This is a genomic window from Occallatibacter savannae (assembly GCF_003131205.1).
Taxonomy (GTDB): domain Bacteria; phylum Acidobacteriota; class Terriglobia; order Terriglobales; family Acidobacteriaceae; genus Telmatobacter; species Telmatobacter savannae.
On the sequence record NZ_QFFY01000001.1, the window covers coordinates 979,086 to 1,209,771 of the forward strand.

General features: G+C 60.0%; 209 protein-coding genes, 3 tRNA genes and 3 pseudogenes (2 of these 215 only partly in view). 107 read left to right on the top strand and 108 right to left on the bottom strand.

From position 1 onward, the window contains the following. The 3 genes in view from DHV10_RS04335 to DHV10_RS04345 are tightly spaced (at most 8 nt apart) and all read right to left on the bottom strand, a layout consistent with a single transcriptional unit that may run on beyond the window. On the bottom strand, positions 1–152 hold the 5' portion of the coding sequence (locus tag DHV10_RS04335; protein ID WP_109485049.1) for a hypothetical protein. The gene continues 100 nt to the left of window position 1, outside the view; 152 of the gene's 252 nt are visible here — the first part of the coding sequence; it begins with the start codon at positions 150–152; the stop codon falls past the left edge of the window. Positions 153–160: 8 nt separating this feature from the next. Further along, positions 161–421 carry a hypothetical protein gene (locus tag DHV10_RS04340; RefSeq protein ID WP_109485050.1) on the bottom strand — a complete coding sequence of 87 codons (261 nt, stop codon included), beginning with the start codon at positions 419–421 and terminating at the stop codon, positions 161–163. Continuing rightward, the gene (locus DHV10_RS04345) at positions 418–804 is read right to left on the bottom strand and encodes a DUF2089 domain-containing protein (protein WP_109485051.1); all 387 of its coding nucleotides are present in this window, start codon (positions 802–804) and stop codon (positions 418–420) included. Before DHV10_RS04345 ends, DHV10_RS04340 begins: the two co-directional genes overlap by 4 nt. 395 nt (positions 805–1,199) lie before the next feature. On the opposite strand from DHV10_RS04345, the gene DHV10_RS04350 reads away from it, so the two are divergent. The 4 genes from DHV10_RS04350 (at position 1,200) to DHV10_RS04365 (ending at position 4,872) form a co-directional block, all read left to right on the top strand. Continuing rightward, entirely contained in the window at positions 1,200–1,745 is a 546-nt protein-coding gene (locus DHV10_RS04350) for a TadE/TadG family type IV pilus assembly protein (protein ID WP_162601181.1), read from the top strand. Further along, the gene (locus tag DHV10_RS04355) at positions 1,742–3,325 is read left to right on the top strand and encodes a pilus assembly protein TadG-related protein (RefSeq protein WP_109485053.1); all 1,584 of its coding nucleotides are present in this window, start codon (positions 1,742–1,744) and stop codon (positions 3,323–3,325) included. Before DHV10_RS04350 ends, DHV10_RS04355 begins: the two co-directional genes overlap by 4 nt. Positions 3,326–3,518: 193 nt before the next feature. Beyond that, positions 3,519–3,594, top strand: a tRNA-Lys gene (locus tag DHV10_RS04360). Between the two features lie 231 nt (positions 3,595–3,825). Continuing rightward, positions 3,826–4,872 (top strand): sensor domain-containing diguanylate cyclase, encoded by a 1,047-nt coding sequence (locus tag DHV10_RS04365; protein ID WP_109485054.1) that lies wholly within the window; start codon positions 3,826–3,828, stop codon positions 4,870–4,872. Between the two features lie 116 nt (positions 4,873–4,988). Here DHV10_RS04365 and DHV10_RS04370 read toward each other — a convergent pair whose 3' ends face one another. Continuing rightward, complete coding sequence (locus DHV10_RS04370; RefSeq protein ID WP_162601182.1) at positions 4,989–6,095, bottom strand: ScyD/ScyE family protein; 1,107 nt, start codon at positions 6,093–6,095, stop codon at positions 4,989–4,991. A gap of 227 nt (positions 6,096–6,322) precedes the next feature. Here DHV10_RS04370 and DHV10_RS28160 point away from each other — a divergent pair. Next, a pseudogene (locus DHV10_RS28160) lies at positions 6,323–6,571 on the top strand (winged helix-turn-helix domain-containing protein); the annotation flags it as partial. A gap of 282 nt (positions 6,572–6,853) precedes the next feature. Beyond that, complete coding sequence (locus DHV10_RS04375) at positions 6,854–8,146, top strand: tetratricopeptide repeat protein (RefSeq protein ID WP_239461279.1); 1,293 nt, start codon at positions 6,854–6,856, stop codon at positions 8,144–8,146. Positions 8,147–8,222: 76 nt separating this feature from the next. Here DHV10_RS04375 and DHV10_RS04380 read toward each other — a convergent pair whose 3' ends face one another. Next, positions 8,223–9,269 (bottom strand): UDP-glucose--hexose-1-phosphate uridylyltransferase, encoded by a 1,047-nt coding sequence (locus tag DHV10_RS04380; protein ID WP_109485704.1) that lies wholly within the window; start codon positions 9,267–9,269, stop codon positions 8,223–8,225. 107 nt (positions 9,270–9,376) lie between these two features. On the opposite strand from DHV10_RS04380, the gene DHV10_RS27940 reads away from it, so the two are divergent. Both DHV10_RS27940 and DHV10_RS28165 read left to right on the top strand, forming a co-directional pair. After that, the gene (locus DHV10_RS27940; RefSeq protein ID WP_109485057.1) at positions 9,377–9,481 is read left to right on the top strand and encodes a glutaredoxin family protein; all 105 of its coding nucleotides are present in this window, start codon (positions 9,377–9,379) and stop codon (positions 9,479–9,481) included. 7 nt (positions 9,482–9,488) lie between these two features. After that, positions 9,489–9,620, top strand: coding sequence for a thioredoxin domain-containing protein (locus DHV10_RS28165; protein ID WP_420818738.1), 132 nt, complete (start codon positions 9,489–9,491; stop codon positions 9,618–9,620). A gap of 85 nt (positions 9,621–9,705) precedes the next feature. Here the strand turns inward: DHV10_RS28165 and DHV10_RS04395 are convergent, their stop codons facing one another. Then, positions 9,706–10,911, bottom strand: coding sequence for an ATP-grasp domain-containing protein (locus tag DHV10_RS04395; RefSeq protein ID WP_109485059.1), 1,206 nt, complete (start codon positions 10,909–10,911; stop codon positions 9,706–9,708). A gap of 187 nt (positions 10,912–11,098) precedes the next feature. Here DHV10_RS04395 and DHV10_RS04400 point away from each other — a divergent pair, with 187 nt between their 5' ends. The 3 genes from DHV10_RS04400 to DHV10_RS04410 all read left to right on the top strand — a co-directional run bounded on the left by DHV10_RS04400 (position 11,099) and on the right by DHV10_RS04410 (position 13,738). Beyond that, positions 11,099–11,734 carry a DUF4254 domain-containing protein gene (locus DHV10_RS04400; protein ID WP_239461280.1) on the top strand — a complete coding sequence of 212 codons (636 nt, stop codon included), beginning with the start codon at positions 11,099–11,101 and terminating at the stop codon, positions 11,732–11,734. 315 nt (positions 11,735–12,049) lie between these two features. Then, entirely contained in the window at positions 12,050–12,613 is a 564-nt protein-coding gene (locus tag DHV10_RS04405; protein ID WP_109485061.1) for a tetratricopeptide repeat protein, read from the top strand. A 27-nt stretch (positions 12,614–12,640) separates the two neighbouring features. Beyond that, positions 12,641–13,738 carry a gluconeogenesis factor YvcK family protein gene (locus tag DHV10_RS04410; protein ID WP_338042565.1) on the top strand — a complete coding sequence of 366 codons (1,098 nt, stop codon included), beginning with the start codon at positions 12,641–12,643 and terminating at the stop codon, positions 13,736–13,738. Between the two features lie 264 nt (positions 13,739–14,002). On the opposite strand, the gene DHV10_RS04415 is transcribed toward DHV10_RS04410, so the two are convergent. The 3 genes from DHV10_RS04415 to DHV10_RS04425 form a co-directional block, all read right to left on the bottom strand. After that, positions 14,003–14,761, bottom strand: a complete 759-nt coding sequence (locus tag DHV10_RS04415; protein WP_109485706.1) for a class I SAM-dependent methyltransferase — start codon at positions 14,759–14,761, stop codon at positions 14,003–14,005. A gap of 159 nt (positions 14,762–14,920) precedes the next feature. Next, complete coding sequence (gene bshB1 / locus DHV10_RS04420) at positions 14,921–15,649, bottom strand: bacillithiol biosynthesis deacetylase BshB1 (protein ID WP_204101321.1); 729 nt, start codon at positions 15,647–15,649, stop codon at positions 14,921–14,923. A gap of 62 nt (positions 15,650–15,711) precedes the next feature. Next, positions 15,712–17,208 (bottom strand): hypothetical protein, encoded by a 1,497-nt coding sequence (locus DHV10_RS04425; protein ID WP_162601183.1) that lies wholly within the window; start codon positions 17,206–17,208, stop codon positions 15,712–15,714. A gap of 310 nt (positions 17,209–17,518) precedes the next feature. On the opposite strand from DHV10_RS04425, the gene DHV10_RS04430 reads away from it, so the two are divergent. The 5 genes from DHV10_RS04430 to DHV10_RS04455 all read left to right on the top strand — a co-directional run bounded on the left by DHV10_RS04430 (position 17,519) and on the right by DHV10_RS04455 (position 21,291). Beyond that, entirely contained in the window at positions 17,519–19,405 is a 1,887-nt protein-coding gene (locus DHV10_RS04430) for a bifunctional homocysteine S-methyltransferase/methylenetetrahydrofolate reductase (RefSeq protein WP_109485063.1), read from the top strand. A gap of 269 nt (positions 19,406–19,674) precedes the next feature. Further along, on the top strand, positions 19,675–19,902 hold the full coding sequence (locus tag DHV10_RS04440) for an exodeoxyribonuclease VII small subunit (RefSeq protein WP_109485065.1): 228 nt from the start codon (positions 19,675–19,677) through the stop codon (positions 19,900–19,902). Positions 19,903–19,905: 3 nt separating this feature from the next. Next, the gene (locus DHV10_RS04445) at positions 19,906–20,238 is read left to right on the top strand and encodes a gamma-glutamylcyclotransferase family protein (RefSeq protein WP_109485066.1); all 333 of its coding nucleotides are present in this window, start codon (positions 19,906–19,908) and stop codon (positions 20,236–20,238) included. A 177-nt stretch (positions 20,239–20,415) separates the two neighbouring features. Further along, positions 20,416–20,832 carry a hypothetical protein gene (locus tag DHV10_RS04450; protein ID WP_109485067.1) on the top strand — a complete coding sequence of 139 codons (417 nt, stop codon included), beginning with the start codon at positions 20,416–20,418 and terminating at the stop codon, positions 20,830–20,832. A gap of 3 nt (positions 20,833–20,835) precedes the next feature. After that, positions 20,836–21,291: a VOC family protein gene (locus DHV10_RS04455; protein ID WP_109485068.1), complete on the top strand. Its 456-nt coding sequence runs from the start codon at positions 20,836–20,838 to the stop codon at positions 21,289–21,291. Positions 21,292–21,427: 136 nt separating this feature from the next. Here the strand turns inward: DHV10_RS04455 and DHV10_RS04460 are convergent, their stop codons facing one another. The 4 genes from DHV10_RS04460 to DHV10_RS04475 all read right to left on the bottom strand — a co-directional run bounded on the left by DHV10_RS04460 (position 21,428) and on the right by DHV10_RS04475 (position 25,056). After that, the gene (locus DHV10_RS04460) at positions 21,428–21,994 is read right to left on the bottom strand and encodes a hypothetical protein (protein ID WP_109485069.1); all 567 of its coding nucleotides are present in this window, start codon (positions 21,992–21,994) and stop codon (positions 21,428–21,430) included. Between the two features lie 3 nt (positions 21,995–21,997). Beyond that, a complete protein-coding gene (lpxD, locus tag DHV10_RS04465) occupies positions 21,998–23,044 on the bottom strand; it encodes a UDP-3-O-(3-hydroxymyristoyl)glucosamine N-acyltransferase (protein WP_109485070.1) in 1,047 nt (348 codons plus the stop codon). A 75-nt stretch (positions 23,045–23,119) separates the two neighbouring features. After that, positions 23,120–23,749 carry a GTP cyclohydrolase II gene (gene ribA / locus DHV10_RS04470; RefSeq protein WP_109485071.1) on the bottom strand — a complete coding sequence of 210 codons (630 nt, stop codon included), beginning with the start codon at positions 23,747–23,749 and terminating at the stop codon, positions 23,120–23,122. A 224-nt stretch (positions 23,750–23,973) separates the two neighbouring features. Then, a complete protein-coding gene (locus tag DHV10_RS04475; protein WP_162601184.1) occupies positions 23,974–25,056 on the bottom strand; it encodes an endonuclease/exonuclease/phosphatase family protein in 1,083 nt (360 codons plus the stop codon). Positions 25,057–25,397: 341 nt separating this feature from the next. On the opposite strand from DHV10_RS04475, the gene DHV10_RS04480 reads away from it, so the two are divergent. Beyond that, positions 25,398–25,835, top strand: coding sequence for a TfoX/Sxy family protein (locus DHV10_RS04480; protein WP_162601185.1), 438 nt, complete (start codon positions 25,398–25,400; stop codon positions 25,833–25,835). Between the two features lie 370 nt (positions 25,836–26,205). Continuing rightward, positions 26,206–26,934, top strand: a complete 729-nt coding sequence (locus DHV10_RS04485; RefSeq protein ID WP_109485074.1) for a DUF1761 domain-containing protein — start codon at positions 26,206–26,208, stop codon at positions 26,932–26,934. A 22-nt stretch (positions 26,935–26,956) separates the two neighbouring features. On the opposite strand, the gene DHV10_RS04490 is transcribed toward DHV10_RS04485, so the two are convergent. After that, entirely contained in the window at positions 26,957–28,255 is a 1,299-nt protein-coding gene (locus DHV10_RS04490) for a sensor histidine kinase (protein ID WP_239461281.1), read from the bottom strand. 142 nt (positions 28,256–28,397) lie between these two features. Between DHV10_RS04490 and DHV10_RS04495 the strand changes: the two genes are divergently transcribed. From DHV10_RS04495 to DHV10_RS04525, 7 genes are all read left to right on the top strand, one after another. Beyond that, positions 28,398–28,712 (top strand): ArsR/SmtB family transcription factor, encoded by a 315-nt coding sequence (locus tag DHV10_RS04495; RefSeq protein ID WP_109485709.1) that lies wholly within the window; start codon positions 28,398–28,400, stop codon positions 28,710–28,712. Positions 28,713–28,714: 2 nt separating this feature from the next. Beyond that, positions 28,715–29,179: an SRPBCC family protein gene (locus tag DHV10_RS04500; protein WP_204101322.1), complete on the top strand. Its 465-nt coding sequence runs from the start codon at positions 28,715–28,717 to the stop codon at positions 29,177–29,179. Positions 29,180–29,399: 220 nt separating this feature from the next. After that, positions 29,400–31,952 carry an ABC transporter permease gene (locus DHV10_RS04505; RefSeq protein WP_109485076.1) on the top strand — a complete coding sequence of 851 codons (2,553 nt, stop codon included), beginning with the start codon at positions 29,400–29,402 and terminating at the stop codon, positions 31,950–31,952. Positions 31,953–32,231: 279 nt separating this feature from the next. Then, positions 32,232–32,651 carry a TOBE domain-containing protein gene (locus DHV10_RS04510; protein ID WP_109485077.1) on the top strand — a complete coding sequence of 140 codons (420 nt, stop codon included), beginning with the start codon at positions 32,232–32,234 and terminating at the stop codon, positions 32,649–32,651. Between the two features lie 153 nt (positions 32,652–32,804). Then, on the top strand, positions 32,805–36,140 hold the full coding sequence (locus tag DHV10_RS04515) for a TonB-dependent receptor (RefSeq protein WP_109485710.1): 3,336 nt from the start codon (positions 32,805–32,807) through the stop codon (positions 36,138–36,140). 195 nt (positions 36,141–36,335) lie between these two features. Next, complete coding sequence (locus tag DHV10_RS04520; protein ID WP_109485078.1) at positions 36,336–39,182, top strand: TonB-dependent receptor; 2,847 nt, start codon at positions 36,336–36,338, stop codon at positions 39,180–39,182. A 49-nt stretch (positions 39,183–39,231) separates the two neighbouring features. Beyond that, on the top strand, positions 39,232–40,260 hold the full coding sequence (locus tag DHV10_RS04525; protein WP_162601186.1) for a metallophosphoesterase family protein: 1,029 nt from the start codon (positions 39,232–39,234) through the stop codon (positions 40,258–40,260). A 180-nt stretch (positions 40,261–40,440) separates the two neighbouring features. Here the strand turns inward: DHV10_RS04525 and DHV10_RS04530 are convergent, their stop codons facing one another. Then, positions 40,441–40,800 carry a VOC family protein gene (locus DHV10_RS04530; RefSeq protein ID WP_109485080.1) on the bottom strand — a complete coding sequence of 120 codons (360 nt, stop codon included), beginning with the start codon at positions 40,798–40,800 and terminating at the stop codon, positions 40,441–40,443. 61 nt (positions 40,801–40,861) lie between these two features. On the opposite strand from DHV10_RS04530, the gene DHV10_RS04535 reads away from it, so the two are divergent. From DHV10_RS04535 to DHV10_RS04545, 3 genes are all read left to right on the top strand, one after another. Beyond that, positions 40,862–41,326, top strand: a complete 465-nt coding sequence (locus DHV10_RS04535; protein WP_239461282.1) for a VOC family protein — start codon at positions 40,862–40,864, stop codon at positions 41,324–41,326. Positions 41,327–41,918: 592 nt separating this feature from the next. Next, positions 41,919–42,911, top strand: a complete 993-nt coding sequence (locus tag DHV10_RS04540) for an MBL fold metallo-hydrolase (protein ID WP_109485082.1) — start codon at positions 41,919–41,921, stop codon at positions 42,909–42,911. Positions 42,912–43,130: 219 nt separating this feature from the next. Next, complete coding sequence (locus DHV10_RS04545; RefSeq protein ID WP_109485083.1) at positions 43,131–43,604, top strand: hypothetical protein; 474 nt, start codon at positions 43,131–43,133, stop codon at positions 43,602–43,604. 53 nt (positions 43,605–43,657) lie between these two features. Here DHV10_RS04545 and DHV10_RS04550 read toward each other — a convergent pair whose 3' ends face one another. The 6 genes and pseudogenes from DHV10_RS04550 to eno form a co-directional block, all read right to left on the bottom strand. Then, positions 43,658–44,590 carry a DMT family transporter gene (locus tag DHV10_RS04550; RefSeq protein WP_338042582.1) on the bottom strand — a complete coding sequence of 311 codons (933 nt, stop codon included), beginning with the start codon at positions 44,588–44,590 and terminating at the stop codon, positions 43,658–43,660. A 294-nt stretch (positions 44,591–44,884) separates the two neighbouring features. Continuing rightward, complete coding sequence (gpmI, locus tag DHV10_RS04555) at positions 44,885–46,162, bottom strand: 2,3-bisphosphoglycerate-independent phosphoglycerate mutase (RefSeq protein ID WP_338042583.1); 1,278 nt, start codon at positions 46,160–46,162, stop codon at positions 44,885–44,887. An 11-nt stretch (positions 46,163–46,173) separates the two neighbouring features. Then, positions 46,174–46,497, bottom strand: a pseudogene (locus tag DHV10_RS27680) (2,3-bisphosphoglycerate-independent phosphoglycerate mutase); the annotation flags it as partial. 339 nt (positions 46,498–46,836) lie between these two features. Further along, complete coding sequence (locus DHV10_RS04560) at positions 46,837–47,346, bottom strand: hypothetical protein (protein WP_109485085.1); 510 nt, start codon at positions 47,344–47,346, stop codon at positions 46,837–46,839. Between the two features lie 93 nt (positions 47,347–47,439). Further along, positions 47,440–48,702, bottom strand: coding sequence for a D-alanyl-D-alanine-carboxypeptidase/endopeptidase AmpH (gene ampH / locus DHV10_RS04565; RefSeq protein ID WP_109485086.1), 1,263 nt, complete (start codon positions 48,700–48,702; stop codon positions 47,440–47,442). A gap of 159 nt (positions 48,703–48,861) precedes the next feature. After that, the gene (gene eno, locus DHV10_RS04570) at positions 48,862–50,154 is read right to left on the bottom strand and encodes a phosphopyruvate hydratase (protein WP_109485711.1); all 1,293 of its coding nucleotides are present in this window, start codon (positions 50,152–50,154) and stop codon (positions 48,862–48,864) included. A 608-nt stretch (positions 50,155–50,762) separates the two neighbouring features. On the opposite strand from eno, the gene DHV10_RS04575 reads away from it, so the two are divergent. Next, on the top strand, positions 50,763–51,647 hold the full coding sequence (locus DHV10_RS04575; RefSeq protein ID WP_109485087.1) for a hypothetical protein: 885 nt from the start codon (positions 50,763–50,765) through the stop codon (positions 51,645–51,647). Positions 51,648–52,134: 487 nt separating this feature from the next. Here the strand turns inward: DHV10_RS04575 and DHV10_RS04580 are convergent, their stop codons facing one another. Next, positions 52,135–54,072 (bottom strand): PAS domain-containing sensor histidine kinase, encoded by a 1,938-nt coding sequence (locus tag DHV10_RS04580; protein ID WP_109485088.1) that lies wholly within the window; start codon positions 54,070–54,072, stop codon positions 52,135–52,137. Between the two features lie 209 nt (positions 54,073–54,281). Between DHV10_RS04580 and DHV10_RS04585 the strand changes: the two genes are divergently transcribed. Continuing rightward, positions 54,282–55,142 (top strand): 3-hydroxyacyl-CoA dehydrogenase family protein, encoded by an 861-nt coding sequence (locus tag DHV10_RS04585; RefSeq protein ID WP_109485089.1) that lies wholly within the window; start codon positions 54,282–54,284, stop codon positions 55,140–55,142. Positions 55,143–55,396: 254 nt separating this feature from the next. Here DHV10_RS04585 and DHV10_RS04590 read toward each other — a convergent pair whose 3' ends face one another. The 3 genes from DHV10_RS04590 to DHV10_RS04600 all read right to left on the bottom strand — a co-directional run bounded on the left by DHV10_RS04590 (position 55,397) and on the right by DHV10_RS04600 (position 57,858). Next, positions 55,397–55,930, bottom strand: coding sequence for a hypothetical protein (locus DHV10_RS04590; RefSeq protein ID WP_109485090.1), 534 nt, complete (start codon positions 55,928–55,930; stop codon positions 55,397–55,399). Between the two features lie 368 nt (positions 55,931–56,298). Then, a complete protein-coding gene (locus DHV10_RS04595; protein ID WP_109485091.1) occupies positions 56,299–56,844 on the bottom strand; it encodes a DinB family protein in 546 nt (181 codons plus the stop codon). Between the two features lie 177 nt (positions 56,845–57,021). Then, positions 57,022–57,858, bottom strand: coding sequence for an ATP-binding protein (locus DHV10_RS04600; RefSeq protein WP_109485092.1), 837 nt, complete (start codon positions 57,856–57,858; stop codon positions 57,022–57,024). 269 nt (positions 57,859–58,127) lie between these two features. On the opposite strand from DHV10_RS04600, the gene gap reads away from it, so the two are divergent. The 8 genes from gap to DHV10_RS04640 all read left to right on the top strand — a co-directional run bounded on the left by gap (position 58,128) and on the right by DHV10_RS04640 (position 65,669). Beyond that, the gene (gene gap, locus DHV10_RS04605) at positions 58,128–59,132 is read left to right on the top strand and encodes a type I glyceraldehyde-3-phosphate dehydrogenase (RefSeq protein ID WP_109485093.1); all 1,005 of its coding nucleotides are present in this window, start codon (positions 58,128–58,130) and stop codon (positions 59,130–59,132) included. A 66-nt stretch (positions 59,133–59,198) separates the two neighbouring features. Further along, on the top strand, positions 59,199–59,573 hold the full coding sequence (locus tag DHV10_RS04610) for a RidA family protein (RefSeq protein ID WP_109485094.1): 375 nt from the start codon (positions 59,199–59,201) through the stop codon (positions 59,571–59,573). Positions 59,574–59,607: 34 nt separating this feature from the next. After that, positions 59,608–60,822: a phosphoglycerate kinase gene (locus DHV10_RS04615; RefSeq protein WP_109485095.1), complete on the top strand. Its 1,215-nt coding sequence runs from the start codon at positions 59,608–59,610 to the stop codon at positions 60,820–60,822. Positions 60,823–61,126: 304 nt separating this feature from the next. Next, positions 61,127–61,534 carry a hypothetical protein gene (locus DHV10_RS04620; RefSeq protein WP_109485096.1) on the top strand — a complete coding sequence of 136 codons (408 nt, stop codon included), beginning with the start codon at positions 61,127–61,129 and terminating at the stop codon, positions 61,532–61,534. Positions 61,535–61,625: 91 nt separating this feature from the next. Continuing rightward, complete coding sequence (locus DHV10_RS04625) at positions 61,626–62,252, top strand: hypothetical protein (protein WP_109485097.1); 627 nt, start codon at positions 61,626–61,628, stop codon at positions 62,250–62,252. A gap of 122 nt (positions 62,253–62,374) precedes the next feature. Further along, positions 62,375–62,698 (top strand): hypothetical protein, encoded by a 324-nt coding sequence (locus tag DHV10_RS04630; protein ID WP_109485098.1) that lies wholly within the window; start codon positions 62,375–62,377, stop codon positions 62,696–62,698. Positions 62,699–63,193: 495 nt separating this feature from the next. Beyond that, positions 63,194–63,946, top strand: coding sequence for a triose-phosphate isomerase (gene tpiA / locus DHV10_RS04635; RefSeq protein ID WP_109485099.1), 753 nt, complete (start codon positions 63,194–63,196; stop codon positions 63,944–63,946). 781 nt (positions 63,947–64,727) lie between these two features. After that, positions 64,728–65,669: a catalase family peroxidase gene (locus DHV10_RS04640; protein ID WP_109485100.1), complete on the top strand. Its 942-nt coding sequence runs from the start codon at positions 64,728–64,730 to the stop codon at positions 65,667–65,669. 113 nt (positions 65,670–65,782) lie between these two features. On the opposite strand, the gene DHV10_RS04645 is transcribed toward DHV10_RS04640, so the two are convergent. The 3 genes from DHV10_RS04645 to DHV10_RS04655 all read right to left on the bottom strand — a co-directional run bounded on the left by DHV10_RS04645 (position 65,783) and on the right by DHV10_RS04655 (position 68,002). Then, entirely contained in the window at positions 65,783–66,493 is a 711-nt protein-coding gene (locus DHV10_RS04645) for a hypothetical protein (protein ID WP_109485101.1), read from the bottom strand. Between the two features lie 144 nt (positions 66,494–66,637). After that, positions 66,638–66,964, bottom strand: coding sequence for a GYD domain-containing protein (locus tag DHV10_RS04650; RefSeq protein ID WP_109485102.1), 327 nt, complete (start codon positions 66,962–66,964; stop codon positions 66,638–66,640). Between the two features lie 93 nt (positions 66,965–67,057). Further along, positions 67,058–68,002 (bottom strand): helix-turn-helix transcriptional regulator, encoded by a 945-nt coding sequence (locus DHV10_RS04655; protein ID WP_239461283.1) that lies wholly within the window; start codon positions 68,000–68,002, stop codon positions 67,058–67,060. Between the two features lie 123 nt (positions 68,003–68,125). Here DHV10_RS04655 and DHV10_RS04660 point away from each other — a divergent pair, with 123 nt between their 5' ends. The 3 genes from DHV10_RS04660 (at position 68,126) to DHV10_RS04670 (ending at position 70,519) form a co-directional block, all read left to right on the top strand. Continuing rightward, positions 68,126–68,746 (top strand): DJ-1/PfpI family protein, encoded by a 621-nt coding sequence (locus tag DHV10_RS04660; protein WP_109485104.1) that lies wholly within the window; start codon positions 68,126–68,128, stop codon positions 68,744–68,746. Positions 68,747–68,873: 127 nt separating this feature from the next. Next, positions 68,874–69,515, top strand: a complete 642-nt coding sequence (plsY, locus tag DHV10_RS04665; protein WP_109485105.1) for a glycerol-3-phosphate 1-O-acyltransferase PlsY — start codon at positions 68,874–68,876, stop codon at positions 69,513–69,515. After that, positions 69,512–70,519, top strand: coding sequence for an NAD(P)H-dependent glycerol-3-phosphate dehydrogenase (locus DHV10_RS04670; protein WP_109485106.1), 1,008 nt, complete (start codon positions 69,512–69,514; stop codon positions 70,517–70,519). The genes plsY and DHV10_RS04670 overlap by 4 nt, the downstream gene beginning before the upstream one ends. A 60-nt stretch (positions 70,520–70,579) precedes the next feature. On the opposite strand, the gene DHV10_RS04675 is transcribed toward DHV10_RS04670, so the two are convergent. Together DHV10_RS04675 and DHV10_RS04680 are read right to left on the bottom strand one after the other, a co-directional pair. Further along, the gene (locus DHV10_RS04675) at positions 70,580–70,894 is read right to left on the bottom strand and encodes a MoaD/ThiS family protein (RefSeq protein ID WP_109485107.1); all 315 of its coding nucleotides are present in this window, start codon (positions 70,892–70,894) and stop codon (positions 70,580–70,582) included. A gap of 59 nt (positions 70,895–70,953) precedes the next feature. Beyond that, positions 70,954–72,138, bottom strand: a complete 1,185-nt coding sequence (locus DHV10_RS04680) for a WD40/YVTN/BNR-like repeat-containing protein (RefSeq protein WP_109485108.1) — start codon at positions 72,136–72,138, stop codon at positions 70,954–70,956. 443 nt (positions 72,139–72,581) lie between these two features. Between DHV10_RS04680 and DHV10_RS04685 the strand changes: the two genes are divergently transcribed. Further along, positions 72,582–72,827: a hypothetical protein gene (locus tag DHV10_RS04685; protein WP_109485109.1), complete on the top strand. Its 246-nt coding sequence runs from the start codon at positions 72,582–72,584 to the stop codon at positions 72,825–72,827. Positions 72,828–72,854: 27 nt separating this feature from the next. Here DHV10_RS04685 and DHV10_RS04690 read toward each other — a convergent pair whose 3' ends face one another. From DHV10_RS04690 to lnt, 4 genes are all read right to left on the bottom strand, one after another. After that, the gene (locus DHV10_RS04690; protein WP_109485110.1) at positions 72,855–75,044 is read right to left on the bottom strand and encodes a protein-disulfide reductase DsbD family protein; all 2,190 of its coding nucleotides are present in this window, start codon (positions 75,042–75,044) and stop codon (positions 72,855–72,857) included. Between the two features lie 77 nt (positions 75,045–75,121). Further along, a complete protein-coding gene (locus DHV10_RS04695) occupies positions 75,122–75,547 on the bottom strand; it encodes a CoA-binding protein (RefSeq protein ID WP_204101323.1) in 426 nt (141 codons plus the stop codon). Positions 75,548–75,595: 48 nt separating this feature from the next. Beyond that, a protein-coding gene (prfB, locus tag DHV10_RS04700) for a peptide chain release factor 2 (RefSeq protein ID WP_109485111.1) occupies positions 75,596–76,733 on the bottom strand; the annotation gives its coding sequence in 2 pieces (ribosomal slippage) (positions 75,596–76,660 and positions 76,662–76,733; 1,137 coding nt in all). Between the two features lie 116 nt (positions 76,734–76,849). Beyond that, the gene (gene lnt, locus DHV10_RS04705) at positions 76,850–78,517 is read right to left on the bottom strand and encodes an apolipoprotein N-acyltransferase (RefSeq protein WP_162601187.1); all 1,668 of its coding nucleotides are present in this window, start codon (positions 78,515–78,517) and stop codon (positions 76,850–76,852) included. A gap of 425 nt (positions 78,518–78,942) precedes the next feature. On the opposite strand from lnt, the gene DHV10_RS04710 reads away from it, so the two are divergent. Continuing rightward, positions 78,943–81,315 (top strand): APC family permease, encoded by a 2,373-nt coding sequence (locus DHV10_RS04710; protein WP_109485713.1) that lies wholly within the window; start codon positions 78,943–78,945, stop codon positions 81,313–81,315. Between the two features lie 717 nt (positions 81,316–82,032). On the opposite strand, the gene DHV10_RS04720 is transcribed toward DHV10_RS04710, so the two are convergent. The 3 genes from DHV10_RS04720 to DHV10_RS04730 form a co-directional block, all read right to left on the bottom strand. Then, entirely contained in the window at positions 82,033–82,740 is a 708-nt protein-coding gene (locus DHV10_RS04720) for a metal-dependent hydrolase (protein WP_109485114.1), read from the bottom strand. An 85-nt stretch (positions 82,741–82,825) separates the two neighbouring features. Next, a complete protein-coding gene (locus DHV10_RS04725; protein ID WP_109485115.1) occupies positions 82,826–83,476 on the bottom strand; it encodes a methyltransferase domain-containing protein in 651 nt (216 codons plus the stop codon). Between the two features lie 58 nt (positions 83,477–83,534). Next, the gene (locus tag DHV10_RS04730; RefSeq protein ID WP_109485116.1) at positions 83,535–83,906 is read right to left on the bottom strand and encodes a bactofilin family protein; all 372 of its coding nucleotides are present in this window, start codon (positions 83,904–83,906) and stop codon (positions 83,535–83,537) included. 245 nt (positions 83,907–84,151) lie between these two features. Here DHV10_RS04730 and DHV10_RS04735 point away from each other — a divergent pair, with 245 nt between their 5' ends. Beyond that, positions 84,152–84,988, top strand: coding sequence for a hypothetical protein (locus DHV10_RS04735; protein ID WP_162601188.1), 837 nt, complete (start codon positions 84,152–84,154; stop codon positions 84,986–84,988). Between the two features lie 60 nt (positions 84,989–85,048). Here DHV10_RS04735 and DHV10_RS04740 read toward each other — a convergent pair whose 3' ends face one another. The 4 genes from DHV10_RS04740 to DHV10_RS04755 all read right to left on the bottom strand — a co-directional run bounded on the left by DHV10_RS04740 (position 85,049) and on the right by DHV10_RS04755 (position 87,129). After that, the gene (locus DHV10_RS04740; protein WP_109485118.1) at positions 85,049–85,354 is read right to left on the bottom strand and encodes an ATP synthase F0 subunit C; all 306 of its coding nucleotides are present in this window, start codon (positions 85,352–85,354) and stop codon (positions 85,049–85,051) included. A gap of 206 nt (positions 85,355–85,560) precedes the next feature. Continuing rightward, entirely contained in the window at positions 85,561–86,295 is a 735-nt protein-coding gene (gene atpB, locus DHV10_RS04745; RefSeq protein ID WP_109485119.1) for a F0F1 ATP synthase subunit A, read from the bottom strand. A 64-nt stretch (positions 86,296–86,359) separates the two neighbouring features. Further along, positions 86,360–86,773, bottom strand: a complete 414-nt coding sequence (locus tag DHV10_RS04750; protein ID WP_109485120.1) for a hypothetical protein — start codon at positions 86,771–86,773, stop codon at positions 86,360–86,362. After that, positions 86,770–87,129 (bottom strand): AtpZ/AtpI family protein, encoded by a 360-nt coding sequence (locus tag DHV10_RS04755; protein ID WP_239461284.1) that lies wholly within the window; start codon positions 87,127–87,129, stop codon positions 86,770–86,772. The genes DHV10_RS04750 and DHV10_RS04755 overlap by 4 nt, the downstream gene beginning before the upstream one ends. A 49-nt stretch (positions 87,130–87,178) precedes the next feature. Between DHV10_RS04755 and lysS the strand changes: the two genes are divergently transcribed. Beyond that, positions 87,179–88,750, top strand: a complete 1,572-nt coding sequence (gene lysS / locus DHV10_RS04760) for a lysine--tRNA ligase (RefSeq protein WP_109485121.1) — start codon at positions 87,179–87,181, stop codon at positions 88,748–88,750. 23 nt (positions 88,751–88,773) lie between these two features. Beyond that, positions 88,774–89,568 (top strand): TIGR00282 family metallophosphoesterase, encoded by a 795-nt coding sequence (locus DHV10_RS04765; protein WP_109485122.1) that lies wholly within the window; start codon positions 88,774–88,776, stop codon positions 89,566–89,568. Positions 89,569–89,657: 89 nt separating this feature from the next. Here the strand turns inward: DHV10_RS04765 and DHV10_RS04770 are convergent, their stop codons facing one another. The 3 genes from DHV10_RS04770 to DHV10_RS04780 form a co-directional block, all read right to left on the bottom strand. Next, positions 89,658–91,115 (bottom strand): hypothetical protein, encoded by a 1,458-nt coding sequence (locus DHV10_RS04770; RefSeq protein ID WP_109485123.1) that lies wholly within the window; start codon positions 91,113–91,115, stop codon positions 89,658–89,660. Positions 91,116–91,504: 389 nt separating this feature from the next. Further along, entirely contained in the window at positions 91,505–92,638 is a 1,134-nt protein-coding gene (gene metX / locus DHV10_RS04775) for a homoserine O-acetyltransferase MetX (protein ID WP_109485124.1), read from the bottom strand. Then, positions 92,635–93,972, bottom strand: coding sequence for a homocysteine synthase (locus tag DHV10_RS04780; RefSeq protein WP_109485125.1), 1,338 nt, complete (start codon positions 93,970–93,972; stop codon positions 92,635–92,637). The genes metX and DHV10_RS04780 overlap by 4 nt, the downstream gene beginning before the upstream one ends. 338 nt (positions 93,973–94,310) lie before the next feature. On the opposite strand from DHV10_RS04780, the gene DHV10_RS04785 reads away from it, so the two are divergent. After that, on the top strand, positions 94,311–96,338 hold the full coding sequence (locus tag DHV10_RS04785) for a PP2C family protein-serine/threonine phosphatase (protein WP_162601189.1): 2,028 nt from the start codon (positions 94,311–94,313) through the stop codon (positions 96,336–96,338). Positions 96,339–96,343: 5 nt separating this feature from the next. Here DHV10_RS04785 and DHV10_RS04790 read toward each other — a convergent pair whose 3' ends face one another. The 4 genes from DHV10_RS04790 to DHV10_RS04805 all read right to left on the bottom strand — a co-directional run bounded on the left by DHV10_RS04790 (position 96,344) and on the right by DHV10_RS04805 (position 99,025). Next, positions 96,344–96,934 (bottom strand): UbiX family flavin prenyltransferase, encoded by a 591-nt coding sequence (locus DHV10_RS04790; protein ID WP_109485127.1) that lies wholly within the window; start codon positions 96,932–96,934, stop codon positions 96,344–96,346. Continuing rightward, on the bottom strand, positions 96,931–97,326 hold the full coding sequence (locus DHV10_RS04795; RefSeq protein WP_109485128.1) for a tetratricopeptide repeat protein: 396 nt from the start codon (positions 97,324–97,326) through the stop codon (positions 96,931–96,933). The genes DHV10_RS04790 and DHV10_RS04795 overlap by 4 nt, the downstream gene beginning before the upstream one ends. A gap of 4 nt (positions 97,327–97,330) precedes the next feature. Beyond that, positions 97,331–98,641, bottom strand: a complete 1,311-nt coding sequence (gene purB / locus DHV10_RS04800) for an adenylosuccinate lyase (RefSeq protein ID WP_109485129.1) — start codon at positions 98,639–98,641, stop codon at positions 97,331–97,333. Between the two features lie 126 nt (positions 98,642–98,767). Beyond that, on the bottom strand, positions 98,768–99,025 hold the full coding sequence (locus DHV10_RS04805) for a glutaredoxin family protein (protein WP_109485130.1): 258 nt from the start codon (positions 99,023–99,025) through the stop codon (positions 98,768–98,770). Between the two features lie 35 nt (positions 99,026–99,060). Between DHV10_RS04805 and DHV10_RS04810 the strand changes: the two genes are divergently transcribed. Continuing rightward, positions 99,061–99,546, top strand: coding sequence for a cupin domain-containing protein (locus DHV10_RS04810; RefSeq protein ID WP_109485131.1), 486 nt, complete (start codon positions 99,061–99,063; stop codon positions 99,544–99,546). Here the strand turns inward: DHV10_RS04810 and tadA are convergent. The 4 genes from tadA to DHV10_RS04830 form a co-directional block, all read right to left on the bottom strand. Further along, complete coding sequence (gene tadA / locus DHV10_RS04815) at positions 99,533–100,003, bottom strand: tRNA adenosine(34) deaminase TadA (protein WP_239461285.1); 471 nt, start codon at positions 100,001–100,003, stop codon at positions 99,533–99,535. The two genes, DHV10_RS04810 and tadA, sit on opposite strands and share 14 nt — an antisense overlap. An 84-nt stretch (positions 100,004–100,087) precedes the next feature. After that, entirely contained in the window at positions 100,088–101,164 is a 1,077-nt protein-coding gene (locus tag DHV10_RS04820) for an agmatine deiminase family protein (RefSeq protein WP_109485132.1), read from the bottom strand. A 2-nt stretch (positions 101,165–101,166) separates the two neighbouring features. Then, complete coding sequence (locus tag DHV10_RS04825) at positions 101,167–102,093, bottom strand: carbon-nitrogen hydrolase (RefSeq protein WP_109485133.1); 927 nt, start codon at positions 102,091–102,093, stop codon at positions 101,167–101,169. A gap of 96 nt (positions 102,094–102,189) precedes the next feature. After that, entirely contained in the window at positions 102,190–102,750 is a 561-nt protein-coding gene (locus DHV10_RS04830; RefSeq protein WP_239461286.1) for a pyruvoyl-dependent arginine decarboxylase, read from the bottom strand. Positions 102,751–102,938: 188 nt separating this feature from the next. On the opposite strand from DHV10_RS04830, the gene DHV10_RS04835 reads away from it, so the two are divergent. The 4 genes from DHV10_RS04835 (at position 102,939) to DHV10_RS04850 (ending at position 109,895) form a co-directional block, all read left to right on the top strand. After that, positions 102,939–103,565: a hypothetical protein gene (locus DHV10_RS04835; protein WP_109485135.1), complete on the top strand. Its 627-nt coding sequence runs from the start codon at positions 102,939–102,941 to the stop codon at positions 103,563–103,565. A 241-nt stretch (positions 103,566–103,806) separates the two neighbouring features. Continuing rightward, entirely contained in the window at positions 103,807–105,207 is a 1,401-nt protein-coding gene (locus tag DHV10_RS04840) for an NADP-dependent isocitrate dehydrogenase (protein ID WP_109485136.1), read from the top strand. A gap of 119 nt (positions 105,208–105,326) precedes the next feature. Then, positions 105,327–106,253 carry a malate dehydrogenase gene (mdh, locus tag DHV10_RS04845; protein ID WP_109485137.1) on the top strand — a complete coding sequence of 309 codons (927 nt, stop codon included), beginning with the start codon at positions 105,327–105,329 and terminating at the stop codon, positions 106,251–106,253. Positions 106,254–106,517: 264 nt separating this feature from the next. Further along, positions 106,518–109,895 (top strand): TonB-dependent receptor, encoded by a 3,378-nt coding sequence (locus DHV10_RS04850; RefSeq protein ID WP_162601190.1) that lies wholly within the window; start codon positions 106,518–106,520, stop codon positions 109,893–109,895. Positions 109,896–110,071: 176 nt separating this feature from the next. On the opposite strand, the gene DHV10_RS04855 is transcribed toward DHV10_RS04850, so the two are convergent. Together DHV10_RS04855 and DHV10_RS04860 are read right to left on the bottom strand one after the other, a co-directional pair. Continuing rightward, complete coding sequence (locus DHV10_RS04855; RefSeq protein WP_162601191.1) at positions 110,072–110,983, bottom strand: alpha/beta fold hydrolase; 912 nt, start codon at positions 110,981–110,983, stop codon at positions 110,072–110,074. 2 nt (positions 110,984–110,985) lie between these two features. Further along, on the bottom strand, positions 110,986–111,468 hold the full coding sequence (locus tag DHV10_RS04860; protein ID WP_239461287.1) for an NUDIX hydrolase: 483 nt from the start codon (positions 111,466–111,468) through the stop codon (positions 110,986–110,988). Positions 111,469–111,583: 115 nt separating this feature from the next. Here DHV10_RS04860 and DHV10_RS04865 point away from each other — a divergent pair, with 115 nt between their 5' ends. Genes DHV10_RS04865 through DHV10_RS04880 form a run of 4 tightly spaced genes read left to right on the top strand, consistent with a single transcriptional unit; the run spans position 111,584 to position 118,209 of the window. Beyond that, positions 111,584–111,790 carry a heavy-metal-associated domain-containing protein gene (locus DHV10_RS04865; RefSeq protein ID WP_109485140.1) on the top strand — a complete coding sequence of 69 codons (207 nt, stop codon included), beginning with the start codon at positions 111,584–111,586 and terminating at the stop codon, positions 111,788–111,790. Between the two features lie 9 nt (positions 111,791–111,799). Beyond that, positions 111,800–114,040 carry a heavy metal translocating P-type ATPase gene (locus DHV10_RS04870; RefSeq protein ID WP_109485141.1) on the top strand — a complete coding sequence of 747 codons (2,241 nt, stop codon included), beginning with the start codon at positions 111,800–111,802 and terminating at the stop codon, positions 114,038–114,040. A gap of 27 nt (positions 114,041–114,067) precedes the next feature. Next, positions 114,068–116,407, top strand: coding sequence for an LPS export ABC transporter permease LptF (gene lptF / locus DHV10_RS04875; protein ID WP_109485142.1), 2,340 nt, complete (start codon positions 114,068–114,070; stop codon positions 116,405–116,407). A gap of 50 nt (positions 116,408–116,457) precedes the next feature. Further along, complete coding sequence (locus DHV10_RS04880) at positions 116,458–118,209, top strand: ABC transporter ATP-binding protein (RefSeq protein ID WP_109485143.1); 1,752 nt, start codon at positions 116,458–116,460, stop codon at positions 118,207–118,209. Positions 118,210–118,213: 4 nt separating this feature from the next. Here DHV10_RS04880 and fliS read toward each other — a convergent pair whose 3' ends face one another. From fliS to DHV10_RS04900, 4 genes are all read right to left on the bottom strand, one after another. Beyond that, positions 118,214–118,663 (bottom strand): flagellar export chaperone FliS, encoded by a 450-nt coding sequence (gene fliS, locus DHV10_RS04885; RefSeq protein WP_162601192.1) that lies wholly within the window; start codon positions 118,661–118,663, stop codon positions 118,214–118,216. A gap of 8 nt (positions 118,664–118,671) precedes the next feature. Further along, positions 118,672–120,114, bottom strand: a complete 1,443-nt coding sequence (gene fliD / locus DHV10_RS04890; protein ID WP_109485145.1) for a flagellar filament capping protein FliD — start codon at positions 120,112–120,114, stop codon at positions 118,672–118,674. Positions 120,115–120,276: 162 nt separating this feature from the next. Continuing rightward, entirely contained in the window at positions 120,277–121,740 is a 1,464-nt protein-coding gene (locus DHV10_RS04895) for a flagellin N-terminal helical domain-containing protein (protein WP_204101324.1), read from the bottom strand. Between the two features lie 290 nt (positions 121,741–122,030). Then, positions 122,031–122,462, bottom strand: a complete 432-nt coding sequence (locus DHV10_RS04900) for a secondary thiamine-phosphate synthase enzyme YjbQ (protein ID WP_239461288.1) — start codon at positions 122,460–122,462, stop codon at positions 122,031–122,033. Between the two features lie 51 nt (positions 122,463–122,513). On the opposite strand from DHV10_RS04900, the gene DHV10_RS26885 reads away from it, so the two are divergent. Continuing rightward, positions 122,514–122,861, top strand: a complete 348-nt coding sequence (locus DHV10_RS26885) for a tetratricopeptide repeat protein (RefSeq protein WP_162601193.1) — start codon at positions 122,514–122,516, stop codon at positions 122,859–122,861. A 64-nt stretch (positions 122,862–122,925) separates the two neighbouring features. Here DHV10_RS26885 and DHV10_RS04910 read toward each other — a convergent pair. Continuing rightward, positions 122,926–123,996, bottom strand: a pseudogene (locus DHV10_RS04910) (threonine aldolase family protein). 44 nt (positions 123,997–124,040) lie between these two features. After that, on the bottom strand, positions 124,041–124,997 hold the full coding sequence (locus tag DHV10_RS04915) for a hypothetical protein (RefSeq protein ID WP_162601194.1): 957 nt from the start codon (positions 124,995–124,997) through the stop codon (positions 124,041–124,043). Positions 124,998–125,152: 155 nt separating this feature from the next. Between DHV10_RS04915 and DHV10_RS04920 the strand changes: the two genes are divergently transcribed. Then, complete coding sequence (locus DHV10_RS04920) at positions 125,153–125,989, top strand: hypothetical protein (RefSeq protein ID WP_109485149.1); 837 nt, start codon at positions 125,153–125,155, stop codon at positions 125,987–125,989. Positions 125,990–126,192: 203 nt separating this feature from the next. Next, on the top strand, positions 126,193–127,698 hold the full coding sequence (locus tag DHV10_RS04925; RefSeq protein ID WP_204101325.1) for a glycoside hydrolase family 140 protein: 1,506 nt from the start codon (positions 126,193–126,195) through the stop codon (positions 127,696–127,698). Between the two features lie 27 nt (positions 127,699–127,725). On the opposite strand, the gene DHV10_RS26890 is transcribed toward DHV10_RS04925, so the two are convergent. After that, positions 127,726–127,881, bottom strand: a complete 156-nt coding sequence (locus DHV10_RS26890; protein ID WP_162601195.1) for a hypothetical protein — start codon at positions 127,879–127,881, stop codon at positions 127,726–127,728. A 271-nt stretch (positions 127,882–128,152) separates the two neighbouring features. On the opposite strand from DHV10_RS26890, the gene uvrA reads away from it, so the two are divergent. The 3 genes from uvrA to pyrE are packed head-to-tail and all read left to right on the top strand — an operon-like array spanning position 128,153 to position 132,861. Beyond that, entirely contained in the window at positions 128,153–131,140 is a 2,988-nt protein-coding gene (gene uvrA / locus DHV10_RS04930) for an excinuclease ABC subunit UvrA (protein WP_109485150.1), read from the top strand. Further along, positions 131,137–132,189, top strand: a complete 1,053-nt coding sequence (locus DHV10_RS04935) for a CPBP family intramembrane glutamic endopeptidase (protein WP_109485151.1) — start codon at positions 131,137–131,139, stop codon at positions 132,187–132,189. Before uvrA ends, DHV10_RS04935 begins: the two co-directional genes overlap by 4 nt. Before the next feature lie 57 nt (positions 132,190–132,246). Next, the gene (gene pyrE / locus DHV10_RS04940; RefSeq protein WP_109485152.1) at positions 132,247–132,861 is read left to right on the top strand and encodes an orotate phosphoribosyltransferase; all 615 of its coding nucleotides are present in this window, start codon (positions 132,247–132,249) and stop codon (positions 132,859–132,861) included. A 462-nt stretch (positions 132,862–133,323) separates the two neighbouring features. Here the strand turns inward: pyrE and DHV10_RS04945 are convergent, their stop codons facing one another. Next, positions 133,324–134,064 (bottom strand): OmpA family protein, encoded by a 741-nt coding sequence (locus DHV10_RS04945; protein ID WP_109485153.1) that lies wholly within the window; start codon positions 134,062–134,064, stop codon positions 133,324–133,326. 289 nt (positions 134,065–134,353) lie between these two features. On the opposite strand from DHV10_RS04945, the gene uvrC reads away from it, so the two are divergent. The 3 genes from uvrC (at position 134,354) to DHV10_RS04960 (ending at position 137,951) form a co-directional block, all read left to right on the top strand. Beyond that, entirely contained in the window at positions 134,354–136,384 is a 2,031-nt protein-coding gene (gene uvrC, locus DHV10_RS04950) for an excinuclease ABC subunit UvrC (protein WP_109485719.1), read from the top strand. A gap of 62 nt (positions 136,385–136,446) precedes the next feature. Further along, positions 136,447–137,022 (top strand): BON domain-containing protein, encoded by a 576-nt coding sequence (locus tag DHV10_RS04955; protein WP_162601196.1) that lies wholly within the window; start codon positions 136,447–136,449, stop codon positions 137,020–137,022. Positions 137,023–137,216: 194 nt separating this feature from the next. After that, positions 137,217–137,951, top strand: a complete 735-nt coding sequence (locus DHV10_RS04960; protein ID WP_109485155.1) for a hypothetical protein — start codon at positions 137,217–137,219, stop codon at positions 137,949–137,951. 15 nt (positions 137,952–137,966) lie between these two features. Here the strand turns inward: DHV10_RS04960 and DHV10_RS04965 are convergent, their stop codons facing one another. Continuing rightward, entirely contained in the window at positions 137,967–138,383 is a 417-nt protein-coding gene (locus DHV10_RS04965; RefSeq protein WP_162601197.1) for a hypothetical protein, read from the bottom strand. Positions 138,384–138,587: 204 nt separating this feature from the next. Here DHV10_RS04965 and DHV10_RS04970 point away from each other — a divergent pair, with 204 nt between their 5' ends. The 3 genes from DHV10_RS04970 to DHV10_RS04980 all read left to right on the top strand — a co-directional run bounded on the left by DHV10_RS04970 (position 138,588) and on the right by DHV10_RS04980 (position 141,354). After that, on the top strand, positions 138,588–139,985 hold the full coding sequence (locus DHV10_RS04970) for an APC family permease (RefSeq protein WP_109485157.1): 1,398 nt from the start codon (positions 138,588–138,590) through the stop codon (positions 139,983–139,985). Positions 139,986–140,094: 109 nt separating this feature from the next. Then, positions 140,095–140,502, top strand: coding sequence for an STAS domain-containing protein (locus tag DHV10_RS04975; RefSeq protein WP_162601198.1), 408 nt, complete (start codon positions 140,095–140,097; stop codon positions 140,500–140,502). 111 nt (positions 140,503–140,613) lie between these two features. Next, on the top strand, positions 140,614–141,354 hold the full coding sequence (locus DHV10_RS04980; protein ID WP_109485159.1) for a DUF2334 domain-containing protein: 741 nt from the start codon (positions 140,614–140,616) through the stop codon (positions 141,352–141,354). Positions 141,355–141,383: 29 nt separating this feature from the next. Here the strand turns inward: DHV10_RS04980 and DHV10_RS04985 are convergent, their stop codons facing one another. Beyond that, positions 141,384–141,827, bottom strand: a complete 444-nt coding sequence (locus DHV10_RS04985) for a hypothetical protein (protein ID WP_109485160.1) — start codon at positions 141,825–141,827, stop codon at positions 141,384–141,386. 154 nt (positions 141,828–141,981) lie between these two features. On the opposite strand from DHV10_RS04985, the gene ruvC reads away from it, so the two are divergent. From ruvC to DHV10_RS05000, 3 genes are all read left to right on the top strand, one after another. Next, positions 141,982–142,491 (top strand): crossover junction endodeoxyribonuclease RuvC, encoded by a 510-nt coding sequence (ruvC, locus tag DHV10_RS04990; RefSeq protein ID WP_109485161.1) that lies wholly within the window; start codon positions 141,982–141,984, stop codon positions 142,489–142,491. Continuing rightward, positions 142,488–143,141, top strand: coding sequence for a hypothetical protein (locus DHV10_RS04995; protein WP_109485162.1), 654 nt, complete (start codon positions 142,488–142,490; stop codon positions 143,139–143,141). Before ruvC ends, DHV10_RS04995 begins: the two co-directional genes overlap by 4 nt. 120 nt (positions 143,142–143,261) lie before the next feature. After that, positions 143,262–144,920 (top strand): FecR family protein, encoded by a 1,659-nt coding sequence (locus DHV10_RS05000; RefSeq protein WP_109485163.1) that lies wholly within the window; start codon positions 143,262–143,264, stop codon positions 144,918–144,920. A gap of 26 nt (positions 144,921–144,946) precedes the next feature. Here the strand turns inward: DHV10_RS05000 and rsmA are convergent, their stop codons facing one another. Together rsmA and DHV10_RS05010 are read right to left on the bottom strand one after the other, a co-directional pair. Next, a complete protein-coding gene (gene rsmA, locus DHV10_RS05005) occupies positions 144,947–145,807 on the bottom strand; it encodes a 16S rRNA (adenine(1518)-N(6)/adenine(1519)-N(6))-dimethyltransferase RsmA (RefSeq protein ID WP_109485164.1) in 861 nt (286 codons plus the stop codon). Between the two features lie 9 nt (positions 145,808–145,816). Then, the gene (locus DHV10_RS05010) at positions 145,817–146,563 is read right to left on the bottom strand and encodes a GNAT family N-acetyltransferase (RefSeq protein WP_109485165.1); all 747 of its coding nucleotides are present in this window, start codon (positions 146,561–146,563) and stop codon (positions 145,817–145,819) included. A gap of 135 nt (positions 146,564–146,698) precedes the next feature. On the opposite strand from DHV10_RS05010, the gene glgA reads away from it, so the two are divergent. Further along, complete coding sequence (gene glgA, locus DHV10_RS05015) at positions 146,699–148,153, top strand: glycogen synthase GlgA (protein ID WP_109485166.1); 1,455 nt, start codon at positions 146,699–146,701, stop codon at positions 148,151–148,153. Between the two features lie 69 nt (positions 148,154–148,222). Here glgA and DHV10_RS05020 read toward each other — a convergent pair whose 3' ends face one another. Next, on the bottom strand, positions 148,223–148,690 hold the full coding sequence (locus DHV10_RS05020) for a ferritin-like domain-containing protein (RefSeq protein ID WP_109485167.1): 468 nt from the start codon (positions 148,688–148,690) through the stop codon (positions 148,223–148,225). A gap of 166 nt (positions 148,691–148,856) precedes the next feature. Here DHV10_RS05020 and DHV10_RS05025 point away from each other — a divergent pair, with 166 nt between their 5' ends. Both DHV10_RS05025 and DHV10_RS05030 read left to right on the top strand, forming a co-directional pair. Continuing rightward, positions 148,857–151,022 (top strand): multicopper oxidase domain-containing protein, encoded by a 2,166-nt coding sequence (locus DHV10_RS05025; protein WP_162601199.1) that lies wholly within the window; start codon positions 148,857–148,859, stop codon positions 151,020–151,022. A gap of 314 nt (positions 151,023–151,336) precedes the next feature. Continuing rightward, positions 151,337–153,160 carry an ABC transporter ATP-binding protein gene (locus DHV10_RS05030; RefSeq protein WP_109485169.1) on the top strand — a complete coding sequence of 608 codons (1,824 nt, stop codon included), beginning with the start codon at positions 151,337–151,339 and terminating at the stop codon, positions 153,158–153,160. Positions 153,161–153,163: 3 nt separating this feature from the next. Here the strand turns inward: DHV10_RS05030 and DHV10_RS05035 are convergent, their stop codons facing one another. Then, the gene (locus DHV10_RS05035) at positions 153,164–154,192 is read right to left on the bottom strand and encodes a hypothetical protein (protein ID WP_109485170.1); all 1,029 of its coding nucleotides are present in this window, start codon (positions 154,190–154,192) and stop codon (positions 153,164–153,166) included. Between the two features lie 150 nt (positions 154,193–154,342). On the opposite strand from DHV10_RS05035, the gene DHV10_RS05040 reads away from it, so the two are divergent. Genes DHV10_RS05040 through DHV10_RS05050 form a run of 3 tightly spaced genes read left to right on the top strand, consistent with a single transcriptional unit; the run spans position 154,343 to position 156,993 of the window. Next, complete coding sequence (locus DHV10_RS05040) at positions 154,343–155,461, top strand: phospholipase D-like domain-containing protein (RefSeq protein ID WP_239461289.1); 1,119 nt, start codon at positions 154,343–154,345, stop codon at positions 155,459–155,461. Positions 155,462–155,485: 24 nt separating this feature from the next. Beyond that, entirely contained in the window at positions 155,486–156,067 is a 582-nt protein-coding gene (locus DHV10_RS05045) for a hypothetical protein (protein WP_109485172.1), read from the top strand. A gap of 14 nt (positions 156,068–156,081) precedes the next feature. Further along, positions 156,082–156,993: a metallophosphoesterase gene (locus tag DHV10_RS05050; protein ID WP_109485173.1), complete on the top strand. Its 912-nt coding sequence runs from the start codon at positions 156,082–156,084 to the stop codon at positions 156,991–156,993. A gap of 19 nt (positions 156,994–157,012) precedes the next feature. On the opposite strand, the gene DHV10_RS05055 is transcribed toward DHV10_RS05050, so the two are convergent. The 4 genes from DHV10_RS05055 to DHV10_RS05070 all read right to left on the bottom strand — a co-directional run bounded on the left by DHV10_RS05055 (position 157,013) and on the right by DHV10_RS05070 (position 160,132). Continuing rightward, on the bottom strand, positions 157,013–158,719 hold the full coding sequence (locus tag DHV10_RS05055; RefSeq protein ID WP_162601200.1) for a tetratricopeptide repeat protein: 1,707 nt from the start codon (positions 158,717–158,719) through the stop codon (positions 157,013–157,015). Next, positions 158,719–159,282, bottom strand: coding sequence for a C39 family peptidase (locus tag DHV10_RS05060; protein ID WP_109485175.1), 564 nt, complete (start codon positions 159,280–159,282; stop codon positions 158,719–158,721). The genes DHV10_RS05055 and DHV10_RS05060 overlap by 1 nt, the downstream gene beginning before the upstream one ends. Then, positions 159,266–159,685 (bottom strand): hypothetical protein, encoded by a 420-nt coding sequence (locus DHV10_RS05065; protein WP_109485176.1) that lies wholly within the window; start codon positions 159,683–159,685, stop codon positions 159,266–159,268. The genes DHV10_RS05060 and DHV10_RS05065 overlap by 17 nt, the downstream gene beginning before the upstream one ends. 93 nt (positions 159,686–159,778) lie before the next feature. Beyond that, on the bottom strand, positions 159,779–160,132 hold the full coding sequence (locus tag DHV10_RS05070; protein WP_162601201.1) for a hypothetical protein: 354 nt from the start codon (positions 160,130–160,132) through the stop codon (positions 159,779–159,781). Between the two features lie 128 nt (positions 160,133–160,260). Here DHV10_RS05070 and DHV10_RS05075 point away from each other — a divergent pair, with 128 nt between their 5' ends. The 5 genes from DHV10_RS05075 to DHV10_RS05095 all read left to right on the top strand — a co-directional run bounded on the left by DHV10_RS05075 (position 160,261) and on the right by DHV10_RS05095 (position 164,558). Then, on the top strand, positions 160,261–160,572 hold the full coding sequence (locus DHV10_RS05075; protein WP_109485720.1) for an ArsR/SmtB family transcription factor: 312 nt from the start codon (positions 160,261–160,263) through the stop codon (positions 160,570–160,572). Beyond that, positions 160,532–161,047, top strand: coding sequence for an SRPBCC family protein (locus tag DHV10_RS05080; RefSeq protein ID WP_109485178.1), 516 nt, complete (start codon positions 160,532–160,534; stop codon positions 161,045–161,047). Before DHV10_RS05075 ends, DHV10_RS05080 begins: the two co-directional genes overlap by 41 nt. Positions 161,048–161,087: 40 nt before the next feature. Beyond that, positions 161,088–161,555 carry an LIC_13387 family protein gene (locus tag DHV10_RS05085; protein ID WP_109485179.1) on the top strand — a complete coding sequence of 156 codons (468 nt, stop codon included), beginning with the start codon at positions 161,088–161,090 and terminating at the stop codon, positions 161,553–161,555. Between the two features lie 82 nt (positions 161,556–161,637). After that, the gene (locus DHV10_RS05090) at positions 161,638–162,318 is read left to right on the top strand and encodes a DinB family protein (RefSeq protein ID WP_109485180.1); all 681 of its coding nucleotides are present in this window, start codon (positions 161,638–161,640) and stop codon (positions 162,316–162,318) included. 143 nt (positions 162,319–162,461) lie between these two features. After that, entirely contained in the window at positions 162,462–164,558 is a 2,097-nt protein-coding gene (locus DHV10_RS05095) for a S9 family peptidase (protein ID WP_109485181.1), read from the top strand. Positions 164,559–164,609: 51 nt separating this feature from the next. Here the strand turns inward: DHV10_RS05095 and DHV10_RS05100 are convergent, their stop codons facing one another. The 4 genes from DHV10_RS05100 to DHV10_RS05115 all read right to left on the bottom strand — a co-directional run bounded on the left by DHV10_RS05100 (position 164,610) and on the right by DHV10_RS05115 (position 168,717). Further along, positions 164,610–166,355, bottom strand: a complete 1,746-nt coding sequence (locus DHV10_RS05100) for a M56 family metallopeptidase (RefSeq protein ID WP_109485182.1) — start codon at positions 166,353–166,355, stop codon at positions 164,610–164,612. After that, positions 166,352–166,741: a BlaI/MecI/CopY family transcriptional regulator gene (locus DHV10_RS05105; RefSeq protein WP_109485183.1), complete on the bottom strand. Its 390-nt coding sequence runs from the start codon at positions 166,739–166,741 to the stop codon at positions 166,352–166,354. Before DHV10_RS05105 ends, DHV10_RS05100 begins: the two co-directional genes overlap by 4 nt. A gap of 159 nt (positions 166,742–166,900) precedes the next feature. Next, positions 166,901–167,293: a DUF3224 domain-containing protein gene (locus DHV10_RS05110; protein WP_109485184.1), complete on the bottom strand. Its 393-nt coding sequence runs from the start codon at positions 167,291–167,293 to the stop codon at positions 166,901–166,903. Further along, positions 167,293–168,717 (bottom strand): CapA family protein, encoded by a 1,425-nt coding sequence (locus DHV10_RS05115; protein ID WP_162601202.1) that lies wholly within the window; start codon positions 168,715–168,717, stop codon positions 167,293–167,295. The genes DHV10_RS05110 and DHV10_RS05115 overlap by 1 nt, the downstream gene beginning before the upstream one ends. Positions 168,718–168,932: 215 nt before the next feature. Here DHV10_RS05115 and DHV10_RS05120 point away from each other — a divergent pair, with 215 nt between their 5' ends. The 7 genes from DHV10_RS05120 to DHV10_RS05150 all read left to right on the top strand — a co-directional run bounded on the left by DHV10_RS05120 (position 168,933) and on the right by DHV10_RS05150 (position 175,816). Next, complete coding sequence (locus DHV10_RS05120) at positions 168,933–170,138, top strand: type II secretion system F family protein (RefSeq protein WP_109485186.1); 1,206 nt, start codon at positions 168,933–168,935, stop codon at positions 170,136–170,138. A 9-nt stretch (positions 170,139–170,147) separates the two neighbouring features. Beyond that, entirely contained in the window at positions 170,148–171,791 is a 1,644-nt protein-coding gene (locus tag DHV10_RS05125) for a GspE/PulE family protein (RefSeq protein ID WP_109485187.1), read from the top strand. After that, complete coding sequence (locus tag DHV10_RS05130; protein ID WP_109485188.1) at positions 171,791–172,705, top strand: type IV pilus biogenesis protein PilM; 915 nt, start codon at positions 171,791–171,793, stop codon at positions 172,703–172,705. Before DHV10_RS05125 ends, DHV10_RS05130 begins: the two co-directional genes overlap by 1 nt. 1 nt (position 172,706) lies before the next feature. Further along, positions 172,707–173,429 carry a PilN domain-containing protein gene (locus tag DHV10_RS05135; protein ID WP_109485189.1) on the top strand — a complete coding sequence of 241 codons (723 nt, stop codon included), beginning with the start codon at positions 172,707–172,709 and terminating at the stop codon, positions 173,427–173,429. Continuing rightward, positions 173,426–174,061, top strand: a complete 636-nt coding sequence (locus DHV10_RS05140; RefSeq protein ID WP_109485190.1) for a GspMb/PilO family protein — start codon at positions 173,426–173,428, stop codon at positions 174,059–174,061. Before DHV10_RS05135 ends, DHV10_RS05140 begins: the two co-directional genes overlap by 4 nt. A 1-nt stretch (position 174,062) precedes the next feature. Beyond that, positions 174,063–174,677, top strand: a complete 615-nt coding sequence (locus tag DHV10_RS05145; RefSeq protein ID WP_109485191.1) for a hypothetical protein — start codon at positions 174,063–174,065, stop codon at positions 174,675–174,677. A gap of 191 nt (positions 174,678–174,868) precedes the next feature. After that, complete coding sequence (locus DHV10_RS05150; protein ID WP_162601203.1) at positions 174,869–175,816, top strand: type II secretion system protein; 948 nt, start codon at positions 174,869–174,871, stop codon at positions 175,814–175,816. An 82-nt stretch (positions 175,817–175,898) separates the two neighbouring features. Here the strand turns inward: DHV10_RS05150 and DHV10_RS05155 are convergent, their stop codons facing one another. Next, positions 175,899–176,270: a HesB/IscA family protein gene (locus DHV10_RS05155; protein ID WP_109485193.1), complete on the bottom strand. Its 372-nt coding sequence runs from the start codon at positions 176,268–176,270 to the stop codon at positions 175,899–175,901. A 300-nt stretch (positions 176,271–176,570) separates the two neighbouring features. Between DHV10_RS05155 and DHV10_RS26895 the strand changes: the two genes are divergently transcribed. Beyond that, a complete protein-coding gene (locus DHV10_RS26895; RefSeq protein ID WP_162601204.1) occupies positions 176,571–176,960 on the top strand; it encodes a hypothetical protein in 390 nt (129 codons plus the stop codon). Between the two features lie 103 nt (positions 176,961–177,063). Here DHV10_RS26895 and DHV10_RS05165 read toward each other — a convergent pair whose 3' ends face one another. Then, complete coding sequence (locus DHV10_RS05165) at positions 177,064–178,293, bottom strand: VWA domain-containing protein (RefSeq protein WP_109485195.1); 1,230 nt, start codon at positions 178,291–178,293, stop codon at positions 177,064–177,066. Between the two features lie 175 nt (positions 178,294–178,468). Between DHV10_RS05165 and DHV10_RS05170 the strand changes: the two genes are divergently transcribed. Both DHV10_RS05170 and DHV10_RS05175 read left to right on the top strand, forming a co-directional pair. Then, positions 178,469–180,340 carry a SpoIVB peptidase S55 gene (locus DHV10_RS05170; protein ID WP_204101327.1) on the top strand — a complete coding sequence of 624 codons (1,872 nt, stop codon included), beginning with the start codon at positions 178,469–178,471 and terminating at the stop codon, positions 180,338–180,340. Positions 180,341–180,438: 98 nt separating this feature from the next. Continuing rightward, positions 180,439–181,446, top strand: a complete 1,008-nt coding sequence (locus DHV10_RS05175) for an NAD(P)-dependent alcohol dehydrogenase (protein ID WP_109485197.1) — start codon at positions 180,439–180,441, stop codon at positions 181,444–181,446. 68 nt (positions 181,447–181,514) lie between these two features. On the opposite strand, the gene DHV10_RS05180 is transcribed toward DHV10_RS05175, so the two are convergent. Next, positions 181,515–181,988: a response regulator gene (locus tag DHV10_RS05180; protein WP_239461290.1), complete on the bottom strand. Its 474-nt coding sequence runs from the start codon at positions 181,986–181,988 to the stop codon at positions 181,515–181,517. A gap of 449 nt (positions 181,989–182,437) precedes the next feature. Here DHV10_RS05180 and DHV10_RS05185 point away from each other — a divergent pair, with 449 nt between their 5' ends. The 4 genes from DHV10_RS05185 (at position 182,438) to DHV10_RS05200 (ending at position 187,621) form a co-directional block, all read left to right on the top strand. Then, complete coding sequence (locus DHV10_RS05185) at positions 182,438–182,836, top strand: RNA-binding S4 domain-containing protein (RefSeq protein ID WP_109485198.1); 399 nt, start codon at positions 182,438–182,440, stop codon at positions 182,834–182,836. A 116-nt stretch (positions 182,837–182,952) separates the two neighbouring features. Continuing rightward, on the top strand, positions 182,953–183,708 hold the full coding sequence (locus DHV10_RS05190) for an ROK family protein (RefSeq protein WP_109485199.1): 756 nt from the start codon (positions 182,953–182,955) through the stop codon (positions 183,706–183,708). A gap of 279 nt (positions 183,709–183,987) precedes the next feature. Beyond that, complete coding sequence (locus DHV10_RS05195) at positions 183,988–186,477, top strand: ABC transporter permease (protein WP_109485200.1); 2,490 nt, start codon at positions 183,988–183,990, stop codon at positions 186,475–186,477. Positions 186,478–187,378: 901 nt separating this feature from the next. Further along, positions 187,379–187,621 carry a hypothetical protein gene (locus DHV10_RS05200; RefSeq protein WP_109485201.1) on the top strand — a complete coding sequence of 81 codons (243 nt, stop codon included), beginning with the start codon at positions 187,379–187,381 and terminating at the stop codon, positions 187,619–187,621. Positions 187,622–187,707: 86 nt separating this feature from the next. On the opposite strand, the gene DHV10_RS05205 is transcribed toward DHV10_RS05200, so the two are convergent. Beyond that, positions 187,708–188,976: a glycoside hydrolase family 5 protein gene (locus DHV10_RS05205; RefSeq protein WP_239461291.1), complete on the bottom strand. Its 1,269-nt coding sequence runs from the start codon at positions 188,974–188,976 to the stop codon at positions 187,708–187,710. A gap of 138 nt (positions 188,977–189,114) precedes the next feature. On the opposite strand from DHV10_RS05205, the gene DHV10_RS05210 reads away from it, so the two are divergent. Next, complete coding sequence (locus tag DHV10_RS05210; RefSeq protein WP_162601206.1) at positions 189,115–191,673, top strand: TonB-dependent receptor; 2,559 nt, start codon at positions 189,115–189,117, stop codon at positions 191,671–191,673. A gap of 266 nt (positions 191,674–191,939) precedes the next feature. On the opposite strand, the gene DHV10_RS05215 is transcribed toward DHV10_RS05210, so the two are convergent. From DHV10_RS05215 to DHV10_RS05270, 12 genes are all read right to left on the bottom strand, one after another. Then, on the bottom strand, positions 191,940–192,764 hold the full coding sequence (locus DHV10_RS05215) for a uracil-DNA glycosylase (RefSeq protein ID WP_239461292.1): 825 nt from the start codon (positions 192,762–192,764) through the stop codon (positions 191,940–191,942). A gap of 6 nt (positions 192,765–192,770) precedes the next feature. Beyond that, positions 192,771–194,069 (bottom strand): bifunctional phosphopantothenoylcysteine decarboxylase/phosphopantothenate--cysteine ligase CoaBC, encoded by a 1,299-nt coding sequence (gene coaBC / locus DHV10_RS05220; RefSeq protein WP_109485204.1) that lies wholly within the window; start codon positions 194,067–194,069, stop codon positions 192,771–192,773. 143 nt (positions 194,070–194,212) lie between these two features. Continuing rightward, entirely contained in the window at positions 194,213–194,437 is a 225-nt protein-coding gene (gene rpoZ / locus DHV10_RS05225) for a DNA-directed RNA polymerase subunit omega (protein ID WP_109485205.1), read from the bottom strand. Then, a complete protein-coding gene (gene gmk, locus DHV10_RS05230; RefSeq protein ID WP_109485206.1) occupies positions 194,427–195,167 on the bottom strand; it encodes a guanylate kinase in 741 nt (246 codons plus the stop codon). The genes rpoZ and gmk overlap by 11 nt, the downstream gene beginning before the upstream one ends. Positions 195,168–195,286: 119 nt before the next feature. Then, positions 195,287–196,186: a YicC/YloC family endoribonuclease gene (locus tag DHV10_RS05235; RefSeq protein ID WP_109485207.1), complete on the bottom strand. Its 900-nt coding sequence runs from the start codon at positions 196,184–196,186 to the stop codon at positions 195,287–195,289. Position 196,187: 1 nt separating this feature from the next. Further along, complete coding sequence (locus DHV10_RS05240; protein ID WP_109485208.1) at positions 196,188–198,092, bottom strand: ABC transporter ATP-binding protein; 1,905 nt, start codon at positions 198,090–198,092, stop codon at positions 196,188–196,190. Between the two features lie 128 nt (positions 198,093–198,220). Next, entirely contained in the window at positions 198,221–200,662 is a 2,442-nt protein-coding gene (locus DHV10_RS05245) for an ABC transporter permease (protein WP_109485209.1), read from the bottom strand. 431 nt (positions 200,663–201,093) lie between these two features. Continuing rightward, a complete protein-coding gene (locus DHV10_RS05250) occupies positions 201,094–203,295 on the bottom strand; it encodes an alpha-ketoacid dehydrogenase subunit alpha/beta (protein ID WP_109485210.1) in 2,202 nt (733 codons plus the stop codon). Positions 203,296–203,369: 74 nt separating this feature from the next. After that, entirely contained in the window at positions 203,370–203,798 is a 429-nt protein-coding gene (locus tag DHV10_RS05255) for a hypothetical protein (protein ID WP_162601207.1), read from the bottom strand. A 20-nt stretch (positions 203,799–203,818) separates the two neighbouring features. Continuing rightward, positions 203,819–204,286 (bottom strand): hypothetical protein, encoded by a 468-nt coding sequence (locus DHV10_RS05260; protein WP_162601208.1) that lies wholly within the window; start codon positions 204,284–204,286, stop codon positions 203,819–203,821. Positions 204,287–204,340: 54 nt separating this feature from the next. Further along, on the bottom strand, positions 204,341–204,745 hold the full coding sequence (locus tag DHV10_RS05265) for a hypothetical protein (protein ID WP_162601209.1): 405 nt from the start codon (positions 204,743–204,745) through the stop codon (positions 204,341–204,343). Positions 204,746–204,789: 44 nt separating this feature from the next. Next, entirely contained in the window at positions 204,790–205,116 is a 327-nt protein-coding gene (locus tag DHV10_RS05270) for a hypothetical protein (protein WP_162601210.1), read from the bottom strand. 349 nt (positions 205,117–205,465) lie between these two features. On the opposite strand from DHV10_RS05270, the gene DHV10_RS05275 reads away from it, so the two are divergent. Continuing rightward, positions 205,466–206,464: a mechanosensitive ion channel family protein gene (locus tag DHV10_RS05275; RefSeq protein ID WP_162601211.1), complete on the top strand. Its 999-nt coding sequence runs from the start codon at positions 205,466–205,468 to the stop codon at positions 206,462–206,464. Between the two features lie 11 nt (positions 206,465–206,475). On the opposite strand, the gene DHV10_RS05280 is transcribed toward DHV10_RS05275, so the two are convergent. The 4 genes from DHV10_RS05280 to DHV10_RS05295 all read right to left on the bottom strand — a co-directional run bounded on the left by DHV10_RS05280 (position 206,476) and on the right by DHV10_RS05295 (position 210,112). After that, positions 206,476–207,528, bottom strand: coding sequence for a LacI family DNA-binding transcriptional regulator (locus DHV10_RS05280; RefSeq protein ID WP_239461293.1), 1,053 nt, complete (start codon positions 207,526–207,528; stop codon positions 206,476–206,478). 150 nt (positions 207,529–207,678) lie between these two features. Further along, a complete protein-coding gene (locus DHV10_RS05285) occupies positions 207,679–209,130 on the bottom strand; it encodes a glycerate kinase type-2 family protein (protein WP_109485216.1) in 1,452 nt (483 codons plus the stop codon). Next, positions 209,127–209,849, bottom strand: a complete 723-nt coding sequence (locus DHV10_RS05290) for an alpha/beta hydrolase (RefSeq protein WP_109485217.1) — start codon at positions 209,847–209,849, stop codon at positions 209,127–209,129. The genes DHV10_RS05285 and DHV10_RS05290 overlap by 4 nt, the downstream gene beginning before the upstream one ends. 68 nt (positions 209,850–209,917) lie before the next feature. Next, positions 209,918–210,112, bottom strand: a complete 195-nt coding sequence (locus DHV10_RS05295) for a hypothetical protein (protein ID WP_162601212.1) — start codon at positions 210,110–210,112, stop codon at positions 209,918–209,920. Positions 210,113–210,189: 77 nt separating this feature from the next. Here DHV10_RS05295 and DHV10_RS05300 point away from each other — a divergent pair, with 77 nt between their 5' ends. After that, positions 210,190–211,224: a M20/M25/M40 family metallo-hydrolase gene (locus DHV10_RS05300; RefSeq protein ID WP_109485219.1), complete on the top strand. Its 1,035-nt coding sequence runs from the start codon at positions 210,190–210,192 to the stop codon at positions 211,222–211,224. Between the two features lie 45 nt (positions 211,225–211,269). Beyond that, entirely contained in the window at positions 211,270–211,824 is a 555-nt protein-coding gene (locus tag DHV10_RS05305; RefSeq protein WP_109485220.1) for a glutathione peroxidase, read from the top strand. A gap of 138 nt (positions 211,825–211,962) precedes the next feature. Here the strand turns inward: DHV10_RS05305 and DHV10_RS05310 are convergent, their stop codons facing one another. After that, on the bottom strand, positions 211,963–215,295 hold the full coding sequence (locus DHV10_RS05310; RefSeq protein WP_109485221.1) for an ATP-binding protein: 3,333 nt from the start codon (positions 215,293–215,295) through the stop codon (positions 211,963–211,965). Between the two features lie 289 nt (positions 215,296–215,584). On the opposite strand from DHV10_RS05310, the gene DHV10_RS05315 reads away from it, so the two are divergent. Continuing rightward, positions 215,585–217,687 carry a thioredoxin domain-containing protein gene (locus DHV10_RS05315; protein WP_239461294.1) on the top strand — a complete coding sequence of 701 codons (2,103 nt, stop codon included), beginning with the start codon at positions 215,585–215,587 and terminating at the stop codon, positions 217,685–217,687. Positions 217,688–217,706: 19 nt separating this feature from the next. On the opposite strand, the gene DHV10_RS05320 is transcribed toward DHV10_RS05315, so the two are convergent. The 5 genes from DHV10_RS05320 to DHV10_RS05340 all read right to left on the bottom strand — a co-directional run bounded on the left by DHV10_RS05320 (position 217,707) and on the right by DHV10_RS05340 (position 221,696). After that, entirely contained in the window at positions 217,707–218,462 is a 756-nt protein-coding gene (locus DHV10_RS05320; RefSeq protein WP_162601213.1) for a lysophospholipid acyltransferase family protein, read from the bottom strand. Then, on the bottom strand, positions 218,459–219,379 hold the full coding sequence (locus DHV10_RS05325; RefSeq protein ID WP_239461295.1) for a GNAT family N-acetyltransferase: 921 nt from the start codon (positions 219,377–219,379) through the stop codon (positions 218,459–218,461). The genes DHV10_RS05320 and DHV10_RS05325 overlap by 4 nt, the downstream gene beginning before the upstream one ends. Before the next feature lie 151 nt (positions 219,380–219,530). After that, positions 219,531–220,814 carry an RNA polymerase sigma factor gene (locus DHV10_RS05330; protein WP_109485224.1) on the bottom strand — a complete coding sequence of 428 codons (1,284 nt, stop codon included), beginning with the start codon at positions 220,812–220,814 and terminating at the stop codon, positions 219,531–219,533. Between the two features lie 42 nt (positions 220,815–220,856). Next, a complete protein-coding gene (locus DHV10_RS05335; protein ID WP_109485225.1) occupies positions 220,857–221,279 on the bottom strand; it encodes a YciI family protein in 423 nt (140 codons plus the stop codon). 33 nt (positions 221,280–221,312) lie between these two features. After that, a complete protein-coding gene (locus DHV10_RS05340) occupies positions 221,313–221,696 on the bottom strand; it encodes a YciI family protein (protein ID WP_109485725.1) in 384 nt (127 codons plus the stop codon). Positions 221,697–221,875: 179 nt separating this feature from the next. On the opposite strand from DHV10_RS05340, the gene DHV10_RS05345 reads away from it, so the two are divergent. The 4 genes from DHV10_RS05345 to DHV10_RS05360 all read left to right on the top strand — a co-directional run bounded on the left by DHV10_RS05345 (position 221,876) and on the right by DHV10_RS05360 (position 223,692). Beyond that, on the top strand, positions 221,876–222,280 hold the full coding sequence (locus DHV10_RS05345) for a GntR family transcriptional regulator (protein ID WP_109485226.1): 405 nt from the start codon (positions 221,876–221,878) through the stop codon (positions 222,278–222,280). Beyond that, the gene (locus DHV10_RS05350) at positions 222,277–223,143 is read left to right on the top strand and encodes a slipin family protein (RefSeq protein ID WP_109485227.1); all 867 of its coding nucleotides are present in this window, start codon (positions 222,277–222,279) and stop codon (positions 223,141–223,143) included. Before DHV10_RS05345 ends, DHV10_RS05350 begins: the two co-directional genes overlap by 4 nt. A gap of 138 nt (positions 223,144–223,281) precedes the next feature. Next, complete coding sequence (locus DHV10_RS05355; RefSeq protein WP_109485228.1) at positions 223,282–223,545, top strand: hypothetical protein; 264 nt, start codon at positions 223,282–223,284, stop codon at positions 223,543–223,545. 70 nt (positions 223,546–223,615) lie between these two features. Further along, positions 223,616–223,692 (top strand) — tRNA-Arg (locus DHV10_RS05360). A 71-nt stretch (positions 223,693–223,763) separates the two neighbouring features. On the opposite strand, the gene DHV10_RS05365 is transcribed toward DHV10_RS05360, so the two are convergent. Continuing rightward, on the bottom strand, positions 223,764–224,399 hold the full coding sequence (locus tag DHV10_RS05365; RefSeq protein WP_109485229.1) for a PilZ domain-containing protein: 636 nt from the start codon (positions 224,397–224,399) through the stop codon (positions 223,764–223,766). A 197-nt stretch (positions 224,400–224,596) separates the two neighbouring features. On the opposite strand from DHV10_RS05365, the gene rhaT reads away from it, so the two are divergent. Beyond that, the gene (rhaT, locus tag DHV10_RS05370; protein ID WP_109485230.1) at positions 224,597–225,631 is read left to right on the top strand and encodes an L-rhamnose/proton symporter RhaT; all 1,035 of its coding nucleotides are present in this window, start codon (positions 224,597–224,599) and stop codon (positions 225,629–225,631) included. Between the two features lie 170 nt (positions 225,632–225,801). Here rhaT and DHV10_RS05375 read toward each other — a convergent pair whose 3' ends face one another. Beyond that, positions 225,802–227,061, bottom strand: coding sequence for an L-rhamnose isomerase (locus DHV10_RS05375; protein WP_204101328.1), 1,260 nt, complete (start codon positions 227,059–227,061; stop codon positions 225,802–225,804). Further along, entirely contained in the window at positions 227,058–228,545 is a 1,488-nt protein-coding gene (gene rhaB / locus DHV10_RS05380; RefSeq protein ID WP_109485232.1) for a rhamnulokinase, read from the bottom strand. Before rhaB ends, DHV10_RS05375 begins: the two co-directional genes overlap by 4 nt. Positions 228,546–228,807: 262 nt before the next feature. Here rhaB and DHV10_RS05385 point away from each other — a divergent pair, with 262 nt between their 5' ends. After that, the gene (locus tag DHV10_RS05385) at positions 228,808–229,560 is read left to right on the top strand and encodes a glycosyltransferase family 2 protein (protein ID WP_109485233.1); all 753 of its coding nucleotides are present in this window, start codon (positions 228,808–228,810) and stop codon (positions 229,558–229,560) included. A gap of 415 nt (positions 229,561–229,975) precedes the next feature. On the opposite strand, the gene DHV10_RS05390 is transcribed toward DHV10_RS05385, so the two are convergent. The 3 genes from DHV10_RS05390 to DHV10_RS05400 all read right to left on the bottom strand — a co-directional run. Continuing rightward, a tRNA-Leu gene (locus DHV10_RS05390) sits at positions 229,976–230,062 on the bottom strand. Between the two features lie 121 nt (positions 230,063–230,183). After that, the gene (locus tag DHV10_RS05395; protein ID WP_109485234.1) at positions 230,184–230,444 is read right to left on the bottom strand and encodes a hypothetical protein; all 261 of its coding nucleotides are present in this window, start codon (positions 230,442–230,444) and stop codon (positions 230,184–230,186) included. 221 nt (positions 230,445–230,665) lie between these two features. Then, positions 230,666–230,686: the 3' end of a lytic transglycosylase domain-containing protein gene (locus DHV10_RS05400; protein ID WP_162601214.1), read on the bottom strand. It continues 2,346 nt past the right edge of the window; only the last 21 of its 2,367 coding nucleotides appear in the window; the start codon falls outside the window, past its right edge — the gene reads right to left on this strand; it ends in the stop codon at positions 230,666–230,668.

Sequence of the window (230,686 nt, forward strand, 5' to 3'; positions counted from 1 at the left end):
AGTTGCGCGAGCAGTCCGAAACTAACGCTCGCCGCCAGGATCAACGCCATCTCCCGGCTCTCGTTCCACGCCGCCAGCAGCCTCTCCGCTTCCGCCGGCGTGATGCGTCCCATAGCGATCAGCGTCAAAATTGCGCGTCGATCAGTATTCATAGTCACCTCTACAGAATCCGAACCAGAACCCGATTGCCTTCCGTCGCTACCCGCACGTCTGTCCCAGGCAGACTGCACACCAATGCCCAACCCGCACCTACCGAACGCCAGAACGGCACCCCCGAGATCACGCACGCAATCAGCAGCCCCAGCAGAATGAAAGGTGCCAGCACGATCGCAGGGACCCACAAAAGAAACAGCGGCAGCCACAGCCTGAAATTCGGCCCATGCGGATAGTTCACGTGAACGATCGCCACATTCGGAGTCATTTCAGTGCCTCCAGTTCCTTGATCGCCTGCTCCGCCGAGATCTCCCCATTCTTCAATCTCTCCAGAACCTCAGCTCTGCCCGGCGTCGGGTTCGTCTCCACAAACTGCAGCTGGCCTGAAATCCGATTCAATCGGCCCTTGATCGTCGGATAGCTCACTCCAAAAATCTGTTCCATCTCCTTGATCGACCCATGCGAGCGCACGAAGGCCGTCACAAAAACCTGGTCCTCCAGGCTCAGGCGGGCTAGCTCCGGCAGGGTAAACGAGCCCTCCACCGCAACGCCCTTCTCCGGCATCCTCACCCGCTCAATCACCATCGGCGTGCCATGGGCCATCCTCAGCAAATCCTGCCAATCCGATCCGCTTTTCTCCGCGTCCGCCATCCATTCCCCTCTGAACAAGACGACAATAACATGAAAATTGATATTTGAACCACTATTTATTAAGAAAATTAAGTTCAAGAACGCTTCTGATAGATATGTGGGCCGTGAGAAAGGCTGAAATCTACCGGAACTGTTTACCAATAAGTAATTTCGGTGATCTAGCTCACATCTCGACCTGACCCGTGGTATCAACAACTTGTTCCCAGAGTAAATCTTTACCAAACCAATTATTTGCTTACACTTACGTGAGCATTACATTGGTAATTTCTTACCACCATCCGGTGATGCTTTCACAGTTACCCTTCCCTATTTTTGTTGGTGACGGACACCGATGCGCCTTCATTCCATCTGCTCTTACGGCTCGCGGTCTGTTCCAAATGAGAGGGCCCAACACCATGGAATCATCCAAGATCCAAGTCCACTCCGCGGCCACGCCTACATGCTCGATTCGAAAACTCCTGGCTACCCTCAACCACGACATCTCCAAAGCCAGCGTTCACCTCTCCCGTGAAGAAGGCGGATCGCTTGCCGAGTTCACCCTGATCGCTCCGCTCATGCTCTGCCTTCTTACCGGCATCTTCGGACTCGGCTTTGCGCTCACCTTCTACCTTCAGCTCAACAACGCGGTCGACGTCGGCGCCCGTACCGTCGCAGTTATCCGCGCCAGCAATTCCGACGGCACAACCCCCGATCCCTGCGCGGCCGCCTACACCGCCATCACCAACGCCGCTCCCACCCTGAACAAATCGCAGATCCAGTTGAGCTTCAACATCAACGGCACTCCTTACAACAACGTCACCTCGTGCACCAACGGAGCCGCGAACATCGTCGCAGGTAAAACAGCCCAGGTCTCCGCGACGTACCCCTACACCGTCATGATCTTCGGCTGGAAACCCATGGCCCTGAACATGACCGCGCAGACCACGGAGCTACTCCAATGAGACCTGCAGCGACAAAGTCCGCGGCAAGACGCCACGCAGAACGGGCCTTCATCAAATTCCTGAATCGACAGTCCGGACAAATTCTGCCCTGGGTCGCCGTCACCATGATCTGTCTGCTCGGCCTGTCGGGGCTCGCCATCGACACGGCTCGCATGTACATCATCCATCGCCAGCTGCAATCGGCTACCGACGCCGCCGCGCTCGCGGGTGCCCAGCAGATGCCGGACGGCGACTACTCCACCGTGGCGAAATCGTTCAGTTCCGGCAGCGGCAACTCGAACGACTCCAAATCCTACACACCAACGACCGCAAGCGTCACTCCACTCTGCATCAAGTTCCTCAAGGATCAGGGTCTGCCCTGCACCGGCAGCGCCGCCGCTAATGCTCTTCAGGTCCAGCAGGCAGCCGCCGTTCCCATGATGTTTGCAAGCATGCTCGGCTTCAAGTCGCTCAACATCACCGCCACCTCCACTGCCGCCATGCGCGGCTCGAAGCCCCTGCCCTACAACGTCGCTATCATCCTCGACACCACCCCTTCGATGGACTACTCCGACACCAACTGCGGCAGCGGGGCCACGCAGCTCTCCTGCGCAATCAACGGCGTGCAGCAGCTTCTGCTCAACCTCGCTCCCACCGTAGATAACGTTAGTCTCTTCACCTTTCCGAACATCACCACAACCAGTGTCGGGAATAACTACGACTGCACCAGTTCGAATCCGGTCGCGGGTCCGTACACATTTCCCTCAACCTCCGCCAGCAGCCTGACGAACATGAACTACACAACAGGCTCAACCACGGTCACGGAAACCTACCAGATCACAGGTTTCCTCGCCGACTACCGCACGGACAACCAGGCCAAATCGCTCACGACCACTTCGAATCTCGTCAAAGCGGTCGGCGGAAAATCCGGCTGCACTGGCATCCAGACCAGTCAGGAAAACACCTACTACGCCGGAGCCATCTATGCAGCGCAATCCGCGCTCACCGCGGAAGCCGCCGTTAAAGCCGGAACGCAGAACATCATCATCCTGCTCAGTGATGGCAATGCGACAGCAAAGGAGCAGTATCCATCGGGAAGCGGTACCTTCAATTGCAACGGGACCTGGTTGTCCAAAGGGACGGTCTGTCCGGGAGTCAACGACATGGTGGTGGGAACGCAGAGCGGGACGGTTGCCACATCCGGAGGCACATACCCGTCCTGGGTTGGCCAGTGCTCGCAAGGGATTGACGCTGCGGCATACGCAAAGAGCAAGGGCACGAAGATCTACGCGATCTCGTATGGATCGTCTACCAAGTCCGGCGGACCCTACTGGGTCAATGGATCTCAGCAGTATTACTGCCAGAGTGATACCGCTGGGGGCTCGCATCCGAACATCAGTCCATGCAACACCATGAAGGCGATCGCATCCAGCACCTCCACCTTCTACACCGACTACTACCTTCCCGGCAGCGACACCGGTTGCCAAGCCTCCGGCCCGAACAACACGATCACCTCCCTCAACAGCATCTTCAAGACCATTGCCTACGACCTCACCGCTGTACGCCTCATACCAAACGGCTCTGCAACCACAACACCTTAACGGCGAACCTGCCTTTTGGCCGGGGGACCCAGCTCTCCCGGCCTTTGTGTTTTGCATGACAAGATCCGTACGGCCCCCGCGACATCCCAATCTGTTAAAGTTGAACCTAGGTCGCCTTCCACAAAGGCGTTCCCCGCAGTCGCTCTCAATCGGTTCTAACAACCGCGGACTGCAGGCACCCTGTGCCTTATGTGAGCCCGTAGCTCAGTTGGTAGAGCAACGCCCTTTTAAGGCGTGGGTCCTGGGTTCGAGTCCCAGCGGGCTCACCATTACCTGTTCATTCTCCCCAGTCCAATCCCTGTTCCGCAGCCAGTGCCAGAATCGGTTACAAAAGGGTAAACCCGCATCCCACCTCAGATGCCATCCCGCATCCAACTGAAAGGTACCGCTCCGGCGGCGGTGCGCCGCACTGCCTTGGAATGCAATGCTGCACGGCGTCCAAGTTCAGCCAGCGCTTTTCCCCGGACAATTTCCGCTACCCCGCATAGCGTTGAGGGCCCATGACTGACGTGCAGAGTGCCAGCACCGATCCATACATCCTGCTGGAGATCATCAAGCTCCAGACAGAGATCGCCAAGCACGGCCTCGATCTCTCGGGAGTGGTCGAAGCTGTTGTCGAACGAATCCCGACCTTCACGAACGCCGAAGGCGCGATCGTCGAATACATCGAAGGCGACGAGATGGTTTATCGCGGCGCCAGCGGGTTAGCGCGTCCCCTTCTCGGCACCCGCGTCCGGCGCGAAGCCAGCCTCTCCGGACTCTGCGTGCGCCTCGGCCAGATTCTTCGTTCTGACGACATCCTCGTCGATCCCCGCGTCGACCTCAGCCCCTTCGGCGACGTGGGCGTCCGCTCCATGGTGGTTGCGCCTCTCGGGCACGACGGCTCCATCGTCGGAGTACTCAAAATCGTTTCGAGCAACACCTACGCCTTCACCGTACGCGACATCCGCGTCCTTGAACTCATGAGCGAACTCGTCGCCGCCGCCATGTATCACGCCGCGCGCAACGAAACCAGTGCCCTCTACCAGCAGGCAACACACGACGCACTCACAGGCTTGGCCAACCGTTCGCTCTTCTTTGACCGCCTCCGCCACCGCACTTACCCCGGCCGCCGCCAGCCCGATCCGCTGGGTATCCTCCTCATCGACCTCGATGGCCTCAAGCGCATCAACGACAGCATGGGTCACCGCGCCGGCGACGCGGCACTACGCGAAACCGCCCTGCGCATCAGCCGCATCCCGCGCCGCACTGACATCGTCGCCCGCCTCGGCGGAGACGAGTTCGGCGTCATCCTCACTGAGATCTCCAGCCGCACCGACCTCATCGCCATTGTCGAACGCATCGCCCACGAAACCGATCAGCCGTTCCGCTTTGAAGGCCGGACGATGCACCTCACCGCCAGCATCGGCCACGCACGCTACCCCGACGATGGCAGCGATGTCGACTCACTCCTCGAGGCCGCCGACCGCTCTATGTATCAGATGAAGCGCTCGCGCACCACCACCCGCGTCACCGAACGCGAACTCACCCACAAGCACGTCTTCTAGGTGAAGCCGCTCGCACAGGTATTCTGTCTCGTCAGTCGAATGTTGAGACCTTCTTTCGAGAGTTTCTGTGTGAGCGTTCCTCGCCCGGTTCGGTGGCGCAATTAGAATTCGTTCGTCTACTTCAACCTGACCTGCAGGATCCTCCCTGCTGTCGGATCATCTCCATAACCAAACTCTGATACGTACAGTGCGCCGTCGGGGCCGGCAGTAATCGCAGTTGGGAAGGTCAAGCCGGTCAGGACATCTGTGATTTCCCCCGAATCACTCACGCGAACGATCTTCCCGCTGCCAGGCAGCGGAAAGTCGGCTGCCGTGGACGTCTCAAGCGCGTACAGCTTGCCGTTCAGAAAAACCTGGCCTATGACGGCAGTCAGACCATCGAACACTTTCATCAACGTGCCACTTGGCAGCAATTTGTACAGTGAGGAAGAACCGGGAATGATGGGAAAATTTCCTAGGTTGGCTATATAGAAATTGCCGTTTTGCGCGACAGCAGTCGGAACATTGTGGCCCTCGCTAGCCGACATATCGATGACTCTTGTCGTGGTGCCATCAGGGGCGACCTGCAAAATATCTCCGGTGTTTGCATTGTTGGTGTAGAACACTCCGTTCCTGGTGTTGAGGGTCCACCAGACGCCTTCCAGGTCGAAGTCGCAACAAGGAGGATTCGCAACTGGATTGTTCTGGGTCCAGACTGAAAGGTCATTGATTTGGGTGAGCGAACCATCGCCATTCCGACGCAAAATTCCGTTGTTGGCATAGGAGACTCCCTGACTGCACCCCGAGCCGTTCGTCACGATGTAAAGGGTATTGCCCAGGAAGGCAACATCCGCCGCTCCGAAGGTTTCGCCAAAGATATCGACACTGGAGGGAAGATTGTCGACGACGACGGTTCGTTTCCGCTGCAGATCGAAGCTGGTTACGCGCGAGGTTCTGCCGCTGAGAAACGGTCCGAAGTTAGGGTCTTGGTCGCAGAGCCCAACGGTATTGTCCGTGCCTCCCAGGCCGGACTCAGCTACATAAAGCCGCGAATCGGGACCAAACTTCAGGCCTCGCGGGAATCGCAAATCCGTGGCAAATACGGTGGCGGTCGCCAGGCTGGACTGCAGACCGCTCTTTGCGTTTCCGGTGCGGTGCGGGAACCTTTGAGCGCTAGAAAAGGAACAGATGCTGAGGAAAAGGCTTAGTGCGGTGAGTGTTCTGAGCTTCTCATATCGAGTCATGACAGGTCTCCTTGACGACGTGTGTCGAAAGATAGGATCCAAGTTGTGAAAGCTCAACTCACGTGTTCCCATCCTCGTATCATGTACGCCGACATAGGTTTAGGAGCACCTCTATCTTGTTCTAGCTCGACCTGAAAGCGCGGTGCTAGACTCGATCAACCTTCCCCGGAATGCCTGCGCCAGCCTCCATCTCGGAAATTCTGAAGTTCGGGCTCTTCGAGCTCGACATGCAAAAGGCAGAGTTGCGCAAGCGTGGCGTCAGGATCAAGCTGCAGGAGCAGCCGCTGAAATTACTTGTTCTATTGCTCGAGAATCGCGGCGAAATTGTTACCCGCGAGCGATTACGGTCGAACATCTGGCCTGCAAATACGTTCGTTGAATTCGACCACGGCTTGTATAGCGCTATGGCGCGTCTGCGGGAGGCGCTGGGCGACTCGTCAGAAAACCCGACCTTTATCGAGACAGTGGCGCGGCGGGGATATCGGTTTATTGCGCCAGTGACCTCATCGGGCTCTGCGGCCGATCCTATACCGGAGCCGGCTGTCACTGGACGGTCCCATCGCTCTCGAAGGGTCCTCGCCGGCGTACTGGCGGGACTGGTTGCCGGAGCCCTTTTGGTGGGAGCGATCCTTGGATTCAATCTGGCGAACTCGCGTCACTGGTTACGGCGACGCAGCAATCCTCCGGTTCGCTCGCTCGCAGTGCTGCCACTTCAGAATCTGTCTGGGGATTCGACGCAGGAGTATTTCGCTGATGGAATGACGGACGAGCTGATCACTCAACTCGCTCAGTTGGGCAGCGTTCGCGTGATATCACGGACGTCCGTTATGCAGTACAAAGGAGCACAAAAGCCACTTCGGCAGATTGCAGATGAACTGGGAGTGGACGCGATCCTCGAAGGATCGGTGGTACGGTCTGGCCAACACGTGCGGGTTACCGCGCAATTGATAGACGCAGCAACCGACCAGCACCTCTGGGCGCGAAGTTACGACCGAGAACTGGGCGATGTTTTGCTCTTGCAGAGCGACATGGCGGGTGCAATTACGCAGCAAATACGCGCGGAGATAGATCAAAACGCGCGAGCGCTCGTGCCTCAGGCTTCGCGAGTAGACCCAGAGGAGCAGGACCTGTATTTCCGTGGGCGCTACCACCTGAGTAAAGGAAGTGAAGACGAGATCAATAAAGGGATCGAGTACTTCCGGCAGGGTATTGAGCATAGTCCCGAGGACGCACGGAATTATGCCGCCATGGCTGACTCGTACCTCGCGTTGTCTGATTATTACGTGTCACCTGCAGCTGTCTTGGAATTGGGGAAACAGTCTGCGTTGAAGGCATTGCAGTTGGATGGCAATCTTGCAGAAACACACGTCTCGCTTGGCGCAATTCGATTCTTATATGACTGGAACTGGCCAGAGGCAGAGAAGGAGTTCGCGCAAGCGGTCAAGCTCAACCCAAACTCCTCGGATGCGCACATGTGGCGCGGAGTGTTCCTGGCGCAAATGGGCCGCAGTGATGAAGCGATATCGGAGATCAAGGTTGCAGAGAGTCTTGATCCGCTCTCGGTGGCGGTTCATGTCAATGCGGGATGGGTGTATTACCTTGCGAGGCGAGAAGCACAAGCAGTCCAGGAATGGCGAAAGATTCTGGACATCGATCCGCATTTCACAGTTACGCACGCATCGCTTTGGATCGCGTATATAAAACAGGCAGAAGCTGGAGCCGCACTTTACCGGCCATCCGCGGGTGACGCCGATGCTCTGCAGCTAGCGGCAATTACAGGCCGTGAAGCGGTCAGCGGGAATCGAGCAGAGGCGGAACGCTTGCTTTCGAGACTGGATTCCATCTCCAAGCGCCACTACGTATGCCCTTACGAGATGGCGACGGCGCACGCAGTACTCGGAGATAAGGAAAAGGCGCTGGACTGGCTGAATAGAGGGTTGAAGGAACGCTCCGCCTGCATGCCCGATTTGAAAGCTGACCCGCGCCTGGACTCGCTGCGCAGTGATGCTAGATTTCAGGAATTTCTCAAGCGGGTCGGGTTTCAAAGATAGCGATGTCTTTCCAAGTGCGCCATCTGCAGACTCTGCGTACCGCCCAAGACAATTCAAATAGTCGGCAACACCGATTTCACTCCCTCGCCCAGAAATGCTCCTCCGAGCACGCCCTCAAGCGTTCCGCCGCGCTCTCCGGTGTAATATCCCTCTGCGGCATCCCCAGCATTTCAAATCCCACCATGAACTTCCGCACCGTCGCCGACCTGAGCAGCGGCGGATAGAAATGCGCATGAAAATGCCACTCCTTGTGATCCTTCCCATCCGTCGGCGCCTGGTGAAACCCCATCGTGTACGGAAAGCTCGTCTCGAACAAATTGTCGTACCGCGTTGTCAGCCGTTTCAGTGCATCCGCCAGCGCATCCCGCTCTTCGATCTTCAACTCCGGCATGGCCGCTGCGTGCCGTTTGCTCACCAGCAGAATCTCAAACGGCCACGTCGCCCACCACGGCACCAGAACAGCGAAGTGCTCATTCTCCAGCACCACGCGCTCCCCCGCGCCCAACTCCTCCTGCACGTAGTCGCACAAGAGGCAGCTTCTCTTCTTGGCAAAGTACTCGTGCTGCGCGATCGTCTCCGCGGCTGGTTCGTCCGGCACAAAGCCCGTCGACCATATCTGCCCATGTGGGTGCGGGTTGCTCGCCCCCATCATCGCCCCGCGGTTCTCGAAAATCTGCACGTAGTGGATCCAGTCCGTCGCGCCCAACTCCTCGTACTCCTTGGTCCAAGCGTCCACCACGCGCCGAATCTCCGGCCGCGTCATCCGCGCCAGCGTCAGGCTGTGATCGGGATGGAAGCACAGCACCTTGCACAATCCCCGCGCTCCCTCAGCCACCAGCAACGACGAAGACGGCTGATCCTGCTCCGCAGGCAAATCCGGCAGCAGCGCTGCGTAATCGTTTACAAATGTGAAGATCGAATCGTACTGCGGATTCACCGCTCCGCCCGCGCGCTTGTTCCCCGGGCACAAATAGCACTCCGGATCGTAGGTCACCGCTGACGGCGCACTCTTCTGCGCCACTTCGCCCTGCCATGGGCGCTGCGTCCTGTGCGGCGAAACCAACACCCACGCTTGTCTCAGCGGATTCCACCGCCGATGCGGATACTGCCACTTGCCTGCCATGCCGATCATTGTACGCAACGCGCCCAACAAAATTCGCCGCCGACTTCAAGCAACACGCAACACGAAGCGGACCGTTGTGCCAAACCGGCCCCGTCTAAAATGGCCCCATGCATGAAGTCATCGTTTACTCGCGCAGCGGATGCCACCTCTGCGACGTAGTCAAAGATCAACTCGCCCAGCTTCAGCCCGGCAACGACTTCCACTGGGCGTGAGATTGACATCGACGCTGACCCTGAACTCCGTCGGAAATACAACGAAGAAGTCCCCGTGGTCTTCATCGATGGCCGCAAGGCATTCAAGTTCCGGTTGGATTCAGCCCAATTCCTGAAGACCCTCCGCGCTCGAGCGTAGATCCGGCCACGGCAAACCTTCGGCTCGAAATGAGCCGTGATGAATCCGCCCCGAACTCGTTCAACTCAGGTTCTCGAACTTGGAACTAAGCCGTCGGCTTATCCGGAGGAGGCAGCGCTGCCAGAAACCGTTGCGCAAACTCCGCACTGTACTGATCCACCAGCTCCCGCACCCGGCTCGCGCTCTCTGAACACACGATCAGCCCCGCATGATGGTGCTTCTTCATCCGCTTCACAATCTCCGGAGCGTTGAACGCGCTCGTGTCCGGCTCAGCCATCGTCGCCAGGCACAGCACACTGCCTGCGTATCTCTCGGCGAAATCCGGCAGCTCGTAAGTCTCCCCGCGAAGATGTGCCACTTCAAGCCGCGCCCATTCCCGCCAGAGATTGATCCCCGTCGCCGTCTCCACAAGATCCGAAATAAACGCGCCGCCAACGCGCGCCGCGATCTCCAGAAAGTAGAACCGCCCATCGTCGTGTGCGCGGATGTACTCCGCGTGGGTCACCCCGCGCGCCATCCCCAGGTCCGGAGCCAGCCGACCATTCAGCGCAGTCAGTTCGGCCCACTCGCGGCTCTGGCGGTTCACCGTCCGCGTCGTAAACACGCCGCCCTCATGCATCACCTGCATCGGCGGCTTTCCATACTGATGCACAGCTGAAAACACCACCTTGTGCTCGCTGATGATCGAGTCGACGTGGAAAATATCGCCGGGCACAAACTGCTCCAGCAGATAACTCGTCTGCGTCTCGCCCAGCTCATCCAGCGTGCGCCAAAGCTGCTCCGGCTCGTAGATCTTGCGGATCCCCAGCGCGGACGCCTCCGCCCTTGGCTTCAGCAGCCACGGCCCGTGCACCTGCTTCATGTACCCGCGCAGCTCGTCGTAATTCAGTACGCGGCAGAACGGCGGCACCAAAAACCCAGACTCGCTCGCTCCCGTTCGCATCGCCAGTTTGTCGCGATAGTAGGCGGTCGACGTCACGCCCATGCCCGGAATCCTTGTATGCTCCCGGATCTTCGCCGCAGCATCCAAATCGAACTCATCCAGCGCGAGTACCCTGTCGAACTGCCGGCCCCGCGCCATCCAGCACACCGTCCTGATCAGATCCGTCTCCGTATACTCGTCCGGCATGAGGTGAACATCTTCCAGCACCTCGCGCGGCCACGCCGCATCGCGCAGCTTCTCCACGGTCAGCAGCGTCGGTTTCACCCCCATCTCTGCGCACTGCCGCATGAAGTCCTGCCCCTTTTCGTAGCTGGCAATACAAAGAAATCGGTCGATCTGGTGCGCCATTTCCCTCTCCGCAGCGGTCTCTACCCTTTGCGTTTGGACCGCGGGTGACCCTAGTTCTACCATAGACCCCGGTCTATCGCTCCACGCCTGGGCAGCACCGAAGAGTCCCTCCAAGTAACCTGGGGTGCAAAAGGTAATCAGGGCGACTCCACCCCATGTCGTCGCCTCGTCTCGCCCTCGCCGATGCATGGCACAACCGGCGATAATCTCAACTGACCGCACCATGCTCTCAGCCAACGCCATCGCAAGCCTTCATGATCAGTTGACGCAGTCCTGGCATAGCCCCGGACACCCCGCCGAACAACTCTCCGACCCATGGCTCACCCTCGTCGCTCGCCAGCACCGGGCCAACTTCGACCTCTGGCACATTGAAGACGAAGCCCGCACCCCCGGCGCCACCGACGCTCAGCTTGCCGATGTAAAACACCGCATCGACCGCACCAACCAGCTCCGCAACGACCTCGCTGAGCAGCTCGACCGCTCGCTCCTCGACAGTCTCACTCCACAAAACCTGCCTCAGCCGAACGCCCCGCTCAACTCCGAATCACCCGGCCTCATCATCGACCGGCTCTCCATCCTCGCGCTGAAGATCTATCACACGCGCGAAGAGGCCCAGCGCGCCGATGCTTCCTCTGATCACACACAGCGCAATCGCACCCGCCTCGCCATCCTCGAAGAACAGCGCTCCGATCTCACCGCCTGCCTTGACGCACTCTGGAACGAAACCCTCGCCGGCACCCGACGCTTCAAGCTCTACCGCCAGCTCAAGATGTACAACGACCCCGCTCTCAACCCCGCCATCTACCGCAACACCCCTCGATAGCCGCAGCTATGCCCCGTTCGTCGCGCAGCGGGTGCCCCATCTCTCCCGCACTTGGAGACATGGGAGACCACGCAGCAACCCCGACACGAGAAGGTTGTGCCCCGTTCATCGCACAGCCTCCTCGTGCGATGAGCGGGATACACTCTCCAACTCACATCTCATCTCCTCCTCACCATCCCAACCAGCCCCCTCCCATTGACTCATCAAGACGTTACCGGTATAAAGTTGCCCTGAGTGCAAGAACTCTGAATCGCCCTGCTCACTCCGAGCCTTTACAATTCAATCTGTTACTCAACAAACGGATATTTGTAACCCATGACGCAAGAGGCAAAATCCGCGGCCGCAGGCCGCAAAAAAACTCCCCCGCCGGCTGCCAGGCCCAGCAGCCAATCGAGCACAGCGTCGGCTGCCGTCGCACAGCAGTATCAGGCCGCCGTTCAGTTCGTGCAGCAAGGCAAGTTCGACAAAGCTCTCGCCGCCTTTGAAAAGATGCTGCCGTCGGCGCCGCCCGAGATGTCAGAGCGCTGCAGGATGTATATCAACACCTGCAGAAAGCAGCTCGACAGCAAAGGCCTCGCGTTCGGCACTCCCGAAGAACGCTACGACTACGCCGTCTCACAAATCAATGCCGGCGATTTCGAAGAAGCCGCCAACCAGCTCAAGGGCATTCTGGCTGACGACCCCAACGCCGACTTCGCTTACTACGGTCTCGCGCTCCTCCACGCCATTACCGGCAAGACCCAGGACTGTCTCGACAGCCTTTCGCAGGCCATCGAACTCAATCCCAAGAACCGCCTTCAGGCGCGCTCCGACAACGACTTCCAAAGCATGGTCGACGATCCTCGCTTCACGGAGTTGCTGTATCCTGAACTACCGTAGGGCTGTGACTGGGCCCTCAGGCACCTTGTGACACCGAGTTCGAAACCAGGTCTGCAAAACATTTCTACTCCTACCCTGCCCGCGGCGTCTGACTCCTGCGAACAGACGCCCGGCGTTCCTGCCCCGTCTCTCCGTGTCGTCGCCATCGGCGGCGGAACCGGCCTCTCGACACTTCTTCGCGGACTCCGCAAGCATGTGGCCTTCCCAGACTGGCCCGCCTCCGATCACTGTCACATCTCCGATCTCGCTGCCGTCGTCACCGTAACCGACGATGGCGGCTCCTCTGGCCGTCTCCGCCAGGACTTCAACATGCTGCCCCCGGGCGACATCCGCAACTGCATGGTCGCCCTCAGCGCAGAAGAAGACCTGCTCTCCAAACTCTTCGCCTATCGCTTCACCAGCGGCGGGAGCCTAGGGGGCCACAGCTTCGGAAACCTCTTCATCACCGCGCTCAGCGAAATCACCGGCGACTTTGCGCACGCCGTCCAGCTCGCCTCAAAAATCCTGGCAACCCGCGGCCGTATCTATCCGGCCACAACTTCCAACGCAACGGTAGTCGCGCACATGGAAGACGGTTCCGTCGTTCGCGGCGAGACCAACATCACCGCCAGCAAACACCGCATCTCCGAACTGATGCTGGATCCACCCAACGCCGCCGCCATGCCGGAGACGCTCGAAGCCATTCGTCGCGCCGACCTCATCACCGTAGGCCCCGGATCGCTCTACACCTCCCTCATCACAAATTTGCTGGTCCAGGGAATCCCGTCGGCCCTCGCCGCCGCGACCGGTGTCCGCGTCTTCGTCTGCAATCTCATGACGCAGGCCAATGAGAGCCTCGGCCTCACCGCCTCCGAGCACATCGAGCGCATCTACGAACACACGCGCGCGCCCATCTTCGACTACGCCATCGTCAACACCGCGCAGTTCTCTCCCGAGACGCTCGCTCGCTACGCCGCCGAAAACGCATCACCCATCGCCGCCGACATCCAGCGCATCGAGAAACTTGGCGTCCGCTGCATCGCAGGCGACTTCGCCAGCGAAGACAACGTCGTTCGCCACGCCGCCAACCGTGTCACCGGCGCCCTCCTCGCCCTCGGCAACAGCCGCTCTCCCAACAAACTCTGAATCGTTTGCACTAATCTGGCTTTTAAGGGCCACGAGTTTACAGCGTGCTCAAAGACTCAAGACGAGCCCAGCTTGGTTAATGCGCGGCTCAACGATGTCTCTTTATAGAAAGAAGCGTCAGGGCACGACTTCAGTCGTGCCGAAAAGGGTCAGAAAAGACGCGGGCTTTAGCCCCTGAGGGACACCGGGGCCCGCGCAATGCTCATTGATGCAACCGGCTCCAACGCTGGCAACTGAAATCTGGTAACACCCTACGTGCGTTAACTAAGAACTGCGAACTGCTTTCAGCCTCAGCCGAACATAGTCCGCTGTCCAGTTGCCCGCCTCATCCCGCAGCGCCGGCTCCAGCAGCGTCACCGTTTCGCGTATCACGCGCTCACGCACATCAGAGGGCAATCCCTCCAGCACACCTCTCCTGAATGTCCGTAGCCATCCTTCCAAACCGCTCTCCGGAAGTCTGGTCGGTCGAGGAATCAACGCTATCCGCTCAACGTCGAACTCATTGCGCTTCAGGCGCTCCGCATAGCTGTCGCTGGACGGGTAATAGTTGACGCCCTTCTCCCGATCGCCAAACCCATAACGATCCAGCATGGACGTCAACGCCACATGGATCGCAGCGACATTTCCGTGACCGCCCATCTCCGCCACAAACCTGCCGCCCGGCTTCAACACACGATGCACCTGCCGCATCATCGCATCCTGGTCTCTAACCCAGTGCAGCACTGCATTTGAGAACACCGCATCGAACGTCGCATCGCGAAACGGCAGCTCCTCAGCCCTCGCATGCTCCGCTTCGATTCCCCGCTCGCGCGCCGCAGCCACCATCTCTGCCGACGCATCCACGCCCAGCACATGCGCGCCGCTCGCGGCAATGCGTTGCGTCAGCTGCCCGTCGCCGCAGCCAAGGTCCAGCACATACTCGCCGGCCTGCGGATTAAGCCACTCCAGCACTCCGCCGGCAAGTTCGTGCACAAATGCACCGTTCCGCTCGTAGGCAAGGGGATCCCACGTCTGCGTAGCCATCACGACCTCCACCCTCAGTTTCAGCGCGAAGGGCATATAAGGCAAAGTTATTCTATTTCGCTTTCAGATAAGCTCTGCTTATGCATACCGCGCAGCATTCCGGCAGCTCTCGAGCATCTGCCCCGTGAGCACTGAGAACTGGTGGCTGGAGACTGAAGACTAGATTGTCTGCACCGGCACCAGCGTCAGATCATCCACCAGCCCCACTTCCTTTTGCACAAACGGCTCGCCGTACTTCACGCCCGCCAGCAACCCATAGTGCCGTGCCTCCGCGAACGTGCGCTCGCGAATCTCCTCCTCCGGCACAAACAGCGCGCTACCCGCCGCCTGATTTGCATATTGCGACTTGTATGCCATCAGCGCCCGATGCCGCTGCTCGATGAACGGCGTGATGTCGACAATAAAGCCCGGCCGCACATCCGCGTATAAGCTCGCATATACAATCTTGAACGGCCGGTGCGGCGGCTCTCCCGTCTCCACCTTCGACAGGCCAGAAAGGAAACACGCTTCGTAACCCAGCGTCGCCACAATCGCATGATCCGGATGCCGCGCCTGCCAGTACGGCAGAATCACCACGCGCGGCCTCACCTCGCGTAGCACGCGCACAATCTTTTTGCGATTCTCTAGCGTGTTTTCGATCGCGCCGTCCGGCAGATCCAGAGCCTCGCGTCGGCTCACGCCCAGCAGTTTCGCCGCCTCCGCCGCCTCGCGCGCTCGATCTTCCGCCGTCCCGCGCGTCCCAGCCTCGCCACGGGTCAGGTCCAGAATCGCCGTCCGCAGTCCGCGCGCCGCCATCCGCAAGAGCGTCCCGCCGCACGTCTGCTCCACGTCGTCCCGGTGTCCCGCAATCGCAAGTACGTCAGCGCGAAGATCGGAGCCTTCGATCAAGTCGTTGCCCTCCACGAGTACGGGCCTAGATCCGCTGCCCCCGCTAACCCCGCTGGCCTTCCTCAGTAGACGGTGTTGTTCGCGTCGAAGTGCCCATCCATAAACGCGACATCGGACGCCGTTCCGGTCACTGTCACGTACTGGTTGTTGATCGACGAGCCATCAGTCGTGTGGTAGATGTACACCTGTCCGCCCTGCACCACGTACACCTTGTGCAGCCCCGTCACCGCCGCGACTCCCGTCGCATCGCCCAGATACGGCTCCAGCATCGTGACGGAGTTGTTCGTGGTGTTGAACATTGTCAGGCAGCCATAGGCCTGTCCTGTCGCGTACCGCTCGCCATTGGTGCACTTCGTGGTGCCAATCCAAAGCGTGTTGTCGTCCGCCATGATCATCCGGCTTGGCGCACCAGGAGCGCCATCGCTGATCGAAATCGGACTCCCCGCTGAAATCGTGCTCGTCCCCGTGCCCGCCAGGCTCACCATGGTCAGGTTCCCGGTGAACAGCCCATCCGGCAGAAGCTTCTGCCCCACCACGTACATGGTCGAATTCGACAGCAGCGCGTTGCTCGACCCGCCCGGCACCGCCAGCGTGCACGATGTCGCCCCAGGCGTAGCCGCACAGTCCGCATGCAGCGTCGCGTTCGCAGGCAGCTTTCCCGAGTGCTGTCCCGAAGGGAAGATGATCGGAGCCACGGGCACCACCGAGATCGACGAAGCCGACCCGCCGCACTCCTGTCCGCAATTCAAAACATACGCCGTACTTCCATCCGCGGAGAAGATCGCTTTCACTGGCCGATCAAACGTCAGCGGAGCGCCGTAGGGATTCCCAGTCGCATCTGTCGCGTCCGGGCTCTGCATCTGGAACAGGCACCATCCCGGAGCGTTCTGCGGCTCGCAATCCATCGCCGCCTTCGGCCAAGTGCTCGAGCCGCCCGAATAGGACAGCGTCTCATTCGCCGTCAGCTGCCGCACGTAGTACGCATAATTCGAATTCTGTACAAACGCCATCGCCGCCGTGCCGCCCGGGTTCACGCTCACCCGGTACACCCCCGGCAATCCCAGAGCATACGAGCCGCCCGACGAGCTATCCACGACCGTCAGCACCGTGGCCTGCTGGTTCGCCGCGAACACGTACCTCAAATTGCGAGTGATAAAGATACTAGAAGAGAGGCCGTTGACCCCCTTCTTCGTTCCCGTGTCGTCTTCCTTCTGATAATCCACAACGTGCAGCGAGCCGTCTCCAGCCCCATACACCGCGCCCACCTGCTCTTCCGGCATGTTCTGGATCGTGACTGGCAGGTTCCCTGAATACCCGGAAATCGAAAATCCTGCGGTCTTCTGGTTGTAGCTGAACCGGATATCGTAGAACGCGTCCACAAAGACCAGCGACCCCGCCGCCGACACGCTCGGGTTCTGTACCGAGATCAGCACCCGGTTCGTCAGTCCGCTGGGCGGCAGCACCCTGCCCGCAAAATAGGTCGTCTTACCACATCCCGCCACTACGACTGATACCAATACCGCCGCGGCGGCGCAGAGCCAAAGACTTCTTTTCTTCAAAATCGCTTCCCTCGACATAGCGGCGCAGTTCTTCCGCTCACAGCGCCTTGCGAATCCTGATTCGGACCTTGATTCGGACCTTGATATGAATGGCGATTGCCGCAGTTCCGACCAGATTCGAAACCTCGCTCGAGGCCCCTCAACGACCGGCTCTGCTTAGCTTTTTGACTCTCCAATCATAACAAAGCAACCCACTCATTTCATTCGAGGTCCACTTGGTCCAATCCCTGTTCCCTAACCCCTAATCCCTCGCTCTCAGTCCCTTTGTCCCTATGTCCCGAGTCCCTGTCTTGTTAGCATTGAAGACAGCATGCCTCAGTTCGCCGATCTCTTTTCCAATCGCCCCGTGCTCGCCGATGGCGCCGTGGGCACGGTCCTCTATGCCCGCGGTGTCTTCATCAATCGTTGCTACGACGAACTGAACCTCTCTGACCCGAACCTGATCCTCTCCATTCACGAGGACTACCTTCAGGCCGGCGCTGAGATCATCGAGACCAACACCTTTGGCGCCAATCGCTTCCGCCTCACGCGCCACGGCCTCGCCTCCAAAGTGACCGAGATCAATGCCGCCGGCGTCCGTCTCGCCCGTCAGGCCGTCGACCACCTCAAGGAAAAGCAGGCCGGAACCGCCTTCGTCGCCGGCTCCATCGGCCCCCTCGGCGTCCGTCTCGAGCCCCTCGGCAAAACCGGTCTCGACGAAGCCCGCGCCGCCTTCGCGGAACAGATCCGCGCTCTCGCTGATGCTGGCGTCGACCTCCTCATCATCGAGACCATGCCCGCCCTCAATGAGGCACGCGAAGCCCTTCTCGCCGCCGAAGAGACCGCGCCTAACCTCCCCGTCCTCGTCATGGTCACCGTCGACGACGAAAGCAACTGCCTCGACGGCTCCTCGCCCGAACAGGCCGCCGCGCTCCTCACCGAGTGGGGTGCCAACGCCATCGGCGTCAACTGCTCAACCGGACCCGCCACCGTCCTCACCGCGCTCGAATGCATGCGTGGCGCAACTGACCTTCCGCTCGCCGCCATGCCCAACGCCGGCATGCCCCGTGCCATCGAGGGACGCAACATCTATCTCTGCTCGCCCGAATACATGGCCAGCTTCGCCCGCAAGGCCATCGCTGCCGGCGCGCAAATCGTCGGCGGATGCTGCGGCACCACGCCCAATCACACCCGCGCCATGCGTTCCGCCATGCGCGCCATCGACGCGCAGGCCCGCGTCACCGATGGCGGCAAGCACGCCGAAATCTCTACCGAAACGCCGCCCGCTCCCCTCGCCGAGCGCTCCCGCATCGGTTCGCTCATACACGAAGGCCAGTTCGTCACCCTCGTCGAAATCGTTCCGCCCAAGGGCATCAACTGCACCAAGGAGATCGAGGGCGCTCGTCTCCTCGCCCAACTCGGCGTCCACGCCATCAACGTTCCCGACTCGCCCCGCGCCTCCGCCCGCATGAGCGCGCAGAGCCTCTGCATCCAGATCACGCAGCACACCGGCATCGAGACGATCCTCCACTACACCTGCCGCGATCGCAACGTGCTCAGCATCCAGTCCGACCTCCTCGGCGCATCGTCCATCGGACTTAAAAACATCCTCTGCCTCACCGGCGATCCGCCCAAGCTCGGCAACTACCCTGACGCAACCGCCGTCTTCGATGTCGACGCCATCGGCCTCGTCAATATCGTCCGCCGCCTCAATCACGGCCTCGACATCGGCGCTAACTCCATCGGAGCCTCCACCAACTTCACCATCGGCGTAGCCGCCAACCCTGGCGTTCCAGACATCGACCACGAACTTCGCCGCTTCGCCTTCAAAGTCGAAGCCGGAGCCGAGTACGCCATCACCCAGCCCGTCTTTGATCTCCGTCTCCTCGAAGACTTTCTCAAGCGCATCGAATCCTTCCGCATCCCGGTGATCGCCGGCATCTGGCCTCTCACCAGCCTGCGCAACGCCGAGTTCATGAAGAACGACCTCCGCGTCTCCATGCCTGAAGAAATCATGCTCCGCATGGCCCAGGCCGACTCACCCGACGCCGCCCGCAAGGAAGGCATCCGCATCGCCCAGGAGATGCTCGAGTCCGTCCGCGGCATGGTGCAAGGCGTCCAGGTCAGCGCCCCCTTCGGCCGCTACACCGCCGCCGCCGAAGTCATCGCCAGCGTCCTCCCTCCCGGCGGGATCAATCTTGGCGAACCTGCGGCCTGACCATCCGTTGCGTTTTCTCAAGCGTGGAGGCGGTAAGCGAAGGATCTGCTTTTCTCATTTCCCACTACGATGTCCGGGTGCCCCATCCTAAACGCGCTTTTTGCGTTTAGGGTGGGAACGAGAAAGCCCGCATCACCAATCTTGAACGCACGATAGGTCGGGTGCCCCATGTCTCCCGCCTTTGGAGACATGGGAGACCACACTGCTTCCCCGGCCATTTGAAGGTCCCGGCACAAGTTCATCCGTCCGCCATACAATAAAAACGAACCATGCCATCCTTCGAAGAGTCGCTCAAAAAACTCGAATCCATCGTCGAAACCCTCGAAAAGGGCGACCTCTCCCTTGAAGACTCCATCAAACTCTTCGAAGAAGGCACCGTCCTCTCCGCCGCCTGTAAAAAAGAACTCGACGAAGCCGAAGGCAAGGTCCAGCTCCTTATCAAACAACGCGACGGCTCATTCCGCACCGAACCCTTCCCCAACGACAAAAAGAGCTGATCAGTGCCCGACGCAAACACCCGCCTAGCCACCTACGGAAGCCTCTCCCCCGGTGAGATCAATCACAACCAGCTATCCGATCTCAAAGGCCGCTGGCTCAAAGGCACCGTACGCGGCATCCTGCACAACGCGGGATGGGGCGACGCCATGGGATTCCCCGGCCTGATCCTAAATCCCGCCGGACCCGAAGTTCCCGTCAACATCTTCGAATCGGATGAGCTCCCCCAGCGCTGGGCCCGCCTCGACGAGTTCGAAGGCTCCGAATACCGCCGCGTCACCGCACAGGTCCTCACTGCCGACGGCCTCATCGAAGCCCAGATCTACGTCATTGCCTAGTCGAGCCGCCTAGATAGCTGTGCCCCATTCATTCGGCTCTCTTTTGGCCGAATGAGTGGGAGTTGAAGTTCACGACCTCCTCACATTTTCATTCCCTAACTCCGTGCTCCCGCGATACGCTTTCCGAACACGTCACGTGCTGCTCCCATCACCGACCGTGACCCCGGAGGTCTCCCGATGCTCAAGTCCATCGGAATCGTTCTCGGCAGCTATATCCTCTCGATCGTCCTCGTCCTCGGCACCGACCCCATTCTGTCCCGCATCTTTCCGGGCGACTTCGAGAAGGGACATATCCCCTCGAACCCCGCTCTCATTGCCAGCACCGCCTGCTTCGTTGTCGTGTCGATCCTCTGCGCCTGGGTATGCGCTCGCTTCGCACCGCGGAACCCGTCAAAGCACGTCCTCTGGTTCTTCGCCCTTGGAGAAGCGATGGGCCTCGCCTTCACCATTCCCAACTGGTCGACAGGCTGGCCCCACTGGTACTGGATCTCCTGGCTTCTCACCTGGCCCATCAGCTGCTGGATCGGCCTCAAACTTGCCGCCAGGTCCTCCGCCGCCAGCCGACCACCCCTAGCCACCGCCGAGGGTCAGTGAACCATGCAGGCTCTGAGCGCAACCAGCGTGAATGTGAAACAAGCCGTGCCCTTCTTCGGCGTCACCAGCATGGAAGCCTCGCTGCGCTTCTACATCGACGGCCTCGGCTTCAGGATGACGCGCTGGTGGATTCCCGAGGTGCCCGACGACCACGGCAACAAACCCGACGGCAGGATCCGCTGGTGCTGGCTCGAGCTCGGCGAGGCCGCCGTCATGCTCCAGGAGTTCTCGCCTCAACGCCCCACCAATGACCAGCTCGGCACCGGCGTCAACGTCTGTTTCCAATGTGAAGATGCCTTGGCCCTTTACCGCGAATTCAAATCGCGCGGAATCAAGACACGCACAAGTCCCTTCGTCGGCAACCGCCTATGGGTAGTCCCGGTCACCGACCCCGATGGCTACCGCATGGAGTTCTCCAGCCCCACCGATGCCCCAGAAGAAACCGAACTCGAAGACTAATCACCTCGCGTTCGCGCTTCTCCGCTAACCTGCTAGCTCGCTACGTCGCGAAGCGACGCTAACTTGCTGCTTTTGTCCAAAAAAAGAAGTGCATTCCACCGGCAGCAACACTCTTCAGAACCGAAGCTCCTCCGGTTCATCGAAGCTTCTCTCCATGCGCGAGACATAACCGCGTCCGCAGCCAGCCCACCATCTCCTCCGGCAAACAATCCGTCCGCTCCAGATCGAACCGCGCAACTCCCTCCGGCACATCCTTCGCCTCACCGTGACCAACAATCACCACCGCATCTGCCACGCGCAACAACCGCTCAAAGCTGCTCTTCCATTCAACACAGCCGACCAGCGCCAGACAAACATCCGGCTCAACAAACTCCACCACCCGATTCGACTCGAAAATCACGTTCCGATCAGCGCTAACCGCGCGCCGAATCTCCTCGATCGGAACCTCCTCGCCCACCCGCGTCACCAGCAGCGCTCGCTTTGCCCCAGCTGCAAGATACCTGCCCGTATCCGTCTCTCCACCAGCGCTCGTCTCTTCCCGAATCGCCGCCTCTAAACCTTTCCCCCGACCCACAGAACCGTAGTCATGCCCTGTGACCTTCACTGCCGTCCACGCAAACTCCGGCAGCGCCGAAATCACTGCGCACACCAGCCCCGTCTTCCCCACATCCTTCCCGCTCCCCCCGACAACAACGATCGCCAATCCCTAGTCCCTGCTCTCTTGTTCCCTCTTTTCCTTGTTCCCTCGTTCCCTGTCTTTCGCCAGCCTGGTCAACGTGGCCTGTTCCCGTAGCACCTGCCGCAACGGCCGCGCCGGCGTTCCGAACATCACCGTCCCCGGCTTGTGTCCTTCATTGGTAATCGTCTTGCCATTGAAGACACCCGACTGCCCGCCCAGGATCACTCCCTCGCCCACCGTCACGTGATCGCCGATCCCCACCTGCCCCGCCAGCACTGCGCCCTTCTTGATCGTGCTCGATCCCGAAATCCCGGTCAGGGCCACCAGAATCGCATCCGGACCTACCTCGCAGTTGTGCCCCACATGCACCAGGTTGTCCATCTTCGTTCCCTTGCGAATTCGAGTCTCCTTCAGTGCTCCGCGATCGATCGTCGTGTTCGCCCCGATTTCCACGTCGTCCTCGATCACCAGCTTTCCCTGCTGCGGGAAGTGGGTGTACGCTCCGGTTTCGGTGTCGCGCACATATCCGAACCCGTCCGCCCCCAGCACCGCACCCGCATGAACCACCACGCGATCTCCCAGCGTCACTCCCGGATAAATCACCACCCGCGGATAGATCGTGCACTCCATCCCGATCTTCACAAACTCACCAATGATCGCGCCCGCGCCGATCCGGGTTCCCGCGCCGATCCAGGCATGCGATGCCACCACCGCATTCGGCCCCACAAATACTGCTGGATCCACCTTGGCATCCGGAGCGAGCACAGCGCCCGTCGCAATTCCCACGCTCAGCGAAGGCTTCTTCACCAGCTTCGCCGCCTTTGCAAACCAAAGCTTCGGCTGATCCACCTCGACGATGCACTTCCCGTGCGGGTACTCCGTCACCACTCCGGGCTTCAGCACCACCGTCCCCGCGTTGCTTTTCAAGGCCGCGTGCACTGCCGTCTCCGAATCGGCAAACGCCAGGTCAAACGCGCTCGCCGTCTCAATTGCGGCCACCGCGTCCACAATCCATTCCTTGTCGCCCTGAACGAGATTGCCGCCCAGTTCATCGAGCAGTTCTTGCAAAATCATCCCGATTTCTCCATGGAACTGAACTGAAAAACTGAAGACTGAGAACTGACAACTGATGACTGAGAACTGCGGCCCCTACGCGCCGCTAATATGCCCCATCTTCTCCTGCTTCGTCTTGATGTACGCAGCGAAAGTCTCCTGCGGCTCAACCTCCGCCGACACGCGCTCCGTCACCTTGATCCCGGCCGACTCCAGTGCCGCAACCTTGTCCGGATTGTTGGTCATCAGCTTCACCCGCTCCACGCCCAGCATCTTCAGCACGCGGGCCGGCAACTCATACTCGCGCAGGTCCGCCTCGTAGCCAAGCTCGACATTCGCCTCAACTGTATCTCGGCCCTGGTCCTGCAGTTCATAGGCCTTCAGCTTCGCCATCAGCCCAATGCCGCGCCCCTCCTGTTGTTCATACAACAGAATCCCCGCGCCCTCTTCGCCAATCTTCGTCAACGCCAGCTCAAGCTGCAGCCTGCAGTCGCACCGCAGCGAACCGAACACATCTCCAGTCAAACATTGCGAGTGGATGCGTACCAGCGGCGCCGTCGACTTCACATCGCCCATCACCAGCGCCACCAGGCCCTCGACATTGCCATTCAGCGCCCGAGACCCCGCGCTGTCAGGCAACTTCCCCTCGAACCCCAGAATCCGAAACGCCCCCCACCGCGTCGGAAAATCCGCCTCCGCAACCTTCTTTACGCTTTCAAATGCCATGCCTCAATTCTACTTTGCGCAAATTCCACCCGGAGCGGCACCCGTCACACGGTTCCCGCGCACGCGACCGCCGATCTCCCGGGGTTCAGCCAGTAGACATCATTTTCCAAGCTCGATGGTGGGGTACCCCGTAGCCTGCCCTGAGCTTGTCGAAGGGTCTCCCGATTTTGGAGACCTGGGAAACGTGAATCCCCAATTGCCCGAGAACTCCCCGTGCACTCTCCCTACGGCAGCAGCTTCAGTGTCGCCACCACTCCCACATGATCCGACGCCCACACGCCACCCACCGGCGCCGTTCCAACAAGTTGCTCAGCTTCAGCCGCAATTCCACTGCCTCTCGTGAGAATCAAATCGATCCGCTGAAACGGCGTCACCGTTGGGAACTTTTCGTCTTCAGGGAAATTCGGCCACGTCAGCCCTGCATCCGCCGGATGCAGCTCGCTCCAGATATCCGCAAACCCCGCGTTGACCAGCATCCCAAACGCCGGACCATTCGCAAACGAAGGAGCATGCGCATCCGAGTTCAAATCACCCGCCAGTATTGTCGGCACATAAGTATTCAGCGGCCCTGCCAGCAGCTCCTGTGTCTGCGCCGCCTGATACTCATTCACAAACGTCTCAAGGTGCGTGGTCACAAACCGATAGTTCTTCCCGCGCAGCTTCGCATCCACTGCAATCCACCCGCGCGTAAACGGAATACTCTGCCCGCCAATCGGAAACCCAAGTATCGCCTCAAAGTATTTCCCCTGAACACCCTCAATCTTCAGTTGCGAAACCGGCAGATCCGTCCGCACCAGCACAACGTCGTAATCCGCGAACCCCACCATGATCACGTTGTAGTACGCATCAAATGCAGGCTCTTCGATATCCGCGTTCTTCTGCACCTTCAGGGCTGCGTAGTGCAGGCCGCGCTTCTCCAGAGCCGCGAGCAGCGACTGCAGCTGATCGGTAACCACAGTTGTCGCGTGCCCCGGATACGCACCCGTGCGCAGCGTCGTCACCTCCTGCAGCCCCACCAGGTACGGCTGCGCCGCCTCAATCTCCGCCGCCACACGATCTGCCCGCGCCGCGTAATTGCTCGCATACATCTCGCCGAACGTCTTCGTGATCGCACCCAGAAACTCGGCCTGCGTGGTATTCGGGTTCAGCGCCGCCGCAAGAATATAGCCGAAGTCAGACCCCGCATCCATATTCCGCGTCATCACCGTCAGATCGCGATCCCTCTGGTTTTCACCTTGCGCCAACAGCGCACTCCCGCCTGCCGCGACGAACAAAACCAGAGCGAATGATTGGAGCAGCCTCTTCATAACCATCTCTCCTTCAAAATGTCCGGAACTGTTTTCATTGCGTTTTGAGCATCGGGCACCAGCGCCGCACAACTGGAGCCAGCGGACGGCTGCACGCTGTGCCCTCACGTGTCGAGAACGATACCGCGGGAGTATTGGAGGTTCAACTATATTCGGCCGTGCGCCCTGTCACTGAACCGCGTGACGAACACGTTCCATGAGCCGGGTGCCCCATGTCTCCCGCATTTGAGACATGGATAGGAAGAGACCCAGGGTGCCCCCGAGCCCGCCCTGATTTTGTCGACGGGTCTCTCCCGTTGGGGGGACCGGGATGTAAAGACGTTCCGCGCTATCCTACCCCCATGCCCAATCGCCCTGGAGCCAAGAGACCAATCAAGCGCAAATCACCACCCTACCCCTTCCTCATCGAAGCGCTGGCCCCTCTCGACCCCGAAGTCCGTCCCATGTTCTCCGGCTTCGCCATCTATGCCGACGACAAAATTCTCGCCATGCTCCGCGACAGCCCCAAGCACCCGGAAGACAACGGCGTCTGGCTGGTCTTCTCAGAAACCGCCGATCCCGCTGACCCAAAAACCTCGCGCGATTTCCCCTCCCTCCGCAACATCAACTTGCTCGGCGGCAAAATCACACATTGGCGGCTCATCCCCGCGGACAGTCCCGCCTTCGAGTCTGAAGCCCTTCACGCCTGCGACCTCCTGCTCAGGCGCGACGCCCGCTTCGGCCGAATCCCAAAATCCCGCAAACCCCGCTCCGCCCGTCGCCGCTCAACCAGATCGTGACCGCCCAGCCCGGTGTCCGCAGCCGGAAAAACCGCACCACCACAAACCCGCTAACTCGCCAGCTCGCTACGGCGCGCAGCGCCGCTAACTCGCTAAAAGATTAAGAACCAACACTCGCATCAAAAAGTCGCGCTCCCTTCATCGCGCGTTTTGCGATCAGGGGGCGTCTCCTCCGAGTCGGATACTCGCCTTCACAGAGCCGCAACCCCGCTGAGTCGCCGGAGCCCATCATTGTCAGAGCATTTTCGCGACAAGGGTCGACCGGAGACCCGCCGGAACCTCCGAACAACCTCCCCGCCGCTTCGTGACCGCAATCACTGATCGACCTCTCTCTCAAGGCTCACACTTCCGCCTCGAACGGGGGTGAGCCATGGTCCTCCTCATCTGGCTCGTGCTCTTTCTGCTCATCGTTTCGCTTTTCGTGGTTGCAGCCGGTTTTCTGCGTCACGCCATCCTCGACAGATACTCCGGCGCGCGGCCCGTAACCTGCCCTGAAAACCACCAGCCCGCGGTTGTCGCTCTTGACGGCAGCCATGCCGTCGCCACCCTCGTGGACGGAAGTCCCGCGCTTCGCATCTCCGGCTGCACGCGTTGGCCGGAGCACTCTGCATGCAACCAGGCTTGCCTGGCAGAAGCACATCTCGCCGAGCCATATCCCGAAGCCGCGCCGATCGGCCCCAAGCAGATTAACCACCTGCCCGTACTTTTAGCAGCCTTCGCCGCGTGGTACATCGGCATGATCTGGCACTCACACTACCTGTTTCGCGATGCATGGACCGAAGCCTTCGGCCTCACCCCGTCCCAAGTTAAAGACATCGTGCGATGGATGCCCCCTCAACTACTATCCGCCGCAGTCTGTCTCCTCTTCGCCTACGGAGTCGCCTGGCTGCTCGCCCTGCTTCACCGCAAAGGCGTGCTCGAGGGCGTGCTGACCTCAACAGCCCTCGCCGCCGCAGTTCTAATCGCAACCTGTTTCGGAATCGTCCGCCTTCCGCCAGGCCTGCTGGCCATCGAAGCGGGATACGTCCTGCTCGCCACCTTCATCACCGGCGCAATCGTCGGCGGCCTCTGGGACAAACTCGTAGTTCGCGGTCACTAACCCGCACTCGGGACTCATCAGCTCAATTCGAGAACGGCATCTCCGCCGGCACCTCGATCGTCACCGATGTCCCGCGCCCCGGATTGCTCACCACGGTAAACGTCGCCTGCTGCCCGTAGAGCACCTCGAGCCGCTCCTGCACATTCTTCATGCCGATTCCTGCCCCGTCGCGCTTGATCCCGGTATTCGGCCGGTCGCCCATTCCCACGCCGTCATCGGCTACCTCGATCAGCACACGATCGTGCTCGAGCTTGCTGCGCAGCGTCACCGTACCGCCGTGGATCCGCGGCTCCAGCCCATGTTTGATCGAGTTCTCGATCAGCGGCTGCAGCAGGATGCTCGGCACCAGAATGTCCAGCGTATCCGGATCGATTTCCTTTTCCACGCGCAGCTTGTCGGCCCCAAACCGCACCACCTCGATATCGAGGTAATCATCCGTGAAGCTGAGTTCGTTCCGCAGAGGCACATACGTGTCGTGATCCTTCAGCAGTGCGCGCAGAATATTCGCCAGCTTGATCGTCATCTCCCGCGCCAGCTCAGGCTTGGTGCGAACAAGCGACGAAATGGAGTTCAGCGTATTGAAAAGGAAGTGCGGATTGATCTGCCGCTGCAGCGCATCCAGCCTGGCTTCCAGCAGCAGATGCTTCTGCTCCTCCAGCTTCATCTCGATCCGCAGCGCATTCCAGACCTTGATAGCAATCCCCACCACAATCGGTGCGGTCAGCCACACCAGAACCTGCGCCCAGGTCTCCTTCGCCACCAGCCCGAACAGCTTGTGCGGAAAACGCGCGGCGATCCAGTCCCGGCACGCCTCAGCAGCCACAATCAGAAACAGCATCAGAAACTGGCGATCGATGCGTGGCCGAAGCAGAATGCGCCGCACCCACCGATAGAGGCTCAGATCGACAAACGGCGAGAACGACCAGATCTCGTCCGGCTCTACAAGCCCTCCCAGAACTCCCGCCAGGATCGCAACCGACACATTGAACGGCAGCGCAAGATACTCGCCGTGAAACACCGCCGGCACACCAAGAATGGCAGCCCCGAGCGTCGCCCAGCGCGGCCCTACCAGCAGCCCCAGCAAAATGATCGTCTCAAACGAAATATCCGCTGCCAGAAAGTTCGGAACCGACGTCCGGATCCACACGCCCAGAGTCAGCGGGACCAGAAAGAACGCAAGCAGCCCCAATGTCTGATTCGGACGCCGCTTCTCCGCAAAGAAAAGACGGCGAAACGTCGCAGCGCGCGCCAGCACACTCGCCACGGACGCCATCACACCCAGCTTCACCAGCAGGGTGATCAGAATCAGACGATCGGTCACGTCAACAGTGTATGACCTGCATCCGCAGCCACAGACTCCGCTGCTGCCCTGGTCCTTCCAGCCCCGTTCTGAAAATCACGCTTGACAGGGAACCAAATAGTTACCTATTGTCTTTATGGAACTATTTGGTTCCCTGTTGAAGATGAACGACGATGCCGTATTCAAGGCCCTCGCTGACTCCAGCCGCCGCAAGCTTCTTGATCGGCTGCGTCATAAAAACGGCCAGACTCTGGGGGAACTTTGCGACGGTCTCGACATGACCCGCCAGGCCGTTGCCAAGCACCTTCGGGTTCTCAAGAAGGGCAATCTCGTCTCTTGGAAACGCGATGGCAGAGAACGCCTTCACTTCATCAACCCGGTTCCGATCAACGAAATCTCCGAACGCTGGATCAGCAAATTCGAACAACCCCGCCTGCACGCGCTCGCACGGCTCAAGAAAAATCTGGAGGGAGAATGATCATGAGCAAGTCCGATGAAAGCACATACGCCTACGTAAGCTTCATCCGCACCACACCCGAAAAACTGTGGTCGGCGCTGACTGATCCAACACAAATGAAGGAGTACTGGTTCGGCATGCACTTCGAAACAGAGTGGAAGACAGGTGCCGCGTGGCAGCTGCTTTTCCCCGACGGCAAAGTTGCCGACACAGGAGAGATCCTCGAGTTCGATCGCCCTCGCAAGCTGCGGCTCAAGTGGCGCAATGAATTCAAGCCTGAACTCAAGGCCGAAGGTTTCGCTCTCTGCACCATCGAACTTGAGCCCTATGGCGACGCCGTCCGGCTCTCAATCACGCACACCATGGAGCGCGCGGATTCAGCATTCATTCGCTCCGTCGCTGGTGGTTGGCCCAAGGTGCTTTCGAACCTCAAGTCATTCCTCGAAACTGGCCTGATCGTCATCACGCAGACCGATCACGCGCATTGATCGCGCAGCAGACATCAAGGTTCGCAGTGACCGGAATCGCACACCCGCACCGGCCACTGCAGCCTCGCACTGTCCGGCATCGAACACCTCGCTCCGTTTCTGGACGCAGCGGGCTCTCCGCCTCATCCCTAAGTAGCTGATTCTCGGCAAACCTTCAGCAACATCAACGGCCCGTTAGTTGCTTCCACCGTTCTGCGAGCCGACGTGTGGAGGTCGAAGAATGAGAGTTCTACTGCAGGACGTGGCGTATGCACTTCGCCAATTGCGCAAGACCCCCGGCTTCACTGCCACCGTACTGCTCACCTTGGCCCTCGGCATCGGCGCCAACGCCGCCATCTTTACCCTCGTCAACGCCATCCTTCTCCACAACCTCCCCGTCACCGATCCCAAGTCCCTCATCCGCATCGGCGACAAAGACGACTGCTGTGTTAACGGCGGCTGGAACGACGAAGGCGACTACTCCCTCTTCGCCACTGACACCTACTACATGTACAAAAAGAACCTGCCCGAGTTTGAAGAGCTCGCAGCGATGGAGTCCGGCTACGCCTGGCGGCCCCTCACCGTTCGCCGCGCCGGTTCTGATGCCCCTGCAAAGTCAGTGACTGCAACCTTCGTCTCCGGCAACTATTTCCGCGTCTTCGGCCTCTCTCCCGCCGCTGGCCGCCTGCTCACCGACAGCGACGATCAGAAAGGCGCGCCCATCACCGCCGTCATGAGCTACGACACCTGGATGCAGGATTACGCCGGCGATCCATCCGTAGTGGGCAGCGCCTTCTACATCAACACCAAAGCCGCAACCATCATCGGCATTGCTCCAAAAGGCTTCTACGGCGACCGCATCGACACCAACCCGCCCAAGTACTACCTGCCGATGAATCTCATGGACCCGGTAAGCGGCGCGCCATACTACAACGATCCAGACGTCCAGTGGGCCTACCTCATAGGCCGGGTTAAGCCAGGAACCTCAATACCAAACCTCCAGGCCAAAGCCAGCACGCTGCTCAAACAGCAATTCGCTCCTCTCAAAACCTTCACGGATGCGCGTGCGAAGCAGGTCCTTCCTCGAACCCACGTAGTGCTCACGCCGGGCGGCGGCGGAATCCAGAACATGCAGGATGGTTACAAGGACCACCTGAAGTTGCTCCAGTGGATCGCCGCCATGGTCCTTCTCGTTGCCTGCGCAAACATCGCCAACCTCCTCCTCGTTCGCGGCATGAGCCGTCGCGCTGAACTCTCCATTCGCTCGGCCCTCGGAGCGCAGCGCGCCCGCATCGTGCGTCAGCTTCTCACTGAAAGCATTCTTCTCTCATCCATTGGAGGCCTTCTCGGACTCGCAGTCTCTTATCTCGGAGCGCACGCACTGCTCGCACTCGCATTCCCCGACCAGCAGAACATGCCGGTCACCGCATCCCCTTCGCCGCTCGTCATCGGCTTCGCATTTGCTCTCTCGCTCGTCACGGGAATCCTCTTTGGCCTCGCGCCCGCGCTGATGGCCGCCCGCACCCAGCCCGTCGAGTCTCTCCGCTCCAATTCCCGCACCACCGCCCAGGGCGCCTCCATTCTCCAGCGCTCCCTCGTCGTCCTCCAGGCAGCTCTCTCCCTCGTCCTTCTCGTCGCCGCCGGCCTCTTCGCCCAGAGCCTCAACAAAGCGCAGAACGTCGACATGAAGCTCGACGCCACCAATCGCTACATCGCCCACATCAACCCCCAGGCAGCCGGATACAAGAACACTGAAGTCGAGCCTCTCTACCAGACCATTGAAGATCGTTTCCACGCCATACCCGGCGTCGTTCACGTCGCGCTCTCCACCTACACCCCCATGGAATCCAACAACTGGGGATCCGGCGTCAAAGTCCAGGGCGATCCCGATATCAATAAAGGCGCCTCATGGGTCAAAGGAACTCCGGAATACTTCGACTCCGTCGGCACCCACGTCGTCATGGGCCGCGGCTTCCTCCCGCAGGACAAGATGAACGCGCCGGCGGTCGCCGTCGTCAATCAGGAGTTCGTCAAACAGTTCTTCGGCAAACGAAATCCCATCGGCCATCACTTCGGCAACTCCGGCCCCGGGCCCGCCGGCCGCGACGGTGCACATGAAATCATCGGCGTTGTCGAGGACACTACCTACACCAGCGTCTACTGGAAGGACCACGCCATGTACTTCCTGCCGCTCACCCAGCGCGCCGGCGCGGGAATAGACCCCAAAGACACCATCGACAAAGACCTTTCCATGTTCGCCGGAGCACTGATCATTCAGACCAGCCATCCCGTTCCAGGCATGGAAAAACTCGTCAGCGACACGCTCGCCGGCATCAACCCAAACCTCTCCATTGTGAAGTTCCAGACCTTCCAGCAGCAGATTGACGACCGCTTCACCGAAGAACGTCTCATCGCCCGCCTCACTTCCCTCTTCGGCTTGCTCGCTCTTCTGCTCGCCGCCATTGGCCTTTACGGCGTCACGTCCTACACTGTCGTCCGCCGCACTCCCGAGATCGGCATCCGCATGGCTCTCGGCGCCGCACGCAGCCGCGTCATCGCAATCGTCATGCGCGGAGCCATGCTTCAGACCATCTTTGGACTCGCGCTCGGCGTTCCTGTAGCCGTCTTCTGCGTGCGCTACGTCAAATCCCAGCTCTTCGAAATCACTAACGTCAACATCCCCGTCATGTCCATCGCCATCGGCGTCCTCATCATCGCCGCTGCACTCGCCGGAATCATCCCTGCCCGCCGCGCCGCCTCCATCGACCCCGTCAAAGCTCTCCGCATCGACTGAGCCCAAAGCACGAGAACTACGTTGGAGTCTCTTCGTTTTGAAGGGGCACGACTTCAGTCGTGCCAAGAACACGCACGTCTAGTAATGGGCTTTAGCCCCTGACGGATGCTCCTTCTCCGCAGAGCATGCTGTTTGCCCGTCGACACTGTGCCTTGCTGCCCCAACGCGCCCCTCCGCATCGCCATCTGCACGTTGCAGGACTTCAGATCCATGCTTACCCGCCGCATAGTCCGCAACCTAGCCCCGTCGGTGCTGCCAAAAGTGCTACAACCTTAGATCATGAGCGCACAACGCCAGTTCCTCACCCCGCGCGAAGCGGCCCGCATGCTCGGCATCAGCTACCCCACCATCAAGAACTGGATCCTCAACGGCAAATTAAAGACCGTCCTCACTCCCGGCGGTCATCACCGCCTCACCGCATCCAGCCTCAAGCCGTTCTTCAAGGCCGATGCCGAACGCCCAGAGACAGAATCGCGCGCCCGCTATCGCCGCGTCAGCGGACGCAACCAGCTTGCCGGAAAAGTCGTCAGCGTCCGCATCGAAGGCCTCCTCGCAGAAATCATCCTCGCCATCGGGGAAGCGCACATCACCTCCATCATCACCGCATCAGCGGCCCGCGAACTCAACCTCAAGAAAGGCGACACCGCCGCAGCCCTCATTAAATCAACAGACGTCATGATCGAACGTCTCGACGATTGATCGTCTTTCATTGACTATACGATTCGAAATATATAAATTCGAGAGTACCGGTCGACGCCGGCAGAGAGCCCTCCCCCTTTTCTCTTGGTTCTCAACTTCATTCTTCAGGCCGGCGGGCAACCTCCGGCTCTGTGGGCCCACGGAGAACAGCACATGCTCCGGCGACTGCTCGCTGGAATCGCCTTCGCATCCTGCATCGCGCTCGCAGCCAATGCGCAAATCGCTGCGGACCTGCGCGGTCGCGTCCTCGACCCCGCCGGCTCGGCTGTCCCCAACGCTACAGTCGATCTCACGCAGAGCGCCACCAACACGCGCATCTCCACCCTCACATCCCGCTCAGGCGACTATTCCTTCACCAATCTCACTCCCGGCGTATACCAGCTCGACGTCAACTCGCCCGGCTTTGCTCATCTCACGCGCGGCGGAGTTCGCGCCATCGTCGGTCAGACCGTCAACGTCGATCTACGTCTGACCCTCACCACCAGCCAGCAGACCGTAAAGGTCAACTCCGACGCGCCTCTGCTTCAATCCGCCACCAGCAACATACAAACCAACATCCCCGGCTCAACAGTAGTTGCCATGCCGCTGAACACCCGCAACTTCGTTCAGCTTGCAACCCTCTCGCCCGGCGTCGAACTCCCGCCCGGCACCGTCCTTCCCCGCATCAACGGAGGCCGCCCCCGCACCAACGAATACCTCTACGACGGCATCTCCGCTCTGCAACCCGAACCCGGCCAGGTCGTCTACTTCCCCATCGTCGACGACATCCAGGCCTTCACCGTCGAGGCCGACAACGTTCCCGCCGAGTTCGGCCGCTTCAATGGCGGAGTAGTCAACGTCGCCACCCGATCCGGCACCAACAGACTCCACGGCACGCTCTTCGAGTTCTTCCGCAACGAAGATCTCAACGCGCGCAACTACTTCGCCGCCGCGGCAGCGCGCAAACCCGAATATCGCCGCAACCTCTACGGCGGCACCATCGGCGGCCCCATCCTCCCTAACCACCTCTTCTTCTTCGGTGCGTATCAGGGCATCAAGCAGCTCATCGGCGTCACGCGAATCTCCACGATCCCGACAATGGCCGAGCGCCAGGGCATCTTCACCGGCCTCTCCCACATCTATGACCCAACTACAACCACCGTCGTAAATGGCATCACCGTCCGCCGAGAATTCCCCAACGACGTCATCAGCATCCCCTTCGATCCCGCCGCTCAGGCCCTCCTCGCCCGCTTCCCCACCCCCACCAACCTCACCGCCAAGGCCAACAACTACACCCGCACCGCCAACGACGCCGACCATCAAAATCAATTCGACTTCCGCATCGACGGCTCCATCGGCTCACACGACATCGCCTTTGGCCGCTTCTCGTACTACAACGAAATCGAGCAGCCCGTCGCGCCTCTCCCCGACGGCAGCGGAGCCATCAACGGCGCAGTAATCGGCACCGGCGGTGTCTCTGGCCTCTCCAGTGTCCTCGGGCAGCAGGCCGTCATCAATGAAACACACATCTTCACACCGCACCTGCTCGCAGATCTTCGCGCCGGCTACACGCGCCGCGGCAACAACATCAACGGCGCATCCCTGAAGGACACCGCCTCCGCGTCTCTCAGCATTCCCGGCATCCCCACCAACGCCGCATTCAACAACGCGCTCCCGCTCTTCACCTTCTCCGGATTCCAGCAGCTCGGACCCTCACCCAGTACCTTCTCGCAATATCAGACCGCCGTCTGGCAAACTGTCGACAATGTCGCCTGGACGCGCGGACCGCACCAGCTCAAATTCGGCCTAGACTTTCGCTGGTATCAGCTCAACGCCATCGCTCCGCCCAACCCCACCGGCTCCTTCGCATTCACCACCACCGGCACGAATCAACAAGGAGTCACCAACAGCGGCAACTCCATCGCCAGCTTCCTCCTCGGCCAGGTCGACACCTTCCAGATCGATCTCCAGCAAAGCCAGATCAGACCCCGCGACCACATCTTCGAATTCTTCGCGCAGGATGATTGGAAGCTCACCGGCCGTCTCACCCTCAACGTCGGCGCGCGCTACACGCTCCACTTCCCTTCAACGGAAAAGACCAATCAGGGAGCCGTCTTCAATCTCGCCACGCAGCAGCTCGACTACCTCGGCCGGAACGGCTTCTCGCGCAGCGCCCGCGAACTCCACTACGACAACCTCGCGCCCCGCATCGGCTTTGCATTCCTCGCAACTCCAAAAGCAGTCCTTCGCTCCGGCTTCGGAATCGTCTTCATCGACCAGTCTGGCATCACCACTCCCTTCACCACGCCGCAATTTCCCTTCATCCAGAACGTGCAGCAGAAAACCCAGGACAATCTGCGCCCCGCCTTCGTTCTTTCTCACGGGCCATCCGTCGCTCCCATCCCGCTCACGCCCGATGCCGGCCTCGGCCAGAGCGTCTACACAGCTGATCGCCGCGCAGGCTCCGGCTACTCTCAGCAGTGGAACCTCGCCATCCAGCGCGCCATCACCAGCAACCTCTCCGCCGAAGTCGCTTACGTCGGCTCGCACATCGTACATGTCGGGGTTCCCGATTCCAACCTTAACCAGCTCACCGCCGACCAGCTTGCCCAGGGCGCATCACTGCTCCAAGCCGTCCCCAATCCCTACTACGGCCAGATCCCCTCATCCAGCTCCCTCGGCGGTCGCAACGTCACGCGCGCTCAACTGCTCAAGCCCTACCCGCGCTTCCTCAACGTCGCCACCTACCGCCACAACAGCGGCCAATCCAACTACAACGCCCTCGAAGCTAAAGTCGAACAGCGCCTCTCCCACGGCATCTCGTTCCTCTTCGCCTATACCCACTCCAAACTCATCGACGACGCATCCGCTGTCTTCTCCACCACCGTCCTCTCGTCGCCAAACTCCAGCAGCCTCATCGCCGCCGACTCATACCGCCCTTCGCTCGAGCGCGACTCCTCCAGCGGCGACATGCCCAACGTCACCTCCTTCAGCGCCACCTATGATCTCCCCGCCGGCCACGGCCACAGCTTCGCATCCCATGGACTCTCTGACACCGTCCTCGGCGGCTGGCAGCTCAACACCATACTCTCCCTTCAATCCGGGATGCCCGTCACCATCACGCAAGCCACCAACTTCAACTCCTTCGCTGGCTTCTCCATCCAGCGTCCCAACCTGATCGGCAAGCCATCGCTCTCACCCGCCGAGCGCTTTCCCTCGCACTTCTTCAACACCGCGGCATTCGCCACCGCTCCGCAGTTCACCATCGGATCCGCGTCGCGCAATCCAGTACGCGGCCCCGCCTACCGCGATCTCGACCTCGCGCTCGTCAAGCACACCACGCTCTTCCACGAGACCGGCGTAGAATTTCGCGCTGAGCTCTTCAATGTCACCAACACGCCCGCCTTCGCTCAACCCAACGGCGGCTTCGGCTCCCCCGCCTTCGGCAGCATCACCAGCACCGTCACCGACCCCAGAGTCATGCAGCTTGCCATCCGCTTGAGCCGCTGAAAACACAACAACGCAAAATCGATCGTCAATCGCGAGCCGGAAATCCCTTGTGCGCCCCCTTTGCGAACGCCCCGTGAAATGTCGATGAAAGCCTGATGAATCGCGCTCTGCCTTAAGAGTTCGTTAAGACTCAGAACCATACTCTGCGTTCAGGTCTCTTCTGTTGATTCAACTTACTCAGAGGCTAGGAGTGCCATGCGCAGATTCGTTTGGAGTTCTGTTGTGCTGATGTGTGTCCTGACCGCGACGTTTGGATGGTCACAATCGTCCGGCAAGGGCTCGATTAACGGTGTAGTGAAGGACCCCGCAGGAGCAGTCCTGAAGGGTGCCCGCATCGAGATGCAACCGCAGTTGCGGCCGGTCACCACAAACGGCCAGGGCGAGTTCAACATTACCGATGTCCCCGCAGGAACGTACGCCGTCACTGTCTCCTACGTCGGCTTCTCGCCGTACACCACCAGCGTGAGCGTATCGCCCGGCCAGAGCGCCGCTGTAAACGCTCAACTCCAGGTAGCCTCCGCGGCCGATCAGGTCGAAGTCACCGCCGACCGCCCGCGCGGCGAAGCAGAGGCCATCAACCGCACCCTCGCCGCAGAAAACATCGTGCAGGTGCTTCCTGCGGAAGTCATCGTCTCCCTTCCCAACGCCAACATCGCCGACGCCTTGGGCCGCATGGCATCTGTCACCATCGAGCGCGATGAGGGCGAAGGCAAATACGTTCAGATTCGCGGAACGGAACCCCGCCTCAGCAACACCATGGTCGACGGCGTCACCATCCCGTCGCCAGAGTCCGGCGTCCGCCAGATCAAGCTCGACACCATCGCCTCCGACCTCGTCGACTCCGTCGAGATCAACAAAACCCTCCAGGCCAACATCGACGGCGACGGCATCGGCGGATCCGTCAACCTCGTCACAAAAACCGCAACCGACACTCCGACCATCGTCCTCTACGGCGTTGGCGGATACACCCCCATCATCGGCGGCCGCAGCGTCGACCAGTTCGGCGCAACTCTCGGCAAGCGTTTCGGCGAGAGCAAAAAGTTCGGCGTCCTCGTCGGCGGCACCTACGACTTCAATGGCCGCGGCATTAACGACATCGAGCCCTCCCCAACCACAGACAGCATCACCCCCCACTACGACAGCCTCGACATCCGCGACTATGTCTACTACCGCACCCGCTGGGGCGCGACTGCGGCAGCGGACTACCGCTTGAGCGAAGGTTCCAACATCTCCGTGCGCGGACTCTTCTCCACCTTCCGCAACTGGGGCAACAAGTGGGTATACACCCTCAACGATAACGACACGCCTCAGTACAGCCAGGACTGGCGTCGCCCCAACTTCGCCGTCGGCAGCATGTCTGTTCATGGAAACCACAACATCAACTCCAACACCTTCATCTGGAACGTAGCCGTTGGCCGCTCGCGTTCTCTCTCCGGCTCAGGCAGCGCCAAGTTCTCCTGGATCGGCGATCCCGACATAAATTGCGTCAATGACCAGAGCGTCGCAGCCAGCGTCAATCGCCCCGGCTGGAGCGCCGGCTGCTTCGGAACTGGCGCTGACAATGCAGAAGACCGCGCCAACTACAAACTCAAATCGTGGGCACCACCCACCTTCGGCCAGAGTGTCCAACTGAACCTTGAAGCTTCCGCATCCTACGCGCGCCTCTACCACCTCGGAACCCGCTACGGCACGCTTGAGTTCGGCGGCAAAATCCGCAACGCGCACAAGTTCGACGACACCTACAACGAGAGCTTCAAAGCAAACTCGACCCTCGCCGTCGCAGCGCATCCTGAGTGGAACTCCAACTTCACCGATCCCGATTACTACGACAAGACCTACCATGTCGGCCCGGTCACCGATTATGCGAAGATCGACGCCTACGTTCACTCCAACCTCGGTCTCTTCACCATGTCCGGCGGACCCGGCGTCAACGCCAACAACTACGACCTCGTCGAACGCATTCCAGCCGGCTACGTCATGAACACCATCGACCTTGCGCCGCGTTTCCGCTGGGTCGTCGGAGTTCGCTTCGAAGCCACCCACGTTGACACCACCAGCTTCGACGCAACCAAAGGCACACTCTCCTTCAAGGCAGGTGGCGACTACCTCGACGTCCTGCCCAGCACCTCGTTGCGCTTCGCTGTCGACAAGGACTCTGACCTTCGCCTCGTCTATGGCCGCGGTCTCGCGCGACCCGATCCGCAGGACATCTCGCAGGCCGTCGGTCAGCCCGACATCACCACTACTCCTGCAACCGTGAGCATCGGCAATCCCAATCTCAAAGCCGAGCACGCCAACAACTACGACGTCCTCTATGAGCACTCCTTCAGCCACACCGGCCTTCTGCAGGCAGGCTGGTTCTACAAGCAGCTCTCCGACCCCATCGTCACGCTCCAGACCCTGACAAACAACTATGTCTACAACCCCGGCGCGCCCACGCTCGTTACGGAACCATCCAATGGCGGAAGCGCGCACATTCAGGGATTTGAGATCGGCTTCCAGCAGCGTCTCGCCTATCTACCCGGCGTTCTCTCCGGCGCCGGCATCTCTGCCAACTACAGCTACACCAACTCTCAGGCGTCGCTCGTCAACCCGCTTCGCACCGACTCGCCTGCCCTGCTCCGCCAGGCTCCCAACAGCTGGAACATCAGCCCCACCTACGACACGAAGCATTTCTCGATGCGCGTGGGCATGACCTTCGATGACAAGATGATCTACGCCTACCAGTACCAGAACCTCGCCTACGCCACCGACGACAACGGTAATCCCATCGTCGTCAACGGCATTCAGCAAACCGTGCCCAACCCGCAGGTCGGCGGCGCACGCGGTCCTGCCGGAGACAACTACCTCTACTCCCATTTCCAGTTGGATACCCAGGCAAGCTATCGCCTGCCCGCCGGCTTCGAGGTCTATGGATACGGCCTCAACCTGAACAACGAAGTCTTCGGCTTCTACAACGGCAGCCCGCAGTACGTAGTTCAGCGCGAGTACTACCACCCCACTTACGCCGGCGGAGTACGCTGGAACATCCACCACGAATAGCGACTCGCTCTACAGTAGAAACATGGATACAAATCAGACTAGGGACAACATGCGAGCGGCAAAGGCTCTCTTCGCCCTGCCGCTCGCATTTCTTCTATGCGCATCCGCAATCGCACAGCAGCCCGCTAAAGAGGCCGCAAAAGAAACTCGAATCCGTCCGGAAGACCTCCCCACCTCAGGCCTGATCAGCCAGCCGGGCCCCACCTTTAAAGTTTCCTCCAAGGGCAAGCACGTCACCCTCATCGTCTACGGCGACCAGCGGTTCACTGACCCCGCCAACATCCGTGTCACCGATCCCGTCGCCCGGCGGCTCCTCGTGGCGAAACTCGCCGAAGAACATCCCGATGCGATCCTCCTCAACGGAGACGTTCCTTACAGCGGAGACAACGTCGACGACTATCGCGTCTACCACGATGAAACCGCAAGCTGGCGCGACGCCAAACTCAACGTCTTCCCGGCCCTCGGCAACCACGAGTTCCACGGCGACCCCTCACAAGCACTCGAACACTGGTGGAGTGCCTTCCCCGAGCTTCGCAATCGCCGCTGGTACTCCGCACAGGTCGGCAAGTCCGTCTACACCATATCGCTCGACAGCGACGCCTCTCTGCTGCCCGACAGCGATCAACAAAACTGGCTCAGCGCGCAACTCAAAACGCTCCCCAAGAGCATCAAGTTCGTCTTCATCAGCCTCCATCATCCGCCCGTAGCCGACGTGCAAACCCACATCAATATCAGCCACAACCCACGGCCGAACGAAATCGCCTTGCGCGATTACCTCTCCTCCGTCGCTCCCGGCCTCCACGCGCACGTCGTCGTCTGCGCCGGCCACATCCACAACTACGAGCGCTTCTCGCAGCTTGGCGTCACCTACCTCGTCTCTGGCGGAGGGGGCGCATCGCCCGTACCCGTTGAACGCACTCCCGACGACCTCTACCAGAACACCGGCTTCCCCAACTTCCACTATGTGAAGTTCGAAATCGATGGCGACTCCCTCACCGCCACCATGATTCGCCTCAACAAGACCGCTCCGCCCGACCAGCAATGGACGGAGATGGACCACTTCAAGATCCCGCAGTGAAACCGCGCTTCCGATCGGACCGCCCTTCCCCGAAAATTTGGGCGCCCCATGTCTCCTGCTTTTGGAGACATGGGAGACGAGACACTCGACAGAGACAATGGAGAATAGCCCCGGGTGAAACCCGGGTGAAACGGCCTAAGCGCCTTCATGGACCGCCCCGATCCCGCCTTCCCCCCGCCATCACTCGACCGGCTGCCACAACTCCACGCGATTTCCTTCCGGGTCCGTAACCCACCCGAACTTGCCGAAGTCGTAGCTCTCGCGCTTCGGATCCACCGTCACACCCTCGCTCGTCAGCCGGTCGAGCAATCCATCCAGATCGTCCACCAGCAGATTCAACATCGCCTTCTGCGCCACCGGAAAGTACTCGTTGTCCTGCTTGAAAAACGAGAACACGATCTCATCGCGCTGCTTCGGCGCGGCAAACCCGTATGCACCCTGGCCCTTCACCAAACCAAGGTGCTTCTCGTACCACTGGTACAGAGCCTTGGGATCGTTCGCTCGCAGAAATATCCCGCCAATTCCAATCACTGAACCCATCTCTTCTCCTCTGAATCGTCTCTTGACCCGAGCTTAAGCTACTTTCGTAAACGCAGCTAGAATGATGACACCGCCCCGCCCTGCTATCGTTATCCGCGAGGTCCCCGTCATGTCCCATCCCGACGCCGCCCCGTCCGTCTCGCTCGAAAAAATCGGCCAGATCGCCATTACCGTCGACGACCTCGCCCGCGCGCGCGATTTCTACCAGAACACCCTCGGCATGAAGTTCCTCTTCGACGCCGGCAACCTCGCCTTCTTCAAGTGCGGCGACATCCGCCTCATGCTCTCCACACCAGAAAAACCCACCCCGCGCGGCGGCACCATCCTCTACTTCCACGTCCCCGACATCCACGCAACCTTCAGCACCCTCAAACAGCGCGGCGTCAACTTCATCGACGAGCCCCACCTCATCGCCAGAATGCCCGACCACGACCTCTGGATGGTCTTCATCCACGACTCCGAATCCAACACCATCGGCATCATGTGCGAGATCCCCAGAACCGACCTCGAGTTCCTTCCCCGCTAGCCCGCCACTCCGCCGCTCCGAGCGAGAACAACCGTCGCGCAGCAACAACGTCAGCGCACGACCACACAGCTTTCCGGAAAGTCTCTCTCGTTTGAAAAGGGCGGTGGCCCCCGGTCCCTCGCACTTGGGGACCGGGGAATGTTCATACAAACAAGCCGGGTGCTCCATCTTTGCGCAGCAAGGGTGGGAAACGAGAACGCCGATGTTCAGAAGACGCCACCTTCTACTAATCGCTCGTCTCGCAAAAAGCGTCAGCGCACGACTTCACAGCTTGCTGCAAAAGTCCGAAATGGCTGGGTTTGAAAGGGCACAGATTTATCTGTGCCGATAAAGGTTGCAAATAGAGCGCGGCTTTAGCCGCTGAGGGATGTTTCTCGAATCCTCGCATTCACCAAATAGCATTTTTCAGCAAGCTGTTTAGTCTCTCCGAAAACTTCGGCAGAAGAAATTCGGGCTTTTTAGCCCCTGCGGAACGTATTTTGATCCGCGCCGCAGCCCTTGATGAGATCGGTCCTGAACCAGGCCTCCCCAGTGCCTTCCCCGTTACCCCGCCCCCTCGATATACACAGCCAGCGGCGGTATCCTCTGATACATGGTCCGCTTCACAGTGCTCGCGTCAGGCTCCAAGGGCAACAGCACGATTGTGACCGGCGGCCACACCCGCATCCTGGTCGACGCCGGCCTCAGCTGCCGCGAACTCTTCCGCCGCATGAAGCTCGCCGGTGAAGATCCCGCCACCCTCGACGCCATCATCATCACTCACGAGCACTCCGACCACGTCTCCGGTCTCGGCGTAACTGCCCGCAAGCTCGGCATCCCGGTCTACATCACCGAACCCACCCACCGCGCCTGGATCCGCTGGCTCTCGCCACGCAAGCAGATGACCTACGCCCAGTGGCTCGAGCAGTGCCGCCAGCAGGCCGCTGCCCGCATGGCCGAAGCCGACGCACCCACTGCGGAAGACTGCGATGCCGACGAGGCCGATGAAACAGTCGACGACCTCGCCGCCCCTGCGGACTCCGACCGAGCCCCCGAATCCGCCTCGAAAAAACGCAAGCCCCCCGCGCAGAAGGACCCCACCGCCCTTCCCTCGGTCCAATACTTCCACGCCGGCAAGCCTCTCCAGATTGGCGACATCTCCATCAGCCCTTTCACCATTCCGCACGACGCCGCCGACCCCGTCGGTTTCGTCTTCCAGGCCGAAGGCGTCCGCATGGCCTTCGCCACAGACCTCGGCTACATCCCGCCGAACGTCAAGGCCCAGCTCAAGTCCGTCGACCTGCTCTACCTCGAGTCCAACCACGACCTCGAAATGCTCCGCGATGGCCCCTACCCGTGGTCCGTCAAGCAGCGCGTGCTCTCCCGCGTCGGCCACCTCTCCAACGAGGCGTGCGCCACCTACCTCGAAACCGAATACGACGGCCAGGCAGCCTACGTCGTCCTCGGCCACCTCTCCGAAAGCAACAATATGCCCGAGCTTGCCCGCATCTCTGCCGAGCGCGCGCTCAACGGCCGGGCCAGCCTCCTGGCCAACCGGCTGTTGCTTGCCCAGCAACATGAACCACTGGCAGCTATCTGCTTTTGAGAAAACTCGGTTACAATCGTATCCAGGTTTGCTCTGCCCAGATCGACGCCTGCCGAGGTTCTCTGGCGTCTAACCACTTACGCAACAGTCACTTGGATAAAAATAGCATCACCCGAAATCACACGGGCATCCAAGCGAACATAACCGGTAACCCGAGTGAAGTCAGCGCATTTCTCACCGGGTTCACGGGGCAGATCAACAAAGGTGAGTTCATCCTGTATGGCGAAAATTGATTGTACCGACCGCGTTGTAGGCGCGATTCTCGCAAGCTGGCGGTATGACATCTCCGGGATCTCACCCGAGATGCGAAAGGATTACGAGCAGCACTTCGCCGACTGCAATCGCTGCAGCTCCCGCCTCAAATTCCATCGCGGACTCGACGTCGCACTCGTTGTCCTTACATCGCTGTCCGTCTTCTTCTCGCTCTTCGCGCTCGCCGCGCTTCGCCACGTCAAGCCGCTCGAACACGTCGCCTTCAACATCCTCGGTCTCGACGTCGCCGACGCCTATCACATGCTTGTCTCCGCCGCCGTCGCCGGAGTGCTCTTCTCCGTCATAGCCTTTGTCCTCGTCCTGACCGCGACGCCAGTCCCCTCCTATCTCGGCGGTATCGCAGCGGAGCGTGCGCGTCTGCTCGAAGAACGCTTCCCCGAAGCCGTCGAACGCCTCCCCAAGTCCCTGCGCCCTCGCTGACGAAATCTCATCTCGATTCACCTGAAGGCCTCCTCTAGCGGAGGCCTTCAGCTCTATGCGGCCCTCCTCGTCAGCACCGCCATATACAACCCCGCGGCCACAATCAGCGCTGCCCCCATCACCATCCACACAGTCGGCAGCTCCCGCCAAATCAAAAACGTCAGCAGCGCTCCAGTCACCAGCTGCGTGTAGTGATACTGCGACACCGTCGACGCTGCCGTATGCTTCACGGCAATATAGAAACAAATCGTGCCCGCTGAGCAGAACGCTCCCATCGCCACCAGCGCACCCAGTTCCCTCCAGCTCGGCGGCACAGCGTGAACCAGCATCGCCGCTCCGCCTGCCGCCGTCATCACCACGCCCGAAAAGAACGCCAGGCTCGCCGGCGTCTCCGTTCGCGTCAGCACGCGCGACCACACCATATTCACTGAAAAGCAGCTCACGCAGACCATGCACGCCGCAAAACCAATCCAGTCCCCCTGCCGCGAACTCCCAAATGGATTCACCGCAACCACCACGCCGCTGAATCCCGCTACAATCGCCAGCCCTTTTCGTATTCCGATCTTCTCCCGAAGAAAGACCGCCGCAAGAACCGTGATGCACATCGGCGAAAGAAAAACCAGAATGTAAAACAGCGTCAGGCTCACATGCCGCAGCGCCACAACCACGCACAGGTTGTTCGCCAGATCCAGGCACGACCGCAGCAGCTGCTTCTTTGGCTGAGTCGGCCACAGCACCTTAAGCTCATGCCGCACCTTTGCGTAGAGCGCCAGGAACCCGCAGAAAAACACACCCAGGAGTCCGATGATCTCGTAAGCCGGCAGCGCCGACCGGCCTACGATCTTGATCGTCGTATCCGTCAGCACCCAGCACGTGAAGCCGCAGATCGCAAAACCAATCGCCGCAGCTTCCGAGTGTCCCGGCTCCGGCTCCGGCCGGAACTCCGCTCGTTCTTCTTCAAACTCGAAATTTGCGCTTGTACTCAGGCGGACACAACCACAATGGGGATCACTCCAAGACTACCAAGCTCGATCGACAGTGCGGCAGCCGTGCACACCCCACTGTCCGGGTGCCCCATAGCCTGCCCTGAGCTTGTCGAAGGGTCTCCCGCCTTTGGAGACATGGGATCCAAACACCATTCGGGCAATTTGCCGTGCCCCATTCCGTAGCTGTGCCCCATTCATTCGGCGCTCTTGCCGAATGAATGGGAATACATCCGAACAAACAAGAAAGGGCGAAGCCCTTTCCGGCCTCGCCCTCCATGAGTCTTCCTAACTATCCTACTTCGCGATCGGAACCCGCAGATCCCCGCCCGTCATCTCTTTAGGCAAACCGAGATCTAAGAGGCTCAACAGCGTCGGCGAAATATCCCTCAACGACCCATCCGGCCGCAACCGGAATTGGCTCGCATCCTCCGCGATATAGAACAGCGGCACCGGATTCGTCGTATGCGCCGTATGCGGCCCGCCCGTCACCGGATCCACCATCATCTCCGCATTCCCGTGATCCGCCGTGATCAGCCAGCTTCCGTTCCGCTCCTTCACGGCTTTGTAGATGCGCCCGAGCTGCGCATCCACTGCCTCGATCGCCTTGATCGTCGGCTCCAGCTTGCCCGAGTGACCCACCATATCCGCATTCGCAAAATTCGCAACCACCAGATCGAACGCCGTATCGTTCACCGCATTCACAATCGTGTCGCCAATCGCCTCCGCCTTCATCTCAGGAGCCAGATCGTACGTCGCCACCTTCAGCGAAGGAATCATTGTCCGGTCCTCACCCGGAAACGGCTTCTCGATTCCCCCGTTGAAGAAGTACGTCACATGCGCGAACTTCTCTGTCTCCGCCACGCGCAAATTACGCAGCTGATTCTGCGTCAGAATATTCGCCAGAATGTTATCCATCGACTCCGGCAGAATGATCATCGGCAGCTCATACAGCTTGTCGTACTGCGTCATGCACAGGTAGTGCAGGTTCTTCGGAATCTCATTGCGCGGAATCGTCTCATCCAGCGACTCCCACCCCTCCAGATTCCGTCCGCCTTCCTTATTCAACCCGCTCTCTCGCGCCAGCACCCGTGTAATCTGGCGAGCACGATCCGCGCGGAAGTTGAAATTGATGCAGACATCCTCATCGCGAATCTGCCCGACCGGCTTCCCAGCTCCATCCACCACCACAAACGGCACCACAAACTCATCCGTCACGCCGTTGTTGTAGCTCTCCTTTAGCCGCGCCACTGGATCTGGATACGCGCCGCCCTCTGCCTTCCCATTCACCATCGCGTCAAAGGCCTTCTTCTCGCGCTCCCACCGCTTGTCGCGATCCATCGCGTAGTAGCGTCCATTGATCGACGCAACCTTACCCACGCCGTACTCGCGCATCTTCTGCTCGAGCTTCGCAACGAACCCCGCGCCCGAATCCGGAGCCGTGTCGCGCCCATCCATGAACGCGTGCACAAACACATTCTGCAATCCGTACTCGCGCGCCGTCCGCAGCAGCGCGTATAGATGCTCCTGATGCGAGTGAACTCCGCCGTCTGAAACCAGCCCGAAAGATGCAATTGCTTCCGCCCCTCGCGCGCCTTCTGCATGGCTTGCACGATCGGCGGCTCTTTCTGGAACTGCCCTGAAGCAATCAGCGCATCGATGCGCGTGATATCCATCTGCACAATCCGGCCCGCGCCGATGTTCAGGTGCCCCACTTCGCTGTTGCCCATCTGCCCATCCGGCAGCCCCACAAAGTGGTCCGACGCCTGGATCAGCGTATTCGGAAATTCACGCACCAGTTTGTCGTAGTTTGGCTTGCGCGCCAGCGCGATCGCATTGTTGGCCGTTTCGGCCCGATAACCCCATCCATCCAGGACGGTCAGCACAAGAGGACGTTTCGTTGAAGCCACGAAGAGAACACCTCGTAGTAGATCGATGTACTAAAAGGATAAATGCTGCTGATTGCCCCTCCGCGTAGCCCCCATCACATCGCGAAAACCGCAAGATCATCGAGGCCGTAGCCCTCATCAAAGCTCTTTAACCAAAAGCTGTGTCATTCTGAGCGAACGGGGCCCCAAGCGCCCTTCAGCTTGGGGGTGGTGAGCCGAAGGATCCGCAGTAGTTCTTGGATAGCCTCTCAAGCGAAAGAGATCGGCGGTCACTCGACAGCTAAGAGATGAACCGAAGCTGATCGCCATACATAAATTGCGCAGCGAGATGTCCTTGCGTCAAGAACGTATGTTCGCCCGCTATCCGAGAGTGGAAATGCGTGCTTCCAGTTCGGCAATGGGCATCAGTCCTTCGCCAAAGAACGACAATGTCTTGGGTGAGTAGAAAACCATCCACTCACCTGACCGATCGACCGCGTAGCTGAAGTCCGACGGCACGGTCGCAAACACATCCCGACCGGTGCGAGCTGCTATTACTGTCCTCTGCCAGCTTCCCTTGCCCGTACCGATCCGGCAGTCAAATACGACAAAGGGAATGCCGTTTCGCACGCCCTCGAAAACATTCCACGTCGCGCTTCTGTCAGCGATCGGTGTCCCTGCCAAAGATACGGCCAAGGGGAGCTTCTCTCCCCAAGGCTTCAGGCCCAGAGTGTTGGCCAACTTTGTCAATTCTCTCGCCCGTCTTCGCTGGTAAAAATCAGACCAGAGAAATATGCTCCCGAGCGCAGCCGCCAAGAGAGCTATTGACCAAATCGGTAGAGTGGTTTGAGTGCCGTGGGCGGCCTCGTAAACTGGACCGAACACATACATTTTTGCTCATTATCGCAGTTATTCAACAGGGCTTAGGTCCATGCGGGAACTTCGTCGCCAATGCGGAATCTTCAACGCATCGTTCCCGCCAGGCTACTCTCCCCCCACCACCTGCTGCCCTCTCGAACCCCTCCGTCTCTTCCGCGACGACACCTTACTATGCGCTCTCAACGTCTTCGCCACCCTGACCGCATGCCGCGGTCTCACAACCCGTCTCGCCCGGTCCGGAAACGGCGGCAATCCCGCCAACGCCAGCAGCCCATTATTAGACGCCTTGAACAGATTGAATCCCGGCGTCCTGTCCCGCCAGCTTCCCTCCGTCATCGCCACAAACAGAGCCGTATGGCTTGCCGGATGAATCGCTATGTACGTGACAAATCCCGCACCGCCGCCGGTCTTCTCGATCACATGATCCACGTCATCACTTCCGCCGAGGTGCATCCACCCGAGCCCGATCCCGCTCGGCCGACCCGCATGGTCTAGCCCGTACTGCCCGTGCAGGCTCGACGGCAGCATGTACACGCGCCGCGCACTCTCCGCCTGTGCAACGCCGCCCGCGCCAACCAGGTACTTCAAAAACCTCTCCATGTCCGCCGGTGTCGAGTACAACCCGCTGCTTCCCTCGGTCTGCTCCGTAATCGTGCACGGACCCTCATCATGCAACCCTGTCATCAGCTTCTCGCACTGCTTCGGAGTCGGGAAGAACGTCGTCTCCCACATCCCCAGCGGCGCCAGTGTCCGCTTTTGCAGCAGCGTCGCATATGGAGTCTTCGCTGCCGCGGACAGCGCATCGCTCAGCAGATCGAAGCCCACATTCGAGTAGTACGCCTGCGTCCCCGGAGTGAACTTCAGCTGCGCGCTCGCCAGCCAGTTCCACCGTGTGTCGTAGTTCGGATACGTGAAGTGCGGCGTATGCCTCGGCGCCACCCCGATTTCCCGCTCCAGCCCCGCCGTGTGCGTCGCCAGATCCTCGAGCGTGATCGGCGCATCGCGCTCCGGCACAATCGCCGCCTCGGGCGCATACTTCTTCAGCGGATCATCAAGCCGCACCGTCCCATCCGCCACCATCTTCGCCAGCAGATCGGTCGTGAAGATCTTCGTCAGCGAACAGATCCGCACCACCGACTCCCGCGTCGGAGCCGCGTGCGATCCCGGCACCGCCTCGCCATAACCGTGGAACACCGCGCGGTCTCCGCGCACCACCACCAGCACCAGGCCCGTCGCGCCTGAATTCGTATACAGCTCCGCCCCCAGCTGCCGCGCCTCATCCAGGTCGTGCAGCGACATCGTTGAGGCAGTCTGCGCAGCGGCAGAGATCGAGCTCAGCAAAAGAAGGAAGGCTGTCAGGAGGCGCATTTGTCTCCAGTGTAGGCTGAATCAACTTACTCCTGCACTGAATGTCAACACCGGGGTACCACGAAAGTTTCATCCGTCCCACCGCCCGAAACTAAAGCACCAAAACAAAATGCGGAAGGACCATCAGGTCCCTCCGCACTCCTGAACTTCCGAATCGCTTTATCCCTCGTAGTTCAGCGACTCAATCCCCAGATAAACCGCACCGGCGCCCAGCTCTTCTTCGATCCGCAGCAGCTGGTTGTACTTCGCAATGCGATCCGTGCGGCTCACTGAACCCGTCTTGATCTGCCCCACACCCGTCGCAACCGCGAGATCCGCGATAAACGTATCCTCGCTCTCGCCCGACCGGTGCGACATCACCGACGTATATCCATAACGCCGTCCCAGCTCTATCGCTTCCAGCGTCTCCGTCAGGGTACCGATCTGGTTCACCTTGATCAGAATCGAGTTCCCAACGCCCTCTTCGATTCCCTTCTGCAGGCGTTTCACATTCGTCACGAACAAGTCATCGCCGACCAGCTGGATCTTCTCTCCAAGCTCATCGGTAATCTTCTTCCAGCCGTCCCAATCGTCTTCGGCCAGGCCGTCTTCAATCGACACAATCGGATACTGCCGCGCCCAGTCCGCCCAGAAGTCCACCATCTGATCGCTGGTCAGCTCGCGCTTGTCGCTCTTCTTGAAAACGTACCTGCTCTTTTCCTTGTCGTAGAACTCGCTCGACGCCGGATCCAGCGCAATCGAGATCTGCTCGCCCGGCTTGTACCCAGCCTGCGTAATCGCCTCGAGAATCAGATCCACCGCTTCCGTGTTCGACTTCAGCGACGGCGCAAACCCGCCCTCATCGCCCACTGCCGTGTTGTACCCCTTCTTCTTCAGCACACTCTTCAGCGTGTGGAACGTCTCCGCCGACCAGCGCAGCGCATCGCTGAACCGCTCCGCGCCCACCGGCATAATCATGAACTCCTGAAAGTCCACGTTCGAGTCCGCATGCGCTCCGCCATTCAGCACGTTCAGCATCGGCGTCGGCAGCACGCTTGCGTTCACACCTCCGAGGTACCGGTACAGCGGAACCTCCAGTGTCTGCGCGACCGCGCGAGCCGCCGCCAGCGAAACCGCCAGAATCGCATTCGCGCCCAGCTTGCCCTTGTTCGGCGTCCCATCGAGCGCAATCATTGTCTGATCGATTAGCCGTTGATTCGCCGCGTCCATGCCTTCCAGCTCCGGCGCAATTACGGTCTCCACATTCGCAACCGCTTGCAGCACGCCCTTGCCCAGGTAGTGGCTCTTGTCGCCATCGCGAAGCTCAACTGCCTCGTGCTCGCCGGTTGAAGCACCCGAAGGCACAATCGCGCGGCCAAGCTGCCCGCTCTCAAGAATTACATCGGCCTCGACGGTCGGATTCCCTCGCGAATCCAGAACCTCGCGTGCCCGAATTGCCATAATCTCAGTCATTTCAGTCCTCGCTATGCGGTGCAGCAGCCGGTCGTTCAGTTTCGGACGTCGATCCACGGCAACGGCCTCACCGGCAGCGCTCTGAATACTTTCCAGAAGCTGATGCGCGTGCTTCAAACCTTCTCCGTCCGCACAATTTAGTGTGAAGAAATTAGGAAGTAGTTCCGTTCGGATTCTAGCAAACCGCCCTCCTTCGCCCCTTGTGGCCACTGTCACACCGACAACCCCACACCGCCCGAGCTGTGCCCCGTTCACCGCGCTGTTTGCGATGAGCGGGATCACCTTCCTCTCCGCATGTGAGGTTCGCACCACCATCAACCGCTAACTCGCCAACTCGCTACGGCGCGAAGCGCCGCTAACTCGCTAAACGATTCAGAACCTTTCCCTACAAACGGAATCCAGCTAAAGTTATCTCTCTTGATTCGTACTCCCCAAGGCACCCTTCTACCCTCGCCTTTTGCTCCGCGAAATACATCACGCTAGCATGAAATGGACGGCCCTTCCCGAGACAGCCGAATTACCCGCCCCGCCGCAGAACAATTCCGCGCCGCCCGGGTCTAAGCACCAAGGGGAGTACCGCCCGACATCTCATATTGGGGAGCAAACGGATGAATCGGCCACTTCTAGCTTGCGCATTTTTCGCACTCGCCTCCACTGCGCTCGTGGCTCAGGACGCCACCCAATCGCAATACTCTGGAACCTCGAATCCGCCTCCCGATGACACCATCATCACCACGGAGCAGCAGGCCCCCGTCGCCAAGCCGTCCCCTGCTCATCCCATGACGCAAACCCAGCCCGCCCCAGCGCCCATGAACGCTGCCCCGCGCGCCAGCGGCACTGATCACGACATCGTCACCGCGCCTCCGCTGAATACCCGCGCCTCCAGCTACGACCCTGACAGCGACATCGTCCACCCGGCCGCACTTCCCCCTGGCACGATCGGCGAAGGCACCCTCATCCGCATCAAGCTTCTCGACGAGCTCTCCAGCAACCTCTCTGAAAAAGGTCAGCCCTTCCGCAGCCGGGTCGCCACCGACGTACTTCAGAACGGACAGGTCGTCATCCCTGCCGGCGCTGAGATCGATGGCCGCGTCGCAGACCTCTCCACCGGCCACCTCGGCGGACACGGCTCCATCCTCCTCGAGCCTGAAACCGTCACCCTGGAAAACGGCAGCAAATTCCGGCTTCACGCCATGGTCGCCTCCACACCCGGAACCAACGCGCGCGTCAACTCTGAAGGCCTCATCACCCCTGGCTCGCGCCTCAAGCGTGACGGCATCGAATACGCCGGCGTTGGCGGCGGCGGCATGGCTGTAGGCGCAGTGCTCGGCGGACCCGTCGGCATGCTCGCCGGTGGCATCGTCGGTGCTGGCGTCGTGACCGCTCACCTTCTCCAGAGCCATCCGCAAACAACCTTGACTGAAGGCTCCTACCTGATGCTCACCGTCACCGAACAGGTCCAGCTCGTCCCCGCCACTCCTCAAGGCAACTAGCCAGATCGTCTCAAAACAAAAAGGCGCGGTTTCGACCGCGCCTTTTTCATCCTGATCGCAATTCGTTCAGACCAACTCTACAATCAAGTCGGCACCGCAACTTCCACTGTCATCCCGAGCGAAGCCGAGGGATCTGAAGTTCGCGCTCCGTGTCCACACAGACCTTCCCGAAGCAAGAAGCCTCAGGGCACGACTTTCACAGCCTGCTGAAAAGGCTCGAGTCAGCACGGTTTTGAAGGGGCACGGATTTATCCGTGCCGCAAACTTCCCAAAATGAGTTCCGGGGCTTTAGCCGCTGAGGGATGTTCCTCGCGTCCTGGCATTCACGAAAAGCGTTTTTCAGCAAGCTGTTTCAGTCGTGCCGCACAAGTGCAACAAAACACTTCTGGGGTTTAGCCCCTGCTTCAATGATTCCCTCGAAACGGTTCACATGCGCAGACACTGCAGCCCTCTGCACCTCTCGACACGGGAGCCGACCCGTGCGCTCCTACTTCCCTTCGCTCGCTGGCGTCCCCATCGGCAGCCAGATCGAAAACGCCGTTCCGCTCTTCCCGGCCGTCTGCCGGCTCCGTACCCGCAACACAGCCCGATGTTTCCGCAGAATCTCCCGGCTCACCCACAATCCGAGCCCCGTTCCCTTTTCCCCTTTCGTCGTAAAGAACGGCTCAAAAAGCCTCTTCTTCGTCTCCTCGTTCATGCCGGATCCACTGTCGGCGATCGAAACCAGCACCCCCGGCTCCCCGGTGCGAGGATTCGCCTGATCGCGTGTTTTCAACATCAGACGTCCCCCCGGCTTCAGCGCATCGAACGAATTCCCAATCAGATTCGCAAACACCTGTCGGATCTCCGACCCAAAACACAGCACCGGTTGGCTGTCTCCATAATCGCGAACAATCTCCACCCCCAGGCTCTTCATGCGCGGCGTATAAATCGCCGCGGAAGAATCCAGCAGGTTCGACAGCTTCTCGCGCTCGGCCCCATGCGGCTGCCGATTGAACCGCAAAGTATGCGTCACTATATGTGACACCCGCGCAAGCTCCTGCTGCGCCGACTCGCTAAACGCTCTCACCATCTCATCCGTCGAATTCTGGTTGATCAGATACAGCAGATTGATCACCGCCTCCAGCGGATTATTGATCTCATGCGAAATCGACGTCGCCAGTCTGCCAACCAGCGCCAGCTTCTCGCTGCGAATCAGAGCCTCCCGCGTCTGCTTCAGCGCAGTCACCTCTTGCGTCACTCCATCAAACCGGATCGGCCTTCCGCTCTCGTCGTAAGCCGTCCGGCCAGTCGCGCGAATCCATTTCTGCTTCCCTTCCAGAGAAATCGTCCGGTACTCGACGTCGTAATTCGTATGGTTCGCAATCGACTCTTCAATCGCCCGCTTGGTCATCTCCCGATCGTCCGGATGAATGCACCTGTAGAAGAGCTCGATGTCGACATCCGCATCCGGCGCCAGCCAGAAATGCTCCTTCACCCGCTCATCCCAGATCAGCTTGTCGAACGGCAAATCGCAGAACCAGTACCCAATGTCCCCTGCCCCGGTCGCGAACTCGAATCGCTCTCGTTGTTCCGCCGCTAACTTGCTCGCGTTCTTCTGGTCCGTAACGTCCAGAACCACGCCCATCAATCGCGTCCCGCCATCCACCACGCGGCCCTTGGTATAGAAGAACCTTTCCCCGCGCAGCGGATGCTGATAGCGATACTCAACCTCCAGCGACCCTGACCTGCTCGCCCCCGACATCGCCGCAAACACATCCGCCTTATCCGCCGGATGAAGACGTGATGCCCAAGTCTCCTCAATCTCCCGGTCGCTCGCCTTCGGGTCCGTTCCGAACATCTCGTGCAGTTCGGGCGACAACACGCGCGTATTCGCCGCTCCGTCCCACTCCCACGTCCCTACCTGCGCAGCCTCATGCGCCAGTCGCAGGTGCTCTTGCGTTGCCTCTAGCGCTCTGCGGATCAGGACCCGATCCGTCAGGTCCACTGCATGAATGAAGATGCCCTGCAGGCCGCCGTTCTCATCCAGCATCGGCTGGCAGACAAAATCGAAGTACCGGTCCGTCAACGTCCCCGTTTCAAACTGCAGCAGCGGAACCTTGTATTCCCGCCCTACAAAAGGCCGCAGGGAACGCGCCACCTCCTCGACGATCTCGTAGACGCCGGTTCCCTCAAATTCAGGAATTCCCTCTCGAAACGTCTTGCCCAGTAGCTGGTCTGCCGACAGTCGGCCGGTAACCCGAACCGCCATGTCGTTGACATACGAACACCGAAGTTCCGGCCCGCTCAAAACTGCAATCGCCGCAGGCGCGTGCGCCAGCAGCTCTTCAAGGTTTGGCTGCCCCGCATTCTGTGAAGCAATGGATTTCGGAAGGCTGGATCTGGAGGACTTCTTCTGGGCAGCTCCGCTCGAGGTTGTTGCCATTTCGTGAGTGCTCCAGGTGCAGTCCAGGTGCGGTAGGCGGAACGGCTGCGTTGCAGAATCCTTCGGGCGTCGCAATGGCCGTGGAAAGATGCAGCTAGATGTGAAGATACGATGCGCCGCTACCAGTCAGAGTTGCACCAGCCCGAGCCAACCCCGTCGCCTGTGTAGCCGCTCACCCTGCTACACTCCCACTTGCCCGGAGGTGTCAGGTGTCAGACATTCAATCAGTGGCCGTCATCGGTGCTGGAACCATGGGATCCGGCATCGCCCATGTATTCGCGAAATCCGGCTATCCCGTCACGCTCTGCGACGTCCAGCAGAGCTTTCTCGACCGTGCCCTGGCCTCCATTCGCACCAACCTCGGCCGCGAAGCCGCCAAGGGCAAACTGCCCGAGAGCGACATCGACCCCACGCTCGCCCGCATCACTCCGGTCATCTCCATGGACTCCCTCGCCACCACGGATCTCGTAGTTGAAGCTGCGCCGGAACGCTTCGATTTAAAAGCGGATGTCTTCCGCAAGCTCGACAGCATCCTCCCTGAATCATCTATCTTAGCCACCAACACCTCATCCATCTCTATAACGAAACTCGCCGCTCTCACGCGCCGCCCCGGCCAGGTCATTGGCATGCACTTCTTCAATCCTGTGCCAGTCATGTCCCTCGTCGAAGTCGTCCGCGGCATGGCAACCAGCGACGCAACCTTCACCGCCGCCCGTGGTTTATCCGTCAAACTCGGCAAAACTGCCGTCGAGGTCAACGACGCTCCGGGCTTCGTCTCCAACCGCGTCCTCATGCCCCTCATCAACGAGGCCGCCTACGCCGTCATGGAAGGGGTAGCCACCGCCGAATCCGTCGATCAGGTATTCAAGCTCGGCATGGCCCATCCCATGGGCCCCCTCACCCTTGCAGACTTCATTGGTATAGACGTTTGCGTCGACATCCTTCGCGTTCTACATGAAGGTTTCGGCAACCCCAAATACTACCCCTGCCCTCTTCTCGTCCGCATGGTCGACGCCGGCTGGCTCGGCCGCAAATCCGGCCGCGGCTTCTACACCTACAATCAGAGCTGACCTCCTCGTAGAATCGGGTGCCCCAGGTCTCCCGATTCTGGAGACCTGGGATCTCCATAAACAAGCTCTGTGGGTGCCCCCGTCCCTCGCCCTTGGGGACCGGCGAGACTCTTCACCAAGCTGAGTAGACCTGGAATCGACATGAACAAGCTGTGCCCCATTCATCGCACAGCCTCACCGTGCGATGAGTGGGCGAACGATCTGAAAGCTGAGAGCTGAAGGCTGAAAGCTAAGAGCTATTAGCTAGCAGCCCATCACCTCTTCGGCGCCACCAGCGACAGCAGCGGCAACCCCGCCGCAATCACATACGCCCCACTCATTCCCCAGTTCATCCACTTCTTCCCCGGATGACGCACCCAGAAACACAGCAGCGCCGACAGCAACACCGCCTGCGGCACAACCTCCAGCCACCCCCGCATCTGCAGCAGCGCAGGCGTCGTCGTATAGATGAACCCCTCCAGCGACCCACCCGGCGCAGCAAATGTCCCAAGGATCCCAATCCCGATCAGCATCCACGCCATCACCAGCCATCCGTCTTTCTTATCGAACAGCCTGTCCCTCAAGAGGTAGAAAATCGAAGCAAACAGAATGCCGCGGAACACCTGCAGCGGCGCCCCCAGCGTCACCCACAACGTCGTAGTCTGCCGCAGCCCTGAGTCGGGTGCGCTGATGATCGCTTCATAATGCAGAAACTTGTAAGCAAGCAGCCCACACACGAAATAAGTAATCGTGTGGCACACCACCGTCTTCGTCGCCAACGGCACAAATCGAACCCGCGAGTCTTCCATGCGCAGCCCTCAAAATTTTCAGGATGCGCCGAAGTATACGCTCAGCCCTCTCGATTTCACTGTGACCGTCGGGTGCCTGCCATGGTGAGAAGGTACAAGCTAAGGCCTGGTATCCAAATTGAGGGTGGTCCCGGTTCCTCTGCTGATAAGTAGGAGACGAGGACCCTCGATGCCAGCGCAGTCGTACCTTAGAGTTTGTCCGCAGCAAGAAGCGTCAGGGCACGACTTCAGTCGTGCCAGCATCTCGCCAGTTGAACCGAGGGCTTTAGCCCCTGCCTGCCGGGTACCCGAACGGAGACTGTGCCCCATTCATCGCACAGTTCTATCGTGCGATGAGTGGGCGTGTTCTGAAAGCTGAGAGCTGATAGCTAAGAGCTAGCTCTCAGCCCCTTCAGCACCTTCGCCGTCGTCACCACCTGCCCCACATGCCGCATCGTGTGATCCGCCACATGCACCAGCGCTCCACCCACCGACGTCGGCAGCTGCTTTCTTCCCACGCCGCGAAACGCATTCATATCCGCACCCGCCAGCGCCCTCACCCGCTCCGAAGCACTCGCAAACGAATCCTTCACCTCATCCAGCAGCGCCGACAACGTCTCCCGCTCGTCGTGCTGCGGCCCAACTTCTTCGCTCTTCAGCTTCGTCAACTGCTCCGTTGAAAGCTGCCCACCCTCCGCGTACGTCAGCAGCCGATCCACCGACCGCGCAATGTGCCGCAGATGAAAAGCGACTGGCGGAAGCTCCAGCGGCAGCGTATGAATCTCCACATCCGTCAGCCCTTCCGTCCACTTCGTCAAATCATCCATCGCTAGATCGAACGCATGCAGCACCGCCCGCGCCACCGCCGGCACATCGCTGTGACTTCCGCTCAGCCACGGCTCTACATAAGGAACAGAAGCAGTATGAGTGCTCATAGGGAACCTCCTCGACCAAAATCACGAACGCCGGCAATACCGCCGGACCTTGTCTGCCTGATTGAATCCGCTGACTTGCGGATCCGCTAAAGCCTCGTAGCGGCGCTGATTCGCTGCTTGCATTCAGGGAAACGAGTGAAAAACACCTCTGAACCGAGCTTCAGAGAATTGCAACGGCTACGCGTTCTGCTTCACCCGCACAACCGTGATCTTCTCGAACCCTTCGTCAAACGCCGGAGCCTTCAGCTTTTCCGCCATCTTCCGCATCACGTCTTCGCTCACCATCCGGTCGCGCGAGCGGTTCCGCTCCAGGCAAACTTCCAGCGGCACATCGAAAAACACCGCCTGCACCTCGTACCCAAAGCTCTTCGACATCTTGATCCACTGCCGCCGCTCGTGAACCGACAAGTTTGTCGCGTCCACATAATTCCACGGCATCTTTGCGATCAGCCTCGCTCGCAGCAGCGAGCGCAGCGTCGAAAACACCAGGCCTTGAAATTTCTGCTCCTCTACATCGTCGAACAGAATGTTCCGCAGCAAGTCGCTCGACAGCGGAGTCACGCCTCTCCGCCTGAACCACGTCGTCTTCCCCGACCCAGGCAGCCCGATCGCCAGCACCACATATCCTCGTGGCGCCTTATCGGCCTTCTCCGTTTGCGCCTCCGGCAGCACCGAAGGTGATTCCGGCTGCGTCTCCACTTCCAGCCGCCCCGAACCCGCCGGCTCGTTCCATTCCGCCCGTTGCGGCTCCCTGAAGTTGCTCTGCGCTTCGCGCGGCTGTCTCTGCTCTCTCTGCTCCCGATGTTCGCGCTGCTGCGTCGGCTGCCGATCCTGCCTCTGCTGCGTCCCCGCGCCTTGAGTCGACTTGGGCCCCGCGCTCGCCGCCTGAATCTGCCCCACAGGCTCATCCAGATACGAAGGCACCAGAGGTCGCGGCTGATTCTGCGGGATTTCCTGCCCGATCTTGCCAGTGGATTCCGAATTATTCACGCCGCGTCTTGAACGTCGTCTCATGCCTCTCCCGTACCCTTGCATACCGGGATATCACACAGAGCAAAGCCCCTGCAAACTGCGTGCGGTCCATCACATACAGTCCCGCATCAGGATCGCAAACTAGCGTTGAGCGCATTTTGGTCCGGGGTACCGCTGTTACGCCCCATTCATTTTGTTCTTGTTGACAACTCTGTTAGCCTGATGAGTTTGGTGGATTGCTTGGCCCACGCCGGTTTGCCATCACTCACAACCCACATCTTTGAACCACCGATAACGAAGGAGAATCACGCATGGCAGTTAAGGTTGGCATCAACGGCTTCGGCCGAATTGGCCGCAACGTTTTGCGCGCCGCCCTCGGCAATCCCGAGCTCGATTTTGTTGCCGTTAACGACTTGACCAGCCCCGCCACTCTGGCCCACCTGCTCAAGTACGACTCGGTTCTCGGAAATCTGAAAAACGAAGTCACCTCCGGCGACGACTTCATCTCCGTCGACGGCAAGAAGATCAAGGTCTGGGCTGAGCGCGATCCCGCGAAGCTCCCCTGGGCTGACGTGGGCGCCCAGGTCGTCATCGAGTCCACCGGCCACTTCACCGACGCCACCAAGGCAAAGGCCCACCTCGGCTCCACCGTCAAGAAGGTCATCATCTCCGCTCCCGCCACCAACGAAGACATCACGCTCGTTCTCGGCGTCAATGAAGACAAGTACGATCCGGCGAAGCACAACGTCATCTCCAACGCCAGCTGCACCACCAACTGCCTCGCCCCCGTCGTCAAGGTCCTGATCAAGGAAACCGGCATCGTCTCCGGCATCATGACCACGATCCACAGCTACACCAACGATCAGGTCATCCTCGACTTCCCGCACAAGGACCTCCGCCGCGCACGCGCCGCTGCCCTCTCCATGATCCCCAGCTCCACCGGCGCCGCCAAAGCCCTCAAGCTGGTCATCCCTGAGACCGCCGGCAAGCTCGACGGCTTCGCCATCCGCGTCCCAACACCCAACGTCTCCATCGTTGACCTCACCTACATCGCTGAAAAGGCCACCGACGCCAAGGCCGTCAACGCAGCCCTCAAGGCCGCCAGCGAAGGCGAGCTTAAGGGCATCCTCGGATACGAAGAGCACGAGCTCGTCTCCTCTGACTTCAAGGGCGACAAGCGCTCCTCCATCGTCGACTCCCTGCTCACCAAGGTCGTCGGAAACTCCGTCAAGGTCCTCAGCTGGTACGACAACGAGTGGGGCTACTCCAACCGCGTAGTCGACCTCGTCGGCTTCCTCGCCAAGAAGGGCCTCTAGTCCAACCTCAATCTGGGTGCCCCAGGTCTCGCTTCTGAGACCTGGGACCGGATCTCTGAAACTCCCATGCGATCGAACATCACCGGCGGATCACCCTTCGAGCCCATCATTGGCTTCTCCCGCGCCGTGCGCATCCGCAACACCATCCACGTCGCTGGAACCGGCCCCGTCGGCGCCGACAACGAAGATATCACCACCCAGACCCGCCGCGTCTTCCAGATCATCGAGAAAGCCCTGGCTGACGCCGGCGCATCTTTCAACGACGTCGTCCGCACCCGCATGTACCTCACCCACGTAGAAGACTGGGAAGCAGTCGGCCGCGTTCACGGCGAAATCTTCCGCGACATCCGTCCCGCCGCCACCATGGTCGTCGTCGCAGCCCTACTCAATCCCAATTGGCGCATCGAAATCGAAGCAGACGCGGTCGTCCCTAGTCCCTAGTCCCTGCGTCCCTCAGTCCCTAGAAAGGTTCACCATGTCCAAGCTCTCCATCCGCGACATCGAACTCCGCAACAAGCGTGTCTTCATCCGCGTCGACTTCAACGTGCCGCTCTCTGAAGACGGCTCGACCATCACCGACGACACCCGCATCGTCGCCACCCTGCCCACCATCGAGTACGCTCTTCGCCATCACGCCAAGGTCATCCTCGCCTCCCACCTCGGCCGCCCGAAGGGCAAGCCGAATCCGAAATACTCGCTCCGCCCCGTCGTCGACCGCCTTCGCGAACTCCTCGACAAGCAGATTGGCGACTCCATCAACGTAGCCTTCGCGCCCGACTGCGTCGGCGAAATTGCAGAAGAGATGTCGCGCCAGCTCGAGTCGCGCCAGGTCCTCCTCCTCGAGAACCTCCGCTTCCACGCCGAAGAAGAAGCCAACGATCCCGGCTTCTCCAAACAGCTCGCCTCGCTCGCCGAGGTCTACTGCAACGACGCCTTCGGCTCTGCGCACCGCGCACATGCTTCGACGGAAGGCATCACCCACTTCCTCAAGCCCTCCGTTGCCGGCCTCCTGATGGAGAAGGAAATCACCTACCTCGGCAAGGCTCTCGAAAACCCCGAAAAGCCTTTCGTCGCCATCATCGGCGGCTCTAAGATCTCCGGCAAAATCGACGTCATTCAGAATCTCCTCGACAAAGTCGACACCCTCGTCATCGTCGGCGGCATGGCCTACACCTTCTACCGCTCCAAGGGCGTCGCCACCGGCAAGTCCCTCATCGAAGAAGACAAGATCGACCTCGCCAAACAGACACTCGAAAAGGCCAAGGCCAAGGGTGTCAACCTCCTTCTTCCCGTCGACAACATCCTCGCCGACAGCTTCTCCAACGACGCGAAAACCAAGCCGTGGGACACCTCGAAAGACTTCCCCTCTGACTGGCAGGGACTCGACATCGGCCCCAAGTCTGTCGCCGCCATTGAAGATGTAATCTCCCGCGCCCGCACCATCGTCTGGAACGGCCCCGCAGGCGTCTTTGAGTTTCCCAACTTCGCCAAGGGCACCAACGCCATCGCTCGCGCCGTTGCCGCCAACAAGGCAGCCACATCCATCATCGGCGGCGGCGACTCCGTCAGCGCTATCAACCAGGCCGGCGTAGCCGACCAGATCACCCACATCTCCACCGGCGGCGGCGCCTCCCTCGAATTCCTCGAAGGCAAAAAACTCCCCGGCGTCGAAGCCCTCACCGACAAATAAACATCTGATGCCCACGGACACCTCTTCAGTCCGTGGGCATCAGCAAGTGAGCCATCTCGAAGCCGCATAGCGTCAGGGCACATGCGGGCGTCTCCTCACAGTCCAGTGTTCGCAGCCCGCCCGCTAACTCGCCAACTTGCTACGGCGCGAAGCGCCGCTAACTTGCTAAAAGACTAAGAACCAGGAGACTCACGTCGAAAACTATGCCCCATTCATCGCACAGCTTCATCGTGCGATGAGTGGGCGTTTCCTCCTCGCGCCAACCACGGCCCGAATACGTTATCCTCCCCCTAGGAGCCGCACCATGGACATCCTCGCCGAGGCGCTTATCGCCTTCGCTTCCCTCATCGCCTCTTCCCTCGCCGCACTCATCTCTCTCGCTATCCCGCGCCTCCGCCCCTTCTCCCTCGCCATCCTCATCACGCCCCCAGCCGCCGTCTCCCTCTACTACATCTGTGGACTCATCCCCAACACGTCCATGGCCTGCGGACCCGACCTCATGTGGGGCAACTGCTCCAGCACCCGCGCCGAATTCACCGGCTGGGCCATCTGGCTCGTCTGCTCCCTCTGTGCCATCGCCGTCGGCTTCTGGGGACAGCGCCTCCTTCAGCGCGCCTTGCGCACCTGCTTCAACTCCGCCCCCATGGGCATCTTCCGCAACCGCCCGCGCTGGAGCCGCGTCGGCTCCTACCCAACAGATTCCAACTCCTGATAGAACTCCCCCAATCTCGCAAGAACTGCTAACCAGCGCGCCACGTCTATAGAACCCAATCAATCCCAATCACCTGAAAGGAAGAATCAGCGTGGGCTACTACACACGCGTCCTCTCCAAGCACGAAGACTTTCCCTCTCTCGAAGAGTTGTCCCAATTGCTCGCCGCCGAGCATCCATCCGTCGAACTCACTGTTGAAGAAGGCGACGAAGACGACTGGGAGACACTCCTGCTCTCCGGTCACGGCGAACTCGAGATAGCGTTGCTCGAGCGCAACCCCGTCAGCGATGGGTCGATCGGCCAGGACGAAATTGCCGAGTTCACTGAAGAGACGGCCGACTCGAAGCCTGAAAGCGGCGTCGCATGGCTCCACGAATTCCTCGCCGAAACCAAAACCATCTATGCCTTCCAACATCTTGTTGGCTCTGAAACTGAGGAAGGCCTCGCCGCGCTCCACGCCGTGCGCAGTTTCCTGTGGCAGCGCGGCGACTCCATCATTCAGGCCGACATGGAAGGCTTCACAAACGAAGACGGCTACCACATCGTCTGGCAGTTTTCTGATACCGTCTCAGGCGCGTGGAACATGGCCGTCCTGCAGGATGACACCTGGCACCACTTTCAGATGGATCTTGGCGATCCGGACCAGCGAGAAGCATTCTTTCGCGGCGAAGTACCTCCAGACGCCTCCCAAGTGCAACTCTCCAGAGGAAGAGAATAGCCGCACTTGATCTCTATCCTTACCTCCCTCGCCGGACGCTCCCTACTTCCTACTCACTGATCCCTGCGCTCTCCCCTTGCCCTCCCTCTCCGATCGGCTCATAATCCTGTACCGGAAAAGAAATGCCGATGCGAGATGTGCCGCAAGCGGCGTCTCTCTCCAGGTATTCGATGGCCCGCAACATTCTCGTCGTCATCGGTGCAGCGCTCCTCTCCATTGGCGGAATCGGCATTGTCGCCGGTCTGGTCTGGCTCACGGCAACCCACGTCCGCGGAACATTCCCCACGATCCTCGATGCCCATAGCGAGTCGCTCCTCTACTTTCTTCCCGCTCTGCTTCTCACCATTGCGATCGTTGGCGCCTGCTTCGTGGCCAGCGCTCTCGCCCTTCCCACACGGGGGCAGCGCTCCGCCCGCAATCTGCGCCACACGCACTTCCACGCCTGACCAGCTCCGACCTCTCTCGCCGTTGCGCGCATCTCGTCAACCGCCCTTCCTTGCCTTCAGGCCTAAGTACCTGATTCAGAAAGCCAAAAACTCTCCCGCCGTTTGCAGTCAATTAGGCGCCAAAAATCCATAATGGATACATGTTCAGAAGCAGATCTGCGCTGGCCGAAGCATTGCACCGCCGATTCGGGCCACTCCAGAGCTAACTCCCTTCATTTGGATACACTTACAGCTAAGTCCAATACCGAGATACACTTGGCGGCCACCCACTGCCGCAAGACGTTGAGAAGAGGACACTTGCTTCTTGGGTATATAGGGAGGGGGCGGGGGTAGGCAAAATGCCACATGCAACCCTTTTGTTGCATTTTATCGATCGCGCTTCAGCCCTCACCTCTGACGCGCCGATCACGTTCGGATCCGCCCGGCAGCATTGTGCTTTCGATCACAGAGACGTGGTTTCCCTCCGATAAAATCATCTCGAGGACTCCACACAACATGTCACGTAAGAAACTTATTGCTGCCAACTGGAAGATGTACAAAACACCTTCCGAGGCAAAGGCCTTTGTCGACGCATTCCTGCCCACTGTCGCCGGATACACCCGCGACGAGATCGCCCTCTTCCCATCGCCCGTTCTCCTGCCCACCGTCATCGAAGCGGCCAAGGGATCCAGCGTAGCCGTCGGCGCGCAGAACATCTACTTCGCTGAAGAAGGCGCTTTCACCGGCGAGACCTCCATCCTCCAGCTCAAAGCCGTTGGCGGAACCCACACTCTCATCGGTCACTCCGAGCGCCGCCAGTACTTCGGCGAAACCGACGAGATCGTCAACAAGAAGCTCCACACCGCGCTCAAGCACGGCATCGTTCCCGTCGTATGCATTGGCGAAGTCCTCGCCGAGCGCGAAGCCGGCCAGACTGAGCAGGTCCTCAAGACCCAGGTCACAGGCGCCTTCGCCGGAATCACGCCCGAGGCCGCCGCTCCCATCGTCATCGCCTACGAGCCCGTCTGGGCCATCGGCACCGGCAAAACCGCCACGCCCGAAATGGCAGTCGATGCCCATCGCATCGTCCGCGCCGAAGTCGCCAAGCTCCTCGGCAGCGATGTCGCCTCAAAGATACGCATCCTCTACGGCGGCAGTGTCAAGCCCGACAACGCCACCGCCCTCTGCAGCCAAGAAGAAATTGACGGCGCCCTCGTCGGCGGCGCCAGCCTCAAACCCGACTCCTTCCTCGCCATCGTCAAGTACTAGTCTCATCCGCGTCGCACCCACAACCCTGGGTGCCCCATGTCCGGGTCCCCGCGAACAGGTCTTCGTTCGCGGGGTGGAGATCTCGATTCTGAGACCTGGGAGACAAGAATGATGGGTGCCCCATGTCTCCCGACTTTGGAGACATGGGAGGCGAGAAGCCAGGCGCAGCGAGGAGCTAAAACCGAGCAGTTCTACAGACGTCAACCCACTCTCTCCCCGCGACGCTCGTAAGTCTCTCATTCCGTTCCGAAAATTCCTCTCGCCCATTTTGCAGTTTCAGTGCACGCAAAAGCGCACACTAGTCTCATGATCAAACTTCGCTCTTCACGAACCCGCTTGTCACACCGAAGTGTTGGGGAATGCAGCTTGGCGCCGAAGCCTTCCGGCAGGCGGCTTGTCGCGCCGGAGCTTCAGCGCAGGTGGAAGAAAGGGGAACATCCGAATCAAATACAATCTCGATCCGCACCTAACCCGCTCCCGCAGAGGAATAAGACAGAAAAGTACGCAGAAATAAAAACGCAAATAGGGGATGGGTTCCGCAGCTGAGCGCCCCCAGCCTTAGGAAATATGCCCCCGATCAAAGACTTAGACACGAAGCGCCTGGTGACACTTGCTCTCGTCGACCTAGATACTCTTCCCGTTCTTCAATTTTCGTCACACAGGAAGTACGCTCCGTATCCGAGAGAGCCGGCCTGATTTTCACGAGTCCACTCATCCCGCACATGTATCTTCTGTACTACGGCCTCAACTCCATCAGCCGAAAAGAACGGAGACTTCCCCAATGCCTCTGCCCAACGACGACCGTGTAGTTGCACTTGCCAACGACCTCCTCGCCCAGTTCCACAAGATCTTCGGACCGCACCCCGGCTTCCGCCCCGCGCACGCCAAAGGACTCATGCTCAGCGGAACCTTCAAGCCCGCAGCGGCTGCGAAGTCTCTCACCAGTGCTCAGCATATCCAGCGCGAATCCACGCCCGTCACCGCGCGCTTCTCAAACTCCACCGGCATTCCCGAGATGCCCGACAGCAAGCCCGACGCCAACCCGCGTGGTCTCGCCATCCGCTTCAACCTCGCCGACCACGTTCACACGGACATCGTCAGCCACTCTACCGACGGCTTCCCTACCCGGGACGGCTATGAGTTTCTCGAATTCCTTCGCGCCGCAGCAGCCAGCGGCCCTGAAGTCCCTTCGCCCAAACCGATCGAGCAGTTCCTCGGCACGCATCCCGCCGCGCTCCGCTTCGTGCAGACACCCAAGCCCTTCCCATCGAGCCTGGCCCGCGACACCTACTTCGGCGTCACCGCATTCAAGTTCACCAACGCGGCAGGAGAAACGCGCTACGGCCGCTATCGCATCGTTCCGGAAGCCGGCAATGACTACATCTCCGGCGAAGAGATCGTCCGCGAAAATCATCACTATGAAGAGCTCGAGCATCGCGTGAAGCAGTCGCCTGTGCGCTTCAAGATCTACGTTCAGATCGCCGCGCCCGGCGACGTCACCGACGACGCCACCATCCACTGGCCCGAAGATCGCGAGCTCGTCGAATTCGGAACCGTCGAGCTCACCAGTGTTCTGCCCGACAGCCTCGTGCAGCAGAAGCACATCATCTTCGATCCCATCCCCCGCGTCGACGGCATCGAGCCCTCCGCCGACCCGCTCCTCGAGCTCCGCGCCGCCATCTACCTGCTCAGCGGCCGCGAACGCCGCGCCGCCAAAGCCTGACAGCGCTCTTCTGTTCAACCCAACATCGTGGGTGCCCCATCCTAAACCGCGCTTTTGCGGTTTAGGGTGGGAACAAGATGGTTCTGGTCTCTGTTCTCTGTTTCTCTGCTCTCTTAGTCGACCATCACTTCACCCGGCAGAATCGGCCGCGTGCGCGGCAGCGCACCGTTGTAGGCAAATGATCCCATCAGGAACAGCAGTCCGGCATAGATGACCAGCTTGATCAGACTGCCGGTACGCGTCAGCGGCAGCGTCTTCCAGAGAACCAGCAGAACTGTCTGTGCCGTCGTCACAGCCCAGACCGAGCCGTAGAAGTAGCGGCGCTCGATACCCTCGCCTTTCGTCGACCTGCCCACGCGCGGCAGCTTGCCGAAAGCTCCGAGCAGCAGAATGAAGATCGCCAGCGGGAAATAGACATACTGGTAAAGCTGCTTCATCGTCCACACGCCTGTGATGACGGCGATCATCAGTCCCGTGAGATTGAGCAGGGCGAAGTTCAGCACCGCGTTCCAGGCGAAGGTATAGCAGACCTTGCGGTAGAGCGGATTCGGTCGATCCTCATCGAAGCGAAGGATGTACGGCGCAGGTTCGCAGCCCGGAAGCTGGCCCCGAAGTCCTGCGATTCCCGTGCCGATCAGCACAAGCGCCAGCCAAGCCCCGTTGGCCTTGCTGAATCCGTGCGCAAACAGGCTGAAGACCAGCGGACCCGGCGCGAGAAAAAAGACCCAGATCCAGATGGGCCAGTGAAGAACGCGGTAATAACCCTTGTTGCGGGTGCGCATCTTGCGGGCGTCCGCATATTCAATCCTGCCGCTGTATCGCATGTGGCGAGTTTTTCAAAGACGATGGCGAGACGTCAAAGACCGTCGAAAGGAAAGCGAAGAGCGATGAGTAATCGCGATAGAAACTCTATACCGAGGCCGGCAAAGCGCTTCTGCCTTTGCCGGCCAGGATGTTCGGCACTTGCGTTACTTCGCTACAGGCTTGTACCCGGCCCCACCCGCCTTCTTCATTGCCGCCTGCCCTTCTTCAACCGACATCAACGGAGTTGTCTTCACCGTCTTGCACGATCCGCCCGCGCTGATCGCCATCGCAAACGCCGCCGCGCTCACATTGTCCGGCAGATCCACAACAACCACCGTATCGTAGTCGCCGAAGCACAGCCACGCGCCCTTGAGCGAACCTCCAAGCTTCTCCACTACCTTGCCGACCACCGCTGTCCGATCTTGCGGCTTTTTTGCCAGCGCCGCCACTGCCTCTGAGTTGTACGAAACCTGCACGAGATAACTGGGCATGATCTCTCCGTCCTTTCACGCGAACCTGTCATTGATTTTGGGGGAGCGCACGAAGTATACGCCTGACATCCCGCTGCGGATATTGAAATCTCGTCACGCCAAAGCGAGGCCGGCGTTTACTTCTCGCGCCTCGTGCGCCACCCATTCTTTCAGCCCTGCGGGCTCCAGCACTCGTACGGAAGCACCCATGCCCAGAACGAAAAATCGCGCCATCCCCTCGTCGTCGAAGTCCACCTCGAGCGCTACTCGCCCCTCTCCAGTTCGCTTCGCCCACTCCCGCGATGCCTCACGTGTCACGCACCACGACTGGATCCGTCGCACGCTCTCCGGCTTCAGCGAAAGCACGGTTCGGAAACTTGCCCTTTTCCGATCCAGTTCCGCCGTCGCCGCCTTCCAGTGCTCCGCCAGATCGAATCGCGCCGGCCGCTCAAACTGGACCGCCAGCAACGTCACCTTGCGCATACGCGACACGCGGAATGTTCGCATCCCTTTGGCGGTGCGCGCCACCAGGTACCAGCTCAGGCCCTTCGACACCAGCCCCAGCGGATCCACCGTCCGGCTCGACTCCTCTCCGTCCGCCTTCGTGTATTCAAACGTCAGCTTCCGGTCCCGCGAGACCCCCTCTTGCACCGCGGCCAGCATCGAGATGTCCTCGCCCGTATCGCGCCACCCAGTCGGATCGACATGGAGCCGCTGCTGCATGTGCGCCGCCTTCGCCTTCATGGAGTCAGGCATCGCGGCCATCAGCTTGTTCAACGCACTCTGTGCCGCCGCAGCCATCCGCGGATTGCCCAGGCTCCGAGGCTGCGCCATCAGCAGCGCACGCAACTCGGCTTCATCGAGGCTTGGCACCTGCGTCCGCCAGCCCTTCTCCAGTTGCCAGCCTCCCTGAGCTCCTCGAACAGCCGAAACCGGAATGCGTGCGGCGCTCAGAGCTTCCAGATCGCGATGGATCGTTCGCTGCGAGACCTCCAGTTGCTCCGCCAGTTCACGTTCAGTCACCTGCCCGCGCGCTTGCAGCAGCAACAGCACTGACATCAATCGATCCGCTTTCATGGCTGGGGCATTTTCCTCAACAATTCAAACTTCTCACATCAAATATGACACTCTTTGTCATATTCGCCGAGCGAAGATTGTTTTGTCAGCTGGAGGTCGTCCGGAATGTCCGCTCGCAACGTCTATCTCTTCGTCTTCGACACCATGGCCGATTGGGAAACCTCTTTTGCCGCTGCCGGAATCAGCAATCCGCGCGATCAGAAGTCCCCGGATCGCTATCGTCTCATCACGGTGGGCGCTGCCCGAAAGCCGGTTGTCACCATGAGCGGCCTGCGCGTCGTTCCCGATATCACGCTCTCCGACATCGAAACGAACCATGCCGCCATGCTGATCCTTCCCGGCGGTGAAACTTGGGAGACACACGCCAACATGGCAGCGATCGATGTAGCTCGATCCTTTTTCATTAAGTGCATTCCAGTCGCCGCCATCTGCGGTGCCACCTTCGCCCTTGCTCGCGCAGGCATGCTCGACGACCATCACCACACCAGCAACTCGCGGGATTACCTGATCGCTTCCGGCTATCGCGGCGAAAAGTTCTACTGCGATATACCCGCGATCGCCGATGAGGGCGTGATCACCGCGTCAGGCCTCAACCCGCTTGAGTTCGCGCGGGAAATCTTCAAGACCCTCGACCTCTACACTCCGTCTGCTCTTGCAGCATGGTATTCGCTCCATAAATTTGGCAGCGCAACCCGCTATCAGCAGCTCGCGAACTGCGCCGCCTGATCAGTTCCACACTTAGATTCCGAGGAGGCCGCGCCACCCGCCCAAAATGGGCAAAGCGCGGCTACGTTCGATAACCTCGCGCGCGTCTCATTTCCCTTCCGGATTTCCTGCTAAACTCTGTTTTGTCATGCTCCTGGCAATCAGTCTGCTCGTCCTTGCCTCGTATCTGCTCGGGTCCATCCCCGTCGGGTACCTGCTGGTCAGACTCTTTCGCAATCAGGACATCCGCTCCGTTGGCAGCGGCAACATCGGCGCAACGAACGTCATGCGCTCCGGAGGCAAAGGGCTGGGCGCCGCGACCTTTGCGCTCGACGTGATCAAAGGCGCTGCAGCAGTCGCCCTGGCCGCTTACGTCGCTCCAAACATCCCAGAATGGGCCCCGCGCAACGTCGAGGCTCTCGCCGCGGTCGTCGCCGTTCTCGGACATATGTTCCCCGTCTGGCTGCGCTTCCGCGGAGGGAAAGGCGTCGCCACCGGATTCGGCGTCTTCCTCGTGGCAGCGCCCTGGGCCGCTCTCTCCTCCATCACACTTTTCTTTATCGTGCTCATGCTCAGCCGCTATGTCTCACTAGCTTCGATCGTCGGCGCAGGAAGTTTTCCAATCTTCGCGTACTTCCTGGTTCACGGCGACAGGCCGGCGTTCTTCATCGCCGCGCAGATCATCGTGGCGGCACTCATCATCATCAAACACCACGCCAACGTTCGCCGCCTCCTCTCGGGCACCGAAAACCGTTTCGGCTCGCGCACTCAGGAGAGAAAACCCGCATGAGCCGAATCGTCGTTCTTGGCGCAGGAGCCTGGGGCACAGCGATCGCACTCTCCCTTTGCCGCCGCGCTGGCCATGAAGTCACGCTCTGGGCGCATAGCGAGCAGGAAGCGAACACCATCGATGCCGCGCGCGAAAATACCCTGTTTCTCCCCGGATTTCCGCTGCCCTCAGATCTCGCCGTCACTGCCGATCCCGCTGCCATCTCCGAAGCGCAGATCATCGTCTCCGTCATACCGTCGGAATTCCTTCGCTCAACGCTGCAGCGCGTCAAGGCTCAGATCCACAACGGCCAGTTCATCGTCAGCGCGACCAAGGGCGTCGAAAAAGGCACGCATCTCCGCATGACACAGGTGATCTCCAGCGTGCTCGAACCAGTCGGAACACTGGTCTCCATCGGCGCCTTTTCAGGTCCCAGTTTTGCCCTCGAAGTGGCGCAGGGACAGCCAACCGCCGTCACGGTAGCGTTCAGCGACTTCCAGGTGGCCCATTTCATTCAGCAGGAATTCAGTTCCGAGACGCTTCGCCTCTACACTTCCAGCGACGTCATCGGAGTCGAACTTGGCGGCGCTCTCAAAAACGTAATCGCCATCGCCGCCGGAATCGCCGTCGGAGTCGGTCTCGGCCACAACTCCACCGCCGCACTCATCACCCGCGGTATCGCAGAAATGACACGCCTCGCCGTGGCTTGCGGCGGCAATCCCCAGACGCTCGCCGGACTCAGCGGTGTCGGCGACCTCGTACTCACCTGCACCGGCTCTCTCTCGCGCAATCGCACCGTCGGCCAGGCTCTCGGGCAGGGCCGCAAGCTTCCCGAAATCCTGGAGAGCTTGGGCGGAAAGGTCGCTGAAGGCGTTCTCACCACGCGCGCAGCCCTCGAACTAGCCCGCGAACGCAACATCGAGATGCCCATCACAGAACAGATGGAACTCATCCTTGAACAAGGCAAAGACCCGCGCGAAGCCATTCGCGAGCTAATGCTCCGCCCCGGCAGAGGCGAACACTAAGTTCTCTTTAAGGGTGCCCCTGGTCCGTCGCATTTGGAGCCGGGGAGCATCTGGACAAACTCACCCGCCCGCAATCGCCCCGATAATCAGGAACGGCTCCTTGCCCGATGCAACGGCCGCCGGCAGTTCCAGATCCGCCGATTGATGCGACAGATCCTCCTCGCACGCGAAGAACCTGAGGAATGCCCGCCGCTTGAGCGTGTCATGCTCGCGGATCGTCCCGCACAGCATCGGATAACGCCGCTCCAGCGCATCCAGCACCGACTTGATTGTCACCCGCCCCGCCACTTCAAGCACAAGCTCCCCCTCCACCCGCGCCAGATTGCGCAGGTGGTAAGGGATTTGTACGCGCACGTTGTTCACGGATATGGACATTGCTCTCCAGGTCGGGTGCCCCAGGTCTCGATTCTGAGACCTGGGTGAGGACTCAGCATTCAAGGGATCGTCTGCACCTCAACCGACAACACCGCCGGCAGATCGTGCACAATCGCCTTCCACGTGTCTCCACCATCCGGTGACACATACACCTGTCCGCCGGTCGTGCCGAAGTACACGCCGCACTTATCCAGCCTGTCCACGGCCATCGCGTCACGCAGCACGTTTACGTAGCAGTCCTTCTCGGGCAAGCCCTTCGCGAGCTCTTCCCACTCGTTCCCGCCGGTTTTGCTGCGATATACGCGCAGCTTCCCCTCCAGCGGAAAGTGTTCCGAATCGCTTTTGATCGGCACCACATAGACCGTCTCCGGCTCGTTCGAATTGACATCGATGACGAACCCGAAGTCCGTCGGCAGGTTTCCGCTCACTTCGGTCCAGCTGTCACCCGCATCATCCGACCTCATCACATCCCAGTGTTTCTGCATGAACAACGTATTCGGCCGGTCGGGATTCATCGCAATGTGGTGCACGCAGTGTCCCACCTCTGCATTGGGATCAGGAATGAACTGCGACTTCAATCCCTTGTTGATCGGTTTCCACGTCTTCCCGCCGTCATCCGTCCGGAACGCACCCGCCGCCGAAATCGCGATGAACATCCGGTCCGGATTCTTGGGATCGAGAATGATGGTGTGCAGGCACATTCCGCCAGCGCCCGGCTGCCACTTCGGCCCGGTCCCGTGACCACGCAACCCCGGCATCTCGTTCCAGTTCGCCCCGCCATCCGTCGACTTGAAAATCGCCGCATCTTCCACGCCTGCGTAGACCGTGTTCGGATCCGTCAACGAGGGCTCGACGTGCCATACGCGCTTGAACTCCCACGGATGCTGCGTGCCGTCGTACCACTGATGCGTTGTCAGCGGCTTGCCTGTCTCTTCCGACGAGTCATACACGAACCGGTTACTCTTCACCGGCGGCCACTGTGGTTGCGCATTCGGATCGTCAGGCTTCACTCCCGGCTGATACCACGTCTTCCCGCCATCGTCTGAAGCCTGAAACAGCTGTCCGAACCATGCGCTGGTCTGTGAAACATACACTCGCTCCGGGTTCACCGGCGATCCCTTCATGTGGTAAATCTCCCACCCTGCAAAGAAGGGCCCGCTCACATCCCAGTTCTCCCGCTTCCCATCCGACGACAGAATGAACGCACCCTTCCGCGTTCCCACCAGCACACGAACCTTGCTCATCGACCTCAGACCTCCGCCCGCTTCAGTAAGTGCATTTGAGATCTCGCGGGTGCCTAGAAATTCTTCCCCATCCCATCCCGACGCATCAACATGAATTCTGTGCAAAAGTGACGAGACGGCAGAGCACGCGGCTCACCCGGTTAGGAGATCTTCACCCATTTCGCAAACGCGACTCAGGCGGGCAGCAGAAGGTCGCGCGTTGAAGTTCGTCGCATACGACGTCGGGAAGTGACTAAATAGTGTCACCGTGCGACGAGATTTCGTCACTTAACTTCGTCTCCTCGCCTGCAGATGAATCGTAGCGATAGATGGAACTTTCCCTAACCCGTTTCCGTTCCATCACTCAGAGCTCGACGGTTGTGCTCGATGACTTTGGCGATCGCTTTGCATTCAACATAGGCAGGACGGCGTGAGCTACGCGCCGCAGCAGAGTGGAGACAATCATGAAACCGGATTGGAACGAGAACACGTATCAGCAGCAGTTCGAAAGTAGCCTGCGCCGCGGACCAGAGTCTCGCCCTGTGCCGGTGATGACCAACCTGCGTCTGATGGACAGGACCAACGCGCGGCAGATCATGACTTACGCGGAAGAAGCTTGCGGGATTCCGCGGTACGAAGTCGAGTCGCGCTATGACCTGCCGCTGCACCCGAGCCTGAGAGCAATGGGACGGCACTACTTCACCTGGTAATCGCGCCCGCCTTCACAAAGGTACTGACTAGTGCGCGTTGGACGCGCTGCTCTGCGTTGAACCGTGCGGAAGCTGCGCGAGGGCGTCTGTGACAATTCCCGGAGTGAGCACTTCCGGAAGAAGACGCGGCTGGCTCTCTCCCGGAACATACAGTGCGTAAGTTGGCACCCCGCTGCGGCCAAAGCTGTTCAGGACGCGTGTGATGCTGTCGTCATAGCGAGTCCAGTCGGCGCGCATGAGAACGACGTTGGAATCGGCGAAGGCTTTCTGAACCTCCGGCTTGCCGAGGGCAACGCGCTCGTTCACCTGACAAGAGAGACACCAGCTTGCGGTGAAGTCGACGAAGATGGGACGGCCCTGGGATTGGTAACGCGTAACGCCCTCGGCAGACCACGGCTGCCAGCCTTCACCGGTCTTTGAGGCCACCGCATTGACACTCGAATTCGAGGTTGATGGTGTCAGTTCGCGCGGCGCCACCACGCAGACCCACACCACCGTGATCACGACCAAACCGGCGATCCAGGTCGACCACGCCTTTGCGGGCCATCGCCCCAGAAACCATCCTGCAATCGCCAACAGCAGAAAACTGCAAAGCAAAGCAGCCAACATTGCTGCGCCATAAGCATTCGCGATGACCCAGGCCAGCCAGATCACCGTGCCGAAGATAGGAACTGAAACAGCTTGTTTCAGCACTTCCATCCACGCGCCCGGGCGCGGCAAAATGCGCGTCCACGCGGGCTGAAGCGTAAGTGCAAGATAAGGCGCCGCGAGTCCAAGCGCGAGCGCAGTGAAAACGGCGAATGTCACGATGCCGGTTTGCGAGAGCGCGTAGCCGAGAGCCACTCCCATGAAGGGCGCGGTGCACGGCGTAGCCACAATGACCGCGAGCACTCCCGTAAAGAAGCTGCCGGTATAGCCTTGCTTCGCAGCGAGCGAACCGCCTGCCCCGGTGAGGGTGAGTCCGATTTCAAACTGACCGGCAAGGGAAAGCCCAAGGAAGAACAGCAGCGCGGCCATCAACGACAGGAACACTGGCGACTGAAACTGGAATCCCCAGCCCAGGTGCGATCCCGCCGACCTCAATCCCAGCAGCACACCAACCAGCATCCAGAACGAAACAAGAATGCCGAGCGTGTACACGAGACCATGCGTTCTCAGCTTGTGCTTCTCTTCTGCACCGGATTGGACGAGTGAGAGGCCTTTGATGAAGAGGACCGGGAAAACACAGGGCATCAGATTAAGAATCAGCCCACCGAGAAAAGCGAGCGCTGCTGCCCGAAGGAGACCCGTCTGAGCGGGCTTCACGGAATTGACGGAGCTAGAAGAACCAGCAGCGCTCGGGCCGGCGGAGGCAGTGCTTGAAGCTGGTGCAGCTTCGGGCGGAGCCGCTTGGGCCGGCTTCGGCGAGCCGAGTGGAACGATCAGCTCGTAGGCGCGGTTGTTGGAGAGAAGGAATAGACCGGTTAACTCTTTCGGATTGGCGGTGAGAGTCTCATCCTTCTTCAGATCAAGAGTGAGGCCGTTTGCGGTTGGCGTAACTTTCTGCGGAGCGGGATTGGAGAGGATGTCGGGCTTTGACGGGAAGAAGGAGGCTTCCGCTTCTTTCTGTCCTGTGATGACGGTGAGGCGAAAGCCAATTGCGGTTGGAGCGAAGCCGATCTTCAGATTCGCAGGTGGTGCTTGTGGGAGTTTGACGGCGAGGCGCGCCCAGATCTGCTGATCAGGCTGCGCCGATTCAGTTCCCTGCCCGATTGGGCGCACGATCGCGAGCTCTGTCTTCTCGGGTATACAACTACCGCGGCAGACAAGCCAGCTGACTTTTGCCTGGAGGGTGGCGGAGCCGCTGGATGCAGCACTGGCAACGTCAACCTGAAACGGAAAAACGACTTCGTCCTCATAGCCGAAGTCCATCAATGGGCCGAGTGGAAGGCGTTTCGGTACCGGGTACTGGAGGGCGCCTGCGCTTACGCCTTGCGAAAGAGTCCACTTGATGCGTGGCGGTTCGCCCGCATCGCCGGGGTTCTTCCAGTACACATGCCAGCCAGGCTCGAGCTTGAAGTAGAGTCCCGCTTTGTTCGCACCGGGGTGAAACTGCGCATCAGGCGCAATGAGTTGAACGTGGACATGGGGAAGATCGGCGGAGTTAGATGCGGCAAAACCCGGGAGAGCCGCGGTGAACGCGAACGCGAGAGCGATGATCGTGCGTAGAAATCGCATCAGTGCTGGATCGGAACCCCTTTATTCGACGAGACCGCAACGTGCTTGGTTACAAAATGATCCCGCAGACTCACCACTCACCCTACCCTCTGCGCGTGTTCGCGGAAGATGCATACGTTCTGCACGGCTTTCACCCCTGCAGATCTTGCGCGCGACATCGCCCGATCGTTGATCACGTCTTCCTGAAGCCAAAGGTATGGGATGCCGAGCCGGATCACGTCTTCGACGATGGGCGGAACCTCGTCTGAAGCTCGAAAGACATCGACCAGATCGATGCTCGACCCGTCTGCCTTCGCCGCCGCATGCGCCGATTCGAGATCGGGATACGCCTTCAACCCGTGCACCTCTTTCAGCTTCGGATTGACCGGGAGCACGCGGTAGCCCTGCATCACAAGATACCGTCCTATGTTATGGCTGGCGCGCCAGGGCTTGTCGCTCATGCCCACAACAGCAATTGTCTGCGACTTGCGAAGCATTTCGTCGATCAGTGCAGGATCATTCATAGGGAAGTTGTCAGCTGTTGGTCTTCAATTCCGGGTGCGCCCCGAGAGCTAAACATCGAGTTCGTCGTCGCCGCCCGTCGCTACAGCGGTGCCGCGCCGCTTGGCCAGCAGGTATCCGCGAAGGAAGGGCTCCAGATAACCGTCAAGAACTTTGTCCACGTCGCCCACCTCCACCTTGGTCCGGTGATCTTTGGCAATACGGTAGGGCTGCAGCACGTAGGAGCGAATCTGCGAACCGAAGTTGATGTCGAGCTTTGAATCTTCAAGTTTCTTGGTCTCAGCACGTTTCTTTTCAAGTTCAAATTCGTACAAACGCGATCGCAGCATCTTCATCGCCTTCTCGCGATTCTTGTGCTGCGAGCGCTCGTTTTGGCACTGCACCACGATCCCCGTCGGATTATGCGTTATGCGGACGGCGGAATCGGTGGTGTTGACGTGCTGTCCACCCTTGCCCCCCGACCGGTATGTGTCGATGCGCAGATCTTCCTGCTTGATGTCGACCTGGATGGAGTCGTCGATTTCAGGCGAAACAAAGACTGACGCGAACGAAGTGTGGCGGCGCTTGGCTGAATCGAACGGCGAGATCCGCACCAGACGATGCACTCCGCTCTCGCCGGCGAGCTGACCGAACGCGTATTCGCCTGTGATAGTGAACGTGGCCGATTTGATGCCCGCTTCTTCACCGTCCTGGTAATCGTTCATTTCTGTTTTGAAGCCCTGCTGCTCGGCCCAGCGCAGGTACATGCGCATCAGCATCTCAGCCCAGTCCTGGCTCTCTGTGCCACCCGCGCCGGGGTGAACCGTCACGATCGCGTTGAGGGGATCGGTCTCACCCGAAAGCATCGTCCGCGCTTCAAGCTCTTCCGTGAATGTGCCGAGCGCCTTGATATCCCGCTCGAGGTCGGCGAGAACGTCTTCGCCCTCCCGCGCCAACTCAAAATAAGCCTCGATGTCGCTGGTCCGGCGGACGAGCTCTTCGTCCCGCGCCACAAGCTCTTCCAGCCGCTTGCGGTCGCGCATCAATGGCTGCGAGGCGGCAGGGTTCGACCACATGGCAGGGTCGGCAAGCTTGGTTTCGATGTCGGCTAGTTCCCTACGGAGGCGGGCAGGGTCAAAGATACTCCCGCAGGTCGCGGACTTGATCGCGCACTGGAGCGTAGGCGTATTCGAGATCGCTTAATGCCACTTTGCTCTGATGACCTGACTTGATGGTGAATTGGCGAGCCGGCTTAAGACCCCCAGCTGCACTGGGGTAAGTATAGCGGAGCGAGCGCGATTAGCGGAGTGAGCGGTTTGGCAGAGCTAGCGGACTTTGGACTCAGAGCGACGTTCTACGAAATTGCGGATTGTCCTCTTCAGGCACCACAACAGAATGGCGGCCGAGACCAGAACGCAGAGCCAGGCAAAGACGTTACCATGCGCGGAGTAAAAGGTGACGTCGTCACGAAAGCCATACTGCGCAGGCAGCGCGTCCTCCTGGTGGCGCGGAATGCTCTGCCGAACGCGGCCGTAGGGATCGATCGCGGCCGTGACCCCGTTGTTGGTGGCGCGAAGCAACCAGCGGCGGTTTTCAATGGCGCGCATGCGAACCATGTTCAGGTGCTGCCAGGGGGCGCTCGTGTCGCCGTACCAGCCATCATCGCTGATGTTGACCAGCACCTCAGCGCCAAGTTGCGCGAAATGCCGCACCTCATCGGCGAAGACGGCTTCGTAGCAGATAAACACGCCGTACCGGTGGCCGTTGAGGCGGAAGGTGCTGCGATCTGTGCCACGCGAGAAGGACGAGACCTTGCCCGTGAGTTTATGCGCAAAAGTCAGATACTGCTGGAACGGAATGTACTCACCGAATGGCACAAGGTGAATCTTGTCGTAGCGGCCCACCCGGTGGCCGTCCGGCGCGAAAACCATCGCGGAGTTGTAGTCGAGCCATTGCTGTTGATCCTGTGAATAGTCGCTCCCGATCCCGCCGACAATGAGTGGAGCCTGATCGGTGATCGCAAGCGAGGCCATGGCCTTCTGAAACCGTGGATCGTTCTCGGCGAATGGAGATGGGGCCTCAGGCCAAACGATCAGATCGGGATGCGCCGGGGTGGACTGGACGAGCGCCGCGCCCGTCTGCGGAATTCCTGCGATGTAACTCTTCTCCGCGGTGCCGGACGCGGAGGTCAGGTAAGTGATTTCGGCAATGTGCTGATCCCATTGGCCGGGCGCGCTCCATTCGTTGTCGCCTCCTACGTCGAGGTTGGGCTGAAGGAGGATGGCGCTGGCTGGGCTGGCAGTCTGCGATCGAGACTGGATCAGGTGACCATTGGCAAGGAAGATAATCCCCAACACCACGACAAAATGCCAGCTTCGGATACGAAGTCGAGCGACATGATCCTGCATTCGTTCCGCCGCCTGCATCAGCCCAGCCAACAGCGCGTTTGCGCCAACAAGCAGGAACGTAATCCCATACACCCCAGTCCACGGTGCCAGCTTATTTACGATCCCGTTATCGACCTGAGAATACCCGAGTTGATCCCAAGGAACACTCGTGATCCTCGCACCGGCGAGCTCCAGCGCTGTCCACAAAAAGGGAGCAAACACCAGAGCGAAATGCGGGTGGCCTGTCGCCTTGCGGACAAGCATCAAGCCCAGCCCGAAGAGGCCGAAGTACAGCCCCAGCACAAGGCTGAACGCCATAAGCAGCAGCGTCGGCGCCCCCGTCGGCATATCGCCGTAGTGCAGCATCGTATCCCGCACCCAGTAGCAGTTGCCCATGTACCAGAGCACGCCGCAGAGATAACCAAGCAGAAACGCCCGGCGAAAAGGCCGCTCGCAATCCACGGTCTCAGGCTTCAGCAAAGCCCAAAGAAGCGGAACGAGCCCAAACCATGCGAACACACTGCGCCAGGGCGGCATGGGGCCGGCGATCGGAAACGGCAGCTCCAGCAGCGCCGCCGAGATAACTGGCGCTCCCCACAACTTCATTGATTCCCAGCGCATACAGGGTGGAGTGTAAAGCATCCGCGAGGCAAAGCCGCGGCCTGCCCTACTTCAGGACGCAGAAGCCTAAATGGGCGCTCGGAATCGCGGTTCCCTTAGGAATTCTTTATATGTAAATGCTTACACTCCGCACAGGAATCAGGCCAACCGGGCTCTCCGTCTTCTTGTGAAGACCTTTTTCGCCGCCGAACGTGCCGGAGTTGTTCCATATCCGCTCCGCCGGTCGATTCGAAGCCATCTTCAACGAAGCGGTGAATAAACCGGGACGTCACTCGTTTTTCCATCTCATTTACAAGGGTTTGGCTTTCTTTGTTGACTGGCGTATCAAGCAGCACTAAACTCAGCCAAGGGCGCACGGAAGGGTGGGCCCTCTGTACTTTCAGCGCCAGAAACACGCCGGCGCATTTGTAATGGCATCCACACGAACGATCGTAGCCCCTCCGTCTGACCGCGTCCGGCTCATCGTGGCATCCTCCGTGATGCTCACGTTCATTTCCTTCTGGCGTGCCGCAGCCATCGTCCTCAATGACCTCGGTTCGTCGGCCTTCTACGCAGGAGGCATCGCTGAGCAGGCGATCGGCGCCGCAGCTCCCTGGTTCATCCTCGGTATCATGCTCTTCAGCTTCGCCGTACGCGCCGTATACGTCGAAAGCTGCTCCATGTTTACCCGCGGCGGCGTGTACCGCGTCGTCAAAGAGGCGCTAGGCGGCGGCTTTGCGAAGCTGAGCGTCTCGGCGCTGATGTTCGACTACATCCTTACCGGCCCCATCTCCGGCGTGTCTGCCGGCCAGTACATCACAGGCCTCATGAACGAATTGCTGGTGGTGGCCAACAACAGCCACTGGCTGCCTCCGGCCCTGATCAACGCACACGGCCAGCCCTTCCAGTTCGACATGAACTACACCTCCGCCGTATTCGCGGCGGCGGTGACCATCTACTACTGGTGGGAAAACATTAAGGGCATCGAGGAGTCCAGCGACAAGGCCCTCCGCATCATGCAGATCACCACTATCATGGTGGTGATCCTGTTCCTCTGGGGCGCCTACTCCGTCATGGTACGGGGCGTTCACCTGCCTCCGCCTCCAACACCATCGAACCTGCGATTCAGTCCCGACGCGCTCGGCTTCCTCAAGAACTCGGGCCTGCCCATCTTCGGCCTGTTCGGCATCATCATGGCCTTCGGCCACTCCATTCTCGCTATGAGCGGTGAAGAGAGCCTTGCGCAGGTCAATCGCGAGATCCAGCATCCTAAGCTGAAGAACCTGAAGCGGGCTGCGATTGTCATCGCGATCTACAGCCTGGTCTTCACCGGCGGCGCGACCCTTCTGGCATCCATGCTGATCCCCGACGGCCCCCGGACGCAGATCTACCAGAACAACCTGATCGCCGGCCTTGCCATGTACATGGTCGGACCGATGTTCTGGCGCGTGGCTTTCCGCGTCTTCGTCGTATTCGTCGGCTTCCTCATTCTCTCCGGCGCCATCAACACCTCGATGATCGGATCCACCGGCGTGCTGATGCGCGTGGCCGAAGACGGCGTGCTGACAGACTGGTTCCGCAAGCCGCACCCTCGATTTGGAACCAGCTATCGCATCGTCAACCTCGTCTTCGCGCTCCAGATGTTCACGATTATCGCTTCGCGCGGTGACGTCATCACCATCGGCGAAGCGTATGCCTTCGGCGTAATCTGGTCGTTCACCTTCAACAGCCTGGCGATGCTGGTGCTTCGCTGGAAGTACCACGGCGAACGCGGCTGGAAGGTTCCTCCGAACCTCAAGATTGGCAAGATCGAGATTCCCCTCGGTCTGATGTGCGTCTTCCTCGTCCTGCTGTCGGTTGCCACGGTGAATCTGTTCACCAAATCGGTGGCGACAGTCACTGGCGTCATGTTCGCGGCCTCTTTTTTCGTGATCTTCACCATCTCCGAGCGCGCAAACCTCCGCAAACACGCGCTCACCGCCCGGCAGATGAAAGATCACTTCCAGCTCGAGCATCAGGACAACATCGATCGCGAATCGGTCGCGCTCCGGCCCGGCGGCATCATGGTCACGATGCGCGACGCGACCAACCCTGTCGCGCTCAAGTGGGTACTGGGCCGCACCAAAACCGAAGATCGCGACGTGGTGGTCATGAGCGTCCGCATGATGGGCGCTGGTGGCCCTGAATATTTGAGTGCCGAGGACCAGAGCTTCAGTGAGCACGAACAGATGCTCTTCACCAAGGCTGTATCGGTGGCGGAGAGCTTCGGCAAGAAGATTTCCCTGCTGGTAGTCCCGGCGGGTGATGTCTTTGCAGCTCTGGTGCAGAGCGCCAACTCTCTCGAAGTCGACTCCGTCTGTTCGGGACAATCGACTTCGATGACCGCCGAGGACCAGGCCTTCCACCTTGGCCAGGCATGGGAGAACCTGCCCGAACCGAAGCGGCAGTTCAACTTCTACGTCGTCGGCCAGAACGGCGAGGTTAAGGTCTTCTACATCGGACCTCATGCACCCACTCTTGGCCCCGATGACGTTCAGCTCGTTCATCGCCTCTGGCTCAACATGCGCCGCGATCCGGCCATGCAGGACCTGCACCACAGCGACATCATCACCTACGCGCTTACCCGGCTGGCCGGACAATACGCCCGAGAAAAACTCGAGATCCTTCGCGATCTGCGGAACTACCGCGCAGCGGATGCACCCACCCTTCGGGGGAATGGGCAGGAGCTCACCGGAGTCGCAACCCCATCCACGGCCGCTCAGGAACAGGCTCTACAGGCTGCAAAAGCTCCGCGCGGAGTCTGATCCGTCCTCAAGTAATCTGATTAGGCAAACTTTTTGAGCTGCACGACTCACTCGTGGGCCGCCGCCTGATGTGCGCGCCTCTAGCCCGGCGTCGTGCTGTTTCCTGCCCCCTTCACCCTCTCCCCGCTTCTTAGCTTAATCATGGTCACGTTACTTAAGGCCAATGCGAACTACGCTCATCTAGGAAGATCGATCATAAAGTCGCAACTTATAACTTAAAGCTAGACGACATCTTATAGCTGATCTAAGTCGGTTCCATGTCTAGCCCCTACATCTCCACGTCTCATCAGCATCGTACTTAGTGACTAATCTCCGCAGATGAACCATTTTTTATTTGTCATCGCCTGAACTGTTCGGTATCTTTTCAGATCAGCAACTCATTCCTAATTGCTACGAAATTACTCGACGCAGCCTCCTTATCACTGCGTTGGGACTAGGGAGGCCTCGTGGGGGTCGCGGAGATACTTGCACAGATCGATAGGGAGATCGCGCAGCTGCAGCGCGCGCGTACATTGCTCAAAAACGGTTCCAAGGGCTCGAACGGAAACGGCGCGGGCGCGCTTCACAACGGAAAGAAACGCCACCTGACGGCCGAAGGGCGGAAGCGAATTTCAGAGGCAGTCAGACGGCGCTGGGCTCGGCAGCGCAAAGCCGCTTCGGGCAGCTAGCCAGCCGCTTAATGAACGACGGCTGGAGACAATTCCAGCCGTTTCCTATCTATTGAATCGATTCGCCGGGTGCAACGCGAATTACCTCAATCGATCCATTCAAATACTTATCCAGCTCATCCGGCGTCCCTGTCAGCGGCGGAAATGTTCCGAAATGTATGGGCAGAATTGCCTTTGGCTCGATAAACTGCGCTGCGAGCGCGGCTTCTCTCGGTCCCATCGTATAGAACCCGCCGATCGGCAACATCGCCAGTTCCGGATGATAAAGCTCCTTGATGAGCTTCATATCAGTGAACACGGTGGTGTCGCCCGCGTGATAGAGTACCGGCCCGTTCGCGATCGTCAGAACAAAGCCAGTAGCCACTCCCGCGTATTGCGCGCCGTTCTTCCCTTCCGCGCCCGCTGAGTGTTTCGCCTCCACCATCGTCACAGCGACATCGTCCAATTGCACAGTTCCGCCAATGTTGAAGCCGGTGATCTTGTCTGCTCCCTGGCTGGCAATGTAGGCCGCCAGTTCATAGATCGCGGCAACATTCGACTTGTGCTTCTTCGCAACCGGAACCGCGTCGGAAATGTGGTCTCCATGGCCGTGCGTTAACAGGATGTAATTGATCGTCCCAGGCAGCTCGAAACTCTTGGGATACTTCGGATTGTTCTGAAGGAATGGATCAATCAGTATGTTGGTGCCCTTCGGCGTCTGGACGAGCACGGTAGCATGTCCGAGCCATGTAACGCGCGTGCCTTTCAACGAAATCATATTCGCTCCAAAAATGACTTATCCCTGGACTTCACTGCAGATGATAAACGCAGATATTTGGATGCGAGCAAGCTTGCGCGGTTAGCTATCGCGTGATCAGGACTTCCGAGATGCTGTCTTTGGCGAGGAATTGACGAAATCCCGACCACTGATTGAACAGATCCTGAATGCTGCGGTTCGTGAATACACGCTGAATCGGAAACGGCTGCGCGATCTGCATGTCGACTGTGTCGCCTTCCGTCACGTGGAAGCGGCAGAACGCCGATTCCTCCGGCTGCTTGCGCGTATGGAAGAACGCCAACACCTGTCCGCCGGGGTTCAGCGATTCATACAGGTGCGCGACCACCGCGGGAACGAACGGCTCTGGTAGATAGTCGAGCGTGGTCCACAGCAGGACGATGTCGTACATTTTGCCAGCGAAGTCGAGGCTCTGCTTGAGGTAGCCTTCGACGTCGTAGACCGGCTTATCGTTCGCGTCGGTTCCGGTTTGCCAGTTGCCCGTGCACGCCTCGGTCACCAGGTCACAGAGAAACACGCTGTGGCCGAGATTGGTCAGGTAGTTGATGTTCGTTGGCGATGTAGCGCCGGAATCGATAATGCGCAGCCCGGGTTCAGCCTGCAGGCGTTTGCGCAGCGCGGTCCAGGCTCCGCTATGGCGCGGGTAGCGCGGGCCGCTGGCAACATGCCCACTGGACGAATCGTTTTCTTTCCCCTTGTCGAACCAACGGCGAATCACTTTGGAGTCCTCTGGCCGCGAGTGCTCGCGCTATGGCAGCACCCGTATCGCGCCGTTGTTAGGCCTTTGCGCCCGCCGACGCAGCGTCAGGAGCCTTGGCGCCCTGCGTAAGGTCAACCTTGCCCCGGAAGACCGCGTTGTCTTCAATCGCGAGGCGAAGCGCGCGAACATCGCCTTCAACCACGCTGCCGGCACGCAGTTCAACGCGTCCGGTGGCGACGATGTTGCCCTGCACATTGCCTTGGATCAGCACATCACGTGCCGTCAGATCGGCTGCGATGTTTGCATTCGGCCCAATGGTGAGACGGCTCTCGGTGAGGGTAACGGTTCCTTCGATGCGGCCGTCGACAATCAGATCTTCTCCGCCCTTTACTTCGCCACGAATCACAACGGATTTACCAATACGAGCCGCGCCATTATCGGTTGCCATGGATCAATTTCCTTCCAGAATCTTTGAGATCATTGCGGCGCCAACTGGGCCGCCAATTTGTCGGGTAAGGCCTTTCAGGAAGCACTCGGCTTGCCATCTGCCAAGACGCTCAAAATGACCAAAGTCCCTTATCGAACTATAGCATCGGGGCGGTTCCGTGCAGTTTAAGAATCCAATCCCCAGGTAGGACGTCCAACCCTTTAAGTAACCAAATCAGAACAGGAAAAACGAAGGACGATAAACTATTGCCAGTGCCCCGACTCAAGTCTCTCATTCTGGTATTTGTGCTTGCGGGCCTCGCTGCCCACGCGCAGGATGCAGGGCTTGTGCAGAGGGCGCTCGCGAATGAAGCCCGGGTTGCGAGTGACCCGCAGCATCCGATGCGCTTTCGTCTGCGCAAATCAAGTCCGCGCCTGACCACGACAAAGGAGATCTGCGAGACTGCCGACGGGGCCGTGGCACGCCTGATCGCCGTGAACGATGCGCCCCTCAGCCAGGCAGATGAACAGCGCGAGCAGGTACGCCTCGATCAGCTCCTGACCGACCCGAGCCGTCAGCGCCGCCGCAAACAGTCACAGGACCAGGACACCGGGCGCGCGATGAAAGTGCTGCGATCGCTTCCCGCTGCGTTTCTCTACCAGTACGCAGGCACAGCGCAAGCGCCGACGGGACAGGTTGCGAAATTCACATTCAAGCCAAATCCCAAGTTCGATCCACCCGATCTCGAGACCCAGGTGCTGAAGCAGATGACCGGAGAGCTTTGGATAGATCCGGCGCAAGAGCGTGTCGTGAGGCTCGATGGAAGGCTCGACCAGGACGTTGACTATGCCTGGGGAATCCTGGGCCGGCTGTACAAAGGGGGAACCATTCGCATCGACCAGGCTCCGGTCGGCGAGAACCATTGGCGCATCGTCCACTTCGACATGAAGATGAGCGCCAGAGTCGTGTTCAAGACCAGAGTCTTCGACACAACAGAAGACGAGAGCCAGTTCGTGCCCGTCGCTCCGGGCTTGCACTATCAGCAGGCCATTGCCATCCTGCGCGAAAACAGATCGACAGCAGCGCGCACCGATAGCCGATAATCAGGCAAATAAAACGGGCCCAGCCCGAAGGCCGGACCCGCTCTAGACAAATCTGTAAATCTAGACCTTCACCTTGAGCAGGATGATGACCAGGGTGAACAGGGTGAGCGACTCGATAAGCGCGAGTCCGAGGATCAGGAAGATCATCAGGCCGCCGCGAGCGCCGGGGTTGCGCGCCAGCGCCTCGCAAGCCGAAGCAGTGGCCTTGCCCTGACCGAGACCGCAAAGGCCGGCCGCGAGGGCCATGCCGATGCCGGCACCGATCGGCACCAGGTTGATGGCCGCTGATTCCCCGCCCTGTGCAAACGCCGGAACAGCGAAGCAGAGAGCAGCCAGCGCCATGAATACGTATTGAAGTTTCCGCATAGTTCTCCTGCATCCCTTGGATTTGGCCGCCAGTGGGTGGTTGAGACTCACCGTGCTGGTCCCCTCACGCTTGCGGCCTGCCGTTGATCCGGAGCGGGAGCAATTCTCCGGCGGAATTCTTTTCAGTTCGTAGTTCTTAGTTCATAGTTCCAATCTCGTCGCTTCAAGACGGTGCAGTGAACTACGAACTCCAAACTCACAACTGGTTAGTGTGACTCGTGCGAAACCGCTAGCGACAGATAAATCATCGAAAGCAGCATGAAAATGAACGCCTGGATGCACGAGACAAAAACGTGCAATCCGAGAAAGACAGCGGGAACGCCGATCGGAATCAACGAGAAAAATCCGAGTGTGAGCATATCGCTGGCATACATGTTCGCGTAAAGACGGATGGTGAGCGACATGATGCGGGCGAAGTGCGAAACCAATTCGATCGGGATCAGCAGCCATGCCATCCACCAGATCGGTCCCGCAAAGTGCTTCAGATATCCAATGCCGTGCGACCGGAAGCCCTGCCAGTTGTAATAGAGAAACGTCGGCACTGCGAGCCCGAGCGGCACAACCGGCGATGTGGTCGGTGCAGGCACGCCGGGGATCAATCCGATCAGGTTGTTGATCAGCACGAACAGGAAAATGCATGTCACATAAGCCTGGAACTTCGGAGCATCGTGGCCGATCACCTGCTCACCCATGTTCCCGGTGAACTCCGAGATCATCTCAGCTACGTGCTGAAACGCACCCGGCTTATCCGGCGAGAGCGACATGCGGACGATCGCGAAGAATGCAATCAATCCCAGAACAACCAGCAATTCCACTGTGAAGGTGTTGTTGATGGGCGCTCCCGGGTTCGCAGGATGAACTCCCATCGCCTGCATGATCGAGGTGACAATTCCGCCGAAGAGCTGATTCAGCAGGCGGGTCAAAGCATAAGGTTCGGGCATGAAGACAGATCTTTCCTTCTTGAAAATGAATCGAGAGGTACCAGTCCGCTGCGGAGCGTCGGCCTCAGTCCAGGAGCATTCGGAGAGCCTGCCAGAGGATGGTGACTGCTGCCAGTCCCAGCCCGCAGAGCAGCGCCACAGCCGAGCCCTGTAAACACTTCAGGCTAACATAGATGGCTGCTGCATAGAGGACCAGCCGAAGCAGAAAGAACACAACCACCGCCGGTGCGCTGCGCGGTGTCTTTTCCGCCTCGAGTTTCGCCCTGATCACCCGGGCAAGCCGCTGCCACTCAAACAGGCTGGCCCCTGAGATCAGCGCCCCTGCTAGCAACATCCCCGCATTACGCCAACCAGACGCAATCAGCACCACAATTGACGCAATCAGGCCCAAAATCAACGTCTTAACCATGGCCCGCTGAAGCATCACTTCAGCCGCGTCGTTGGGTAGCTCAAGCAATGGATGCGCTTCCTGTGTCATTGATCTGATCCTGTGGACCCTTTGCCGCTCCCAGTGCCATTCCGGTCCTCGCGGTCCGCACGAATCACGTACTGAATGATGTAGACCAACCCGGAGACAGCTCCAAACACGACCCCGGCGATCGAGATCCACGACTGATGAAAGTGCTTGTCCGCCCACGCTCCGATGAGCCAGCAGATCACGACTGAACTCGGCAGAATCAGCGCAATCTGAATTCCGGTCTCCGCTTTGACAATCGCATCGACTCCGCTCGATCGTTTTGAGTTCGATCCGGAATCCGGCAATGGACGGTTGAAGGGCATCCCTTGGTGGTTATACACGACCAGTGGCGACGCCGCGAAGTTCTTGAGCCGCACAGCTATACTGACCCTTAGACCTCATTCGCTGCACACAGAAGGAAACACAGTGTTTGATTCGGAATTCGAGCGCAATCTTTTCGACTTGCGCCGCTCAAAACTGGCCGAAATCGAAAAGCTCGGGCAGGCCGCCTATCCCAACCAGTTCCCTGCCTCACACACCATCCCAGAGATCCGGGCCAAATGGGGCGATGCCACGGCAGAGTTGCTGGACGGCGATCGCCAGACCGTGACGGTGGCCGGCCGCATCATGGCTATTCGCGTTATGGGCAAGGCCGGATTCGCCACTCTTCAACAGGGCGGTCAGCGCCTGCAGATTTACGTCCGCCTCGATGCTGTCGGCGAGCAAGGCTGGGCGCTCTACAAGCTGCTCGATCTCGGCGACCACGTCGGCGTCTCGGGCTACCTCTTTCGCACAAAGACGGGTGAACTCAGCATTCACGTCGAGAAGCTCACCTTCCTCGCCAAGGCCATGCTGGCGCTTCCCGAGAAGTATCACGGCCTCGCAGATGTCGAACTCCGCTACCGCCAGCGTTACGTTGACCTCTTTGCCAACCTCGACGCCCGCGAGGTCTTCGTCAAGCGCGCCAAGGTACTCCGCGCGATCCGCCGCTTCTTCGATGAACGCGGTTACCTCGAAGTCGAAACGCCCATGATGCAGCCGATTGCCGGCGGCGCTGCTGCGCGCCCATTCAGGACGCATCACAACGCGCTCGACATGGACCTCTACCTCCGCATCGCCCCTGAGCTCTATCTCAAACGGCTGGTCGTCGGAGGCCTCGATCGCGTGTACGAGATCAACCGCAACTTCCGCAACGAGGGAGTGAGCACCCAGCACAACCCTGAGTTCACGATGCTCGAGTTCTACCAGGCCTACGCGAACTACGAGGACATGATCCAGCTGACCATCGATCTGCTCAAGTTCGTGGCACTCGAGGTCAATGGGACAACCGTTTCCGCGTTTAACGGCGTGCAGCTCGACTTCGGCAAGGTTGAGAAGCTCACAATGCGGGAAGCGATCGTGAAGTGGTGGCCGGAAGAAGCCGCGGATGCCACGCCTGCAATCGAAGACCTGGACATCATCGGTGATGGATCTGACCACCACCGTCTGCATCCTCTTGTTGAGCGCCTTCGCGCTCTCGGCAAGCATCTCGACTATCAGGCTGGCGAGCCGGCCGGCAAAACGATAGCCAACATCTTCGAAGCTGTAGCGGAAGAGCACCTCCAGCAGCCGACGGTCATCTACGAGTTCCCTACCGCAATCTCTCCGTTGTCCAAGCAGAAGCCCGCTGATCCAGAATGGGTCGAGCGTTTCGAAATCTACGCCGGCGGATTCGAACTCGGCAATGCCTTCAGCGAGCTCAACGATCCCGTCGAGCAACACAAGCGCTTCGAAGAGCAACTCAAAGAGCGAGCGCGCGGCGACGCCGAAGCACACGAGATGGATGAGGACTACGTGCGCGCCCTCGCCTACGGCCTTCCACCCACCGGAGGCGAAGGCATCGGCATTGATCGACTGGTCATGCTGCTAACTGGCTCAAAATCCATTCGCGATGTCATCCTGTTTCCGCTTATGCGCGATACGGCACAGAAGAGCCCGGAATCCGAAACTAGCAGCTAGTGGCTAGTAGCTAGGAGCTGTTGTTGAATATCTTATTCGTCGGTGACATCTTCGGCAGCGCAGGCCGTCGCATTGTGCGCGAGCACATCGATCACGTACGCGAAGCGAACAACGTCGAATTGCTCATCTTTAATGCCGAAAATGCTGCCGGCGGCTTCGGCGTCACCCCCCAAATTGCCGAAGAGTTCTTCGATATGGGCGCCGACGTCCTCACCACCGGCAACCACGTCTGGGACAAGCGCGAGTTGATCGACTACATCACGGTTCCCTCAGACAGCCCGGAGCGCGCCCGCCGAATCCTGCGCCCAGCTAACTTCGAACGCGGTGTACCCGGCTACGGCGTCTTCGAGGGCAAAACGCAAAACGGCACGGACTACGCGGTTGCGAATCTCATGGGCAAAGTCTTCATGAGCGGCACCAATAATCCCTTTCTTGCCGCAAACGAAATCCTTGGCAACATCAAAGCAAAGGTGATCGTGGTCGACTTTCACGGAGAGGCCACAAGCGAGAAAGTCGCCATGGGTTGGCACCTCGATGGGCGCGTAACCGCCGTCCTCGGCACGCACACGCACGTGCCGACCGCCGATGAACGAGTGCTGCCGGGCGGTACTGCCTACCAGACCGATGTCGGCATGAGCGGACCCTACGACAGTGTCATCGGAGTCGAGCGCGACCTCGTCCTGCATCGATTCCTCACCGGTATGCCCGGAAAGTTCGAAGCCGCAAAGGGCAATCCCAAGATGTGCGCTGCGCTGATCGCGTGCGATCCCGCCACCGGCCGCGCCACTTCAATTCAGAGAATCATGCTCGGCGAGTAACGCGCTCCTCATCCATCATTCCAATTCAGCACACAAAGAAAGGGCAGCCTCTTCAGGCTGCCCTTCATCTCTCCAGAAGCTGACTGGAACTACTGTGGCCGTTTGTGGGTTGCGCCTGCTGCAGGACGGCGGCCGGCTGCCGGCTTCCGCGCCGGAGCCTTCTTGCTCTGCAGAATGCCATCCTTCAGCACGATCTGCGCGCTTGCTGCAGCCGTTGCCGATGCGGGCACCTGCGTGTAGGTGTCGTAGGTCCCGTCCAGCTCAGGTCCTCCGTCCTTCAACAGCTTGAGTTCGCTGCCGACCGCGGGAATTTCCTTCTCGGCGATCGGTTCCTTCATGTTGACGATGAAGTCAGCCGTCTTCGCGTCCTTCGCATCCTGAGTCACAGCGACCTTGACCTGGTTGGCGTTGGCTTCGATGACCGTTCCTGGGACCGGCGTGTCCTTGCCCTGCAGAAGAGCCCAGAGCTTGTCGGCGTCTTCCTTGCTGCCGACCGAAAGAACCGTTTCCTTGTCGGCCAGAGCCAGCGTGTTCGGGTCAGGCGTGTTCGCCAGCAGGTCGTGGATCTGCTCCTGCGGAGTCTTGGCCGGGGTGATAGTGCTGGCCAGTGTTGGCGGCGGGAAGAGGCTGGCAGCAGCCTGCGTCTTCAGCCCATCCAGACCTGTGGTATCGCCGTGGTACTTCTTGAAGTAGTACTCAAGCTGCGGCTCGATCTGCGACTTGTAATTTGCCGGTGCATAGCTCCATGCGCGAGCAAAAAACCAGGCAGCATTCAGGTAGTCGCCGTTCGCCTTGTCATTCGCGGCCTTGGCAGCCTGAGCAGCAGTGGCATCGCCGGCAGCGGCCTTCGCCTTATCTGCGGCATCACGCGCGGCTTGGGCATCCAGAAGCTGGAGCTTTACGTAAGCCAACGCGAGCTGGAGCGTATCGCCGAGTGCCTGCCCCTTGGTCGTGTCCGGCACAGCATACATCTTGAGCTCGGTTGTGTACTCGTCAACTGCCGTCTTCGGATCCTTCTTGGAGACGAGAGCGACAACTGCGAGCACGGAGTGGAAAAACGGGTAAGTCGCGTCCGTCTGCTGCTTCCATTGATCGTCCGGAATACCGGCGGGCTTGGTCACCGTCAGACCCTTCTGCGCCAGAGCACCCGCATCGTCGCAGGTAGCCTGGTCAGAGGTTTTCGCGCACTGATTTTTCTCGTTGAACGCTGCGATATAGATCGCCTTGAGCGAATTGGGATCGACCTGCAGGATCTTCTTGGCCGTGTCGACAGTCTTCTGCGTGTCGCCCATCTGTTGATACGCCCCGAGCAGCATGTCCAGTACTGCTGCCTTGGCGGAGCTCTGCGGATATTTCGTTAGAAAGTCTTCCAGAGCCGCGGCTTTCGCCTTCGGGTCGGACTGCGTGGTTGCCATTTGATACGCGTTGAATTCAGCAGGATCCTTAATCTGAATCGTGCCTGGCTGATCCTGTGCGCGCAGCGTGGTTGCGGGAACGAGGCTCAAGCTCGCCAACGCCATCACAGATGCAAAGACAAACTTCTTCATTCAGTGCTCCTGGGAGATGCGGAAGTGAAATCGGTTTCTCAAGCACTCGCTCGGGGACTCGTCTATCCGTAAACCAGACACTCTTCGAGGGCTAGACATTCCCACGATGTCCAATGCGGTGTTGGGAGGATTATAGAAAGCCATGCCCAAAGTGACAAGGCAGGTTATTTGACAAGAGGATACACTCTCGAGCCGCCCGCAGGCATCGGCATCCTGACGCTCAACGGATACTGTATGCCCCGTCGCGGAATGTGACATCTGTCTAACCAAGTGTCTGCAGGGAATCTTCTTTCAGCGCCAGCTTACCCCTTAGCCGGTCGCTAAAGAGCTTAGACACCGAATTGAGGAAAAGTGTTTCCTCGCATGCTGCAAGGGACGGCTGAAGCCCGCTATTGAAGCAGCCGGACCAGTTCCGGCTGCTCCGCCAGAAAAGCATCGTGACCGTGAGAGCTGACCATCTCGCGGTATTCCGCCCGCACTCCCGCGGCCCGGATCGACTCCGCAAGAGCCCGCACCGACTCAGCCGGAAACAGCGCATCACTGCTGATGCCGATAAAGATCAGCTCGGCGCGGATCCGGCCGTAGACCTCCTGGGCGGACGCGTACCCGTTCAGAGGATGCCAGGTGTCCATCGTCCGCATGATCGCAAGGTACGCATTCGCGTCAAAACGTTCGTTGAAGCGCTCACCCTGGTAATCGAGATAGCCTGCGATATCGAATCGCCCGCCGATCAACCCGCCTCCCTGATCGTCGTGCCGCCACGGATCTTCCCCGTTCCGGTTCGGGTTGCGCCCGAAACGCTCCTCAAACAGCGATGCAGACTTGTAACTCAGCATCCCAATCTGGCGCGCCAGAGATAGCCCATGCATTGGCGGGCGCTGCGGCAGGTAGTAGCCGCCATCCCAGTTCGGGTCGTTCTGGATGGCCTGCCTTTGCAGGTGATTTAAAGCCAGTCCCATCGCAGAGACCGGCGCGACACCGATAATCCCTGCCTTCGAAACACGATCGGGATCGTGGATCGCCCACTCAAGCGCCTGCATACCCCCGATCGATCCGCCCAGCACCATGCGCAGCCGCCGGATGCCAAGCGAATCAAGCAACTGCGCTTGCGCGCGTACATTATCGCGTATTGACACCAGCGGGAAATCAGGCCCGTACACGAGCCCTGTTTCCGGATCGACCGAGCCTGGCCCCGTGGACCCATAGCACGATCCAAGCAGATTGATGCATAGGACAAAGTCATGCTCGAGCGAAAGCAAAGCGCCCGGAGCAAAGACCTCGGGCCACCAGTCCCCCACCCTCGCCGAACCGGAAAGCGCATGGCAGATCAGCACGGCGTTATCGCGCGACGCATTCAGCTTCCCATACACGGCATAGTGCAGCGTCGGCTGCGCGAGCGTGCGCCCACTCTCCAGCATCAGGTGCTCGTCCAGCACATAGTCGCCCTCGTACGTGGGTTCAACCAGACCGGTTCGGGCCGGCGCTGGATCCGGCCCGGCTGCAGTTTCAGGCAAGACACTCATTTTGCCGCAGTGCCTGCATGCGCGGCTGCCTTGGTAGAGGCATGCCCGTTTGCAGCTTCAATTGCCTGGTCGAGGTCGTCAATGATGTCGCGTATATCCTCAATGCCAATCGAGAGCCGGACCAGCTCAGGCGTCACTCCCGTATCTGCCTGCTCTTCTGCCGTGAGCTGCTGGTGGGTGGTCGAAGCCGGATGGATCACCAGCGACTTGGCATCACCGATATTCGCCACCAGCGAAAAGAGCTGGAGCGAATCGATCAATTTCTTGCCAGCGTCATAACCGCCCTTGATGCCGAACGTCAGCAGGGACGACTGGCCATTGGGCAGGTACTTCTTCGCACGTGCTGCATACTTGCTGGACTCCAGCCCAGGGTAGTTGACCCAAACCACACCTGGATGCTTCTCCAGATGCTTCGCCACTGCGAGCGCATTCTGCGAGTGCCGCTCCATGCGCAGATGCAGCGTCTCGAGCCCCTGAAGCAGCAGGAACGCGCTATGCGGAGCCAGCGCCGCACCCGTATCGCGAAGGCCCTGGATGCGCGCCTTCAGAATGAACGATAGCGGCCCGAAAGCAGCCGTATACGAGAGACCGTGGTACGACGGGTCAGGTTCTGTGAACTCCTTGAAGCGTCCAGATGCAGCCCAGTCAAACCTGCCTGCGTCCACAATGATGCCGCCGATCGTCGTTCCATGTCCCCCGATAAACTTGGTCGCAGAATTGACGACGATATCCGCACCCCACTCGATCGGCCGCAGCAGAGCCGGCGAGGCGCAAGTGTTATCAATGACCAGCGGCAGGCCGTTCTCGTGTGCGATGGAAGCGAGTTTCTCGACGTCGATGACGTCCAGTTTTGGATTGCCGAGCGACTCAGCATAGATCGCGCGCGTCTTCGGGTTGATCGCAGCACGCACTGCGTCAAAATCATCTGGATCGACAAAACGCACGTTGATGCCAAGCCGTGGCAGCGTGTAGTGGAACAGGTTATACGTCCCGCCGTAGAGAGAGTTGCTCGAGATGATCTCGTCGCCGGCCGCGGCAAGCGTTGTGATCGCAAGCGTCTCCGCAGCCTGACCAGACGCGGTCGCCAACGCCGCCGCACCGCCCTCAAGAGCTGCAACTCTCTTCTCGAAAACATCCGTCGTCGGATTCATGATTCGCGTGTAGATGTTGCCGAACTCCTTGAGCGCGAAGAGACGGCCCGCGTGGTCTGCATCCTGGAAGAGGTACGACGTCGTTTGATAGATAGGTACGGCTCGCGAGCCCGTGGCTGGATCGGGCGATTGCCCGCCGTGAACGGCGATAGTGGCAAGTTGCTGCTTCTTCTCGTCTGACATCCTCTTCTCCTTCAAAAGGTTTTCGGTTTAGGGGCGAGGCCGGAACGATCCAACCCGCAAATGCGAAAGCCCGAATCCTCTGGATCCGGGCCGTCCTGATTCTGATCGGTTGCGACTAGCGCATTTGCCACTCAGAGCCAACACAGGCGGACCCGTACGTGCAGCACATGCACATGGCCATTGCCTCGGTCCGGAATGCAGCTGAGTTCAGCATTGAAGGAAGTATCTCGGACCCCCTCGAGGACTGTCAAACGGGAAATGTAAGCAGATTGTCTTTGCCAGGTATCTACCGAAGCCGCGAATCCGCCGCTGCCGGGTACGTGCGAGAATGCTCTCGAATGCGCTCGCGACTCTTCCTCGCTCTTCTGCACCTTATGTTGCCGGCCGTCGCGCTGATTCCCGGCGTGAGCCTGGCACAGCAGCCGACTCCCGTGATTGAGATTGTAGGCCTGGGCAAAGGGACTGAAGTGCTAAGCCGCCCGTGGCAGTTTCACGTCGGCGATGACGTCCGCTGGTCAACTCCCGATGTCGACGACGGGACCGGCCACGACGGCTGGGAAAGTCTCGTGCCCGATAAGCCGTGGGGCTCGCAAGGTCATTACGCTTACACGGGCTTCGGTTGGTATCGCCAGCACCTGCACATCACTCCGGCGATCGGCGGCAATTCAACTCTGCAGCTCATCGTTCCGCGCGTAGGCGATGCCTGCGAGGTCTACTGGAACGGAGCGCTCATCGGACGCTACGGCACCTTCCCGCCGCATCCGTCGTGGCCCGCAGTCCACACTCCATCTCCCTTCAATCTCAACGGAAGTCTGGATGGCGTTCTGTCCATCAGAGTCTGGCAAGGCCCGCTTGGATCCAGCGGCTCCGGCTTCGTCGGCGGCCTGCAGGAGGCCCCGATCCTTGGCGATTCCGAATCGATCAGCCACTACATCGGAAGCTGGAACTATGGCTTTCTCACTGCGACACTCTTCGATGATGCGTTAAATATCCTGTATTTCCTGGTGGGCCTGGACGGGATCATCTTCTGGCTTCGCCATCGCGGAGAAAATCTGCTCTTGTGGTTTTCAATCTTCGCGATCGCTCCCACCATCTGGACCTCGACATATCTGCTCCGACTTCCTGTTTCCTCCCAGACTGTCGAATTTGTGCTGCAGCCTCTTTGGCAGCTCCGCAATGTCGCGCTCTGGTTCCTGCTGATCGACCTTCTCAATCTGCGCAAACGCCCGATGCTCCTCCGATGGGCGAAAATCCTTGCGGTCGTCAGCCTCACCTCAGCGCTTTTGGACGGCTTCCTCACCTACGTTCCGGCAAGCGCTTTGTCGCGCCAGTCCGGCATGTGGCTCGACGTGCTCTTTACCGCGATTATCGAGCCCTCAGATCTGTACTTGTTGGTTCTCGTCTTCTTCGGATTTCGTCAGAAGCTCGACCCTGTTCGATTGCTCATTGGCATCAGCGCATCCCTCTCCCAACTCCTCGCAGTTGTTATCGCAACGGCGCAGCAGGGCCAGCGCTATACCCACTGGACGATCGGCCCGCGCCTGGCATCGCCAATCTTCCACATCGGGCCAGCCTACTTCACTTTGCAGATGATCTTCGATCTGCTCGTATTTTTCTCGGTGCTCTACGCCATCTATTGCTACGTGCGCGACCAGCAGTCCCGAAAGGCCATCCTCGAGCAGGAACTCGCAAGCGCCCGCGAACTGCAGGAGGTCCTCATTCCCGAAAAGCCGCCCACGCTCCCCGGGTTCTCCGTATCCAGCGCCTACCATCCCGCCTTGGACGTCGGCGGCGACTTCTTCCAGATCATTCCGCTTGATCCGAAAGCACCCGGATCGACGCTCGTCGTCCTCGGCGATGTCAGCGGCAAAGGCCTACGCGCCGCGATGGCCGTCTCGCTCATTGTTGGCGCCGTAAGAACGCTCGCTGAGTCCACCTCAAGTCCCGCTGAGATTCTCGCGGGCCTCAGCCGCCGCCTTCACGGACGCCTGCAGGGCGGATTCACCACCTGCCTCGCCCTTCGTCTTGACCCGGGCGGCCTTTGCACCATCGCCAGCGCCGGACATCCCGCCCCTTTTCTCAACGACAAGGAAATAGAAATTGACGGAGCTCTGCCCCTTGGCATTGATCCCGATTTCAAATACGGAGAAAAGCAGATCCAGATCGTTCCCGGCGATCGCTGCGCACTGTACACGGACGGACTTCTGGAAGCTCGCTCCCCTGACGGCGAGATCTTCAGCTTCGAACGCCTGCAGGAACTCTTCGCTACCGCTCCTGACGCCGCAAGGGCTTCAGAGGCCGCGGTCAGCTTCGGTCAGGAAGACGACATCACCGTGCTCACGCTGACCCGCACAGGCGACGTTTAGAGATCCTACTCGTCCGCCTTCCAAACATACGCACCGGGCTGAAACAAGCCAATGTGAGCCAGCACTCGAAACGCGAACTGCCTTGCCATTTCCTTCGAGTCCACCGGCTTGTTGTAGAACGCGGGCATCACCGGAAAAATCACCGCCCCCGCGTCGCTGGCCAGGCTCATGTTGCGTAGGTGGATGCGATTGAGCGGCGTCTCGCGTACGCACAACAAAAGAGGCCGGCCCTCTTTGAGCGTCACATCAGCAGCGCGCGTGATCAGCGAGTTCGCCAGCCCATTGGCGATCGTCGCCAGCGTTCCCATCGAGCAAGGAAGAATAATCATTCCATTGCTCGGATAACTTCCGCTCGCGATGGACGCGCCGACGTCAACATCAGAGAGCTGCGTAATTTTCTTCGGAGCGCTGCCGAGCAGCTTCTCAAGCAGGCCGCTACGGCCAGAAATACCAAGCTCTTCTGCAATCACGCGAAGCGAATTCTCCGAAGCCACAAAGTCGATTCGCCCCACCCGCTCGTCCACTTCAAGAGCGCGCAACAGCTCGCTGCACAGGATCGCGCCTGACGCTCCGGTGATAGCGACGGTGAGATTCACTCTTCAAAGTCCTCGGGCTTGCTCTCGTTCCACTCCTGCATCATCTGAGCGTACTCTGCCGAAGGGCCGTACTTCTCCAGCCGTTTCACCTCGTCAAATGCCTGCTTCTTCTCGCCGGCGTTCCATAAAACACGGAACAGCATCAGCGACGAGATCTCCGACTCCGGCGAAATTTTCACGCCGACGCGCCCGTGGTCGACGGCCTCCCGATGTTTTCCCTGCCGCGACAGAACCCACGCATAATACGAATGCACGATCGACGCCTCTGGGAACTCACCAACCAGTCCCTTCATCCATTCCGCCGCCTGCTTCAGCTCCTCATCCGCGGAGTCGATGACCTCCTGAATAGTGCCCAGCACTCGTTCCGCAGCGTAGTCTGGAATCTGGTTCATCGCACTACGCTCCCAGAACTCGTTTGAAGATCGCGTCAACGTTCCCCAGCTGCCGCGTGTAATTGAAGGTGCGGGTCAGCTTTTGCGGGCTAAGCAGTCCTGTAATCGCCGAATCCTTTGCCACTTCATCCCGGAACACGAGATCATCCTTCCACGCGCGCATCGCATGACTTTGCACCAGACGGTAAGCGTCTTCGCGCAGCATCCCCGCTTCAGCCAGATCCAGAAGCAATTGCCCTGAGAAAATCAGCCCCCCGGTGGACTCTAGATTCTTCTTCATCCTCTCCGGATACACCAGCAATCGATCCAGAAGATCCGTCGTCTTCGCCAGCAGGTAGTCCGTGAGGATCGTCGAGTCAGGGAAGATGACCCGCTCGACTGACGAATGCGAGATGTCGCGCTCATGCCACAGCGCGACATTCTCAAGCGCTGCCTGCGAATTGCCCCGAAGCACCCGGGCAAGCCCGCTGATCTGCTCGCTCGTAATCGGATTCTTCTTGTGCGGCATCGCCGACGAGCCCTTCTGCTTTTCGCTGAAGTACTCTTGCGCCTCACGCACCTCGGTGCGCTGCAGATGCCTGATCTCGACGGCAATCTTGTCCAGGGTGCTTCCAATCACCGCGAGCGTGCCGATGTAAGCCGCGTGCCGATCGCGTTGAATCACCTGCGTGGCTACCGGGGCGGGCTTGAGGCCGAGCCGCTCGCAGATACGCTCCTCATGCTCCGGCTTCAGATGGCCAAATGTTCCCACGGCGCCTGAGAGCTTGCCCACGCGCATGTCTTCCGCGGCAGCCTCAAACCGCGCGAGGTTTCGCTGCATCTCTGCGTACCAGTTAAGAAACTTGAGCCCAAACGTTGTCGGCTCGGCATGGATACCGTGCGTGCGCCCAATTGTCGGCGTGTGCTTGAACTCGAGTGCCCGCCGCTTCAGCACGGCCAGCAGCCCCTCGATTCCCTGTCGAATCAGCGCCGACGCCTCCTTGATCTGAAGCGCCTGTGCCGTATCAACAATGTCATTCGATGTGAGCCCGTAATGCAGCCAGCGCGACTCCTCGCCAAGCCCCTGCGCTTTCAGGCTTTCGGCAACGGCTGTCGTAAACGCGATGACGTCGTGCTTGACCTCGGCCTCGATCTCGAGGATCCGCTCTGCCGAAGCCGACGCTTTCTGCGCGATGGCTTCCGCCGCCGACGTCGGGATGACACCATCCTCCGCGAGCACTGCACTCGCTGCCGACTCCACCTGCAGCCAGCAGCGGTACTTATTGTCCTCGGTCCAGATGCGGCCCATGGCCGCGCGGGTATAGCGCTTGATCATAAGTCAGCTTCTAGCTCCTGGCCGCCGGCTTCTTGCCCGAGTCTGAACGACACGTTTCCGCCATCCGCGTGAGAGCGACTGTTCAGACCCAACTCTTGATTCTACAAGCTGAAAAAAGGACGGCTCTCAGGTGCGCGGTATGCCGAAGCGGGCATGCAGTTCCTCGTAAAGCAGGCCCCGCCCTGGCTTGTAGGGCTGAAACCACTCGCCATCTATCACCAGCTGAGGAATGGCGCGCTTGCCGACGTGGCGAATAACCTCGGCAGAAGCTGCCGGATCTGCGTCTACGTTGATTTCCGTGTATTCGATCCCGTGTGTATCTAGAAACTGTTTAGCCGCCCGGCAATCTCTGCACCAGGCCGCGGTGTAGACCTGAACCTTCATATCCTCAATTTTACCGGCTCATTTACGATTCCTGTGTGACCGCTGAACAGATCAAGGCCCTGCTCAAGCTTGATCCCCACCCCATCGAGGGCGGAAGTTTCCGGCAAACGTGGGCTGCTGCCGGCACTCTGCACCTGCCCCGTGGAGCCCGTTCACAGGGCACCGCCATCTACTACCTACTCGAACAAGGCCAGTTCTCCGAGATGCACGTGCTCGACTCGGATGAGATCTTCCACTTCTACCTCGGCGATCCCGTTGAGATGCTGCAGCTCCACCCCGACGGGCACTGCCAAATCGTCGTCCTTGGGCACGATCTGCTCGCGGGCCAGCAAGTGCATGTGCTGGTTCCCGCCGGAGTATGGCAAGGCACGCGGCTCATCGGCGACGGCAAACTCGCTCTGCTCGGCTGCACCGTGGTGCCCGGCTTCGACTACGCCGACTATCGCAATGCCGGCTACGAAGAACTCGCAGCGAAGTGGCCCGAGCAGACGGAACGAATTCGCGCGCTCACTCGGACTTGACGCGGCGATCGCGGAAGAAGACGCGCAGCATATCCCCGCATTGCTCCGCCAGCACTCCCTGCCCCACCTGCATCTGGTGGTTGAGCTGAGGGTGATTCAGAACCGACAGTACCGATCCGCACGCGCCGGCCTTGGGATCGGCAGTGCCATACACGAGCCGGTCGATCCGCGCGTGAATCATCGCCCCCGCACACATCGCGCACGGCTCCAGCGTCACGTACACGGTGCAGCCGTTCAGACGGTAGTTGCCTCGAATACCGGCAGCATGCCGCATCGCCACAATCTCAGCATGAGCAGTCGGATCGCTCGTGCGGATGACCGAGTTCTGTCCGTGAGCGATGATCGCACCATCGTGAACCACGACAGCGCCGATCGGCACCTCGCCGGCTTCGGCCGCCTTGCGGGCTTCCGATAGCGCCGTCCGCATCGCTTCCAGGTCAGAGATCATGGGCAACATAGTACGGCAATTCCGCTCTGCCGCAATCACAGATCAAGGTGACGACGGTAGTTCCGCCTGCGCACCACAAACTAAACCGCACCGTTACCGCGAAAGTGCCGGCTGCTGCTGCGTCATACAGTGCAGCGTCCCCAGCCCCCACACCAGATCGACCGCATGGATGCCAATGACCTCGCGGTCCGGGAATGCTTCGGCGATGATCCCCAGAGCGATACGGTCGTTCGGATCGTGAAACGTAGGCACCAGCACCAGGCCGTTGGCGATATAGAAGTTCGCATAGCTGGCCGGCAGCCGCTGGTTCCGAAACACAACCGGCCTCGGAAGCGGCAATTCCACAATCGTGAACTGCTTGTCGTCCGGAGTACGCGCATCCTTCAACCGGCGCAAATTCTCCTCCAGCGGCTCATGATTCGCGTCGCGAGTGTCCGGCTCCACTGCCGTCAGAATCGTCGATTGCCCCACGAAGCGGGTGATGTCATCCACATGCCCGTGCGTGTCGTCTCCCGCGATCCCCCGGTCAAGCCAGATCACTTCATCGATTCCGAGATAATCACTGAAGATCTTCTCCAACTGCTCTCGGCTCACTCCTGGGTTCCGCTGCTGTACCTCGCTCAGCAGGCATTCTTCCGTCGTCAGCATCACGCCTTGGCCATTGGTATCGATGGAGCCGCCCTCAAGCACAACACGTCGATGCTCCCCGTTTACCTCAATGGTCGGCTGCCACTCGCGATACCCTAGCAATTCCGCCGCGCGGCCCGGGATCTGGTCGTCCAGCTGCCAATCCGGGTATTTTGCCCAGGCGTTGAACCGCCAGTTCGTGATCGCGACCTTGCCCTCCGCATCGCGAACGAAGATCGGCCCCGAGTCCCGCGTCCATACGCGATTCGTCGGCCACTGATGAAAGGTCACGTTGTCGAGATCGGCGTGCGCGCGCTCCAGTATGCCGGTGGCGCGGCGCTGCTCCTTCTCGTCCTGCACCAGCAGGTGAACGCGCTCCCTGCCCGCAAGCAAACGCACGATCTCCGCATACAGCCACGGAATCGCCTGAAACTTTCCCGGCCAGTCTTCCGGATTGTGTGGCCATGCCAGCCACGTCGCCTCGTGGCGCTCCCATTCTGCGGGCATGCGATAGCCGAGTTCGCGTGGAGTCTTCTCGTCCATGCTTACTTGCCGTCTCCAAAGCCCGGATCGAGAAATCTGCTTGCAATCGGCGTGTAGGCGTCAATGCGGCGATCGCGAAGAAACGGCCAATTGCGCCGCGTATCTTCGAGCAGAGCCATGTCGATCTCCCCGATCAGAATCTCTTCCTCCGTATGCGATGCCTTGGCCACTATGCGGCCAAAAGGATCGGCAAGGAAGCTACCGCCCCAGAACTCCAGCCCCGGACCGCTCGCGCGATCGCCTCTCACATCTCCCGTCTCATGCCCCACACGGTTCACGCCTGCCACGTAGACACCGTTTGCAATGGCATGCGCTCGCTGGATCGTCTGCCAGGCGTCATACTGCGCAGCCCCGAACTCTTCCTTTTCCGACGGATGCCAGCCGATTGCCGTCGGATAGAACAGCACCTCCGCTCCCTGCAGCGCCGTGAGGCGCGCGCCCTCGGGATACCACTGATCCCAGCAGACCAGGGTGCCCACTCGCCCATGGGGCGTATCGACCGCCTTGAAACCCAGATCGCCCGGCGTAAAGTAGAACTTCTCGTAGTAGAGCGGATCATCCGGTATATGCATCTTGCGATACACGCTGATAATGCTTCCATCCTGGCCAAGCGTCACAGCGGTGTTGTGGTAGAGTCCGGCTGCCCGGCGCTCAAAGAGCGACGCCACAATCACAACCCGCAACTCCTTAGCTAACTCTCCAAGCCGAGTCGTCGACGGCCCCGGAATCGGCTCAGCCAGATCGAACAGCTTGATGTCTTCGCGTTGGCAGAAGTACTGCGCCCGGAACAGCTCAGGCAGGCAGACGATATTGGCTCCCCGTTTCGCCGCTTCTCTTACGTGCGCAATCGCTGCGTCAAGATTCGCCTCGGGATCGGGGCCCATGCGCATCTGCACCAGACCCACTCTGTACTTACGTTTGTTATCCATTCCGAACCCATTCTTCTCCGGCTCCCGCCGGAAGCTCGCCTACACAACAAGGCCAACCCCGGCCGGCGGGATTGGCCTCAATGTCAGATCCGCAGCCTACTCTTCGAGAATCAAAACAGCGGCAGCGATCGTCGTCGTCCACAGGCCCCGCTTATCGCCCACTGCAGATTGCGTAACGTTGCTCGTTCGAACGATCTTGTTTGAGATGCGATAGATTTCCTTCTTCTCGTCCCAACTCTTGTCGGGATCGAAGTCGACATCGAGCGTGGTGGCGAGCATCTCGGCCGCAAGCTCTTCAGCGTATTCGCCGGCCTGATCCTCTGTCTCGCCGAAGCTGTGGTGCTCGCTGAGATACCCGTAGGTATCCTTGTCCGCTGGAATGGCCACACCAATGCTCGACACGCACAGGCGGTGCGGCTCTCGGGTTGAGTTTTCAGCGATAACGGCGAAAACGACCTCGCCATGGTTCAAATACTTCTGACCTTCTTTACGAGAAATGATCTTGCAGCGGGGTGGAAAGATCGAGCTGACGCGAACCAGGTTCTGCGAAGCGATTCCGGCATCCCTGAGGGCGAGTTCGAACGATGTCAGGCGCTCCTTGTGTTTGCCCACACCCTTGGTGAAGAAAAGCTTCTTCGGCACCATGCTCTTTCCCAATTTCTATGTACCCTCCATAGGGACGACGGTAACTCGTTTTCTCCGGCGTTCCCGCATGAGTTTATCTCATCTTGGCGCCTGAAAACAGAATGGTTTGCGATTTAATCCGCGGTTTACATGCCCGGCCTTGTCTCCACAAATTTCGCCCGTCATCGCGACTTTTCCCGCCGCCGTGAGTTTCAACTTCTATGAAGCTCTCACTGGTTCTCGGAGTCTGCCTGCTCAGCGCCGCGTTCGGTTGTGCATTGGCAGTCGCTCAGGAGTACGGTCCGCAATCCGGCCCTCCCCCGGCCCGTGAATATCCGCCTGACGCGAGCCCGGTACCGCTGGACTGGGTGCCGCCACCGCTGGCCGAACTTAGCTCCATGGCTGCGATGAAAGAGAACTTCACCCTGGATCGCAATCTGTTGGGCGTAGCCGCTGGCGCGGTGCCCGACTCCGATGCGCCCGTCCGCCAAGCGATCCGCAAGCTGGATGGCGTCAGCGTACACACCATGCGCTTCAACGATGCCGGCATCCCTGATGAGGGCGCCGTACAGGCCATTCGCGCCTCCTATCACCTCCGCGGGTGGAAACATGTGGTGACGACGGCCGACCATCATGGCAGCGCTCTGCACAACGCAACAACGGACGTATGGTTCGTTCTCGACGGCATGAATGTTCGCGGAGCCGTCGTGCTTGCCGAAACCCCTCGCAGCCTGACGCTGGTCACCGTCGCCGGAAACCTGAGTCCTGTCGACCTGCTCCATCTTCGCGGGCACTTCGGCATCCCCAAACTGGACGAAGGCGACCTCCACAATTCGCCCGTACAGTAATCGACGCCGCTTATCCTTTGACCCGTTGCTGAGCGCGTTAACTCCCAACCGGAGTTGTGTCACCGCACTGCCGCGAGATGCTCCATGGCTACCAAATGCAGGCTCTGCATCTGTCATCTTCCGTTCATCTCCTTCCCCTTCGTACTCACCCGGTGCTTGGCCTTCCAGGCGTTGCCACTCCTAAATTCAGGGTGTTAGCCTTCCTTTGCACCCTATCTCGGGAAGGAACTCCACAAAACAGATGCAGAAGACTTACAACGGGCTTGATTTGCCGCAAAACGGCAAGCCCATCGAGTACAACCACGGCCAATATCAGGTTCCCGACAATCCCATCATCCCCTTCATCGAGGGCGACGGCACTGGCCGCGACATCTGGAAGGCCTCGCAGCGCGTCTTCGACGCAGCGGTAGAAAAGGCCTACGGGGGCAAACGCAAGATCGCCTGGTTCGAGATCTTTGCCGGTGAGAAGGCGTTTCGCCAGTTCAACAACTGGCTACCGGATGATTCCGTAAGCGCGGCGCGCGATCTCCGCGTCTCCATCAAAGGACCGCTGACCACGCCCGTCGGCGGCGGCATTCGCTCGCTCAACGTGGCGCTTCGTCAGATTCTCGACCTCTATTCCTGCGTTCGCCCCGTGCGCTACTACCAGGGCGTTCCCAGCCCGGTGAAGCACCCTGAAAAGGTCGACATCGTCATCTTCCGCGAGAACACCGAAGACGTCTACTCGGGCATCGAATTCAAACAAGGCAGCGACGATGCCGCAAAGCTGATCAGCTTCGTCAACGACGACCTCCTCAAGGGCGGCAAGAAGAAGATCCGTCAGGATTCTGGCGTTGGCATCAAGCCCATCTCCATCTTCGGCACCAAACGCCTCGTGCGCTACGCCATCCGGCATGCGCTCGAGACCGGGCGCAAGACCGTGACACTCGTACACAAGGGCAACATCCAGAAGTTCACCGAGGGCGCCTTCCGCGAGTGGGGTTATGAGGTTGCCGTTGAAGAATTCCGCGATCAGACCGTTACAGAGCGCGAAAGCTGGATCCTCGGCAACGTCGATGCAAATCCCAACATCACTATCGAAGAGAACGCGGCTTTGATCGAACCCGGCCTCGAATTCGGGAACCAGGCATTCCGGGATTCCCTCTACGCGGAAATCCGGGACACATTGGCAGCCATCGGCAAGACGCACGGCAACGGTGCGTGGAAGTCGAAGATTCTCCTCAACGACCGCATCGCCGACTCGATCTTCCAGCAGATCATCATCCGCCCATCGGACTACAGCATCCTCGCCACCTCAAACCTGAATGGCGACTACATCTCCGACGCGGCTGCAGCGCAGGTCGGCGGCCTTGGTATCGCACCCGGCGCGAACATCGGCGACGGCTATGCCGTCTTCGAAGCAACACACGGCACGGCGCCAAAGTACGCCGACAAGGATGTCATCAATCCGGGCTCGGTCATCCTCTCCGGCGTCATGATGCTCGACTTCATCGGCTGGAAAGAAGCGGCCAAGATGATCGAAGACGCCATGGAGAAGACCATCCAGCAGAAGTTCGTCACCTATGACTTCGAGCGCCAGACCGCCGGCGCGACGAAGGTCGGCACCAGCGAGTTCGCCACGCGAATCATCGGCAATATGTAGAAGGACAGCGGAGCTAGCGGAGTTAGCGGTGCTAGGGGCTTCGCAATCCCTAACTCCGCTAACACGCGCGAAGCGCGGCTAACTCCGCGAACTCCGCTTAACTGACCAGGAGAAGAGACATGCGTAAAAAAGTAAGCATTGTAGGCGCCGGCAATGTGGGCGCTACGGCAGCACACTGGATCGCGGCGAAGGAACTTGCCGACGTGGTGCTGATTGATGTCGTCGAGGGCGTCCCCCAGGGCAAGGCGCTCGATCTGCTCGAAGCCATGCCCATCGAAAAGCGCGACGTGCACGTCGCCGGCTCCAACGACTACGCCGCCACTGCCAACTCCGACATCGTCGTCATCACTGCCGGCATCCCCCGCAAGCCGGGTATGAGCCGCGACGATCTGCTGCACACAAACTTCAAAATCATGTCCGACGTGGTCTCGAAAGTCGTCGCGCAGTCGCCGGAGTGCATCCTGATCATCGTCTCCAATCCGCTTGATGCCATGGCGCAGGCAGCCTTCCGCCAGGCCGGCTTCAATCGCGAGCGCGTCATCGGCATGGCCGGCGTCCTCGACTCCGCCCGCTTCCGCACCTTCATCGCCGAAGAACTGAATGTCAGCGTCGAGAACGTCACGGCATTCGTCCTCGGCGGCCACGGCGACACCATGGTTCCCCTCACCCGCTACTCCACGGTCGCAGGAATTCCGATCCCCGAACTCATCCCCGCCGACCGCCTCGAGACTCTCGTCCAGCGCACACGCGATGGCGGCGCCGAGATCGTCAAATACCTCAAGACCGGCAGCGCCTACTACGCGCCCAGCGCAGCTACAGTCGAGATGGTTGAGGCCATCCTCAAAGACAAGAAGAAGATCCTTCCCTGCGCAGCCTATCTGCAAGGCGAGTACGGCATCGAGGGCTACTATATCGGCGTCCCCTGCAAACTCGGCGCCGGCGGCCTCGAAAAGATCATCGAGATCAAGCTCACCGCCGAAGAAGACGCAGCTCTGAAAAAGAGCGCTGCAGCCGTAAAAGAACTCTGCGCCGTCATCGGCGTGTAGCTCGATTCCCTTGCATCATCGAATGCCGCTCCCACGGGAGCGGCATTTCTTTCGCCCCACCATCCACCAAAAGGTGGAGCCGGACACCCATCCAACCTCCGATGCCGGTACTATAGTGAAAGCCCCATTCTCAATAGAGCTAAGCGCCTATTTCCTGACATTTGCCAGCCGTCGGGCCACACAACAAGTGCGTCAGCCTCTACCTTCGGCCGCAGACTCTATTCCGGCCGAATGAAGCATGTTCGTCATCTTAGGAGAACCACGTTGCGCAAACAGTTTCTGGCAGCTCTCTGCCTCCTCGCTGGCGTCGCCACAGCATCCGCACAAAGCAACTACGCAGTCGTCCGCGGCTCAATCTTCGATCCACAGCATCATGCTGTCCCCGGCGCGCATATTCATGCCAGCGACACCTCCACTCGAGCCAATCGCGAAGTCGTCTCGAACGCCACCGGCCTTTACGAGATCGCCGGCCTCCAGCCCGGAACCTACACGCTGACTGTTGATGGTCAGGGCTTTGCCGAGACGAAGAACACCATCACCCTCGAAGTCGGGCAACAGGCCACCATCGATCTTGAACTGCACGTCAGCGGCGACAAACAGAGCGTCAATGTCGAGGCCTCGGGCGAGTTGCTCAAAACTCAAGATGCAAGCGTCGGCGCGGTGGTCGATCAGAAGTCCGTCGATTCCCTCCCCCTGAACGGCCGCATGCTGATCGACCTCGTTCTCACCGTGCCCGGAGCGCATCTTAGCCACGGCGCCGCCACCGGCGACATGAATCCTCTCTACTGGCGTCCGGGGCAGCGCTCCGCTGTCAGCATTGGCGGCAGCAGGCCAAATGCGAACTACTTCCTGCTCGACGGCGCCACCAACACAGATCCGACCTTCAGCACGCAGAACCTCAGCGCCTCTCCCGACGCAGTGCAGGAGTTTCAGGTGCAAACCGGCAGCTACTCCGCCGAGATGGGCGGAGCAGGCGGCGGCCAGGTAAACATCATCACCCGCTCCGGCACGGCGAAGTTTCATGGCACCGCCTATGAGTTCCTGCGCAATGGCGCGATGGATGCCCACTCCTTCAACGACATGGGCATGTCAAATTTTCTGGTTCAGAACAACTTCGGCGCATCAATCGGCGGCCCTGTCTGGCACACCGGCAAAACCTTTTTCTTCGTCAACTACGAAGGCCTGCGCAACGTGGAAACGCACGCCATGGTGGACACTGTCCCGACGCCCGAAGAGATGGCAGGCGACTTCAGCCAGAGCGGGCTCGACATCTACGACCCGGCGACCACGCAACCGAACCCGAACTTCAATCCGGCCCTCCCCCCCAGCAAATCAAACCCGCAATACATCCGGCAGCAGTTCCAATACAACGGCGTAAAGAACGTCATCCCGCCAAGCCGCATCTCGCAAGCCGCATCCATCATGCTCAACAAGTACACGCCGCAACCCAACACGATGAATATGGGCGGCATGACCATGATGGGCCAACCCACAGTCGTCGGTGCAGGCAACGACGCCAACAACTACCTCGATCTTCGCAAGCAGCGCATGAACCAGGATCAGGGCACCGTGCGCGTCGACCACAATTTCGGCAACGGTGATCTCGCTTATTTCCGCTACTCCGCCTCCGGCGAGTACGGATTCCATCCGCAGATGGGCCTTCCTGGTTTTGGCTTCTACCACGATGACCTCTCGCAAAACGGCATACTGGGGTGGAATCGTGTCATATCTTCGCAGCTTGTGAATTCGGCGTCAGTCGCTGTCTCGCGGTTGGTGATGCAGCACTCAACCGAAAGCGCCAACAAGCGCGACATCGTCTCCGAACTTGGAATCACGGGAACGGGATTTGGCGGCCCTGCGGCATGGGGCGCACCCTATTTCAACGTGCAGGGATTCTCCCCCATGGGCGACTCCTTCAGCGCCACACCAATGCACGCATGGGACACCGTAGTCGAAGGCCGCGACACCTTGAATTGGCAGATCGGCCGGCATAGCGCAAAGTTCGGCGGATCATACCGCAAGTTCATCTGGCCCATGTGGGGCTTCTTCCAGAACCGCGGCTACTATCAGTTCACCAACGGCTTCACCACGAAGGGTGCGATCAACGACGGAACAGGATCGTCACTTGCCAGCTTCGAACTTGGCCTGCCCGCCGCCCGCCAAGGACAAGCCGGCGTGCCCCAGATGGACCTGCGCCAGTGGTATTCCGATGCCTACGCGCAGGACGCATGGCGGCTCACCCCAACTACCACGCTCACGTACGGCCTTCGCTACGAGTACATGAGCCCGCTCGTCGATATCCGCTACACCAACAGCAACCTCGATCTGAGCAGCGGAACTCCCCGTGTCTTCATCGGCGGCCAGAATGGCTATCCCAGGGGCCTGATGTACGCCAACCAAACCAACTTCGCTCCGCGCCTGGGACTCGCGCAGAGCATGCCTCGTCTCGGACTCGTCGCCCACATCGCGTACGGCGTCTTCTACACTCCGGTCGACATGAACACGTGGTGCAATCAGCGCCACAACGTCCCTTATGTGTTCCCCATGACGTCGCAAAGCGATCCGTTTATTCCCAGCATCAACACCCTGAATTTCCCGTCCCCCGTACTCGGCACGACCGTAGTCAGCTTCACCGGACTCCAACTGCACGCCCCCGCGCAATACATCCAGCAGTGGAGCGCCTCACTCGAGAAGCAGCTCGGCAGCTCTACCACCATCGAACTCGGCTACCTTGGCGCTGGCGGCTTCCACTTGCAGCGCTCGCACCTCATCAACAATGCGCAGCCCGGCCCCGGGCTCATTCAGCCGCGGCGTCCACACCCGAAGATCAGCTTCGTCGACAACACAACATTTCCTTCAAACGTGAAGGTCGCAAGCTCCACCTTTCCGGTCAGCACGATGAACCTGCTCGAAAATACCTCCCAGAGCTGGTATGACGCAGGCTACGTCAACGTCCGCCGTCGCTATTCCAATGGCCTTAGCTTTCTCGCGAACTACACCTTCGCCAAGTCGCTTGAGAATGCGCCGGACTTTCGCTCCCCGATGTTCGAAGCCGCCACGCCGCAGAACAACGACGACCTCGAAGCCGAGAAAGGCCCCGGCTGCGACATCCGCCACCGGTTCGCGCTCAGCGCTGTCTACAGCTCGCACGCAGTCGGTTCCAACCGTCTGCTCCAGGCACTCAGCCGTGACTGGCGCACCTCCCTCGAGTTCCAGGCTCAAACCGGCTTCCCCTTCACCGTCTCAGTCTTTGGCGACACTGCAAACGCCGGCACCGTCGTCGGAGAAAATCCGATTCGCGCCAACCTCACCGGCCAGAAGATCTTCGGGCCCGGCACGCGCAACTCAACCACCTGGATCAATCCTAAGGCCTTCGCGGCACCGCCCGCCTATACCTACGGCAACTCGAGCAGGAACATGGTGTATGGACCCGGATTGCAATCGCTCGATGCCGGCATCGTTCGCGAGTTCGGCATTGCAGAGAAGGCTCGCTTTGAAGCGCGCGCGGAGTTCTTCAACGCGCTCAACCGCACCAACCTCGGAACACCAAACCGCTTCGTGAATACCGCGAGCTTTGGAAGCATCACCGAAGTCTCAACGCCCGGTCGCGAAATCCAGCTCAGCGGGCGCATCAGCTTCTAACGGTAAAGACAGACGTTCCTCGGGGCGGTGCCTGATTTCAGGCCCGCCCTTTCTGTTTCCGCATCACTTGGCCAGAAGTCCGGGTGCCCCATAGCCTGTCCTGAGCGAAGTCGAAGGATCTCCTGTTTTGGAGACGTGGGACACAAGAATGCATCTGCCCCGAGACCTGAAATCCACTACATCGGCTGCGACAGAAACCGCACCACCTCAGGCCCGATCGCCTTCGCGCACTCATTCGGCGCTAGGTGCCCGCAACCCGCCACCACGTCCATTTGCGATTGCGGAATGAGCTTGTGAATCTTCTCGCCTTCGCTCAAGGGCGTGATCTGGTCGAGCTCTCCCCACACAATCAGCACCCGCATCTTGAGCTCCGGCAGAAGCGAATCTGTCGTTTCACGGCCCAGGAGCATCGTATCCAGAGATCGATGCATGACCCACGCATGTTCGCTCGATACCCGGAGAATGTCGCGCGAAACGAAGTCAGGCAGGTGCGGCGGATGAGGCATCAGCAGCTTGTCCAGATTCTCGATCTCCGCCGGAGAAACCGGCGTGAAAAGCTTCGTATCCCATTCCGGCTTCATGTAGAGTCCCGCGCTGTCAAAGAGCATCAGCCGTGACACGCGCTCAGGATGCTTCGCCGCCACAATCTGGACAATCCAACCACCCATGGACCAGCCGCCAAGGTCCGCCTGTTTCAACCCCATGGCGTCGAAAAAACCTTCGACAACCTTCGCCTGGTCCGTCACCGAGTACGAAAAGTTTGTCGGCCTTTCGCTCTGCCCAAACCCCGGCAGATCCGGGAGGTAAACGCGGTACCCCGCCTTACGCAAATACGGAGCCAGCTTCTCCCAGTCTTCGGCTCGCCCGCCGAGCCCATGCACCAGAACAACTGGTCTGCCGCTCTCCGGCCCAAGCGTGTAGTAGTGGATCCGGAATCCATCCACCGTCGTCGTGTGGCTGCTCGCGCCAACCGCATACATCTGCGCTACATTGAAAATGCGAAACACGCTCACAGGCCGCAGCCAGAAAACAAAACCCACAGCTGCCAGCAGCCCAAAGACGATGAAGGCGACCCGTCGGCGACGCATCGTTAGCGTTTCACCTCTCGGCTCAACACTGTGGCCCGCTGCCATCCAGCTTCGATCACCCGTACCGTAATCGGATCCAGCGCCAGCGCGCCGTGGCTGTTCCACTCCGCGCGCTCCACCCACCTCACCGCCTCCGCATCCGAAGCCGCCTTCAACGCGCCACCAATCACCCTGCAAAGATAGTCCGCAATCACGTAATGAAATCGAACCCGCTCCCCTTGCGCTGCTTCTTCTCGCACGATCCGATCCAGCAGTTCCACCAACTCAACCGGCTCCACTCTGAGCCCCGTCTCCTCCTCCACCTCGCGGACCACTCCGGCATGCAGCGACTCCCCAAGCTCCAGCATGCCTCCCGGCAGAGTCCATTTCCCTTTCAGCGGCTCGCGGCCGCGCTGGACCAGCAGCACGCGTCCCGCATCGACCACTACAGCGCCTACGCCCACAATGGGTGCCCGGGGATACTCGCGCTCGATCATTTCCGCCATACGATAAGCCTCTAGCGTAGTTTGCCATCTAACACTTGCGTACCGCATCGGACCGAACGCTGCCTTCATGCATCGAACCGTCCCGAGTATCATCAAATCGAGCGGGGAGAGCGGAATGGCTGAGTTCACACTGCGGATCGATGGGATGCATTGCGGCTCCTGTGTGCGGCGCGTAACACAGGCTTTGAACTCGACAGAAGGCGTTGAAGTGGAAGAGGTTCGAATCGGAGCTGCCCGGCTCAAGTCAGAGGATCAGCCGCATGTTGATGCGGCAATCGCCGCCCTCGGCAAGGCCGGCTACTCGGCGCACCTGGAACAGTAAGCCCACGCGATGCCCGAGCAAGAAACAGAGTCGCTCACACTCCCAGTCATCGGAATGACCTGTGCTGCCTGCCAGCACCACGTTGAAAGTGCGCTCAAAGACACAGCAGGCGTGAAATCGGCTCATGTTGATCTCATGGCCAATCGGGCCAGCGTGGTCTATGACCCGCAGGAAGCTTCGGCAGAGCAGCTGCTCACTGCCATTCGCGATGCCGGCTACGATGCCGTCCTGCCTCACGCGGGACCGGCGAAATACCGGGAAGCACAGGAGACCGACGCCCTCGCCAAGGCCATTGCAACGCTCGTAGGCGGCGCAGTCGCAATGGTGCTCAGCATGCCTCTCGGCACTAAGATGGGTGCGGTCGACAATTTCCTGATGCATGTCGTGCCCGCACTCTACTTCCAGACCACACACGATGCCATCCGGTGGACGCTCCTCATCCTCACCGCGGTGCTGGCCACGTGGGCTGGGCGCGGTATCTACTTCGCAGCTGCCAAGGCGCTTTGCCACGGCACCACCAACATGAACACGCTCGTCAGCCTTGGCACGGGCGTGGCATTTCTCTACTCAGCCTACGGCACCGTCTTCCCTGCTCCCGGCCGCGACATCTACTACGACGCAGTGCTGCTCATTCTCGGCTTCCTGCTGCTCGGCAAAGCTCTTGAAGCTCGCGCCAAGCGTCATGCTCTCGCTGCGGTGAACGCGCTCGGCAAGCTTCGCCCCTCCACGGCTCGCCGCATTGTTGACGGTGTACAAACCCTTGTGCCGCTTGAAGAGATCAAAGTCGGCGATCAAGTCCTGATTCTTCCCGGCGAGCGCTTCCCTGTCGACGCCACAGTTCTCGAAGGCCGCACCAGCGTCGATGAATCGATGCTCACTGGCGAAGCCACTCCGCTGTCGCGTGAAGCCGGAGATCGCGTACTAGCCGGTTCCATGAATTACGACGGCGCCGTTGTCTGCCGTGCATCCTCGCTCGGTGAAGATACAGTGCTCGCGCAAATCACGCGTATGGTCGAGCAGGCTCAATCATCCCGAGCCCCAACTCAGCGCCTCGCCGATCGAGCCAGCGCCATCTTCGTACCCGTCGTGCTGCTCCTCTCCGCCATCACCTTTGTCATTTGGTACTTCTCCACCGGTTCCGTCTCCCTTGCTCTTGCGACAGCGGTTTCCGTTTTAGTCATCGCATGCCCTTGCGCCATGGGCCTTGCTGTTCCCGCAGCGCTCACCGTCGCCGTGGGCCGCGGCGCTCAGATCGGCGTGCTTTTCAAGGGAGGCGAAGCGCTCGAGCGCGCCGCAAACCTGAATGCCATTGTCCTCGACAAAACAGGAACCCTGACCTCAGGGCGTCCAGTCCTCCAGGCAGTTCGGCCGGTCAAGGGCTACTTCGAAGAAGACTTGCTCCGGCTCGCCGCGGCTGCCGAAGAGCGCTCGAATCATCCGCTCGCGCACGCAGTCGTCGATTACGCCCGCGCCCAATCCATCAAGTGGCAGCCCGCGCAGGAGGTGCAGGTCATCCCCGGACGCGGCCTGACAGCACGCGTGGAAGACTACGACTGCCTCATCGGAAACGAAGCGCTCTTCCAGGAGTCCGGCATCCGCTTCCCCGATTCCATTCCCCCCACCAAGCCCGGGACCACACGCCTTTGGATCGCGCTCGACAACCAGGCCATCGGCTGCTTCGATGCTCGCGACACCCTGCGTCCCGATGCAACGGAAGCCGTATCCGCTCTTCGCGACAAAGGCCTCCGCGTGCTCATGCTCACCGGCGATTCACCGGCTGCATCCGCGCCCATCGCCAATCAGGCCGGCATCGGTGAACTCGAAGCCGGCCTCGATCCCGCCGGCAAACTCGCTCGTATCCGCGCCCTGCAATCGGAAGGTCTCCGCGTCGGCATGGTAGGCGATGGCATCAACGATGCCGCTGCTCTCGCACAGGCCGATGCCGGAATCTCCATGGGAACCGGCGCTGATCTCGCCCAGGAAGCTGGCGACGTCCTGCTCGTGCGTGCACAGCCGCGCGCTATCCTCTCTGCGATCGAGTTGGCGGAGTCTACTGTAAAAGTAATGCGCGAGAACCTCATCTGGGCTGCAGGGTACAACGTGCTCGGGATTCCTCTCGCCGCCGGCGTTCTTTATCCCGCATTCCACATCCTGCTCAGCCCCTGGATCGCCGCGGCGGCAATGGCATTAAGCTCAGTCAGCGTGCTCAGCAATAGCCTCCGCCTTCGCGCGTGGCAGCCCAGCCGTTGACGTTAAACTAACGGCAGAGCCCTAAACGTGCGCATCCTCACCCGGTACATCCTCGGCGAGATCCTCTCGTACACGCTGATCGGCTGCGCCGTATTCACCTTCATCCTCTTCATCCGCGATCTTAATCACATCCTCGAAGCCGTTGTCCGCAACAGCTCCACCTTCATCAACATTGCGGAGATCTTCGTCTTCAGCCTGCCCAACACCTTCAAAGTCACAATCCCCATGGCGGTGCTGGTCGGCATCCTCCTCGGTCTCAGCCGCCTCGCCGCCGACAGCGAAATCATCGCGATGCGCGCCTCCGGCCTCGGCGTCTGGTACTTCGTGCGCGTCGCCTCCATCGTCGCAGTCGGCGGAACGCTTCTCGGTCTCGTCAACTCACTGTTCATAACTCCGCGCGCTAATCGCTCCATCCTCGAAATGGAGCAGGAGCTCGCCACCTCCCAAGCCTCCTTCGAAATCCAACCGCACGTCTTCTATGAAGATTTCCGGAGCGCGGTGCTCTATGTTCAACAAGTGCGCGGCGGCACCGGAGCCTCAAACTGGGACAAGGTCTTCATGGCCGACCTGTCGGACCCCGGCAACCCCATCATCACCACTGCCGAATCCGCCACCGTCGTCAGCGACTCCTCGCAGGAACTCCTGATGCGCCTGCGCAACGGCTCGCGCCATGAAACCGTCAGCGGCCAGCCCCAGCTATACAACGTCTCTACCTTCTCGCAGACTGATCTTCCCCTCACCCTCAGCCCGCAGAGCGAAACTCACCTCGGCCGACTCGATACCGCAATCTATGCTCTTTCCATGCACGCGCTCATCGAGCGCACCCGCGGCCCCGACGCCAGAAGATACACGCTGGAACTACAAACGCGCTTCTCCTACCCTGCCGCTTGTCTTGTGCTGATGCTCGTCGGAGTTCCTCTCGGAGTCATCTCCCGCCGAGGGGGCAAAAGCTCCGGCCTCGTCTTCACCGTCCTGCTCGTACTCATCTATTACATCCTCTCCTACACCGGAATCGCACTAAGCCGACAGGGCAAGCTCAGCCCTTTCGTCGGTGTCTGGATGGCCAATCTGATCTTCGCCATCGCCGGCGTTTTTCTGCTCTGGCAAATGGCCAGCGGAGGGCGCGTTCTCGGCGCCATCTCAGGCTTTCTCTCGCGAACCCGTCACACTGCCGAACCCACGGCAAGAGTCGACGGAAACCGCCTCACCAATCTCCTGGAAAAGCTTCAGCCCCGTGCCGTTCGCATCGGCTCCCGCGGCGTCTTCCCCCGCCTTCTCGATGCCTATGTCGTCCGCGAATTCCTCGGAATGTTCGTCCTCGTCCTTTCCAGCTTCGTGATGTTGATGCTCGTCTTCACCGGCTTTGAACTCGTCGGCGACATGATTCGCAATCACATTCCCATCGCTATGCTCGGCGACTACCTGTTCAACCTCGCCCCGAGCATGATCTACACCATCACGCCGCTGGCCGTACTCGTAGCCGTGCTCGTTACCTTCGGCGTCTTCAATCGCAACAGCGAAATCGTTGCAATGAAAGCCACCGGCATCAGTCTCTACCGGCTGGTCATTCCCATCGTCTCCATCGCTGCCATCCTCACCATCGCCCTCTTCGTCTTCGACAACTACTACATCCCCGGCGCAAACCGCCGGCAGGAATTCCTGCGCAGCACCATCAAAGGGCGCCCGCCGCAGACGTTCCTTCACCCGGAAGAAAAGTGGATTTTCGGCCAGTCCGGTCCCGGCGAGCCGGCCCACATCTTCTACTACCAGTTCTTCGACCGCGACGACGACGCCTTCGCGAACATCTCCGTCTTCGAGTTCAACCCGTCGACATTCGCTCTCACGCGCCGTATCTTCGCCTCACGCGCTGTGTGGGACGAAAGGACCGAGACGTGGCGCTTCTTAAACGGCTGGGTGCGCGATATCAACCCAAACAAACGCGAGTATCAGGAATTCAAGACCACCACCTTCTCAGAGATCAGCGAAGATCCCGGCTATTTCAAAAAAGAGAATCTCCAGTCTCAGGAGATGAACTTCCAGCAGCTACGCGCCTACATCCGCGATCTGCGCCAGAGCGGATTCGATACCATGCGCCTCCGTGTCGCTCTCTGGCACAAGCTTGCCTATCCCCTCATCGCCATCATCATGGCCATGCTCGCCATCCCCTTCGCGCTCTCCACGGGCCGCCGCGGATCGCTAACCGGTATCGCCGTCGCCATAGCCGTTGCCCTCGCTTACTGGGTGGTCGACGGACTTTTCGGCGCCATGGGCAACGTCAACTACCTTCCCGCTGCCCTCGCAGCATGGTCTCCCGACGTCCTCTTCGCCCTCACAGGCGGATATCTGCTCTTGCGGACGCCGACTTAGGCCCGCCTTCCCACCCGCCGGCATCTGCCTCAACCCCGTACAATAAAGACATGTTTCGCGACCTGGCCCCTCTGTTCGGCTACATGCGCCGCTACCGCTGGGGATACATCTGGGGCACGCTCGCGTGTATCGCCACCAACATCGCTGCGGTGCAGGGCCCGCAAATCCTCAAGAAGGCCGTCGACGAGCTTGAGCGCGGAGTCACCCGCGAGCGCATCGTCTTCCTCGCCTGCATCTTTGTCGGCATTTATCTGATCAAGGGCGTCTTCCTCTACGCCCAGCGCTGGATCCTCATCGGCATCTCGCGCGAAATTGAATTCGATCTCCGCAACGACCTTTTCCTGCAGCTCGAACGCCAGGACGCCGGCTTCTACCAGAAGTACCGCACAGGCGACATCATGGCCCGCATGACGAACGACCTGAATGCCGTTCGCATGCTCCTCGGGCCGGCCCTCATGTATAGCGCCAACACCGTCTTCTTCACCGTCGGCGCGCTCTTCTTCCTGCTCCGCATCAGCCCCTGGCTCACGCTCGTCGCCTGGGCGCCGATGCCTCTCGCCAGCATCCTCGTGCAGTACTTCGGCCGAAAAATCCACGACCGCTTCGAAAAGATCCAGGAGAGCTTCTCCGAAATCTCATCCCAAGCGCAGGAAAACTACACCGGCGCTCGCCTCGTCCGCGCCTTCGGACGCGAGCAGTCGCAAATGAGCCTTTTCGAAAAGCTGAACCGCCAGTACATCTCCCGCGCACAGGGACTCGTACAGCTCATGGGCATGCTCTGGCCCACCCTCGAATTCATCCTCGGTATCGCCATGATCATCACCCTGCTTGTCGGCGGTCATGAGGTCGTCGCACATCGCATCACGCCGGGCGAGTTCGTGGCGTTCAACACCTATATGATCCTGCTCATCTGGCCAATTATCGCCGTGGGTTGGGTCGTAAATCTCTTCCAGCGTGGCACCGCCTCCGTCAAAAGAATCGATGAGCTTCTGAACGCCAAACCCGCGATCGATGACCGCGATGCCGATCCGAGCATCCCGACCGATGCAACCCTCCGCGGCGAAATCGAATTCCGCAACCTCAACTTCAGCTACGGCGAAACCCCGGTCCTGCAAGACGTCTCGCTGAAAGTTCCGGCCGGTTCCAGCCTTGCGATTGTCGGCCCAACCGGCTCCGGGAAGACGAGTCTGGTGAACCTGATCGCTCGCCTCTATGAGGCGCCCGAGGGCAGTCTGCTCATCGACGGCCGCCCGATCCGCCAATATCCGCTGGAGATGCTTCGGCGCAATATGGGCGTTGTCCCGCAGGAGACCTTTCTCTTCAGCGAGACCATTCGCGAAAACCTCGCCTTCGGAGTGCCCGACGCACCCCCCGAAGACCTGCTCCAGGCAGCTGACGCCGCGCATATACGCCGCGAATTCGAAGAGTTCCCCCAGGGCTTTGGAACTATCGTCGGCGAACGCGGCATGACCCTCTCCGGCGGCCAGAAACAGCGCTCCGCCATTGCGCGCGCTCTCGTGCGCCGACCCGCCATCCTCATCCTCGATGACGCACTCGCCAGCGTCGACACCTACACAGAAGAACGGATCCTCGGCGGCCTGCGCACCTACTCAGAAAACGCAACCACCATCCTCATCTCCCATCGCGTCTCCACCGTCCAGAACGCAGACCAGATCGCCGTCCTCGACCACGGCCGCATCGTCGAAATCGGTACCCATGAAGACCTGCTCGCAAAAGACGGCTACTACGCCAGCCTCTACCAGAAGCAACAGCTCGAAGAAGAACTCACCGTAGCAAGCTGAAAATCTAGGCCGTCCAGGATCCTTCCCGCTGCGCCATCGCGAACTGCGGCATCACCCCGTCAAACTTCGACCCGGCAGGCATGCTCGCGCCGTACCCCATCGTCTCCGCCAGCGCCTGCTTCCACGCTTCGCGCACATTCCTCACGTTCGCGATCACCTGCTCGAACTTCTGCCGCGAGTTGGCCTGCGATCCCTGCAGCATCAGCGCGAACATCGCCGTATAGAACTCGGTAAGCGCCTCCGCCGGCTTCCCTCCCCGCTTGCGATCCAGCGTGACCTGCAGATGCATCACAATGTCCATCGCACGCTTTACCGCCGCCCTTCGACGGTCGGCATCGTTCTGCTCCACTGCATCCATCGCCTCATTCATAAAGCGAACGATCCCGTCGTAGAGCGCGATGGTCACTTCAACGGGGCTTGCGCCCTCAAGCGCGCGTGCCTGATACGAATTCATCGGTCTCCTCATCCGTTCTGGTTGCGGTTATACCCGGTGATCGCGCTGTATATCTCGTTCACCTGGTTGATCTGCTGCGGAATCGCCTGCAATATCTGATTGGCAAGATTTAGCTCCGTCGTAAGCCGGTCCTTCTGCGTCGCGATCATAGCGTCCTGACGATCAACATTGCCGTTCAGCGTCGTCTCCTGGCTGCTGTCCTCCTTCAGGGCCAACGCGATCGCCCCGCCGGCGGCGCTGTTCGTCCCCAGGCCATCCAGCGTCTTCATGAACTCAGAACCGAAGCTGCCCGAATCTTGAAACAGCGAAACCACCTGATCGAAGCTGCTGTTCAGCGCGGTCGTCAGCTTGTCCCCGTCCAGAGTGATCGTGCCATCCGCCGCAGGTGTCGCCTTGATTCCCAGCGCGATCAGCGAATTGATCGCATTAGACCCGAAAGATCTGCTTACTGCCGTCAGCAGGCCCTCCTGGATCTGCGCAGCCACGCCCGTTCCATACAGCGGCTCGGGCTTGCCCGCAGAGTCCTTGCCTTCCTGCGTGTTGATCGCCTTGATCGCCGCATTGTAGTCCGTTACCAACTTCGCAATCGCCGTCTCAATGCTCGACGTGTCGTTATCGATCACCACCTGAATGCTCGGCGGCGTGACCGCTGGATCACTCGTGCCCGTCGATAGCAACTGAAACGTCACCCCCGGAATCGCATTGCTCACGGTGTTCGACGCACTCGTCACTGTCACGCCATCGACCTTCATCGTCGCGTCGATTCCATTCTGGATCACTGCGAGCCCGAGATTCGCATGATCATCGGCGTTCGTCTTGTCTGAAAGATTTGTCGGGCTTGTCGGATTGTTCGTCGCGTCGGCAATCGTGATCTGCCCGGCGCTACCATCCGTCTTGCTCACCAGCGACAGCCGCGCCGTACCATCCGCATTCGTCAGCACGCTGGCCGTCACCCCAAGGTTGGCGCTGTTGATGGCCGCCGACAAACCTGCGACTGTGGCGTCGCTGGACGCGTCTCCCACATTCACGGTCTTCCATTCTCCCGTGCCAATCCTGAACGTGATGCTACCCGCGATCGTATCCGTCGCCTTCACCGCATCCGTTGCTGCCGTCGAAACCTGCGCCAGGTTCTCGACCACGACCGTGTGCGTCCCGGCCACAGCACTGGCACTTGCTGACGACAGATGCAGAACATCAGTATTCGAACTTGAACCGGTCTTGTACGCCATCGTGCCGTTGAAGTCCGTCAGCGCCTGAAGATCGGAGGTGAGTGTAGACAGTTGCGTTCCCAGACTCGACAGCGCCGCGTCCTTGCTCTGCAACGCTGTGAGCTGATCCTTCCACGGCTTCTCCACGGACTGCAAATTCGTGACAATTTGGTTCACCGTGCTGGTCACATCAAATCCCTGCCCGCTCGTCGGCGATCCAAAGTTCAGTCCAACTGCACCCATTACAAAGCTCCGCCTTTGTTCGCTATCAGTTTGGATTCCATCGGCTCCGCGCAAACATTAGAGCCAGCAAAGAAGCTACGCACCACCGCAAAACACAACGGAGAAGGCCGATGTCCCTGCCTTCCCCGCCGTGCTTCCCGGGTTAAAGTGAACGCCCCTCAACTACTGGAGCAGCTTGGTGATCAGTTGCTGTGCCTGATTCGCCTGCGACAACGCCGCAATACCCGTCTGGCTCAGGATCTGGTACTTCGACATATCCGAAGTCGCCTGCCCGTAGTCGGTAGCTGTGACGTCATTCTCAGCGGCCAGCGTATTCGTAGACTGTGTCGTCATTACGTTGCCTACAGCAGTCAGCGTATTGATATTCGCGCCAATCGTGCCTCTCGACGCTGCGACCGTCGTGATAGCAGAGTTAATTGCGCTCAAGGCGGCCTGCGCACCAGCTGTGCTGGTCAAGTCCGTTCCCGCCAGGGAAAGAGCGCTTGAACTAGCCTGAACCATATCAGACGCGGAGTTGTTGTACGACTGCGAGATCGTGCCGTCCGACGTAAAGATCGCAACGCTCTGGTTGGCCTTGGCATTGACCGCCTCGGACTCGCTAACGTTGTTGGCCGTGGAGATTGTTCCACCGGTGATCTTCATCGTGTTGCCGGAGACCGTCGCGTTGACACCAACAGCCGCAAATTGCGTATTGATTTGCGCTGCAAGTTGATGCAGATTGCCAGTTGCTGCTGCGCCAAAATTTGTGATGGCCGTTGCAGTTCCGCCGGTTGGAGTGAAGTTGAGGGCACTTGTATTGACAGTAAGTGTGTCGTTGGCGTTCCCGACTGTCAAAGTGGAGGTTCCGCCAGCAGCTGCCGTCGGGATCTGCAGTTTGTCAACCAGGTTTGACGAGGTGCTTGTAAGCTTCGCTCCACCTGCAAGCACCAGTTGGTTACCCTGCACAGACGCGACACTTGCACCAAACTGAGAATTGATCTGCCCTGCAATCGTGCTCAATGTGTCGCTGGACTGCATGATGTATCTGCCAGTTCCGTTCGCGGCGATTGTACCTACTGTCGAGCTTGAGCCGGTGGTTCCGGAGTTGAGGAGCTTGAGCGTCATTCCGTTGTAGGTGACGTCGGCCTCACTGGCCACTCCGACAGCGCCGCCGGTGGCGCCGATATCTACAACGTCGGTGCCACTGCCAACCGTATACGCGGCATTCTTCGCAAACGTATTGATTCCGTTGTACTCCGTGTTGTTGTTGATGGTATCGATCTCAGTGAGAATCTTCTGATATTCCGAATTGGCCGCACCCACCTGGCTCGAATTCAGCGTTCCGTTCGACGCCTCAGTGGCCAGCGTCACAGCGCGATTCAACAAGCTCGTCACCTGCGACAACGCCCCATCCGCAACCTGCAAAAAGTCCACACCTTCAGACGCATTCTTCGCCGACTGCGACAACGCCGTAGCCGATGCCTGCAGCCCATTCGCCAGCGACAGTCCCGCCGCGTCATCCGCACCCGAATTGATCCGCGATCCCGAAGAAAGCTGTTGCAGCGTCTTCGACAGCGAAGCCTGCGTATTTGCCAGATTGTTCTGCGCGTAAATTGCCGAAATATTGTTCAGGACACCCAGTGACATGCAATTTCTCCTTGTTCCGGTTGAATTGATCCAGTGAGTTCCTGCTGCGGGTGCCTGACCGAAAGCACGCGCCGATCGCCTGCCCCGGGTCACCTTGTGGAAGGAACCACATTGCCCACTGCTTTCATCGGCGCACCCTGCGGGGACTTTACGAAGTTTTCAAAAATCCCCAGCAATCACCATTCCAATGCACCCGGCTCCTCGCCTCACCCAACGCAAACACACAAAGCGAAAGGCCATCGTGGAACAACCACGACAGCCCCTTGCCGAAACAGGAATTGCGATCCTCGCTAGCTAATGCCCAGCACCTTCACAATCACACGCTTTCTTCGCTGCCCATCGAACTCCGCATAGAAGATCCTCTGCCACGTCCCCAGATCCAGTCGCCCGTTCGTCACGGGCAGCGTCGTCTCATGATGCAGCAGCAATGCCTTCAGATGCGCATCCCCGTTGTCCTCGCCCGTCTGATGATGCTTGTAGTCGGGCCGCTCCGGCGCCAGTTCCTCCAGCCACTTCCCGATGTCCTCGATCAACCCGCTCTCATGATCGTTCACATAGATCGCAGCCGTGATGTGCATTGGCGATACAAAGCAGAGCCCATCCTTCACGCCGCTTTTCTTCACGATCTGCTCCACCTGCTCGGTGATGTGCACCATCTCCTTCCGCTTGCGTGTCTCAAAGGTCAGGTACTCCGTGTGGCTCTTCATCTCTCCCGTCGGCATCTCAGCACTCCTTCAGCAGCTTCCCCGTCAGCCTTTATCCTAAAGAACGTTGTGAGTGAAGCGAACACAGCCGCCGAAGAACTCTGCCAGCGAGCCACGGACCAACTCGCCGCGGGCGATGCACCCGCTGCCGTTGAAACTTTCCGCGCCGCCATCGCCGCCCATCCCAACTACTTCGAAGCTCACCACGGCCTCATTCGCGCTCTCCGCGACGCCGGACGCCTCGAGCCCTCAATCGGCGCAGCGCTTGCCCTCACCGCCCTTACCCCGGACGACCCTCTCGCGCACACCGCGCTTTCTATCTCGCTGCAGCAGGCCGGCCACATCCCCGAAGCAGAAGCCGCAGCCGCCCGCGCGCGCATTCTCGAATGGAAAGCACAATTGCGATCCTCTGGCTGACACCCCCAAAAGCGTGCCGCTATCCTTCGCTCCGAATCAAGTTGGGTGAATCAAACCATCGAGACTATGCCGACGCCGTCACCGCGAGCTCTTCCGTCAGAGCCTCAGCTGCTGTCACGCACTGCTCGCGGTTCACGTCGTGATGAGTCACAAGCCGGATCATGTTCGGACCCAGCGTACTCGCAAGAATTCCGCGCGCCTTCAGCCTGCCGACGAGCTCGGCAGCGCTCACCTCGCCCTTCAGCGTAAAGATCACAATATTCGTCTCGACTGATTCGGGGTCGATCTCAACGCACTCGATATGCGAAAGCGCCTCCGCCAGCAGCCGCGCATTCGCATGATCTTGGTGCAGCCGCGCCGGCATCTTTTCCAGTGCAATCAGCCCCGCCGCCGCCAGCACGCCAGCCTGCCGCATCCCGCCGCCCAGCGCCTTGCGGTAGATCCGCGCCTAGTCCATCATCTCCGCCGATCCCACCAGCATCGATCCCACGGGTGCGCACAGTCCCTTTGACAGGCAGAACATCACCGTATCGAACCCGCGCGTCAGCGTCTTTACATCCACTCTCAGCGCAACCGCCGCATTGAAAATGCGCGCACCATCAAGGTGCAGCGGCAGTCCTCGCTCCTTCGCGTGACCCCAAATCTCTTCCAACACCGGCAGAGTCGTACAGCGACCGCCCGTAAGATTCGCGGTGTTCTCAATCTCGATCAACCCCGTCGCCGCCCGGAACGAGCCCTTCTTGTAGATGACCGGCTCAATATCCGCCCACGTCAGTGTTCCTCTCTGCGTCGGGACTGCGCGCACCAGGCAACCGGAGAACACAGCGGCAGTCGCCATCTCCCAGTCCAGAATGTGCGAACGCGACTCGCAGATGATCTCCTGTCCCGGCTTGGTCAACAGGCGAATCGCGATTTGATTGCCCATCGTGCCGGTGGGCACAAACAGTCCGGCCTCGCGCCCGAATATCTCAGCCGCGCGCTTTTCAAGCAAATTGACCGTCGGATCCTCGCCGTACACATCATCGCCCACCTCAGCCGCAGCCATCGCCGCCCGCATCTCCGGCGTGGGCCGTGTCACCGTGTCCGACCGCAAATCAATAATGCCCGCAGTTTCCATCAAAAACCCCGAACTCATCAACGAGCTTCTGTTCCCTAATCCCTAGTCCCTAGTCCCTGCTCCTACGGTATTTGCGCCATCGGCAGTTCCATGATCGGCGTCACCTTGCCGCCGCTCGACGCGTACGCCCACATCCCGTGGAAATTCTCGCGAATTCCCGGATGCGCCTTCAGCAACGCACCCAGCACGGCAATCGCCTCCGTGCGTGCCACCGCCGGATCTGTGTTCCCCGCGGACTCATAGGTCACACCAAGATCCGGCTCGTGCAGCGTCGGATCCAGCCGCACCGCATCGATCTTCCATGTACGATCGCCCGTCGTCACCGAAGCGGGAAACGACTCCTCAGTTGGTGCGCCGGTGATCTTCGCCTGTTCCTGCGTCAGCTTGTCCAGGTTCGGCGAAGAGATGAAGTCCACAGGCAGCTCAAGGTAGTGCGCCGCATCGTAGCAATACCACGCAGCCCATGGCATGTTGCTCCTTGCCAGTTCGCGGGCTCGTGTCCAATACCACACGCCGTCATGCCCGTTGAACATGCCCTCGCGTGCTGAGAAGCCGCCCAGCTTCCATCCCGGCGTTCCCGTCTGATCCCACGCCAGCACAAACCCCATCTGTCCGGCCAGTGCCGCGCCTGTCGCATCCGCCAGCACCACCGCATACTTGCCCGGCGGCAATCCGCGCATGGTCACCGTCACAGTCATCGACCCGGCTGCATTCGAACAGAAAAACTGGGTGTCGGTCGGAGTAGCCAGCGAACTTGCATCCAGCAGATAGATGTTCCGCAACTGCGTCTTGCCGGCCTTCACAATCGGAGCAGCCTGCTCAATAGCTCCTCGAATCCCATCCCACTGGTTGGCCAGCGAAGGCAGCAGCACAGATTGCAGGGCGCTCGTATCCTGCCGAATCACAGCATCGGAAAGCTGCTCGCCGATGGAAGCCAGAGTACCCCGATCCTGGGCAGTCAGTTCAGCCTGAGTCGTGCAGCTTACTGCGAATCCCGATGCCGGCGCCAAGAGCACCAACCCGACTAAACCACTCCAGCAGAGTCGCTTCACGTGCGATTCCTCAATTCTGTTTGAAAACTTCATGAGCGTTCCACGGCCACTGATAGTCTAATGCAGTAGGGTGTCTCGACCGGTCACCCCCGCACGCACTCAGGGACATCGAGGCGATTGCCATGCATCAGAACACTTGGACGCAAACGAAACCCATTTCTCTCGCGCTCTCCGCAGATCTGATGCTTGCTGCCGCTTCTCTTGTGGCGGTAGTTTTTATCCCGGCCCGCCTCGCTGCACAGGCGCAGCAGACCCCATCCAGATCCCACGCGCGCCACGTCGCAAAGAGAATGCCCATGGCGCAAGAGGTCGTCCAAGCCCCGGCGCCACCACCCATGCCGAACTGGCCCGTGAACGATAAGCCGAATCCGCCCTCGGTGGTCTGGGATGCAAGCGGACTTCGCATCAACGCTTCCAACTCCAGCCTGCAGCAAATCCTCAGCGAAGTCTCCACCGATACCGGAACGAAGGTCGTAGGCAATGTGCCCGACCAACGCGTCTTTGGCAGCTATGGCCCCGGCCAGGCGAGCGACGTGCTTCTCCAGCTTCTGCAGGGCTCCGGCTACAACGTCCTTCTAGCCGGCGATCTGGGACAAGGCGCGCCCAGCCAGATCGTGCTCACTCCCCGCCGCGGCGGCAGCGCGAATTCGTCTGCAGGTACAAATCCGCAACAACAACAGCAGATGCAGCCGCAGGATCAGGACGACGTTGAAACCGGCGATCAGCAGCCTGAACAACCCGAGCAGCCGGAGGAAACAGTTCCGGCCATCCCGCCAACACCTCAGCAGATGAATCAGGGTCAGCCAGGCACAGGTCCGAACGGACCCATCCGCACTCCGCAGGAGATCATGCAGGAGATGCAGCAGCGCCAGTTACTGCAGCAGCAGCAAATGCAACAGCAGATGCAGCAGCAGCAAGGCAATCCCACCGCTCCGCAGCAACAGGACAACCCGCAGTAGGCGGCTTCCATCCGGACCGCACGTCGGGTGCCCCCGCGCAGGCATCCCGTCCTAAGCACGGGTGCCCCATCCTAAACGCCGCTTTTGCGTTTAGGGTGGGAAACAAGAGCATCCCTTTACCTCTTGTTCATCCTCGCTCCGCCCCCAACCGCCCCTGATCGTTTAATCTCCCTTTCGACAACAAAAACGGGAGACAACTGCTCATGGATCGTCGTGCATTTCTCGGCACAGGCCTTGCAGCCATGGCCGCCGAGCCGCTCAACGCCGCTCGTTCTGCTGCACCGGCAAAAAGCACTCAACGCCCACTTCCACGCGTCGAGGTCCACTCCAGCGGCCACTACCTCCAGACCGACGACGGCCGCCCGTTCTTCTGGCTGGGCGACACCGCCTGGGAGCTCATCCACCGCACTACGCGTGAGGAGGCAAGCTACTATCTCAAAACCCGCAGCGAGCAGGGCTTCACCGTAATCCAGACCGTCGTGCTCGCCGAGTTCAACGGCATCAACGAGCCCAGCGCGCTCGGCCTCAAGCCGCTCATCAACAACGACCCGCGCAAGCCGAATCCCGCCTACTTCGACCGTGTCGTCGAGCTCGTCGATGAAGCAGCCGGCCGCCAACTCTATGTCGGACTCCTCCCCACCTGGGGAGACAAGCTCACTGCACCCTGGGGCGAGGGGCCCAGAATCTTCCGCAACGACAACCTCGCCGACGCGCGCGCCTTCGCGCAATATCTCGCCTCCCGCCTCAAGGACCGCACGAACGTCATCTGGATTCTCGGGGGTGACCGCCCGCCGCGCATGTCCGCAATGAGTCAGGAAGAACGAGCAAGGCTCGCGAAGTCCACCGGCTTCAGCCCCGATCAGGACTGGACTCCTATCTGGCGCGAGATCGCCGCTGGCCTCGCCGACGGCCTCGGACGAAAACCAGTCATCGCCTACCACCCCAACGGCGGCGCTCGCTCATCCACCACCCTCCACGACGAGCCATGGCTTTCCATCAACGCGATGCAAAGCGGCCATGGAGGCGGACACGATGTTCCTGTGTGGGACTGGGTAACTGCTGACTACAACCTCGCGCCCCCCAGGCCCACCCTCGACATGGAACCCAACTACGAAGACCATCCCTACAACCCCTGGCCTCGCTGGGATCCCGCGACCGGCTACTTTCGCGACCACGATGTTCGCAAGCAGGTCTACCGCTCCGTCTTTGCCGGCGCATGCGGAGTGACCTACGGCCATCACGCGATCTGGGGCTTTGTCGGCCATCGTTATGACGTCATCAACCATGCCGACCGCGACTGGATCGACGCACTTCAACGTCCCGCGGGTCGCCAGGTGCATTATCTGCGCCGCCTCATCGAATCGCGCCCATACTTCAGCCGCATCCCAGACCAGAAACTCATCGCCTCCGATCCCGGCACCGGAGGCCAGCACATGCAGGCCACACGCGACGCGGAGGGAACCTACGCCTTCGTCTACTTTCCGATGAACGACATGACTGCCCGTCTCGACCTCACTTGCCTCAAATCCGGCAAGCTGCGCGCCTGGTGGTACGACCCGAGAACCGGCGTCGGCACGCTCATCGGAACCGTCGATGCAACAGCTCAGGCCGAGTTCCGCACGCCGCCCTACGGACCAGACTGGGTGCTCGCAATCGACGCAGCAGAGGCAAACTATCCTCCGCCAGGCCTTGATGTATGGGTTGAATAATGAGGGTTGGGGAACGAAGCTGTGCGCCTACTCCGAAACGAGCTGCGCCGTCACCTTGACCGGAACTACCGCGCGACGGGGACGCATCATCGCAAATCCGATTCTGAAGATGCCGTACGCCGTCAGAACGCCAAAAGCCATCGATCCGATCGCCGCGCAAATTAACATTACTAAGTCAGCCATTCTTCTTTAAGACCCCCGTTGAAGTTGCTGGGGAAAGTTCCTCATTCGATTTCTGCTTCTGCCTCGGCTATTTGGATGCTGTGTCGTGGCTTTGTCTTGAAGGATTGTCGCAGAATTTCGGCCGCGTTGACCCTCGTTTCTGTTGGCAAATAGAATACCCCCAGGTACGTCCGTAATCCTGCGGGCTCGCCCCCTAAACGAAGGTCCATCACGGCGTTGCGACTTTAGTCGAATACCCCGCATCAACCTATCGGCTTCGCTTCAACTAATCATGTCCATCACTCACATCTCGGTGCGTGGGGCGCGCCAGCATAATCTGCGCGACATCAACGTTAGGATTCCGCGCAATACCCTCACGGTTGTCACCGGCCTCTCCGGCTCCGGCAAAAGCTCTCTCGCCTTCGACACCATCTATGCCGAGGGCCAGCGCCGCTACGTTGAAACTCTCTCCGCCTACGCACGCCAGTTCCTCGATCAGATCGAGCGTCCCGACGTAGACTCCATCGAAGGCCTCTCGCCCGCCATCTCCATCGAGCAGAAGACGACCAGCCGCAGTCCTCGTTCCACCGTCGGCACCATCACCGAGATCTACGACTACCTCCGTCTCCTCTACGCTTCTGTCGGAACCCCGCACTGCCCAAACTGCGGCCGCCCCATCGCCCGCCAGACCGCTGAACAAATCGTCCAGCGCATTATGCAGCTTGGCTCAGGTGAGCGCGTCACCGTCATGGCGCCCGTTGTCCGTGGCCGCAAGGGCGAGTTCAAAGATTTGCTCGATCAGCTTGACCAGCAAGGCTTTCGCGCTCGCGTCGACGGCGAGATGGTCGACCTCGCCGAACCACCTTCGCTCGACAAGCGCAAGAATCACACCATCGAAGCCATCATCGACCGCATCCTCCTCAAACCCTCCTCCGACGAACCAGCCCCGAAGACGATTGGAACCCAGACCGTCCCAGCTAAGCCCTCTGTCGAGAAGCGTTTGGAATCCGCAGTCTCGAAAGCGCTTCAACTCGCCAACGGCCTGGTCCTCATCGCCTTGGCCAACGGCGAAGAGCAGATCTTCTCCTCCTCCATGGCCTGCCCCGACTGCGGTCTCGACGTCCCAAAGCTCGAGCCCCGCAGTTTCAGCTTCAACTCCACCTTTGGCGCCTGCCCCGAGTGCCACGGCCTCGGCTCCCTTTACGATCTCGACCCCGCAAAGGTGATCACCGACTGGTCCAAGCCTCTCCTCGACGGCGGCCTCGGACCCGGCTCCGCATCGCAATACCTGCTGCGACTCATCAACCTCGCAGCCCAAAGGTACAACATCGATCTCAAGAAACCCTTCGAAGACCTCCCGCCCAAGCAGCAGCACATTCTCGTCTACGGACCGCCCAAAGGTGAAGCGCCGCGCACTGGCTTCCACGGCATCCTCAGCTACCTGCGCGACTCCATCGACGAAGCACGCAGCGACGGCTACCGCGAGTACATGATGAACTTCATGTCCGCGACACCCTGCCCCGTCTGCCGTGGCAAGCGACTGCGCCCCGAGTCCCTCGCCGTGAAAATCAACGGCATGTCCATCGCGGACTTCACCTCGCTCCCGCTCAATCGCGCACTCTCAGCCGCTTACGAACTCAACTTCACCGCGCGCGAAGCCCTCATCGCCGATCGCATCCGCCGCGAGATCATCGAGCGCCTCGAGTTTCTCTGCGCTGTCGGCCTCAACTACCTCTCCCTCGACCGCAATGCTGCCACCCTCTCCGGCGGCGAAGGCCAGCGCATCCGCCTTGCCACCCAGATCGGCTCCCGCCTGCGGGGAGTCCTCTACGTTCTCGACGAGCCATCCATCGGACTCCACCAGCGCGACAACAACCGTCTCATCGAAGCTCTCGTGCGCCTGCGCGATCTCGGCAACACGGTCCTCGTTGTCGAACACGACGAAGACACCATTCGCCACGCCGACTATGTCGTCGACCTCGGCCCCGGCGCCGGACGTCTCGGCGGCCACGTCGTCGCCCAGGGCACGCCCGCCGACATTATGGCCTGTCCGCAATCGCTCACCGGCAAGTACCTCTCCGGCGCCGAAGGCATTGTTCACCGCACCGAGCCCCGCCCTCTCACCAATAAATGGCTCACCGTCACCGGCGCGCGCGAACACAATCTGCAGGACGTCACCCTCAAACTCCCGCTTGGCATTATGACCGTCGTGACCGGCGTGAGCGGCAGCGGCAAAAGCACGCTCATCAACGACATCCTCTACCGCTCTCTCGCCAAGACCCTCTACGGCTCCCGCGAAGAACCCGGCGTTCACGAAACACTCGAAGGCACCGAGCAGATCGACAAGGTCATCCGCATCGACCAGGATCCGATCGGCCGCACACCGCGCTCCAATCCCGCCACCTACACACAGGTCTTCTCGCCCATCCGTGACCTCTTCGCCATGCTTCCTGAAGCGCGCGAGCGCGGCTACAAGCCCGGCCGCTTCAGCTTCAACGTAGCCGGAGGCCGCTGCGAAGCGTGCCAGGGAGACGGACAGCGCCGCATCGAAATGAACTTCATGCCCGACGTCTACGTACAGTGCGAAGTGTGCAACGGGCGGCGCTACAACCAGGAAACCCTTGCCGTGAAGTTCCACGGCTACTCCATTGCCGACATCCTCGACCTCACCATCGAAGACGCTTTGACCGTGCTGAAGGACGTCCCCACTGTTCGCCAGAAACTTCAGACCCTCGTGGACGTAGGCCTCGGCTACGTTCATCTCGGCCAGAGCGCGACAACGCTCTCCGGCGGCGAAGCCCAACGCATGAAGCTCGCCCGCGAACTCTCCAAGCGCCAGACCGGCCGGACCCTCTACCTTCTCGACGAGCCCACCACCGGCCTCCACTTCGACGATGTCCGCAAACTACTCGAAGTCCTTCACCGCCTCGCCGACCTCGGCAACACCGTCATCATCATCGAGCACAATCTCGACATCATTCGCAACGCCGATTGGATTATCGACCTCGGCCCTGAAGGCGGAGAAGACGGCGGCCGCATCATCGGCGAAGGACGCCCCGCAAAGATTGCCGCCACTCCTGAGTCCTATACGGGCCAGTTCCTCGCCCGCTACTACGCATCTCACGACGGCAAGCTCGAAGAGCTACCTGCCCCAGCAGGTTCAATCGATCCTCATGCTGGGGTTGCTCCTGCTCCTCGAACCCGATCGAAAGCAGCGGCAAAGCCGGGCAGCTCCGCACGGAAATCAAAATCCAACGGCAAGAAGCCGGTCCCCGCATGAGCACCTTCCCCGAACAGGTGCCGCATAATCCCGAACAACAGCCCTCAGGCGAACCAACCGACTCGCCCGCATCTGACCCGCTTGGACCGGAAAACGTTCCCATCCCACCCGCCGAGTGGACCGGCGAGCCTGAAGAACCGAGCCCGCAGCCCGGCTCAACTTCCACCGCTTCGCTTGCTGCGCCCGACGACCAGCCTCTCTTCGCCTCCTACACCCGGCCCGAACTCATCGCCTTGCGCGAAGAGCGCATTCCTCACATGGGTCACATCGGCATCCTCATCCTCCTCGTCTTCTCCGCATTTGTCGCGATCAACGTGCTTGTCGCCGCCGCGCTCCACGCCAAGCTCTGGGGCATCAGTACCCCGGCTCAGGCGCAAACAGATTTCCACTATGCGCTGATCACGCAAGCCGCACTCTACCTCATCACCTTCGCCGGTTGTCTCATCGCCTTCCCGCTCCTGTGGCGAAAATCCTTCTTCGACGGCATCCACTGGAACGGCGCCTTCGCCATCCAGCGCTTCGCCCGCCTGGTCAGCGCCGCCGTGATCTGCTTCTTCGTCGCGATGATCAATGGCATGCTGCTGCCCGGCCCCACCGATGCGCCCATCGACCAGCTCTTCAAAGCCCCGGGCGCCGCCTGGGTGCTCTTCGCCTTCGGTGTCACCCTCGCACCATTCTTTGAAGAAATGGCATTCCGCGGATTCCTCCTCCCCGCCCTCTGCACCGCGTGGGACTGGAGCCTAGAGCACCTCACCGGAACGCCTCGACGGCCCCTCGACCAGAACGGCGACCCCAACTGGTCTCTCAATGCCATGATCTTCGGATCGCTCATCACCAGCCTTCCCTTCGCACTCATGCACGGATTCCAGACCGCGTGGTCCCTCGGACCGTTTCTCCTGCTCGTTTTCGTCAGTCTCGTACTCTGCTGGGTCCGCCTCTCCACACGATCCCTCGCCGCCAGCACCCTCGTTCACGCCAGCTACAACTTCATGCTCTTCTCCTTCATGCTCCTCGGCACCGGTGGCTTCAAACACCTCGACAAAATGTAGATCTCCGAGTTCCTAACTCACTACTCACTGTTCCCTGTTCTTTTAAAATCACCTCTGATGACAACCCAAAGCTACGCCCAGCAGCTCCTCTCTCTCCTCTCCCGCACCAGCTTCAAGCTCGGCCAGTTCAAGCTCTCCTCCGGCGGCACCAGCGACTACTACATCGATTGCCGCACCACCACCCTCCACGCCGAAGGCGGTCGCCTCACCGGCCACGCCATCCTCGAACTCCTGGAGCAGCACGGCATTCAGGCCGAAGCAGTCGGCGGGCTCACCATGGGCGCCGATCCCATCGTCTCCAATGTCGCCACAGCCAGTGCATGGCGAGCGCAGCAGCGTCCAGGCAGCCCTCTCCTCCACGGCTTCCTCGTGCGCAAAGCGGAGAAAGCCCACGGCACTGGTCGTCGCATCGAAGGCTTCTGCCGCGAAGGTTCCCGCGTCATCATCGTCGACGACGTTTGCACTACCGGCGCATCCACCATCGCCGCTCTCGAAGCCGCCCGCGAAGCTGGCATGATCGTCGCCGCCGTCGTCTGCATCGTCGAGCGCGAAGAAGCACACGGCCGTCCCGCTGTCGATGGCGCCGCAGCGGGTGCCCCATTCCTCCGGCTCTTCACCGCAACCCAGGTCCGCGCGGAACACATCCGCCAACTCGAATCCGCCCGCGCGTAATTCGATCGGCGAATCTCTAAGAGCGCCCCTGCACAGCAAAAGCACGGCCCGCACATCCGCTAACTTGCTAACTCGCGAACGCCGCGAAGCGGCGCTAACTTGCTGCATTTGTTCTTAAAAAGGAAGAAGAAAGCTCCTGCTCCATACATTCCCGCTAACTCGGCTCCGCCCGATCCACCCGCATAGCAGAAATCGCGTAACCAACTAAGCTTCCAAAAAAGAATCAGGCCATTCGGCGTTAACCGGAATGGCCTGGCAGTTGTCCTGTTGTCTCTTGCTCTAAGTATTCGGTCTAAGTAAATCTAATCTAGAAATATCGGCTCTCACCCTTACGATCTCTAATTCGGCTTTCGGCAGCCTTTACGCGTTTCCTCGGCTTGCGCCTTTAATCTTCCTAATCTAGAAACATCCCAATCGAACTTTAGTTGTTCCAACTTTCGATTGACCTTTGAGGCTCGATCTTTAGTTGCTGCCAGGGCCAGGTGCTGCAGGAGCAGTTGCGGCCGGAGTTGCCTGCCCGCCACCCATGTTGCTGAGCAGCTGCACTTCCACGCGGCGGTTCTGCTTGCGGCCTTCGGCTGTGGTGTTCGGAGCAACTTCCTTATCCTTGCCGATGCCGATCAGGTAGAAGCGGTGTGCCGCAACGCCGTACTTCGATGCCAGGTACTGTACCACTGCGTCTGCGCGCCGGTTGCTGAGGTCGTAGTTATAAGCAGCCGATCCGGTCGAGTCCGTTCCGCCGGTCACTTCGAGAATGTAGCTCTTCGCGCTTGCGAGTTGCTGCGCGAACTGATCCAGCTGCGCCTGGTCGTCCTTGCTCAGCGTCGCCTTGTCGAACCCGAAAGTCACCGTCACGTTTGCCATCGACTTGTAGTTGTCCAGACCCTTCACGACAGAATCCAGAGAGTCAGCCCGGTGAACCGCATCATTCGCGGCCGTCGAAGCATCGCCAGCCGCCTTGCCGGCGTTCTGTGCGTTCTGGGCAGCCGACTCGGCCGCGGTCTGCGCCTGCTTGATGCCCGCCGTCGCGCGATCGTCTACGTCGTGCAGGTTGCGGTTGTTCTCGGCCGTCTTCTGGTCGAGCGTGTTGGTGTGCTCCACAATCGGCGCCGTCTGGGACTTGACGTAGTTCTTGCTCGCGCAACCCGTGACGCCCACAAGTGCTACGGCAGCTGCAATCAACAATCCATTCGAAGTTTTCATCGATTCCCCATTCTTTCTCGCCACCTTGATTTGCCCTTACCCTTTTAACCACCTCAGGCCGGCGGCGATGTTCTTGTCGCCTTTCAGTAGAGCATGCACCGAGCCAAATCCGCCGGTCTCCGCAAATCGTTCATCTTCGGGCAGTTATGGTTGCGATCGGTCGGATTTACACACCTCAGGAGCTATGTAGTTTTTACCTGTTGCGGTAAGTTTGCGATGTAAACCCCTGCCCTGCTCCTTTTTCAACTCCCGGCTATCCTATGAGTTGGGTCTCTTCCCGCTGCAATTCATGGACTTGATCGAGAAAATTCGCTCCCTTCCCACCCAGCCCGGTGTTTACCTCTACAAAAACGCCGAGGGCGAGGTCATCTACGTTGGCAAGGCCAAGAACCTCCGCTCGCGCGTCCGGTCCTACCTCCTTGAAGCTTCACAGGCCAACGCCAAAACCGGCTCCCTCATGCGCGAGGCCGTCGACGTCGACTACATCCTCGTCGCCAACGAACACGAAGCCCTCGCTCTCGAAAACAACCTCATCAAGCAGCGCAAGCCGCGCTTCAACATCCTCCTCCGTGACGACAAGACCTACCCCTACGTCAAGCTCACACTCGGCGATCGCTACCCCAAGGTCTTCGTCACGCGCCGCCTTCGCAAAGACGGCTCCGCCTACTACGGTCCGTATTTCCCCGGCAATCTCGCCTACCGCGTCGTCGAGCTCATCCATCGCAGGTTCCTGCTCCCCAGCTGCAAAATCGACCTCACCCGCTATCACCAGCGCGCCTGTCTCCAGTACTACATCCACCGCTGCCTCGGACCCTGTGTCCAGGACCTCACTACGCCCGAGCTATATGGACAGGCAGTCAAAGACACTCAGCTCTTCCTTGAAGGCAGACAGGCCGAGTTGGAGCGCTCGCTGACAGGCCGCATGATGGCCGCCGCCGAAGCTCAGCAGTTCGAAGCCGCCGCACGCCTCCGCGATCAGCTCTCCACCGTGCACCAGCTCCAGGAGAAGCAGCGCATCGCCACCGCCGAGCAGAGCGACGACGCCGATGTCTTCGGCTATCACTTCGAAGACGGCGCCCTCGCTGTCAACCTCTTCCACATGCGCGGCGGCAAGATTGTCGATCGCCGCGAGTTCTTCTGGGAAGACCTCCCCGAACTCATGGAGGCCATCGGCGCCGCCGAGCCATCAGCTGGTGAAGATCCGGGTGCCCCAGGTCTCGCTTCTGAGACCTGGGAAACATCCCTTTCGATCAACGCAGTTTTCAACCCCGGCGTCGTCTTCTCCGCTCTCCTCAAGCAGCTCTACATCGATCAGCGTTACGTCCCGCGCTCCATCCTCGTCCCTGTCGATTTCGCCGACCGCCAGACTCTCGCCGATCTGCTCAGCGAACGTATCGATCGTCGAGTCGAAGTCGCCGTCCCGCAGCGCGGCGAAAAGCGCTCTCTCGTCGACCTCGCCGGACAAAACGCCAAGCAGTCGTACATTCAGCGCTTCCGGGTTCTCGAGCCCTCGCGCAAAGCCATCCAGGAATCGCTCGCCGACTCCCTCATGCTTCCCGAGCTTCCCAGACGCATCGAGTGCTTCGACATCTCTCACATCCAGGGTGCCGAAACCGTCGCCTCCATGGTCGTCTGGGAAGACGGCAAGATGAACAAATCGCAGTACCGCAAGTTCAAGGTCATGACCGTCCTCGGCGTCGACGACTTCGCCTCAATGCGCGAAGTTGTAACCCGCCGTTACAAGCGCATCCTCGAAGCCTCCAATGGCAATACGGGTGCCCCCGGTCCCTCGTCTTTGGGGACCGGGGATACCGCTGAATCGAATGACGCCCACGCGCGCAAAACCAACAGGGAACCCAACTCTCTTCCCTCCCTCATCCTCATCGATGGCGGCCTGGGCCAGCTCCGTGCCGCAGCCGAAGCGCTCGAAGCTCTCGGCATCACCAACCAGCCCCTCGCCTCCATCGCCAAAAAGGAAGAAGTCATCTACCTCTACGGCAATGAAGATGAACCCGTCGTGCTCGACCGCCGATCGCCCGTCCTCCACCTCGTGCAGATGATCCGCGACGAGAGCCACCGCTTCGCCATTGGCTACCACCGCCAGCGCCGCGCCATACGCGACCGCGACTCCGAACTGCTTAACATCCCCGGCGTCGGCCAGCTCACCCGCCAGCGCCTGCTCACCCACTTCGGCAGCCTGCGCGACATCCAGCATGCCACCGCCGACTCGCTCGCTGCCGTCGTTCCCCGTAAAACAGCCGAGTCCATCTGGAGTCATTTCCACGAGCCAAGCACGGCGCAAACGCAAGCTGGAACCTGAAAGCCGGCCAACCGGGTACAACACCTCCGCATCCCACTCCGATGTTTGCGGAGGTGATTTTCATGTTGCTTCCCCGCTCGCGTTCTGCCTGCCTTCTCTCCACCACTGCATTTCTCCTCACTTGCGCCGCAGCCCTCAGCGGCTGTCGCAGCAACGAACATCCCGACGACCGCATGGCTGTTTACAATGCGCTCGACAAGAACGATCTTCGAAGCGTCACGGTTTCACAGGACCGCGGCGCGGGCACCATCACGCTCAGCGGAGTGGTCGGCAGCATGGATAGCCGCCAGCGCGCCGAGAGTGTAGCCCGCGAGGCCGCCCCCGGTTATCAGATCGCCGACAAAATTCAGGTCCAAAGCGCCGGATTGCAGGACGACATCCAGGCAGCAAAGCAGAAGGCGCAACTCGACAGCGCTATCGAAGGCAAATTCAAATCGCGCCTCGCAGACGAGCCTTCTTTGAAATCCGAAAAGATCGAATATACGTCCTTCCAGGGAACTCTCACTCTCAAAGGCACGGTGCGAACCTACAAAGAGAGGCAGCAAGCCGAAGACCTCGCCAAAAAGGTCCCGGACGTACAGCACGTGGTCAACGAACTCCAGATTCGTCCCGGCAAACCTTCCCCCGCCAACTCCTGACGCGCAACTTCCGGGCATCCGAGCCCGATGAGCTGTGGAACGAAGCTGTGCCCCATTCGTCCGCAGCTTCATCGCGGATGAGTGGGCGATACACCAAACACCATCCGTCAACTGCAGAAAATCCTCAAACCAGCCGATAGCTTACTTAGCCATTCGGAGCCCAGCTCTTCGCGCTCATCCTATGGCTATCGGCTATGACCAAACCCTTCGCTCTTGCGTTCTCCGCGATCGTTCTCATCCTCGCTCCCACCCTGCCCTCTTTCGCGCAGCAGCAGTTAGCCATGGCCGACCTTCCCGCCGCACCGGAGCCCGAACCGGCAGCCCTGATCCTTCCCCACCCGCCGGCCGCTCCCAAAACCGGCCCTCACGGCAAGCTCCCTCTCAACAAAGCCTCAGTCGCGTTTCTGTTTGCATCCGAAGCCTTCGACTCCTGGACCACCTACAACAACCTCACCCACCCGAAATGGATCTGCGGCTACAGTGCAGCGTTCGGAAATGCAGTCACCTACATCTCCGACGACGGCAAGCGATATGATCCGCACACCATTCAATACAGCCTGTGCGGTCCAGGCCCTTCCGGCCAGCTCGCCAACTACGCTTACGACGTCACGCGCACCGGCGCCTACACTGAAACCGGATGGGTCTCAGCTTTTCGGCTTGCCGGAGCCCGAAACGCCGCAGGAGCAATCGCGTGGAACGTGGCCGACGACTTCGGGCAGATGCTCGTCGCGCACTACCTAGCAAAACGGAGCCGCTTCATCCGCAGCATTGCGCCCGGCATCAATATCGCCCGCGGCTCCATCCACCTCGGTTGTGGAATCCAGAACCTTCAGTTTGCCCGCCACCACAGCAGTGCCGGCGCCTGGAACCTGAACCTTCCCGACGAAGCAAACCTCTATCCCGCTCCGCGCTGGTGGGGCAGGCTCTGACAACCTTGGCGCGGCCTAGGGCCGCAGCGGAGTCGCAGACTGATCTTCAATCGCAAACTTCTTCGTGCACACAGGGCACTCGTGCTCTTTCGAGTCTGCGATGCTGATCATCCGCGTGCCGCACGATGGACACTTGCCCCGGTGCTCCCGGATCCCCACAAGCGGCCCATACAGGGGAGCAAGAATTCCGAGAAGAATAAACGGAACACCGAAGAAAATGCCCCATCCCGTCAAACAGAGCATTACGCCCGAGATAATCAGCACCGGCGCTGCAATCAGCCCGATGTACATCCCGCCAAACGCGCCTCGCGTCGGCGCCGGCCCGTGCTCCCGCTGCACATGATGTTCGTGCTCGATCGCAGCACCGCATTGAGGGCAGAAGCTCCACATCGCCGCCAGCGCCAATCCACACTTCATGCAATGAGCGTTCATCGCGCGACCGCTCCTTTTCGGTTGTGCGGACGACCCGCCCCAGTCTCCTGAAGCGAATCTTCCGCAGCCCGAAACCTTACGCCCGAATCCACATCGCTGCCCGTGATCTCCATCACGCCCACACAGCCATTGCTACGGCATCCCCTGCCCCTGCCGCTTGCCTTCAGCCACACCTCAGGTGCCGTGCTAACCTCACATCACCGCATGTCCCAAATCTCGCCTGCCTCATCCGCGGCCCGTTCAACTCCTGCCGATCTCCCGCGCGTCCTCGGCGCGTCACAAGCCACCGCCATCGTCGTCGGCACCATCATTGGCAGCGGCATCTTTCTCGTCCCCACCGAGATGATGCGCGACACCGGCTCCTCCGCGCTCGTCTACCTCGCCTGGATCACCGGTGGCCTTCTCTCGCTCTTTGGAGCCATGACCTACGCCGAACTCGGCGCCATGCTCCCTTATGCCGGCGGCGAATACGTCTACCTACGCGGAGCCTACGGCGACACCCCCGCCTTCCTCTACATGTGGACCTGGTTCGCCGTCGCCAAACCCGCATCCATCGCTGCCGTCACCAGCGGACTCGCCCGCACCCTCGGCGTCTTCTCCGCATTCCACTTCCTCACCGACCACATCGGCAGCACCCCAATCCTCTGGTCGCAGATTTTCGCCATCTGTGTCACCTGGCTCATCACCGGACTCAACTACCTCGGCATGAAAAAAGCTGGAGACTTCCAGCTCGTCTTCACAACCCTCAAAGCAGTCCTCATCCTCATCGTCGCTGCGCTTTGCTTCGCCTCTGCCTCCGGATCCCTCTCCAACTTCTCCACCTCGCTCCCAGGCGCCCGCGGCGGCTTCGGCGGATTCATGCTCGCCCTCATCGCCACTCTCTGGGCCTATGACGGTTGGAACGACCTCACCATGGTCGCCGGAGAAGTCCGCCGTCCCGAGCGTTCCCTTCCCATCGCTCTCATCGGCGGGCTCTTCATCGTCGGCGCTCTCTTCATGGCCACCAACGCCGCGATCCAATACATACTGCCCGCAGCGCAGATCGCAGCCACCGAGCGCCCCGCCGTCGCCGCGCTCTCGGTCGTCGCCGGCCCGCGCGGAGCCGCCTTCGTTGCCGCCGCTATGGCCCTCAGCATCTTCGTCACCCTTAACGGAACCATCATGTCCGGCGCGCGCATCCCGTTTGCCGCCGCTCGCGATCGCCTCTTCTTCCCTCAGTTTGCGCACATCCACTCGCGCTTCCAGTCGCCCTCCACCTCGCTCCTGGTCCAGGCGCTGCTTTCCACCGTGCTTTTGCTCTTCCTCTCGCAATTCCAGCAGCACTTCGAACTCGCCGTCTTTGCCGAGTGGCTCTTCTACATGCTCACCGCCACCACTGTCTTCGTTTATCGCCGCCGCCGGCCCGACCTCCCGCGCCCCTACCGCGTGTGGGGATATCCGCTGCTTCCCGCCATCTTCGTTTTCTGCGCCGCCGCCGTCCTCATCTGGAGCTATGCCGGCAATCTTGAAGGCTCGCTCATCGGCACCGTTCTCATCTTGCTCGGATTGCCGATCCTCTACCTGATTCGCAGACAATACGGCAAATTGTCATCGCACGTCTGAGTCCCGCCTTCATCCCACGGCCGCATCCGATGCACCGCGCATGTACCCGCTGATACCTCTCAAACATTCCTCTTTCGGCTGTCGAAGCCGGACAGCTACAATCCACTTGATGGCGATCGCGCGCACCGAGTTGTGGAAGAACCAGACGTTCACCATTGAACGCATTGAGGGCCAGGCACCTCAGACGATCATTTATCAAATCACCGGGGTCTTCAACGCTCGCGACATGTACGGGTCGATGAAGCAGATTCAGCTCGGCAATATCTTCGAATTCAAGCCCGCACCGGGAGCGGAAACACCTACCTGCCACATCTTCGACCTGACAAGCGTTCCCCAGATGGACTCCTCAGGGCTCGGCGTTCTCGTGAGCCATTTCATCGCCTGTCGTGGCAAAGGCATCCGCGTCATCATCGTCGGCGCAAGCCCAAACGTGAAGCAGCTCTTCAAGTTCACCAAGGTCGACACCATCCTCCCCATGGCCCCGACAATCGACGAAGCTCTTCAGCCCAGATCCTGACAGCACGCGAACCTCAACTTACAGCCAAATACCCTCTGAACCACCTGCCGCAAGACGTGTGACGTCCGAGACAGCCCCACAACCAACCGGCTGCTAGTCTCACCTGTCCTGATGGATCGCGCAAAAGACAGGTACCTGCTTCGCTTCGATGACGTCTGCCCGACCATGGCAGCGGGCCGCTTCGATAGCTTCATGAACATCGTCGAGTACCACGGAATCCGCCCGATCCTCGCCGTTGTTCCCGATAATCAGGATCCCGAGCTAAACGTCGACAATCCCGATCCGCGCTTCTGGGCGCGCATGCGCGCTCTCGAATCCGCCGGAGCCACCATCGCTCTCCATGGATACCGGCATGTGTGTCAGAGCAGTGGAACGCCCCTGCTCCCCCTGCACTCTCGCACCGAATTCGCCGGCGTTCCTCAAGTCATTCAAGCCGAATGGATTCACTCGGGACTCGATATCCTGCGGCAGAACGGATTATCTCCGCGGCTTTTCATCGCACCGCGTCACGGCTTCGATTCCGCTACCCTGCGTGTCCTGGTCGATGCCGGCATGCCCTTCCTATCGGACGGATTCGCAACCCGGCCCTTCATGCGCAACGGCGTCGTCTGGATTCCTCAGCAGCTATGGGAACCCGTCGAGAAGCCGCGTGGTCTGTGGACCATCTGCCTCCACACCAACACCGCCGCCTCCCAGGTGCAGGACAGCCTTCGCTTCTTCCTGCACCGATTCGCAGACCGCTTCACCAGCTTCGACGAGGTCACCTCAATCATCGAGCACACCCGCCTCAACTGGCGCGAGAGAGTGCGCGAAACGATCGCTGTCTCTCGGCTCAGGTTCAAATCGGCCTGAACTTAACCACCCTGAGGCCGGGTGTTACGTCAGCGTCCATACGAGAAAATGCCGCACACATCGCTGGAGTTCGACAACGCTTCTGCGGTCAGCACCGGCATGCTCGCTCCCGAAAAGAACGCCACATGCAGCGTGCTCCCGTCCACGTAGGTCACCATCCACTGCGTCTCTTCCGACCCGCACAGCGTGTTCTTATGCAGGAAACGCTTGTCTCCGGGAATGGCGAGCCGGTACATGTCGCCTCCCCCGGCCGCGTTCACATCCACATCGAAGGCCGCGCCCACTTCGATCTGGGTCAGTTTGCGGATCGGCGCCAGCGAATAGCCGAGGAAGTCAATCGTGAGCTTTGAGTCGGAGATCACGATGTCTCCAGTCGTCTGGTTGGCATTGGCGCTTGCGGCCCGCCAATACCCCTTGTCCTGCGCGAAAAGCGTTCCACATCCGAGCAGGCACACCAGAGCCGCCGCGATCATCAAGCCTCTTCTCATAGTTCGAGCATGACACCCGAAGAACCTTCCCGGCAAACGAGCCCGCATCACCCGGCTGATAACCGCCCTGATCCACGCCCCGGATCCGCAGAGCTGCTCCTCCTCGTCGAAGCAGCTTTCGGTTTAAACTGGCACCTGAATGCGTGTATTCGGAATTGACTGCGGAACCGAGATAACCGGCTTCGGGGTGGTTGAGTCTGTCGACTCCTCCACGCTTGGCCAGGTCGCATGTCTCACCTGCGGCGGAATTCGCCTCTCGAAGACCAAGTCTCTTCCGCTGCGCCTCGCCGAACTGCACCGTACACTTCTGGCCGAACTCGAGCGCTGGCAGCCCGAAGTAGTCGCAATCGAAGAGGTCTTCTACTCCGTCAATGCAAAATCGGCCCTGAAACTCGGTCAGGTCCGCGGCGTCGCCCTTCTCGCCGCCGCCGAGCTGCAACTACCCGTGGCAGAGTACGCGCCGCTCAGTATAAAGTCGAGTGTCGTGGGCTACGGGCTGGCCAAAAAGGAGCAGGTGCAGTTTATGGTGGCTAGGCTCCTCAATCTGCCGGAATTGCCTGAGCCGGCCGATGCGGCGGACGCACTGGCCATCGCGATTTGCCATCTCCACACAGCTCAGACACTTGCATTGCAGGGGGCCCGCGCATGAAGGCTTTCTGGCTGGCGCTCCTGGCAGTCTCTCTCGGCATCGCCGCGCCTGCGCAGCAAGATGCAAAGGTGCAGGTAGAGTTCTCGAATGTCGCGCTCTATCCATCCAACTGGACCCTCCTCCTCCGCCCCGATGGCACTGGCCACTTCCACGCCGAGGGAGGCACCCGGCCGACCGACTACCCGGAAACCATGTTCCCGGGCAAGATTGATCGTGACGTTCGCCTCAGCTCCGAATTCACAGCACGCATCTTCCAGACGGTCCACATGGACAAGATTTTGAAGAACAAGTGCGAAAGCCACCTCAAGGTCGCCTATCAGGGCACTAAGAAGATTCATTACAGCGGTCCCGACGGAGAGGGTGGTTGCGAGTTCAACTACTCCACCAACAAACAGATACAGGAGCTCGGAGAGTCTCTGATCGCCGTCGGACAGACCCTCATCGAAGGCGCCCGCCTCGAAATCCTTTACCAGCACGACCCGCTTGGGCTCGACAAAGCCATCCAGTATGTCGTCGAGGCCACAGGCGACGGACGGATGCAGGAAATCTCCACCATCCGCAATATCCTCGAGCGCCTGGAAGACGACCCGCGCGTGCTCGACCGCGTCAGGAAGCAGGCCCGCATGCTCCTGGCTCGTTCCGGCAGCTAAACTCGCTGGTGCCACGAATTTGAGCGCGACTTTTCCCCGGTTTCGCATGTCTGATCAAGTGTGGGCTCTCCGGAATGAAGATCATTCCATTGGGGACGCAGGGGAAAGGGTGGGGGCTCCATGAAACGCTTTGGAAAGGTTCGATTCAACCCGCAGGGTGCGGCGCTTGGATGCGCATTGCTCCTGCTTTTTGCTATTCCAGGCTTTGGACAGGACGACCAGCCGGACCCGCCTCAACAACCGCATCCCGACATGCGCGCTGCTCGGCTCAGCTACGTCCAGGGCAGCGTCCAGCTGACACAAGGCAGCCAGATCATCGCCGATCCTGCGCCGGTCAACACACCGGTATTCGAAGGCACAGTTGTGTCCACGCGAGAAGACGGCCAGGCGGAACTCCAATTTGACGACGGAAGCGTCGCTCGCCTCAGCCCCAACAGCTCCCTTCAGATCTCCCTCCTGCGTCAGGAAAACGGTGGGGGCAAAGCTGAGGTGCTGCTCACCAGCGGATTGGGCTACTTCGAATTGTCTGGAAACGCAGCCAATCAGATGGTCGCGCGCTTCGGCGACAGCACCGTAAAGGCCAGCGGCTTCACCGTCATCCGCGTGAATCTCGACAATCCTCCAGGTGAGGTTGCCGTCTTCACCGGCAATGCTCACCTCGACCGCGGCAATCTCTCCCTTGACCTCCACGGCGGCCAGACCGTCGCCTTGAGCGGCACAGATCCCAATCAGTACAACCTCGCGGAAAACATTGAACCCGACTCATGGGATTCATGGAACGCAGATCGGGATCAGGATCTGAGCGCGCAGGAGTCAGCCAGAACAGCTGCGACGAGTAATCAACCGGGCAGCAGCAATCCTGCCTGGAGCGACCTCGATGCGAACGGCAACTGGTACGACGTACCGGGCCAGGGCTATGTGTGGTCGCCATACGAAGCCGCCAACGCCAACTGGGACCCGTATGGCTGCGGCAACTGGGTTTACACGCCCCAATTCGGCTACATCTGGGTCTCGTGCGAATCGTGGGGCTACATGCCCTACATGGCCGGCTACTGGAACTTCTACGACGGCTTCGGCTGGGGATGGACTCCAGGCTACGGCTACCCGTGGTGGTACAGCGGCGGATGGGGTTGGAACATCGGAAATCGTCCGCCTCGCTATAGCCCGCCGCATCGCCCGAAGCATGGCCCTGTCGGTCCCGTTGAGCCGATCCGCCGAGGCGGTGGCTTCTATCAGCAGAACCCTGTGATCGCGGTCAATCGCATCCCAGGCGCGCCGGTTGCCACTCCTGCTCACCCGATCGGCCGAGCGGCCACAATTGCAGGCTCCCTGGTGGAGCCCGTCAGACCGTTGGCGCCAAGGCCGGTTTACAACCACACTGGCGAGACAGCCTCGGGCCGTTCAGCGCTGGGCTATGCCGGCTCGAGTGTAGGAGGCAAAACCGGCTACAACCCCTGGGCGAATTCACCCGGAACGCAACAGCGCTCCAATGGTTGGACAATGCCGGCAGCCGGCAACCGGCCGTCCGCTGGCGGCACCTATCGCGCACCGGTCGCTACTCCGTATTCCGGCGGAGCGTACCGCGGTCCCGTTACCAGCCCCTACGCGGGCGCCGGCGGTACCTATCACCCACCGGCTGCCAGTCCCTACTCCGGTGGATCGCGCCCCTCCTCTCCGGCTCCAGCGCCGCGTTCAGTCGGAGGTGGTGGTGCACCGGCAGCGCACGTCAGTAGTGGTGGGGGTGGCGGAGGCCATCCGGCTGCACCTTCGCACAAATAGACATCATTCAGTCTGATTCGGAAGGGTCATTCCGCCGCTCGGAGTGACCCTTTCTCTTGCAGCCATCGACACAGGCTCGCCAGCTTTTCGGGCGGCAGTTCCTCCGCGCGGGCCTTCGCATCGACTCCGGTCTCTTCCAATGCTCGCGCAATCGTCTCCGGCTCCATGCCCGCCGCACGAAGATTATTCGCCAGCGTCTTCCGCTTCAGCGCAAACACCTTCCGCAGCAACCCGACGAAAACATCGCGATCAACTCCCAGCTCCTCGAACCGCGGCGCAAACCGCCACCGGAACACCGTCGAATGCACCTCTGGCGGCGGAGAAAACGCGCTCGGAGGCAGCGTGAAAATCGGCTCTACCGGGCCGTGCATCTGCACCATTACCGACAGCAGCCCAAAATCGCGGGATCTCGGCTTGGCGGTCACGCGATCGGCCACCTCACGCTGCACCATCAACACCGCGCGATCCAGCGCGCGTGCGCTATCCGCAAGTCTCATCAAGATCGGCGACGTAATGTAGTAAGGAAGATTTCCGACCACGACAAGCTTCCCACCCGCAGCCCGCGATGCACCTTCAAAGTCGAACGCGAGCACGTCCGCATTTTCGATGACGATCTCCCTCCCACCTGCGCCCGTCAGTTCTCCAGAAAGCTGCGCAGTAAGCGCCTCGTCGATCTCAAGCGCGACCACCCGCTTCGCCTTAGACATCAGCTCCCGCGTGATCGCTCCGCGGCCCGGCCCAATCTCGACGACCGTACTACCGCTGCAGTCGCCGAGCGCAGCGACGATGCGCCGTACCGCCTTCGGATCGCGCAGAAAATTTTGCCCAAGTTTTGACTTTGGCGGCACTGAATCGATGTTAGCCGACGCGCCTTGGCCGCCTATCATCAGCCACGATTAGTCCTCACGCTTGATCACCGCAAGTTCGAACCTGCGCCTCTCCACGAACCCCAACTTCCGATAGAGCGACACCGCCGGATTATCCGCGAACGCGTGGAGGAACGGCGTCGCACCTTCCGCAACAATGTCCCGCATCACCCGGCTCATCAGCGCACCTGCATAGCCGCGGCCCCGCGCATCGGGGTGCGTGCAAACAGCGCTCACTTCCACAAATCCCGGCACGCGCATCCGCTGCCCAGCCATTGCGAGCAGCCGTTCGCCCTCAAGCACGCCGTAGAAATTGCCCAGCTCGATCGTTCCATCGCGAAAAGGCCCCGGCTCCGTCAACGTGGCAAGCTCCACCATCGCCGCAACATCCTCTGCTCCAAGTCGGCGCATCACCACGTCACGGTTCAATGCTTCAACCTCGATCGGTTCTCGACCGCGCCAGATCATCTGCGTCAACACTCCGCCTCGGAACAAACTCCAGCCCGAACCCGGCGCAGGCTGATCAGGGAAAAACAGCGCGAGCACTCCGCCTGGCCCTGCAAGCGGACGAAGCGCATCATAGCTCTCCGCCGATTGATCCGGCGCGCCGGCCAGCGGCCCTATCGCGGGCTCATAACGCCGCGCTTCGCCCTCGACCTGCGCATACTCACTATGCTCGGTTCGCAACGCATTCCAGATCGGATTATCGAGCAGTGCTTCTTCACCGCCATCGGCATTCTCGGCCCTGCCTTCTTTGGCAATCTCGTGAGAGTGCATACCGAAAGGATGCTGAATCGGAATCCTCTGACGCAAAGAATGCGTCAAAAGCTGTCGAGGGCCCAGTTGTTACACTTGGCGGTTGATCAGCTCGCGCGCGTGCGTCGCTGAAGATCGCCGGGCCAGGAGAAATACATGCAGATTGTCTTTGCCGCTTCTGAAGCCGCTCCATTCGCAAAAACCGGCGGGCTGGCTGACGTCGTGGACGCCCTCTCGCGGCAAATCGCAAACCTGGGCCATCAGGTCACCGTCTTCCTTCCTCTCTATGCTTCCGTCCGTCCGCTCCTCGACAAGGAATTCAATTACGCTGTCCGCTCCATCACCATCCCCTTCCCCCACGGCAATCGCTTCGCGGGAATCGTTGATGGCGGTTCGCGACAGAACGTCAGGTACTACTTCGTAGACTGCCCCGAGTTCTTTGACAGACAGGGCTTCTACGGCAACAACGGCGACAGCTACACCGACAACGCCGAGCGCTTCGGCCTGTTCTCCCGCGCCGTGCTCGAAGCCACAAAAATCCTCGGCGTGCCCGACCTCTTCCACGTGCACGACTGGCAGGCTGCCCTGCTCCCGACCCTCCTCCGCACGGTCTACAGCGCCGACCCGCTGCTCAAGAACGCCGCCTCCGTGCTCACCATTCACAACGCCGCCTATCAGGGATGGTTCCCGCCTGCAACCGTAGAGCAGCTTCTCCTGCCCTGGGAGATCTTCACCTACGACAAGCTTGAGCAGTACAACACCTTCAACTTCCTGAAGGGCGGCATCGTCTACTCCGACCTCATCACTACCGTCAGCCCCAAGTACGCGCAAGAAATCCAGACCGCCGAGTACGGTAACGGCCTTGAAGGCGCTCTTCGTGAGCGCATCGCTGATCTCCGGGGCATCCTCAACGGCGTCGATTACACCGAGTGGGATCCCGCCACCGATGGCAACCTCGCCGCCCACTACAATCCACTCGACCTGAGCGGAAAACGGGATTGCCGCAAAGACCTACTGCATGCCTTCGGGCTTGACGTTTCTGCCGAAACTCCCGTCATCGGCATCTGCTCGCGCTTCGCCTCGCAGAAAGGCTTCGACCTCCTCGAGCAAATTGCCGGCCGCCTCGCCGAGCGCGATGTCGCTGTCGTCGCCCTTGGAACAGGAGAGCCCCACTACGAGCGCTTCTTCCGCGACTTCGCCTTCGCCAATGCAGCTCGATTCTCTGTCCAGATCCGATACGACTACGCAATGGCGCACAAAATCGAAGCCGGAGCCGACATCTTCCTCATGCCGAGCCGCTTCGAACCGTGCGGCCTGAACCAGATCTACTCGATGAAGTACGGCACAATCCCTGTCGTCCATGCCACCGGCGGTCTGGACGACACCGTTGAAGAGTGGGATCCCGCACACGACACCGGCGTCGGTTTCAAATTTCCGGAATACAACGCGCAGTCTCTTCTCAACGCAATCGACCGCGCGCTCTCTGCCTTCTACGACAAGCCGCAGTGGCGCAAATTGATGGAGAACGCCATGGCGAAAAACTTCAGCTGGGAGAGTCCCGCAGCGGAATACGTTGCAGCTTACGAGCAAGCCGCTCGCAAGCGCCTCTGACAACTTCTTCCCCTTACAGGCAAAAACAAAAAGCCCCGACCGAAGTCAGGGCCTCATTGCGTTTTCAGTTTAAGCTCCCTGCGGAAGCACCTTCGGTACATCGATGCCGAGAGCTGTCGCCAGATCGTGCTGATGCTCCTGCTCCTGCGAGATGATCTTGCGCAGTTGCTCGGCCAGCGCATAGTGCCCCAGTGCCTCAGCCTGGCGCACCCGTTCACGATAGTTCTTGATCGTCTCCGTCTCGTTGTCGAGATCGAACCGCAGCATGTCTTCCGGCTTTTCCGACAGCTTCACAGGCTTCGGCGTTGCAACCGGCATTCCGCCCAGGTAATCCACCTGGTCCGCGATGATGAGCGCATGCTGCAGCTCCTCGGAGGCGTGCTTCTTCAGTTCGCTCGCAATGCTCATCCACTCCGCGCCCTTCAGCACATTGCTGTAAACCGTGTACGCGATGATGGCCTGGTACTCGCGCGCAAGATCCTCGTTCAGCGCGTCGATAAGTTCCTGAACAGCTTTCTCATTGTTCTGATCTGGCATATAACTCCTTGTCAAAAAATTGTCACTCCATGCAGGGGTCTGCACACAGACATCTCGTCAGATGCCTTCAGGCAAAAGATTGTTGGTTCTTAATCTGCAGCTTCTACAAACCAACCCGTTCCAAACCAGCATCGTATGTAGTTGCAGTTTGCCTCTGGGGGCCCTAATGATTCGAAGCAAATCCCTCGCACTCGCCTTTGCGAGTGCTGCCTTGGTTCTCTGTTCCACTTTCACCAGTTCCGCCCAAACCTCTTTCAACCCTCCCAGCTTTTCCAGTTCTCACGGCGTACTCGATCTCCTCCTCATCGCTCGTCCGCAAACAATTCATCTCGGCGCATTCTCTCCGACTGCATATATCTACGAGGTCTGCCAGACCTCTCTAGCCGCCAACGATCAATGCCCTGCCGATTCGCGCACCGTCTCCACGTACAGCGGAGTCGTGCTTCAGCTTCAGCCCGGCGACCACCTCCGCATGAGACTCGTCAACCATCTTCCGCCTGCACCGGCCGACGCTGAAAATGCCCACGGTCCCGATGCGATGATGAACGAGATGCTCGCGGCTAATCCCACCAACATCCATACGCACGGTCTCATCGTCGAGCCGCGAAAGGCCGATGCGTCCGACCCCACCTTTGGCGACTACGTGTACGTTGTCGGCTATCCCGCTGGAAAACTGCCGTCGATGATCCATCCCGACCTCACCGCAACCGACCAGCCCATTCAGTACGACATTTACATTCCGCAGAATCACCCCGCCGGGATGTTCTTCTTCCATCCGCATGTCCACGGTCTCGGAGTCAATCAGATCTCCGAAGGATTGGAAGGAATCCTCGTCGTCGGTTCTGTGCAGGATGTCGCTTCGAAGACCGCTGACTTCACGCTCCCGCCCAAATTCTCCACGCGCTACATCCATTTGCGCGACATGCAGGTCTTGGCCAACGGTGACGCGCAAGATCAGGAAGATCCGGAGTTCTGCACCCCGTTGCCGGACAAGGACGATCTTCGCGAAGGCTATTGCGCGGGGACCAATCTCGCAGAAAGCTCCGCCACCGCCGGAAAAGACTACACCGGCGGCAAATGGTTCTTCACCGTCAATGGCCTGGTCTACCCGACGCTCAACATCGACCAGAAGAACGGCGAAGTCTGGCGTCTTCTCAATGGCTCCGCAACCCGCGCCTATGACCTCACCATCAAGAACGACAAGAACCACGCGCCCATCCTCTTCCAGGTAATCGCGCTTGATGGCGTAGCTCTCGCTCCTCCGGCCGGCACTGACGTGTCGAGCATGGATGTCGGCAACCGCTTCAAGCCGGTGCCCTGCCCCGGCCCGAAACAGGCTCACCGCACCTCAGAGCCGGTCTGCGCCACGCACATGGTGATGTTCCCTAGCTCCCGCGCCGACGTTTTCCTTGGCTCATTTCAGCCCGGGCACGTAACCTCCGCAACTCTCATCACCACCGACATGAGCACCGGGCCCGACGGCGACGATTGGCCCAGCGCTAAACTCGCTCACCTCGACTTCACCAGCCCCGGCACAAACGCTGACGCCACTCTCAACGTGAAGCCAACGGCTCAGTTCGCGCTCTCCGCGAAAGGTGCCCTCGGCGGAGCGGTGAAGGCCATGTACCCCGGCATGACTCAACCCATTCCCATCGCGGACGCCAAACAAATTGCTACCGGCAAGCGTGCATCGCTTCCCGTTGCACTCGAGGCCGCAGCGGCGCAGCAAGTCCAGTCCCTCAGTTCAAAGCAAGTCCAGCAATTCGCACCGCGCCTTGCCGCGCAGCAGAAGCCGGTCGCATCCATCGCCTCGCCCAACTGTGCCGCGCTGCCCGCCGGTCATCATCGACGCATCTTCTTCGGAGTCCCCTCCAGCAATCCAGACGGCTTCGGCCTTGGATACGAAGAGGTCGACGCTCACGGAAACTCAGTCGCCGGAACCTTCCAGGATGTCGCAGAGTTCGACCCCACAAACATCAACGTCTGTCTGCCGCTTGCTCCTGGAAACCAGACCGCGACCGAACTTTGGGAACTGGTCAACGTCGCGGCAGAGGCTCACAACTTCCACATTCATCAAACCAAGTTCCTGGTCCTCTCGAAAGGCGCTCCTGCCGGAGATGGCGGCGCGCTCATGGACAACGTCACTCTGCCCAGCGGCAGCGCAGGCTGCGACGGCTCAGTCCTGAAGTGGCGTGATGGAACGTGCAAGGTCAACTCCGAATTCGTTTCGATTCCCTTCTCCGAAATCGGCGACTTCGTCTACCACTGCCACATCGGCGAACACCAGGACGGCGGCATGATGGCCCACATCCGCGTCATCGCCAACCACTAAACGCTGACACCTTCCCACAAACGCGACAACGGCCTGGAACTCATGTTCCAGGCCGTTGCGGTGATCTGTTGGGATTGGACTAAGGCGATCGCTACCGCGATAACCCGAGGGCCCGGCAGCCTTTTCGAGCTGCTGGGACTTACATTGGGGCGAGGGGCGCGATGCCCTAGGCCTCAGTCACCTCACGTAGGGTACAACTGCAACAATCTGTCATTAGCTGGATCAACCTCCTTTCCCGTGTAATTCACACCTTAAGGGGTAAGTAGAAGGTCGTCAAGCCCCGCGCAGCTACTTAGATCAGCATCTAAATTCCTATGGATTCGAAGGCAGTAGACCACAGGGGTGGGTTGAACATCCTGGAATTGCTGCGGCCCCACAGTCGGCAACTGTGGCTCGGCCTTCTCGCAATTGCCGGCGAAAGCATCGCCGGCCTGCTTGAGCCCTGGCCTCTCAAAATCGTCCTCGACGATCTGCTCCAGGGCAAAAGTCAGCACGGCTGGCTCCACCACTTCATCACGGCCACCGCTGGCTCCGCCCCGCGCAATGTCCTCATCTTTGCCTGCGTCGCAGTGCTCGTCATCGCCGTCACCGACGCACTCTGCACGTATGGTGAAAAATACCTGACCACCAACGTCGGCCAGTGGGTCGCCCACGATCTCCGTCGCACCATCTACACGCATGTGCAGCGCCTCTCGCTCGCCTACCACGACCAGCAGCCCACCGGCGATCTCATCAGCCGCGTCACGGTCGATATCGATTCGATCCAGTCCTTCATCGTCTCCGGACTCCTCAGCATCCTGGTCGACACCATGACCCTCATCGGCATGATCGTCGTCATGTTCTGGGTCAACTGGCAGTTCACGCTCATCGCATTAGCCGTCGTCCCGCCTCTCTTCTTCATCGTCAACACCTACACGCGTCGCGTGAAGAAAGCCTCCCGCGAGGTCCGAAAGAAAGAAGGCAAGATGGTCTCGGTCGTCTCCGAGGTCGTCTCCTCCATTCGCGTCGTCAAGGCCTTCTCGCGTGAAGACTTCGAAGTCCGCCGCTTTGAAGGCGAAAGCCTCGAAGCCGTTGAAGCCGCGCTGGCCGCTCGCTCCCTTAAGGCCCGCCTCGTTCCCATCGTCAACATCGTCACCGCCATCGGCACCTGCGCCGTACTCTGGTTCGGCGCACAGATGGCCATGTCAGGCCACCTCGCTCCTGGATCGCTCGTCGTCTTCGTCTTCTACCTCGGCAAGATGTACAAGCCGATGCAGGACATCTCGAAAACCATCGACGCCTACTCGAAAGCCGCTACAGGGTTCGACCGCATTCAGGAAATCCTGCGCAGCGACGACGAAGTACACGACAAGCCCGGCGCACGCAAAGCTCCCCACTTCAAAGGCGAAGTCGAGTTCGAGCACGTCGCCTTTGCCTACAAAGAGGACGAGCCTGTCCTGCGCGACATCAACCTCCACGTCGAACCCGGAACCATGGTGGCTCTCGTCGGCCCAACCGGCGCAGGCAAAACGACCATCATCAACCTCATCGCGCGCTTCTACGACCCGACTTCGGGCGTCATCAAGATCGACGGCACCGACATACGCCAGTTCACGCAGAAGTCGCTCCGCAGCCAGATCAGCTTCGTCCTGCAGGACACAGTCCTCTTCAGCGGAACCATCTGGGACAACATCGCCTACGGCTGCCCCGACGCCTCACACTCTCAAATCGTCAAGGCAGCCGAGGCCGCGAATGCAATGGAGTTCATCGACAAGCTGCCGGAAAAATTCTCCACCGCCGTCGGCGAACGCGGTGTCACCCTATCCGGCGGTCAGCGCCAGCGCATCGCCATTGCGCGCGCCCTTGTCCGCAACACGCCCATCCTCATACTCGACGAGCCTACCTCCGGCCTCGACGCCGCCTCAGAGCAGCTCGTTTGCGAAGCGCTCGACCGTCTTATGGAAGGCAAGACATCCATCGTCATCGCGCACCGCCTCACCACCATTCGCCGCGCCAATCAAATCTTCGTCGTCGAAAACGGCGTGGTTGCGGAACACGGATCGCACGACGAACTGCTGCAGCTCGACGACGGAATCTACAAAAAGCTGCATGACCTTCAAGCCAACCTCGAAGACACCCCCGCACCGGCCACCGCGTAGCTGCTACAGTTCGGCGAGTTCCTTGATGCGGCTCTCGACAACCTCGACATACCTCTGCGTGTCTTCTTCCGGAAACTGCCCTGCGCGGAACGCGTCAACGAGTTGCTGATGGCTCAACTGCTTCAGCAGCGAGCCCATCCAGCGTGCATCAGCAATCGGAATCTTCTTCCCAATCCACTCCAGGTCGCGCCGCATCTTGTACACCTTAACGTTCGCTGCTTCCAGCGGCATCGGCGCCGCAGGCGTGCCAAAGTCCACCTCGGCTTCCGTCTTGTGCGTAATGAACTTCGACTTGCGGAACGTATCCACGTCGCCCTTCGAACGGCTCTTGCTCCAGCTCAGCCCATTCGTACCGAACGTCGCGCCCACATCGCTCGTCAGAAATAAATCCCGGCCCGAGTCCCTGTCTTCGTAAACGGCGTTATTCTCATCCTTCAGGTCCCAGTTGTTCATCACGGCCATCATCACCCGCAGTCCGTTGAACTCTTTGGTCCCGTTAAATGGATTGTCCTTCCAGCGCCAGGTCCCAATCTTCTTCCTTGCTTCAGGCTTTCTCTCGAAACGCGCATCCACCACGTTGCCATCCGGGGCCATATTCGCTCCCCGCGTTAGCTGCAGCCCATCCACCTTCGCCGATTCCAGCACATAGTCGTCGTTCACGAAGTAGCCCACCGCCCAAAGCAGCCTCGAAGCAGTCACCTCAGGCCGCGCCTCATCGCCCAGCTTTACGCGCCACTTGGTCCCGCTCGCGTCGCGCACGTTGAACTTCGGGTTCGTGCCGTGCATATCCTCCGACTCAAACTTGAATGGAGCCACCGGCCGCTTGTCCTTGCCGCCTTGTCCATTGAGCAGATCGAGCTCCGCAATCTTTCCCGGATCGTGCCAGAGAGCCGGATTGTGCAGCCGCTCGCGGTCCACAGACTTCGCTTGATCATGCTTGCCGCTTCCGATCTCCTGACCGACGATCGAAATACTCTGGGTCAGCAGGCCGGCGACAAGCGCCCACACCAGCACAATGCGGTTCCACTTCATGCGTACACACTCCTTGCGGCTCGAGGCTTCTTCTACTTAGAAGCACGAAGTGACCGCCCGCGCTGCCCGTACATCCATTGATTCTCAGTTCGCATCTTCTTCATTACGTACCTGTTGCATGTTGTTGCAGCGTTCCCCAGGAGAGATCGAGTGAAGCTGCTCATACAGCCGGATGACGGCATCAAGCCCATCATCCAGGCCCTCAAGAAAGCAAAAAAGAACATCCGCATCCTCATCTTCCGCTTCGACCGCGTCGAGATCGAGAAAGCACTTGTCGAAGCCGTCGGGCGCGGTGTTACGGTACAGGCGCTCATCGCCCACACCAACCAGGGCGAAGAGAAAAATCTCCGCCGGCTTGAGATGCGCCTCCTCGCGCAAGGCGTCACCGTCACGCGCACGGCCGACGATCTCGTCCGCTATCACGGCAAGATCTTCATCATCGACGAAAAGGTGCTCTATGTCCTCGGGTTCAACTACACCCACATGGACATCGATCTCAGCCGATCCTTCGGTCTCGCCATCACCAAAAAAAGCACGGTCAAAGAAGCCATCCGCCTCTTCGAATGCGATTCCAAGCGCCGCCGCTACACCAAGGTGAAAGACGATCTGGTCGTCAGTCCTGTCAACGCGCGCAAAAGTCTCACCGAGTTCATCGCGGCCACCAAAAAGCGCCTGCTCATCTACGAGATGAAGATCAGCGACAACGACTTCGTTAAGTTGATCAACAAGAAAATCTCCTCCGGCGTTGAAGTTCGCGTGCTGTCGCGCGCCTCAGCGAAGAGCGGAACCATTCCCGTACGCCGCCTCCCAACGCGCCTGCACCTCCGAGCCATGCTTCGCGATGGAAGCTCCGCCTTCCTCGGCAGCCAGAGCCTCCGCAAGCTCGAGCTGGAAGCTCGCCGGGAAGTCGGTGTCATCTTCAAAGACAAAAAGATCGTCAAGGAGATGGAATCGATCTTCGAGAAGGACTGGAAGCGCGCCGAGCCCGTCGTCGAGGATTCAAAGTTGGTCTCCGCCCTCGTCGTCCCCGCCAGGAAAGTCGCCAAGGTCGTTGCAAAGCAGATTGCCATCAAGCCCATCGTCGAACAGGTTCTGGAGAAAGTGATCGACACCAAGGACCCCACCCCGTTCGAACCGGATGAAGTCGCGGAAACCGTGCGCGAAGCATTTCAGGAGCAGGTGCAAGGCGCCGTCAAAGAAGCCCTGAAAGAAGTCGTCGTCACAGCAGCCGCTGAAGAAAGCAGCAAGCCAAACCAGAAGGCCGATTGAGAACGGAGAACGGAGGGCCGCCCAATGACAACTGCTCGTTTTCTAAAAGTCTCGCTTCTCGCATCCGCCCTCTTCGCCTTACCGGTCCTGCCCTCCCACGCGCAACAAGCCGCGACTTCGGCCTCCGACCGCAAGCTCCTCTCCGACTTCTCAAAAAAAGCCAAGGACTACGTCAGCAAAGAGCACATGCTCGCGCAGGCACAGATGAAGCCCACCTCCGACGTCGCAAAACTTCAACAACAGCGCAAGCAGCTCCGCGACGCCGTTCAGCAATCGCGCCCCAACGCGCAGCAAGGCGACTACTTCACCCCGGACGCCGCAGCTGTCTTCCGCAAGGTCCTGCTCAAGCTTCTCAACGGCCCTGAAGGGAAGAAGATCAAGACGAGCCTTGACCACGCCGAACCCGGCGCGCCTGCCAAGTTCAAGGTCAATGCCGAATTCCCGAACCAGAATGGCCAGCCAATCCAGTCCGTCCCGCCCACTGTCCTGAAAGTCTTGCCTGAACTCCCCAGAGGATTGGAATATTGCATTGCAGGAAAGACGTTGGCGTTGCGCGACTCCGCCGCCAACATGGTGGTTGACTATCTGCCCAACGCTCTTCAGTGAAGAAAAAGCCGCACATGCCGATTCGCTTCGCCCAAATCCTGATCCTTCCGCTGCTCCTCGCTCTCTATCCCGGTCTGCCCGGCGACGAGACTCCTCCCAAATCCGCACCTCTCCCCTCCAGCACGCCAGACGTCCGTCTTCCGCTGAAAGACGGCTCGGTGCGCTGGGCTGTCATCGGAGACAACGGTACTGGCGAGGCTCCTGAACTCGATGTTGCCAAGCAGATGCAGCAGTACTGGATCAAAGTGAAGTTCGACTTCGTCACCATGGATGGCGACAACATCTACGGCGGCCACTCGCCCCACGATTTCGAAGTCAAATTCGAGCAGCCGTACAAGGCCCTCCTCGACGAAGGCGTCAAGTTCTACGCATCCCTGGGCAATCACGACGATGCGGAGATCGAAATCAACTACAAGCCCTACAACATGGGCGGCAACCACTATTACACCTTCGGCAAGAAGAACGTCGACTTCTTTGTCCTCGACAGCAACTACATGACGCCCCAGCAGCTCTCATGGCTCGAAGGAAAACTCAAAGGCTCATCAGCCAAATGGAAGATCGCCTACTTCCATCACCCGCTCTACACCTGCGCCAAATACCACGGCCCTGATGTCGATCTGCGCAATGAGCTCATGCCCCTGTTCACGAAATACGGCGTCAACGTCGTGTGGAGCGGCCACGAGCATGTCTACGAGCGCATCAAGCCGCAGCAGGGCATCTACTTCTTCCTCGAGGGCGATTCAGGCGAGCTTCGCTATCACAACATCCGCGGCTCATGCGACATCGATCAGGTTGGCTTCGACACCGACCGCACCTTCATGCTTGTTGAGGTCGACGGCGACCAGCTCTACTTCCAGACCATCGCTCGCTCCGGAGCAACCGTCGACTCCGGCCAGCTCACCCTGCAGAACAGCAAGCAGAAATAGCCGCAGCCTCAACAGGCGCTCAGGGCTGTGCTACCGAGCCGTAAAATGCATTGCTGCCGCTGCGCAGATCACGTCCGTACGTCAACACCACTCCGGTTCCCAGAACCGAAAGCTTAACCTCCGCGCCCACATCGATCAACCATTTGCGTGGCGCAAGCTCAGGCGTCGGCCCCGCCGCACGTGCAATGTCCAGCAGAGGGCCGGCCTTGATGCTCACCAGCCCGTTGCCCCACACCTTGCGGTACACATCCGTGTTCGATAGAAAGTATCGATCCGCCATCGGCGCGCTTCCTTTCTTGCCGCCTCGCGTTCCGATATGCCCTCGCAGCCAAAGGTCGTTGTCGCGCTCCACGCCGATCATCCATAGCTCGTCGAAAGGTGCCGATCCCGCGATACCTCCGCCTCGCACTCGCTGCGCAATCTCCCACTTGTCCCCTTCCGCCTCAGGCATCCAGTGGAGCGTCGCTCCTCCCTGCGCCTTCTCAAACGTCCGCGACCGGCCCTGCCACAAACGTCCCAGTTCAGAACTCGCTGAGCCGCCTACAGTCAACCGATGCTCCGGCACATCCAGCAACCGCGCGTTAACGCTCGCAAGATGCTTGATCTCCCACCCCGGCGAAGCCAGCTCTCCATTCAACGTTGTTCCACTCGACACATGCGTGTATGTCCGATGCGATACCTCCGCTCCAGAACTCCACTGCATTCGACCGCTTGTGATCGAAGTCAGATTCGCGCTCGCAACCTCTCTCTTCAGCTTGAACGCTCCCAGTTCGGGCGCCGAACCCGTGAAGGACCTCCGAATCGACCAGTTCTCATCGCGCCCGTCAGCCGCAATCTCCCATCGCCATTGCGGCAGAGAGTGCCACGGTCCCGACATCGACACCCACAACCGCCGCTTCTGCCCGTCCCACCTCACCAGCGAATCGATGTTCGTTGCAGACCCAGCAAGATTGAAGTAACTTGGGTACACCGTCTCATACGGAAGGCCTGAAAACACCGACACAACCGACTGCAGCCACCCGTTTCCAAACCCATTGCGCTCCATCCCATGAAACTGGGCATCGAACTTGCCGCCCTCCCGCGCGTCCAGCCTGATGCTGTATGCCGGAAAAACCCCCATCGCATTCAGCCGCGCCTGCGTGTCGAGCAGCTGATCCCGCCGCATCATCGCCTGCGGCGAAAACACAAACGCCCGCTCCAGCAGCACCCGCCCGGTTTTCACGTTCACATCAAACTGCAGTTGCTCGATCTGCGGCTTCTTGATCCTGTTCCAATATTTGAGCGCCGCTTCAAGGTTCCCCATCAGCAGGTAGACCGTACCTGCGAACTCATTCGCGTACTCGTCCCTCGGATCCAGTCGGACCGCCTTCCGAATCCACCGCGCCGCATCCGCATATCTCTTCTGCTGGAAAGCAACTCCCGCCAGCTCTGTATCGAAGCGCGCCTGCTTTGGGCACTGCCTTCGCCCTGCCAGCAGAGCGGCCCGCGATTCTCCCCACTTCTGCAGGTGAGCCAGCGCCATGCCCAGTTCAAAATTCGCATCCGCCGTGCGCCCCGGCATCCCGTGCGCAGCCGCAACTACATCAGCCCACTTCTGCTGCGAATAAAGCGCATGCACCGCCGACGCATCGGAAGCACCCGAAGCGCACTGCCCTGCCGCCTCGAAGCCCACAACCGAAAGGAACAGCAACAGCAAAGTGAACGTCCTGGCACATCGTGCAGCCACTAGTGCGATCCTGCCCCGGGCACCGCCAGCAGCGTCCAGTTGTGGGTTGCGCTCCACTCCTTCTCGAATCGCGATCTCTCCTCGTTCAGCAGCTTGCGCACAGCCGGATCGTTCATCGTCACCAGCCCTCGCGCCGAATCCACGCCGTCAATCACCACGTAATGCAGCTCCGACTGGCCTTCGGGCCTCAACGCCACAATCAGCGGACGTCCCTTTGCGATCTGCTCCTCGATGTCGCTCCACTTGCCGGGAAACGCAAACGCCTGAAATCCGTGCTGGCGAAGGTACGCACTCATCTGCTCCGCCTTGATCCCATGTTTGCTCTTGGAATAAAGCTGATGTTGGATCTCATCCACGCCGCTGTCGGCCCCGGCGGCCTTGCCCTGCTTGCCGGCCCAGTACTGCATCACCATCGAAAGCGACGCCGCGCCGCAGCCTTCTCGCGGCTGAGCCACAAAAGGCACGTCGATCCACTTGGCTGCTTGAGTCTGCGCCAGAAGCGAGACGCACCCAAGCAGCCAGAGGAAGATGAATCCGCGAAACACCTCAGTGAATGATGGCAACGATGATGATCACCGCAATCAGCACGATAATCAGCGTCAGCATGTTGTTCGTCAGCGCACCCGCCGAAAACTTCTGCTGCGCATCGCTCGCCCTGGACGACAAATTCGCAAGCTCGCTGTCCGAGAGCGTCGGTATCGCGCTTTGCACCTGCACAGGATCGATCTTCGCATCGCGCATTGCCTTCTCGGCCGCCGGCGTGCTCATGAACTGCTTCAGAGTCTGAACGTTCTTTTCGCGCGTAGCGCTCGAAGACTCCACCTGCTGCTGCAGCGCCTTCGAAGTGACAATGTGCTCCGCCGAGGTCGTCTGCGCAACCACGCCTGCCGGATACGAAACCAGTACAGTCAGAACCGCAGGAACAACGCCCTGCAGCAGTAGGGTCGAAATTCGGGGAAATTTCATACACTCTCCGCTCGAGGTTTTTACTTCTCAACCAAGCATATAAGATGCTCAATGCCAGAAACGAAGCGGTCTCAATCCCTGATACCTCCGTAATCAAGTCCCCTGCGCATCTCTGCTTTGCACCTTCCTCGCCTTAAGCGTCAGATACCACCTCCGATGAGCGGTCGTATCATGCGCAAATCCGGCGGCTACAAACAGATCTCTCCAGTCCTGCTTCGCCAGCGCGATCGCTGCCCTGAACTTCTCGCCGTCACCCTCGCTCAGCTTCAGCACCGCAAAGCGGCACCGGTCCAGAGCCCCAACATCCAGATCCCCAGAGAACGGAAGATTGTTTCCGCACTCCTCGATCAGCATCTGTCGAACCCTCTCTCTCTCCGGCGCGCCAAACATGCTCTCCACGCACTCTTCGCATTCCGCGCTCAGTCGCCGTTCCTGCATGGCACTCATGTTAGTCCCTTCGGCTTGCGAGCCATCCCCGTCAAAAATCATGTTGACATTACTCCGTTCGTGCTAACTTACCGTTAGTGGACGCTTACCTTCAAGCCGGATTGGACGCCCTCGCCGACTCCACCCGCATGGCCATTTTCCAGAAGCTCTCCGGTGGTCCCGTGGCTGTCAACGAGCTGGCCCGCACCATGCCGGTCACGCGTCCCGCCGTCTCGCAACACCTCAAAGTTCTCAAAAAAGCAGGACTCGTGACCGACATCAGGGATGGAACCCGGCGTCTCTATCAGCTTGATCCCGATGGAGTCGCTCGCCTCCGGGCCCACTTCGACCAGATGTGGAACAAGGCACTGAACACATTCAAGAGCGTCGTCGAACAGGACGCACCACCGAGAGGTCAACATGGCAAATCCCGCAGAAGAACTCGACCTAAGAGTGCTTAAGACCATCACCGTGAAAGCGCCGATCGAACGCGCCTTCTCCATCTTCGTCGAGCAGATGGAGACATGGTGGCCCTCCACGCATCACATCGGCAACACGCCCTTCCAGGCCATCTTCGTTGAGCCGCGTGTCGGCGGTCGCTGGTATGAACGCAATGTGGCCGGAGAACAATGCGACTGGGGAACCGTTCTGCGCTGGGATCCTCCCCATGCGGTCTGCTTCTCGTGGCACGTCGGTCCTGGACACGATCAGCCCGAATGGAAGTTCGATCCCGATATGGCTAAAGCCAGCGAAGTCGAAATCCGTTTCACCGCGCAGGGTAGAGACAGCACCTTTGTTGAGCTTGAACACCGCAAAATTGAGCGTCATGGCCAGGGAGCCGAACAGCTGCGCGCGATGTTCGATGGACCCGGCGCCTGGATCAGCATTCTCGAGCAGTACGCAAAGCGCGTCGACACCCCAGACGCATCGGCCTGACGGCCCCCAACCCGGTCCCGCCATCACACGAGGAGAAGACATGAAGCCCGTTCTGTTTTTGCGCATCGCATCCGTGCTCGTTCTCATTCACGCAGTTCTGCACACCGTCGGAGGGGTATTCGGCAAACCCGCGCCGGGAGTCGCCTCTGCCGTCGCCGCACACATGCGCACGCAATTCCCGGTCTTCGGCGTGACGCGGAGCTATGCGGACTTTTACCTCGGCTTGGGGCTCGGCATCACCATCTTCCTCACAGCCGACGCGCTCCTCTTGTGGATTCTCGCCTCCATGGCGAAGACCGATGCTTCCCGCCTGCGTCCTCTTATCGCTGTCTTCGCGCTTGCCTACCTCGCATTCGCCGTCAATTCCTACATGTTCTTCTTCCCAGCCCCAGTCGTCGCCGAAGTGCTCATCGTCGCCAGCCTGATCGCAGCCATCGTCACCGCGAAGCCGGTGGACGCTCGTGAATCGCACGCAAACTCCGCTCCGCTGAAGACCGTGCAGCCATAGCACATTCGCGCGACAAGGTGCGCCGCGGCTCGTGTAGACTGCCAGCATCCCTGAAGCGTCTTCTCTGGAGGTAGTCTCTGCCATGAGTTCCTTCACCCTTCCCCGCAAGCACCCCTCGCGCAGATCTTTTCTCAGCGGTGCGGCAACGCTTGCCGTCAGCGCACTCTCTCCCGCCGCAGCCATCGCAGCCTCAGATAAGGCTCCAACCGGCCCTGACATGCTCGGACCTCTTCCCGGCTATTCCCCCCAGATCGGCACGTTCGTCTCTCAGCTCACCTGGATGCGCGAAATGAACGGCGTTCTGCACGCAACGGAAAAGCTGTCGCAGAACGATCTCGACTACCTGTTCGATAAAGATGCGAACTCCATCGGCGCTCTCATGCTCCACCTTGCCGCCACCGAAACCTACTACCAGTTGAATACCTTCGACGGCATGGCGTGGGATTCCTGGTCCGAAGAAATCAAGAAGAAGTGGGACCCGGCCATGAGCCTCGGCGACGCCGGCAGAGCCACCATCAAAGGTCACGATCGCGAGTACTACGTCGGCATCCTGCACGAGGTTCGCGAAAAGACACTAGCGGAGTTCAAGAAGAAAGACGACGCATGGTTCCTCGCCGCCGACAAAGGCTGGCCCTGGGGACCCACCAACAATCTCTGCAAGTGGTTCCACGTCTGCGAACACGAAGCCCATCACACCGGCCAGATCGCGCTTCTGCGCAAGCGGCTCCCCGGCGCTAAATCCGGCGGCTCCTCCGGTCAATAGCAAGATCGCACCAAGCTGGACCCTGCACGATCACGGATCGCACAGCTTCATTCGCGCGATCCGTACGGGGTCGCTCAAACGCAGTATTCTCGCGCCCTCCTGGCCCTGTTCCCTCGCGCGGGTCTTCTACACTAAAGCAAGCTATGATCGACCGAACTCCCCCCAGTGCTCCGGTTGCCCGCAAAGATCGCCGCGAAACCAAACTCCATGGTGTCACCCTCGTTGACGAATATGCCTGGCTCCGCGACAAGGACAGCGCCGAAGTCACCGAGTATCTCAAGGCTGAAAACGCCTACTCCGATGCGCTCACCGCCGATCTCGCTCCCCTGCGCGACCAGCTCTACAGCGAGATGCTGAGCCACATCAAGCAGACCGACGAATCAGTTCCCTACCGCGAAGGCGACTGGTGGTATTACGCACGCACTGAAGAAGGCAAGCAGTACTCCATCTTCTGTCGCAAGCGCGGCTCCGAGACCGCCCCCGAAGGACCCGAAGAGATCATCCTCGATGGCAACCAACTCGCCCAGGGTCAGGCGTTCTTCTCCATCGGCGCCACCGACATCTCCGACGACGGCCGCTGGCTTGCATACACCACCGACGTCACCGGCTTTCGTCAGTACGCACTGCACATCAAGGATCTCGAAACCGGCGAAACTCTTCCCGATCCGCCCAGCCCCGGTCCACGCGATCGCGTCGGCTCCCTGACCTGGGCCTCCGACAACACGACCCTCTTTTACACCGTCGAAGACGAAGAACAGAAACGGCAGTTCCAGCTATATCGACACGCCCTCCACACGTCCTACTCAGACGATGCGCTCGTCTACCAGGACGATGATGAGCGCTTCAACATCGGCGTCGGCCGCACGCGCGATGGGAAGTATCTTGTGCTCGAGTCCGCGAGCCACACCACCACAGAGTGCCACATCCTCGCTGCCGACGACCCAACAGGCACCTTCCGCGTCATTGCCCCGCGCGAAGACGAGCACGAGTACTACATCGACCACCGCAACGGCCAGCTATTCATCCGCACCAACCATCGCGGCCGCAACTTCCGCCTCGTCACTGCGCCTGTCGAGACACCCGAACGCGAGAACTGGACGGAACGCATTCCGCACCGCGACACGGTGATGCTGGAAGACGTCGATCTCTTCGCCAGTTTCTTCGTCGCATGCGAACGCGAAGATGGCCTGCCCCGCCTGCGCATGTGGCGGTTCCAGAGCGACGATCCTGAAGCAGAACGCGCCGCCGAAATCTCATTCCCTGAGCCTGCCTACAACGCGTCGCCGGGCATCAACCGCATCTGGGAAACGACGCTCTTCCGCTACGGCTATCAGTCGCTCGTCACTCCCGGTTCAGTCTTCGAATACGACATTGACGCGCGCCAATCCACGCTGCTCAAGCAGCAGGAAGTTCCCGGCGGCTTCGACCGCGCACTCTATGCCAGTGAGCGCGTCTCCGCAACGGCCGCCGATGGCGTTCAGGTTCCCATATCGCTCGTCTACCGCCGCGACAAATTCCAGAAGAACGGCCGCAGCCCCCTCTATGTCTACGGCTACGGATCCTACGGCTATTCCCTCCCGCTCGGTTTTAGCGCGAACCGCCTCGCTCTCCTCGATCGCGGAATCGTGATGGCTTACGCCCACATCCGCGGCGGAGGCGATCTCGGCAAACCCTGGCACGACGCGGGCAAGATGCTCGTCAAGCGCAACACATTCACTGACTTCGTCGCCGCCGTCGAACACCTCACCACTGAGGGATACGGCGACCGCGCACGCGTAGCCATCGAAGGCGGATCAGCGGGCGGTCTGCTCATGGGCGCAGTCACCAACCTTCGCCCGGATCTTTTTCGCGTGGTGCTCTCTCACGTCCCATTCGTCGACGTAATGAACACCATGCTCGACGCCTCGCTGCCGCTCACCGTTCCCGAATACGAAGAATGGGGCGATCCCAACCAGCAAGAATTCTTTCATTACATGCTGAGCTACTCGCCCTATGACAACCTCAAGGCGGCAGAGTATCCGGCGATGCTGGTGAAGACCTCTCTCAACGACAGCCAGGTCATGTATTGGGAACCCGCGAAGTACGTCGCCAAACTCCGCACGCTCAAGACCGACGGCAATCCCCTGCTCCTCGTCACCAACATGGAAGCGGGCCACGGCGGAGCCAGCGGCCGCTACGACTACCTGAAGGAAATCGCATTCGACTACGCCTTCCTTCTGCGGGAGCTCGGAGCGGTCTAGACATCGTGGAGATGCTAGCAGCCCGGGCACTCCGCCTGCCGCACCTCTCGCTCAGTTCGCAGACGGCAAGTCGGCTCTCACAACAACCAGTCGCTCGGCCTGACTCGTCTCTGGAACGAGCTTCAGCCCCAGTTGCTGCTGAAGGGCCGAAAAGATAGACGGGTCCTGCGCATAGGCGGGTTGCTGACTCGCAGAACTGCTGCTACCCGGCGCGGCTGGCTGCGTGTTCTCCGGCGTCCATGACAGATGAAAATCAAAGCGCCCGCCAAGCCCCGTCTTGTCCACGACAGGTCTGCCCGTTTGGCCTTCCGAAAGAAACTTCGCAAGCGTCGCCATATCAACCCCAGCGGCGTTGAACTGACCATTCGATGCCATCGCATTCAGCTGCTGGTCGCTATCTTTCTTCGAAGGTACGAGATTTTTCGGACCGCCACTCGCAACAGCAAGTGCAAAGACCGGCATCGGCGTTGATTCTTTGCGAAGCTCCAGTTGAAAGCGATCCGCCAGCAACCGCTGCAGCCGAAGCCGGGTCGGTTTGTGAAAGATGAGCATCTGGTCGGGCGCCATGTTCGTCGGATCTCCGCCAACCGGAATATCCGGAATTGCGGCCACGTCGAACCGTTTCGCGCCAACCCATTTGGGGCCGCCTGCCAGCTGATCGTCGCCTATATCGTAAGCAACCTTGATCAGGAATCGCAGCGTCGCGTTCGTGATGTACAGCTTCCCGCCAGGCGCAAAGTCAACTTTCAGATTCGCGCCGGGGGAACTCGGCTTGATCGAAGCCACTTCGAACTGCGGCAGAGCAGAGGTTGCGATCAGTTGAGGAATGGGCTTGTCCGCCTCCTGGGCCGCAGAGAGAGATGGATCAACCAGTCCGACGCCAAGTGGTACAAGCATTGCCGCACTCCCAGCAGCAAACAACAGCAATCGTTGGCGCAGACTCATTCGTTGGCCGATACGCATCAGCACGATCGACTCCAGTCTCTTTTTGAGATCGGCGCCGGACACTCCGGAGACACATACGGGCGACACTCTGAGAGAGAAGCGACAGACCCCGACGATTGCTTCGGCGTACACCCGTGCATCGCACCCCTGCCGAAGCACTGCCTCATCGCAGGCGCGTTCGCGCTCGTGAATCAGGCGTTTTCCAATCCAATAAACAGGTGGGTAGAACCACAAGAGAGCTTCAACAATCAGATGGATCGAGTAGGTGAGATTATCGCGCCTGCGCACGTGCTCCAGTTCATGCGCAACGATTGATTCAAATTGTGCGGAACTCAGACGTTCTCGCAGACCCTGAGGAAGCAAAAAGACGGGCCGAAAGACGCCGCACACTCCCGGCTCAACACGTGAACGACTGAAAACGACTGATATCGGGAGACCAAGAGAAAACGTAATCGAGTTGCGAACAAGCGAGCGCACCTGCCGCCAACGCCGCAGTGTTGAGACGCTGCTGACCACGAACCCGCAGAGCCAGAGAGCGAACAATATATCCGCCAGAGAATCTGACGATCTAAGCTCCGACGAGCGAGCCGGAGAAGCCAGCACCGCCAGCGGCAGCCGCACCTGCTCGATTGCATGCAATTGCGGAGGTTCGGCTGGTCGATTCCCGTGCAACTCGAATTGACCGCCGAAAGCGATCAGTAAGGAAAAAGGCACCAGGAACTTGACGGACGCGACGAGCCAGAGCCGGTACCGCACCGCCGCGCCGTTGTTCCTGAGCAGGAACGAAACATACCCAATGACGCACGCGAACAAGGTGGATTGCCAGATATGATTTGCAATCGCGCTGATCATCGCCGGCCTCCTTGCTTCGTCAGCCGTCGAATTGCTTCCTCGGCTTCCTTCAGGTCTTCAATCGTCAGTTTTCCCGACTCGACTAGGTGAGCCATCACAGGCTTCGTCCGCCCGCCAAAGAACGCCAGCGCATCGTCCATCAAATGGCGTCCTGCATCGTCGCGAGAGACAGCAGCTTCGAAAATATTCGCATTGCTGATCTTCTTTACGATTCGAACGGCCTTTTTTGCGTCAAGCAGCCGGTACATGATGGTCTGCACAGTGGTGTAAGCGGGCCGCTTCGACGGAGCAAATGACTCCTGGACTTCGCGCACAGAGCATGGCCCCCGATCCCAGAGAATCTCCATGATCTGAAGTTCAAGCTTTGAAAGTTTCGGACGGCTCATCATCTCACCTACGCAGTGAGTAGATACTACTACACGTTGTAGTTTTTCCGTCAAGCGTGATCCTGCGCAGCGATCCAGTGTCGACGCCGAAACATATCTATTTTGCAAACTGGTTTGCGCTTGGCAGGCGCCGCCCGCTTGCACGCCTCTCACCCCAACCTACTCGAACCAGTACTCCAACGAATACCCCTCCGTCGTGCACCCGCCCTCGCCGCAAAGCCCCGTCAACTCCTCAGTTCCCGAACCAGGAAGCACCCGCCACTCCGACTGCAATTCCCCGTCTTTCAACCTGCCCGAATTCTGAAAGACAAAAGATCCCGACCGGTCTCCGAGCTTTCCAAGAAACTGCTCCATGCCGGTGAAGTGCGTCGCGCCACCCGTCTCATCCACCATCACGAGCCGCATCGAACCCACGCCGACCAGATCGCCCGCAAACTCCTCGGTGACGCTCGCCTCTGCGATCGTGAATGCGCCCCCACTATCGCTCGGGGTCTGCTCGAAGTTCGTCACCTCGATACGCCCCGTCGCGCGTTGCTTTTTGATTTCCGTCATCAGGGTTTCGATGGCAGTTTCGGCGGATCCATCAGATACTCATCGCCCGTCCGTGCCAGTATCTGCGACCGCCGATCCATCAGCACCTTCAGCTCTTTGTTCAGATCGATGAACTGCTGCTTCTGCTCCGCGCTCATGTCTCTTCCATCCGCAGCTTTGTTCAGCTCAGCTAACTGCGCCTGCGCCTTGGGTATCTCGCGGTCGATCAGCACCGGATGAATGCTTGGCGTCTTTGTCTTCCCCGCTGCAATCGCGTTGCGATTATTCTCGCCCCATGCGGGCAGCATGCCCACATGCCCCAGTTCCACCTTCACGCCCGCTGGCCCGTAGTCGTTCTTCACCGCCGAAAACAGCCCGATCATCGAATCCCGCGGATCCCCGTCCTTGTCCGGCATCAGCCCATCGACATAATTCCGCGACTGGTTCGACAGGAAATTTCCCAGAGAGTAGAAAATCACCGCCATGCGCCCGTCCGCCGTCGTGTACGTCTCGATCGGCTGCAGCACATGCGGATGATGTCCCACAATCAGCCCCGCCCCGGCGTCCAGCATCTTGTGCGCCAGCTCAACATCCTCCGGCCTCGGCGCCGTCGCGTACTCCGTCCCCCAATGAACCGAAATCACCAGCAGGTCGCATTTCGTCTTCGCGGACTTCACTGCCTCCAGAACCCGCGTCTCATCCGCTCCCGGCGCACCACCCCCCTCCCCCGGGTAGGGGAAGAAGTTCACATGCGGCTGGTCGTCTTTGTCCGGGTTCCGATTCCCATTGAGCCAGCGGGTCATGCCCAGCCACCCGACTTTGATCCCGTTCGCCTCGACCACGAGCGGCTCCCAGCTCTGCCCAGCTGTGTCCCCAGATCCCGCGAACTGCAGCCCGATCTCCTTCAGGTGATCCCGCGTCTCCGCGAATCCCGCCCAGCCCTGATCCATCACGTGATTGTTGGCAAACGAAACAATCTTGATCCCGTTCTCTTTCAGCGCCTGCGGCAGCGCCGGCGGCGCGTCAAACATGAACGGCTTCGATCCCTTCGAGTGAGCGGGCGCGACCGGCGTCTCCAGATTCACAAACCCGAAGTCCACCCCTTTGAAAACATCATCCACGTCTGAAAACAGCGAGCCCCATCCCTGCACTCCGCCGCCCGCCGCCTCTGCCGAAGCGCGAACGGGTTCATGCGGAATCACGTCCCCCGCCACCGCGAAGCTTACCTTAGCCAGTTCATGAGGGTAGGGCGTCGGAGCCGCAGCTGCCCCGTGCAGGCGCTCCGTCAACCGGCTCACATACGCCCCGGCCATTACCAGCACCAGCAGGGTGATGACCGCAAGCGCCGCCGCCTGGGGACTAAGCCCCAGCCACGCTGTCGCCTTACTCTCCGGAACGGGAGGAAAACCCTCACCGCCCGACTTCCATTTTGCGGTCCGGTTCATTGGGGGAGATTCCGGGTTATGCCCTAAGCCACCTTCAGGATAACCCCGGTAAAACAGGCTCTTTCCACCGGAAACTAACTTAAGTACCCTCAAAGCCATGCCGGCCCCCAAAGCCGCTCTTTAAACACGAACGCTTCTGGGGCAATCTGCGTCTATGATATGAGCGAAACTGTTACCCTTGAACAGGAAAGCGAGCAGGCAGGGCAGCCGGTCCCATGGCAGAGTTCGTAATCAAGTTAGCGGATGAACGCGGTCGCGTTCAGGAGCAGGTGCAGACTGCCTCTACGGCAGAGGAGCTGCGCGCGCGTTTCGCCCATGCCGGCTACCACGTCTTCTCCGTTAAGGCTCGCTCTGGCATCGGCGGCATGGGCCGTCGCAAGGTCAAGCTTGAGCCCTTCCTCATCTTCAACCAGCAGTTTCTGACCCTCATCCGCGCCGGCCTGCCCATCCTCGGCTCGCTCCAGATGCTCTCCAAAATCCAGAAGAGCGCCTACTTCCGCAGCCAGCTCGATGACGTCTCCAACCGCGTAAAAACCGGCGAACCGCTTTCCGGGGCATTCGAAGCCCAGTCCGGCGTTCCGGTCATGTACACCACCACCCTGCTGGCAGGCGAGCGTTCCGGCAACCTCCAGGAAGTCCTCGAGCGCTACATCAACTTCCAGCGCGTCTCGCTTACTTTCCGTAAAAAGCTCACCGCCTCGCTCATCTATCCCGGCCTGCTCCTCACCATCGTCACCGGACTGCTTGTCTTCATGTTCACCGTGGTGATCCCGCAGTTCGCCCAGCTCTACGATCAGATGGGTTCCAAGCTGCCTGAACTCACCGTCGGGCTTCTAACGTTCGGTAAGTGGACGCAGCGTAATTTCCTTTGGATCCTCCTCGCCTTCGTCGCCGTAGTCGTCGGGCTATGGCGATACTCAATCACCGACAAGGGCCGCGATACGGTCGACTCCGTCCGTGTGGGCCTGCCCGTCTTCGGCAAAATCTGGCTCAAGTACCAGGTAGCTCTCTTCTCGCGAACGCTCTCCACCCTGCTCTCCGGCGGCCTCCCGCTTGTTCCCTCGCTCGAGACCGCCGCGCGCTCCATCTCCTCGCGCAAAGTATCCAGGGCTGTGGGCAGCGCCATCAGTACCGTACGCGAGGGCAAGAGCCTGGCGGACTCGCTCACCAACACCGGCGTCTTCCCCGACCTCTCCACGGAAATGATCTCCGTCGGCGAGCAAACCGGCGCGCTCCCCCAGATGCTCAACTCCGTTGCTGAGTTCTTCGAGGAAGACGTAGCCACCGCGCTCACCGCGGCGCTCTCTCTCATCGAGCCCGCCATTCTCATCGTGATGGGCGTCGTCGTCGTCTTTATTCTTATCTCGCTTTACCTGCCGATCTTCTCTCTCGGATCGGCTGCCAGCGGAGGACAGGGTTAATCCTTATATATGGCTGATACCACCATCTCGGTTCCGATCGGGCAATCGGTAAATGGGCTCGATGAACGTGCGCAGGCCGAAGCGCTTGCCGCGCGTTACCGCGCCGAGTTCGTCGACTTAAAAAACTTCAAGATTCAGCACGAACTGCTGCGCACGGTTCCCGTCGAACTGATGTTCCGCTACAACTTCGTGCCCATCGAGCAGCTCGCCGATGCCATGGTCATCGCCGTCAGCGATCCCTCGCGGCTCATGGTGCTCGATGAAATCGCCGGTCTGCTCGGACATCGCATCATTGCCCGCGTCGCCACGCTCTCGCAGATCACCGATCTCCTCAAGAAAACAGAGCAGTCGCAGCGCGTACTCGACGAAGCCAGCGAAGGCCTTACTTTCGACGTAGTCGGCGCTGAAGATGCCGCTGAAGACGAGAGCATCTCCATTGAGAAGCTCACCAGCGACGAAGACATCAGCCCCATCATCCGGCTGGTCGACACCACCATCTTCACCGCTCTCGAGCGCCGCGCTTCCGACATCCACATCGAGACCTACGACGACTCGCTTCACGTGAAGTACCGCATTGACGGCGTGCTGCAGGAAGCCATGGCGCCCATCGCGCGCGAGCACCACACCACCATCCTGAGCCGTATCAAAATCATGAGCGAGCTCGACATCGCCGAACGCCGCGTGCCGCAGGACGGCCGCTTCCGGGTCCGCTATAAGAGCCGCCTCATCGACTTCCGCGTCTCCATCATGCCCACCGTGCATGGTGAGAACGCCGTCCTCCGCGTACTCGACAAAGAATCGATGAGCGAGAAGTTTCGTCACCTCACGCTCGACGTGGTGGGCTTTGCCGAAGAAGACCTCCGCCGCTTCCGCCGCTACATCCGCGAGCCCTACGGGATGGTGCTCGTCACCGGCCCCACCGGTTCCGGTAAGACAACCACCCTTTACGCCGCCCTCAACGAAATCAAGAGCGACGAAGACAAGATCATCACCATCGAAGACCCGGTCGAGTACCAGATCCGCGGCATCACGCAGATCCCCGTCAACGAGAAAAAGGGCCTCACCTTCGCTCGCGGTCTGCGCTCCATCCTGCGGCACGACCCCGACAAGATTCTCGTCGGCGAAATCCGCGACCAGGAAACCGCCCAGATCGCCATCAACTCCGCCCTCACCGGCCACCTCGTCTTCACCACCGTTCACGCCAACAACGTCGTAGACGTGCTCGGCCGATTCCTCAACATGGGCGTCGAAGCCTACAACTTCGTCTCCGCGTTGAACTGCATCCTGGCCCAGCGCCTTGTCCGCACCGTCTGTGAGCATTGCGTGCGCAACGTCAGCTATCCCGACGAAGTTCTCATCGCCAGCGGCATGGATCCCGCCGAATGGCGCGGCTTCACCTTCCGCGAAGGCCTCGGTTGCATCGAGTGCGGCGGCACCGGGTATCGAGGCCGTACTGCGATTCACGAGCTTTTGGACTTGACCGACCCCATCCGTGAGCTGATCCTTGAAAAGAAGCCGACCTCTGAGATCCGCAAGCTCGCTCAGAAAGAAGGCATGTCGTTTCTGCGTGAATCCGCGCTCGACCGCGTTCGTCGCGGACTGACCACGCTGAAGGAAATCAACAAAGTCACATTCATCGAGGCGTCGCGCTAGTGAGTTCCATTCTCAGCACCCCCGCTGGAGCATCCTACGGCAAACGGCCCCCTGCAGCCATCGAGCTGACCTCCGAGGGAGTCATCGCCGCATCCGTCGCCGGCAGGCACGAAGAGCCTGTCTTCGCCTTCGAGCCGCTGCGTCCCGGCATCCTCGTTCCCGGCATCAGCGAGCTCAATATGACCTCGCCCGAAGCCGTATCGCTCGCCATCCGCAATGCCCTTGGCGCGGTCAACCCCAGCACGCGCTACGTCACGGTCGTCATTCCCGACACCGCCGTCCGCGTCTTTGTGCTCGACTTCGATACTCTCCCCAACAAGGCCTCCGAAGCCATTCCCGTCCTCCGTTTCCGCCTGCGCAAGATGGTTCCCTTCGACGTGGAACACGCCGGCCTCAGCTACCAGGTCCTCACCCAGAGCAAGACCGAAGCCCGCGTCCTCGTCGCCGTCCTGCCCAGCAACATCCTCGACGAATACGAGACCGTCGTTCGCGCCGCCGGATACGAGCCCGGCTCGGTAATCCCCTCCGCGCTCGCCGCCCTAGCCACCGTTGACTCCGATCAGCCGCTCCTCGCCGCCTGTCTCAGCAAGGTGGCCATCACCACCTCCATCACCCGCGGCGACGACCTGCTCCTCTATCGAACCCTCGACCTCCCGGAAGATCCTGCCCAGCGCCTCCTTGAAGTTCAGCGCAGCGTCGCCGTCGCCGCAGCATATTATGAGGACAAGGTTTCGGTGCTGCCCCGGGAGCTCTACTTTGCCGGGAACGGCACTGCTTCTGAATTCGAACGCTGGTTCGGCACATCGGAACTGCGCATCATCGATCTGGCGCCTCGCCCCTCAACCGGCGTGGCCACCAGCTTGTCCAACATGAGCATCGCCGGACTCACCGGCGCATTGGCAGGAGCGGTATAGCTTGCGCGTAACTATCAATCTTGCGTCGCGGCAATTCGCCGACATCGCACCGGCGCTCAAGAACCTGCGCACCGCGATGGCCGCACTCGCCGGAGCCGCCGTCCTGCTCCTCGTGGGACTTTACTTCGTCCACGGCAAGGCCGAAGCCGCGCGTCAGCGCGAGCATTCCCTCGACGGCAGAATCTCGCAATTACGCTCGGAGCAGCAGCGCTATCAGTCCGTGATGCGCGAGCCGGAAAACGCCCGCACCCTCCAGCAGTCCGAAAGTCTCAACCAGCTCTTCGACGAGAAGGCCTTCTCCTGGACCCTCGCGATGGAAGACCTAGAGAACGTCCTTCCCGCCGGCGTTCAGGTGACGACTCTCGAACCCACCATCAAGAACGGTCAGATCACCGTTCACATCCGCGTGATTGGCCCACGCGATCGCGACGTGCAGCTCGTGCAGAACCTCGAGCACTCCCGTCACTTCATCGTCCCGCGTATCGTTGGCGAAACTGCCGAATCCACCGGCGGCCCCAACGTGCAGGCACAGCCCGTCAGTGCCTCCAACCGCTTCGACTACGACGTCCTCGCCGATTACAACCCTGGACCCGCCGACCAGCGCAAGCTGCCCAAGAGCAAAACGACGACCGGCAACGCCGACGAGTCCACTGCGGGCGCTCCGCACTCCGGCATGGCCCGGCCGCATGCACCCGTACAGCCGCACAGGGGGGTCGCGCGATGACGCCACAGAAAGCTCCCTCGACCCGCGAACAGCTCTCCTCGCCGCTCACGCTGCACTACGTTGGTGTCGGCGTTCTTTCGCTCGTCGTGCTCTTCCTCGCGGTGCGCCTCATCCTCGACTGGTCAGCAACCACCTCCGGCTCCAACGACGCTCTCATCAACCGCCAGATCGAGCTCAAGACTCTCGAGGTCCAGACCGCTCCTCTCCGTGGTATCGACCAGCGCGTCGTCGACTCCCGCAAGCAGATCCAGCAGTTCTACGCCGAGCGCATCCCGGCGAACTACTCCTCCATCGCCGTGCAGGTCGGCGACCTCGCCGTGAAGTCCGGCGTTCACATCTCCGGCATGCAGTACACCCAGGGCGCAACCACCGGCAACCTCACCGAAATCTCTCTCGACGCCCGCATCGGAGGCGAGTATCAGCAGATCATGCACTTCGTGAACGGCCTCGAGCGCAGCCACACCTTCTTCGTGATCCGCGCCATGTCCTTCACCGGCCAGCAGGGCGGCATGGTCAATCTCCGCCTGCGTCTCTCCACCTGGCTCCGGCCCTCCGACGTGCCCAGCGGCCTCCCTCCGACTCCGGCTGAACCGCCGGCCAACGCTCTTCCCGCAGCGCAGGAGGGCGAATAACATGGCCATCCCTCTCGGTCTTGAAAACAAGCGTCAGGTCTACACCGTCATCGCTCTTGCCGCAGTCATCGTCGGCGTAGGCGGATACGAGCTCTACAACAGCCTCGGCTCGTCCCCCACCGTCACCACACCTCCGGCTACAGCCAACGTGCCCGCTCGCCGCACTCCCGGAACACCCGCAGCCACTTCAACCGCCGGCCCTCAGGCACAGCGCATCACCGCCACTAACATCGATCCTGCGCTCCACCTCGACAAGCTCGCGCAGAGCGAAGATGTCGTCTACGCCGGAACCGGCCGCAACATCTTCTCCGCCGAATCCGCCCCGGTGTCGATACCGAAGCCGGTCGCTCCAGCGCGGCCATCCCCGCAAAACCAGCAGGCAACGGCTCCTCAGCCGCCGCGTCCGCCGGCCATCGACCTCAAATACTTCGGCTACTCGCAGAGCTCCGACAAGCAGCTCCGCGCCTTCCTCGTGCGCGGCGAAGACATCTTCATGGCGCGCCCCGGAGACATCGTCGACCACCGCTACAAGGTCGACTCCATCATGCCCGGCGCCGTTCAGATCACCGACCTTGGCTACAACAACACGCAGTCCGTCCCCTTGTCAGCCAACTGAGAAGGCCGGTTTTGAAAGGGCACGGCTTCAGCCGTGCCGAACGCCAGAACTAAATTGCTGGGGGCTTCAGCCCCTGCAAACAACATGCAACATCGTCCAAACCAACGCGGCGAATACAAGAAGCGTCAGGGCACGACTTCAGCCGTGCCGAAAACCGGAACTAAATTGACCGGGCTTTAAGCCCTTGCACCATGACCCAACCTTCTCCATCTCGCCGCAAAAAGCCCTCCGAAGACGGCTACATGCTCGTCGCCGTCATCTTCATGATGGCCATCCTCATCCTCTCCCTCTCCGTCGCCATTCCCAAAGTCCGCCAGAGCATCCAGCGCGACCGCGACGAGGAGACCATGGAACGCGGCAAGCAATACGTCCGCGCCATCCAGCTCTACTACCGCAAATTCCACGCCTACCCGCCCAGCATCGACGCCCTCGTCAAAACCAACGAGATCCGCTTCCTCCGCAAGAAGTACATCGATCCCACCACCGGCAAAGACGAGTGGAAGCCCATCATGTACGGCCAGAACAAGACTCCCATCGCGATGGGCTTCTTCGGCCAGCCCCTCGCAGCCGCGGTCGGCGGAGGCATCGGCCCCAGCGGCGGCAACCTCACCGGCCAGGGCTCCGCGACCGGCGGCAACGGCCTCTTCAACTCTGGTTCCGGCTCATCGTTCGGCAGCTCTGGATCCACCACCCCCGCCGGCGGAACCGACCCGAACTCTCAAAACGGCCAGACCGGATCGGCTTCGGGAACCACAGGCACACCCGGTCAGCCCGGAACCCCCGGCGCCTCCGGCTCTGCCTTCGGAACCAGCAACCCCGCCGGTTCCGGCCAGACCTTCGGCGGCGCAGGCATCGTCGGCTTTTCGCCCCAGAGCCCCAAGCAATCCATCCTGGTCCTCAAAAAGAAAAACCACTACAACGAGTGGGAGTTCCTCTACAGTCCTCTGACAGACCAGCAGCAGATGGCAGGAGGCACCGGCCTCAACGGGATCAATCCCGGCAACCCCACCACCCCGCTCGGCGGAATAGGAAACGGCACCGGCACCGGCGCCGGAACAAACCCCTCCTCGCCTGGACCTACCTCCCCGAATGCACCCTCTCTCCCGACGAACCCGTCAGCCCCAAACCCTCAGCAGTAACGCGCACCCAGACGCAAAAAAGCCCGTCCATGTGGACGGGCTTCTCTTTAATCCCTGATCCCTGTTCCCTAATCCCTGCCTCTTACACGCTGAACGACGATCCGCAGCCACAGGTGCTCTTCACCTGGGGATTCTCAAACTTGAACCCAGCCGCCTCCAGCGTCTCCACATAGTCCACCGTGCACCCGTTCAGGTACATCAGCGAAGTCGCGTCGACAAACACCTTCAGGTCGTCGAACTTGAACACCTTATCCATCATGCCGGCCTGGTTCTCGAAGGCCATCGAATACTGGAATCCCGAGCAGCCGCCGCCCACCACGCCAATGCGCAGACCGGCAGGAAGCGGATCCTGGGTAGCCATGATCTCCCGCACCTTGGCGATTGCCGCATCGGACAGCGTGAGAGGGGCTTTCTTTTCGGTTTCCTGCGCTGGGGTTGCTGTGGTCGTTGCCATATCTTCTCCTGGGTGGGTGTCACCCTGCTTTTACTTTACTTCCATGCCCCCGTGGCTTCAAGGCCTTCTGAGGCATAACAGTCCATTGGATGTATCTACCCCTGGAATGGTCGCGTATAAACTCCCTCTTTCGCCGCCTCCTGAGCCGCTCGTAACCCCAGTTCCTTCAACTCCCGCCAGAGCCGCCCAACCGCGCTCCATGCGCGCCCTCAGCCCCCTAAACCCTGTGATTGGTGTCACGAAAGTACTCGCTCCTTCGGGGCTATGATTCCCCCGTAAACCACCCCAGCGGCGGCTCACATGCAGATCAAAGCAAAGGGTGGAGAAAGCTCACTGGAGGTGCAGCAAATGACATTCTTTCCGATCATGTTATCCGTCTGGATCCTGACCGTCGTCTTCATGACCATCATGCTTCTGTATCGGTCCCGCCTCGCCCGCGACGAGGAAGATCAGCTCTTCCTTGACGACTCCTTCAACGAGCAGAAAGCGGCTCAGGCCGCCATCGCCGCCAGGGTTGAAAAAGTGCAGCCTCTGGTCAGAAGGCTCCGAGTTCCTCGCTGGCGCCGCCACCCTCTTCGTCATCGTCTACTTCGCCATCGACATGTACAAAAACCTCTTCAGCATCTAACCTGCCTGCCCTCCCTCAGCAAAACAAACGGCAGCCAATCGGCTGCCGTTTGTCAGTTCTGACCACTGACCACTGATCTCTGTTACCTATTCACTACTCACTCCCTAATCCCCAGTCCCTAGTCTCTCATCCACCGTCCCTAGTCCCTAGTCCCTAGTCCCTGCCCTACTCCACTTCCTGCTTCGCCCTGTACCCGTCCCGGGCAATGATGTCGTACTTGAGCTGCTTCTTCTTCTCGTCCTGCATCTTCAGCGGCTTGCCTTCATCATCCACCAGTTCCACCCGCAGCTTGCGATAGCTCCCATCTTGCTTGCGATTGCTCGGGTGATAGACCAGCTCATACTTCGACCGGATCGCGGCATTGATCGACGAGAAGATTTCCGGCATCTCGCCCTCAAACCGTGGGCTGAACCACATTCCGCCCGTGTACTTGGCGAAGGTCTTCATCTCGTTGTCCGCCTGCAAATAATCGATGTCCCGCATCTGCTGGCCGAACCCTGGCCCGCCTTCCGTCTGGGCACGCAGATTGCCGCCAGTCGAGATCGCGAAGATCGTGATATCGGGCGTGCTCTTCACCTTCTGGTAGATCTTATCCAGCGTGATCTTCGAGAACGTGTCACGCCCTGAAGCAATCAGGATGATGTACTTCCGCCCCTCGATCCGGCTCAGCCGGTCCTCCGCTTCATAGAGCGCATCGAAAAGATTCTTTTCGCTGAACCCAGGAATCACCAGCGACTGAATCGCGTTCAGCAGTTGCCGCTTGTCCTGCGTAAAGTCCAGCCAGATCTGCGTGCGCATATCAAACGTCATCAGCGCCACATAATCCTGCGGCCTCAGCTGCTGTGCAAACGCCCATGCCGCATTCTGCATATCGCGCAGGAAGTAGTAGTTGTAGTAGTTGAACGACGACGAAAACTCGCACAGCATCAGAGCCGTGATCGGCGCTTCGACCCGCTTGAACCCCGTCACCTTCTGTTCGACACCGTCTTCGTACACCTTGAAGTTATTCGGCTTCAGCCCCGGAACAAACTGTCCCGTCTTCTCGAGCAGCACGCCCACGTCCACCGTCACCTCGGGAATCTCGACGCGCAGCGAGTAGTCCCCGGCTCCCTCGGGATTCTTGAACTTCGGCTGGGCGGGCGCCGGAGGTGGCGGCTCTTCCGTCTTGTCCTTCTTCTTGGGCAAGGCGATGGGCCCATTCTCTCCTCCCGGACCGCCCGCATCCGGCGTAGTCTGGTCGGGCTGCTGAGCCGGCTGTTGTCCTGGCTGCTGAGCCGGAGGATTCTGCTGCGGTGTGCTCTGAGCTACCCCGAGCGGAGCTAACGCCAAAGCACTGAGCAGAAGAAAAGCTTCAAAACGCAACCGGAAAGTCTGGTGCAGACGAATCGTTGACATGACGACCTCTGATGTTCACAGCATAGGGGATAGCCCAGGCAAACCGGCAAGTGAAACACGTACAGCACTGAAACGACCTGCAGCCTCGGGCGTCAAAACCTTAGTGCATCGCGCTGCCGGGATCGGGGTAAACTCCACTCCCGCCGCAATGCAACATCGGTTTAATCTTATAGACGTGAAACCCTGCTTTAAGGCATTCCTCCCGCCGCTCCGAGTGCTCGCCCTTCCCCTCCTCGCGACGGCGCTGCTCTGCCCTGCCCGCGCCCAAAGTGACTCCGCTCAGGCCGGTCCTCCGCCCTCCGACGGAGGCTTCTTCCCCCTCAATCAAGTCCACCGCGGCCAGATAGCCACCGCCTGGACCGTCTTCACCGGCACGCGGCCCGAACCCATGCAGGTCGAAATCCTCGGCGTCCTCCGTGGAGCTCGCGGCCCCGGGCAAGACATGATCCTTGCCAAGCTCAAAGGCGCCAAACCCGAATACACCGGCGTAGTGGCAGGCATGAGCGGAAGCCCCGTCTACATCGGCGACAAGCTCCTCGGCGCCCTCTCTTATCGCATCGGCCAGTTCTCCAAGGATCCCATCGCCGGCATCACGCCCATCGCCCAGATGCTCGAGGTCAAAAACCTCCCCGTCAACACGCAGTGGGCCTCGACCGCCTTGCCCCACACTCAATCCGCCCAGCCCAGCGACTCCTCCGCTTTGCCCACCGGCGCCATGAACTTCCAGACCATGGAAACACCGCTCGTCATGAGCGGCTTCCAGCCTGAAGCTATCCGCCTCTGGCAAAAACAAATGGCCGGGACCGGCCTCGACCTCATCGCCGCCGGCGGCGGCAGCGGCTCCTCCAAGTTCGACCCCGACGGCCACTTTGGCGCGATCTCCCCCGAGGCAATCGCCAGCGTTGTTCCCGGTTCCGCCGTCAGCGCGCAACTCGTCCGTGGCGACCTCGAGGTCTCCGCCACCTGCACCGTCACCTACGTCGACCCCAAGCAGCTCCTCGCCTGCGGTCATCCCATCCTCCAGGCCGGCACCGTCTCCTTGCCGATGACCACCGCTGACGTCGTCGAAACGCTCGCCTCGCCCCTCAACGCCTTCAAGATCATCAACACCGGCGACCCCATCGGGACCTTCACCGAAGATCGAGACTCCGCCATCCGCGGCGTCCTCGGCGTCAAGCCCCACATGATCCCCGTGCACATCTCCGTGCATGGAGAAGGCGCTGACCGCAATCTCAACATCGAGGTCGTCGACCTCCCGGCGCTCACCCCGCAAGCCATCCTCGTCTCGCTTTACGATTCGCTTCTCCAGAACAATCAGAGCAGCGCCGAGACCAGCTATCACGTCACGGGCAGCGTGAACATCGAGGGCTATCCGCCCTCTCCCCTGGACCTCTGGGCTCCCGCAGGCGACCAAGGCTCAGCACAGCTCTCCGCCGCGCTCCAGACCGACCAGAGCTTCGCCGTCCTCTACGCCAACGGCGCGCGCCAGGGCGCAATCAAAGCCGTTGATCTCGACGTCGAATCCATTCCCCGCCGCGCTCAAGTCCAGCTCGAAAACGCCCGCATCGATACCGGCAACATCGTCCATGCCGGCGACAGCGTCATCGTCGAAGCCTCCGTGCGTCCCTGGCAGCAGCCCGCGCGCAACATCCGCATCCCCATCCATCTCCCGCACGGCCTCCCATCGGGAAATGTCCGCCTTCTCGTCTCCGACGCCGGCACGCTCGACCGCGCGCTCAACCCTCCGCGTCTCACAGCACGCACCGTCGATCTTGAGACCGCACTCGCCCAGGCAAAGAGCCAGCATCCCGCAGACCGCATCTTCGTCAGCCTCCTGCTGCCAGACGCCCAGGCCGGCGTCAACGGCCAGACGCTCTCTGCCCTTCCGCTCTCCATGGCCAACGCGCTCGAGCCCCTCCGCACCGCGCAGGACGTCACCCTCAGCGGCGAATCGGCCGTAGTCGCCGGTCAGGCTCCAGCAGGCGGCGTGCTCAGCGGATTCCAACTTCTGTCGCTCCACATCGAGCCCGGCGGCGGTTTAAACTAACCCTCAACTGCACTGCACACCCGACATTTTCGTCGTATCCTTACGGCTCAGGTGTTTTACTGCCTTTTTAGCGACCCAAGCGAGGACTGCGTAACGTCATGGCTCAGATCCAAGGTTTAGCAGCTCACGCGGCGGGCGCCGAACTTTTGCCTTTTCGCTACGACCCGGGAGATCTGGGCGCGCAGGAAGTCGAAATCGGCATCACCCACTGCGGTATTTGTCATAGCGATCTTCATCTCATTTCCAACGACTGGGGCATCAGCCAATACCCATTTATCCCCGGTCACGAAATCATCGGCACCGTAACCGCCATCGGCTCTCACGTCCGCTCCCTCAAAGTGGGACAGCGCGTCGGCCTGGGCTGGCAATCGAACTCCTGCGGCCAGTGCGAGTGGTGTACCCGTGGGCTCGAGAACCTCTGCCCCTATCAGGAAGCCACCTGCGTCCACCGCCACGGCGGCTACGCCAGCGGCGTCCGCGCCAACGCTCGCTTCGTCTCGCCCATCCCGGACGCTCTGCCCAGCCAGCAGGCTGCGCCTCTCCTTTGCGGCGGAATCACCGTCTACAGCCCGCTGCGCGATCACGAAATCAATCCCAGCTCGCGCGTCGGCATCATCGGCATCGGCGGCCTCGGTCACATCGCCATCCAGTTCGCGAAAGTCTTCGGAGCTGAAGTCGTCGCCTTCTCCACCTCCACCGGCAAAGAGGAAGAAGCGCGCTCTCTCGGTGCTCATCACTTCGTCAATTCGCGCGAATCGAAAGCCATGAAAGACGTCGCCGGTTCCCTCGACTTCATCCTCAACACAGCCAACGCCGATCAAGACTGGAACGTCTACATTCAGGCGCTGCGACCCAATGGAACCCTCTGCTTCGTCGGCGTTCCGCCCTCGCCTGTCTCCGTACAAGCCTTCCCGCTCATCGCCGGCATCCGCACCATCACCGGAAGCCCCATCGGCTCCCCGCACCGCATTCGGGAAATGCTAGACGTCGCCGCGCGCCACGGGGTCAGAGCCACCACTGAAGCCTTCGCCATGTCCCGCGCCAACGAAGCCATCGACAAGGTGAAGAAGAACAAAGTCCGCTACCGCGCCGTCCTCTCCAATTGACTCTTTTCACCGGCAAACGAAATGGGCGCCCACGCGGGCGCCCATTCTCTTTCACCTGAACCTGAAATCTACTTCGCCTCCACAGGCGCCGCCTTCCGCGGCTTCAGCCCGTCCGAAACGCGCTGCAGCAGATCCTGCGGGTGCAGCGGCTTATTCAGCAGCGTAAAGTGATGCCCCTCGGCCCGCGCGCTCGCCAGCAGATCCGCTGTCGATGCCTGACCGGAGAACAAAATGATCTTGCAGTCGGGATAGATCCGCCGCACCGTGATCGCCAGTTCAATGCCCGTCATGCCCGGCAGAACAACGTCCGTAATCAACATCTCCGGAGGCGTAATCAACGCCGTCTCCAGCGCGCTGTCTGCGTCATAGGTCGGCACCGCATGGTACCCGCTCCGCGAGAGGATCTCCGCGAGCGTATCGGCAATTACGCTCTCGTCGTCCACAACCATCACAACCGGGCGGTGCCCTTCAGCTTTCTGGCCCCCCGCCTGCGCGGGCACGTCCTTGAGCGGAACAGTGGGGAAAGTCTTGTCCTTGCTCACAATGATCTCCTTCGTTCACCCTACCATTTTTCGGCACACCCGGTGAAATCTCTTTGACCCACGCCCTAAGTTATTACTGTCGTTCGATTTATATTCCCAGTCTCTTCAGGATTCGCGAGCGCCGTATGCCAATCGATTCTTGACGCCTCCCTCTGCACTCAAGGAAGAGTGTCATACGCCGCTCCGCTCGACACACAGGTCACGCCCATTTCACCGACTCACAGGAACAAATTATCCTAGCCAAAGGCTATCGATTTCCCTAGCTCAGAATGCATGATCTGAGCTCAATGCAAGCGCACTTCAATTCCACCCACGGTATTGCCGGGCTGCAAGGAGCATATACGTTCAACTCACATTGCGCCACTCGCCGCGGCGGTTCTTCACTCCAGGGTCTCCGACGGCCTCCCAATTGAACAAAATGTTCAACCTCGCATAACTTCGCCTGACAAATGACTGCCGAGCATCCGAAAAAATCCGTTCGCATCGACAAGTGGCTCTGGGCTGCCCGCTTTTTCAAAACGCGTGCCCTCGCCTCCAAAGCCTGCGACCTCGGCCGCATTCGCTCCAACGAAATCGAGGCCAAGCCCGCCCGCGAAGTCCGCGTCGGCGACATGCTCCGCATCAAGAACGAAGCCGCCGAATTCCACATCGAGGTCCTCGCCCTCTCCGACATCCGCGGTCCCGCCCCCGTCGCACAAACCCTCTACCGCGAGACCGACGAGAGCAAAGAACGCCGCCTGCGCGAAGCCGCGGAACGCAAAGCCATGCAGGAATTCTCCCCCCTCCCCGAACGCCGCCCCACCAAGCGCGATCGCCGCCGCATCATCCAGTTCCGCCGCGGCTCCTAGCTCCTCCTCCATCCAATTACCTACTCACTCCTCACTATTCCCTAGTCCCTAGTCCCTAGTCCCTATTCCCTAGTCCCCTCGTCACCTCGTCTCCTCCCTTTAGTACAATTCCACCGATGACCACGAAGACCTCAAGGGCCGCCTCAACTCCGCGTAAAGCTCCTGCGAAAAAAGCCAACCCCATCACCATGTCCATCGACATTGGCGGCTCTGGCCTCAAAGCGATGCTGCTCGACGGCGCAGGCAAGCCAATGAGCGATCGCGTGCGTGTCGTCACCCCTGCCGTGCCTACGCCCCGCGCGGTGCTGAAAGGACTGGACGAACTGCACGAGGCGCTGTCCAACTGCGATCGCGTCTCCGTGGGCTTTCCCGGAGTCGTCAAGAAGGGCGTCACCTACACGGCCGTCAATCTCCACCCCGCATGGAACAACTTCCCGCTCGAAGCAGAACTCGCTAAACGCTGGAAGAAGCCCGTTCGCCTCGCCAACGACGCCGCAGTGCAGGGGTACGGCGCGATCAAAGGGCACGGAGTAGAACTCGCCATCACTCTTGGCACAGGCATGGGCTCATCCCTCTTCACCGACGGCCGCCTTTGCCCCGGGCTCGAACTCGGACATCACCCATGGAAGCGCGACCGCGAATACGAGGACTACCTCGGCCGCCGCGGCCTCGACAAATACGGCAAGAAGCGCTGGAACAAGTTTGTCGCGGAGATGATCGAGCAGACGTACAAGCTCTTCAACTGGGATCACCTCTACCTCGGCGGCGGCAACACCAAAAAGCTCACCTTCACACCCCGCAAGCCCGTCGAAATCGTCTCCAACGAAGCAGGTCTTCTCGGTGGCGTCGCCCTCTGGCGCGAGTGGGACTGATCAACGCGACGGTCGCAATCGACCGTCGATAAAAAACCTAGACCCGCGGCATTCACCCGCGGGTCTTCTTTCGTTCATCCATATCCTGCCTCATTTCTCCCTCCGGAACCACCACACGCCGCCGTCCGTATCTGAACACTGCAGCCCGTTTCCGAACAGGCTTGCAAAGATTCACGCGCGCCATTCGTCACCAAACGGTTGCATGTCGACACCTTCGTCGCTGCACGTCTTGGCTCACCACGTGCTTGCTTTGAAGTGAATCGCCCCCGCGAGGTACGCATGCAGAAGCTCTTGTTTGACCTGAAGTTCGCCCTGCGCCAACTGCGCAATTCCTTAGGCTTCGCAATTACCGCAGTGCTCATGCTCGCGTTCGGCATCGGAGCCACCACTGCGATCTTCTCCATCGTCGAAGGCGTCTTGCTGCGTCCGCTCCCCTTTCCTGATTCCGATCGCGTCATGATCCTGTCCGATCAGATCGAGGGTGTGAACGTCGGTGGCGGCCAGGTCGGCGTCACCGCGCGCGACATCATCGCCTACACCCGCGACACGCACTCCTTCGCCGCGCTTGGCGGATTCCAGTTTTCCGGCTATGAGCTCTCCGGCCGCGGCGACCCGGCGCAGGTGAACGCCTCGCGCCTCACCGCCGGCGTCTTCTCCGCGCTCGCAGTAGAGCCGGCTCTCGGCCGGGTCTTCTCCGTCGATGAAGATGAACACCACCAGCAAGTCGCGGTGCTCAGCTACACCACGTGGCGCAACCGCTTCCACTCCGACGCCAACATCATCGGCTCAAAAATACTGCTCGATCGCAAGCCGTACATCATCATCGGCGTAATGCCGAAGAACTTCGAATTCCCGCTCGTTCCCGGCCAGCTCAATCGCTCCGAGCTCTGGGTTCCCATGAGCTTCGGCGCCGACGAACTTGCCCCGTCGCGAGCCGCCAACTGGAGCTACCAGATGATCGCGCGCCTCAAGCCGGGCATTACGCCCGCGCAGGCCGAGAGTGACGGAAACCGCGTCGCCAAAGAGATCATGGCCGGCTATCCCGCCGACATGGCCAATCTCCATATCACCGCCTTGGTTCGGCCCCTTCAAAAAGACACCGTCGAGCAATCCCGCTCCCTGCTCAGGACCCTCTTCCTCGCCGTCGCCGTAGTCCTGCTCATCGCCTGTTTCAATCTCGCCGGCCTCATGCTGGTCCGCGCCATCCGCCGTCAGCGCGAAGTGGCAGTCCGCCTTGCCCTCGGAGCAAGCGGCATCGCTCTCGTGCGTCAGGCGGTACTCGAAAGCCTCGTTCTCAGCATCAGCGGCGGCGTCCTTGGACTCATCTGCGCAGCCATCGCCCTGAAAGTCGGCAAGAGCGTCCTGCCCGAGAACCTTCCGCGTGTGAACGAGATTTCGCTCAGCTGGCAGGTCATCGTATTCGCGCTCGGCCTCGCCGTCCTCACCGGTCTGGTCTGCGCGCTCGCACCTGCATTTGCCGCCATCCGCACCAACGTAAACAGCAACCTCAAAGAAGGCGGCCGCACCGGCAGCGCAGGCGGCGGACACGCGCGTCTCCGCTCCGCATTAGTCATCGGCGAAATCGCCATCGCACTCGTCTTGCTCACCGCCTCCGGCCTTCTCCTGCGCAGCTTCGACAAGATGCGCTCAGTCGACCTCGGATTCACGCCGCAGCACGTCACCACCGCCTCTTACGGCTTGCCGCATCAGCAATATTCAAAGCAGCCGCAGGTTGACGCCTTCAATCGCGAACTCCTCCTCAAGCTCAATCAGCTTCCCGGTGCGCAGGCTGTCGGTCTCACCAGCATGCTGCCCTCGCAGGGCATCAACAACAACCAGACCTTTGTCATCGACGGATACACGCCGCCTCCCGGCGGCAGCATGAATCTCGCCACCGTCTCCCAGGTCGATGGAAACTTCTTCTCCGCTCTCGGCATTCGCCTTCTGCGCGGACGAGTCTTCAGCGAAGCCGATCACGCCGGCACCCAACTGGTCGTAGTCGTCAACCACAAATTCGCGCAGCACTACTGGCCCAATGCCGACCCCATCGGCAAACGCCTGCGCATCGGCACGCAGCAGATGCAGACGCCCTGGCTCACCGTCGTCGGCGAAGTCTCCGACACCCAGTTGCTCTCTCCCGACAACCCGTCTACCCCGCAGTACTACATCCCGGTCAAGCAGGAAGAGGAAACACTCGGATCACTCGGCCAGCCCGACGACCTGAACGGCAATGGCGGCTTCATCGTCCTCCGTTCCGCCGTCCCACCCGAACAGATGGAAAACGCGATCCGCGCAACCGTCCGCTCTATCGATCCTCTGCTGCCGCTCACCCAGGTGCAGACCATGGAGCATGTTGTTTCGGAATCGGAAGCTTCGCGCCGATTCAACACCGCCCTGATCTCCAGCTTCGCATTCGCCGCGGTGCTTCTCGCCGTCCTCGGTATCTATTCGGTCATCGCGTTCTCTGTTGCCTCGCGCGTTCAGGAGATGGCGATCCGCATGACACTCGGTTCGCAGCGATCCGCAATCGTGGGCCTGATCCTTTCATCGGGTGCAAAGCTGGCGGCGATCGGCTGCGTCATCGGCCTGGCCGGCGCAGCCGCTGCCTCCGGACTGCTGCGCTCTATGCTCTTCAACGTCAGCCCATTCGATCCGCTCGTTCTCGCCCTCGCAGCCATCGGAGTCCTTCTGCTCGCCGTCGGCGCCGCCGCCCCACCCGCCTTGCGCGCAGCCTCCGTTCAACCCATGCAGGCCCTCCGCGGCGAGTAACGCGAAAACTCCCCAGTCGGGACCGAAGTAATCTCAGGAACCGGGTGCCCCAGGTCTCCCGCCTTTGGAGACCTGGGAGACTCCTTCGGCCAGCAAACGGCAACCTGTCAAAACAGAATCTGAATCACCACGGGGTTCACCGGGGTCACCTCACAACAAGTCAAGCGGTACCTACCTCACCGACCGCCTCAGACTACTGACAACAAATCGCTTAGGAACACATCGTCCGTTTGCAGTCCATTTCGCAGAATTCTTCATAATGGAATCATGCACGACCAACAACATCCCGTTCCCAACGCCAGCCACAATCCAAGCCAAAGCTCCGTCTCGTCTTTCTGTCCCCTCGCCCCTCGTCCTCTGACCCTCTGTCCCCCGTGCCCCAGCCCCTTGCCCGCCGGTCCCCTCGTCCCCTCGTCTAACTCCTTGGCCATCAAACACCTTGAGGCTAACTCCAATGACTAGACACACATAGCGCCCTCGATCATCTCTAAGTCATTGAAAGTAGACCTTTTCGTCACAAACAATAGGGGAGGGGGAGGGGGTAGTCATCAACCGAACCTCATCTGCTCGCGCCCAGCATCGACACCGTAAAACCAAGACCCTCTGGCCGCGCAATGCACTACCAACTCCTTTACGGACCTACACTTACGACCGTGCAACCTTGGCGTCACTCGCTTCTGCCTCCGTGTGATAGCCAGAAGCCTTCGCTCGGTTCATCCTGCTTACATCCTCAGCTGAACCCGCCGGGAAAGAAGGCAAGAACATGAACGCATTCCTGATGATCGTGGTATTCCTGCTCCTGACGGTGGCTCCGCCGTGCATCATGCTCGCGCCAAGCCGGTCCAAGCGCCGGAAGTAGCCCGACCGCAAAGACCAGACCTCACGCCGCGGAGGCATCGAGTTGAAGCGATCCACCAAGGCCGGCATCACCGCAGCCATTCTTCTGGTCAGCATCTTCTTGCCGCCCTACGCCGAATGGCGCGCACCTATCAACTTCATCTGTGCCGTTCTCGCCTGCATCCTCGGCGCACTCGCGGCTGCCAGCGGTCGTCGCTGGTGGCTCCTTATTCCCGGCTCAATCGTCGCCGGACTTGCTCTCGCGCTCTACCTATTCGTCTCCGGCACAACAGCATCGTTTCAATAATCGGCAACGCTCTCCACGGATGAAAGACCGTCAAGGTTGTGCCCCCTTCATCGCAGCCCCATGCGATGAGCGGGAAAAACCCCGACCTACTGCCCGGCCACCGTCAACCCCAGCGCCCTCACATAACCCGCATTCACCTTCTCGTTCGAGAACTTGATCTTCTCGAGCAGATCATCGAACGCCGCCTGCGCATTCTCCGGCAACATCCGCGCTGCGATCCGCTTCTCCGCATTCCCAGTTCCCGCCTCCATCTTGCTCAAGGCGATCACCGCGTCCCAGTGAACCGGCCTGTCAAAAGTCACTTCGCTCGACGGCGCATCCATCTTCTTATAGGGCCAGAAGCACCAGCCCACGTGATTGTCTTCCAGCGTCTTCACGAATGCCGCAACCCACTCATCCTTGTTTTCGCCCGACTCGCCCAGCCAGATCGGCACTTTGTACTTGTCGCGAAAATCCAGATACTCCTTGATCACGCTCGCATCCGTCGCCGTCCAGTATTTGTGAAACGTGTACATCACGTTGCCATCGAACGGCTTTCCGAACACCTTGAAGTTCGAGTCCCACTGCGCTCCGCCCAGAATGACCACATGATTCTTATCCACCTCCCGCACCGCCGCAACCAACTTCCGATACAGCGGCTCCAGATCAGGATTGAACCGCTGCAGCTGCGCGAAATGGGGAATCGGCTCGTTCAGCAGATCGTAGCCCAGCACCATCGGCTCCTTCGCATAATGCGCGGCGATTCCCTTCCATAGCGCAATGGTCTGCTGCTGCGCCTCCGGGCTCAGATAGAGCCATGGATACCCATAACTGTCATCGATGTTCGTCCCCGTCTGTCCGCCCGGCGCGCAATGCAAATCGATAATCACGTAGATGTGGTCCTTGCGCGCCCACTCCATCAGCCTGTCCAGCAGCCGGAAACCATCCGCATTCTCGCTATCAAAGAACTTCCAGTGAATCGGCACGCGCACCGAATTGAACCCCATCGCCTTGATCCGGTCCATGTCCGCTTCGGTGATGTACGTCTCGCGCCACTGCTTCCAGAACGCATCCGCCTTCTCCGGCCCAATCAACTCGTAGCTCAGCTCCTCAATCTCGCGCGGCGACTGCGCAGTCTGCTCCAGGTGAAACATGTAGCCCTCAGGCTCGAACCAGTTGCCCAGATTCGTCCCGCGCAGCATCAGCGGCTTGCCTTGCCCATCCACCAGGTCCGCTCCTGAAGTATGCACAAACCCGGACTCTCCCGATGCAGCGCAGGCGACGAGAGCACTCAACATCAACGAATACAAAACGCGAAGACACTTGTTCATCATGGCGACCGAAGTATAACCGCACCCGCCCGTGAATCTGGTCATTCAGCAACGCTTAAGCGTCCCGATGCAAGAATCAAGCGAGGTAACCGCGACCACACAGGGATAACTCGCGCGCAATTATCCTGAATGGATCGCCGCAACACGACCCTTAATCCACCGCTGGAATCTATCGCTCGCTTCATGATGAAATCCTCTCCCACAATCGCCTGCCTCCTGCTCCTGTTCTCATCGCTCCTTCCTGCGCAGACCGCAAAGTCCGACCGCACCCTGCACGGCGTCGTCCAGGACCAGAGCGGAGCAGTCATCCCAGGCGCCACCGTCGTTCTCCGCGCTCAAAACAGCAATGAAGCCGGCCGAACCACAACAGATGAACACGGCTCTTTCTCCCTCCCCGAACTCGCCCCTTGTAACTGCCAGATCGAAGTAGCAAAAGAGGGCTTCCGAACCATGCTGGTGCCGATCAGGCCCAGCAGCGCCCGCCAGCCCCTGCACATCGTCCTCCCCGTCGCAGCCGTGGCTGAGGACGTCACCGTCGCAGCCGATACATCCGCCCAACTCAGCACCGAAATCGGCCAGAACCAGAGCGGCAACGTCATGGACACGAACGCCCTCGACCGCATCCCGCTCTTCGATCAGGACTACATCACAACCATGTCGCGCTTTCTCGACGCGGACTCCACAGGCACCAGCGGCACCTCCCTCGTCGTCAACGGCGTCGAAGCGAACGGCCCGGGCGTAACCGCCTCCGCAATCCAGAGCGTCAAGATCAACCAGAATCCCTACACTGCGCTTTACTCCCGTCCGGGTCGCGCCCGCATCGAGATCGTCACCAAAGGCGGCACACCGCAGTTCCACGGCTCAGCGACATTCCTCTACCGCGACTCCCTCTTTGACGCCTCCAACGCCTTCGCGCAGACCAGGCCCTCCGAGCAGCGCACCTACCTCGAAGGATCCGTGACCGGCCCGCTCTCGCACTCCAAGAAGACCACCTTCCTCGCCTCGCTCGACACCGACAAAGACGATCAGCAGGAGATCGTCGTCGCAGAAACTCCAAACGGCCTCATCAACCAGAACGTGCCTTACCCGAAGAATCACTACTTCCTCTCCGGCCGCGTCTTCCATGACTACGCGCAGTCCAATCAGTTCTGGATTGGCTACTCATACGAACACGCCACCACGCGCAACGAAGAAGTCGGCGGAAACGTTCTTCCCGAGGCCGGCACCAACACGCTCTTCTTCGAACATGAGATCAACGTGGGCCACGTCTACGTTCCTTCATCAAAGCTGGTCAATGCGCTGCACTTCCTCGTCGGGCACTACGATCGCCAGACGCACAGCATCACAAACGCACCCCAGATCGAAGTCTCCGGCGCATTCACCGGCGGCGGCGCCCAAGCCGACGAGCGCCGAACCGAATACCACTTCGACGGCACCGACATCGTCACCTACACCTCCGGCAAACACGAAATCAAATTCGGTATCGACGTTCCCGACATCAGCCGCCGCGGTTTTGACGACTGGACCAACCAGCTCGGCACCTACTCCTTCGCCGATCTCAACGCTTACGCCGCATCGCAGCCCTTTCTCTACATCACCCAGCGCGGCGAGGGCCACGTCGACTTCCTCGAGAAGACCTTCGCCGGCATCTTCGAAGACACCATCCGCCCGCGCTCGAACCTCTCCCTATCGCTCGGCGTCCGCTACTACTGGCAGAACTACTTCCACGACATCCCCTACAACTTTGCCCCGCGCTTCGGTTTCGCTGTGGCCCCCAGAGCCAAAGGCCGGACCGTCATTCGAGGCGGCGCCGGCGTCTTCTTCGATCGCACCGGCCCAACGCCCATCGCCGACCTGCTGCACTTCAATGGCGTTCGCCTCAAGCGCTTCATCGTCGATTCCCCCACCTATCCCGTCCAGCCTGCACAACTCGCATCGGTCCCCACCAGCATCGTCACGCTCGATCCCAACCAGCGCATCCCCTACTCGTTGCAATACGGCATCGGCATCGAACAACAACTCAACGCCGCCACATCTGTTTTCGTAAACTATGTGGGAATGCGCGGTATCGATCGCTTCCGTTCCCGCGATGTAAACGCACCGCCTCCACCCGACTACGCTGCGCGACCCAATCCCGCTATCGGCCAGGACCGTCAGATCGAATCCGAAGGCTACCTCAAGAGCAACGCACTTGAACTGGGCTTTCGCGGTCGCCCCACAAAATTCCTCACCGGCCAGGCGCGCTACAACCTCGGCAAAACCTATAACGATTCTGGGTGGATCGGCGGCTTCCCGGCGAACAGCTACGCCCCAAACGCGGACTGGTCGCGCTCCTACAACGACCAGCGGCACAAGTTCGACATGCTCGCCTCGCTCGAGGCCGGCAAGTGGTTCAACTTCGGCACCGCCCTGTCAATCTACTCCGGCAAACCCGTAAACATCACCACAGGCCGCGACGATAACCACGACGGTCTCACGATTGATCGCCCCGTGGGAGTTCCGCGTAACATCATGCACGGTCCCTCCTTCATCGGCTTCGACCTCAACGCCGGCCACGACTTCGCGCTGACTAGAGAAGGCAAAAAAGGCCCAGTCGCCTCGCTCACCGTGAACGCCTTCAACGTCCTCAACCACCCGAACTACACAACGTACGTCGGAGTCGCAGGCTCGCCCTTCTTCGGCCGCCCCATCCAAGCCGAGCCACCCCGCCGCATGCAGCTCAACCTCGAATTCAAATTCTGATCGTCGAGCAGTGAACCCGGGCTTGTGGTTAAGATTCGCGAAGAAATTCGCTCACCACAAAGACTGTCATCCCGAGCGCACCCTGAACGAAGTGAAGGGAAGTCGAGGGACCCGCAGTTGCTTGTGCAGCTCTCCCCTCACCAGAAGCTCGGGTGCCCCATAGCCTGCCCTGAGCTTGTCGAAGGGTCTCCCGGTTTTGGAGACATGGGAGACCACACAAAAAGAAATGAACCTGGGCGTCGCACAGATAGGAACGATAATCGTCGCTATCCCTCCGACTTGCTAGCCACCTTCAACCCCAGCTCCCGCATCGCAATCTGCAGGTCCGCCCACGCTTCCTTCTTCTGTCGCGGATCGCGCAGCAAAAACGCCGGATGGTACGTCACAATCAGCTTGCTTCCACGCCACGCGTGCACGCGCCCACGCAACCCCGCCAGCGGCTGTCGCTGCCCCAGCAGATACGTAGCCGCCGTCGCTCCCAGCGCCACAATCACCTCGGGCTTGATCACATCGATCTGCCGGAACAAGAACGGCGAGCACGTATTCGCCTCATCGGGCTCGGGCGTCCTATTCTGCGGAGGACGGCACTTCACCACATTGGCGATGTACACCTGCTCACGCTTCAGCCCCATCGCGCCGATCATATTGTTCAGCAGCTGCCCGGCCCTCCCCACAAACGGCAGCCCCTGCGCATCCTCGTCAGCGCCCGGTCCCTCGCCGACAAACATCAGCCGCGCCTCGGGATCGCCATCGCCAAACACGATCTTATTGCGCCCCTTATGCAGCGCGCACCGCGTGCAATCCCCAATATCTTCCTGAATCAGACCCAAAGCGGATGCCCGGTCCTGCTCAACAGCAGCCGCAACCGGCGGTGGAGGCGTAGCGATAGGCTTTCTCGGCGGAATAGAAGTGCTCTCCTCAGAATCAGATTGAATCCGCGGCTCTTCGACTGCTATTGCGGCGTCGCTATTCGTAACTGCACCTTCGCCCGCCATCACCGGTCGCCGATACAACTCCGTCAGCCCCAGCTCGCGATAAAAGCGCAGCCGCGCCTGCAATGCTTCTCTTGTTGCTGAATCGAGCGAAGCCACTCTGCGCTACTCCACAATAATCCGGCGCCTGGAATTCGCCGGCGCAACTGACTCGCTCAGCACCTTGTCCTGCCGGCTGCCTTCATCTACCTCAAACACCAGCGGCCGCGGCCGGCGCAGCGCCACAATCTCGTCCAGAATGCGATCCGCCAGCTTCCTCTTCGGCATCTCCGGCATGTCGATCGATGTCGAAGGCGTCAGAAACGTCGCCGCATTCCGGTCCGCGTCAATCCCTCTGCCTTCGCCTGAGACGTCATTCACCACGATCGCATCCGCGCCTTTGCGCAGCAACTTCGCCCGCCCGTTCTCAGTCAGATTCTCGGTCTCTGCCGCGAATCCCACAATGAGCTGTCCCGGTCGCCGCTGCTTCGTCACCTCGGCCAGGATGTCTTCCGTCGGCGCCAGCTCAAGGCTCATCGGCCCGGTCCGCTTCAGCTTCTGCTCCGACACATTCACCGGCCGGTAATCCGCCACCGCCGCGGCCTTGATCACCATCGTGGCTTCAACCATGCGTCCCAGAACCGCCTGCCGCATCTCTTCCGCCGTCGTCACACGCACCAGTTCGCAACGTGCCGGGGGATGAATCGCTGTCGGCCCGCTCACCAGAATCACCTTCGCCCCGCGGCTCTGCGCAGCATCCGCCAGCGCATATCCCATCTTGCCGCTCGAGCGGTTCCCGATGAATCGCACCGGATCGAGCGCCTCGCGCGTCCCGCCTGCCGTGATCAGCACAACCTCGCCCGCAAGATCTTTCTTCCGTCCCAGAGAATTGAACACCACATCCGCGATGGCCTCGGGCTCAGCCATGCGCCCCTCGCCCACCATGCCGCAAGCCAGATCGCCCTTTCCAGGATCAATCACCCGCACTCCGCGCTCGCGCAGGGTCTCCAGATTCGCCTGCACCGCCGGATGCTGCCACATCTGCACATTCATCGCAGGAGCTACCAGCACTGCAGCCGGAGTCGCCAGGTACATGGTCGTCAGAAAATCATCAGCAATCCCATGCGCAAACTTCGCCAGGATATTGGCCGTCGCCGGAGCAACAACCAGCGCCTCGGTCCACTGCGCCTCGCCAATATGCTCGATGGATGATTCGTAAGTAGCTTCGCCGCTGCCAGCGTCTTCCCAGAGGTTGCTGATGACCTTATGTCCGGTCAGGGCCGCAAATGTCAGTGGCTGCACGAAGCGCGTCGCGGCCTCGGTCATCACCACGTGCACCTCAACGCCGCGCCTCTGCAACGCCCGCACAAGTTCAGCAGCCTTGTAGGCCGCAATCCCGCCGGAGACACCGACCGTGACTCGCATGTTTCGATTGTATGACAGGGGAAGATGAATCAGTCGCGGCGTTCGCGCAACCTTCGTAACAACAAGACGAGGAAAACTGGCACCTATTCGCAAGAGACAGAAAGAGCTCAGTTTTCGTTTGAACTACTTGCGAGTGCCAGTTCCTAGAGGATCGGAATCCCGTTCTCCGCCACCAGCGGCTTCACCACCGGCTGATCCTTCTTGACGTAAGAGATCTTGCCTGCATCCACTTCTTCCTGCGCGATCCGGCAGGCTTTCGTCGAGCGGCTCGGTACCAGCGCAGCAGCCCCACTCTGGATCTGACGGGCCCGGCGTGCGGCAACAAGTACCTTACGATAGTTCGAATCGAAACTGGTCTCAATCGTCATCGTTGTCATCTCCAAAGGGAAGTTGTTGTTGCCCGTTGCCGCCTTCAATCCCAAAGGCCTCCAGCACCGGTTTCAGCCGATCCCGCGAGTTCGACAGCCTGCAGCCGGCTGCCACCTCCAACACCCTGCTGCTCCGGTACGCAATAGGCTCAGCGTTGCGATAGTATCGCTCAGCAAGCACGATTGCCTCAAGTTGCGCTACTGCCCTGTCCAGGATGTCGTTGATCAAGATATAGCTGTAATTGCGGTAATTCTCAATTTCCTTGGCCGCCTCCGAGAGCCGCCTGTACACTTCCGCCTCATTCACAACGCCTTCCGCACGGCTGCGATTCCGCAACCGCGTCCGCAGCACCTTCGGCGTCGGCGGCAGCACAAAGATGCTCACAGCCTCCGGCATTGTCGACCGAACCTGCGCAGCACCCTGTACATCGATATCCAGCAGCAGATCATGCCCCTCTTTCCGAGCGTCCTCAAGCGAATGCCGCGCCGTTCCGTAGTAGTTCCCAAAAACCTCCGCATGTTCCAGGAACTTGCCTTCGCTGATCATCCGCTCGAACTCGTCGCGAGTCGTGAAATAGTACTCGCGCCCGTTCTCCTCCGACCCCCGTGGCGGCCGTGTCGTCCACGAAATCGAAAAATCAACATCCTTCACCTGCTTGCGAAGCTCGCTGACAAGCGTGCTCTTCCCCGAACCCGACGGCGCCGAAATAATGAACAATATCCCTGCCACGTACCTGTCTTCCCCCAAATCGAATCTTTTTACTTGCTAAAGGTCTCTACGTTTTCCCAGACCACCCGCTACGGAATCATCCCAACTGAAAACTGAGAACTGGCAACTGACAACTGTCCTTATTCCGCATTCTGCACCTGCTCCCGCGCCTTCTCGATATCCGCCTTCATCGCCAGCCCAAGCTCCGTAATCTTCGTTCCCTTCCCACCAACGCCGCCCGTCTTCGACAGCAGTGTATTGGCCTCGCGGTTCATCTCCTGCAGCAGAAAGTCCAGCTTCTTCCCCACCTCGCCGCCCGTCGTCAGCACCTCGCGAAAATGCCCGATGTGCGTATGCATCCGCTCGATCTCTTCCGAGATATCGCTGCGATCCACCAGCACCGCTACCTCTTCCAGCATCCTTTGCCGGTTAAACTCATTCCCCGTCGCCGCCGTAAGCCTCTGCGTCAACCGCTCCTGGTATCGCTGCTCCACCTCGGGCCGCAGCGCTGCAACTCCCTTCACCGTTGCCGTAAGCCGATCCAGGCACGCGCGCAAAATCTGCTCCAGCGACTCTCCCTCGCGCCCGCGCATCACCTTCAATTCTTCAAGCAGAGGTCCCACCGCGCTCAGCGCGCTTGCCGTCAGCGCCGCCACGTCTTCCTCGCTGTTCCCGCGGCTCTCGGTTTGCAGCGCCCCTGGCATCCGCAACACAGCATTCAGATCCGGATCGCCCTTCAGCCTGAACTCCGCCCGCGCCTGTCGGAAAGAATCGATGTACCCCGCCACAATCTCGCGGTTATAGCCCGCCCTCTGCTGCGTCGTCCGATCCACTGACAACGTCAGCTCCACGTGCCCGCGCACCAGGCTCTCCTTCAGAACGCGCCGCAGCTCCATCTCCAGAGCATCCAGCCCCGCCGGCAATCGCAGCTGGATATCGAGAAACCGATGGTTAACACTCTTCACGCTCAACGTGTACGCAAGCTGGTCGTGCACGCGCACCTGCGTACGCGCAAATCCCGTCATCGAATAGATAGGCATCTTACTGTCCCTCTGCCTCTGCCCAGAGCGTTGGCTGCAACAGCTTTTCGAGAGCCCGCTGTTCGTTCTCCAGCGAATCCTCCTGCTCGGGCACATCCATGAACTGCAGTTGATACAGCCGCTGATACGTCGGCGAAGTCGTCAGCAACTCCTCATGCGGACCGATCGCTGTAATCCTTCCGCCTTCCAGCACAGCAATTCGGTTCGCTCTTCGAATCGTCCCAAGCCTGTGCGCAATCACCAGCGTCGTTCGCCCCTGCATCAGGTTCGAAAGCGCCGCCTGCACCAGCGACTCGCTCTCCGCATCCAGCGCCGAAGTCGCCTCGTCCAGAATCAGTATCGGCGCATCCTTCAAGATCGCCCGTGCAATCGCCAGCCGCTGCTTCTCGCCGCCCGACAGCCGGAATCCCTTCTCGCCAATTACCGTCGCATACCCCTGCGGCATCTTCATGATGAACTCATGCGCCAGCGCCGCCTTCGCTGCTTGCTCCACCAGATCGTTCTTCACATCCGGCTGCCCGTACGCGATGTTGTTCCGCACCGTATCGTTGAACAGGATCGTCTCCTGCGTCACCTGCGCCACCTGCCGCCGCAGCGACCCCAGCGTCACCTCGCGAATATCCTGCCCATCGATCAGAATCCGTCCCGACGTCACGTCAAAGAACCGCGGAATCAAATTCACCAGCGTCGACTTCCCCGCCCCGCTCGGTCCTACCAGCGCCAACAGCTCGCCTGCGTACACATCCAGATCTACATTGTGCAGAATCTGGCTCTCGCCCTTCTCCGTCGAATACGCGAAGCCCACATTGTCAAACTTGATCGACTTCGTAAAGTGCGGCAACGCTGCCGCGTGGGGCCGCTCCTTCACATCGTCCTTCGCATCGAAAAACCCGAAGATCGAGAGCGACGCGCCCATCGCCTGCTGAAACGCGTTGTAGAAGTACGCGAACTTCCGCACCGGATCGTACAGCTTGAACAGCAGAAAGATGAACGCCGCGAACAACCCCATCGTCATGCGTCCGTGCTGAATTTCATTCCGCCCAATAAACAGGAACAGCGCAATCGCAACCGCGCCAATCGTGTCCATCAGCGGCGAACTGATCGACTGAATCCGCACGTTGCGCAGGTTCGCCCGGAAGAGCCTTTTCGATGCGCGCTTGAATCGCAGGATCTCCCAGATCTCCGTGTTGAATGCCTTCACAATCCGGTTGCCCGTCACCGTCTCGTGCAGAATGTTCTGAATCTCCGCCAGTTTGTCCTGACCCGTCCTCGTGCGCGTCCTCACTTCCCGCCCGATCTTCCGCGCCGACGTGATCACCACCGGAATAAAGAGCACCAGCGCCCAGCTAAGATGCCCTCCAAGCCGGATCACAAAAACAATTCCCACCACAAACGTGAAGAACTGCTGCAGAAACTCGCCGATGACCGAGCTCATCGCAAGCTGCACGCGATCCACATCGTTGATCAGCGTCGAAAGAATGGTTCCCGTCGCGTGCTTATGAAAGAAACTCGAAGACCTGCGAAGCGTAGCCTCATACAGATGGTTCCGCAGATCGGTGATCATCCCGAACCCGGCATAGTTCACCAGGTACGTGCCGAGATAGTCGCACAGCCCTTTGCCGACCGTAGCCACCACGATCGCGATCGCCACCACGTTGTAATCGTTGTGAATATGAAAGGAATGCGGAAACAGCGCGCGCAGATCGAAGTGCCACTTGCTGTGCGGCAGCCCCAGGGTGACTGGCCCCTCAGGCGCATCCGGGCGAAAAACCTGGTCGAACACCGGCTGCAACAGCAGCACCCTAAACGTGTCCAGAGCCCCCACAGCCGCGAGCAGCAAAACGCCCGCCACCCATTGAAACGAATAGGGTATGCCGTAGCGGATAAGGCGGAAAAAACTCCTCATGCGGCTCGAACCGCCCGCCGGCAATCTTCGGGATGGGAACCCATCTACACATTGTATCCGCGAAAAGCGCAGCCGGCCCGCTGCTTCCGGCGGCCCTCGGTTCCCGCGCTACCCCGCCAGTCCGGCGTCTACTCTTGTCGCAGCGCCACGATCGGATCCACGTTGCTCGCCCGCCACGCCGGAATCGCCAGCGCGCAGAACGCAACAGCCGCCAGCACCACCGGCACCGTCACAAACGTCACCGCATCCGTCGCACTCACACTGAACAACATCGCCGCGATCGCTCGCGTCAGTACCAGCGCACCCACCAACCCGGCCCCGATGCCCACCAGCGTCAGCACCATTCCCTGTCGCACCACAAGGCGCAGGATGTTCTCCCGTTTCGCGCCCAGCGCAACCAGGATGCCGATGTCGCGAGTGCTCTGCGTAACCAGGAACGACATCACGCCATACAGCCCCACAGCCGCCAGCAGCAAAGCAAAGATCGCAAACGCCCCCAGCATCGTGCTCGCAAACCGCTGCCGCGCTAGCGACTCATACACGCGGTCCTGCATGCTCCTTACCCCGTACACAACCGCCGTCGGGTCCACTGCATGAATTTCGTTCGTCATCGCGCTCGCAAGGCCCGCATTCTGCACGGCCGAACGCGCCACCAGGTAGGTTCCCCGCCCGAAATCTTGTCCCGACGGATAGTACATCGCAATCTTTCCATCGGTATCGAGTCCATACTGTTTCACTACGCCGACCACTCCCACGATCGTGATCGGCTTTTTGGGATCGTGCCAAAGATGTTTTCCCACCGCATCCCCATGCGGCCAGAAGCGCTGCGCAAACTTCTCATCAATGATCGCGACCTGCGCCGAATCACCGTTGTCCTGGTCGCCGAAGTAGCGGCCCGAGATCAGGGGAATTTGCATTGTCCGGAAATAGTTTGCGCTTGCGTCCCGCTGGTCCACCTGCAGTTCCTGCCCCGGCGGCGGATTATAGCCTTCTACCTGGATTCCTCCCCAGCCCACCATCCCGGTAAGCGGCAACGCCGAACTAGCCCCCTCGCTCACTACGCCCGGCAAATGCGCAATCCGAGTCTCCACTTCTCGCCAGAAGCTGGCCGTCAGCTTGTTGTCTTTATACTTCGGATCGCTCACCACCACCTGCATGCTCATCACGTTGTCCGCAACAAACCCCGGCGGCACGCTCTGCAAGCGGATAAAGCTGCGCATCAGCAACCCCGCCCCAATCAGCAGAACCAGCGAAATCGCCAACTCTGAAACCACCAGCAATGCGCGCAGCCGATGCCGCTTCAGATAGAGTCCGCTGTCCGCCTGCCCGCTCCTGCCGCCCGCCTTCAACGACGAGTTCGGATCGAGCTTGATCGCGCGCCACACCGGCGCCAGCCCAAATAGCACTCCCGTCGTCAGCGCCACGCCAAAAGTAAACAGCAGCACCGAACCGTCGATCCCAATCTCATCCAGCCTTGGAATATTCCCCGGGTTCATCGTCCTCACCACCCACAGGCTCAACCGCGCCACGACCAGCCCCGCTGCTCCACCCAGCAATCCAAGCAGGATGCTTTCCGTCAGCAGCTGCCGCGCGATCCGCTGCCACCCTGCTCCCAGAGCCGTACGGATCGCCACTTCCTTCTCGCGTCCCGCCGCTCTCGCCAGCAGAAGGTTCGCCACATTCGCGCACGCAATCAGCAACACCAGCCCCACACTCCCCAGCAGCACCAGCAGCGACCTGCGCACATCGCCCACCACCTGCTTCTGCAGCCCGATCACGTCCATGCCATAGCTGGTGTCCCGCTTGTCCTTGATGCGGATTCCATTGGCGATCACGTTCACGTCCGCCTGCGCCTGCTCCATGCTTACGCCCGGCTTCAATCGCGCCACGATGTTGTAGTTCTCATCACCTCGCCTCTGCGCTGCATCCGGACCCAGCGGCAAAGGCGTGATGATATCCAATTTGTCCATCGGCCCTTCCGCCGGCATCACTTCAGCGTTGAGCATGAAGCGCCGCTCCAGCACACCCACCACCGTGAATGTCTTCCCATTCATCGTGATGGCCTTCCCCACAATGTTCCGGTCCCCGTTGAACAGCCGCTGCCACGCTCCATAGCTCAGAACCGCGACGCCCGGCCTTCCCGGCTTGTCCTCTTCCGGCAACAGCGTCCGCCCCAGCAACGGCTTCGCGCCCAGCATCGACAACAAAGTCGACTGCGTGCTCAGCACATCCACCCGCTCCGGCTGTTGCCCTCCCGTCAGAATCCACGTGCGGCTCTGCGCAATCGCCATCTCGTCAAACGAGTGATTCTGATTTTGAAGATCGACATACTGACCCGGCGACGGCCAGTCCCGCAGAATCCCAATCCCCGGCGAGTGCAGCCAGATCGCCGCAAGCCTGTCCGGATGCGGATACGGCAGCGGTCGCAGCAGCAGCGCATTCACCACGCTGAAGATCGCCGAGTTTGCCCCGATCCCGATTCCCAGCGAAGCCAGAATCACCAAGGTCATTCCGACGTTTTTGCGAAGCACCCGAAACGCATAGCGCAGATCCTGCACGATCAGATCCATCACCCCTCCCGAACCGGTGAGGAGATCATATGCTCCACCCCAGCCCCGCACCTACAAACCTGTGACGACCGGCGTGTAGGCTCTTCTGTCGTGCAGTAGTGCCGCAGCCTCCGCGTGAGCGACAAGCGTCAGGGCACGACTTCAGTCGTGCCGCCTGAGGCCAACAAAGACCTCGGGCTTCAGCCCCTGACGCACGCTTCTTCTGAAAGACACTTCCCCTCGCGAACTCTTCATCCCGGGAGCCGGGATGGCAGCGCGGAAACGGCGGGTGCCCCATGGCTTGCCCTGAGCCTGCCGAAGGTCTTCCGATTTTGGAGACATGGGAGCAAGAATATGGATGCCCGATTTTTGGCGCACAATTTGCGTCAAAGGAGGGAGCAAGGCCTAACGCGCAGATCCGAAGCTAAAAGCTAAAAGCTCGTAGCTTCCTCTCAATACCCGTGCAGCTCCACAATCGCCTTCAGCACCGTGTCCGGCTGCGGCAGAATCACATCCTCCAGCACCGGCTGATACGCCACAAACGTATCCATCGCGCCGATCCGCTTCACTGGCGCATCCAGATCGTCGAATAGCTCATCGGCAATCCGGGCCGCAATCTCCGCCCCATAACCCCAGCTCAGCATGTCTTCGTGCGCCACGATCACGCGGCTGGTCTTGCGCACCGAGGTCGCAATCGCTTCCCAGTCATACGGGCTCAGCGTGCGCAGGTCGATCACCTCAACCTCGATGCCCTTCTCCCGGCTCGCCTTCTCCGCCGCCTGCAACGCCCGCGGCACCAGCGCCCCGTACGTCACCAGCGTCATGTGCTCGCCGGGCCGCACGATCTTCGCCTTCCCAAACGGAATCGCAAAGTCCGGTCCCGGATACGGCGCTCTTCCGTACGACTCGCGATAGAGCCGCTTGTGCTCCAGAAACAGCACCGGATCATCGCAGCGAATCGCCGTTCGCAGCAACCCGTTCGCATCCAGTGCGTTCGATGGAAACGCCACACGCAGTCCCGGAATGTGCGTGAAGATGCTCTCCCCCGACTGCGAGTGATAGATCGCCCCTCCCGTCAGGTACCCGCCAATCGGCACGCGAATCACCGCCGGCGCAGCCCACGCCCCATTTGATCTCCACCGCATCAGCGCCAGCTCATTGTGAATCTGGTGCACGGCTGGCCAGATGTAATCGAAAAACTGGATCTCCACCACCGGCTTCATCCCGCGCACAGCCAGTCCCACTGCACGCCCCACAATGTTCGCCTCAGCCAGCGGAGAGTTATACACCCGCTCCGACCCGAACTCCGTCTGCAATCCCGACGTCAGCTTGAAGACGCCGCCTTTGCCCTTCACTTCAGACAAAGCTTCTTCCCGGCTTGCATCCGCAACATCTTCGCCGTACACCACAATCCGCGGATCGCGCGCCATCTCATCGTGCAGGCACGCATTGATCAGGTCCGCCATGGTCTTCGGAGCAGCGCCCTTACCGCTCGCCGACTTGCCGTTCTTCGCGCCGGCCGCTTGCGCCGTCTCCGTCGCAAACTCCGCACGCCTCGGATCAAGATCCTCCGAATACACGTGCTTCTCGATGCCGGCAATCTCCGGCAGCGGAGCCTCAAGCGCTCGCTCTGCAGCCTCTGCCGCCTCGCGCTCCAGTTCCTTCTCCAGCGCGTTGATCTGCTCCGTAGTGAGGACATTCTCACTCAGCAGCCGCACATGCATCTTGTGGATCGGATCGCGCAATGCATCCGCTTCCCGCTCCGCTGCCGACCGGTACAGCTTGTCATCATCCGATAGCGAGTGCGAATACACCCGTATGCAGTGCCCATGCACGAACGCCGGCCCCAGCCCCGCCCTGCAATGCTCCGCAGCGCGCTGAAACGCCCGCAGGCTCTGCTCCGGATCTGTCCCATCCACCTCTTCAAAATGGAAATTCGGGAAGTTCGCCACCAGCCGCGAGATGTTTCCGCCCGGAGTATTCACCTCCACTGGAACGCTGATCGCGTAGCCGTTGTCCTCCACCATGAAGATCACCGGCAGCTTGCGGTTCGAAGCCGTATTCAACGCCTCCCAGAACTCGCCCTGCGACGTTGAGCCTTCTCCGATGCACGCGAGCACAACCTCATCGCCGTGAAAGGTCACGTCCCGATACGCTCTGTAGTCGCCTTCCACCCGGGCCGCAGCCTCGGGATGTCGCGTGAAGTACTGCCCTGCCTCCGCGCATCCCACGGCATGCAGAATCTGTGTCGCCGTAGAGGACGACGTACTCACAATGTTCAGTTCCCGGCTGCTCCAATGCGTCGGCATCTGCCGCCCGCCGCTCGCCGGATCACTTCCCGCGCCCACCGCCTGCAGAAACATATCCGTGGGCGACACACCCAGCGTCAGCGTCAATCCTCTGTCTCTGTAATACGGGAAAAACCAGTCATACCCAGGCCTGAGAGCGAGCCCCGCCGCCACCTGGAAAGCTTCATGCCCAGCGGCCGAGATCTGGAAGAACGTCTTCTGTTGTCGCTTGAGAAGAATCTCGCGGTCATCGATCCGACGGGACAGATACATCAGCCGATAGATCTGGATCAGCTCTTGTGAGCTCAGCCGGCCTGAGGCGTCAATCCCCACGGGCGCATGAGCGCTGGAAACCGCAAGTCCCATTTGTCTCACTCCAGGATTGGGATCTTTTTCGCTCGTCCCTCTATATATCTCTATCCAAAGATGATTGTAGCAACTTACTGCGCGCCGGGCCCCCGGGTGTCAATCAGCGGCGGCTTGAATTCCGGCCCACCGCCAAACGATTGAGCCATCTTGGTTTTCACGTTTCGTGCCAGCTTCTCGATCGCCTGCAGCTTCTGAACCTCTTCCGCCGTCAACCCGTCCGTCGGGTTAGATGCGATCTCGGCATCGAGTTGCCGCGCCAGCCTCACCAGCTTCTCCGTGTCAGACACCATCTGTTTGTGCCGGTCCGCATTCAGCGCCTTCATCCGCTTGGACTCCGACAAAGGATCGAGATTTGGGCCGTCGCCGAATCCGGGCCTTGGAGAGACCTGTATCCGGTTTTCCGTGCCGCTGCCTGAAACAAACTGTCCCCACGCGAGGCATGCTGCTGCCGCGATCGTACCCGCCGCAACCGCTCTCCCCCACCCCATCGTCGATCGCATTAATCGGCTCCCCTGGGCCATCAATCAGGGTTGACGGTCAGCTTCATCTTCTCTTTTATATCCTTTGCCAGAAACTCAATCACTGCCGCCTCCCGCAGCATGATGGCCGAAGGCCGCTCCGAGCCCAGTCCATCGATCTTCGCCTTCAGATCCCGAGCCAGAATCAGCATCTTGTTCGTCTCATCGTCGATGTAGAGCTTCCGCTTGGCATTCGCGATGCTGTAGTCCTTCTTCTGTGAAGTATGCGCGGACCTGTCTTCCTTGTCTTTCTCCGACAAAGGCCTGGACGCGATCACAATCGGACAAGTCGGGCAGCGCGGTCCCAGGTCTAAGGCATTGGGAGTCGGATCTCCCGTAGACTGCGCCCTGCTCGCTGCCGTCGACAGCAGAGCGAATCCTACTGCAATGAGGATGAGAGACATGCGGCTCTGGACTGCCCGCCGGCTGACAAGCAGCAGATGTTTCTTGTATTGCAGCAGATCCCGCACGTTCACCCCCGGGGTACCGCATACCTTTCGAATCGCAGCGCTGCTACTCCAGCCTTAGCTGCCGGAGCTTTGTTTCATCTTGTCCTTCACCGATTTCGCCAGCTTCTCAATCTGGTCCGCCTTCTTGATCACATTCAGCGAAAGCGTATCCTTCGTGGTCTTATCCACCTCAGCCTTCAGGGCCAGTGCCATGTTCAGCAGTTCCGCGCTCTCGTCAGCAATCTGCTTCTTCTTATCGTTCGGCGCCGCGCTCGCCGGCTTTGCGTCTTTCGCCGCGTCGGCTTGTGAAGCTTTGGGGTCACTGGCCGGAGCGGTCGCCTTCGCATTGTCAGCCGGCGGTTTTCCATCCTGCGCCAAACCTGTCAGCGGCACAGTGAAGGCCGCGGCCAGGCACAGACCCCTGAGCCAGTTCCCACTCAGCTTTCTTGGTTTCGCGGATTCGAGCTCGAAACTTCGCATGGAGACCTCCTCGTGAGGCGCCTGCTGACAGTCGGATGCCGGCATTACCGCGGCCCGACCATGTTGATCTTCATCATTTCTTTCACATCGTGCGCCAGTTTCTGGATTTCGTTAGCCTTCCGGACCGTGTTCGGCGATCCCTCGGCACTCGGATCACGCTCCAGTTCCGCTCTGAGGGCGATGGCTAATGTAAGCAGTTTTCCACTAGCCTCTGCAATGTCCTTTTCCCGCTTCTTGTTGTACGCCTCGATGTTGATCCTCACGTCGCCTACCGCGCTTACAATCTGCCCGTCTTCAGCCGCCAGTTCCACGACCGGACTGAGGTTCTCCCCTGCCGGCCTCAAAAACGCGTGCGCGACGGTCGAATACATTCGAATGCCCAGCCAAAGCATACCCAGAAATAGACAACTGATTGTCACAATCCTTGCGGCACAGGCGGTTACGGGGGGGATGCTGGTTACAAACGCGACAGCTCGATGTACTCGGGGAACCTGCGGGGGATACTTCATATCAACCTCAACAGCAGGTTGAGAAACATCTATAAGGGCGCCTTGAAATCGCCACCAACCTGGTCGGCCGCGACTATATGTAGCTCTATATTGATTCCCAATCTGCCTTGGCCCGATAACATTCAGCAGTATCAGCCTGAAGGGGTCCCAGGGGCTGGGCCGCGCCCCGCATCTTTTCTGCACAATATAGATACTTGATATGGGAGTTTGTATGTCTGCAATTCTTCTGGCCTCCTTGTCCGCCATCGGCACCGAAGGCCGCTTCTTCGGCAAAGTCCTCGACGAGTGGATCGGCGACACCCAGGAATTCATCCGCCTGAAGCTGCCGCACCTCCTCATTGCGGCCCTCATCGGCTTCGCCCTCTACCGCGTTCTGTCGCTCATCACCACCCGCATGGTCCGCATCGCCGAGGAGCATGCGGCTGGCCACATCCGTGTCTCCCAGGTCAGAACCATGGCTGGCGTCATCCGCGCCACCGGTATGACCATCATCGCCGCCATCGTCACCATGCAGTTCCTCGCTGCCATTGGCGTCAACCTCGCCCCTCTGCTCGGCACCGCAGGCATCGCCGGAGTCGCCATCGGCCTTGCTGCCCAGAACATCTTCCGCGACCTGCTCAACGGCATCATCATCCTGCTCGAAGACCAGTTCAACGTGGGCGACACCATCAAGATCGCGGGCGTCTCCGGCGTCGTCGAATCCATGACCCTCCGCAAAACCATCCTCCGCGACGGCAGCGACGGCACCGTCTACGTAATCCCCAACTCCCAGATCACCACCGTCGCCAACCAGAGCGTCGACTTCTCCGTCGCCACCGTCAACATCAGCGTCGACTTCTCGGCCAACCCCGACAAAGTCATGGACCTGCTCAAAACCATCGCGATGGATATCCGCACCAGCGACGACTTCCGCGACCTTTTCGTCGCCGACCCTCAGGTCCTCGGCGTCGACGCCGTCAAAGGATCCGAGCTCATCTTCCCGGTTGTCTTCAAAACCAAGCCCACCAAGCAATACGGCCCGGTCCGCGAATTCAAGCGCCGCGTCCGCCTCGCGCTCGAGGAGAACAATCTCCTACCCGGCGACCCCTACCGCGTCTACTCCGGCTTCAACGACGCCAAAGCACCGACGGCCAGATCCAGCCCCGACGCCTCGAAACCCGACCCCACCACCATCAAGCCTCAGGAGTCCAACCCCTTCGCCGGCTCCTGAGCGTTTCGTGGTCAGTTGGGCAGCGGCGGTGGGGCGGTCGAGCCGCGTACGACGAGGTTGGTGGAGACGAGGAACTCGCGCTGCAACCCGGTCTTACCCGGGTTCTCGGCATGGAGCCGAAGAGCTTCGAACGCTGCCCGAGCCAGCTCGGCGCGCGAGAGTCGGATGGTGGTGAGCGGAGGCAGCGTGAACTCCGCGAAGTCAATATCGTCAAGCCCGATAACCGAGAGGTCCTGCGGTACGCGTAGGCCCTGAAGGTACGCGGCCCGAAGAACGCCGATCGCGGTCATGTCGTTGGAGCAGATGACCGCAGTCGGCTGGCCTGTGAGGGACTGCAGTTTCCCGAACCCGATCACGCCGCCTTTGAGCGTGTGATCGCACTCAATGATCCATTTCTTGTCGATCGACAACCTCTCCAATCGCATCGCGTTTTCAAAATCCGTTTGACGCGTAATGGCGGAGTGCAGCTTGTGCGGACCGGCGAGGAAAGCAATCCTGCTGTGTCCAAGCGTCGCAAGATGGTGGACCGCGGAACGGATGCCCGTGCTGTAGTCGAGCAGAATGGTGCTGGAAGCGGGTTCAGACAGCTTGAACTCCGCGAGGACGACAGGGATGTCGTGGAACGAGAGCTGGTCGAGCACCGGTTCTTCTTCACCGAATGTCAGAACCGCAACCCCATCGACTTTACGCTCCAGCATGCGGCGAACGCAGGTGGTAAGCACGGCCGGGTCGCTGTTCGAGGAGCTGACGAGAATCTCGTAGCCGTTGGCCACGGCGATCTCCTCAAAGCTCTGAATCAATTCGGGGAAGAACGGGTTCGTGATGTTTTCCACGATGATGCCGAACAGCCGGCTCCGTCCTGAAACCAGCGTGCGGGCGTGAGTGTTTGGGAAGTAGTTCAGTTGCTCGATAGCCTGCCAGACGCGCTTCGCCAGTTTCTCGCTCACCACGGGAGACCCATTGATCGTGCGCGAGACGGTCGCGATGGAAACTTTGGCCAATGCGGCCACAGCCCGAATATCGGGAGTCTTGTCGGCGCCTTTGCGAATAGCTTTCCGGGGCACGAGGGAATCCTAAGTACGTCTAACAATAAACGAAAGGGGAACTTTCATCATAACTGCACGACACAGGGTCCGACGGTACGACGGGACAACCCAGGGGAGGACCTGAAAACTTCTGGGAGCACAGGAACGAGCGCTGGCACTCCTGTCTGCTCAGGACTGATCGGAGATAAGCAGGCGCAGGTCGCGGAGGTTATGACCGGTCGGGCCTGTCACGATCGTGTCGCCGAGAGCCGTGAAAAGCGGACAGGCGTTGAATGTCCGCAGATTTTCTTCGGGATTGAAACCGAAAGCTCGGGCGCGGGCTACCGTGGTGGGATCGGCAATGGCGCCGGCGCTCTGGGTGTTGCCATCGATTCCATCCGAGCCGGCGCTGAGAACCGTCAGCATCTCGCCAGGATGGTGCGCCAGTTCGAGAGCGCACGCCAGAGCAAATTGTTGATTGCGACCGCCCGCGCCGGGCGCACGATCGAGCTTCACCGTAACCTCGCCGCCGGAGATCAGACAGAAACGGCGATGGTGCGTCCGCAGCTCGTGAAACCGGTCCAGCAAATACCGAGCGGCATCGGCGTAATCCCAGTCATCGCACGAGTTGTCGACGGAAACAAAGTAGCCGGCCTGCTGCGCGAGTGCACGGGCGCATTCAACCAGATCGAGATCGGAGAGGAGCACCTCGTAGACGGAATCCCGGAACGCCTCGTCCTCGCCGGTCAGGCTGGCCGCCGAGGTGAACCGCCGCGGGCTCGGCTCGGTGCGCCCGAAACGGGAGAGGAACGGAGGCTTCCACTTCTTGTTGCCGGGAGACTCGGGCAGATCAGTTTGCAGGAAGAACGCGTTCACCGACGCCGGGAGCTTTTCAGCCAGGCCATACTTCTCAATGATCTCGTGCACTTCGCCGACAGTGGAGTGATCGGGCGACGATGGACCAGAGGAGAGCGCATCCAGTGTGCGAAGAGGGACGTCTGGGACCAGTAGAGAAACCTTCATCGCATCGGGAGCTGCGATCGCCAGTCGTCCGCCTTTGACAGCGCTGAAATGCTTGCGAAGCGTGTTGATTTCGTTGATGGGCGCGCCGCAGCCAAGAAGCGCCTCGTGGAACGCGACGGTATCGGAAAGGGTGATCTTCGGATCGAGCGGCAGGTCGAACATCGCCGAACCGCCACCCGAAATGAGATAAAAGACCAGCGTGTCGCGCTTTGCCTTCTTGAGAAGACCAAGCGCCTCCCGTGCGGCCGCAAACGATTCTTCGTTGGGCAGCGGATGCCCGCCTTCGTAGTAGCGAATGCGCCAGTTGCGCCTTTTCGGAAGGTACTTGGAACAGCAGATGCCGCGCAGGCCCTTGCGCCGTTTCATGCGGTCCAGCAGCACCTCGAGCATGGGACCCGCGGCCTTGCCGATCGCGATCACGAAGATCCGCTTGTACTGCGCGAGATTGATCACCTCCGGACCGCTCCCGTCCGGAAGCAGGCGCTTGAGCGTGTTGCCTTCAAAACGAAGGCGACGGTCAAAGGCAGACTCGATATTGCTGGCCTTCAGTGCTTCCGTGAAGAAGCTGGTCGCCCGGGCGTGTAGGAAGTCGAGCGCGGTATCGCTGGCCGGAGTCATCGGGCTTCATCCTTCAGTGATGAGGCGAGCCAGGAGGCAAGAGACCGCTGCATCAATTCAAGGTGGCCAGTGAATGAGTGGTCAGCCGTCGGAATGAAGACTAGGTCTTTGGGATCGGCTGCTGTTGCGACCACTCGTTCGAGGTCGGACTTGGGTGCGAACCAGTCGCGGTCTCCGCTCAGGAAGAGTTTGGGAGTTTTGCAGTCTGCGAGAAAAGGATAGTGAAACTGGTGACCGAAGCCCTGCGTTGGAAGTCCGAGCGCGGCGAGAGCGTGGACCTGCGCGCGAGGAGCCGGAGTTGTCCCGCAACAGGCAACAAGGGCCATGGCCGCGCCAAAGCTGAATCCGACGACGATGATGGGGAGATTGAACTCCGATTTGAGCCAGTCGAGCGCTGCGGAGACATCGGCCGACTCGGCGAGACCTTCATGATGGCCTTCGCTGAGGCCAGTACCCCGAAAGTTGAATCGGAGGACGGGAAGACGAAACCCGAAGTCTGCGCCATTGAGAACTTTCATGGCGTGGTACACGACTTTGTTGTGCAGCGTACCACCCCCAAGCGGATGAGGATGGCAAACCAGAGCGGCGTAATGCGAGTCGGGCGCGCCCTCGTTGAGCAAAGCTTCAAGCCGGCCTGCGGGACCGCGGAGATCCACACTGCGAAGCGTGGTGGGGTAGGTGACTGCGGCCGGATCAGAGGGAACTGCGGAGGACTTCATTCAATGCTTCATTCTACGCGCCTTTGGTCGGTCGGGTGGTCCCTCCGGAAGAGCGGGCAGCCCGGCATTTACTTCGAAGTGAAGTCACCGACCCAGGCGCGCACAAATCTGATCAAAGCCAGCCCGCCTGTGATGATAAGGACGATGATTGTTGATGGCTTCAGGCCGTCATGCGTGACATCGTAATGCACCGCATGCGCTGCCGCGAAAACCCAGAGAGCGAACAGCCCGCCGTACAAGATTCGCTGAATCGTCCGATTCACGCCGCGATCATACAACGCACATTGCGCTGATTCAATGAGAGGAACGAGGCGGCGCGCTGCGATATTCTGGCAGCACGATGCATGAGCTAGAGCCCATTGATCCGATACGGTTCACACAACAGCTTTGCGAGATCGAGTCGACAACCTACTTTGAGGGGCAGGTGGGCGACTTTCTTACGGCATTCCTGAGTGGGCGCGGCTGGGAGGTGGAGCAGACTCCCGTTCCGCAGCCGGAGGAGAGCGCGGGCAAAGGGCAGCGGTGGAATGTGTATGCCGGACCGGTGGGGCAGTCGCCTGACCTGGTCTTCTCGACGCACATGGACACCGTGCCCCCCTACATCCCGTTTCGCGAGGATGACGAGTTCATCTACGGTCGCGGAGTTTGCGACGCAAAGGGCATCATCGCCACCCAGGTTGCCGCTGCGGAGACTCTGCGTGCGCACGGTCTTCGCGTCGGGCTCTTGTTTGTGTCTGGTGAGGAGCGCGATTCGGCTGGGGCGAAGGTCGCAAATCAGTCGCCGAAAGGAAGCAGGTTTCTCATCAACGGAGAGCCGACGGACAACCGCCTGGCCCTTGCGTCAAAGGGCGCGCTCCGCGCAGTCATCCGGTCGGCGGGCAAGATGGCACATTCAGCGTATCCAGAGCTTGGCGACAGCGCGGTGCACAAGCTGGTTGAGGTGTTGGAGCGGTTACTCCGGCTCGATCTGCCGGTCACGGAGGACGTTGGGCCGAGCACGTTGAACATCGGTCAGGTCCACGGCGGACACGCGCCCAACGTGATCGCGGATAAAGCAGAAGCTCAGGTTCTGGTCCGGCTCGTGGGCGATTCAGGGCCTGTGAGGAAAGCCTTGATCGATGCAGCCGGTAATCTGGCCGAGGTAGATTTCACTCTGGAGATTCCGTTCGTTCGGCTCAAGGCGGTCGAGGGTCTGCCAACAATGATCGCCAAGTTCACGACCGATATCCCGCAGCTTTCCAACTGGGGCGAGCCCCTGCTGCTCGGGCCTGGATCGATTCACGTAGCGCACACTCCGCATGAGCGCGTGGCAAAGAAGGAGCTGCTCGAGGCTGTGGATCTGTATGTGCGCGTTGCGAAACAGTTGCTGGCCTGACGGTCGGCATCCAATCTTTTTTCTACTTTTCCCAAGGAGATGATGATGAGCACTTCTATCTACGATGTTCCGGTAAAGAAGATCTCGGGCGACGATGCATCGCTCGCTGAGTTCAAGGGCAAGGTTGTGCTGGTGGTGAACGTCGCTTCGAAGTGCGGACTCACGCCTCAGTACGAAGGCCTCGAAAACCTGTACGAGCAGTACAAGGGACAGGGTCTGGTGATCGCGGGCTTTCCGGCAAACAATTTCAAGAGCCAGGAACCGGGAACCAACGAAGAGATCCAGACCTTCTGCACAACAAACTACGGCGTAAAGTTTCCCTTGTTCAGCAAGATCTCTGTCGCTGGGGATGACAAGCACCCGCTCTACAAGCTGCTGACATCTGCGCAGCCGAAGGCGATTAGCGTATCGGAGGTTCCGTTTCGCGAGAAGCTGAAGGGATACGGGATTGAGACCAACGCCGATCCTGAAGTCCTGTGGAACTTCGAAAAGTTCCTCGTAAGCCGCAAGGGTGAAGTCGTGAAGCGTTTCTCGCCGGACACGCTGCCGGATGCTCCGGAACTCGTGGCGGCAATCGAAGAAGAGCTGGCTAAGGAGTAGTTCCCTGATTGCGAGGATCCTTCGCCGCAAGCGAAGGATCCTCGCACCATCAAAACAGGCTAGCGGCGCTTTCGCTTCCCTTTTCAACTTCCCGCTATCCTACGAACCCCGACTAGCCGCGGATTTGCGCACGCCATATCAGCTTGCGATCGGAAAGAATATCCGGAACACCGTGCCCCTGCCGGGGCGGGTCCTTACTCGCACCGTTGCGTGATGCTTATCCAGAATCCCCTTCGACACCCACAGACCAAGCCCGGTCCCGGCTTCGCCTTTCGTGGTCACGAACGGATGGAACAGCCGCTGCAGCATCTGTTTGTCCATCCCTGAGCCGTTATCGGCGATGGTCACAGCCACGCCGATCGACCCGCCGCTGGTTGATGGGCGGACCTCGAGAATCAAGCGGCCCTTGTCGGGAATGGCATCAAGCGCATTGGAGATGAGATTGGTGAAAACCTGCTGGATCTCCCCCGGCTGGCAGAGCACCAAAGGCGCGGGCCGGAATCGGCGATCGATCTGGATGCCGCGGACGCGAATGATGGGATCGTGAAAATAGACGACGGAGTCGAGCACTTCTTCAAGCGCGATAGCGGCCGGTGCGGTGCGCTGGCGATAGAACTTAAGACTGCGCGCGGTGATGTGCGAGAGGCGCTGCAACTCCTTGTCAGCGATTTCAAGCAGATCTTTGGAACTCGCAGAGAGGCCCTCGTCACTCTTGGCGAGAAAGAGCAGATTGGTTACAGCTTCGAGCGGGTTGTTGATCTCGTGGGCGATGCTTGCAGCCAGCCGTCCCGCCGCGGCGAGTTGTTCCGAGCGGCGCAGTGCCTGTTCGGACTTGCGCGCTTCCGTCGTGTTGCTGCAATAGAGAATGATGCCCTCGCCCGGTTGCGGGTGGACGCTGAAGTGGAACCATGACTCGCCTTCGGGGCCGCTGAAGAACTGCTCGAAGTCGATGGGAACTCGGTCCTCCATGGCGCGGCGGACGTTGGCCTCAACCTCCGTGCCGATGATCTCCGGATAGAGATCCCAGAACGATGCGCCGACCAGGGACTTGCCGGAACGCGCCCCGAGCTGGGCCGCCGCCGCGTTCATGTAGGTAATCTGATAGTCCCTGCTCATCGTGCAGAACGCAATCGGGACGTGCTCCAGCGCCTCCCCTGCGAATTGGCGGGCGCGATTGATCTCCTGCGTCAGCGCGGCCTTCTGATCGGAGGCTTCGCGCCGCATGCGCGCCATTTTCAGCTGCGCGTCAACTCGGGCGATGAGTTCGCGCGCCGCGAAAGGCTTGGTGAGATAGTCGTCTGCGCCCGATTCAACACCTTCGATCCGCGCTTCTTCACCCGCGCGGGCCGACAGCATAATTACCGGGATGAAAGCCGTCGCCGGGTCTTTGCGCACCGCATCGAGCAGAGCGAAGCCGTCCATCTCCGGCATCATCACGTCCGTCAGCACAAGGTCCGGAGCACGATGGCGAATCTCATCGAGGGCGGCGCGGCCATTGCCTGCCGAGACAACCTCGAAACGGGTGGCGAGCAATGTGCGCACATACTCGCGCATGTCATTGTTGTCATCCACCAGTAGAACAACGGGGCGAGTTTTCGCCGCCAGCTGATCCCCATCCGCAGCGGGACCAGCCACTTCGTTCTGAATCTGATCCTGTCCGGGGAGCCACCCCAACGCTTCCTGGACGTACGCAATCGCCGATCCCTGCAGGACGAGCGGACTCGAACTGTCACGACCCACGTTGCCGTGCTTGAGGTGTTCGTAACCATAAGGCAGATGAACCTTGAACTCAGTGCCATCGCCCAACTTGCTTTGAACTTCAATCGAGCCGCCGTGCATGGTCACTAGCTCGTGTACAAGAGCTAAGCCGATGCCGCTGCCCTCGTGACTCCGGCGGCGCGCGCCCTCGATCCGCCGGAAGCGCTCGAACAGATTCGCCAGATCGTCCTCACCGATCCCGGTGCCGGTGTCGTGGATCGTGAGCAAAGCGCCGTTCTCTTCGCCCGAGATCGACACGCGAATCTCGCCATCAAAAGTCGCCTTCAGCGCATTGGAGAGGAGGTTAAGCACGATCTTCTCCCACATGTCACGGTCCACGTACACCGGTTCAGGGAGAGGCGGGCAATCAATCACCAGGGTGAGTCCAGCCCGTTCAACTGCGGAGCGGAAGACGCTGGCCAGTTGCGCCGTCAGCAGCGACAGATCAGTCGGCTGATAGGTCGCCTGCATCCGTCCCACTTCGATGCGGACGAAATCGAGAACTCCATTTACAAGCTTCAGCAGCCGCAGCGCGTTCCGATGCAGCATCTGCAGCGACTCAATGCTCGGCGCCTTCTCATTCAAAAGCGCATCTTCAACTGGCCCCAGAATCAGCGTGAGCGGCGTGCGCAGCTCGTGGCTTACGTTGCTGAAGAAGGCAGTCTTGGCGCGATCCAGGTCGGCGAGTTCTTCAGCGCGGCGCTTCTCTGCTTCGTAAGCCTCGGCATTGGTGATGCTGGCCGCGATCTGTCCCGCGGTGAGATCCAGAAACTCGGCGTAGCTCGCGTCAAATTGGCGATACGGGTTGAGAGCGGCAATAAAGACACCCGCGGGCTTCTCCTGGCCCCGGCGGAAGATTGGCACGAGTCGAGCCTGATGGGGCGGCTTGTTCCAGACACCTGAAGGAAGCTCTGGGAATCGGTCGCCGAGAAGGTCGAGAGTGAGCGGACGATTCGTCTCGAAAAGCACATGTACCGGCCAGGGCGCGGCTACGGATTCACTGTCCATCTCTTTCGGTGCAGCCGGATCATCGCTCTCGATTCCGCTTCGGGCCACAAGGCAGAGATTGGACCCTTCGCTTTCGAAGCAGTAGACGAGAGCGAACGGAATGTCTTTCTGCGCGGCAAGGCCTTGCTCGATCGCAGCGAAAACTTCCTTCTTCAGATTGGCGCCTACGAGCGCGCCCGCGAGCGTGCTCAGCGAAGAGAGCTGGCGCTCGCCGCGTACGCGCTGCGTATCTTCCATCACCACGCAGAGCATGCCCTCGATTCGGCCGTCAGAGCCTGCCAGTGGGCTGTAGGAGAACGTGTGATAGGTCTCTTCCGGAAATCCACTGCGCTCCAGGATCAGCCCAAGGGTTTCTTCCCAGGATGCTTCTCCTGTGCTCATAACGCGCTCGACGCGTGGGCCGATGTCCTGCCAGATTTCAGGCCAGACTTCAGGGGCAGGTTTTCCGAGCGCCCAGGGATGTTTTTTGCCGAGCGTCACGCTCGCATAAGCGTCGTTGTAAAGAAAGGTAAGCTGCGGACCCCACGCCATCCACATCGGAAAGCGCGAAGTGACGAGAATGCGGACCGCTGCCTTCAGACCGTCATCCCAACCCGAAACGTGGCCGAGCGGAGTCCTCGACCAGTCGTAGGAACTGATCAACTCGCTCATCCTGCCCGGCTGTAAGGTTCCCGTTTGTCCGCGCCACAGCGGGTCGTCGTTCATCGGTAGATCTCCGGCTTACTTACCCCTGAGGAATTGGAAGCTGGGGCCAGGGGAACCAGTTGGGTAAAAACCTGTTTCTCAGCAGACTGCGATTTGCCAGCTTTTCCGGCCGCGACCATCGCACTTGGATGCACACGTCAAAGTGTGAGTTGTCTCTGCTGCGACAGCGCTCTTTCACTTTGCTCCGCTCGCGTAGCCGGGATCATAACCTGAGCTCAACTGGCAGCGCAAACCAGGGGACGTGTATCCTCGGCCCATGGACGAGCACCAGACGAATACCGCTGTCGCAATGAACCAGCTACAATTGGCCTCCTCTTCTTATCTCCGCTCGGCGCGCCATCAGCCGGTGAACTGGCACCCGTGGGGCGAAGCCGCATTCGCGAAGGCGCAAGCGCAGAACAAGCCGATCTTGCTGGATATCGGAGCGGTGTGGTGTCACTGGTGCCACGTCATGGATCGCGAGTCGTATGAAGACGTGGAGATTGCCCGCATCATCAACGATCATTTCGTGGCGGTGAAAGTGGATCGCGATGAGCGCCCCGATGTGGACTCGCGATACCAGGCGGCGGTCTCGGCTATCAGCGGGCAGGGCGGATGGCCCCTCACAGCGTTTCTAACGCCGGATGGAAGGCCATACTTCGGCGGAACGTATTTCCCCCGCGACGACCGCTACGGCCGGCCGGGATTCGGCAGAGTGCTGCTCACCATGTCGCAGGTGTGGCAAGAGCGGCGTGACGAGGCGCTCGAGTCGGCGTCCAGTGTGATGGGCGCAATTGAGCACAACGAGTCGTTCTCGTCGCGTGGCGGCGATTTGAACCTGGCGCTCGTCGACAAAATTGTGGCCTCTGCAGTGTCGCAGTTTGATCCACAGCATGGCGGTTTTGGATCGCAGCCGAAATTCCCGCATCCGGCAATCCTGGATCTCTTGCTGCAGGTCGGCGTCAACCGCGGAATCGAAGAAGCGACCAAGGCGTTCATCGTGACCCTGGAGCAGATGGCTCGTGGCGGCGTGTACGACCAGCTCGCAGGAGGCTTTCATCGTTACAGCGTCGACGAGCGTTGGGTAGTCCCGCACTTCGAGAAGATGATCTACGACAACACCGAGCTGCTGCGGAACTACGCGCACGCCTACCAGAGTTTCGTGCATCAGGATTTTCGAAGCACGGCCGAGGAGATCATTGGCTGGCTCGATGCAGTGATGACGGATCGCGAGCGCGGCGGATTCTACGCGTCGCAGGATGCGGACATCAATCTTGAGGATGACGGCGACTACTTCACGTGGACGCTGGACGAAGCGCGCGCAGTTCTCGATCCGGATGAGCTTTTGGTGGCAGCTCCCTACTGGGACATCGGCGAACTCGGCGACATGCACCATAATCCCGCGAAGAATGTGCTGCACCGGAAGTTCACGATTGAGGAAGTCTCGGAAAAAACCGGCAAGGCCGTGGCCGACGTCAAATGGCTGCTGTCGTCTGCGCACCGCAAGCTGCTGGCGGCGCGGATAGATCGGTCTACGCCCTTTATCGATCAAACACTCTACACGGGGTGGAACGCGATGGGGGTGACAGCGTACTTGGAGGCTGCTCGGGTGCTTCGCCTGGAGGATCCAAAGCGGTTTGCGCTGATGACCTTGGACCGCATCATCGCCGAGGCCTGGGACGGGAACAGCGCGCTGCGTCATGTAGTGGCTTACGGCGGAGGCGTGGGCGAGGGATCCCAGGAGGACGTGCCGGGAACACTCGATGACTATGCCATGACGGTGCACGCGTGCATCGATGGATGGATCGCGAGCGCGCAGATGCGGTACTACCAGGCAGCGGTGAAGCTGGCAGATGCGATGATCGCAAGGTTCTACGACCGGACCGCGGGAGCGTTCTTCGATACTGCAGCGAATGGTGCGGTTGCTCTCGGCGCGTTAACGGCGAGACGCAAGCCGCTTCAGGATTCGCCCACGCCGGCGGGCAATCCGACTGCCGCATCGGCTCTGCTGCGACTGGAGGAGCTGAGCGGCCGCCAAGAATATCGGGACATTGCAGAGGACACCCTGGAATCATTTGCAGGAATCGTCGAGCACTTCGGGCTGTACGCAGGCAGCTACGGTCTGGCGCTCGAACGATTGCTGCTCGATCCAACGCAGGTAGTTGTTGTCGGAACCGGAGCCGAGGCAGATCAGCTCGAGGCGCTCGCGACTGCTCGCTTCGCCGTCAACAAAACAGTGATTCGGCTCTCCGCGGACACCATCGCAGCATGCGCGCTGCCCGACGCCCTCGCGGAGACGCTCGTGCAGGTGCCCAAGCCAGAAGGAAAGCTGGCCTGGGCGCTCGTTTGCCGCGCCAGAACCTGTACCCCTCCAGTCTGGGACGCAGAAGGTCTATTGAAAGCGATGGAGTAGCTCAGGACGTTCGCTAGTCTCACACATGCTGGACGCTGTTCGCCTCAGAGAAGCACCCCGCGCGCATCGCGGCGATCTCCGCAGATGTCTCTGCAGCGGTGCTCCGCCGATGCGCATACACCCGCGCTTCGCCGAACTGCAGCTTGGCACGGAACCCAGCTGCCTTCAACGTCCTCACGAGGTGGGGAGCAAGCGCCTCATCGCCGTACCAGCACAATTCACGCTCTGCCCTGCCGTCGTCCAGCACATAGCGGATTCCGCAGGCCGTCACTGGCGCTCTGTCCCGAATCGCCGGCTCGAACAAACTCGTGTGAAACTTCAGCATCGTGCCGTCAGTGCTCGTCCCTTCCGGAAAGAACAGGACCGGCACCTGCAGCTTTAAGCGCTCTCCGATCTCGGCTGCCACCTTCTCGGCGCTTGCTCTGCGCGAGCGATCGATAAACAGCGTTCCGCCCGCGCGCGCCGCCTCGCCGAAGTAGAACCACGCGCCAACCTCAGTCTTCGCAACGAAAAAGCACGGCATCGCCGCGCTCAAAATCACGATATCCAGGTAGCTCAGATGATTCGAGACAACAAGTCCGTTCCGCGGAATCTCGCCTTCGACATCAACGCCGATTCCCATGCTCTTGAGAACACGCGAGCAAGTCTCATGTAGCCAGTGAGCGCGCCGCTCCAGCGAAAGCGGCCCACGCAGTCGGATCATCCAGTAACGAAAAACCGCTGCTCCCAGCACCAGCACCAGCGCCACAGCGCGCCGAAGAAACCGCCAGTTCATTGCGTTAGCGGAGCGAGGAACCGATTGCGTGCCGCGCTCGACAGCATCTTCAGATCGAGCAGCGTCAGAAAGTCGATCGTGCCAAACTCGCGATCCCATGCCGGTGGTGCGCATATCCGAGCTCCGATCGTCAGATAGGTCTTCAGCAATTTCGGCACCTTCGTCGACACTGCGCCATCTCCGGCCGCTTCGTGCTGTGCAAGCTCTGCCGGCTGCTCCGTAGGGCATTGGTACGCAGCAGTAGGCATCGTCTCGAACTCCGGCGTTACGCGGTACTTCGCTAGCTCGCGATACATCTGCCAGCCTTCCGCCGGATCTTTGGAGTTCAATGACGAGCAACCAACCAGGTATCTCAGGCCCATCTCGTTAGCATACTGCGCAATTCCGCGCCACAGCAGTGTCAGCACCTCGGGCGTTCGATGATCGCCATCAATGGACGCCCGCCCCAGTTCCAGAATGTCCCTTCGCAGCGGCTCATAGGGCGCAAACTCAAATTCCTGCGCTGAATAGTAGCCCAGATTCATCGCTGCCGTCGCTCCCGACTGCATGCGATAAGTCCCGACTACGCGCCCATCGCTCTTGTCCTCGACCAGAAGGTGCTCGCAGAACACGTCGAAATGATCCGTGTCGATACCCGTGGCGTACGAGCTCTCCAGCCCCTCGCCGAGTTCGATATTGAAAACCCGAAAGCGCAACCGGCAGGCTGCCTCTCGATCAACCGGTCCGTCCGCAAGGCGCAGCCGGTATCGCCCGACCTCCGCATGAATGATCGGCCTGGTCGGTGTCTCGGTTGAATTTTGAAACGGGATTGACCCAACAACATCGACATGAGTGTTAGTCGATGCAAGGAGTGCGTACGGAGCCTTCTGCCCTTGCGCAATCACGGGAGTAGTATCCGGCACGCATTGTAAGAGCAAGATGAACTCAGTGCAAAGGAAATGGAAATAATCGGTAACGTATTCGTGAAACAACCCCGTAAACACTGGGATTTTTCACACTCGCTTAATACACGTTGGTGATGCGGATCACATCTGCATCGCTTCCGATCTGTCTTTCTCGCCCCACATTCTAGATCGTGTCTTCATCAGGTGAAGTACCTCGCGCGTTCCGCGCGCGCTCAAGCAGGAAGGTCCTTTCCCGTTCGTTGCGCGTCATTGCCGCGGCCCGCTCGAATTCCCTCGCAGCTTCCTCCACTCTTCCCAGCCGGGCAAGAAGATCCCCACGCACGCTCGGCAGCAAGTGGTAACTCCGCAGCGCCGGTTCCTCCGCCAGCGGCCCAAGCAGTTCCAATGCTTTTGCAGGCCCTTCCAGAAAGCCCACAGCCACCACCCGGTTCAGCTCCACAATCGGCGAAGGCGTGACGCGCGCAAGCTCATCATAGAGACCGACGATCCTGCCCCAATCTGTGGCCTCTGCCGTTACCGCTCGCGCATGGCACGCTGCAAGCTCGGCCTGTAAGTGATAAGGACCGCGCCTCGAAGTCAACGCATTCGCACGCTCCAGTGCGGCCAGCCCGCGCCGGATCAGCAGTTGGTCCCACAACGCGCGGTTCTGCTCCATCAGGAGCACGACATTTCCATCCGCGTTCACCCGCGCTCGCGAACGCGACGCCTGAATCTCCATCAGCGCGACCAGCCCGTGCACCTCGGGCTCTCGCGGATCAAGCTCAGCAAGGATTCGACCAAGACGCAGAGCCTCATCGCACAACGACGCACGAATCAGCTCTTCGCCCGACGTAGCCGAGTAGCCCTCATTGAAGATCAGGTAGAGGACTTCGAGCACCGACGACAGCCGCGCTGCCAGGTCCAGTCCCCGCGGCACCTCGAATGGAATGTTCTTCTGCCCGAGTGTCTTTTTGGCGCGGACGATCCTCTGCGCAATGGTCGGCTCCGGAGTAAGAAACGCGCGCGCGATCTCGTCTGTCGTCAGTCCGCCTACAACGCGCAGCGTCAGCGCGGCACGCGACTCCATCGAGAGCACAGGGTGACAGGAAATAAAGATCAGGCGCAGCACGTCATCGCCGATCGGATCATCCACCGCGGTCACAAGGTCCGGCGGAGTCCGCTCAAGCTCGCCCAGCTCGCGCGCAAGCTCCTCGTGCTTGCGGCTGTTCAGATCGACCTTGCGAAAATGATCGAGCGCCCGATGCTTCGCGGTTTTCATGAGCCACGCGCCAGGCTTTGGCGGAATGCCCTCGTCCGGCCACCTCTCCAGCGCGATGAGCAGTGCCTCCTGCGCCAGGTCTTCGGCAAGATCGAGGTCGCGGACGATGCGCGTCAATCCCGCGATCACCTTTGCGGCCTCGATCCTCCACACTGCCTCGATCGCCCGATGCGTTTCGGTCACGGACATATCTACCGATCACAACACGCCGCCATCGCCGACCGCAACGCGTTACCTCTGGCCGATCTGCGCACGCAGCGCTTCCTCTTTCTGGCGCTGTCTCTCCGTCATCTCCCGACCGAAGTCGCTCATCTCGTAGACCTGCCGGATCTCGATCTCTGACTCGCCTTCGAACGGCGCAGGCACGCGCTTTGCCCATTCCAGCGCCTCTTCCCGCGAACTCACCTGCCATAGCCAGAAGCCGGCGATCAACTCTTTCGTCTCGGCGAAGGGCCCGTCGATCACCGTTCGCTTGTCGCCGGAAATCCGCAGCCGTGCACCCTTTGAACTGGGCTGCAGCCCTTCGGCAGCAAGCAGCACTCCGGCCTTGATCAGTTCTGCGTTGAACTTGCCCATTGCCTCCATGATCTCGGGATTCGGAGGCGCGCCCGCCTCCGAGTCCTTCGTAGCCTTCACAACCACCATGAATCTCATCGAATTCTCCACGGCTGAACTTTGATTCGATCCTCAGTTCGCCGCGACTACCTCGGCCTTCTCGTGCACGCAGGGCATGCAGTTGGCGTCGTAGAGCTGCCGCAGTTCGCACGTTCCCTGCCCCACGACGTTCAGGAACTCCTTCACATAGCCGATCGCCACTTCTTTCGATGGCGCATCGAGAATCGCAAACCCGCCGACCACTTCCTTCGACTCGGTGAAGGGTCCGTCCGAAACGCTGTGCTTGCGATTATCGACCCGCACCCGCGCTCCCAGCGAACTCGGCAGGCAGCCCTCTGTCGCCAGCAGCTTGCCGCTCTTCATCCAGTCCTCCACCAGCTTGCCCATCGTCGCCATCTCGTCGGGTGAAGGCGGTGTGTTGCGCTCAGGACACATATAGATACTCAGGAACCTCATGACTCGATCCTCCGTGATTTCAGATTCGGCGCTGCAGATCCACTCGACTCTGCCCGCCTTCATGAATACAACGAACGGCCGTGTCTCCAATCGACATCCACCACAAAAAATTCTGCCCCACCGCTGCACAGGAAATCTTGACATCGCCGGTGAACCGGTGTACTAGCTAAGTAGTACACATGGATCGGCGCCCTAAATCCGGGTTTCGTCTCCACCTCGACCTGCATACCGGCGTGCCGGTCTACCGGCAGATTGTCGATCAGGTTCGCGGAGCGGTTGCTGCCGGCATCCTTGCATCTGGCGACCAGTTGCCCACGGTACGCCAGCTTGCCGTGGACCTCGAGGTCAACCCCAATACCGTCGTCCGCGCATACCGCGAGCTTGAGTACGACGGCCTGCTCGAAACACACCAGGGCACCGGCACCTTCATCAGCGATGCCAAACCGCAACGGCCCGCCGATGAGCGGCAGCGCCAGCTCGAGCAGATCGCCTCTGACAGCATTGCCCGCGCGGGTGCAGCGGGCTTTACAGTCCGGGAACTCATCGACCAGCTCCGCTCATCCTCCGAAGGGAGAAAATCATGAATCGAAGAGCAAACATCCAGTTCAACGGAGTTGCTATCGCAGCGTTCATCATCTCCATCGCAGTCGGTTTGTGGATCGCTGCCCTCACCCAGCGCCAATGGCCGGCGATCGTCTTCGGGATTCTCGGGCTCTATCTCCTCTACTCCATCCGCGTGGTGCGCCAGTGGGAGAAGGTCGCTCTCCTTCGCCTGGGCCATTATGTCGGACTGCGCGGACCAGGCATCTTCTTCATCGTTCCCGTGCTCGAGACACTCAGCCCGTTCGTCGATCAGCGCGTGCGCGTCACCAGCGTCAGTGCCGAGTCAACGCTTTCACGCGACACCGTGCCCGTCGACGTCGACGCCATCATCTTCTGGATGGTCTGGAACGCTGAGAAGGCGATCCTCGAAGTCGAGAACTATCTCGATGCCATCACCCTCAGCTCTCAGACAGCGCTGCGCGAATCGATTGGACGCCACGAACTCGCCCAGATGATCACCGATCGCGAGACGCTCGGTCGAGAGCTTCAGCGCATTCTCGACGAGAAGACAAATCCATGGGGAATCACCGTGCAATCCGTCGAGGTCCGCGACGTTCGCATCCCTCAGGCTCTTCAGGACGCGATGTCCCGTCAGGCACAGGCCGAGCGCGAGCGTCAGGCCCGCATCATCCTCGGCCAGGCTGAGACTGAAATCTCCGACAAATTCGTCAAAGCCGCCCAGGCCTATGAGCAGAACCCAACTGCCCTCCACCTCCGCGCCATGAACATGCTCTACGAAGCCATCAAGGAACGCGGCTCCATGGTGATCGTTCCATCCTCCGCCGTCGAAACGATGGGGCTCGGCGGCTCACTCGCCACCATTGCCGTCGCCAAACAGACGTAGTTCCTCATCCAATCAACAACAATCCGGGTGCCCCGTCCAAGCTCTGCTTGGGCGGGAGTCAATAGATAGACCCCAGCCGTCATCGAGTGTGATCGCGCTAACCCGCATACTGAGTCATCAAACTGCTATCCTGACCCTATGACGACCGTCGACGTTGTTTTCCGCTACTCCGCCCCGCCTACTGAAGCGGTCAGCCTGGCCCTGGCCAACACGCGCGAGGTGTACGGAATCCGCCGCCTGAGCTTCGACAGAGAAGCGCATACCGTGACCGTCGAATACGATGCCACGCGCCTCAACGCCTCGGTTGTCGCACAGCTCGTCCGCCGCGCCGGCCTCCAAGTCGTTGAGGAACTCCGGGTTGCGCTTCCCCCTGCGCCTGTCGAGCCAACACCCGCGGCCTGATCCCAGCGATTGCGCCACCGCTGATTCCCTGTTAATCTGAATGAGGTTTCTTCCTGAAACCGCATAGGTTGCGCCCTTAGCTCAGCTGGATAGAGCGTCTGACTACGAATCAGAAGGTCGGGAGTTCGAATCTCTCAGGGCGCGCCATCACGAGATCACTGAAAGCAAAAAGAGCGCCGGCAACCGGCGCTCTTTTGCTTTCTGCTCTGCTCGACGAATCAGCGTTGCGGAACGCCCACCCTCTGCAGGAATCGCTCCACCGTCTTGCGATCGAGAGCCTCACTCGGTTGCAGCCCGTAGTTCATCGGGTTTTCATAATCCTTCAGGATGAAGTTGAATCCGGAGCCGTTCTCACCCCAACGGACAACCTCCGACAACACACAGATTGAGTTGTCGTTCGACACCTTCCCGCTCTGCGGCTGCAGTGTCATCTGGATCAGCGTACCTGGCGCCCAACGCTCCTTGGTCAGCAGAAAAACGCCCGTCGCGCTGATATCGCCAACCTGGTAGGAAAACGGCGCTCCTCCCGTCCAGTAGTACGCAACCAGATTCGATGTGGAATAGCGCTTCGCCCTACGCTGATTAACCTCGGGAAACAGCCACCGCAGGAACCGCAGATACATCGGCGTTTTCTCCGCTTCTTCCGGCTCCGCTAGCCGTTCCGGCACTGCGGCGGTGACGGCAACTCTCTTCTGCAACACCTCAACGGCCGGCTTCTCAGGAATCCTGGTCACGTTCGGACGCAGCCATTTCGCGTCCCACTCTGCGCTGTCATCACCGCTCATCTTCTTCACCCTGGGCGCCTGATTGATCGGATAAGGCACTACGGAAAGCGGGTAATTCCTCTGGCTCATACCTGCTCCTCTTCGGCTCAACGTGACTGGGGAACACACCTGAACTGCGTGTCTCTGGATGTACTACCAAGGGAATACCACGCCCAATTTTTGCTCTCAATCGAAATCACTACCACCTAGGTAACGGACGGCATATATGCGACCTTGGGAACCCTGGACTTTGGTACTTTGGTAAAGCGGAATGGAAAGAAGGCGCCATGACATCAGTTGTCGCTGGAATCGGTTGGCACATCGTCGGTGCAAGCATGGCGGCATCCTTCTACGCCCCTATCGAGCGCGTCAGAAAGTGGTCATGGGAGACCACCTGGGCCCTTGCCGGCCTCTTCTCATGGGTGCTGTTGCCGATCGGAGTCAGTCTCGTCCTGCTCCCCCGCTTCTTCAGCTTCTATTCCTCCCAGAGCGCATCCCTCCTCCTCACCGTCGCGGCTTTCGGCGCGATGTGGGGTGTCGGCAATGTCAGCTACGGATTAACCATGCGCTATCTCGGCATGTCGCTCGGCATCGGTGTAGCCATCGGCGTCACCCTGATCGTCGGCACCCTGGTCCCGCCCGTGATGCACGGACAGGCCGCCGCGCTATTCACCACACGCAGCGGTCTCATCACCATGTCGGGAGTCCTCGTCGCTCTCATCGGAGTCGCCATCGTCTCCTGGGCCGGACATCAGAAAGAAGTTCAGCTCAAAGGCCATCTTCAGGAATTCAACGTAGGTCTCGGCCTTCTCCTCGCCGTGCTCTGCGGAATCTTCTCCTCCGGCATGTCCTTCGCCATCGACGCCGCTCAGCCCATGGAAGCCGCTGCGAAGTCACTTGGCGTCAATCCGCTCTACGCTGCCCTTCCCAGCTACGTCATCATCATGGGCGGCGGCGCCGTCATCAACTTCGCCTACTGCTTCATCAGGCTGGCCGTGTTGCCCAGGCTCTCTCTCCGCAGCGACCTCAACCAGGACAGCCCCACCCTCATGAAGAATGCCGCACTCGCCTCCACCGGAGGAATCATGTGGTATCTCCAATTCTTCTTTTACGCATGGGGAGCCGCAAACATTCCTCCGGACCGCGCCTACGTAAACTGGATGCTCCACATGAGCATCTACGTCCTCTGCGGAGGCCTCGTAGGCCTCGTTCTCGGCGAATGGGCAGGCGTTCGCAAGCAGTCGGTCCGACTGCTCCTCGCCGGAGTGGGCATCATCATCGCCGCCGCCAATCTCGTCGGCCTCGGCATGAAAGCCAGCTAAGACAGCTCCCAATCATAGGGGAATTATCATACATAGACAAAGCATTGCAAACGGGTGTCATTTCGACCGGAGCCCGCGGCGAAGCAGCGGGCGGAGCGGAGAAACCTGCAGTTGCTTTTGATCTGTCCCCAACAACCAAGCCTGCACCGATGGCCGGCTCAGACAGCCATTCAGCCGCGCTTGCTCAAAACCTCTGTCTCATACTTGCGCACAGAATCCAACCACTCAATTCCGGGCGGCACGCTCTTGCTCATGCAGTAGTACTCCCAAACCGCCGTCCACGGCAGCGACTTCGCCTCTTCCATCCACGCCAGCCGCGCAGTGTAATCAAACCTGCCTTCTGCATCCTTGAGCGCCGACCGCGGTTCCAGCATCGCAAATAGCAGCGCCTTCCTGAAGTTCCGCGTCCCGATCACCCACGCAGCGATGCGATTGATGCTCGCATCAAAGAAGTCCAGCCCCACGTTCACTCTCTTCAGTCCATCGCAGCGCACAATCTCCTGCGCAATCGCAATCGTCGCATCATCGAACAGCACGACGTGATCGCTATCCCATCGCACCGGCCGCGATACATGCAGCAGAATCTCATCCAGAAAACAGAGGCAAGTCGAAATCTTGTCGGCCACACTTTCCGTCGGGTGAAAATGTCCAGCATCCAGGCAAAGCAGAGTCTTCCGCGTCGCAGCATACGCCATGTAGAACTCGTTCGACCCCACCGTGCAGCTCTCTGCTCCAATCCCAAACAGCTTCCCTTCTACCGCCACCTTGTGATGCTTCCCGTCCATCGCTTCAAGAACAGCATCCAACGACGCAATCAGCCTCTTTCTCGGCTCCAGCCGCCCCGCAGGTGTGTCCTTATACCCATCCGGAACCCAGATATTCATGATCGCCGGCGTCTTCAACTGCTCGCCCATGTACTCGCTGATACGCCGGCACGCAATGCAATGATCGATCCAGAACCTGCGGATCTCATTGTCCGGATGGCTCAGCGTCAGGTTCTGCGCGCTCTTCGGATGCGAAAAACAAGTTGGATTGAAATCCAGTCCCAGCCCATGCTCCCTCGCCCAATCAATCCAACCCTGAAAGTGCCTCGGCTCGATCCTGTCGCGCTCCACCGGCCCGTCCGCTTCCAGATAGATCGCATGCAGATTCAATCTCTTCGCCCCCGGAATGAGCGAGAGCGCCAGTTCCAGATCCGAGCGCAGCTCACGCGCATTGCGCGCCCTCCCCGGATAGTTCCCTGTCGTCTGGATCCCACCGCTCAGGCCAGCCTCAGGACTCTCGAACCCCAGCACATCGTCGCCCTGCCAGCACTGAATCGAAATCGGCACTGCATCGAGTTCTCGCAGCACCTGCTCAGTGTTCACACCGTTCTCGGCATATCGCTCCCGTGCGATCGCATATGCACCCTTGATCTTCGTCTCGTTCACGCGCAAGCCTGTCCTCTCGCTTCGTCCATCGCCATCATCTCCTCAAACCGCAGAACAACATCGGCTGGCACCGATCTCTGCGGCTGATATGCCTGCATCTCAAACGATCTGCCAATCAGCTCACGCGCGGCGCTCAGGTTCTCAATCGCTCCGAGCGCAATCATCTGCACGCAGAGATTTCCCAGCACGGAAGCTTCTACCGGACCCGCTGTCACCGGCAATTCACATGCATCCGCGCAGAGCTGATTAAGCAGCACGTTCCGGCTTCCCCCGCCAACGATCCGAATGCGCCTCAGCTTCTGGCCCTGCAGCAGTTCCAGTTGCTCCTTCACCATTCGATACGAAAGCGCAAGGCTGTCAAACACGCAACGCGCCAGCTGCGCCATCGTCTCTGGAACCGGCTGGCCCGATCTGCGGCACTGCTCGCGAATCGAATTCGTCATCGACCGCGGATTCAGAAACTCCGGATCATTCACATTGATAATTGCTCGCCACGGTTGTTCCTGAGCAGCCCTCTCCACCACCGGCCCAAAGTCCCGAACCTTCTGCTCCTCGCACAGCCGCTGAATCGGCCACATCCCCATGATGTTCTTCAGCACTCTGAATCGCCGTTCCATGCCGCCTTCATTCGTGAAATTCATCCGCATCGCGGGTTCATTCGCGATCGGAACCATGCTCTCGATTCCCATCAGCGACCAGGTACCCGAACTGATGTAAGCCTCATCCGGCCCCGCAATCGGCGTGCCTGCAATCGCCGAGCCAGTGTCGTGCGTCGCCGGCGCAACCACCTTCAGTCCGCGTGCCTCTCCCGTTCCCTCCCCCAGCACCGTCCCCGCTGCAACCGGGGTCTTCATCAGCGAATCCTTCAATCCGATCGATCGCGTCAGGAACCTGTCCCACTCCCCATCGAGACCGCAAAGCTGTGTCGTAGTCGCGTTCGTGTACTCGTTCGACAGCACGCCGCTAAGCCGAAAATGCAGGTAGTCCGGGATCATCAAAAAATGCGCCGCGCTCTCCAGCCACTCCGGGGTCTGCGCATGACATGCGGCCAGTTGATAGATGCTGTTGAAGGTCAGAAACTGAATTCCCGTCCGCCCGTAGATCTCTCCCCGCGACAGGCGTCCGCAGACATCCTCCATTACCCCGGTGGTGCGCTTGTCCCTATAGCAAACCGGCACGCCCACGCGATTCAAGTCTTCGTCCAGCAGCACGTAATCGACCGCCCAGCTATCCACCCCAACGCTGGTCACGCCCTTCGAGAGCCGCGCCTGCGCCAGATTTCGCTCGATCTCAGAAGCAATCGCATCGATATCCCAGCATTGATATCCCGAATCCGCCGCCGTTCGCGTCGGCGTCGCAAAGCGGCCGATCTCCTCCAGCCGCAAGCAGTCCTGCGCGAGTTCCCCAACCACGACGCGCCCGCTGCTCGCGCCCAGGTCAATCGCGAGACACTTCGTTTCCGTCGCTCTAATCCGGCCCGGCAACTCGTACTCCCCTCTAACTACTCCGCTTAAGCGCTGCCATCATAGCGAACCCCAACCTGAGCTCGCAAACGTTCCCACCTCGGTTTCCGGACCTGCTCCAGCCAGCGCTAGCGTTACGCCCTGTCGACCTATTCACCACGCAGCGGACACTCTCCTTCTCGCGTGCAACAGGTACGCCAAATCCGGCATCACTCCTCGCATCCCGTGCGCCGTGCACGCATGTCGGCGTGTGCAGTTGCAGCACCTCTAGAGGAGATACATTATGTCGAGCCCACACCAGGTTGAAGTCCTTCTGCCCGTACACAACGAGGGCGAGAGCATCGAAGCGACAATGCGCGGTATGTACACCGAACTCTCCCGCGTCGCCGACATCGGCTTCATCGTCTGCGAAGACGGCAGCAAAGATAACTCCAAGCAGGTGCTCCGGTCCCTCGCCGCGGAGCTCCCCATCCGCCTCAATCTCAGCGATGAACGCAAGGGCTACTCCAAAGCCATGCGCGAAGGCATGGAGATGTGCGAGTCCGAGTTCCTTCTCTGCCTCGACTCCGACGGCCAGTGCGATCCACACGACTTCGCAAAATTCTGGGAGGCGCGCAACTCGGCCGACGTCATCATCGGCTGGCGCGTTCATCGCGCCGATCCTCTTGTTCGCCGCGTCTTCTCGCGTTTCTTCTACATGCTCTATCAGACCGTTTTTCACGCGCCCGTGCACGACCCTAGCTGCCCCTACGTCCTGATGCGCAACTCAGTCGCGAAGGTCATGGCTCGCGAACTTGGAGAGATGAAAGAAGGCTTCTGGTGGGAGTTCGTCGCGCGCAATCACCGCCACGGATTCACACTGCGCGAGATCCCCATCCATCATCAGGAGCGCTCAGCCGGTGTGACGCAGGTCTACAAGTGGAGCAAGATGCCCGGCATCTTCCTCCGCCATGTTGCAGCCATCTTCACCATCTGGAACCAGACCAGACACGCAGCACCTGCCCCCGCAAGATCCGTCAAAAGCCGCCACGCCTGATTGATCTTCTCGAAACAGGTGATACCTACTCAAAACAGAGGGTGCCCCGGTCCCTCGCTTCTGGGGACCGGGGCACCCTCGATCAAGACGCTGTTCCGGGATCGGTGCCTCACAACTCACTTCTGAGACATGGGTTCAGGTTATTCCCATGTGCCCCGTCCCCGCCCTCGCTTTCAGGACCCACGACGAACTGCGGCCGGCATCCTCAAAACGGGCTACCAAATCACAACGGCTTGTTCCGTGTCCTGAACAGAAAAAAGATAGCGATCACAATGATGAGAGCAACGAGCCCTCCAATGGCGATCATGGCAGTCCCTCCCTTTGCTGGCACTTGCTTCGATGCCTTGGCACTTCGTATGGCTTGATTGACGGAGTACTTGCTATACGAAGGCAAGGAAAGCTAAGACCGCGAATGTGGTGCCCGGAGGGGGACTTGAACCCCCACGACCTTGCGGTCTGCGGATTTTAAGTCCGCTGCGTCTGCCAATTTCGCCATCCGGGCGTAGAGGATGGGATTAGCTCAATCTTAAATCGATTGGCGCACCATTGACCGCCGCAGATCGAAACTCGGTCCACGAGCGCCAGTGCGCACGGGCAGCGCATCACCTAATCGGTATTCGAATCTACTGCGGATGCCGATACAGAATGCTCTCGCCCTGCAGCCGATACTCCGCCGAGCACGCATCTCCGCCGCAGATCATCATTTCCCGCTCGCAAAGCTGTCGCCGCGTAATCAACCCCATCGTTCCGCATCGCGGGCACGACATCACTGCCACGTAGGGATTCTGGGCATGACCAAGTTTGCCCTGATTCTCCAGAACGAACACCGTTCCAGGATCCATCTTGTCGGGAATCCACTCATTGAGGAATTGCAAGTCGGACATCCTGCCCTCCGAGAGTCTGACGTCACAAAGCAACTTCCGTTTGGTGCCAGTTCGTCGTGACTACCCCAATCCGGTACGGGGCCTCGTGGTGCAACTGCAAGGTGCAAATGATCCGCCGGAGATTTGCAATCCTCCGAGTTGCGATCAGTCTCATTCACCGCTTGTCGGGAGTCAACATCCCCAACAGTAACCCGTATTGGCGATTCGGATTCCCTTTTGCTTCAGTCTCCGCTTGTTTCCTT

Coding starts and splice junctions, on each gene's coding strand:
- DHV10_RS05355 (WP_109485228.1), top strand. CDS start 223,282: ATGACGACCGTCGACGTTGTTTTCCGCTACTCCGCCCCGCCTACTGAA.
- DHV10_RS05340 (WP_109485725.1), bottom strand. CDS start 221,696: ATGAGGTTCCTGAGTATCTATATGTGTCCTGAGCGCAACACACCGCCT.
- DHV10_RS05150 (WP_162601203.1), top strand. CDS start 174,869: ATGACCCAACCTTCTCCATCTCGCCGCAAAAAGCCCTCCGAAGACGGC.
- purB (WP_109485129.1), bottom strand. CDS start 98,641: ATGATCAAGCGCTATACCCGCGCGGCCATGGGCCGCATCTGGACCGAG.
- DHV10_RS04580 (WP_109485088.1), bottom strand. CDS start 54,072: ATGGCAACAACCTCGAGCGGAGCTGCCCAGAAGAAGTCCTCCAGATCC.
- DHV10_RS04740 (WP_109485118.1), bottom strand. CDS start 85,354: ATGCGGAAACTTCAATACGTATTCATGGCGCTGGCTGCTCTCTGCTTC.
- DHV10_RS04770 (WP_109485123.1), bottom strand. CDS start 91,115: ATGAAGAAGTTTGTCTTTGCATCTGTGATGGCGTTGGCGAGCTTGAGC.
- DHV10_RS04620 (WP_109485096.1), top strand. CDS start 61,127: ATGGACATCCTCGCCGAGGCGCTTATCGCCTTCGCTTCCCTCATCGCC.
- rsmA (WP_109485164.1), bottom strand. CDS start 145,807: ATGATAGGCGGCCAAGGCGCGTCGGCTAACATCGATTCAGTGCCGCCA.
- glgA (WP_109485166.1), top strand. CDS start 146,699: ATGCAGATTGTCTTTGCCGCTTCTGAAGCCGCTCCATTCGCAAAAACC.
- DHV10_RS04525 (WP_162601186.1), top strand. CDS start 39,232: ATGCGAGCGGCAAAGGCTCTCTTCGCCCTGCCGCTCGCATTTCTTCTA.
- DHV10_RS04935 (WP_109485151.1), top strand. CDS start 131,137: ATGAGCACCTTCCCCGAACAGGTGCCGCATAATCCCGAACAACAGCCC.
- DHV10_RS05275 (WP_162601211.1), top strand. CDS start 205,466: ATGTCTGCAATTCTTCTGGCCTCCTTGTCCGCCATCGGCACCGAAGGC.
- DHV10_RS04840 (WP_109485136.1), top strand. CDS start 103,807: ATGCAGAAGACTTACAACGGGCTTGATTTGCCGCAAAACGGCAAGCCC.
- DHV10_RS04680 (WP_109485108.1), bottom strand. CDS start 72,138: ATGAGCAAGGTTCGTGTGCTGGTGGGAACGCGGAAGGGTGCGTTCATT.
- DHV10_RS04500 (WP_204101322.1), top strand. CDS start 28,715: ATGAGCAAGTCCGATGAAAGCACATACGCCTACGTAAGCTTCATCCGC.
- DHV10_RS05270 (WP_162601210.1), bottom strand. CDS start 205,116: ATGTATTCGACCGTCGCGCACGCGTTTTTGAGGCCGGCAGGGGAGAAC.
- DHV10_RS04440 (WP_109485065.1), top strand. CDS start 19,675: ATGCCATCCTTCGAAGAGTCGCTCAAAAAACTCGAATCCATCGTCGAA.
- DHV10_RS04865 (WP_109485140.1), top strand. CDS start 111,584: ATGGCTGAGTTCACACTGCGGATCGATGGGATGCATTGCGGCTCCTGT.
- DHV10_RS04615 (WP_109485095.1), top strand. CDS start 59,608: ATGTCCAAGCTCTCCATCCGCGACATCGAACTCCGCAACAAGCGTGTC.
- DHV10_RS04660 (WP_109485104.1), top strand. CDS start 68,126: ATGTCCGCTCGCAACGTCTATCTCTTCGTCTTCGACACCATGGCCGAT.
- DHV10_RS04350 (WP_162601181.1), top strand. CDS start 1,200: ATGGAATCATCCAAGATCCAAGTCCACTCCGCGGCCACGCCTACATGC.
- DHV10_RS05090 (WP_109485180.1), top strand. CDS start 161,638: ATGAGTTCCTTCACCCTTCCCCGCAAGCACCCCTCGCGCAGATCTTTT.
- DHV10_RS05305 (WP_109485220.1), top strand. CDS start 211,270: ATGAGCACTTCTATCTACGATGTTCCGGTAAAGAAGATCTCGGGCGAC.
- eno (WP_109485711.1), bottom strand. CDS start 50,154: ATGACTGAGATTATGGCAATTCGGGCACGCGAGGTTCTGGATTCGCGA.
- DHV10_RS04785 (WP_162601189.1), top strand. CDS start 94,311: ATGCGCTCGCGACTCTTCCTCGCTCTTCTGCACCTTATGTTGCCGGCC.
- DHV10_RS04430 (WP_109485063.1), top strand. CDS start 17,519: ATGCCTCAGTTCGCCGATCTCTTTTCCAATCGCCCCGTGCTCGCCGAT.
- DHV10_RS05020 (WP_109485167.1), bottom strand. CDS start 148,690: ATGCCAGATCAGAACAATGAGAAAGCTGTTCAGGAACTTATCGACGCG.
- DHV10_RS05010 (WP_109485165.1), bottom strand. CDS start 146,563: ATGCACTCTCACGAGATTGCCAAAGAAGGCAGGGCCGAGAATGCCGAT.
- atpB (WP_109485119.1), bottom strand. CDS start 86,295: ATGCCCGAACCTTATGCTTTGACCCGCCTGCTGAATCAGCTCTTCGGC.
- DHV10_RS04895 (WP_204101324.1), bottom strand. CDS start 121,740: ATGTCACTGGGTGTCCTGAACAATATTTCGGCAATTTACGCGCAGAAC.
- DHV10_RS05265 (WP_162601209.1), bottom strand. CDS start 204,745: ATGCGAAGTTTCGAGCTCGAATCCGCGAAACCAAGAAAGCTGAGTGGG.
- DHV10_RS04750 (WP_109485120.1), bottom strand. CDS start 86,773: ATGACACAGGAAGCGCATCCATTGCTTGAGCTACCCAACGACGCGGCT.
- uvrC (WP_109485719.1), top strand. CDS start 134,354: ATGGACTTGATCGAGAAAATTCGCTCCCTTCCCACCCAGCCCGGTGTT.
- DHV10_RS04860 (WP_239461287.1), bottom strand. CDS start 111,468: ATGGCGGAAATGATCGAGCGCGAGTATCCCCGGGCACCCATTGTGGGC.
- DHV10_RS04450 (WP_109485067.1), top strand. CDS start 20,416: ATGCTCAAGTCCATCGGAATCGTTCTCGGCAGCTATATCCTCTCGATC.
- DHV10_RS05335 (WP_109485225.1), bottom strand. CDS start 221,279: ATGAGATTCATGGTGGTTGTGAAGGCTACGAAGGACTCGGAGGCGGGC.
- DHV10_RS04530 (WP_109485080.1), bottom strand. CDS start 40,800: ATGGGTTCAGTGATTGGAATTGGCGGGATATTTCTGCGAGCGAACGAT.
- DHV10_RS04970 (WP_109485157.1), top strand. CDS start 138,588: ATGTCCCAAATCTCGCCTGCCTCATCCGCGGCCCGTTCAACTCCTGCC.
- fliD (WP_109485145.1), bottom strand. CDS start 120,114: ATGGGTGCAGTTGGACTGAACTTTGGATCGCCGACGAGCGGGCAGGGA.
- DHV10_RS05210 (WP_162601206.1), top strand. CDS start 189,115: ATGATGAAATCCTCTCCCACAATCGCCTGCCTCCTGCTCCTGTTCTCA.
- DHV10_RS05045 (WP_109485172.1), top strand. CDS start 155,486: ATGACAACTGCTCGTTTTCTAAAAGTCTCGCTTCTCGCATCCGCCCTC.
- DHV10_RS04655 (WP_239461283.1), bottom strand. CDS start 68,002: ATGTCAGTGCTGTTGCTGCTGCAAGCGCGCGGGCAGGTGACTGAACGT.
- DHV10_RS05050 (WP_109485173.1), top strand. CDS start 156,082: ATGCCGATTCGCTTCGCCCAAATCCTGATCCTTCCGCTGCTCCTCGCT.
- DHV10_RS05395 (WP_109485234.1), bottom strand. CDS start 230,444: ATGTCCGACTTGCAATTCCTCAATGAGTGGATTCCCGACAAGATGGAT.
- DHV10_RS04795 (WP_109485128.1), bottom strand. CDS start 97,326: ATGAACCAGATTCCAGACTACGCTGCGGAACGAGTGCTGGGCACTATT.
- metX (WP_109485124.1), bottom strand. CDS start 92,638: ATGAGTGTCTTGCCTGAAACTGCAGCCGGGCCGGATCCAGCGCCGGCC.
- DHV10_RS04560 (WP_109485085.1), bottom strand. CDS start 47,346: ATGTATGTGTTCGGTCCAGTTTACGAGGCCGCCCACGGCACTCAAACC.
- DHV10_RS05025 (WP_162601199.1), top strand. CDS start 148,857: ATGATTCGAAGCAAATCCCTCGCACTCGCCTTTGCGAGTGCTGCCTTG.
- DHV10_RS04415 (WP_109485706.1), bottom strand. CDS start 14,761: ATGGCTACGCAGACGTGGGATCCCCTTGCCTACGAGCGGAACGGTGCA.
- DHV10_RS05205 (WP_239461291.1), bottom strand. CDS start 188,976: ATGACCAGATTCACGGGCGGGTGCGGTTATACTTCGGTCGCCATGATG.
- DHV10_RS05345 (WP_109485226.1), top strand. CDS start 221,876: ATGGATCGGCGCCCTAAATCCGGGTTTCGTCTCCACCTCGACCTGCAT.
- DHV10_RS04495 (WP_109485709.1), top strand. CDS start 28,398: ATGAACGACGATGCCGTATTCAAGGCCCTCGCTGACTCCAGCCGCCGC.
- ruvC (WP_109485161.1), top strand. CDS start 141,982: ATGCGTGTATTCGGAATTGACTGCGGAACCGAGATAACCGGCTTCGGG.
- DHV10_RS05080 (WP_109485178.1), top strand. CDS start 160,532: ATGGCAAATCCCGCAGAAGAACTCGACCTAAGAGTGCTTAAGACCATC.
- DHV10_RS04345 (WP_109485051.1), bottom strand. CDS start 804: ATGGCGGACGCGGAGAAAAGCGGATCGGATTGGCAGGATTTGCTGAGG.
- DHV10_RS04985 (WP_109485160.1), bottom strand. CDS start 141,827: ATGATCGCGGCGGCTCTGGTGTGCCTGCTCGGATGTGGAACGCTTTTC.
- rpoZ (WP_109485205.1), bottom strand. CDS start 194,437: ATGACGATTGAGACCAGTTTCGATTCGAACTATCGTAAGGTACTTGTT.
- rhaT (WP_109485230.1), top strand. CDS start 224,597: ATGACATCAGTTGTCGCTGGAATCGGTTGGCACATCGTCGGTGCAAGC.
- DHV10_RS05310 (WP_109485221.1), bottom strand. CDS start 215,295: ATGAACGACGACCCGCTGTGGCGCGGACAAACGGGAACCTTACAGCCG.
- DHV10_RS05035 (WP_109485170.1), bottom strand. CDS start 154,192: ATGAAGTGGAACCGCATTGTGCTGGTGTGGGCGCTTGTCGCCGGCCTG.
- DHV10_RS04455 (WP_109485068.1), top strand. CDS start 20,836: ATGCAGGCTCTGAGCGCAACCAGCGTGAATGTGAAACAAGCCGTGCCC.
- DHV10_RS05195 (WP_109485200.1), top strand. CDS start 183,988: ATGCAGAAGCTCTTGTTTGACCTGAAGTTCGCCCTGCGCCAACTGCGC.
- DHV10_RS04995 (WP_109485162.1), top strand. CDS start 142,488: ATGAAGGCTTTCTGGCTGGCGCTCCTGGCAGTCTCTCTCGGCATCGCC.
- DHV10_RS05155 (WP_109485193.1), bottom strand. CDS start 176,270: ATGGCAACGACCACAGCAACCCCAGCGCAGGAAACCGAAAAGAAAGCC.
- DHV10_RS04900 (WP_239461288.1), bottom strand. CDS start 122,462: ATGCCGACGGGAGAGATGAAGAGCCACACGGAGTACCTGACCTTTGAG.
- DHV10_RS04650 (WP_109485102.1), bottom strand. CDS start 66,964: ATGCCCAGTTATCTCGTGCAGGTTTCGTACAACTCAGAGGCAGTGGCG.
- DHV10_RS05125 (WP_109485187.1), top strand. CDS start 170,148: ATGGCTGATACCACCATCTCGGTTCCGATCGGGCAATCGGTAAATGGG.
- DHV10_RS05190 (WP_109485199.1), top strand. CDS start 182,953: ATGACCACGAAGACCTCAAGGGCCGCCTCAACTCCGCGTAAAGCTCCT.
- DHV10_RS05175 (WP_109485197.1), top strand. CDS start 180,439: ATGGCTCAGATCCAAGGTTTAGCAGCTCACGCGGCGGGCGCCGAACTT.
- DHV10_RS26895 (WP_162601204.1), top strand. CDS start 176,571: ATGCAGATCAAAGCAAAGGGTGGAGAAAGCTCACTGGAGGTGCAGCAA.
- DHV10_RS04370 (WP_162601182.1), bottom strand. CDS start 6,095: ATGACTCGATATGAGAAGCTCAGAACACTCACCGCACTAAGCCTTTTC.
- DHV10_RS04640 (WP_109485100.1), top strand. CDS start 64,728: ATGCCTCTGCCCAACGACGACCGTGTAGTTGCACTTGCCAACGACCTC.
- DHV10_RS05070 (WP_162601201.1), bottom strand. CDS start 160,132: ATGAGTGCCATGCAGGAACGGCGACTGAGCGCGGAATGCGAAGAGTGC.
- DHV10_RS05075 (WP_109485720.1), top strand. CDS start 160,261: ATGGCCATTTTCCAGAAGCTCTCCGGTGGTCCCGTGGCTGTCAACGAG.
- DHV10_RS04955 (WP_162601196.1), top strand. CDS start 136,447: ATGTTGCTTCCCCGCTCGCGTTCTGCCTGCCTTCTCTCCACCACTGCA.
- DHV10_RS05120 (WP_109485186.1), top strand. CDS start 168,933: ATGGCAGAGTTCGTAATCAAGTTAGCGGATGAACGCGGTCGCGTTCAG.
- DHV10_RS04375 (WP_239461279.1), top strand. CDS start 6,854: ATGACGGACGAGCTGATCACTCAACTCGCTCAGTTGGGCAGCGTTCGC.
- DHV10_RS05250 (WP_109485210.1), bottom strand. CDS start 203,295: ATGGGACTTGCGGTTTCCAGCGCTCATGCGCCCGTGGGGATTGACGCC.
- DHV10_RS04515 (WP_109485710.1), top strand. CDS start 32,805: ATGCTCCGGCGACTGCTCGCTGGAATCGCCTTCGCATCCTGCATCGCG.
- DHV10_RS04870 (WP_109485141.1), top strand. CDS start 111,800: ATGCCCGAGCAAGAAACAGAGTCGCTCACACTCCCAGTCATCGGAATG.
- DHV10_RS04685 (WP_109485109.1), top strand. CDS start 72,582: ATGAAACCGGATTGGAACGAGAACACGTATCAGCAGCAGTTCGAAAGT.
- DHV10_RS04710 (WP_109485713.1), top strand. CDS start 78,943: ATGGCATCCACACGAACGATCGTAGCCCCTCCGTCTGACCGCGTCCGG.
- DHV10_RS04975 (WP_162601198.1), top strand. CDS start 140,095: ATGGCGATCGCGCGCACCGAGTTGTGGAAGAACCAGACGTTCACCATT.
- DHV10_RS04880 (WP_109485143.1), top strand. CDS start 116,458: ATGTTTCGCGACCTGGCCCCTCTGTTCGGCTACATGCGCCGCTACCGC.
- DHV10_RS27940 (WP_109485057.1), top strand. CDS start 9,377: ATGCATGAAGTCATCGTTTACTCGCGCAGCGGATGCCACCTCTGCGAC.
- DHV10_RS04595 (WP_109485091.1), bottom strand. CDS start 56,844: ATGAGCACTCATACTGCTTCTGTTCCTTATGTAGAGCCGTGGCTGAGC.
- DHV10_RS04925 (WP_204101325.1), top strand. CDS start 126,193: ATGGATCGTCGTGCATTTCTCGGCACAGGCCTTGCAGCCATGGCCGCC.
- DHV10_RS04980 (WP_109485159.1), top strand. CDS start 140,614: ATGGATCGCGCAAAAGACAGGTACCTGCTTCGCTTCGATGACGTCTGC.
- DHV10_RS04510 (WP_109485077.1), top strand. CDS start 32,232: ATGAGCGCACAACGCCAGTTCCTCACCCCGCGCGAAGCGGCCCGCATG.
- DHV10_RS04820 (WP_109485132.1), bottom strand. CDS start 101,164: ATGGACGAGAAGACTCCACGCGAACTCGGCTATCGCATGCCCGCAGAA.
- DHV10_RS05100 (WP_109485182.1), bottom strand. CDS start 166,355: ATGATCAGCGCGATTGCAAATCATATCTGGCAATCCACCTTGTTCGCG.
- coaBC (WP_109485204.1), bottom strand. CDS start 194,069: ATGCGAGTCACGGTCGGTGTCTCCGGCGGGATTGCGGCCTACAAGGCT.
- DHV10_RS04720 (WP_109485114.1), bottom strand. CDS start 82,740: ATGATTTCGTTGAAAGGCACGCGCGTTACATGGCTCGGACATGCTACC.
- DHV10_RS04485 (WP_109485074.1), top strand. CDS start 26,206: ATGGTCCTCCTCATCTGGCTCGTGCTCTTTCTGCTCATCGTTTCGCTT.
- DHV10_RS04945 (WP_109485153.1), bottom strand. CDS start 134,064: ATGAAAACTTCGAATGGATTGTTGATTGCAGCTGCCGTAGCACTTGTG.
- DHV10_RS05185 (WP_109485198.1), top strand. CDS start 182,438: ATGACTGCCGAGCATCCGAAAAAATCCGTTCGCATCGACAAGTGGCTC.
- DHV10_RS05290 (WP_109485217.1), bottom strand. CDS start 209,849: ATGAAGTCCTCCGCAGTTCCCTCTGATCCGGCCGCAGTCACCTACCCC.
- DHV10_RS05105 (WP_109485183.1), bottom strand. CDS start 166,741: ATGAGCCGTCCGAAACTTTCAAAGCTTGAACTTCAGATCATGGAGATT.
- DHV10_RS04405 (WP_109485061.1), top strand. CDS start 12,050: ATGACGCAAGAGGCAAAATCCGCGGCCGCAGGCCGCAAAAAAACTCCC.
- DHV10_RS05065 (WP_109485176.1), bottom strand. CDS start 159,685: ATGAAATTTCCCCGAATTTCGACCCTACTGCTGCAGGGCGTTGTTCCT.
- DHV10_RS05300 (WP_109485219.1), top strand. CDS start 210,190: ATGCATGAGCTAGAGCCCATTGATCCGATACGGTTCACACAACAGCTT.
- DHV10_RS04365 (WP_109485054.1), top strand. CDS start 3,826: ATGACTGACGTGCAGAGTGCCAGCACCGATCCATACATCCTGCTGGAG.
- DHV10_RS04400 (WP_239461280.1), top strand. CDS start 11,099: ATGGCACAACCGGCGATAATCTCAACTGACCGCACCATGCTCTCAGCC.
- DHV10_RS04480 (WP_162601185.1), top strand. CDS start 25,398: ATGCCCAATCGCCCTGGAGCCAAGAGACCAATCAAGCGCAAATCACCA.
- DHV10_RS05110 (WP_109485184.1), bottom strand. CDS start 167,293: ATGACGGAAATCAAAAAGCAACGCGCGACGGGGCGTATCGAGGTGACG.
- DHV10_RS04575 (WP_109485087.1), top strand. CDS start 50,763: ATGAATCGGCCACTTCTAGCTTGCGCATTTTTCGCACTCGCCTCCACT.
- DHV10_RS05145 (WP_109485191.1), top strand. CDS start 174,063: ATGGCCATCCCTCTCGGTCTTGAAAACAAGCGTCAGGTCTACACCGTC.
- DHV10_RS05115 (WP_162601202.1), bottom strand. CDS start 168,717: ATGAACCGGACCGCAAAATGGAAGTCGGGCGGTGAGGGTTTTCCTCCC.
- DHV10_RS04540 (WP_109485082.1), top strand. CDS start 41,919: ATGGTCCGCTTCACAGTGCTCGCGTCAGGCTCCAAGGGCAACAGCACG.
- DHV10_RS04695 (WP_204101323.1), bottom strand. CDS start 75,547: ATGAATGATCCTGCACTGATCGACGAAATGCTTCGCAAGTCGCAGACA.
- uvrA (WP_109485150.1), top strand. CDS start 128,153: ATGTCCATCACTCACATCTCGGTGCGTGGGGCGCGCCAGCATAATCTG.
- DHV10_RS04920 (WP_109485149.1), top strand. CDS start 125,153: ATGCATCAGAACACTTGGACGCAAACGAAACCCATTTCTCTCGCGCTC.
- DHV10_RS26890 (WP_162601195.1), bottom strand. CDS start 127,881: ATGGCTGACTTAGTAATGTTAATTTGCGCGGCGATCGGATCGATGGCT.
- DHV10_RS04630 (WP_109485098.1), top strand. CDS start 62,375: ATGCCGATGCGAGATGTGCCGCAAGCGGCGTCTCTCTCCAGGTATTCG.
- DHV10_RS04545 (WP_109485083.1), top strand. CDS start 43,131: ATGGCGAAAATTGATTGTACCGACCGCGTTGTAGGCGCGATTCTCGCA.
- DHV10_RS04730 (WP_109485116.1), bottom strand. CDS start 83,906: ATGGCAACCGATAATGGCGCGGCTCGTATTGGTAAATCCGTTGTGATT.
- DHV10_RS05320 (WP_162601213.1), bottom strand. CDS start 218,462: ATGAACTGGCGGTTTCTTCGGCGCGCTGTGGCGCTGGTGCTGGTGCTG.
- DHV10_RS04835 (WP_109485135.1), top strand. CDS start 102,939: ATGAAGCTCTCACTGGTTCTCGGAGTCTGCCTGCTCAGCGCCGCGTTC.
- DHV10_RS05030 (WP_109485169.1), top strand. CDS start 151,337: ATGGATTCGAAGGCAGTAGACCACAGGGGTGGGTTGAACATCCTGGAA.
- lpxD (WP_109485070.1), bottom strand. CDS start 23,044: ATGATTTTGCAAGAACTGCTCGATGAACTGGGCGGCAATCTCGTTCAG.
- DHV10_RS05140 (WP_109485190.1), top strand. CDS start 173,426: ATGACGCCACAGAAAGCTCCCTCGACCCGCGAACAGCTCTCCTCGCCG.
- DHV10_RS04960 (WP_109485155.1), top strand. CDS start 137,217: ATGACCAAACCCTTCGCTCTTGCGTTCTCCGCGATCGTTCTCATCCTC.
- DHV10_RS04475 (WP_162601184.1), bottom strand. CDS start 25,056: ATGAAGAGGCTGCTCCAATCATTCGCTCTGGTTTTGTTCGTCGCGGCA.
- DHV10_RS05385 (WP_109485233.1), top strand. CDS start 228,808: ATGTCGAGCCCACACCAGGTTGAAGTCCTTCTGCCCGTACACAACGAG.
- DHV10_RS04690 (WP_109485110.1), bottom strand. CDS start 75,044: ATGCGATTTCTACGCACGATCATCGCTCTCGCGTTCGCGTTCACCGCG.
- ampH (WP_109485086.1), bottom strand. CDS start 48,702: ATGCGCCTCCTGACAGCCTTCCTTCTTTTGCTGAGCTCGATCTCTGCC.
- DHV10_RS05240 (WP_109485208.1), bottom strand. CDS start 198,092: ATGAGGAGTTTTTTCCGCCTTATCCGCTACGGCATACCCTATTCGTTT.
- gap (WP_109485093.1), top strand. CDS start 58,128: ATGGCAGTTAAGGTTGGCATCAACGGCTTCGGCCGAATTGGCCGCAAC.
- tpiA (WP_109485099.1), top strand. CDS start 63,194: ATGTCACGTAAGAAACTTATTGCTGCCAACTGGAAGATGTACAAAACA.
- DHV10_RS04505 (WP_109485076.1), top strand. CDS start 29,400: ATGAGAGTTCTACTGCAGGACGTGGCGTATGCACTTCGCCAATTGCGC.
- DHV10_RS05350 (WP_109485227.1), top strand. CDS start 222,277: ATGAATCGAAGAGCAAACATCCAGTTCAACGGAGTTGCTATCGCAGCG.
- pyrE (WP_109485152.1), top strand. CDS start 132,247: ATGACAACCCAAAGCTACGCCCAGCAGCTCCTCTCTCTCCTCTCCCGC.
- DHV10_RS05255 (WP_162601207.1), bottom strand. CDS start 203,798: ATGCGATCGACGATGGGGTGGGGGAGAGCGGTTGCGGCGGGTACGATC.
- DHV10_RS04825 (WP_109485133.1), bottom strand. CDS start 102,093: ATGGATAACAAACGTAAGTACAGAGTGGGTCTGGTGCAGATGCGCATG.
- DHV10_RS04805 (WP_109485130.1), bottom strand. CDS start 99,025: ATGAAGGTTCAGGTCTACACCGCGGCCTGGTGCAGAGATTGCCGGGCG.
- DHV10_RS04670 (WP_109485106.1), top strand. CDS start 69,512: ATGAGCCGAATCGTCGTTCTTGGCGCAGGAGCCTGGGGCACAGCGATC.
- DHV10_RS05000 (WP_109485163.1), top strand. CDS start 143,262: ATGAAACGCTTTGGAAAGGTTCGATTCAACCCGCAGGGTGCGGCGCTT.
- DHV10_RS05315 (WP_239461294.1), top strand. CDS start 215,585: ATGAACCAGCTACAATTGGCCTCCTCTTCTTATCTCCGCTCGGCGCGC.
- DHV10_RS05245 (WP_109485209.1), bottom strand. CDS start 200,662: ATGGATCTGATCGTGCAGGATCTGCGCTATGCGTTTCGGGTGCTTCGC.
- lnt (WP_162601187.1), bottom strand. CDS start 78,517: ATGAAGTTGTGGGGAGCGCCAGTTATCTCGGCGGCGCTGCTGGAGCTG.
- ribA (WP_109485071.1), bottom strand. CDS start 23,749: ATGGCATTTGAAAGCGTAAAGAAGGTTGCGGAGGCGGATTTTCCGACG.
- DHV10_RS05330 (WP_109485224.1), bottom strand. CDS start 220,814: ATGTCCGTGACCGAAACGCATCGGGCGATCGAGGCAGTGTGGAGGATC.
- DHV10_RS04380 (WP_109485704.1), bottom strand. CDS start 9,269: ATGGCAGGCAAGTGGCAGTATCCGCATCGGCGGTGGAATCCGCTGAGA.
- DHV10_RS05365 (WP_109485229.1), bottom strand. CDS start 224,399: ATGAGCCAGAGGAATTACCCGCTTTCCGTAGTGCCTTATCCGATCAAT.
- DHV10_RS05085 (WP_109485179.1), top strand. CDS start 161,088: ATGAAGCCCGTTCTGTTTTTGCGCATCGCATCCGTGCTCGTTCTCATT.
- DHV10_RS04855 (WP_162601191.1), bottom strand. CDS start 110,983: ATGCGTCGCCGACGGGTCGCCTTCATCGTCTTTGGGCTGCTGGCAGCT.
- DHV10_RS04610 (WP_109485094.1), top strand. CDS start 59,199: ATGCGATCGAACATCACCGGCGGATCACCCTTCGAGCCCATCATTGGC.
- DHV10_RS04340 (WP_109485050.1), bottom strand. CDS start 421: ATGACTCCGAATGTGGCGATCGTTCACGTGAACTATCCGCATGGGCCG.
- DHV10_RS05095 (WP_109485181.1), top strand. CDS start 162,462: ATGATCGACCGAACTCCCCCCAGTGCTCCGGTTGCCCGCAAAGATCGC.
- DHV10_RS04780 (WP_109485125.1), bottom strand. CDS start 93,972: ATGTCAGACGAGAAGAAGCAGCAACTTGCCACTATCGCCGTTCACGGC.
- DHV10_RS04520 (WP_109485078.1), top strand. CDS start 36,336: ATGCGCAGATTCGTTTGGAGTTCTGTTGTGCTGATGTGTGTCCTGACC.
- DHV10_RS05235 (WP_109485207.1), bottom strand. CDS start 196,186: ATGCCTATCTATTCGATGACGGGATTTGCGCGTACGCAGGTGCGCGTG.
- DHV10_RS04395 (WP_109485059.1), bottom strand. CDS start 10,911: ATGGCGCACCAGATCGACCGATTTCTTTGTATTGCCAGCTACGAAAAG.
- DHV10_RS04535 (WP_239461282.1), top strand. CDS start 40,862: ATGATGACACCGCCCCGCCCTGCTATCGTTATCCGCGAGGTCCCCGTC.
- DHV10_RS04590 (WP_109485090.1), bottom strand. CDS start 55,930: ATGGAAGACTCGCGGGTTCGATTTGTGCCGTTGGCGACGAAGACGGTG.
- mdh (WP_109485137.1), top strand. CDS start 105,327: ATGCGTAAAAAAGTAAGCATTGTAGGCGCCGGCAATGTGGGCGCTACG.
- fliS (WP_162601192.1), bottom strand. CDS start 118,663: ATGAATTCGTATCAGGCACGCGCGCTTGAGGGCGCAAGCCCCGTTGAA.
- DHV10_RS04645 (WP_109485101.1), bottom strand. CDS start 66,493: ATGCGATACAGCGGCAGGATTGAATATGCGGACGCCCGCAAGATGCGC.
- DHV10_RS04600 (WP_109485092.1), bottom strand. CDS start 57,858: ATGAGACGACGTTCAAGACGCGGCGTGAATAATTCGGAATCCACTGGC.
- DHV10_RS04965 (WP_162601197.1), bottom strand. CDS start 138,383: ATGAACGCTCATTGCATGAAGTGTGGATTGGCGCTGGCGGCGATGTGG.
- tadA (WP_239461285.1), bottom strand. CDS start 100,003: ATGTTGCCCATGATCTCTGACCTGGAAGCGATGCGGACGGCGCTATCG.
- DHV10_RS05285 (WP_109485216.1), bottom strand. CDS start 209,130: ATGACTCCGGCCAGCGATACCGCGCTCGACTTCCTACACGCCCGGGCG.
- DHV10_RS05165 (WP_109485195.1), bottom strand. CDS start 178,293: ATGTCAACGATTCGTCTGCACCAGACTTTCCGGTTGCGTTTTGAAGCT.
- DHV10_RS04675 (WP_109485107.1), bottom strand. CDS start 70,894: ATGTCCATATCCGTGAACAACGTGCGCGTACAAATCCCTTACCACCTG.
- DHV10_RS04355 (WP_109485053.1), top strand. CDS start 1,742: ATGAGACCTGCAGCGACAAAGTCCGCGGCAAGACGCCACGCAGAACGG.
- plsY (WP_109485105.1), top strand. CDS start 68,874: ATGCTCCTGGCAATCAGTCTGCTCGTCCTTGCCTCGTATCTGCTCGGG.